The following is a 224,563-nucleotide window of genomic DNA, read 5'->3' as shown; positions in this document are numbered from 1 at the left end:
GGCCGCGAGCTGCAGCAACGCCTCGCGCACCGGGGTGCGGGAGACGCCGACGCGCTCGGCGACCTCCTGTTCGCTGATGAAGCCGCCCTCGGCGTCGGGGTCTGCCAGCACGGTGTTCTTCAGGTAGTCGTAGGCCTTCGCCCGCCCGGACTGGGCGGGCTTGTTCGTCGCCGGCATCCGGGGCTCCCTCCATACACGTTGTATACAGATGGTACGCGGAAAGTGGCGGGTGGGAAAAGAACGCCGGGACGGATGCCTGATCGATGGACATCCGCCCCGGCGGGTCTGGGGATCGCCCGACGGCGATCGGTTCCGGCGGCCTCGGTCAGGCGTCGAGCTCGGCGAGGGCCTGCCTGGCCTGCTCCAGCTCGGCCTCCAGCGCGGCGACCTTGGCCTTCTGCTGCTCGACGGCGGCGTTGATCACCTCGTCGATCGGGGTCGACAGGTCCTCGTGCAGCTCCTTGGCCGCGCGGGACACGGCCGAGGCCGGGATCTTCAGGCCCTGCGCGACCCACTTGGAGCCGTGCTTGAGCTCGGCCTGCCATTCGCCGTCGGCGGTGCCGGTGACGGTGAGCGTGAGCTCGACGGTGCGGGTCTTCTTCGCCGCGGAGGCCTTCGGGCGGCCGCGCTTGGGCTTGGCTTCCTCGCTTTCGGCGGAGGGGGCGGCGGAAGCGGGAGCGGCTGCGGAGTCGTCCGTGACCGGCGCCGGCGTGACGGGGGTGTCCTGCTCCTGCGGGGTGGTCGTGGTGTCCAAGCTCATCGGTGCTGCGGTCTCCCTCTCGTGGGGTCCGGCTACGTCGGCCCGAATTCTAGAACAGGCGTTCGATAGCCGCTCGCTGGGGTGCCCGGCGATTGTCTCCCGCTACCTACTTCCACGTACCCCCGGGGCGCCGCGTCCGGAGGGACCGATACGCTGCCGCCATCACCCGCCAGGGTGAGGAAGCGATGTCGCTCGATGGGGCAGGTCGAAGTGGGTGTTACTTATCTGTACCCGATCGGGTGTATCTCGTTTTTCGCGCGACCTCGGCAAATGCAGCATTTGCCCTGCTCTCCCTAATCGACCCCCGTCACCCGGGAGTTTGATCACCTAGGGGGGTCCTGATAGCAATAAGGCCCAAGGCGCACCTGCGGTGCCGCATGTCTTCGGGGGAGACCGCCTTGGTGAATTCTTGTCCGATGTAGGTCCTCAAGGATTGTGGTAATGCGCATGACGTGCAGCTCGCGCACGCAGACGGGTTCTGCGCGCCGCGGACGGCTCCCGGTCCGGCTCCTCGCCGTGGCCGGGGTCTCGACCCTGGCACTGCTCACCGGGGCGTGCTCCGGTGGCGACGAGGACGGCGTGAAGCCGGCCGCGGTCAGCCAGGAAGACCTGACCCAGCTGCCGGAGGCGACCACGTTCGCCACGGTCGCGAACGCCCCGCTCGACCCGCAGCCCTCCGGCGGCGCGACGGCAGGCCGCGTGATCCACCCCAAGGCCGACATGGTCGTGTACGACTCCGTTGGCGGCAAAGCGATCGCGAAGCTGCCGTCCATCCAAATGGGATCGCCGACGTGGGTGCCGGTGATCGCGGAGCAGGGCGACTGGGTGCACGTCCTGCTGCCGACCCGGCCGAACGCCGCGTCCGGCTGGGTGCACCTGAGCGAGGGCGCCGCCGAATCCGCGCAGAACGACTACGTGGTCAATGTGGACCGTGCCGCCTTCAGCCTGGAGATCCTGGAGAGCGGCAAGTCGATCGGCAAGTGGACGATCGGCACCGGCAAGGCCGAACACCCGACCCCGGCGGGGCGTGCTTACATCATCGCCTCGATCGAGGAAACGAAGAACACCTACAGCCCGATCGTGCTGCCGCTGAGCTACCACTCCGATTCGCTGGAGACCTTCGGCGGCGGTCCGGGCACGGTGGGCTTGCACACCTGGCCCAACAACAGCTTCGTCGGCCAGGCGAACAGCGACGGCTGCATCCGGGTGCCCACGGAGGCGCTCGACGCGCTGGTCGAACTGCCGCTCGGCACGATCGTGAACATCACGTGACGAACTGAGCTTCTTCCCCGCTTCGCCGGCGGCCGGAATGCGCTACGGGGGTCGCCGGCTTCATTTCGCATTTCCATTTCACGAAAGGGAATTCCTTGTCCAGAAAGAAGGCTGTGGCCGGCGGCGTCGGCGTGCTCGCGACCGCGCTCGCCACCTCGGTGCTGCTCGCGCCGGCCGCCGGTGCGACCACGACCACCTCGGACGGCGTCAACTCCGCCTACGCGATCGCCGCCAAGGGCCTCCTCGGCATCGACCCCAGCCCGTACGTCACCGACGAGAAGGGCTTCGAGCAGAAGTCGCTGGCCTCGCTGAACGTGCCGGGCCTTGCGCAGGTCAAGCTGCTCAACGCCTCGGCGGGCGCTGGCCAGGCGCGCGCCAGCGTCGCCGACGTCAACGTCGGCCTCGGCGTCGGCAAGCCGCTGCTGACCGCGACCGCCATCGAGGCGGAGTGCGAGGGCGGCAAGGGCACCTCTTCGCTGGCCAAGGCGAAGCTCGGTGACATCACCCTCGACGTGACCGCGCCGACCAACACCACGGTCGCCGTGCCGGGCCTGCTCTCGGTCGTGCTCAACAAGCAGACCAAGAAGGACGACGGCTCGATCACCGTCACCGCGATCTCCATCAAGATCGACAACCTGCAGACGCTGGACATCGCGTCGGTCACCTGCGCGCCGGGCGACGACGACAACGGCGGCAGCGAGACCCCGACCACCAAGCCGACCGGCACCAGCACGCCGAAGCCGAGCACGCCGACCTCGACGAAGACCAGCTCCGGCGGTGGCGCCGGCTCGGGTGCGGGCGACAAGCCCGACGCCAACGGCAAGGCCCCGAAGCCGACCCCGGTGAAGGCCCACCTGGACGTCACCGGCTGATCCGCTTCTTCCTCGGGTCCCCATGACAAGGGCCCTGCACCGCGAGGTGCAGGGCCCTTGTTCGTGCGTCAGTCCTCCTTGCCGGACTTCAGGCCGCTGGAGATGAGTTCCATGACGCTGGAGTCGGCCAGCGTGGTGACGTCGCCGATCTGGCGGTTCTCGGCCACGTCGCGCAGCAGGCGGCGCATGATCTTGCCGGAGCGGGTCTTGGGCAGCTCGGGCACGACCATGATCTGCCGCGGCTTGGCGATCGGGCCGATCTCCTTCGCCACGTGGTTGCGCAGCTCCTGCACCGCCTCGTCGCCGCCTTCGGCCGCGGCGCCGCGCAGGATCACGAACGCGACGATGCCCTGCCCGGTGGTCGGGTCGGAGGCGCCGACCACCGCCGCCTCGGCCACCGTCGGGTGCGAGACCAGCGCGGACTCGACCTCGGTGGTGGAGATGCGGTGGCCGGACACGTTCATGACGTCGTCGACCCGGCCGAGCAGCCAGATGTCGCCGTCGTTGTCGTACTTCGCGCCGTCACCGGCGAAGTAGAAGCCCTGGTCGGCGAACCGCGACCAGTAAGTCTCGCGGAAGCGCTCGTCGTCGCCCCAGATGCCGCGCAGCATCGATGGCCACGGCTTGTCCAGCACCAGGTAGCCGCCGCCGCCCTTGCCGACCTCGGTCGCGGTGTCGTCGACGACCTTCGCCGAGATGCCGGGCAGCGGGCGCTGCGCCGAACCGGGCTTGGTCGAGGTGACACCGGGCAGCGGGGAGATCATGATGGAGCCGGTTTCGGTCTGCCACCAGGTGTCCACGACCGGCGCCTTGCCCGCGCCGATGTGCTCGCGGTACCACATCCACGCCTCGGGGTTGATCGGCTCGCCGACGCTGCCCAGCACGCGCAGGCTGGACAGGTCGTACTTCGCCGGGATGTCCTCGCCCCACTTCATGAACGTGCGGATCAGCGTCGGCGCGGTGTAGTAGATCGAGACCTTGTGGTTCTGGATGATCTCCCAGTGCCTGCCCTCGTGCGGCGTGTTGGGGGTGCCCTCGTAGACCACCTGGGTCGCGCGGTTGGCCAGCGGGCCGTAGACGATGTAGGAGTGGCCGGTCACCCAGCCGATGTCGGCCGTGCACCAGTAGACGTCCTCGCCCGGCTTGTGGTCGAAGACGACGTGGTGGGTGTAGGCGACCTGGGTCAGGTAGCCGCCGGAGGTGTGCAGGATGCCCTTCGGCTTCCCGGTGGTGCCGCTGGTGTAGAGGATGAACAGCGGGTGCTCGGAGTCGAACGCCTCCGGGGTGTGCTCGGTGGACTGGCCGTCGACGAACTCGTGCCACCACACGTCCCGCTCGCCCATGGGGACCTCTTCGCCGGTGCGGCGCACGACGATGACCTTCTCCACGCTCGCGGCACCGTCGAGGGCCTCGTCGACGTTGGTCTTCATCGGGGCGGCCTTGCCGCGGCGGTACTGGCCGTCGGAGGTGATCACGACCTTGGCCTCGGCGTCGTCCACCCGGGAGCGCAGCGCGGCCGGGGAGAACCCGCCGAAGACGACGGAGTGCATCGCGCCCAGCCGCGCGCAGGCCAGCATCGCCACGATCGCCTCGGGGATCATCGGCAGCTGGATGGCGACCCGGTCGCCGGAGGTGACGCCCAGGGAGGCCAGCGCGTTCGCGGCCTTGGACACCTCGTCCTTGAGCTGGGCGTAGGTGATGTCGCGGGTGTCGCCCGGCTCGCCGACCCAGTGGATGGCGACCTGCTCACCGTGCCCGGACTCGACGTGCCGGTCGACGCAGTTGTACGCGACGTTCAGCTTGCCGCCGACGAACCACTTCGCGAAGGGCGCGCCCGACCAGTCGAGGACCTGGGACCACTTGGTGTCCCAGTGCAGCCGCTCCGCCTGCTCGGCCCAGAACGCTTCGCGGTCGGCGTCGGCCTTGTCGTACCAATCGGCCTTCGCGTTGGCCTGCGCCGCGAACTCGTCGGTCGGCGGGAACGTCCGGTTCTCGGTGAGCAGGTTGTCCAGCGCGGGGGACTGCTCTGTCATGGTGCACGGCCTCCTGAAGTCACTCATCACTGGCTGACGCCGGATGCACGGTAGCGACGTTAGCCCCCGTGACGAAAGAGCGCAGCACCTCGCGGCACGTCCCGCGTCGATCACCGCACGCGAGGGATGTGGCGCGGGCCACTCGGCCTGGGTTCGGGGGCCCGGATCGCCCCCTCATATGCTCGCGGGGACGCGTCGAAGGAGGTCCGAGTGGCTGAGCGGGAAGAGCTCACCTGGGAGTTGTTCGGTTCGGCCAGCCGGGAGCTCGCCCAACAGGTCGCGGACAGCGGTTACGAGCCGGACGTGATCCTGTCCATCGCCCGCGGCGGGTTGTTCGTCGCCGGCGCGCTCGGCTACGCGCTCGACGTGAAGAACCTGCACGTCATGAACGTCGAGTTCTACACCGGCGTCGGCGAGCGGCTCGAACTGCCGGTCATGCTGCCGCCGGTGCCGAACGCCGTCGACCTGACTGGAGCGAAGGTCCTGGTGGCCGACGACGTCGCCGACACCGGCGCGACGCTCAAGCTGGTGCGTGACTTCTGCGCGGACCACGTGGCGGACGTGCGCTGCGCGGTTGTGTACGAAAAGCCCTGGTCAGAGGTGAAGTGCGAATACGTGTGGCGCCGCACGGACCGGTGGATCAACTTCGCCTGGTCGAAGCAGCCGCCGGTGATCCGGCGCGAGGGGCAGGTGCTGGACGCATGAGCGACCCACTGGCGCCACTGCTCGACTTGGAGGGCGTGGCCGAAGCGGTGAAGAAGGCGCAGGACGCGGTCTTCGCCGTGCACCGGCTCCCGGTGAACCTGCGCGGCGGCTCGGCCACCGCCGCCGAGGCGTCCGTCCGGGGCGCCCGGGCGTCGGCCGCGCTCGACGGCGCGGACCCGGAAATCCCGGCCGACGCCGAGGTGAAGGACCCGATCCTGGCCGGCGCGCTGCGGGTCGCCGAGGCGAGCGAGTCGTTGCTGCCGACGTGGCGCCGCGCCCCGCGGCAGGCGCTGGCCCGGATGCACGTCCTGGCCGCGGCCGATCTCGTCGACGACCAGGACGCGCTGGGCCGCCCCGACCCGGCCGCCGGCACCCGCCTGGACCTCCTGACGCAGCTGGTCACGGGCGCGACGTCGGTGCCGGGCCCCGTGCTGACCGCCGTCGTGCACGGCGAGCTGCTCAGCCTGCGGCCCTTCGGCACGGCGGACGGCGTGCTGGCCCGCGCCGCGGCTCGCCTGACCATGACGGCGACCGGGGTCGACCCGAAGGGCCTGAGCGTCCCCGAGGTCGCCTTCTTCCGCCGGGCCGCCCGGTACCAAGAGGCGGCGGCAGCCTTCGCGACCGGGAGCCCCGACGGCGTGCGCTCGTGGCTCCTCTTCGTGTGTGAAGCGCTGGAAGCGGGCGCCCGGGAGGCCAAGAGCATCGCCGACGCGGCCGGCTGAGCCGCTCCGGCGGTCGCGTCACGGGGACGCGGGGCGTGGTGCGCAGTCGGTAGCACCCGCGTGCGCCCTGGTCGCGGAATTTTCGGGGTTGGCGCGCGCCCGGCCTATCGCCGGTCGCTTCGTTCACGGAGCGCGGGTGGCCAAGAGCATCGTCGACGCGGCCGGCTGAGCCGCCTCGTCAGCAGCATCCGTTGATCAGTTGCGAGACGGTCCGTGTTGTGCACACGTCCACTTCGGGCAACACATCGCGGTGCCGTGCGCGGGCCGTCGTCAAGCGCTCGTAGTCGCGCAATTCCGGGGAAGTGCGACGCTCCCTGCGCACCTCCCCGGGACTGCGCGACCTCAGGTCGTCGCGCAGGCGAGCAGCGCCTCCCGCACGTGCCCGCCGTTCGCGGCCAGCATGTCGGCCGCCGTCGCCGCGTCCACCCCGCACAGCAGGTGCACCAGCGCGACCTTCAGGTCACCGTTCGCCTCCGCCAGGGCTTCGGCGGCCTCCCGCTCGTTCACGCCCGTCGCCTCGCTGAGGATCCGCAGCGTCCGGCCGCGCAGCTTCGCGTTGGTGGCGCGCAGGCTGACCATCAGGTTCGAGTACGTGCGGCCGAGCTTGATCATCGTGGCCGTCGAGAAGGCGGTCAGCAGGATCTTCTGCGCCGACCCCGCCTTCATCCGCGTCGACCCCGCGATCACCTCCGGGCCGGTGTCCACCGAGATGAACACGTCGACCCCGGCCGGCCTGTCCGCACGCGCGTTGCCCGAGACCAGACCGGTCGCCGCGCCGAGCCGCGCGGCCGCCTGCAGCGCGCCGATCACGAACGGGGTGCGGCCGGACGCGGTCAGGCCCAGCACGAAGTCGCCTGCCCGCACCGAAGCCGAGATTTCCGCCGCGCCCGCGGCAGCGTCGTCTTCGGCGTTCTCGACCGCTTCGCGCAGCGCCCGGTCGCCGCCCGCGTGGTGCGCGACGAACCAGTCGGACGGCACGTTGAACGTGGGAACGAGCTCGGCGGCGTCCAGCGTCGCCAGCCGGCCGGACGTGCCGGCGCCGACGTAGTGCACACGATGGCCGGTGCGCAGCGCCTCCACCGCATGATCGACCGCGTCCGCCAGCTCGGGCAGGACCTTGGCGACCGCATCGGGGACCAGGCGGTCCTCGTCGTTGATCATGGTCAGGATGCCGAGGGTCGACATCCGGTCGATCTCGGTGGTGCGGGGGTTGCGCTGCTCGGTCGGGGAATCGACGTGGACCACCTGACTCGGCACCGTCATCATGCGTCTCACCGTTTCCTTCGTGCTCACTTTCCGGTCTCTCGCGGACGCCTCCGGCCGTCCGGTCGCACGCCGAGGCGGTGACCGCCGACGGCGTCGCGAGTGGCTTCCAACGCGGCGGACGCGGTCTCCATGTGGCGCTGCGCGACCCCGATGAACAGGCAGTCGATGACCGTGAGCTGGGCGATCCGGCTCGCGGTCGCGCCCGAGCGGAACGTCGTCTCGCGGGCGGCCGTGGTCAGGACGTAGTCGGCGACCTCGGTGATCGGCGAGCGCGGGAAGTTGGTCAGCGCCACGGTGGTCGCGCCGTGCTCGCGGGCCACCCGCAGCGCCTCGACGGTGTCGGTGGTCGCGCCGGTGTGGGAGACGCCGATCGCGACGTCGCCTGCGCCCAGCACGGCGGCCGAGGTCAGCATGATGTGCGTGTCCGACCAGGCGAAACACACGCGGCCGATGCGGTGCAGCTTCTGCTGCAGATCGGCGGCGACGAACGCGCTCGCGCCCACGCCGTAGACGTCGGTGCGCCCGGCGTTGGCGAGCAGTTCGATCACGTGCTGCAGGGTCGCGATGTCGAGCTGGTCGGCGGTCTCCTCGACGGCGCGCGCGTCGGCGAAGCTGACCTTGCCGACCACGGCGGCCAGGTCGTCGTCCACGGCGATCTCGCCGCCCAGGTTGCGCGCCGACCGCGCTTCCGAACGGGCGGTGTCGGCGGCCAGCGCGATCCGCAGCTGCGGGTACCCGCCGACCCCAACGGCCTTGCAGAACCGGGTCACCGTGGTTTCGCTGGTGTTCGCCGCGAGGGCCACCTCGGTGATCGACCGGCGCGCTACTGCAGACGGGGCATCGAGGACGACCTTGGCTACGCGCTGTTCCGCCCTGGCCAGACCGGGCAGCAGCGACCGAATCCGGACCAGGGGACTGGTCTCGGACTCGCGTACGACCGAACCGGTCTCGTTCGGTGCCTGTCCCGTCACGGAATCGGTATCCGTTTCCGTGGGAAACTTACCAACCGTAGGCATTTGAGACAAGATTACCCACATCCTTAGGGATGATCGCAACTCGCCCGCCCCTGCACGGCCGAGCTGCGGTGACTCAGTTGCCCGGAAAGTCGCCAACTACGTCGTGGTTGTTAACGTCATCAAGTTAACGACTTGGCAACTTCCTATGGTTCCCGAAACAGCCGACGATCGTCGGTGGCTCCCGCTCGCGTCTCAGTGATAGGGACTTCCCCGCCACGATCGTATGACGCGGCTCTGCGCACTTTAAGTACGAATGGAGCAGCCGTTCGGTAGCTGTCCGTGACGGACGCGAGTGTCCGAAATTCGTTGGCACTGGCTGGTGGCACACCACCCGGATGCACGGTGGGTGCCCGCGCGCCGAAAGATCACCTGTCCGGCCGCGGGCAATTGTGCCTACAGCCGGCCCCGGTTCACCTCGCTCCGGCCAGCGAGCTCGCCCACTTCTCGCGGGCCGGGTTGATCGAACCCCAGTCGCGGGTCGGGTGAACGCGGTTGGTCAGCAGGATCGCGAACGACCGGGACACCGGATCGATGACCAGCGACGTGCCGGTGAAACCGGTGTGCCCCGCGGTGGTGGGCGCGGACAGCGCGCCCATGTAGAACTGCTGGTCCAGCTCGAACCCGAGGCCGTGCGCGTGACCGGGGAACTCCTGGTTGTAGTCGGTCAGCATGTCCCGCACGGTCTCCGGGTGCAGGATGCGCGCGCCCCGGTAGGCGCCGCCGTTGAGGATCGTCTGCGCGAGCACCGCCAGATCCGGCGCCGTGGAGAAGATGCCGGCGTGACCGGACACCCCGCCCAGCGCCCACGCGTTCTCGTCGTGGACCTGGCCGCGCACCATGCCGCGTGGTGGATCGGCCTGGAACTCGGTGGCCACGATCCGGCCGAGCTTCTCCGCGGGCGGGTTGAACGCCGTGTCGGTCATCCCGAGGGGCTGGGTGATCCGCTCCCGCACCACGACGTCGAGCGGTTGCCCGGCGACCCGCTCGACGAGGAAGCCGAGGGTCATCAGGTTGATGTCCGAGTAGAGGTAGGTCGTGCCCGGCTGGTTCACCAGTGGACTGTCGAGCACCGCCTTCCGACGCGACGGGATGTCCGGGTAGCCCTCCCACAGGGACGGGCGCGGGTCGGCGGCCAGCCCCGAGGTGTGGGTGAGCAACTGCCGCACGGTGACCGCCTGCTTCCCGTTCGCCGCGAACTCGGGCAGGTACTCGGCGACCGGCCGATCCAGGGCGACCCTGCCGTCCTCGACGAGCTGCATCACCACGAGGGACGTGAACACCTTGGTGATCGAGGCCAGGTCGAAGATCGTGTCGGCGCGCACCGGCACCTGCTGGTCAGGCGGGAGTTCGGCGCCCGCGACGTCGGCGTACCGGAGCGCTCCGCCGGTCGCGGTCTCCTCGACGATCACGCCGTCGTGCGCCAGGATCCCGGCCGCGCCGGAGAAGTGAGGGTGCCCGGAGGCCGGGTCCGGTTCGGCCCAGTCGGTCAGGAACTGCTCGGCGGCCAGCAGCGGCGCCGGATCGAGCCCCACCTCGCCGGGCGCGCCCGGGCGCAGCACCGTGTCGGCCGGTGCGAATTCGTACTGCGGACGGTCGATCCGCCCGGTGTGGGCCTGTTCGGTGATGGTGGTACTCGCTCCGGGGACGGTGAGGGCGGAAACGGTCAGCACCGCCGCGACCAGTAGTTTGCCCGTTCGCACGCCGGCCTCACCAGTAGAGCAGGTGCGGCCGCCGGCGGGCGGTGAACTCGTCGAGCTCCGCCTGCCAGGACCCGACGATCTCGTCCACCCCCGCCCCGCGGTCGACCATCGTCCGCAACCGGTCCGAGCCGGTGAGTTTGTCGATGCCGTTGTCCGCGCGCCAGCCGAAGCGGTCCGGGTGCAGCTTCTTGGCCGTGACGAGCATGGCCACCGCCGTGCGGATGGCGTCGAACGAGGCCGGGGCGGTGACCGTGAGCTGCACCCCGCCGCAGGTCTGGTTGACGAACTTGCCGAACGTCGGGACGAAGTAGGTCTCCCGGAACCGCACGCCAGCGAGTCCCAGCGCGGTCAGCTCGTCCCGCCATCGCCAGTCGATGCCGGGCGCGCCGATGATCTCGAAGGGCCGCGTCGTGCCGCGTCCCTCGGAGAACACGGTGCCCTCGAACATGCCTGTGCCGGGGTAGACCAGCGCGGTGTCCGCCGTCGGCATGTTCGGGCTCGGTGGCGTCCAGGTCAGCCCGGTGCCTGCGAAGAACGTGTCCCGGCGCCACCCCTCGGTCTGCACCACCTGCAGGTCCGCCAGCCGCACGCCCTCGGCAGGCAGCAGCTCCGCGGCGAAGTACTTCGCCAGCTCGCCGACGGTCATGCCGTGCTGCTGCACGATCGGCTTGAGCCCGACGCCGGAGGCGAACTCCGGGCGAAGTATCGGGCCGAAGGCCTTGCCGCCGACCGGGTTGGGCCGGTCCAGCACGACGAAGGCCGCACCCGTGCGGCCCGCCGCGACCATCGCCGTGTACATCGACCAGATGTAGGTGTAGAAGCGGGCGCCGACATCGGCGATGTCGAACACCACCGTGTCCACCCCGGCCTTGGTGAACATCCCGGCCAGTTTCGCAGCGTCCGCGCCGTACGCGTCGTACACCGCGATGCCGGTGCGCGGGTCCGTGTAGTCGCCCTCCGAACCGCCGGCCTGCGCGCTGCCTCGGAAACCGTGCTCCGGCCCGAAGGCGGCGACCGGCCGGACGCCGGCGGCGATCATCGAGTCGACGATGTGATCGCCGTTCTCCAGCACGCCCGTCGGGTTCGACAGCACGCCCACCTTGCGGCCGGCGAGCGAGCGCCAGCCTTGCCGGGCCAGGATGTCGGCGCCGGTGACGACCGGCCCCCGCGACGCGGCCGGTAACACGCTTGCCGGTTCCGCCAGCGCGGAGCCGCCGGTCAAGAGGGGTGTCGCGAGGGCGCCGGTGACCAGGAACCCGCGCCGGTTGAAGCTCACCATGTCAGTCCTGTGCCGAAGGGATACCGGATCGGGCCGGCGTCGTCGCCTGCCGGGATGTCGACGGGCAGCTTGCCCTGCGGCGAAATCTCGCCCGTCAGCACCTTGGCCAGCGAAGCCATCGTCACATCCCGCCAGTCGTACGTCGCCACCCAGGTCGGTACGTCGGCGTAGCCCGGGTCGTACGGTTCTTGGACGCTCACCGCGACGACCGGTTTCCCGGTCGCGAGCAGTTCACGCACAAGATCACCCTGGGCGGTGTCGCTGCGCAGCCCGTTGGTCAGCACGACGACCGTGTCCGCTTCGCCGGCGGCCGCCACCGCTTCGGCGATCTTCGCGGCGGTCGGCTTGGCTCCGGTCGAGACGGCTGTCCCGCCGAGCCGCTCGGCCAGCGCCCGGACCGGCTCCGCCGGGTAGCCGGGGTAGTTCGGGTTGTTCCAGCCGGTCACCACGACCTTGCCCGGGTCCCGGCGGGGGAGCAGGCCGGCGTCGTTGCGGAGCACGGTGGTGGTGCGGTCGGTGATGGCCTGGATCTTGTCCCGGTTGGCCGCGCTGCCGACGACCTGCTTCACCGCCCGCGGGTTGACCAGCGGGCTCGCCACGATGCCGCGCTTGTCCTTGAGCTTCAGGATCCGCAGGACGCTCTGGTCGATCCGCTCCTCGGTCAGCCTGCCGCTCTGGACCGCGTCCAGCACGCTGTTGATGGCGAGCCCCAGGTCCGGCGGCATCAGCATCTGGTCGACCCCGGCTTCCAGCGCCAGCACCGGGATCTCCGCGTCGCTGTGCAGCTCGCGCACGCCGGCCATCTGCAGCGAGTCGGTCGTGATCACCCCGTCGTAGCGCAGCTCGTCCCGGAGGATCCCGGTCATGATCGGCTTCGACAGCGTCGCGGGCTCACCCGACGGGTCGAGGCTGGGCACGGTGATGTGCGCGGACATGATCACGTCGGCGCCCGCGTCGATCGCCGCCCGGAACGGCGGCAGGTCGATCTGCCGCCACTGTTCCTCCGTGTGGTTGATGACCGGCAACCCGGTGTGGCTGTCGGCGGCGGCGTCCCCGTGGCCGGGGAAGTGCTTGGCCGCCGCGGACACCGTCTCCGTCGCGGGCCCCGAGTTCTGGTAGCCGTCGACCGCGGCCGCGACCAGCTCACTGGCCAGCGCCGGATCCGCGGAGAAGGACCGGGAGCCGATGACCGGGTTGAGCGGGTTGGAGTTGACGTCCGCGTCGGGCGCGAAGTCCTGGTTGATGCCCATCGCCCGCAGCTCGTGACCGTTCACCGTGGCCAGCGTCCGCGCGTCCGCGGCGCTGCGGCCTGCCCCGACGGCCATGCTGGACGGGAACTCCGTGGCCGGGGCCGCGATGCGCGTGACCCGGCCGCCCTCCTGGTCGGTCGAAACGATCAGCGGCACCTTCGCGCCCGACGCCAGCGCGGCCTGCTGCAGCCCGTTCGAGAAGCGGGCGACCTGCGCCGGGTCGTCCACGTTGTCGGTGCCGGCGTTGTTGAAGTAGATGACGCCACCCGGGTGGTAGCGCTGGACGACCTCCGCGGCCGTGTCCACCCCGTACTTCTTCCGGTTGCCCTCGTCGGCCTGGCCGGCGGACTTGCCCCAGACGTCGGCGACGAAGAGCTGGCCGACCTTCTCCTCAAGCGACATCCGCCGCAGCGTCTGCTCGGCCCAGCCGTCCTGGCGTCCCGGTGCGGCGGAGGACGCGCCGACCGCGCTCACGCCGAGAACCCCCACGACGATCGCGGCAAGCACATGACTCCTCCGGCGCATCGCGAACCTCCCCTGTGATGATCGCCGACGGACGGGCCGGCATTGGGGGAAGCTACTCAGTCGCTCCGGACGAGGTCAACGACTGCCTTACTTTCGGAGGAGTCCGAAAGTGTCTTTCAGGTTCCGTCACTCTCGCGGGCTAATCCGTTGGACATAAAAATGCGCGGGCGCCGCCGACGATGTGCCGGCGGCGCCCGCCCGCGCGGACTGCTCAGGTGACCAAGCTGCAACTCGTGTCGTACCTACGGGGACTCGGCGTCCGGCGTCCCGGTACGCAGTCCCTCGACGACAAGCCTCCCGCGGCGCGCTGCGCGTGGGTGCCTGGAGTCCGCGCACGGAGGTTGTCGGGGAGGAACGAGGCTCATCTTCGTCTCGTCCTGGGCCGAACAACGTCCGCACTTCACTTTGTACCCAGTGACCGCCGTCACTTCAAGGGGTCGGACGGGTGCACCGGTACAGACGCTCGATCCGGTGAGGCGGGCACCCTCAGCGACTAGACTTCTACGTTCCCCCACGGCGTTTGCGTGTCAGCCCGTACCAAGTCACGCCCGCCGCGGCGACCGCCCCGAGACCGAGTCCGACTGCCAGCGTCGCCGTCGACGGCGCCGGGAACCGGCTCCGCAGCGAGACCGGTTTGGTGAACTCCAGCACCGGCCAGCCGCGTTCGAGCGCGGTCCGGCGGAGCAGGCGATCCGGGTTCACGGCATGCGGCTTCCCGACCGTCTCCAGCAGCGGGACATCGGTGCTGGAATCGGAATAGGCGTAACACTCGGCCAGGTCGTAACCGTTCTCCGCGGCCAATTGTTTCGCCGCCACCGCTTTTTGTTCGCCATAGCAGTAGAAAGCGATTTCCCCCGAATAGCGACCGTCCACGACGGCCATTCTCGTCGCGACGCTTCCGGTCGCGCCGAGCATCGCCGCGATCGGCGTCACGACCTCGTCGCCCGCCGCCGACAGCACGATCACGTCGTGGCCCTCCGCCTGGTGCCAGGCGATCAGCTCGGCGGCCTCGGAGTAGACGAGCGGGTCGACGATGTCGTGCAGCGTCTCGTTGACGATCGCCCGCACCTGTGCGACGTCCCAGCCCGCGCACAACGCGGAGATCTCGGCGCGCATCCGCTCGGTCCGGTCGGCATCCGCGCCGGACAGGGAGAAGACGAACTGCGCGTACGCGCTCTTCAGCGCCGCCCGCTTGCTGATCAGCCCCTCGCGCAACAGTGGCTTGCTGAAGGCCAGCGCGCTGGACGAGGCGATGATCGTCTTGTCCAGGTCGAAGAAGGCCGCGACACCGGTTCCGGTCGCGGCGCGCCGGTCGCCCGGCGGCGAGCTGGGAGGTTCTGCCACTGCTTCAGGATAAGAGTAGATCATCCGCGGGGGCGGTGAGGTGACCACGAACGGTGTCGCCCGGTCGGAAGTTCCTTGCCCACGGCGGAAATCGATTGCCGGTGCCGTTACCGAATTGTGGGTGTCGCTGGCGGCGTTGCGGGCCGGTCGGCGGAGTTACAGTGGACCGCATCCGGTGTTCCCACCGGCGGTTCAGTCCGACCCCCCGGGGCTGAACCCTCGGCGACCCCCGCCCTCCCCCTGGCGGGGGTCGCCCCTTTCTCCGCGCGCGGGCGCGGATCTTGCCACAGCGCACCGACGAACCCGCTGTGCCGGGCTGCCCCCGGTCGCGAGTTGTCCACATGACCCCAGTTGTCCACAGGTCCCGCCGGAGCTCCTTGTCGCGGCACGGCGCGAGCACGACGGTGGAGTCAGGTCAAACACCGATCACCACTGGGGGCCGTCATGGAACACGCTCGTCCGCTCGTCATCGCCCACGACGAGGTGATGCTCGACGAAATCCTGCGCGTCGCCGCGGCTGTGGGCTGCGAGACGCAGCGCGCGCCCGATCTGCTCGCCGCCCGGCCGCGGTGGCCGGACGCGCCGCTGGTGCTGGTCGACGAGCAGGCCGTCGACGGCGAGGTGGAGCTGCCGCGGCGCCCCGGCATCCTGCTGATCACCAAGGGCGCGCCGGATTCCCGGACATGGCGACGGGCTTTCCGCGCCGGCGTCGAAGGTGTCGTGTCGCTGCCGGAGGACGAGTCGGCGCTCGCGTCGGCGCTGGCGGACGTCGTGGACGGGCCGGGGCTGTCGGGCGGGCGGATCATCGGCGTGCTGGGCGGCCGCGGCGGAGCCGGGGCGTCGGTCCTGGCGGCGGCCACGGCGCTGGTCGCGTGCCGCACCGATCCCGGCGGGCTGCTGGTGGACTGCGATCCGTTGTCCGGCGGGATCGACGCGCTGCTGGGAGCCGAGAACACGGAGGGGCTCCGCTGGCCCGAGCTGCGGCCCGGAGCCGGCCGGTTGTCGATGCCCGCGCTGCTCGAATCGCTGCCCGAGTTCCGCTACCGCGGCTTGCGGTTGCCGTTCCTGTCCTGCCACCGCAACGGCGACGGGCCGACCGGGCAGGGCGTGGCGGCCGTGGTCGAGGCCGGTCGCCGGGCCGGCCGGACGGTGGTGTGCGATCTGCCGCGTCACCTCGACGGTCCTGGCCTCGCCGTCATCGCGCGTGCCGACCTCGTGATCGTGGTGATCCCGGCCGAGATGCGGGCCTGCCTGGCCGCCCGTCGGGTGGTCAAGCAGCTGGGGGACCCGTCCGGCCGGGTCAGGCTCGTGGTCCGCGGGCCTGCGCCGGGTGACCTCGAGCCGAGCGTCGCGGCCGGCGCGATCGGGCTGCCGCTGCTGACGTCGATGGCCGTCGAACGCCAGCTGGACCGGGAGATCGAGCGTGGCAACTTCCTCCCGCGTCCACGCGGCGCGCTGATGGAAACCGCGCGCCTGATCGTGGAGCGGTCGCAGTCGACGCAGGTGCTGGCGGCATGAACTCCGAACTGGTCGAGCGGGTCCGCCACCGGCTGGCGGGTGCTGGCGCTGGGACGGACCCGGCGACGGTGGCGGACGCGGTTCGCGCGGAAGCCGGGCGTCCCGTCGGGCACACGGAGGCGCTCGACGCCCTGCGGCTCATCCGGCAGGAGCTGGCCGGTGCCGGTCCGCTGGAACCGTTGCTCGCGCTGCCCGGCGTCACCGATGTGCTGGTCACCGGTCCGGACGACGTGTGGGTCGACGGGGCCGACGGGCTGCGCCGCGTCGAGGCTCACTTCTCGGGCGAGGAGGGAGTGCGCCGTCTCGCCCAGCGGCTCGCGCTCGCGGCCGGTCGGCGGCTCGACGACGCCCAGCCCTACGTCGACGGCTGGCTGCCCGGGCTCGGGCCGCATGGCCGCGTCCGGTTGCACGCGGTGCTGCCACCGATCGCCGCCGACGGCACCTGCATCTCGTTGCGGATCCTCCGTCCCGCTGTGCACGACCTCGCCGCGTTGCGCGACCTGGGGGCCTTCGGGGCCGAAGGTGCGGAACTGGTGGAGTCGGTGGTCGCCGCCCGGCTGGCCTTCCTCGTCACCGGTGGCACCGGCGTGGGCAAGAGCACCCTGCTCGCCGCGATGCTCGGGGCGGTGTCCCCGGCCGAGCGGATCGTCTGCGTTGAGGACGCCGCCGAACTGCAGCCCGCGCACCCGCAGTTCGTGCGGTTGACCGCCCGGCCGCCCAACGTCGAGGGCGCGGGGGAGGTCGGCCTGCGTGACCTGGTGCGCCAGGCGCTGCGGATGCGACCGGACCGGCTCGTGGTCGGCGAAGTGCGCGGCCAGGAGGTGTGCGAGCTGCTCAACGCGTTGAATACCGGTCACGACGGCAGCGCCGGAACGTTGCACGCGAACTCGACGGCGGAGGTGCCGGCCCGGCTGGAAGCGCTTGCCGCGCTGGGCGGCCTGTCCCGCGCGGCCTTGCACAGCCAGCTCGCGGCCGCGGTGCAGGTCGTCCTCCACATGCGCCGGTCGTCGTCGGGGCAGCGGGAACTGGCGGAGGTCGGCGTGCTGAGCCGGAGCGACAACGGGGACGTCCGGGTGCTTCCGGTGTGGCAGGACGGTGGGTGGACGAAGCGGCGGGTGTTGTTCTCCGCGTTGCTGCCCCGGGGAGGCGAGCCGTGCTGACCCACTCGCTGGCCTGCGCGGCCACGGCCGCCTTGTGCTGGCCACCGGTGCGTGGCTCGGCGGCTCGGCTGGGCGTGCTCGCGCCGTCTCCGGCACGCCGCGGACTGCCGAAGCCGCGGAAGGCGCTCGCGCTCGGGCTGGTGCCGTTGCTGTTCGTCGTGCCACCGATGGTGTGGGCGGCAGGCGCGTTGCTCGGCTTGGCCGGCTGGCGCCAGTGGCAGGCGCGTCGCCGATCGAAGTCCGGGCTCGCGATGCGCCGGGCGATGGCCGAGGCGCTGCACGCGATGGTGGTGGACCTCCGGGCCGGCGGCACGCCCGCGCTGGCCGCCGAGTCCGCTGCGGCCGATGCGCCCCGCCCCGTCGCCGAGATCCTCGACGCGGTGGCCGGCGCCGCCCGCCTTGGCGGGAACCTCGCTGAAACACTGGCGACGGTCCCGACGGCCGAACCACTGTCGGCGGCGCGGAGGCGTTTGGCGCGGGCGTGGTCGCTCAGCCAACGGCACGGCCTCCCGCTGGCCGACCTGCTCGACGCGGTCCGCCAGGACATCACCGCCGAGCTGCGGTTCACCAGCCAGTCCGAGGCAGCGATGTCCGGCCCCCGCGCGAGCGCGATGGTCCTCGCCGCCCTGCCCGTCTTCGGACTGCTGCTCGGCGAGGGCATGGGAGCCCACCCGACCCACATCCTGTTCGCCACCCCGAGCGGCAACGCCCTCCTCCTGCTCGGCACGGCGCTGATCACCACTGGCGGCGCATGGAGCGCCCACCTAACAAGACGAGGAGCCCCACGATGAGCACGCCCAGCTCCCGCCGCGCTGCCCACAACACTTCCACCCCAACCCGAGTCAGTCCGCCACTTCGCTCCCGCTCTCCAACGCCTCCCCCACCCCTGCTCGCCCTCCCCGCGGGCTGACACCTCTGCAGCACCAAAGGAGAAGCCCCGCGATGAGCACGCGCACCCCCGCCCCGCTGCCGACACCACCCCGACCCGAGTCGGTTCCCCTGCTTCGGTTCGGCCCATCCGCTGCCGAGCCGATCGCAGCAATTCCGCCCCGCCTCGAACCGCTGCTGATCCAACCCGGCGCGGTCTTGCCGCATCTGGGTTCTGCCGCCGCAAACCGGGGAGCCCCACGATGAGCACGCCCACCCCCGCCCCGCTGCCCACCACACTTCCACCCCAACCCGAGCCAGGTCCCCCACTTCGGTTCGGCTCTCCTGCTGCCGAGCCGATCGCAGCAATTCCACCCCGGCCCGATCCAGTTTCGATCCGACCCGGTTTGGTCCCGCCACATCCGCCCAGCCCCGTTCCAGTGCCGATCCAACCCGGCGCGGTCTTGCCGCATCTGGTTGCTTCCGCCGCAGACCGGGGAGTCCCACGATGAGCACGCCCACCCCCGCCCCGCTGCCCACAACACTTCCACCCCAACCCGAGCCAGGTCCCCCACTTCGGTTCGGCTCTCCTGCTGCCGAGCCGATCGCAGCAATTCCACCTCGCCCCGATCCACTGCTGATCCAACCCGGTTTGGTCCCGCCGCATCTGGTTGCATCGGCCGCAGACCGGGGAGCCCCACGATGAGCACAGCCGCCCTGGTGGTCGCGTTGCTGGGCGCGGCGCTGCTGACCTTTCCCGGCAGGCCAGTCCCAGGTCTGCGGTTGGCGCACCTCTTTCCCTCGCCACAGTCGCCCGCGCGCACGCGCGGTCGGCGGCGCAGGAGCGATCCCCTCGACCTCGCCGCGACGTGGGACCTGCTCGCAGCCTGCTTGCGCGCCGGGCAACCGGTGCCGGCCGCTTTGCGCGCTGTCACCGATGGCGAGACGGGGCCGGAAGCGGATGCCCTTCGTGCCACTGCCGGTCTGCTCGAACTCGGCGCCGACGCGACCGAAGCGTGGGTGCCCGCGCTCGGATGTGCCGGCACCGCCGAGTTCGCCCGCGCGGCCAAGCGGACCGCGCGCAGCGGAACCACGCTCGCCGACGCGGCCACCGACCTCGCCCGCGGAATACGCGCCTCGCTCGGGGATCGCGCCGAGGCGCGGGCTCAGCGTGCGGGCGTGCTGATCGCCGGACCGCTGGGGCTCTGCTTCCTCCCGGCCTTCGTGTGCCTCGGGGTCGTGCCGGTGGTCCTCGGGCTCGCCGGACGCCTCAACGTGTTCTGACCCTCCACAACAGACAAAGGAGAACCCTCATGCTGTTCCGCACCAAGCCCGCCGGCCGCCACGCAGCCCCCGCCCGTCCCCGGTGGTGGCGTCGCTGGCTCCGCCCGGTACTAGCCGCCGACGACGGCATGAGCACCGCCGAGTACGCGATCGGCACGATCGCCGCCGCGGCCTTCGGGGCATTGCTGTACACCGTCGTCACCGGAGACTCCGTGGTCGGTGCCCTCACCGGGCTGGTCGAGCAGGCACTCACGGTGCAGTTCTGATGAAGACACGAGCGCGCGCCGGCCCCGCGGACCGCGGCGCTGTGACGGTCGAAGCGGCGATCGCGCTGTGCGCGCTGACCGTGGTGGTGGGACTGGCGCTGGCGGGCTTCACAGCGGTGGCCGGTCAGCTCCGCTGCACCGACGCAGCCCGCGAGGCGGCGCGCCTCCTGGCCCGGGGTGAACCGCAACTGGCCGCGCAGGCGGTCGAGCAGATCGCCCCGCCGGGCGCGCAGCTCGCGGTGACGTCCGAGGGGAACAGCATCACCGTCGAGGTGCGCGCCGCCGCGGTTAGCGGGCTTCTGCCCGGGCTCCACCTGGCGGCGAGCGCCTTCGCCATCCTCGAGCCAGGAGCCGACGATGCCCCTCCCTGACCTGATCCATCTGCGCCGGCCGGTCAGCTTCGGCCCCGGGCCTGTCCCGTCGCTGACCCGGCTCCAGGATCTTCGGGGCCGGGATCGGGGCGCGGCGACCGTCTGGGCCGCGTGCGCCATCGCCGGCCTGGTGGTCGTCGCCGGGTTGTTGTGGGGGCTCGGCTCGGTAGCGATCGCTCGGCACCGGGCTGCCGGCGCGGCCGACCTCGCTGCTCTCGCGGCTGCTGGTCAGGCTGCCGACGGGAGCGATGTCGCCTGCGGGCAGGCGCTGTGGGTGGCCGAGCGGATGGGCGCCCGGGTGGTGAGTTGCCGCTTCGAGGGGTGGGACGCGCTCGTCGAGGTAGTCGTCGACACCGGGCTCGGTCCCGTGGCCGGCCGGGCCCGTGCCGGTCCCTGAGGGTGCCGTGGGCTGGTGCCGGCCGCCTGCCGAGCCCGTGCCGGTCCCTTGAGTCACATCGCCCCGGGGCGGTCTGGTCGACGGACCGGCGCCCGCTGGAGGTCGACCCGGGAGGGCGGCCTTGTGCTGCGGCTGCGACGAACGGTCGGTTTCGCGCCGAACGGTAGGTGCGCCGACGGAGGTTGGGCGGTCGCCCTCGCGCGCCGAGCGGTCACGGGCGGTGGCGGCGGCGAGTGGCGCCCGAGGGCGGAAACCGTTGGTATGCAGGAGAAACGTGTGCTGGAGATCACGGTTGACGAGCGGCGCCGTCAACCGCTCGTCGTCGGTGAGTAGCGGCCGAGCGGCGTTCGGCCGCGCCGAGCAGGGGATCGTCGCTCGTCGCCCGGGAGCAGCCGGTTGTCGCGTGGCGGGTTCCGGCACTTTGCAACTTGCCGTTTATTGGGAACCAGACAGCCACCGCGAGCGGTGGAACAAGCAAGGAGTTGTGGACGGAAATGTTGGACACGGATTGGTCGGACAGCTGGCGGGGCGCCTTCCGCATCGAGCTACGAGCGGAGGCCATCGGTCTCGCCTGGCACGGGTGGCCGGTGCTGCCCGGCACCTTTCCGGCGCAGGCGAACGCCGAGGGCTCCTGGACCGGCCCGGTGCCCGTCCACGAGGACTGGGCCGACCGGCTCGGCGCCCACCCCAACGAGGTGGCCGGCTGGTGGACCGGGCAGCCCTACAGCCTGCTCGTCGCGACCGGCACCGTGCTGGACGCCGTCGAGGTTCCCGATGAACTGGGCAAGCGTGCCGCCCGCCTGCTTCGCGCGACCGGCCACCCCGCGCCGATCGTCGCGACGCCCGACGGTCGCTGGCTGTTCCTGACCACGGTCGCCGACCGCATCCCGGAGGAGCTCGCCACCGACGGCGAGGTCCGCTGGCACGGTCAGGGCAGCTGGATCCCGCTCCCGCCCACGCCGTTCCAGCACGGCGTCGTGCACTGGCGGGTCAAGCCGGATGTGTGGAGCTGGCGTCTGCCGTCCGCCGACGCCGTGCACTCCGTGCTCGCCCGCGCTCTCGACCAGCGGGGTTCCGACCGGACCGCCCTCGTCGGCGCCGGTCAGTTCGCCGCAGCCTGAGCCACCCCGTGGTCGTGCTGGGCACTGTGAAGACTCACCGCCCCGAGCACGGTTTCCAGCACGGCCACCGCCCCCGCCTTGTCCAGTGGGTCGTTACCGTTCCCGCACTTCGGTGACTGAACACAGGACGGGCATCCCGCCGGGCACTCGCAGGAGAGAATGGCCTCCCGCGTAGCGGCCAGCCACGGGACAACAGCAGCGAAACCGCGATCGGCGAATCCCGCGCCTCCGGGATGGCCGTCGTGCACGAACACCGTCGCCTCCCCGGTGTCAGCGTGCAAAGCGGTCGAGACGCCGCCGATGTCCCACCGGTCGCACGTAGCGAACAGCGGTAGCAGGCCGATCGCCGCGTGCTCGGCGGCGTGCAGGGCGCCGGGGATGCGCGCCGGATCCAGACCGGCGCCCCCCGGCGCCCCGCCGAATCCAAGCGGGCCACCGCTTCCAGACGCCCGACTGGCTTCAAGCGGGCCGCGGGTTCGGGACGGCTGGGCGGCTTCAAGCGGGCCGGCGGCTCCGGACGGCTGGCCGGCCTCAAGCGCGCTGGCGGCTTCGGACGCCATTCCAGTTTCCAATGGGCTGCCGGTTCGGGATGCCTGGTCGGTTCCACGTGCGCCGCTGGCTCCAGACGGTGCGCCGGCTTCAGACGGCCTGCCGGTGGCTCCGGTGGGGCCGCGCCCTTCTCGCGGTCCGCTGGTTCTGGACGTTCCGGTGGATTCCTGGGGCGCAGTGGCTGTGCGGGAACCCCTGGATTCCAGAGCTGCGGTGGCGGTGCGCCGTTCGCCTGCAGGGACAGCCCGAGGGGCCTCCAGCAGTTCCGGGCTGATCGTGTACCACACGGCCCGCGTCTCGAGCGTCTGCGCAGGCAGGTCGAGCGCCACGTGGTCCAGGACCTCGCCGGACGGGCGGCGTCTCAGGTAGCCGACCACCTGGGAGGTCACCGCGACCTCGCCCAGGCACACGCTCACCCCGCCGTAGTCGACCCGTTCCTGGGTGCTCAGCACCTTGATGTCGGCGACCTCCCTCGCCGACGTCGTCCACTCCGGGTCTTCCGCGTGCACCAGCGCGATCCCGGACTCCAGGTCCAGCTCGTCCACCACGTACGACGACCCCTGGTGCAGGTACACGGCACCCGGGTGCACCGTCGTGCACGCCGAGCCCGGGTCGACCGTTCCGAGCAGCCTCGACGTGTCCGCCTCCACCACCGCGATCTGCTCGCCGCCCGAACCACGAATATCCACCTCGTAGTGGGGGCGGTCCCGGGACGTCCAGTACCAGCCGCTCGGCCGCCTCCGCAGCAGCCCGTCCGCCACGAGCGTGTCCAGCACCTCGCGCGCCGCCGCTCCGCCGAACGTGTCCAGCTCGCCCGTGGTCAGCGGCAGCTCCGCCGCGGCGCACGCCAGCTGCGGCGCCAGCACGTACGGGTTCGACGGGTCCAGCACCGCCGTCTCCACCGGCCGCTCCAGCACCGCCGCCGGGTGGTGCACCAGGTACGTGTCCAGTGGATCGTCCCGCGCCACAAAGACCACCAGCGCGTCGTCACCCGCCCGGCCCGCCCGGCCCGCCTGCTGCCAGAACGACGCCAGCGTGCCCGGATACCCCGCCAGCACCACCGCGTCCAGCCCCGCGATGTCCACACCCAGCTCGAGCGCGTTCGTCGTCGCCACGCCCTTGAGCTCGCCCGACAGCAGGGCGCGCTCCAGCGCACGCCGCTCCTCGGGCAGGAAGCCCGCCCGGTACGCCGCCACCTGCGACGGCAACTCGCTGTCCACTTCGGACAACAACCGCCGGGCGCCGAGCGCCGTCAGCTCCGCGCCCCGCCGCGACCGCACGAACGCCAGTGTCCGCGCACCCTCGATGACCAGCTCCGCCAGGATCCGGCCGGCCTCCGCACCCGCCGACCGGCGCACCGGCGCACCGTTCTCACCCCGGTGGTCCTCCACCAGCGGCGGCTCCCACAACGCCACCGTCCGCGCCCCGCGCGGTGACGCGTCCTCGACCACAGGCACGCAGTCCTCGCCCACCAGACGGCACGCGAACTCGCCCGGCTCCGCCGTTGTCGCGGACGCGAGGATGAACACCGGCGACGAACCGTAGTGCCGTGCCACCCGCTGCAGCCGCCGCAGCAGCAGCGCGACGTGCGACCCGAACACGCCCCGGTAGCTGTGGCACTCGTCGATCACGACGTAGGAGAGCTTGCGGAACAACCGCGCCCACCGCGAGTGCGCGGCCAGGATGCCGCGGTGCAGCATGTCCGGGTTCGTGAACACCCACCGCGCGTGCGCCCGCACCCAGTCGCGCTCCGCCATCGGCGTGTCACCGTCGTACGACGCCGCCCGCACCCCGGGAACGTCCAAAGCGGACACCGAACGCAGCTGGTCGGCGCCCAGCGCCTTCGTCGGCGACAGGTACAGCGCGCACGCCTTGTCGTCTGCGACCAGCTTCGTCAGCACCGGCAGCTGGTAGCACAACGACTTGCCGGACGCCGTGCCCGTCGACACCACGACGTGCCGCCCCCCGAAGGCCAGCGACGCCGCCTCCGACTGGTGCGCCCAGGGCCGCTCCACCCCGCTCGAGCGCAGGGCCGTCACCACCCGCGGGTCCGCCCACGACGGCCACTCGGTGTGCCGCGCCTCGCGGGCGGGCAGGTCGGCCACGTGGGTCACCGGGTTCTCCCGGATCCCGGCGGTGACCCGGTGCAGCAACCGCCGCGCGCGCTCGGTTCCCGCAACCACATCCACGCTTTCCAGCTTCGCACACGTGTACGACAGAACCGGTCTCGTGTGAAAAGATCATGAACCGTGAGCAGGCTCACATGTACCGAGAGTGATCGTTGCGGGACGCCCTGACCGCGCCGGATCCATTACCAATACACTCCCCGCAACCGGCACCACTTGTGGTGTAGATCCCATGCCAGCGTCGGCACGGCTTTCGGAAGGCGAGCTGTCACTGGCGACAGGAACGTTTCCAGGAGGACGGATGTCCCGGCAGACCCTCGCGGAGGGCCTCGAGTTTTCCGGAGGTGACTACGGCATCGCGGCCGTCGTCGCCGTCATCGCCCTGATCGCACTGGTCATCGGCTGGCTCCTGCTCAAGGAGGTGCTGGCCGCCGGCCAGGGCACCACGAAGATGCAGGACATCGCCAAGGCCGTACAGGAAGGGGCGGCCGCGTATCTGAAGCGGCAGCGCAACACCCTCTCGATCTTCGGTGTAGTGGTGTTCCTGCTGCTCCTCGCGCTCCCGGCGGAGGACTGGAACGAGCGCATCGGCCGCTCGCTGTTCTTCCTCGTCGGCGCGGTGTTCTCGTTCCTCATCGGCTACACCGGCATGTGGCTGGCGACGCGGGCCAACCTGCGGGTCGCCGCCGCCTCCCGCGAGCCGGGCGGCCGGGAGAAGGCGATGCGCGCCGCGTTCCGCACCGGCGGCGCGGTCGGCATGTTCACCGTCGGCCTCGGCCTGTTCGGCGCCGCGGTCGTCGTGCTCGTCTACACCGGCCAGGCGCCGAAGGTGCTCGAGGGCTTCGGCTTCGGCGCCGCGCTGATCGCGATGTTCATGCGTGTCGGCGGCGGCATCTTCACCAAGGCCGCCGACGTGGGCGCGGACCTGGTCGGCAAGGTCGAGCAGAACATCCCGGAGGACGACCCGCGCAACGCGGCCACCATCGCCGACAACGTGGGCGACAACGTGGGTGACTGCGCCGGCATGGCGGCCGACCTCTTCGAGTCCTACGCGGTGACCCTGGTCGCCGCGCTCATCCTCGGCAGCACCGCGTTCGGTGTCGACGGCCTGCTGTTCCCGCTGATCGTGCCCGCCATCGGTGTCATCACCGCGGTCATCGGCGTCTACATCACGCGCGCCCGTTCCGGTGAGAACGGCCTGGTCACGATCAACCGCTCGTTCTACATCTCGGCAGCCATTTCCGCGGTGCTGTGCGCGATCGCCGCGTTTGTCTACCTGCCCGGCTCGTTCGCCGAGTTCGGCGCGGACCAGGCGGGCATCGACGGCAACCCGGCGCTCATCGCGTTCGTCGCCGTGATCATCGGCATCGTGCTGGCCGGCGTGATCCTGAAGCTGACCGGCTACTACACCGGCACCGAGCACGGGCCGGTGAAGAACGTCGGGGACACCTCGCGGACCGGCGCCGCGACCGTCATCCTGTCCGGCATCTCGGTCGGCTTCGAGTCGGCCGTCTACACCGCGCTGGTGATCGGCGCGGCGGTGTTCGGCGCCTACCTGCTCGGCGGCACGATCGCGCTGTTCGCGGTCGCGCTCGCCGGCACCGGTCTGCTGACCACGGTCGGCGTCATCGTCGCGATGGACACCTTTGGCCCGGTCTCGGACAACGCGCAGGGCATCGCGGAGATGTCTGGCGAGGTCGACGAGAACGCGGCGCAGATCCTGACCGAGCTGGACGCGGTCGGCAACACCACCAAGGCGATCACCAAGGGCATCGCGATCGCGACCGCCGTGCTGGCGGCGACCGCGCTGTTCGGTTCGTACCAGGACTCGATCTCCAAGGCGCTGGCCGACATCGGCGAGTCCGCGGCGGGCGTGAAGTCGTTCGTGGACACCATCGTCAGCCCGAACACGCTGGTCGGCGTGATCATCGGCGCCGCGGTGGTCTTCCTGTTCTCCGGTCTCGCGGTCAACGCCGTGTCCCGCGCCGCGGGCGCGGTGGTGTACGAGGTGCGCCGCCAGTTCCGGGACATTCCGGGGATCATGGAGGGCACCACGCGGCCCGAGTACGGCAAGGTCGTGGACATCGTCACCCGCGACTCGCTGCGTGAGCTGGCCACCCCGGGTCTGCTCGCGGTGTTCGCCCCGATCGCCGTCGGCTTCGGCCTCGGCACCGGCGCGCTGGCCGGTTACCTGGCGGGGGCGATCGCGACCGGCACCCTGATGGCGATCTTTCTGGCCAACTCCGGTGGCGCCTGGGACAACGCGAAGAAGCTGGTCGAGGACGGCCACCACGGTGGCAAGGGCTCCGAGGCGCACGCCGCGACGGTCATCGGCGACACCGTCGGCGACCCGTTCAAGGACACCGCGGGCCCGGCGATCAACCCGCTGATCAAGGTGATGAACCTGGTCTCGGTGCTGATCGCGCCCGCCGTCGTGCAGTTCTCGATCGGGCCGGACGCCTCCGCGGGCGTGCGGATCGCGATTTCGCTGGTCGCGGTGGCGATCATCATCGCCGCGATCGTGGTGTCGAAGCGGCGCGCGAGCGTCATGACGGAGACGCCGAGCGAGGACGCCACCCCGGCGAAGACCGCCTGACACGTCCGGAAGGCCGGGTTCGTCGCGCACGGAGCGTGACGGGCCCGGCCTTTTCCATGCCCGGCGGTTGTGATCCGCAATCGTCTCGGTACCGTCGGGAAAGAGCTCACGTCGGCAGCTGGAGGTGTGTGGGTGCGGCCCGGGAAGTCGCTGTTTCTGGTGGTGCTGACCGGGCTCTGCGTGGGCCTCTCCGGATGCGGCCAGCAGCCCGCGAGAACCGTCGAGCCGGGCGGCCCCGGCCTGTCGCAGGAACAGGTCCGGCAGCAGGACGCCGCCGCGCGGTGGGCCGACGACTACTGCGTCGCCGTCGGCTCGCTGGTCCAGGGCCTGGCGACGATGCCGAGCGTGGACCCGAGCAGCCCGCACCGCGCCGTGCGCACGTCGAGCGAACTGCTCGGGTCGGTGATCGGCGGACTGGACCGCGCGCTGGACGGGCTCGGCAAACTGCCACCGTCCCCGGTGCCAGGTGGCGACCAGGTGCGGGCCCAGGCCGTGGCCGACTTCCAGGGCGTGCGCGACCGCGCCTCCGCCGTCCGGCAGCGGCTCGATTCCACGGACGCCAGCGACATCGACGAGGCCACGCTCGGGCAGGCGCACGGCCCGCTGGACGAGGTGTCCCGCCTCGACCTGCTGAACCGCTTCGACACCGTGCCCGAGCTGGCCACCGCGATCGCGCACGCCCCGGTGTGCCAGCAGCTCACGGTGCAGGTGACCGCCGCGCCCCGCTAGCTCATCCGGGCGCGGGCGTACGCGGCCATCGCGTCACGCAGGTACTCGGCGAGCCCGGGGTGGATCGCCTCGTAAACCCCGCGGAAGCGTTCGTCGTCGCTGTACAGCCGGCCGAGGCCGGTGTAGGACTCGGCGTCCGGCGTCCAGAAGCTCTCCAGCCAGGCGCGGTGGGCCGCGACCGCGTCGAGCGCGCGCTCGTCGTCGGCCGGGACACCCTCCCGGAGCAGCTCGGCCAGCCGCTCGGCCGCCTCAGCGCCCTGCCGCTTGACGGCGTCCCACTTCTCGTCCGACCAGCGCTTGCTCCGCTCGTGCGACTGCACGGCGTCCTCACCCCACCGTTCCACCGCTTCCTCTGCCAGCCACTTCGCCTTCTCCGAGTGCGGCGAAAACCCCTCGAACAGTTCCTTGGCGGACATGTGTTCCCCTCCTTCCAGTTCTTCGATGGTCCGGGCGACGGTGTCGGCGAGCCGGTCCAGCCGATCGCGCTCCGCCAGCAGCCATTTCCGGTGCAGCCGCAGGGCCTCGGCCCTGGACACGGACCCGTCGAGGACCTCGGCGATCGTGTCCAGGCCGAGTCCCAGCTCCCGCAGCAGCAGGATCTGCTGCAGCCGGATGAGCTGTTCCCGCTGGTAGTAGCGCCTCCCGCTGGTGTCGGCGAAGGCCGGTGGCAGCAGGCCGATGTCGTCGTAGTGCCGCAGGGTCCGGGAGGTCACCCCGGAGGCCTTGGACACCTGGACGATCGACAGCGGTTCGTCCATCTCGTCTCCATCCTCGCCCGTGAAAACCACGGTAGAGCTTGACGTTGCGTCAACTTCAAGAACTTTTTCCACGCGACGACTCGCGGGAAATCGAACGGGTGTTCTACCCTGTCCGCTGTGGATCAGATGTCGCTCTTCTCGGCGGAGGCGAGCGGCCCGGACATCGCCGACCTGAGCGGCGTCCTGTGCGGGCAGGGCCAGATCACCGGTTTCGCGCGCACGGCCGCCCGCCTCACCGTCGAGGTGGACGAGGTGTGGCGCGCGCGGGTGCTGGTCGCCGAGTTCGGCAGGCGCGGGGTCGCGGCGGAGCTGGGCCGGACCGAGGACGGCGGACCGGTGGTCCGCACCGCGTTCCGGTCCGATCTGATCGGGCTGGCCAGGGCGTGGCTCGACGACGAGGGGAAGTCGCTGCCGGGGCGGTTCCGGCTGACCGGCGCGGCGCTGCGGCTGTGGGCGCTCGCGGCGGGACGTCCGGGTGTCCAGGGGTACCTGCTGGCCGTCGACGAGCGCGCGCCGGGCACGCACGAGCCGCTCGCCGAGGCGTTCCGGCAGCTCGGCGTGCCGGCGCAGGTGGTGGGGCCGAAGGGCGGCGGGCCCGCCGTGCGTGTCACCGGCCGCCGCCGTCTCGCGACGCTGGCCGAGCTCATCGGCATGCCCCCGCCGGGCGCCGAGCCGGTGTGGCCGCAGCACGCACCGGCCCGGCAGGCGGTGTGATTCAGGCGGGAATGGGAACCGGCAGCGCCACGTTGGGCTTGGGCAGCAGGCACCCGTCCCGAACCAGGCTGAGCTGGTTGTTCTTGGCGAAGCAGGCCGGGATCCGGTAGGTCTGCTGCCCGTAGGTCAGGCCCTGCCGGGCGAACACCACGCCGTTCTCGTCGACCTCGCACGGGTTGTTGAACGTGCAGACCTCGCCGTTGTCGTTGCCGGTGTTGTTGATGCCGACGACCTCCCGGCTGCCCTGGTCGATGATCGGCGAGCCGGACGTGCCGTGGACGGTGTCGCAGCCGGGCGCGTACCGGATCGAGTCCTTCCAGGTCCAGCCCGCCTCGCGCACCGAGTACACGACGCGTTCGATCGAGCAGTTCCAGGTGCGGGCGAAGAAGCCGGAGACGACGCTGACCGGGGTGCCGACGTTGGCGGGCGAGGCCGCCACGGTCAGCGGGTGCCCGCCGAAGTCGCGGGCGATCTCCCGGTAGGAGGAGTCGAGGGCGTAGAGCGCGACGTCGGTGTCGGTCATCGTGGCGTAGACGAGCTTCGTCGCGCGGATCTGGCCCAGCTCGCGGCCGTCGGCGCCGAGCAGCACCATCTTGCGGTTGGCGGGCCGGTTGACCAGGACCTCGCCTGGTTCCGGCATGCCCGACTCCAGGCAGTGACCGTTGGTGAGGACGAGCGCGCGGTCGAACTCGTCCGACTGGGGCAACCGGACGAGTGAACCGGAGCAGTTGCTGAGCTTGACGATGCCGCTGTAGTCGGCGGGTGCGGCGGACGCGGCGCTGACCCCGGCCAATGCGGGACCGGTCAGCAGAACGGCGAGGATTGTGAACAGGCGGCGGAACATGACGCGGAGCGTAGCGGAACGGCTACTCAGAAGCCCCGCGAAGCGTGTGGCCGGTATCACGTGCTAGGTGTGGAAAGGGGAAGATGACGCACGCCGCGGCCCGTCCCGGCCGGGAAGTGCGGCGGCGTGTTACGTCACCTCGGGGGACATCACCGGCAGGCAACGTGCACACTTGCTGGTTGAACAGGCGCCGCTGCTGCAGCGGCGGGATGGAGCAGGAGAGCGGACAGCGTGGCTGGATCGACGAAGACGAAGAAGGACGACACCGGGGCGAACGGCGCCGGTCGTCGGCGGTTGGTGATCGTCGAGTCGCCCGCCAAGGCCCGCAAGATCGCCTCCTACCTCGGCCCGGGCTACGTCGTGGAGTCCTCGGTCGGGCACATCCGCGACCTGCCGTCGAAGGCGGAGGACGTCCCGGCCAAGTACAAGGGCGAGTCCTGGGCGAAGCTCGGCGTGAACGTCGACCACGACTTCGAGCCGCTCTACGTCGTCTCCGCGGACAAGAAGTCCAAGGTCACCGAGTTGAAGAGCCTGCTGAAGGACGTCGACGAGCTCTTCCTCGCCACCGACCCCGACCGCGAGGGCGAGGCCATCGCCTGGCACCTGCTGGAGACCCTCAAGCCGAAGGTCCCGGTGCGCCGGATGGTCTTCCACGAGGTCACCGAGCAGGCCGTCCGCGCGGCCGCCGAGGACACCCGCGAGCTGGACGGGGACCTCGTCGACGCGCAGGAGACCCGCCGCATCCTGGACCGGCTGTACGGCTACGAGGTCTCGCCGGTGCTGTGGAAGAAGGTCATGCCGCGGCTGTCGGCGGGCCGGGTGCAGTCGGTGGCGACGCGGCTGGTCGTGGAGCGCGAGCGGGAGCGCATCAAGTTCACCTCGGCCTCGTACTGGGACATCTCCGCGACGATGGACGCGGGCGAGGACGCCAGCCCGCGCCAGTTCCCGGCGCGCCTGGTGTCGGTCGACGGCGCGCGCCTGGCCACCGGCAAGGACTTCGACGCCTCCGGGCAGCTCAAGGCGAACGCCAAGGACGTCCGGGTGCTGGAGGAGGCGGCGGCGCGTGCGCTGGCCCAGGGCCTGCACCAGCGGGACTTCAAGGTCACCAGCGTCGAGGAGAAGCCGTACACGCGGCGGCCGTACGCGCCGTTCATGACCTCCACGCTGCAGCAGGAGGCCGGCCGCAAGCTGCGCTTCAACGCCGAGACCACGATGCAGATCGCGCAGCGGCTGTACCAGAACGGGTACATCACCTACATGCGTACCGACTCCACGACGCTGTCGGAGTCGGCGCTGGCGGCGGCCCGCAGCCAGGCGACCGAGCTGTACGGCAAAGACCACGTCTCGCCGACGCCGCGGCAGTACACCCGCAAGGTCAAGAACGCGCAGGAGGCCCACGAGGCGATCCGCCCCGCGGGCGAGGTGTTCCGCACGCCCGGCCAGGTCGCCGGCGAGCTGCAGGCCGACGAGTTCCGGCTGTACGAGCTGATCTGGCAGCGCACGATCGCCTCGCAGATGGCCGACGCCAAGGGCACCACGATGTCGGTGCGCATCACCGGCACCGCGAGCACGGGCGAGGAGTGCGTGTTCGCCGCGTCCGGCCGCACGATCACCTTCGCCGGCTTCCTCAAGGCCTACGTGGAGGCGGTGGACGCCGACTCCGGCGCCGAGGCCGACGACAAGCAGAGCCGCCTGCCGCAGCTGGTGAAGGACCAGGCGCTGACCGCGACCGACCTGTCCCCGGACGGGCACGCGACCACGCCGCCGGCGCGCTACAACGAGCCCAGCCTGGTCAGCAAGCTGGAGGAGCTGGGCATCGGCCGCCCGTCGACGTACGCGTCGATCATCAAGACCATCCAGGACCGCGGGTACGTCTGGAAGAAGGGCTCCGCGCTGGTCCCGTCGTGGGTCGCGTTCGCCGTGGTCGGGCTGCTGGAGCGGCACTTCGAGCGGCTGGTCGACTACGACTTCACCGCCGCAATGGAGGACGAGCTCGACCGCATCGCGGCCGGGAACGAGCAGCGCACCCGCTGGCTGTCGCGGTTCTACTTCGGCGGCGAGCAGGGCGTGGACGGCTCGGTCGGCCGCCTCGGCGGGCTGAAGAAGCTGGTCAGCGGCGGGGTCGAGGACATCGACCCGCGCGAGATCAACTCCATCCCGATGTTCGAGGACAACGACGGGCACACCGTGCACGTGCGGGTCGGCCGCTACGGCCCGTACCTGGAGCGCGAGGTGGACGGCAAGCCGCAGCGCGCGAACCTGCCGGAGGACCTGCCGCCGGACGAGCTGACCGTGGAGATCGCGGAGAAGCTGTTCGCGACCCCGCAGGAGGGCCGTGACCTCGGCGTTGACCCGGTCACCCAGCACCGGATCGTCGCCAAGGAGGGCCGGTTCGGCCCGTACGTCACCGAGGTGCTGCCGGAGCCCGAGGAGACCGAGGGCAAGAAGACCAGCAAGGCGAAGAAGCCGAAGCCGCGCACCGGTTCGCTGTTCCGGTCGATGTCGATCGAGACGGTGACGCTGGAGGACGCGCTCAAGCTGCTGTCGCTGCCGCGCGTGGTCGGCAAGGACCCGGAGACCGGTGAGGAGATCACCGCGCAGAACGGGCGCTACGGTCCGTACCTGAAGAAGGGCACGGACTCGCGGTCGCTGTCGAGCGAGGACCAGATCTTCTCCATCACGCTCGAAGAGGCGCTGAAGATCTACGCGGAGCCGAAGCAGCGTGGCCGCCGGGGCGCCGCGAAGCCGCCGCTGAAGGAACTGGGCGAGGACCCGGTGTCCAAGAAGCCGATGGTGGTCAAGGACGGCCGGTTCGGCCCGTACGTCACCGACGGGGAGTACAACGCGACCCTGCGCAAGGGCGACAGCATCGAAGGGCTGACCCCGGAGCGGGCGTCCGAGCTGCTCGCCGAGAAGCGCGCGAAGGGCCCGGCGCCGAAGAAGAAGGCGCCGGCGCGCAAGGCCCCTGCGAAGAAGGCGGCCGCGAAGAAGTAGGCCTCGAACAGCAGTTCGACCAAAACTGTCGTACCCCGGGTGCACACTGCCCCCGTGACGACGATCGACGAACTGCTGACCGAGGCCGCCCGGCCGGTGCTGGACGCCGTGCCGGAGCGCGCGAGCACCTGGGACCTGTACGCGCCGTACGCGACGGACGACGACGTCGAGCGGATCCGGTACCCGCTGAGCCGATCGGACGACCCGGCCGACCTGGTCGCCGAGGCCGAGGAGCACAACGCCTGGATGGCGCAGCTACGGGACTCGCCGTTCGTCGAGGGCGGCGGCCTGACCGACGACGCGATGCGCGCGTTCGCGCTGATGCTGCGCGGTCCGATCCGGATGGTGCTCACCGGCGTGCACAGCGGGCTCGCCGGGCCGCTCGACGTGCGGGTCTACGCCGACACCGCCGCCGGGGTGCTGTGGAGCTGGCGGCCGGACAGCACGCAGGTCGGCGGCTGGGGCTACCGCGAGCTCCGCACCCTGTTCGACCGGGTGGTCGGGTTCGTGCCCGAGCAGCGCCGCGGCCGGTTCGGCTCGGTGATGCTGCAGGCGGGCCCCTCGGGTGAGCTGGCCGGGCGGGACGCCGACCGGGCGGCGCGGGTGCGGGAGTTCCTGCGGCGGCCGCGTACCGGCACCACCGTGGTCGACCTGATGGCGTTCGACCGGCGCTGCGCGCAGTTCCCGCGGCTCGGCTACGTGGTGGTGGACAACGACCTGGGGCGGCACGTCCTGGCCACGGTCACCGAACCGGGCGAGGGCACGCAACTGTTCCTGGTCCCGTCCGACCGCGACCGGCTCGCCCAGTGGATGACCGACGCGGTCGAGGCGGCGATGACCTGTGCCTGAACTTCCGGTTGCGCACAGTGATCACGAGGTTGCCCGGATGGGCGCGTGCACATCGCGAAAAGCCCACTACGCTGGGGCGAGGTGTTTCCGATCGCACGGGAGTGGTCACCATGGGTCCGGCCAAGGACGACGGTCGTTTCGGCGACGGCACGCAGTCCGGCCTGCCACCGCTGACGTTCGGCGACGCCGTCTCGGGGTCAGTCGCCGACGAAGAGGGCTACCAGCCGTTGAAGGTGGCCAAGCCGGTCGAGCCGGACCCGGAGAAGGTCCGCGAGATGATCGAGGCCATGTCGGACAAGCCGGCGGCGCCGGCCGAGACGCCGGTGGACGACACACCGCCCGCGGCTCCCGCCCCGGCGGTGCCGCCCGCGCCGCCGCTGGGCATCCTGCCGCGTCAGCGCACGTGGACCGGGCGCCAGCGGATCGGTTCGTGGTCGAAGCCGTCGTTCCGCCTGCCGCGGCCGGGGCAGGGCGGCTCGGTCCGCAGGGCGAAACCGTCCAGCGGGTCGGCGGCGTTCCTCGTCGCGATCCTGCTGATGGTCGTGTTCGGCGTGCTCGCGATCCAGTTCCTGTCCAGCTTGATCGACACGCTCAGCGGCATCTTCGAATAGTCCGCGGCGGGACGATCTTCGCGTTTCGGACGCCTACCGTCCACCACGACGGGCACTCTCAGAACGGCAGAGCTACCCTGGCCCCACGGTTGGGGGATGCCGGTGTGTCGCGCGAGGGGTTCCCCAGCGCCGCGGGAGTGAGTGGGGTGGGTCCGATCAGCGAGGTCGTGCACGTGGAACCCGGCGCAGGAAGTGAGGCGCCGGCAGGGCGTGACGCCTCGACGATCCACCGGGCCCGGCGGGTCCTGGCGATCCGGCCGTTCCGGCGGCTGTGGGGCGTGACCTACCTGTGCAGCGTCGCGGACTGGCTGACCATCCTGGGCCTGACGAGCCTGGCGACCCAGCTGACCACGAACTACACCGCGCAGAACTTCGCCTTCACCGGCGTCCTGCTCTCCGCGCTGCTGCCCGGCCTGATCTTCGCCCCGCTCGGCGGCCTGCTCGCCGACCGCTTCGACCGGCGCAAGGTCATGTTCGTCGCCGACCTGTTCCGCTGCGGCTTCCTGCTGTCGGTAGCGTTCGTCGGCACGTCCTGGTGGCTCTACATCGCGAACTTCCTGGCCAGCGCGAGCGCGATGATGTGGATCCCGTCCAAGGAGGCGGCGGTCCCGAACCTGCTCAGGCGCCCGGACCAGGTGGAGACGGCCAACCAGCTCGGCCTGGTGATGACGTACGGGCTCGCCACGGTCACCGCGGGTGGCCTCTACGCCGTGGTGACCCGGATCGCGGCCTCGGTCGGCCTCCCGTCCGGGTTCTTCGGTGAGCTCGGCGTCGCCAAGGTCATCGTCGTGCTCATCGCGCTGCTGTACCTGGCCAGCGCGATCCTGGTGCTGACCCGCATCCCGGAGCTGTCGATCCGCAAGCCGCGGATGGCCAAGGTCTCGCACGAGCAGGCCGAGAAGGCCGCGAAGCCGATCGCGGAGGCGGACAAGCCCGGGCTGGGCGCCCTGGTCAAGGACGCGGGCAAGTACGTGCGGAGCACGCCGCTGGTCCGTGGCCTGCTCATCGGCGCGGCTGGCGCGTTCGCGGCGGGCGGCGCGGTGGTCGGGTCGGCCAAGCCGTATTCGTCGAGCCTGCTGGCCGGCGACTCCGCGTGGGGCCTGCTGGTCGTGGCCGTATTCATCGGGCTGGCGACCGGCATGGGCGGCGCGCCGAAGCTGGCCCGGCGGCTGCCGCACGACCGGCTCTTCGGCATCTCGATCGTGCTCGCCGGGCTGGCGCTGATCCTGGTGGCGCTGTCGCCGCACCTGACCGTGTCGCTGATCGCGGTCGCGATCGTTGGCGCGTGCGCCGGCGCCGCGTTCCTGACCGGCGTGACGATCATCGGCTCGCAGGTCGACGACGCGATCCGTGGCCGGATCAACGCGATCTACCAGTCGATGATGAAGATCATCGTGTTCGGGTCGGTCTCACTGGTGCCGCTGCTGATCGGCCTGACGAAGCCGCGGACGATCACGGTCTGGGGCAACCCGATCATCATCGACGGCACCCGCCCGGTGATGCTCGGCGGCGGCGCCCTCGCCGCGGTCGTCGGCGTCATCGCCTACCGGCAGATGGACTCGCGACGGTCCGAGCCGATCATGGCCGACCTGCGCAATGCGATCCGCCGCCGCCCGCGCCGGGTGAACGGCCTGCTCATCGCGCTGGAGGGCACCACGGCCGCGGACACCGCCGTGCAGGCGTCGAAGCTCGCCGAGTGGCTGCGATCGGCCAGCCCGCGCCCGGTGGTGCTGGCCGAGGACCCGGCGCTGGACGACGAGCGGCTCGCCGCGCTCATCGGCAACGCGTCGCTGTCCGGGGCGCGGGCACAGGCCCTCGCGGCCGCCGCGGTGCGCGCCGACATCGTGGAGCGCAACGTCAACCCCGCGCTGGACGGTGGCGCGATCGTGGTGATGGAACGCTTCGTCGACTCGCCGCTCGCACACCTGTCCGCCGTCGCCGGACTGGACGCCAAGGAACTGGAAGGGCTCGCCGACTGGGCCACCGGCCGCCTCCGGCCTGACGTGACCGTGCTGCTGGACGCCGACCCCGGCACGAACGCGCCCGGCCCGATCTCGGTCGAGGACCAGTGGCGCGTGCAGCACCTGCTCAGCGAGATGGCCGCCGCCGACCCCGATCACTACGTGGTGGTGGACGCCGACGGGCCCGCGGAGGAGGTCGGCGACCGGGTGCGCACCGCGGTAACGGCCGTGCTCGCCCAGCGCAAGCTCGGACTGGTGCCGCTCGCCGAGGTGGAGGCCAGGTGACCGCTGTCGTCGCGCCGGCCGGGGTGTGGGGCCAGCTGGTCGGGCAGGACCACGCCGTCGACGTGCTGTCCGCGGCAGCGCGGGCGGCGGCGCAGATCGTCGCGGGCGAGCCCGCGCCGCCGGGCGCGATGACGCACGCCTGGCTGCTCACCGGCCCGCCCGGTTCCGGCCGGTCGGTGGCCGCCCGCGCGTTCGCCGCGGCCCTGCAGTGCATCACCGGCACCGGCTGCGGCCAGTGCCCCGGTTGCCGCACGGCGATGCACGGCACACACGCCGACGTGCGCCTGGTCATCCCGGAGGGCCTGTCGATCTCGGTCGCGGAGATGCGTGCGCTGGTCCAGGCCGCGGCTCGCCGCCCGACGACGGGGCAGTGGCAGGTCGTGATCATCGAGGACGCCGACCGGTTGACGGAAGGCGCGTCGAACGCCCTGCTCAAGGCGGTCGAGGAGCCGCCGGAGCGGACGGTGTTCCTGCTGTGCGCGCCGTCGGACCACCCCGAGGACATCTCGGTCACGATCCGTTCCCGGTGCCGTCTGGTGACGCTGCGGACGCCCGCCGCGGAGGCGATCGCCCGCGTGCTGGTCGAGCGGGACGGCGTCGACCCGGAGCTGGCGGAATGGGCGGCGTCGGTGTGCGGCGGTCACGTCGGCCGCGCGCGGCGCCTGGCCACGGACGACAACGCCCGCAAGCGCCGGGCCGCGGTGCTGCGGATCCCGCTGGGCCTGTCGCGTCCCGGTGACGTGTTCCGCTGCGCCGACGACCTGATCGCGGCCGCCGAAGCGGACGCGACGGAGGAGAGCAAGGAACGCGACGAGGCCGAGAAGGCGGAGCTGCGCAACGCGATGGGCGGCGACGCGACCGGCAAGGGCGTCGCCGGCGCCAAGCGCGCGGCCGAAGCGGCGGTCAAGCAGCTGGAGAAGCGCCAGAAGTCCCGGGCGACCCGCACCCAACGCGACACGCTGGACCTCGCGCTGGTCGACCTCGCGGGCTTCTACCGGGACGTGCTGGTGGCGGTGAGCGGCGCCGACGCCCGCTACAACCACCCCGACCACGCCCAGGACATCGAGCAGGCCGCACGCCAGTGGACGGCGGAGTCGACGCTGAAGCGCCTGGAAGCGGTGCTGGCCTGCCGCGAAGCGATCCTGTGGAACGTCAAGCCGCGGATCGCGGTGGAGGCGATGCTGACGGCCCTGCGCCACGGCTGACGAACGCGTGAAAAGGGGCGGCGCCGGTTGCGACACCGCCCCTTCCGCAGAACGTCAGTCCCGTGGCCGTGGCGACGGCTTCACGGGCACCGCCTTCAGCCGCTTCCGGGCCGGGAACGCCGCGACGAGCACGACCCCGAGCAGCAACATCGCCGTGCCGGTCCAGAACATCGGCACCGCCGAGTAGGCGCCGGCCGTGTAGGCGAGTTTCTGCGGCGCGGCCGGGGGAGCCGCGTTGCCCGGCGGCGGCGTGGTCGTCGTCCCGCACACGACACCGCCCTCGGGCGCGTACGCCCGCCCGATCTGCTCGCCGAGCGACAGCTGCGCCAGCGACGACGGCAGCGTGTCGCTGCCCGCCGGGAGGAGGTCCTTCAGCCCGGCGGTCGGCAGGATCTGCAGGTCCAGCAGCCGGGCGGAGGCGCCCAGCTGGTAGCCCTTGAACGGGTCGGTGAGGTTCTGGCCCTTCTGGGTCAGCTCGGCGATGCTCAGCCGCAGGACGCCGAGGTCGAGCACCTTGCCCGCGGTGTCCGAGACCTGCTGCAGGCCCTTCTGCGCGGTGGCGACCAGGCCGCCGACCACCGGCAGGTCCTCCAGCGGGCCGAACTGCTGGGACAGGCCGGACAGTGGCAGGCCGATCGGGATGTCTTTCGTCGGGTTGGTCGCGTCGAGCGTGTAGAGCACCTTGCCCTGCCGCTCGATCGTGATCACCGGCGCCGTGTACTCGACCTTCGAGGTCTTCTCGTCGCCGGTCGAGGTGACCTTGAGGGTCGGCTGGCTGACGACCTTCAGCGTCAGCTCCAGCGGGGTGCCCTTGAGGATCTCGATGTCCGCGGCCTGCAGCGTGGAGACCGACTGGACCGCCTTGTTCGGCGAACCGGGGATGTCGACCAACTGCACCACCGACCGCGACGACAGCGTGTTCGGCAGGCTGAGCACGGAGTTCGTGCCGTCGGACTTGGTCTGGTTGCCGCCGCTGAGCAGGCCGCCGAGGGTCTGCAGGCCCTGCGCCGGGTCGAAACCGTCGGCCAGCTGCACGTTCTGCAGGTCAAGGCCGTCGATCGGCAGGTTGGGCAGCGACGGGATGACGTTGAGCAGCGACAGGCTCGCCACGGAGGTGCTGGCGTCGGCGATGGTGCCGACGCACGGGCCGAGCGTCGGGCTGTAGCGGGCGTGCACCTTGCCGTTCAGCAGGCCGACGTTGAGCAGCGGGTTCTCCGGCGCGTTGAGGCCGCCGGTGAGCGGCTTCTCGTTGTCCGGCAGCGCGGTCTGCACGAGGCTGCCGGGCGCCTGCGGCGCGTTCCCGCCGATCGCGAGCCCGAGCGGAGAGGACTGGGCGATCGACTTCTCGTAGCTGAGCAGCGCCTCGGAGTTCGCCTGCGCGCTGGACAGGCCCATGCCGGCTTCGAGCGCGGACTGCTTGGGCAGCTGCTCGCCGTAGCCGGGCAGGATCGTGCTGGTCGGGACCGAGTTGGGCAGCAGGCGCAGCACGCCGAGCGCGGCGGCCGCGTCGGCGACCGCGTGGCCGAGTGGCTGCGGACCCTCCTGGCCGACGAACGGTGGCTGCCCCGGGTTGGCCGGCTGTGGGGTCGGGGTGGTGGGGATCGTGCTCTGCGCCACGGCGGGCGTGGCCGACAGGACGAGCACGACCGCGGCGACCGGCAGCGCCAGCGCGCGAGGCATGCGTCGACGCATATGGAAGGTCCTCCCAGTACGACCGGGCCGATCTTCGAGTGATCGGCGTCGCACAGCCTAACGACGCGGGGGGTGCTGAAGTGACGCGGACGGGGCCGCTACACTGGTTCGTGTTGCCGCCTTAGCTCAGTCGGCCAGAGCGGCTCACTCGTAATGAGCAGGTCAGGGGTTCGATTCCCCTAGGCGGCTCCGGCAACGGTCGGGGGCTCTCCACTCGGAGGGCCCCCGACGTCGTTTCCGGCCTAGGCTCTCCGGCCATGGCCCGCCGCTCCGAGACGATCAGTCCGACCGCCCACTACACCGGCTTCGTGTGGGTGCGCAGCGGGCTCTCCGACCCCGCCTTCGCGACCGCCGAGGGGCGTATCCTGCACGGGCTGCTGCGGCCGCTCATGGCGGCCAGCGGCGCGCTGGGCGGGCCGACGCTCGACGGCTTCCTGCTGGCCCGGCACCGCCTGATCGACCGGCTCCTCACCGACGCCGTCGAGCGCGACGGGATCACCCAGGTCGTGGAGATCGCGGCCGGGCTGTCCGCCCGCGGCTGGCGCTTCACCCGTCGCCACCCCGGCCTCACCTACCTCGAAGCGGACCTGCCGGACATGGCCGAGCGCAAACGCCGCACCCTGTGCGGCGCGCTTCCGGCCGGGCCCGGGCACCGCGTGGCCGAACTGGACGTCCTCGACGAGACCGGTCTGGACCGGCTGGTGGCGGACCTCGACCCGGCCCGCGGGCTGGTGATCGTCACCGAGGGGCTGGTCAACTACTTCGACGAGCCGGCCGTGCGCGCGATGTGGGCGCGCTTCGCCAGGGCGCTGGGCCGGTTCGAGCGTGGTCGGTACCTCTCTGACCTGCACCTGGCCACCCCGGACTTCGCGGTGCGGGCGTTCGCCCGGGCGCTGTCGGCGTTCGTGCGCGGACAGGTGCACCTGCACTTCACGGGTGCGGCCGAGGCGGAGGCGGCGCTACTCGCGGCTGGATTCGGCCGGGCGGTCCTGCACGTCCCGCCGGAGACGGGGCTCGTCCGGGTCATCGAGGCCACGCCCTAGCCGCCGGTCGAGCAGCATCGCGCCGAACGCGAGCGCGAGGAACAGTACCGCGATCACCAGGCAGTTCACCGCCACCCACGCGAGCGGGTAGACCACCGACCAGCCGATGATCCGCGGGGTGACCGCGCGGCGCGGCCCGAACAGCAGCCACCCGAGCACCCCGAGCAGCGGGGACGCGGTGTGCAACAGGAAGTCGGCCACCCATGCCCACCCGGTGAGGTCCTGACGACCGGCCAGCACGAGGTGGAACACGATGCCGGTGACCGCGATCGCGAGCACCCCGTCCAGCCGCAGGGTCCGGAACACTGTGGACGTCCGCAGGGGACGGATCGCCAGCAGCAGGCTCGTGAATCCCGCGATCAGGTTGGACTGGATCGTGAAGTAGGCGAACACGTTTGCCATCCGCGCGGCCGCGACTCGTAGCGGCCGCCCATCACGCCCGAGGTGACGAACAGCTGTGTGACCACGCCGGTCAGCACCACCAGGGCGCGCAGCCCGAACCAGACGCGAGCGATCCTCATACTCGCCACGTAACCGCTCCGGCACTTCCGGTGACGCTCGACACACCGGCGGCCGCGAATAGTCCCGCCGATCACCGGCAAGCCACCCGGTGAGGCCGAAAACGGCTTCGCGCAAGGAGAAAACGCCTCATCTGCCGCTCGTCGGTAGAGAAAGGACGATCGAGAATGCGCATGATCACTCGCACTGTCGCCGCCGGCGCCATCGCCCTGCCGCTGACGCTCGGGGCCGCCGGGATCGCCTCCGCGGACACCGTCGAGGAGCACGAGGGTGTCGCCTACCAGCAGGTGTCGGCGACGGCGGGCCCGGACGGCGCGTCGTACAGCGCCGCCGCTGCGACCGCCGAGGAAGGCACGCACGCCGATCACGACGGCACTTACGCCGACCACGACGTTGACGACGGCGGTCTGCTGGACATCCTGGGTCTGTGACGCGGACCCGTCCGGACGGCCCCCGGGACAAGCACCCGGGGGCCGTTCAGGACACCGGTCCCGAAGGTTAGGCTGGGCGTCCTCGTCGTTCCAGGAGGACACCGCAGTGACCGTCACCCCGCCGGGGCAGCGCGAGCGGCTCTCGCCGAACCAGCTCGCCAAGCAGGAGCAGATCGTCGAAGCCGCCCGGCAGGTGCTGGCCAGGGACGGGCTCGCCGGGTGCACCGCCCGCGCCATCGCTGACGCGAGCCCGCTCACCAAGAGCGCGATCCACTACTACTTCAGCGACACCGACGTGCTCGTCGACCGTGCGATGGCCGCGCACGTCACGACGTTCCTCGACGACCTCCGCGGGGTGGCCGCCCGTCACGACGACCCGCGGGACAAGCTGTGGGCGGTCCTGGAGGCCTACCTGGACGCCTTCACCGAGCGCCCCAACTCCGCGTTCCTGTGGTTCGAGTACTGGATCGCCGTCAGCAGGGCCGACCACCCGGAGGCGATCGAGGCGATGCTCCGGTCGGTCACCGAACTGCTCACCGAGCTGCTGGCGGACGTCGGCGTCATCGACCCGCGGGCCCGCGCCCGTGCCCTGATGTCCTACCTGCTCGGGGCGGTCGTGCAGCAGCGCGTCCGGCGGCGCCCGTTCGCCACCCTCCGTGAGGAGATCGAGTCGCTCTGTCTGCCCTAAGGTTCCGGGTATGCCTCTGTTCTCCTTCGAGGGCGTGAGCCCCACCGTGCACCCGGACGCCTGGATCGCGCCCACCGCGACCCTGATCGGCGACGTCGTGATCGAAAAGGACGTCTCCATCTGGTACGGCGCGGTGCTCCGGGCCGACTTCGGCAAGATCATCGTGCGCGAGGGCGCCAACATCCAGGACAACTCCGTGGTCCACGTGAACACCGGCGTGTGCGAGATCGGCCGCAACGTCACCGTCGGCCACATGTGCCTCGTGCACGACTGCACGGTCGGCGAGCAGGCCCTGATCGGCAACGGCTCGACCGTGCTGGACCAGTCGGTGATCGGCGAGCGCGCGCTGATCGCCGCCGGCTCCACGGTCACGCCCGGCACCCAGGTGCCGCCGGAGGTCATCGCGATGGGCAGCCCGGCCAAGAAGTTCGTGCCGCTGACCGACTCCGCGAGAGGCTGGGTCGACCACAACGCGGCCATCTACCAGCAGTTGGCCAAGCGGCACGCCGACGGTGTCGCACCCGTCGACTAAGCTGGGACGCGTCCGTTTTTGCGACTGGCGCCGTAGAGGTGGAGCACCACCGGGAAGCGACCGACGAGGCCGGCACCGCGCGCCTGGGTGTGGCCAGTGTCAGGAGTAGGAAGATGACGCACCAGCCAGCCATCCCCGAGCTCACCGCTGCCGACCCGCAGATCGCCGGACTCGTCGAGGACGAGGCGCGCCGCCAGGCGGAGAAGATCCGCCTCATCGCCTCCGAGAACTACGTCTCCCAGGCGGTGCTGGAGGCCACCGGCTCCGTCCTCACCAACAAGTACTCCGAGGGCTACGCCGGCAAGCGGTACTACGAGGGCCAGCAGTTCATCGACCAGGTCGAGCAGATCGCGATCGAGCGCGCCAAGGCGCTGTTCGGCGTCGACCACGCCAACGTGCAGCCGTACTCGGGCTCGCCCGCGAACCTGGCCGCCTACCTCGCCTTCGCCAGCCCCGGCGACACCGTGATGGGCATGGCGCTGCCCGACGGCGGCCACCTCACCCACGGGTGGTCGGTCTCGGCCACCGGCAAGTGGTTCAACCCGGTCCGCTACGGCGTGCGCAAGGAGACCGGCCGCGTCGACCTCGACCAGGTCCGCGAGCTGGCGCTGGAGCACCGGCCGAAGCTGATCTTCGCCGGCGGCACCGCGATCCCGCGCACCATCGACTTCCCGGCCTTCGCGGAGATCGCGAAGGAGGCAGGCGCCGTGCTGGTGGCCGACATCGCGCACATCGCCGGCCTGGTCGCCGGTGGCGCGCACCCGTCGCCGGTCGGCCACGCGCAGGTCATCACCACCACCACGCACAAGACCCTGCGCGGCCCGCGCGGCGCGATGATCATGACCGACGCCGACCACGCGAAGGCCATCGACAAGGCCGTGTTCCCCGGCCTGCAGGGCGGCCCGCACAACCACACGACGGCCGCCATCGCCGTCGCGCTTGGCGAGGCGGCCAAGCCGGAGTTCCGCGACTACGCCCACGCGATCGTCGCGAACGCCAAGGCGCTGGCCGAGGCCCTGATCGAGCGCGGCTTCGACTTGGTGTCCGGCGGCACCGACAACCACCTGCTGCTGGTCGACCTGACCAGCAAGCAGATCGGCGGCAAGCCGGCCGCGCAGGCGCTGGACCGCGCCGGCATCGAGCTGAACTACAACACGGTGCCGTTCGACCCGCGCAAGCCGTTCGACCCGTCCGGCATCCGGCTGGGCACCGCGGCCATCACCACCCGCGGTCTCACGCCGGAGCACCAGCCGCAGATCGCCGAGTGGATCGACCGCTCGATCGCCGCGGCCGCCGCGAACGACGAGGACGCGATCAACAAGATCGCCGGCGAGGTCCGCGACCTCCTGGCCGCGTACCCGATCCCCGGCTACCGGGCCTGAGCACGAACGAAAGCGCCCCTTCCCCGCGCGGGGAAGGGGCGCTTTCGTTCGTCCGCACTCAGTGGTGCTCGCCGCCCTCGGCGGCCTCCTTCGCGAGCCGGTCGATCTCACGCTGGTAGGAGCGCTTGATCTCGGCCTCCGCCTCCGCGCGGCCGACCCACTGCGAGCCCTCGACGCTCTTGGCCGGCTCCAGGTCCTTGTACACCTGGAAGAAGTGCTCGATCTCCAGCTTGTGGAACTCGTTCAGGTGGTGGATGTCGCGCAGGTGCTCCAGCCGCGGGTCGTCCGACGGCACCGCGAGGACCTTGTCGTCCGGCCCCTTCTCGTCCGTCATCCGGAACATGCCGATCGCGCGGCAGCGGATCAGGCAGCCCGGGAACGTCGGCTCCTGGACGAGCACCAGCACGTCGAGCGGGTCGCCGTCCTGCCCAAGGGTGTCGTCGATGAAGCCGTAGTCGGCCGGGTACTGGGTGGCCGTGAACAGGGTCCGGTCCAGGCGGATGCGACCGGTCCTGTGGTCCACCTCGTACTTGTTGCGCTCCCCCTTGGGGATTTCGATCGTGGCGTCGAACTCCACGGCGTCCTCGCTGACCTCGTCTTTTCCCGCCGGTACCGGCGGCTTACGGTTTCGCTAACTTGTTCTCACTAGTGTGGACCACGCGCCGTTGGGAAGTCGCACCGATGTCGTCTTGACAACAGTGAGTTTGCCCGCGGTGTGTCGCCGGTCTGGAGGAGGGGTGCGTGCCGAGCAACGAACAGCCAGAGTGGCCGTCCGAAGACACCGACGTCAGCAGCGGGGAGAGTTCCGCGGACGGCGGCGCCACGGCCCAGCTGCCGGTGCCCGGCAAGGTTTCCCTGCCCGAATCGCCGACGTTGTTCGTGCCTGCCGAGCGGGACGCGGAGAAGACCCAGTTCATCCCGGCGGCCAAGCCGGATGCGGAAAGCACGCAGGTCATCGACCTGCGGCAGGTGCCGGAGCGGGAGACCGAGCCGCACCGGGTCCCGCGGCCGGAGCCGCAGCCCGCTCAGCCCGCTGAGTCGGCGCAGCAGCCGCAGCCGCAGCGGTCCGCCGAGCCGACGACGCAGCCGCGGCCGCAGTCGGCGCAGCAGTCGGCCGAGCCGGCGCAGTCCCGGCCGCAGCCCGCGCCGAGCCACGAGCCGTCGCAGCCGGTGCCGCCCGCGGCCGTCCCGCCGGTGCAGCCGATGCGCATCGAGCCCAGCGGCGAAATCCACCCCGCGGCGGCGACCACCGGCGAGGAGAAACCGCCGGCCGAACCCGAGCCGGAGCCGAAGCGCCGCCGCAAGGGCGTGCTGATCAGCAGCGTCGTCGCCCTGGTGCTGGTCATCGCGGTGGGTGCCGCTCTGGCCACGCCGTACGTCTCCAACCGGCTGGGCCTGCCGTGGGCGCCCAACCTGCCCAAGGGCGACAGCCCGGAGCCAGTGCCGGTGGCCCTCTCGCTCAAGGCGCCCAGCGCGTCGTCGCCGGAACCGACGTCGTCCGGGGTGTCCTCGGCGCTGGCCGGCCCGGCCGCGAACGCCGCGCTGGGCACGCTCACCGGCGCCGTGATCGACCCGGCGACCGGCGAACTGCTGTGGGACCGCAACTCCGGCCAGTTCCGCACCCCGGCGTCCACCACCAAGCTGCTGACCACCTCCGCCGCGCTGCTCGCGATGGACGCGGGCACGCAGCTGAGCACCAAGGTCGTGCAGGGCTCGTCGCCGGACACCGCCGTCATCGTCGCGGGCGGGGACATCACGCTGTCCTCGCTGCCCGCAGGCCAGGAGTCGGTGTACGCGGGCGCCGCCCACCTCGACGATCTCGTCGCGCAGGTCAAGCAGGCCAGCGGCGGCACGATCAAGAAGGTGCAGATCGACACCTCGATCTGGTCCGGCGCGCAGACCGCGCCCGGCTGGGCGCCCGACGACGCCCCGATCTACACCGCCGCGATGACGCCGGTGATGCTCGACGGCGGCCTCACCGTCCCGACGAACGACCACTCGGTGCGGGTCGCCCAGCCGGCGAACGCCGTGCTCCAGACGTTCGCGCAGCGCCTCGGCGCGACCGCGTCCGGTCCTGCCAAGGCGCCGCAGGACGCGAAGGTGCTCGGCGAGGTGAAGTCCGCGCCGCTGAGCGAGCTGATCGCGCACGCCCTGGAGGCCTCGGACAACACGCTCGCGGACGCGATCGGCCGGATGACGGCCGTCGCGACCGGCGCCGACGCGTCGTTCGCCGGCGCCGCGCAGGCGACCCTGTCCGTGTTGTCCCAGAACGGGTTCGACGTCTCGCAGGTCAAGCTGAGCGACAACAGCGGGCTCTCGCCGCAGAACAGCGTCCCGGCGAAGCTGCTCGCGCAGGTGCTGGCCGTCGCCGCGGGACCGGACGGGAAGGACCCGCGCACCGCGAAGCTGCGCCCGATGCTGGCCGGACTGCCGGTGGCAGGCGGCAGCGGCACCCTCGCCGACCGCTACGAAGCCCCGAACTCGCGGTCCGGCAAGGGGTGGGTCCGCGCCAAGACGGGCACTCTGTCCGGCGTCCACACGTTGGCAGGGGTAGTGCTGGACGAGGACGGCCGGGTGCTGGTGTTCGCGTTGATGTCCGACGGCGCCGACCAGGACCCCGCCCGGGCGGCATTGGACGTCGTCGCGGCCTCGCTGAGGGGCTGTGGTTGCCGATAGCTTCGGGAAGGTGAACACGATGAGCGAGGTTGCGTCCCGGCCGGTCGTGGACTGGTCACTGGCCGCATCCACGGGCGCCTTCCTCGCCCGCGGCGGGCCGGTGGTCTCCCGCGAGGAGGCCGGCCTGGCCGTGACCGAGCTGCGGGAGCTGTCGCTCGACGCCGAGGCCCACGTCCGCGAGCTGACCGGGCTGGGCGCCGGGCTGCCGCTGCTCCCCGGTGACGTGGTGGACCGGCCCGGCTGGGTGCGCTCGGCCGCCGCCGGGCTCGACGCGCTCACCGCGAAAGCGCTGCCGCCGAACCCGGCCGGTCCACTGGGGCCTGTCCTGGCCGGTGGCGCCGGCGTGCAGACCGGCGTGGTGCTGGCCTTCCTGGCCTCGCGCGTGCTGGGCCAGTACGACCCGTTCGGCGGCCCGGACGGCGGGGGCCGGCTGCTGCTGGTGGCGCCGAACGTGGTCACCGCGCAGCAGGCGCTGCAGGTGCCGGGCCGCGACTTCCGGCTGTGGGTGTGCCTGCACGAGAGCACGCACCGGCTGCAGTTCACCGCCGTCGGCTGGCTGCGCGACTACTTCGCCGACGAGGTCGAACGCCTGGTCGGCGGCCTCACCGGCGACGACGACGGGATGGCCGACCTGCTCGGCAGGCTGCCGGACGCGCTGCGCGAGGCCCGGCGCGCCAAGGCGGACGGGCTGGTCGCGGTGGGGCAGCTGTTGCGCTCGCCCGAGCAGCGCGAGGTGTTCGACCGGCTGCTCGCGCTGTCCACGCTCCTCGAAGGGCACGCGGACTACGTGATGGACGCGGTGGGGCCGAGCGTGGTGCCCAGCGTCGAGACGATCCGCGCGCGGTTCACCGAGCGGCGCAAGGGCGGCGGCATGCTGGACCGGCTGTTGCGGGCGCTGCTCGGGGTGGACGCCAAGATCCGCCAGTACGCGCAGGGCGCGGCCTTCACCCGGCACGTCGTCGACCGGGTGGGGATGGCCGGGTTCAACGCCGTCTGGACCTCACCCAACACGCTGCCGACCCGGGCCGAGATCGCCGATCCCGAGGCTTGGGTGCGGCGCGTCCACCCGTGACCGGCCCGCACCCCGCGGTCGCCGCGGTGCGCCGCGCGGTGCGGAACCTGCTGGCGGAGTGCCCCGGCGTCCCCGCGATCGACGTGGCGCTGTCCGGCGGGGCCGATTCGCTGGCGCTCACCGAGGCCGCCGTGTTCGCCGGGCGGCGGCTCGGGCTGCCGGTGCGGGCGCTGGTCGTCGACCACGGCCTGCAGGCGGGCTCCGCGCGCGTGGCGGAGGAAGCGGCCGAAACGGCGCGCAAGCTCGGCGTGGACTCCGCCGAAGTACTGGCGGTCGAGGTGACCGGCCCGGGTGGACCGGAAGCGGCCGCCCGGAACGCCCGTTATGCCGCGCTCCGCGCACATCACCAAGGGATCGTCCTCCTCGGCCACACCCGCGACGACCAGGCCGAGACCGTCCTGCTCGGGCTCGGCCGCGGCTCCGGTCCCCGCTCGATCGCCGGCATGCGTGCTGTGGATCTCCCGTGGGGTAGGCCACTCCTCGACGTGCCCCGCGCGACCACCCGGGACGCCTGCCGCGCACTCGGCCTGACCCCGTGGGAGGACCCGCACAACAGCGATCCGCGGTACACCAGGGTGCGCCTGCGCGCGGAAGTGCTGCCGCTGTTGGAAGACGTCCTCAACGGCGGGGTCGCGGCGGCACTGGCCCGCACGGCCGCCCAGCTCAGGGAGGATTCCGAGGCGCTCGACGCGCTCGCCGCGGACTTCCTGGCACGGCACGAAAAACCGGACATCGGGGAGCTCGCGCCGCTGCCCGCATCCCTCCGCAGGAGGATCCTGCGGAACTGGCTCGCCGCGCACGGCGCGCGCGACCTCACCGACGCCCACCTGCGGTCAGTCGACGCGCTGGTCGCGCGGTGGCGCGGCCAGGGCGGCGTTTGGCTACCCGGCGGCTTGGTGGTGACCCGAACGCATGGCAGGCTTGCCATGAATCCACCGGAAACAAGAGGGGACTGACCCGTGTACGAAGGCGAGATCGCCTCCGTCCTCATCACCGAGCAGCAGATCAACGACAAGATCACCGAGCTCGCCGAGCAGATCGCCGCCGACTACGAGCGCGAGACCTCTGCCGGCGACCTGCTGCTGGTGGGCGTGCTCAAGGGCGCCGTCATGTTCATGACCGACTTCGCCCGGGTGCTGCCGATGCCGGCGCAGCTGGAGTTCATGGCCGTCTCCTCGTACGGGTCGTCCACGTCGTCCTCCGGCGTGGTGCGGATCCTCAAGGACCTCGACCGGGACATCACCGGGCGGCACGTGCTGATCGTCGAGGACATCGTCGACTCCGGACTGACCCTGTCCTGGCTGCTGAAGAACCTGGCGAGCCGCAACCCGGCGTCGCTGGAGGTCGTCACGCTGCTGCGCAAGCCGGAGGCGGTCAAGGTGGACGTCCCGGTGCGGTACGTCGGCTTCGACATTCCCAACGAGTTCGTGGTCGGGTACGGCCTCGACTACGCGGAGCGCTACCGGGACCTGCCCTACATCGGCACCCTTGATCCGAAGGTGTACGGCGCCTGAACACGGTGCGTGAGCACCGGAAATTCGTGAACCCGAACGTGCCGGAACGCGTCATAACTGTCGGTGCGGTGCGTTAACCTACGCGAACGAGGGTGACGCGCCGCGATGCGGTACGGACGTGGGGTAGGGAGAACTGATGGGGAGCTACGCGGACGCGGCGGCGTTCCGGAACGCCGCCGTGAACGGGCAGCTGGGGGTGGACCCGGACGCCGCGCAGACGGTTCTGAAGAAGATCCGCCTCGGCAAGGACCAGGTGGAGAACCTGCTGCGCAACGCCGGAGCCCTGGCCGAGCCGCCCAAGCTCGGCAACAACCCGGTCGGCAACGCCATCGCCGCGAAGTTCGTGCAGCGCGCCGACGGGGGCGGCGAGTCGTACGCGACCGCGCTGCGCAACCTCTACAACCAGTACCAGCAGGCCGAGGACGCCATCGTCGCGGCGATGAGCCACTACGACAAGATCGAGCAGGCCGCCGAAGACGCGCTGGCGTCCGGTCGTCAGGTCTGAACCCGGGGGGACCGATCACGATGACTTCTCCGAGCAGCGAGCCCAGAGGCGAGGCCGTCCAGCTGGGCGACAACGGCGAGTCCGCCGCGCTGGTGCAGCAGGCACGCAACAGCGCGGGCGGCTTCACCTACGGCGGCGACCGCGCCATCGCCAGCCCGCCGAACTGGGCCTCGCAGGAGAGCAACCAGCTCTACCTCGGCGCCACCCAGAACAACGACCCTGCCACGGCCGAGGCCACCGGGCGGCAGTGGCAGTCCCACGGCGACAGCCTGCACCAGGCGGCCGACGACCTGTACAACGCCATCGCCGAGCTGGGCAACGCGTGGATCGGGCAGGGCTCCGGTTCCGCGCAGGGCGCCCTGGTCGGCATCGCGAACTCCAGCAAGCAGGCCGGCGACGCGGCGCACACCATGTCGAACCGGATGGCGCAGCAGGCCGCGGCGGCGGCCGAGGTCAAGAAGATGCCCGCGCCGAAGGAGTTCGACCCGGCCAAGCAGACCGCGGCGATGCTCGCCGGCGGTCCGGCCGCGATGGTCGCCGACATGAAGGTGCAGGCCGACGAGGCCCGCGCCGTGCACGCCCAGCAGGTCCAGTACTTCAACGCCTACACCCAGGCGATGTCCGAGGTGGACGGTGCGACCCCGAGCTTCGGCCCGGAGTCGCTCGGCCTGCCCGCGGACGGCCGCTTCGGCGGCACCTCGGCGCAGTCCGTCGGGGCCGGTTCGGGCGCGGTGCCCGGCGGCCTCGGATCGGTCGGCCTCGGCCCGGTCGGTGGCGTCACCACCGGGATCCCGGGCGCCGGCGCGGCGGGCTTAGCCGCCGGTGGCCAGCCCGGTGGCGCTCCCGGTCCGCACGGCGTTCCGGCGGCTCCCGCTCCGGCGGCCGGTGCGGCTTCCGGCCCGGGTCAGGTGACCGCTGTGCCGGCGTCGTCCGGTGGCGGCGGCGCGGCGGCGCTGGGTGCGGTGGCGGGTCTCGGCACGGCGGGTCTCGCCGCGGTGGGTGGCAAGGCCGCTCTCGGCCGCGGCAGCAAGTCCGGCGCCAAGGAGCGCCCGGCCACCGACGAGACGGCGGCCAGCTCGGACCAGTCGCAGCAGGCCCACGGCTCCGCACAGCAGCAGGCCCAGCAGAGCCTCATGAACACCGGTGGCACCATCGGCGGGGCAGGCACCCCGCCGCCGGCGTCCGGCATGGGCGGCGGCATGGGTGCCGGCGCGCAGGGTTCGGAGGACGAGGAGCACACCCGTGCCTCCTTCCTCGTCGAGGCCGACCCCGACGAGGCGTTCGGCGCCAACGTGGCGACCGCGCCGCCGGTGATCGGGGCCTGGAACGACGAGGACGACCGCTGATCCGGCGCAACCGCGCGAACCGGGAAAGAGGGACTTGATGGCGCGAGCGGAGCTGCTCACTCCGCTGGAACTGGACTTCCTGTGGGAGTCCTTCGGAGCAGGCGAACTGCCGTACCCGCTGGAGGTGCGCTCGCACGGCGCGACGATGGACGAGCGCGCCCAGTTGCGACGGCAGACCCTGGACCGGCTCGCCGCGCGTGGCGCGGCCGACGGCCGGGGCCGCCCCGCGCCGCACGTCGAGGAGTTCTTCGAGGTGCTGTCGGGTTCGGAGACCAGCCTGGACAGCGTGCACATCACCGCGCCCGACGCGCGTCCGCTGCTCGCGGTGGCGGCGGCGCTCGCCGGGCGCGGCGTGCTCGCGGTGCACGACGAGCGGGGCTTCCACTTCCAGCCGATGCCGGCGGACGGCCTCGCGAGCGCCATCGTGTCCCTGCTGCCCGCCGCCCGGCGGGGCAGCGAGAAGTCGATCACCGTGCCGCTCGAGCAGCTGATGACGGCCACCGGGGCCGACTTCCTGCAGCGCCGCGCCGCGGGCGACGGGCGGACCAGCGCGGACGACGACCGCAAGGCGCTGGCCCGGCTGCAGGCCCAGCCGCGGCTGCGGGGCGGGCAGATCGGCGCCAACGCCCGCAGCCGCAGCGGCGCGAAGACGAGGCCGCCGGTGCTGAGCTGGTTCGACACCGGCGACGGCCGCTACTTCACGCAGGCCAGCCGCGGGCACGACGGCCGCGACTGGATCACCATCGCCCCCGCCGACGCGGCGAACCTGCGGCACCGGCTGAGCGAGATGCTGGTCAGCGCGGCAGGCGAGACCCTGGCGCCGGGTGGTGCCTGGTGAGCTGTGTTGTGCAGGCCCGCGGGCGGCTCACCGCCACCCCGGCGGATGCGGCTACGTGGCGGCACAGCTTTACCGCCGCGCCGGCGGATGCGGCGCTGCTGCGGCGACAGCTCGGGACGACGCTGGCCAGTGCCGCCGGCGAGACCCCGACCCCGGAGAGCGCCCGGTGAACCGCCCCGAGTTCTTCACCCCGATGACGTTCGACTTCCTCTGGGAGGCGGCCGGCATCGGCGAGCTGCCGTACCCGCTGCAGGTGCGCTCGCATGGCGCGACCATGGACGAGCGCGCGCGGCTGCGGCAGCGGGCCCACGAGGAGCTGAAGGCCCGCGGCCTGCGCGACCACTACGGCCGCCTCGACCCGCGGGTCGAGGACTGGTTCCGCGTGCTGTCGCAGGGCTCCACCAGCATCGACGCCGTGCACATCCCGGACTTCCAGGTGCCGCCGGTGTCGATCCTCGCCGCCACCGACGGCACGCTTGGCGTGGTGGCGATCCAGGACGCCGACGGCATCTGGATCCGGCCCGCCTTCCCGGAGGGGCTGGCCTCGACGGTCGTCGACCTGCTGCCGCCGGGCACGCGCGGCACGGAGGCTTCCATCACACTTCCGGTCGACGAAGCGCTGCGGATCCAGCCGGCCAGGGCGGCGGTCCCGGTCGGCGGCGACCCGAAGCCGCGGCGCCGGTCGCTGTCCGAGGGCTCCTCCGACCCGCGCGAGGCCTACGCCCGACTCGCCGGCCAGCCCCGGCTGCGCGGTGGTCAACTGGCCGCGAACAGCCGGTCCGAGGTGAGCGGTCGTCGCAGGTCACCCGTGCTGGGCTGGTTCGACACGGCCACCGGCCGGTACCTGAGCCTGTCCCGGCCGGGCGCCGACGGGCGGGAGTGGGTGACGGTGTCCTCCGCAGACGCGAAAACCCTGCGCACCAGGCTGGGTGAGATGGTGGCGGGCGTCACAACCGAGCCGGGCAACTGACCCGAACCGCTCCGGGGAACCAGACCGCGGCACCGGCCGTTGACCTGCTTGAGACTCGTGCAGGTGCCCATGTCGGCCGGACTGTACCCTGGATGGACGGGGTGTTCCTCGCACACCGCAAGTTGTTGTCTACACCGTGACGGCGGATGTGACATCTACCGCCTAGCCAGGGAGGGTCGAGGCCGAACGGCCGAGGCATATGGACCGGAAGCGCCTGCTCAGGAACCCGCTGCTGTGGATCGTCGCGGTTGTGTTGATCTTCCTCGCGGTCAACACCCTCTTCGACAGCGACCGTGGATACACCCAGGTCCCCACTTCACAGGCGATCGCCCAGATCGACGGCAACAACGTGAAGGAAGCCAACCTGGAGGACAAGGAGCAGCAGCTCAAGCTGTCGCTCACGAACAAGATCGACGTCGACGGCCAGCAGGTCGACCAGATCATCACGCCGTTCCCGTCGGAGGCGACCGGCTCGATCTACCAGAAGCTGCTCGATCACAAGAACGTCAAGTTCACCACCACGGTCACGCAGCAGGGCTTCTTCACGCAGATCCTGTACTACATCATCCCGCTCGGCCTGCTGCTCCTGCTGCTGATGTGGATGATGAACAACGCCCAGGGCGGCGGCAACCGCGTCCTCAACTTCGGCAAGTCCAAGGCCAAGCAGCTGAACAAGGACATGCCGAAGACGACGTTCGCCGACGTGGCAGGCGCGGACGAGGCGGTCGAAGAGCTCTACGAGATCAAGGACTTCCTGCAGAACCCGGCCCGTTACCAGGCACTGGGCGCGAAGATCCCCAAGGGCGTGCTGCTCTACGGCCCGCCCGGCACCGGTAAGACGCTGCTCGCGCGCGCCGTCGCCGGTGAGGCCGGCGTGCCGTTCTACACGATCTCCGGTTCGGACTTCGTCGAGATGTTCGTCGGTGTCGGCGCCTCCCGCGTTCGCGACCTGTTCGAGCAGGCCAAGCAGAACGCCCCGTGCATCATCTTCGTCGACGAGATCGACGCGGTCGGCCGCCAGCGCGGCGCCGGTCTCGGCGGCGGTCACGACGAGCGCGAGCAGACCCTGAACCAGCTGCTCGTCGAGATGGACGGCTTCGACTCGCGCGGCGGCATCATCCTGATCGCCGCGACGAACCGCCCGGACATCCTGGACCCGGCGCTGCTGCGCCCCGGCCGCTTCGACCGGCAGATCCCGGTGTCCGCGCCGGACCTGGCCGGCCGCCGCGCCATCCTCGAGGTGCACTCGAAGGGCAAGCCGCTGGCGCAGGGCGTCGACCTGAACGCGCTGGCCAAGCGCACCGTGGGCATGTCCGGCGCCGACCTGGCCAACGTCATCAACGAGGCCGCGCTGCTCACCGCCCGCCAGAACGGGCACGTGATCACCGACGCGGCGCTGGAGGAGTCGGTCGACCGGGTCATCGGCGGGCCGGCGCGCAAGAGCCGGATCATCTCCGAGCAGGAGAAGAAGATCACCGCCTACCACGAGGGCGGGCACGCGCTCGCCGCGTGGGCGATGCCGGACCTGGAGCCGGTCTACAAGCTGACCATCCTGCCGCGCGGCCGGACCGGTGGGCACGCGCTGGTCGTCCCCGAGGACGACAAGCAGCTGATGACCCGGTCCGAGATGATCGCCCGGCTGGTGTTCGCGATGGGTGGCCGCACCGCCGAGGAGCTGGTCTTCCACGAGCCGACCACCGGCGCGTCCTCCGACATCGAGCAGGCGACCAAGATCGCCAAGGCGATGGTCATGGAGTACGGCATGAGCGCCCGGCTCGGCGCCGTGAAGTACGGCCAGGACCAGGGCGACCCGTTCCTGGGCCGCTCCGCGGGGCGTCAGGCGGACTACTCGCTCGAGGTCGCGCACGAGATCGACGAAGAGGTCCGCAAGCTCATCGAGACCGCGCACACCGAGGCGTGGGAGGTGCTCAACACCTACCGCGACGTGCTCGACGACCTGGTGCTGGAGCTGCTGGAGAAGGAGACGCTCAGCCGCAAGGACCTGGAGCGGATCTTCGCCACTGTCGAGAAGCGGCCGCACATCACCGTCTTCAACGAGTTCGGTGAGCGCACCCCGTCGGACAAGCCGCCGATCAAGACGCCGGGCGAGCTGGCGATGGAGCGCGGCGAGCCGTGGCCGCCGCCGGAGAAGAAGCCGGCGCCGCGGCAGGTGCCGACCCCGGTCGGGACCGCGCCGGGCGGCAGCGACCTGCCTGGTGGCCCGCCTTACAGCCAGCCGGAACCGCCGTCGAACCCGTACGCGCCTCCGCCGGGCGGGAACTACCCGCCGCCCAACGGCGGTGGCCGTCCGTACGGTCCGAACGGCACCGGTCAGTGGCCGCAGCCCTACAACGGCGGCAACCAGTCCGGTCCGCCGAACTACGGTGCGCCTCCGGGCTGGACCCCGGCGACCCAGCCGGGTGGCCAGACCCCGTGGCGCCCGAACCAGGGCGAGCAGCCGCGGCAGGGCGACTGGTTCGGTGGCTCCGAGGAGGGCCAGGGTCAGCACCGGCGGAACCCCGACGAGCAGGACGGTCAAGATCGACAGTGAGCTGACGCCCGAGGAGGGGCCGGTCTTCGACCAAGCGCGCGCCGAGAAAGCGGTGCGTGAGCTGTTGGAGGCCGTGGGCGAGAACCCGGACCGGGAGGGCCTTCGGGACACCCCGGCCCGGGTCGCTCGTGCGTACCGGGAGATGTTCGCCGGGCTGTACACCGACCCGGCGACGGTGCTGGAGCGCACGTTCGACGAGTCGCACGAAGAGCTCGTCCTGGTCACCGACATCCCGATGTACAGCACGTGCGAGCACCACCTGGTGCCCTTCCACGGCGTCGCGCACGTGGGTTACATCCCGAACAGCCACGGCAAGGTCACCGGCCTGTCGAAGCTGGCCCGGCTGGTCGACCTCTACGCGAAGCGCCCGCAGGTGCAGGAGCGGCTGACGTCGCAGATCGCCGACGCGCTGGTGCGGAAGCTGGAGCCGCGCGGGGTGATCGTCGTGGTCGAGGCCGAGCACCTGTGCATGTCGATGCGCGGCATCCGCAAGCCGGGTGCTCGCACCACGACGTCGGCGGTGCGCGGCATGCTGCAGACGTCGGCGACCTCCCGGGCGGAGGCGCTGGAGCTGATCAAGGGCCGTCGATGACCACCGGGGCACCGGACCGCTGTCTGGTGATGGGCGTCCTGAACGTCACGCCGGACTCGTTCTCCGACGGCGGCCGGTATCTCGACCTGGATGCCGCGCTGGCGCACGCGCACGAGATGTGGCAGCGCGGCGCGGACATCATCGACGTCGGCGGCGAATCCACCCGGCCCGGTTCGTCCCGGGTGGACGCGGAGACCGAGACCGCTCGTGTGCTGCCGGTGGTGCGCGCGCTGGCTGCCGACGGCCTGCGGCTTTCGGTGGACACCACCCGCGCCGCCGTCGCTGAGGCGGCGCTGGACGCGGGCGCGGAGATCATCAACGACGTGTCGGGCGGCCTGGCCGACCCGGACATGGCGAAGGTGGCCGCGAGCAGCCAGGCGCCGTGGGTGCTGATGCACTGGCGCGGGCACAGCAAGGACATGAACGCGCTGGCTGAGTACGACGACGTGGTCGCGGACGTGCGGCGCGAGCTGCAGGCGCGGGTCGACGCGGCGCTGGCCGCCGGGGTCGCGCCGGAGAAGATCGTCGTCGATCCGGGGCTGGGGTTCGCCAAGCGCGCGGAGCACGACTGGGCGTTGCTGAACCGCCTGGAAGTGTTCCTGGACATGGGTTTCCCGGTGCTGGTGGGCGCTTCCCGCAAGCGGTTCCTGGGCAGCCTGCTGTCCGACGACAACGGTGCGCCGCGCCCGCCGGACGGCCGGGAGGACGCGACGGCGGCGGTGTCGGCGATCGCCGCGGTGAAGGGGGCGTGGGGCGTGCGGGTGCACAACGTGGGTGCGTCGCTGGACGCGGTCGCGGTCGCCGCGGCGTGGAGGCGCGGGCGTGCCTGACCGGATCACGCTCACCGGGCTGCGGGTCTTCGGGCGGCACGGGGTGTTCGAGCACGAGAAGCGGGACGGGCAGGAGTTCGTCGTCGACATCGTGGCGTGGCTTGACCTCGCGCCTGCCGCCGCTTCGGACGATCTGACGCAGACCCTGCACTACGGCGAGCTGGCGCAGCTGGCGGCGGACATCGTCGGCGGTGAGCCGTACGACCTGATCGAGAGCGTCGCGGGCCGGATCGCGGACGAGGTGCTGAAGGATTCGCGGTTGTCCGCCGTCGAGGTGACGGTGCACAAACCGTCCGCGCCGATCCCGCTGAACTTCGCGGACGTGGCGGTGACCGTGCACCGGGGGCGCGCGTGAGGGCGGTCCTGTCGCTGGGGTCGAACCTGGGCGACCGGCTGGCGTACCTGAAGTCGGTGATCGGTTTCTTCGGGCCCGCGGTGGTCGCGGTGTCCAGTGTGTACGAAACGAAACCGTGGGGTGTGGAGGACCAGCCGGATTTCCTGAACGCGGTGTGCATTGTGGACGATCCCGCGAGGGACGAGTGGGCGTGGCTGCGGGCAGGCCAGGAGCTGGAACGCCGGGCAGGCCGGGTGCGCGAACTGCGGTGGGGACCGCGCACGCTGGATGTCGACGTGGTGACGGTGGACGGGGTGCGCTCGGACGACCCGGAGCTGCTGCTGCCGCACCCCGGAACGCCCGAACGCGCGAGCGTACTGATCCCGTGGCTGGAAATCGACCCGGCTGCGGTGCTGCCCGGCCACGGCAGTGTCCGCGACCTGCTGGCGGCCCGCCCCGACTCCGACCGCGCTTCGGTGCGCCTGCTGCAGCCCTTCCCGCGCTGAGCGCGCCGCCCTTGATCTTGGAACCAAACCCGAGCCGGCTGGTCATCCCGGAGCCTGCCCGTCCGGCGAGGACTCTTTTGATCTTCAAAGCCGCGCTGTCGCGCGGAAATGGCGCCTCACGGCGCCGAACGGTCACCTTACAAGGCGACCTCAATGATCACGTCCGCAAAGCCGCCGTCAGCCACTCCACCGCCGGCACCCGCGTGGGCACCTCCGGGAACCCGTTCATGATCGCCATCAGTTGCCAGTACCGTTCGGCCCTGCGGTCCGTCCCGACGGCGATCCGGTCGGCCACCGAGGCGCGGAACGCCGGATCCGCGGGGTCCTGTCCGTCCGGCGCCCACGCTCGCGCGATGTCGTCGGCCAGCGCGCGCCCCTCCGGCGAATCCGGGGCCAGCCCGGCTTCCAGCGCCTTCTGCGCCCGCTCGCTCCAGCCGATCCAGTCTTCCTGCGCCGGCACGGCCGCCTGTCCCGCCCGCAGGTCGTCGGCGTGCTGTTCGCTCATCCGCCGCGTCACCGCGCGGAACTCCGGGTCCTGGATCAGCTCGGCGAACTCGATCCACGCCTCCAGCTGTTCGGGCGATGGGTCGTCGGGCAGCTCCGGTTTCGCCGAGCGCAGCCGCTCGTAGAACTCCGCGTCGACCGGCAGGCCGTCGGTCACCTCCTGCCAGAACTCGTCGAGCAGGCGGGCCCGCTCTTCGTCGGACATCGCCGCCAGCCTGTTCATCAGCTTCACTTCCTCCAGCTCGGATTCGCGTTTCACGACCGCACGCAGAACCGCACGCCGCAGCCGCAGCCTGCGCATCTGCTCGTCGAGCGCGTCGATGTGCCGCCGGGCGAGCCGGGTGACGCTCGTCTCGTGGGCGAGCACCGCGGCCACATCGGTCAGCCCGAGGCCGAGTTCGCGCAGCGTCTTGATCAGTTCGAGCCGGGCCATCGCCGTCACGTCGTAGAGCCGGTAGCCGGAACCGGTGCGGTCGGCGGGCGGGAGCAGCCCCTCGTCGGAGTAGAACCGGATGGTCTTGACCGGCAACCCGGTGCGCCGGCTCAGCTCGCCGATCGTGAACGTTCCGTCCGCGCGTCCCATGCTCAACCCTCCAGCCGGTGGAGAGTCAACTGTGCCACGATCACCTGGGTACCGTGGCGGTATGCACTTCACCCGGCCCCGAGAGCTGGTGATCGCCGGGCTGGTCGGGCTCGTGGCCGCGTACCTGCTGTTCAGGTTCGCCTACGGGGACCTGCCCCGCCTGCCGCGGCCGGTCGGCGTCACGCTGTTCGTGCTCGCGGTGATCGAAGTCGCACTGGCCTTCGTGATGCGGTCGCGGGTCCGGTCCGGCCGGCTCGTCAACTCGGTCTCGGCGGCGCGCACGGTCGCGCTCGCGAAGGCCTCGTCGCTGCTCGGCGCGATCATGCTCGGCGCGTGGGCCGGGATCGCCGGCGCGTTGATCCCGCGCGCGTCGGAGCTGGCCGCGGCGTCGAGCGACCTCCGCAGTGTCGCGATCGGAGCGGTGTGCGCGGCCGTGTTGATTGCCGCGGCGCTCTGGCTCGAGCACTGCTGCCGCACGCCGGAAGACGACGAAAGTGATCCCGATCATCACCCGACCGGTTAACGCTGAGAACCGACCGCTCGAAGTACCAACTAGGTCTCGGACGCATAACTAGCGGGTACGGTGTTGGTCATGACTGGCGAGGGTGACGAGACGCGCGGCCGCGTCGTGGGCAGGCCGTGGTTTCTCATCGGCCTGGTCCTCGCGGTCGGCGCCACGATTCCGCTGGTGGTCGCCGACGACATCCGCTACCTGCGGCTGGGGATCGTCGCCGCGTTGTGGGCGGCCCTGATCGGCGCGTTCCTCGCCGTGCGCTACCGCCGCCAGGCGACGAACACCGATGAGGCCGTCGCACAGGCGCAGGAGGTCTACGAGCTGGAGCTCGAACGCGAGATCGCCGCGCGGCGCGAGTTCGAGCTGGAGGTCGAAGCCGAGACGCGGCAACGGGTCGAGTCCGAGTCCCGCAGCGAACTGGACGCGCTGCGCACGGAAATCGCTTCCCTGCGGGACAACCTGCAGAGCCTGTTCGGTGGCGAGGTGCTGCTGGAGCGCGTCGCGCTGACCGCGCAGGCGACCCGGATGCGGGCGCTGCACGAGGAGCAGCGGGTCGTCGAGTCCGGCACGAGCCAGCCGCCGCAGATCACCGCGGCGAAGAAGCGGGAGATCACCGACCGGCCGACCGAGTTCATCGAGCGGGTGCGGGAGAAGGAGCCGGTGCGCGCAGGCGGCCGCCCGAGCGCGCCGGAGCCGCGGCGGCCCGAGGTGTCGATGGACCTCCCCGTCCGCCGGGTCGCCAACGCCGAGCCCGTCGACCCCGACCGCACACGCGTGCAGCCGGCGGCGAAGAAGCCGGAACGCCCGCAGACCCGGCCCGTCGAGCCGAGCCGTCCCGCGCCGAGCCGCCCCGACCGGGGGCGCCCGACAGCCGCGACGACGCCGGTCAAGCGTGAACCGCAGCGGGTGGAGCAGCCGACGCAGGTCGCCAAGGCCGTCGATCCGGACTGGACGCCGCGAGCCGAGCGTTCGGCGACCGACCTGTCGGCGGCGTTCCCGACCCGCGTGACGCGGCCCGTGGAGCCGGAGCCGTCGCCGGTGGTCCCCGAGGACCACCCGGTGGTCAACGAGACGTTGCCGGTCGAGGTCCGGCGGCTGGCGCAGCAGGGCAGGCCGGGTGGCCGTCGGCGTCGCGCGGAGGACGACGAGGCTCCCGCCGGCCGGCGTCGCCGCCCCGACGAGGCGCCGCGGGTGCCGGACGCCGACGAGGCGCCGCCCGGGCTGCGTTCGGACGCCGATGTGCCCGCGAGCCTGCGGACGCCGGAGGCCGAGGCGGGCCGTCGAGGCGCGGAGCGCGCTCCCGAGGCCGAGGCACTGCCGCGGCTTTCGGTGGCCGCGGAGGCGGAAGCCCCGGCGCGCCGATCGAGCGCGAGCGCCGCGGTCGCCGGACGTCGCTCCGCGGAGTCGACCGGGTACCGCTCCGCCGCCGCGATCTCGGGCCGACGCAGCGCCGAGGCGACGGGCCACCGGGCGACCGATGAGTCGTCCACGGGCCGTCGCAGCGCTGAAGCGACGGGCCATCGCGCGGCGGACGAGACGCCCACGGGCCGCCGCCACCGCCCCGACGACGAAGCCGCCACGTGGGCGAGCACCGGCCGCCGGGCCAAGCCCGAGCCGGAAACCCCACGCGGCCGCCGCGCGGCGGTGGAGGAGGACACGGGTTCCCACTCCGCCGGCCGCTCGGTGAGCGAACTACTGGCAGCCAACGGCAAAACGGCAACGCCCCGACGTCGCCGCCGCGCCGAGGACTGACCACTTTCCCGGATTGCCGGGAACCGCGGCGCTGCCAGCTCAACCCACCACGATTCCGCGGCGGCGGGGGGATTGAACCACGGTGGTTCCGCGGCGGCGGCTCTGAACCAGGCGGTTCCGCCCGCCGGGGCCCTTGTTCCTTCGCGGCCGACTGGCAGCCCAGTCGTCCATGTGGTCGCCCATGGCGCCCCCGCGCTGCCCGGCCACCCGAGACCCCCGCCCACCCCGACCGCCCCCGCAGTCAGTCACCGTAGAGTGCCGGGCTGTGACGGCACCCCCTCGCAGGCTCACCGTGCTCCTGCCCGTGCTCGGCCTCGTCATCCTGGCCGTGTGCGGCCTGACCGTTCTCGGCCTGGTCACCGTGCAGGTCGGGCCCCTCGCGGTGGCCATCGGCGTCGCCGCGGCGCTCGTTCCCGTCGCGGTCGTCGTGGCGACCATCCTGTGGGTCGACCGCTGGGAACCGGAGCCGGCGAAGTTCCTCCTGGTCGCCTTCTTCTGGGGCGCGTGCCTCGCCGCGATCACCGCCCTGCTGATCAACAACACCGCCGAAACGGTGGGCGACCTGCTGCTCGGCGAGGGCAGCGGCAGCAAGCTCAGCGCGCTCCTGTCCGCCCCGCTCGTCGAGGAGGCCGCGAAGGCCTCGTTCGTGCTCGCCGTCCTGCTGCGCCGGGCCGACGAGTTCGACGGGGTCATCGACGGCATCGTCTACGCGGGGTTCACCGCGGCCGGCTTCGCGTTCACCGAGAACATCTACTACTTCGGCCGCGCCTTCGCCGACTACGGCTTCGGCGACGCCACCAGCACCGGCGTGATCGCCGCGTTCGTGCTGCGCGGTGTGCTGTCGCCGTTCACGCACCCGCTGTTCGCCGCGATCACCGGCATCGGCCTCGGCTACGCCGCCCGCGCCGACAACCGGGCCGTCAAGATCCTCGCCCCGCTCGGCGCCTACCTGGGCGCCGTCCTGCTGCACGCCCTGTGGAACGGTGCGGCGGTCCTCGGCGGGGCGCAGACGTTCCTCAACGTCTACTTCCTGATCATGGTCCCGATGTTCATCGCGGTCGTGATGCTCGTCCTCCTGCAGCGCCGCCGCGAACAACGCATCGTCACCGCCGCCCTGCCCGCGATGGTCCAGGCGCGGCTGGTCGCCCCGTCGGAGGTCGAGCTGCTGTCCACGCTCGCCGGCCGCCGCGAGTGGCGGCGGCAGGCCAGGCAGCAGTCCGGCCGTGAGGCCGCGAAAGCCGTGGCGCGTTATCAGGCCAGCGTGACCGAACTCGCGTTCCTGCGCCGCCGCAAGGAGACCCCGGACCACGACAAGCGCAAGCGGGAACTGCTGGCCGCGCTGCGCGCGGCCCGCGCCGACGCGGTCCGGCTGGCGGGTGAAGGCACTCGTACCGGGTAAACCGGGTCGGGTGAAGCTGGTCACCCGCCGCCGACCCGGAGCGTTTCCGCGAGCTACTCTCGCCCCGTCGTCCGGTACCCGCGAACGGAGCGGGACTGGAACGAGCTGAGGAGTTCTGCTGCCATGAGCGTCCACAGGGGCACGCCGTGAGTCGTCCCGCCAGGCTCGGTGTCGGAGTGATCTCCGCCGGCCGCGTGGGCAGCGTCGTCGGCGCCGCGCTGACCCGGTCCGGGCACACGGTGGTCGCCGCCTCCGGTATTTCCGCCGCTTCCCAGGCCCGCGCCGAGCGCATGCTCCCGGGTGTTCCGCTCAAACCGCCCGACGAGGTCGCCGCGGCCGCGGACCTGGTGCTGCTGGCCGTGCCCGACGACGAACTCGCCGGCCTGGTCCGCGGTCTGGCCGCCACCGGTTCCTGGCGCCCCGGCCAGATCGTCATCCACACCTCCGGCGCGCACGGCCTCGACGTGCTGGCCCCCGCCGCCGCGGCCGGTGCGCTGCCGCTGGCCCTGCACCCGGTCATGACCTTCACCGGCCGCTCCGAGGACCTCGACCGGCTGACCGCCTGCAGCGTCGGTGTCACCGCCGCGGCCGACGACGAGGCCGCGTGGAGCGTCGGTGAGGCGCTGACCGTCGAGATGGGCGCGGAACCGGTGCGGGTGCCGGAAGCCGCCAGGGCGCTGTACCACGCGGCGCTCGCGCACGGTGCCAACCACCTGATCACGCTCGTCGACGACTGCGCGGACCTGTTGCGCGGCGCGGGGATCGGCGACGCCGAGCGCATGCTCGGCCCGTTGCTGTCGGCGGCGCTGGACAACGCGCTGCGGCACGGCGACCGAGCACTGACCGGTCCGGTCGCCCGCGGCGACACCGGTACCCTGCGCAAGCACCTCGGCGTGCTCGAAGCCACCGAGCCCGCGATCGTGCCCGCCTACACCTCGCTCGCCCGGCGCACCGCGCAGCGAGCCGAAGCGGCCGGCCTGCTCGACGCCGGCGCCGCCGCCGAGATCACCGAACTTCTGGAAAGGCCGGAAAACCCGTGACCACACCGAAATTCAGCCGCGGGCAGCTGAACACCTACCAGACACCCGGCGACGTGCACCGGGTCACCGCGGCGCTGCACTCGGTGGGCCGCAAGGTCGCGCTGGTGCCGACCATGGGCGCGCTGCACGCCGGTCACCGCGAGCTGATCCGCCGCGCCAAGCGCCTGCCGAACACCGTCGTCGCCGTGTCGATCTTCGTGAACCCCCTCCAGTTCGGCGAGGGCGAGGACTTCGACGCCTATCCGCGGCCGCTGGAGCGGGACCTGGAGATCCTCGCCGAGGACGGTGTGGAGATCGCGTTCGTGCCCAAGGTCGGCGACCTCTACGCCGACGGTCACGCGGTGACCCTGCACCCGGGCCCGCTCGGCGACGAACTGGAGGGCGCCCACCGCCCCGGCCACTTCGGCGGTGTGCTGACGGTGGTGGCGAAGCTGTTCAACATCGTCACGCCGGACTTCGCGTTCTTCGGCGAGAAGGACTACCAGCAGCTGGTCCTGATCAAGCGGATGGTGCGCGACCTGAACCTCGACGTCCGCGTGATCGGGGTGCCGACGGTCCGGGAGTCCGACGGCCTGGCCCTGTCCTCGCGCAACGTCTACCTCTCGCCCGAACAGCGGGAAGCCGCCGTGGTGCTGTCCGCGGCGCTCGCGGCAGGCGGGCATTCCGGACCGAAGGGCGGGGACGCGGTCCTCGCGGCGGCGCGCGCGACGCTGGCCGCCCGCCCGGAGGTCGACGTGGATTACCTCGAATTGCGGGGAACCGATCTCGGTCCCGCACCCGTCGATGGGGAAGCACGGTTGCTGATCGCCGCCCGGGTCGGGCGGACCCGGCTGATCGACAACGTCCCGGTGGTGCTGGGCGCGTCGGAGGAAGAGGGATAACCATGTACCGCACGATGCTGAAGTCGAAGATCCATCGCGCGACGGTCACCCAGGCCAACCTGCACTACGTCGGGTCGGTCACGATCGACGAGACGCTGATGGAGGCGGCCGATCTGCTGCCGGGCGAGCTGGTGGCCATTGTGGACGTCACGAACGGCGCGCGGCTGGAGACCTACGTGATCCCGGGCGAGCGGGACAGCGGCGTCATCGGCATCAACGGCGCCGCCGCGCACCTCGTGCACCCGGGCGACCTGGTCATCCTGATCTCCTACGGGCAGATGGACAACGCCGAGGCGGCCACCTACCAGCCGCGGATCGTGTTCGTCGACGACGAGAACCGGATCAAGCACGAGGGCAGCGACCCCGGGCACGCGCCCGACGGCTCCGGCCTGGTGAGCGGCAGCATCCCCATCGCGTCGCCGGACCGGGAGAACCCGTTCCCGGTCGCCGAAACCGTCGACGCCGCACGGCTCGACGCGCTGCTGCACGCCGAGAGCTGAACTCCCTTGCTCCTGGCGATCGACGTCGGCAACACGAACATCGTGCTCGGCCTGTACGAGGGCCGTGGGGACGCGGCCAAGCTCGTCGGCGACTGGCGGATGCGGACCGACGCGCAGATGACCGCCGACGAGCTGGCGCTGACCATGCGCGGCCTGCTCGGCGAGCACGCCGACGCGATCACCGGGATCAGCGCGTTGTCCACCGTGCCCGCCGTGCTGCGCGAGATGCGGGTGATGCTCGGCCGCTACTACGCGCGGGTGCCGAAGGTCGTCGTCGAGCCCGGGGTGCGCACCGGCGTGCCGCTGCTGGTCGACAGCCCGCGGGAGGTGGGCGCGGACCGGCTGGTCAACACGCTCGCCGCGCACCACCTGTACCGCACGGCGTGCGTCGTGGTGGACTTCGGGACCTCGACCAACGTGGACGTGATCTCCGCGAAGGGCGAGTTCCTCGGCGGCGCGTTCGCGCCCGGCATCGAGATCTCGGTCGACGCGCTGGCCTCGCGCGCGGCGGCGCTGCGCAAGGTCGAACTGGTCCGGCCGCGGTCGGTGATCGGCAAGAACACCGTGGAGTGCCTGCAGTCCGGCATCGTGTTCGGGTTCGCGGGCCAGGTCGACGGCCTGGTGCGGCGGATAGTGCGTGAGCTGACCGCGCGCACGCACGAGCCGGTCACCGTGCTCGCGACCGGCGGGCTGGCGCCGCTGGTGATCGGCGAGTCGGAGACGATCACCGAGCACGTGCCGGATCTGACGCTGCTGGGCCTGCGCCTGGCCTTCGAACGCCAGACGCGTTAGCGGCGGACGGCGCGCAGCACCGTCGTCAGCAGCGGAAGGTCGAATTCGCCGTTCGCGGTGGCCGGGTTGGCGCGGAGGAATTCCAGCGTCCGCCGCCGCGTCTCCGCGCGCTCGGCATCGTCCGCGACGAGCAGATGGGAATGCGTGGAGATCGTTTCGACCAGGCTTTCGGGCGTGCGGCGGTGCGAGTGCCGGAACGTCTTCTCCTCGAACGCGCTGAACGCGGTGTGTTCGGGCAGAGTCGCGACCGACCGGCCGCGCTGCACGAAACCGGACACGCGGGCGAATTCGGCGACCCACGGGACGGAATCGTCGTTGCCGTTCCACAGCCCCGCGACCACGCCGCCAGGGCGCAGCACCCGTGCGATTTCGGTGAGCGCGGCGTCCGGGTCGAACCAGTGGAACGCTTGGCCGGCGAGCACGCCGTCGGTACTGGCGTCGGGCAACGGGATCCGTTCCGCCGTGCCGTCCAGGACTTCGATGCCGGGGTGGCGCCGCGTGAACGCGGCGCGCATGCCCGGATCGGGCTCGACCGCCGTGACGCGCAGCCCGAGCGCACGCAGGCCGGCGGTGAGCTTGCCGGTGCCGGCGGCCAGGTCCACCACTTCCGCGGCACCGGGCGGCAACGCCCAGCGGAGACCGTCGAGCGGGTAATCGGGACGGTGCTCGTCGTAGGCGTCCGCGTGCCCCCCGAATGAGCGGGACCGCCGGTTCCACAGCTCACGATCGGCGGATGAAGTGGCTTCGCTCACTCGCGCGATGCTATCGGTGCGCTTGTGCTGGTCGATACGGGTAATCCGGTTGGCCTAGTAGTCCCGGGGGTTCGTACCCTATCGGCATGACGGATTCCCCCTCCCCGGATCGCCCGGTGCCCGCTGACGACCTGCCCGAACAAATGCGGGTCCGTCGGGCCAAGCGCGATCGGCTGCTCGCGGAGGGCGTGGAGCCGTACCCGGTCGAAGTGCCGCGTACCCACACGCTCGCCCAGGTGCGCGCGGCGCACCCGGACCTGCCCGCCGACACGGCCACCGGCGAGGTCGTCGGCGTGACCGGTCGCGTCATGTTCTCCCGCATCGGCGGCAAGCTGTGCTTCGCGACGCTGCGCGAAGGCGACGGCACCGAACTGCAGGCGATGATCAGCCTCGCGAACGTCGGCGAGGAAGCGCTGGCCGCCTGGAAGGCGGACGTCGACCTCGGCGACCACGTCTACGTGCACGGCGAGGTCATCACGTCCAAGCGCGGTGAGCTGTCCATCATGGCCGACGAGTGGCGGATGGCCGCGAAGGCGCTGCGCCCGCTGCCGGTCGCGCACAAGGAGCTGGCCGAGGAGACCCGCGTCCGCCAGCGCTACGTCGACCTGATCCTGCGCCCGCAGGCCCGCGACGTGGTGCGCACTCGCGCGTCGGTGGTCCGTTCGCTGCGGGATTCGTTCCACCGCCGGGGTTTCACCGAGGTGGAAACGCCGATGCTGCAGACCCTGCACGGCGGCGCCTCGGCCCGGCCGTTCGTCACCCATTCGAACGCGTTCGACATCGATCTGTACCTGCGGATCGCGCCGGAGCTGTTCCTCAAGCGGTGTGTGGTCGGCGGGATCGAGAAGGTCTTCGAGATCAACCGCAACTTCCGCAACGAGGGCAGCGACTCCTCGCATTCGCCGGAATTCGCGATGCTGGAGTACTACGAGGCCTACGCCACCTACGACACGAACGCGGTGATGACCCGGGAGCTGATCCAGGAAGCGGCGCAGGCCGTTTTCGGCGGCCTCGAGGTCACGCTCGCCGACGGCTCGCTGTACGACCTCTCCGGCGAATGGACGTCGCTGAGCATGTACGACTCGTTGTCCCACGCGCTGGGCGAGGAAGTGACGCCGGAAACGTCGGTGGAGAAGCTGCGCGGGTTCGCCTCCGCGCGCGGCATGGAGGTCGATCCGAAACTCGGCCACGGCAAGCTGGTCGAGGAACTGTGGGAGCACCTCGTCGGTGATCACCTGCACGAGCCGACTTTCGTACGGGATTTTCCGATCGAGACCTCGCCGCTGACCCGGCAGCACCGGACCAAGCCCGGCGTGGCCGAGAAGTGGGACCTCTACGTCCGCGGATTCGAGTTGGCCACCGGATACTCCGAGCTGGTCGACCCGGTGATCGAGCGGGAAAGATTGCTGGACCAGGCCCGCCAGGCCGCGGCCGGGGATAGCGAAGCGATGCGCCTCGACGAGGATTTCCTGCGCGCGCTCGAGTACGGAATGCCACCGAGTGGTGGCGTGGGAATGGGCATCGATCGTCTCCTGATGGCCCTCACAGGCCTCGGCATCCGCGAGACCATCCTCTTCCCGCTGGTGCGCCCCGAATAGCAGGCACGAACTAGTCACGGTATCGGTAACGTGATTTGCGTGCTGCCCTGATTCCGGGTATTAATGTCCTAGTCAATGGCTTCTGGTCAGGGCGCCTGCCCCTGCCCGATCATTCGTGGCTGGCCGAAAACAGGAGGAAACACATGGCACAGAAGGTGCTGGTGTCGCTCATCGACGACATCGACGGCTCGGAGGCGGACGAGACCGTCGAGTTCGGACTTGACGGCATCTCGTACCAGATCGACCTGTCGGCGGAAAATGCCGAGGAGCTCCGTGACGCGCTGGCCCAGTACGTCGAGCACGCGCGGCGTGCCGGTGGCCGCAAGCGGGGCACCGCGGGCCGTCAGCCCGCCGGCAAGGTCGCGGGTCGTTCCGCGTCGGTGGACCGCGAGCAGAACCAGGCCATTCGGGCCTGGGCGCGCAAGAACGGCTACCAGGTTTCCGACCGCGGGCGTATCCCGTCCGAGGTCGTGGAGGCCTACCACAAGAAGAACTGAGCGCAGTTCGGGTAAAGAGGGGCGTGGAAGAGCCGCCGGGGATTCCCGGCGGCTTTTTTCATTGCCCGGCAGGTTGAACACGGTTCTGTCCGGCCGGCTCATTCGTGAGCGGCTGTCGCTTTTGTTCAAGACGGCGGTGCCGCGATGCGGCTGAATGGAGGCATGACCGACCTTCGACCGATGCTGGAGCGGGCCGCCCGCGAGTTCACCGGGCTGCTCCGCGCCATCGAACCAGCCCAACTGGACAACCGGACCCCGTGCACCGAATACGACGTGCGCGCCCTGCTCAACCACCTTCTCTATTGGGCCCCGTGGTTGGCGGCGGCGCTCCGCCGCGAACCGGCGCCCGCGGCGACCGGCGGTGAGCAGGACGTCGATCTCACGCAGGGTGACTGGCTGGGTGAGCTGTGCACGCTTGTGGATGGAATTGTGGATACCTGTGGGCGGCCGGGGACGCTCGTCGGCACCACGAAGTTCGGCGATGCGGAGATGCCTGCCGAGATGATCGCCGGAATGGTGCTGACCGAATGGGTGGTGCACGGCTGGGACCTGGCCCGTGCGACCGGCCGGCCGCTGACCGTCGACCCCGAGGTGGCGGAGGCGGTGTTCACCTCGACGCAGGCGACGGTCGAGCAGGCGCGGGAGATGAAGGTGTTCGGGCCTGCGGTGCCGTGCGCGGACGAGGCGCCGGTGCTGGACCGGCTGCTGGCACTGACCGGCCGCGATCCGGGGTGGCGCGCCTAGCGGGCGGAGGCCCGGGGGTGCCGGGGCCGAGGTGGCTCACCTGGGGATGGCTGAACGCTGCCCCGGCTCCCGGCTGCTGGCCCCGGAGCTTAGGGCGTCACCCGCGGTGTGCCGTGGCGGGCGAGGGCTTCCCGCGGTGTGGTTGATCTCCTCGGTGAACCGACCGGGATCAGCCACGTGGAGCCGGTGTGGTGAAAGTCACCGGCGGCAGGTGCGCGGGCAGCCCTCGCACAGTGGCTGCTCCGGCAGCAGGTACGAGAAGCAGCAGCTCTCCCGCCGCCGGGCCCACCCGTCCTCGGTTTGCCGTAGCCGGGTTGACGCCGTCAGCGGCGGGTAGTGCTCGTCCAGCACGAGCTGCGCGTCCGCGACGCCCGCCTCCTCGTCGCCGGCGTACATCCCAGCCCACCAGAGCGTGCTGTCCAGCGCGTCCGTCGCCGCCGCCCAGAGCATCCGGCGGCCGAGCCGGCTCAGCGGCGCATACGCCTGCACGAACTGCGCCGCGTGCGCGGTGTACCGGGCGCGCAGCACCGCGGCCAGCGCTCGCTCGTCCGCGACCACCGTCGCCTCGGGGCGGTCCGCGTCGGGGTCCCCGGGCAGGCAGTAGAACTCGTCCCCCAGCACCGCCACACCTTCGGGGTGCGGACGGTCCGCGCACAGGCGGAAGGCGAGTTCACCCGGCCGCAGCATGGGTACTCGCCGTTCGTGATGGAGCAGCAACGCACCGGTGAACGCCGGCACGTGCAGGTACCACGACATGACGAACCCGGCCGTCGTCCGGTCGGGCGCCTCGCCGAAGCCGTCGCGCAGCCACTCGCCGAGGAGCTTGCGCCACACGTCGAACCGCGCGGGGTCGGCCAGCAGGTCGCCGCAGCGCTGCCAGCCGCCCGTCGCGGGCAGGTCGGCGCGCACTTCCATGCGGTCCTGCAGGGCGGCCACCCTCGTGACGGACGTTCCGAGAGCGCCCAGCGCGGTTTCGATGGCGGACCTCCCTGCTCCATCCGGGTGGTTAGGTTGGCCTTACCTTACTCGTTCCGCGCGGGAGCGCCAGTCCCGTCCTCGTCACGGGGGTGTTCGCGGTGAGCGGACAAACCGGGGCTTGCGGAATCGCCGGGAGAAGTCCCGCGTTGCAGATGTACGTCAGCTACCAGCGCAGACTCATCGCCGGAGGTTTCCGGCGTCTACATCAGCTGTGACCTAATCCGCCCCAGTGGTAGTCCGGTGGGACCGCATGGCTACTACAGTGGACTCACGGTGCTGAATCCATCGCGAAGTGATGGGTGCTCACCGCCGGCGCAGCAGTCGAGGGAGTGGGAATGTTCGAGAGGTTCACCGACCGCGCGAGGCGGGTGGTCGTCCTGGCCCAGGAAGAGGCCCGGATGCTCAACCACAACTACATCGGCACCGAGCACATCCTCCTGGGCCTGATCCACGAGGGTGAGGGTGTCGCCGCCAAGGCGCTCGAATCGTTGGGTATCGCGCTGGAAGGCGTGCGGCAGCAGGTCGAGGAGATCATCGGCCAGGGCCAGCAGGCCCCGAGCGGGCACATCCCGTTCACCCCGCGCGCCAAGAAGGTGCTCGAGCTGTCGCTGCGCGAGGCGCTGCAGCTCGGCCACAACTACATCGGCACCGAGCACATTCTGCTCGGCCTGATCCGCGAGGGCGAAGGCGTCGCCGCGCAGGTGCTCGTCAAGCTGGGCGCGGACCTGAACCGGGTGCGCCAGCAGGTGCTGCAGCTGCTCTCCGGCTACCAGGGCAAGGAGCCTGCCGAGGCCGGCGCCGGCCGCGGCGAGGGCACCCCGTCCTCCTCGCTGGTGCTCGACCAGTTCGGCCGCAACCTCACCCAGTCGGCGCGTGAGGGCAAGCTGGACCCGGTCATCGGGCGCGGCAAGGAGATCGAGCGGGTCATGCAGGTGCTGTCCCGCCGCACCAAGAACAACCCGGTGCTGATCGGCGAGCCCGGCGTCGGCAAGACCGCCGTCGTCGAGGGCCTGGCCCAGAACATCGTCAAGGGCGAGGTGCCCGAGACGCTGAAGGACAAGCAGCTTTACACGCTTGACCTGGGCTCCCTGGTCGCCGGCTCCCGGTACCGCGGTGACTTCGAAGAGCGCCTGAAGAAGGTGCTCAAGGAGATCAAGACGCGCGGCGACATCATCCTGTTCATCGACGAGCTGCACACGCTCGTCGGTGCGGGCGCCGCCGAGGGCGCGATCGATGCCGCGTCGATCCTCAAGCCCATGCTGGCCCGCGGCGAGCTGCAGACCATCGGCGCCACCACGCTCGAGGAGTACCGCAAGTACATCGAGAAGGACGCCGCGCTGGAGCGCCGCTTCCAGCCGATCCAGGTCGGCGAGCCCTCGCTCGAGCACACCATCGAGATCCTCAAGGGCCTGCGGGACCGCTACGAGGCGCACCACCGCGTGTCGATCACCGACTCCGCGCTGGTCGCCGCGGCCACCCTGGCCGACAGGTACATCAACGACCGGTTCCTGCCGGACAAGGCGATCGACCTGATCGACGAGGCTGGCGCCCGCATGCGCATCCGCCGCATGACGGCTCCGCCGGACCTGCGCGAGTTCGACGAGAAGATCGCCAAGGTGCGCCGCGACAAGGAGTCCGCGATCGACGCGCAGGACTTCGAGCGCGCCGCCCGGCTGCGCGACGAGGAGAAGAACCTCCTCGCGCAGAAGTCCGAGCGGGAGAAGCAGTGGAAGGACGGTGACCTGGACGTCGTCGCCGAGGTCGACGACGAGCAGATCGCCGAGGTCCTGGCCAACTGGACCGGCATCCCGGTGTTCAAGCTCACCGAGGAGGAGACCACGCGTCTGCTCCGCATGGAGGACGAGCTGCACAAGCGGATCATCGGCCAGGAGGACGCCGTCAAGGCCGTCTCCCAGGCGATCCGCCGCACCCGTGCCGGCCTGAAGGACCCGAAGCGCCCGTCCGGCTCGTTCATCTTCGCCGGCCCGTCCGGTGTCGGTAAGACCGAGCTGTCCAAGGCGCTGGCGGAGTTCCTGTTCGGCGAGGACGACGCGCTCATCCAGATCGACATGGGCGAGTTCCACGACCGCTACACCGCCTCGCGGCTGTTCGGCGCCCCTCCGGGGTACGTCGGCTACGAGGAGGGTGGCCAGCTGACCGAGAAGGTCCGCCGGAAGCCGTTCTCCGTGGTCCTGTTCGACGAGATCGAGAAGGCCCACCAGGAGATCTACAACACCCTCCTGCAGGTGCTGGAGGACGGCCGGCTCACCGACGGTCAGGGCCGCACGGTCGACTTCAAGAACACGGTGCTGATCTTCACCTCGAACCTGGGCACCTCGGACATCTCCAAGAGCGTCAGCCTGGGCTTCTCTTCCGGTAACGACGAGGGATCGCGTTACGAGAAGATGAAGCAGAAGGTCAACGAGGAGATGAAGAAGCACTTCCGGCCCGAGTTCCTCAACCGGATCGACGACATCATCGTGTTCCACCAGCTCACCCAGGAGCAGATCATCCAGATGGTCGACCTGATGGTGACGCGGGTGGAGACCCAGCTGAAGGCCAAGGACATGGCTCTCGAGCTGACCGACAAGGCGAAGGCGCTGCTGGCCAAGCGCGGCTTCGACCCGGTGCTCGGCGCCCGTCCGCTGCGCCGGACCATCCAGCGGGAGATCGAGGACCAGCTGTCCGAGAAGATCCTGTTCGGCGAGGTCGAGCCGGGGCAGATCGTGATCGTCGACGTCGAGGGCTGGAGCGGCAACCCGGAGGACCGCGACGAAGAGGCGCGGTTCGTGTTCCGCGGCGAGCCGAAGCCGTCCGACGTCCCCGACGCCCCGCCGGTGAGCATCGGCGCGGGCACCCACGAGGACGACGCCGAAGGCGAGCGCTGATCTCGTAGGCCGCCAGACGCGAGTGCCCCCAGGGACTGGTTCCCTGGGGGCACTTTCGCGTTTCCGGTCATCGGCTGAGAACGGGGGGAAACGCCGGCGGGGCCGGTGGCGACTTTTGTGGGGGCACTTCTCGTCCGGGACTCCCTGATGGTGTGAAAAAGTGGGCTGCGCTGAGGGGAGGCGCATAAACGTCCTGGCGATCGACTTAGGCACGTCGAACACGGTGGCCGTCCTGTCCGCTTTCGGCCGCAGGCCGCGTGTCATCGAGGTCGACGGGTCGGTCACCGTGTCCTCCACGGTCTTCGCGGGCGAGGACGGCACCCTGGTCGCCGGGCAGGATGCGGAGCGCCGGGCGCGCCTGGACCCGGCCCGGTTCGTGCCCAACCCCAAGCGGCGCGTCCACGACGCGACCCTCCTGCTCGGCGACACCGTCGTCGAGGTAACCGACGCCCTCGCCGCCGTCCTGCGCCGCGTCGCGGAGGAGGCCCACCGCCAGCTCGCCGGGCAGCCGCTCGACCACGTCCGCCTCTCCCACCCCGCTCGCTGGGGCGCCACCCGCCAGCAGCTCCTCCGCCAGGCGGCGGTCAAGGCCGGTCTCGGCCCCAGGCCGGTCCTCATCCCGGAACCGGTCGCCGCCGCCGCGCACTACGCCTCCCTCGGCCGCGCCCTCGCGCCCGGCAGCACCCTCGCCGTCTACGACCTCGGCGCGGGCACGTTCGACTGCGCCGTCGTCGGCGTCGCCGACCGCGGCTTCACCGTGCTCGCCGACAACGGCCTGCCGGACCTCGGCAGCCTCGACATCGACCAGGCCCTCCTCGAACACGTCGGCCGCCAGGTCTCCCACACCGACACGGCCCAGTGGCAGCGGATGCTGCGCCCGCAGAGCGTCGCCGACCGCGCATCCGCCGCGCGCTCCTGCAGGACGTCCGCGAAGCCAAGGAAACCCTGTCCAGCCACGCGCACACCGAAGTGCCGATGCCGGAACCGTTCGACGCCGTCCTGGTCACCCGCGCCGAGCTGGAGGCCCTCGTCCGGCCGAACCTGCTGCGCAGCGCCGAGATGCTCGCCGCGACCATCCGCGACGCCGGGCGCACCCCGCAGCAGCTCACCGGCGTCTACCTGGTCGGCGGGCCGAGCCGTATGCCCCTGGTCGCGGCACTGCTCGCCGAGCAGCTCGGCGTCCTGCCGACCATCCAGGACCAGCCGGAGACCGCGGTCGCGTTCGGACTGCACCACGTCCCGGCCGCCCCGCCCCCGCCCGCGATCCCCGCGATCGACGGCCGCACCGTCCCAACCATGGCGCCGGCCACCTCGCCCGCCGCCTGGCAGCCACCGCCGCCCAAGCCCAAGGGCGTGCGCAAACCGCTGCTCATCGGCGCCGGCGTCGGTGTGCTGGTCGCCGCGCTGGTGATCACCCTCCTCGCCGTCACCCGCGGCGGGTCCGGCGACCCGGCCGCGGGGGGACCACCGGGAACACGGCCCTGCCGAGCACCCAGCAGGTCTCCGCGAGCTGCACGACCGGCGGCGAGCCGGACTCCGACGGCTTCACGTCCTGCCTGCGCCGCGTGGCAGGCGGCGTTCCGGACGTCGGGACCTGCGAGCGCGGCGGGGCAGACGTGCCGATCCAGCAGTCGGGCGCCGAGAACCTGGTGCACGCTGCCCAGCGACTCGACGACCAGCGGCCGGTCCGTCGTCTACTACGAGGGCAGGTCGTTCGACGCGCTGAAACCGGGCGTCCAGTCCCAGCTGGGCGCTTCGGACAGCGCGCTCGAAGGCCGCTGGAGCGGTGACGGCCTGAGCGGCGACTACCCGGCAGGCACGACCACCGGCATGGGGATCATGCTGTTCGGCACGGACGACGCCGAGATCTGCGGCCTGCTGGTGTGGATCGACTTCGGCACGGACGGCCCGACGCCGCAGGACATGGTCGACTACTTCGAGCAGAGCCTCAAGCCCGGCGCCTGATCTGGAACAGTGGTACCCGTGCGGGTGGCACTGCTCGGCCCGGTCCGGGCCCAGGCGGACGACGGCACGCCGATCGACATCGGCGGCGCGCGCCTGCGCATGCTCCTGGCCCGGCTGGCGCTCGACCCCGGGCGCGCGGTGAGCGCCGACACGCTGATCGACGACCTGTGGGGCGCCGAACCACCCACCGACGGCGCGAACGCCCTGCAGTCGCTGGTGTCCCGGCTGCGGCGCGCGCTGGGCGGCGCCGGCACGATCACCTCCGGCTCCGGCGGCTACACGCTCGACGCCGACGTGGACGCCCACCGGTTCGAGGAGCTGGCCGCGCGTGGCCGGCGCGAGCTCGCCGCCGGACGGCACCGCGAGGCCGCCGCGGTCCTCGGCGAAGCGCTCGCGTTGTGGCGCGGTGACGCGCTGGCCGACGTGCTCGACGCGCCGTTCGCGCAGGCCCCGGTCGCGCGGCTGGACGAGTTGCGGATCGCCGCGGTGGAGGACCGCTTCGAGGCCGAGCTGGCGCTCGGCCGCCACGCCGAGGTGCTCGCCGACCTGGACGCCGCCGGCGAGGCGCACCCGCTGCGGGAACGGCTGGCGTCGCTGCGGATGCGGGCGCTGGCCGCGAACGGCCGCCAGGCCGACGCCCTCGCCGTGTTCGAGCGGACCCGGTCGACCCTGGCCGAGGAGCTGGGCGTCGACCCGTCCGCCGAACTCCGCGAAGCCCACCTCGCCGTCCTCCGCGGGGAGGTGGCGCCGCCGCGTGCCGAGCCCGCGCTCCCGGTGCGGCTGACCAGTTTCGTCGGGCGCGAGCGGGAACTCGACCAGGTCGCGCGGGCCCTGTCGGCGTCCCGGCTGGTCACGCTCGTCGGGCCCGGTGGGGCGGGCAAGACCCGGCTGGCGACCGAAGCGGCGGAGCGCCACCCGGCTCGCGCGTGGTTCGTCCCGCTCGCGGGTGTGCGGGACGCCGACGACGTGACCGGCGCGGTCCTCGGCGCGCTGGGGCCACTGGACTTCCGCGTCACCAGCGCGCCAAAGGCGCCGGTGGACGCGATGGCGCAGATCGTGGCGCTGCTGGACGGCGGCGACGCGTTGCTGGTGCTGGACAACTGCGAGCACGTCGTGGACGCCGCGGCCGACGTGGCTTTCCAGCTGCTCGCGCGGGTGCCGGGGCTGCGGGTGCTGGCCACCAGCCGGGAACCGCTGGCGATCACCGGTGAGGCGCTGTGCCAGGTGGGTCCGCTGGAGGTCGCCGAGGCGGTGCGGTTGTTCACCGAACGGGCGGTCGCGGTGCGCCCCGGCTTCGTCCTCGACGAGTCCACTTCGGACGCCGTGACGGAGATCTGCCGGAGCCTGGACGGGATGCCGCTCGCGCTGGAGCTGGCCGCCGCGCGGCTGCGGTCGATGACGGCGGACCAGATCGCGCGACGGCTGGACGACCGCTTCCGGCTGCTGAACTCCGGCAGCCGCACCGCGGTGCCGCGGCAGCGCACCCTGCGGGCCGTGGTCGAGTGGAGCTGGGACCTGCTGGAGAAGCCGGAACGGATACTGGCCCGCCGGCTGTCGGTGTTCGCCGGCGGCGCCACCGTGTCCTCGGCGGAGGCCGTGTGCGCCGACGAGCTGCTGCCCGCCGAGGACGTGCTCTACGTGCTCGGCTCACTCGTCGAGAAGTCCATTGTGGATGCGGTGTCGACCGGAGGGGAGCCGCGGTACCGGATGCTGGAGACCATCCGCGCCTACGGCGCCGAACGGCTCGACGAGTCCGGCGAGCGGGACGACGTGGTGCGGCGGTTCACCGGGTTCTTCGCCGGGCTGGCCGAGGAGCACGAGCCGAAACTGCGCGGGCACGGGCAGGTCCGCGCGATCGAGGTGTTCGGCGCGGAGCACGACAACATCACGGCGGCGGTGCGGCGCGCCCTCGACGGCCAGGACTCGGGCACGGCGGCGCGGCTGGTCGTCGCGACCCTCTGGTACTGGGTGATCCGCGGGTTCAACGCCGAACCGGCGCCGCTGCTGGACGAGGTGCTGCGCCACGACGGCCTGCCGGACCACGCCCGCGCGTGCCTCAGCGTCATGCACGCGCTCATGACGAGCCTGCCGATGGTGCGCCGGGACGACCTCCCCGAGCTGACCGCCGAGTGCGTGCGCAGCGGCGCGGTCGAGCGGTACCCGATGCTGGCGCTCGCCCTGCCGATGAGCTGCTTCCTCGGCGGGCGGCGGGATCTCGCCGAGCAGGAGGTGCGCCGCGTGCTGCGCGGCTCGGACCGCTGGGCGATCTCGTGCGCGAGCTGGGCCGAGGGGGTCATGGCCGACCAGGACGGCGACCTGGACCGCAGCGGGCGCGCCAGGGACCGGGCGGTCGCGGGTTTCCGCGAGTGCGGGGACCGGTGGGGCACCGCGATGACGGTCGCGATGCAGGCGGAGGCGCACTCCCTGCGTGGTGAGCACGACGCGGCGATCGCCGGGTTCGAGGAGGGCGTGCGGATCGCCCGCGAGCTGTCCGCCGCGGACGACCTGGTGCAGCAGCTGTCCCGGCTGGCCGAGGAGCGGTTCCGCGCCGGGGATGCCGAGGCGGCCTGGCGGGACATCGCCGAGGCCGAGCGGCTGGTGGGGGACAAGATCGACCGCAGGGCGACGGTGGCGCTGCGGAAGTTCGACATCGCCCGGCGCTGCGGTGAGCTGGAGGTGGCGCGCGCCGAGCACGCGTGGCTGGCGGCGAACGCGTCGCGGATCCCGTTTCCGGTGGACATGGCGGGGGAGCTGGTCGCGGTCGCCGGCGCGTCGCTGCTCGTCACCGAGGGGCGGCCCGCGGAGGCCTGGGCGTTGCTGGCGGCGCCGTTGCGCTCGTCGAGCCAACGCCGGGACCTGCCTGACGTGGCGAAGGCGGCCACCGTGGTCGCCCGCGCGTTCCACGCGGAGGGCGACGCCGAGCAGGCCGCCTGGGCGCTCGGTTTGAGCGCGGCCATCCGCGGCGTCTTCGACTCCGGCGACCCGGAGCTGCGCGCGGTGGTCGCCGCCCTTCGGGAGGCCCTCGGGGCGGACGCCTACGAGGAGGCCTACCAGCGAGGCGCGCGGCTCGGCAGCCCGCGGGCGATCGCCGCGGTCAAGGCCGCGGTCGCCGGTCGGATCAGGTGAACCGGGTCTCCGCCGACCCCCAGTGTCCGGCGGAGACCCGGCGCGTCACGCCACCCGCCGCCGGTAGGCGCGCATCGCCAGCGGGAAGAACACCGCGACGATCCCCGCCATCCAGGCGAGCGCGCCCAGCAGTGGCCCGGCGACCGGGCCGCCGTTCAGCAGGCCCCGCATGGCCTCGGTCAGCAAGCTCACCGGGCTGATGTCCGACCACGCGCGCAGCCAGCCGGGCATCGTGTCGGACGGGACGAACACGTTGCTGCCGAAGGTGATCGGCATCATGACCGCCACCATCACGCCCTGCACCGCGCCCGGGCTGCGCATGAGCATCCCGACGAACACCGCGATCCAGCAGAAGCACAGCCCGGCCAGCAGCATCAGCGCGACGCCGACCACCAGCGAACCCGGATCGGTGTGCAGCCGGTAGCCCATGATCGTGCCTGCGACCAGCAGCACCGCCAGCGCCACCGCGTACCGCACGACGTCCGACACCACCGCGCCGATCAGCGGCGCGGACCGGGCGATCGGCATGCTGCGGAACCGGTCGAACACGCCCTTCGTGACGTCGGTGTTGAGCGAGGTGCCGGTGGCCATGCTCGCGAACACCGTGTTCTGGACCATCAGCCCGGGCACCAGCACCTGCAGGTAGGCGCTCGTGCTGCCGGCGATCGCGCCGCCGAACAGGTACCCGAACATGAGCAGGAACAGGATCGGTTGCAGCGTGACGTCGGCCAGCTGCTCCGGGTTCTTGCGGATCTTCAGCACGCCCCGCCAGGCGAGGGTGAACCCGTCCTGCAGGGCCTTGCCCGGGCTGATACGCCGGGGCAGTTCGAGCACGGTCACACCAGGCTCCCTTCCCGTGTGGTTTCCTCGGCCGGCTTCCCGGTCAGCGCCAGGAAGACCTCGTCGAGGCTGGGCAGGCGCAGCGCCAGCTCATCGGCCGTGATTCCGGCTTCGTCCAGTTTCCGGACCAAAGTGGACATCAGAACCGGATCGCCGACCGGTGCCGTCAGCAGGCCGACATCGGTGTCGCGGGCGGGCTCGATGCCCGTCAGGTCGGTCAGGATCCGCGCCACCGCTTCGAAATCGGCTCGCGAGGTCGGCCGGACCTGCACGGTCTGCCCGCCCACGCGGCGTTTCAGCTCGTCCGGGCGGCCCTCCGCGACGACCCGCCCGTGGTCGATTACCGTGATGGTGTCGGCGAGCTGGTCGGCCTCGTCGAGGTACTGCGTGGTCAGCAGCACGGTCGCGCCGTCGTCGACGAGCCGCCGCACGACCTGCCACACCTCGTTGCGTGCGTGCGGGTCCAGCCCGGTGGTCGGCTCGTCGAGGTAGAGCAGTTTGGGGCGGCCAACCAGGCTCGCGGCCAGGTCGAGCCGGCGTCGCATGCCGCCCGAGTACGTCTTCGCGGCGCGCCCGGCGGCGTCGGACAGCTCGAACTGCTCCAGCAACTCCGCCGCGCGCGCCCGAGCGTCGGCCCGGCTCAGCCCAAGCAGACGGCCCAGCAGCACCAGGTTCTCGGTGCCGGACAGGTCCTCGTCCACCGACGCGTACTGGCCGGTCAGCCCGATCAGGCCGCGCACCCGGACCGCGTCGCGCACGACGTCGTAGCCCCCGACCGTCGCGCGTCCGGCGTCCGGCCGCAGCAGCGTCGCCAGGATCCGCACCGTGGTGGTCTTCCCGGCGCCGTTCGGGCCGAGCACGCCGACCACCTTGCCGGTCGGCACCTCCAGGTCGACCCCGTTGAGCGCGGTGGTGCCGCCGAACCGTTTCACCAGGCCCTCAGCCTGGATCGCCAAGGTCATGAAATCCTCCTCCTGTGTCGGAACCGACTCTTCCGGGGGAACCTGACAGCGCGCGCACAGGCGACTGTCAGCCGCCGCCCAGACGTGACAGGAAGACTGGGCGCGTGGTCTTCTTCGCCGTCCTCGCCGCGGTCTTCGTGGTGTTCGCGGCGATGCGCCTGCTCGGCGTCGACGGCGGGCGGCTGACCGCGTCGCTGATCGCGCTGACGCCGTACTGGATCGTCTGTGGCCTGCTGCTGGCCGCGCTCACCCTCGCGCTCCGGCACTGGTGGATCGGCGGGACCGTGCTGGTGCTCGCCCTCGTGCTGGGCGGGGTGGTGGTGCCGCGCGCCTTCTCCTCGGCGCAGCCGCAGGTGCACGGGCGGACGCTGCACGTGATGTCGTCGAACATGTATTACGGCGAGGCCGACCCGCAGACCATCGTGCGGCTGGTGCGGGAGAACCAGGTCGACGTGCTGAACCTGCTGGAGCTGACGCCGCAGGCGGTGTCCGCGCTGGAGGCGGCCGGGCTGTTCGAGCTGCTGCCGCACCGGGTGCTGGAACCGGCCCGGCGTGGCGCCGGGTCGGGGCTGGTGTCGCGCTACCCGGTCACCCAGCTGTCACTGGCCGGACCGTCCGGGTTCGCCCAGCCGAGCGCGCGACTGGACCTCGGCGGCGGCGTGTCCGTTGAGGTCGTGGCGGCGCACCCGACGGCGCCGGTCGCCGACGCCGGGACGTGGAAGTCGGAGATCGCGGGGCTGCCGCACCCCGACCCGGACGGACCGGTGCGCATCCTGGCCGGCGACTTCAACGCCACCCTCGACCACGGCACGCTGCGGGATCTGATCGCCACCGGCTACACCGACGCCGGCGACGCCACGGGCGAGGGCTTCACGTCGACCTGGCCGTCGAAACTGCTGCCGCCCCCGGTCGCGATCGACCACGTCCTGGTCGACCAGCGCGCCGCGGTGACCGCCTACCGCGTGTTCCCGATGCCGAACTCCGACCACAAGGCCGTGTTCGCCGCGATCACGCTCCCGTGAGCTGCGCGTGCCGGACGAACCGCGCGATGTCCGGGGACGTGGCGGTGGCCGCCCAGACGACGTGCAGCTCGCTGGGTGACAGGCCGTGCACCGGCACCACGGCGATCCCGGTGAGCGGCAGCTCCGGCAGCAGCGTCCTGGGCACGAAACCGACCGCTTGGCCGAGCCGGACCGCGCTCGCGAACTCCGCGCCGCTGCGCACCAGCGGCCCCGGCCGCCAGTCGTAGGGGATCCGGTCGGTGCCGGTCCAGTGCGCCGTCTCGGCAGCCGGCATGCCGGCCCACCGCGGGAACGTCGCACCGTCCAGCTCGGCTCGCTCGATCGACTCCCGGCAGGCCAGCGGGTGCGACCGCGGCAGCAGGGCGACCCGCTCGTCGATCCGCACCGGATCGCTGTCCAGGCCGCGGCTCTCGAACGGGACGCGCAGCAGACCCACGTCGGCCGTGCCCGTGCGCAGTTCGTCCGCCTGGACCTGCCAGTCGGCCACGGTCGCGACGGCCCGCGGTTCGTGTTGCTCGTTGTAGGAATCGACCAGGCCCTGGAGCGTGGCGACGTCGCAGGCGCGTGCGGTCACCCGCAGCTGCGGCCCCTCCTGCCCGAACCGGGCCACCCTGGCGATCGCCGCCCGCGCGTGCTCGTCGATGCCGCGCGCGTCCTCGGCGAGCATCCGCCCCGCCGCGGTGAGCTCCGCGCCCTGGTGCCCGCGGGCGAACAACGCCGTCCCGACCCCGTCCTCGAGCGCCCGGATCGCCCGCGACAACGCCGGCTGCGTCATGCCGAGGCGTTGCGCGGCAGCGGTGAACGTGCCCTCGGTGGCAACCGCCAGGAAATACCGCAGGTGCTTCAGTTCCACTCCGACAGGCTGCCATGCCGGGCGGGCATGGGCCCATGTCCGCGCGGCTTTGGACGGATTCCCGCCACTGCGCTGAGCTGAACGGCATGACACAGAAGGCAATCGTGACCGCGGGCACCGGGGGACTCGGCTTCGAGGTGGCCCGGCAGCTGGCTCGGCTGGACCACGACGTGGTGATCGTCGGACGCGACCCGGAACGCGGCGTGGCCGCCGCGCGGACCATCGGCGGCCGGTTCGTCCAGGCCGACCTCTCGGTGCTGGCGGAGGTACGTGCGCTCGGCGAGCGGCTCGCCGCGGCGGGTCCGTGGCAGCTGCTGGTGAACAACGTGGGCGGCATGTGGTCGGAGCGCTGGGAGACGGCCGAGGGCATCGAAGCGAGCTTCGCGGTGAACCACCTCTCGCCGCTGGTGCTGACCGAAGCGCTGCTGGACTCGCTGCGCGCAGGCCGTCCGAGCCGGATCGTCGATGTCACGTCGTCGTCCATCCAGGCCGCCCTGACGCTGGGCACCCCGTCGTACGCGGAGGTCGAGCCCGGCGAGTACTACGGCATGGCGGTGTCCGGGCGGGCGAAGCTCGCGCACCTGGCCTACAACCGGGAACTGGCCGAGCGGTTGCGGGGCAGCGGGATCGCGGTGTTCGCGGCGGACCCCGGCGCGGCGGCGACCCCAAACGCGGCCGAGATGACCCCCGAGATCCTGCCACCGGCGCTGCGCCCGATGTGGGAGCAGATCCTGGAGGGCGTGCAGCGACCGGCGTCGGAGGCGGCGCGGTCCATCGTGTTCGCGGCCACCGACCCGTCGCTGGACACGGGACTGGTGATCGGCCCGGACCGCACGCCGTCGGAGGACCTGACCGCCGCGCTCACCGACGAACTGGTGGCCGCCGCCCGCGACCTGACCGAGCGGGTCCTGAAGCAGTAGCGCGCGTACCGGATCCGGCCGCTCGGGGGGCGTGACGGCCGGATCCGGTATGCCGGACGACTGCGAGGAGCACGGTGGCAGCCGTGCGGCCGCAGCCGTCTGGTTAGAGGGGGAGACGACTCCGACGGGACGCGTGGAACCCTCGTGTTCACCGGATCGAGTGGCGCTGGTCAGTAGTCCTTGACCGCGTAGGAAGCCACGACCTGCGCGAACTCCTCCACACCCGTTTGGACCAGGACCTCGGCCGCCAAGCTCGCGTCCGCCGCCTGACCGGCCTGGGCCCGGCGTTCCCGCAGGTTCACGACCGCCATCTCCTGGTTCGCGCGGGCGTAGTCCCGCAGTTCCTTCTCGTACGCCGCGAACGCCGCCCGGTGGTCGCCGCCGGCCGCGGCCAGTTCGCCGGCCAGCACGGACGCCCCGATCAGCGCCAGGCTAGTGCCCTGCCCGGACAACGGCGAGCCGCAGTACCCGGCGTCGCCGAGCAGCACGACCCGGCCCCGCGACCACGAGTCCAGGAGGATCTGGGCCGCGGAGTCGAAGTGGAAGTCCGCGGCCGCTCGCGCGTGCTCCACCAGCCGCGGCATCACCCAGCTGTCGCCGGCCAGCGCGTGGGCCACGATCTCCTTCTGGCCTTCGACGTCGCGGTGGTCGTAGTCCACCGGCTCCGCCGAGCCGAACATCAGGTACGCGCGAGCTTCGGTGTTGTCCCGCGCGCTCATCACCATCGCGCCACGCATGTCGCCGTCCGGCATCTGGTGCATGACCTGCCAGTTGTCCAGTCCGAGGAAGTTCGGGACCGTGCAGACGGCCATGTTCACGCCGAGGTGCCGGATGAACCGTTCGGTGGGGCCGAAGACCAGGCGGCGGGTGTTTGAGCGCAGCCCGTCCGCGCCGACCACCAGGTCGAAGGTGCGTGCCCGCCCGGACTCGAACACCACGCGGACCTCGTCGTCGTCCTGGTCCAGCCCGGCGATCGAGTCGCCGAACAGGAACTCGACGTCGCCGCCCACGGAGCCGGTGATGATCCGGGCGAGGTCGTCCCGCAGGATCTCGACGTCCGGGTTGTCCAGCTCGCCGCCGCTGACCGTGCGTTCGGTGGTGCGGTAGACCTCGGCGCCGGTGGCGTCCACGACCGACATCCCGCGCATGCGGGTGCTGTGCGCGCGAAGCTGGTCGAGGATGCCCATGCGCTCGGCGACGTCCAAGGCCGGGCCGCGGACGTCGACCGCCTGCCCGCCGGGCCGCGGACCGGGCGCCCGCTCCACCACGGTGACGCTGAAGCCGTAGCGGGTGAGCCAGTGGGCGAGGGCGGGGCCGGCGATGCTGGCGCCGGAGATGAGGACCTTGGTGTTGTTCATGCCGCCACGCTGCCGGGCGCCGCTTACCGCTCGCTGACGGGAAGCTGTCAGCCGGCGAGCAACGCGGTCAGCGCGGGCAGCGCGGCACGGGGGACGGAGACGCCGCGGCCGTGCCGGACCTCCGGCTCCCGCGGGTTGATGCGGATCAGCGCGCCGGTCGCGGCGGAGGCCAGCTCGGCGTACCGGCGCACGGTCGGCACCGCGCGTCCGGCGCCGATCTCGACCACGACGGCGTTCCGGTTCGCGCGCCGCCACTCCCCGAGCGCGCGCGTCTGGGCGTCGGTGCGGGACGGCAGCCAGTCGAAGTCGCCGAACATCATGATGTTCGGCCGGGCCAGGCCGCCGCAGTTCGGGCAGGACGGCAGCGGCGGGCGGGCGCGCATCGTCGATTCGTCGATGTCGAGGGAGAAGTCCGCGGGCCAGATGTCCGGGCCGCAGGGCACCGCGCACTGCAGATGGTGGATCGACCCGTGCGCCTCGGCGACCAGCTCGAACCCGGCGCGCTGGAACTGGCCGTCCACATTGGACGTGAACACCGCGACGCCGCCGGGCAGGCCGCGACCGTGCCGCAGCAGCAGACCGAACCCGGCGTGCGGTTCGGTGCGCCGGTACATCTCCAGCCGGTGGCCGTAGAAGCCCCACGCCAGCTCAGGATCCTCGGCGAAGTGGCGCGGGTCGGCGATCTCGGCGAAGCTCAGCCCGAGCCGCGCGTACGGCGGATAGGCCCGCCAGAACCCCTCGTGCCCGCGGAAGTCCGGCAGCCCGGAGTCGACGCCCATGCCGGCGCCCGCGCACACGAGGAGCGCGGAGGCGCCGGCGAGCATCTCGGCGGCCTCGGACAGGCCGTCGTCGGTCATCAGTCGAGCGGAACGACCTCGAACTCCAGCAGGTTCGCCCCGCTGGCCACCGGCCGCGAGCTCTGGCCCGCGTGCGCCTCCTTGGCCGGGCCGCTCGCCCACGCCTGGTATGCCTCCTCGGACTCCCACTTCGTGTAGACGAAGTAGCGGTTGTCGCCGGCGACCGGGCGCAGCAGCTCGAAGCCGAGAAAGCCGGGCTGCCCGTCCACCGAGTGGGCCCGGTTCGCGAACCGCTTCTCCAATTCGGGGCCCGCGCCCTCGGGAACCTCGATCGCATTGATCTTCACGACTGCCATGCCCTCAGCCTACCCAGCCCGAATCGCTATGCTGGGACGTAATGGGGATCACAGGGGAAGATCGCAAGCTGGCCCGGGGGCTCGCCGGGGACCTGCGGAAACTCGTCCAGACGGCCGCGCTCGTGGTCGACGAGGACAACCCGGCCGAGGAGCTCATCAGCCGGATCACCGGGCACCTCGGCGTCGGGTTCCGGCAGATCGTGCTGGTGGGCCAGGACTTCCCGCCGTGGGAGCACGCCAACGTGCACCGCGGCGTCGAGGCCTACCTCGCCGAACGCGGTGGCGAGCCGGAGTGGTTCGGCGTCACCGGCGCGAACCGGGGGCACGAGGAACTGACCGGGATGCTGTCGTCCGCGCGGCGGGACGGCGCCTTCGAACTGGGCGCGGTCGACATGGCGACCGTCGCGATCGGACCGGAGGCGACCGAGGAGGTCGTGCAGTTCGGGCTGGTGCTGACGACGGCTCCGGACGGCGGACCGGTGGTCGTCGCGCTGCGCGGGCCGAACCCGCAGCACGGGCCGGCCGCGCTGTCCAAGGTCGAGGTGCTGGCAGGTGACCGCGCGGCGGCAGGCGCGGCACGCGACCGCATCGAGCAGCTCGCCCGCGAGCACGACGTGCTGCGCGGCCAGGTGCTCGCCTTCGGCAGCAGCGAGTACCGGGGCAACGAGCTGCTGACGTTCCTGCCACGGCCGGCACTGACCGCCGAGCAGGTCGTGCTGCCCGAGGGGGTGCTGCCCGCGATCGAGGACCACATCGTCGGCATCGCCGAGCACGCCGACCGGTTGCGCGCCGCGGGCCAGCACCTCAAGCGGGGCCTGCTGCTGCACGGTCCGCCGGGTACCGGCAAGACCCACACCGTGCGGTACCTGCTGAGCCGCCTGTCCGGCAGCACGGTGATCATCCTCACCGGCGCGGCGATGCGGTTCATCAGCAAGGCCGCCGAGCTGGCCCGGCGGTTGCAGCCGTCGATCCTGGTGGTCGAGGACGTCGACCTGGTCGCCGAGGACCGCACCATGCCCGGCGCGGGCGGCTCGCTGCTGTTCACCCTGCTCGACGCCATGGACGGGATCGGCGCGGACGCGGACGTCACGTTCGTGCTGACCACCAACCGGCCGGAGGCGCTGGAGGCCGCGCTGCGCGACCGGCCGGGCCGGGTCGACCTGGCCGTGGAGATCCCGCGGCCGGACGCCGAGGGGCGGCGCAAGCTGTTCGAGCTGTACGCGCGCGAGGTGGAGCTGGTGGCGGACCTCGAACCGGTGATCGCCGAGACCGAGGGCGTCACCGCGTCCTACGTCAAGGAGCTGCTGCGCCGCGCGGTGCTGCACGAGATGCGCGACGGCGCGGACGGCGAGCGGATCCGGGTCGGCGACAAGGCGCTCACGACAGCGCTGCGGGGCATGCAGGAATCGCGGAACTCGCTCACCCGGTCGCTGCTGGGAAGCTGATTCAATGGGCGCCGTGAGCGTCGTGGACTTCGGCGGCGACGGCCGTCCGGTCGTGTTGCTGCACGGGCTGATGGGCCGGGCGCGCACGTGGTGGCGGGTGGCCCAGTGGCTGCGCCGGTACGGGCACGTCGTGGGCCTCGACGCCCGCGGGCACGGGCGCGGGCCGCGGGGCGGGCCGTGGACGACGGAACAGTTCGTCGCCGACGCCGCCGCGGTGGTGCGGTCGCTGGGCGAACCGGCCGTGGTGATCGGGCATTCGATGGGCGGCCTGCATGCCTGGTCGCTCGCGGCCGCCGAGCCGGAGCTCGTGCACGCCGTCGTGGTCGAGGACATGGCGCCGGACCAGCGCGGCAAGACGGTCGAGACGTGGCGCGGGTACTTCGAGTCGTGGCCGGTGCCGTTCCAGTCGCTCGCGCACGTGCGGGAGTTCTTCGGCGAGACGGGCGAGTACTTCACCGAATGCGTGGAGGAGCGCGCGGACGGCTACCACCTGATCGCCTCGCTCGACGACCTGTACGAGATCGCCGCCGAGTGGGGCAGGCGCGAGTACTGGTCCTCGGTGGAGGCCGTGAAGTGCCCGATGCTGATCGTGGAGGCCGAGCACACCCTCATGCCGCCCGGCCAGCAGGCGGAAATGGCGCGCCGCGCGCAGTCCGGGCGGCACCTCGTGGTCCCCGGCGCGGGCCACGTCGTGCACGACTCGCAACCCGACATCTACCGCGGCGCGGTGGAGGCGTTCCTCTCGGCCGTGCTGGGGCGGTAGGCGCGCGTCACAAGCGGCTCAAGCGTTCCAGCGCCGACCGGCTCTCGTCGTCCGCGGGACGGTAGATCACCAGCAGTTGTTCCGCGTCGCGAAGTGGCGGAGCGTTTCGAATTGCAGGGCGATGTCCCCGGCTTCGGGATGCCGCACCACCTTGTGGCCGCGGCCGTCGACCTTGACGTCCCGCTCCGCCCACCACCGCGCGAAGTCCGCGTCTCGCCTCGTGCATTCGGTGATCAGGTCCGTCAGCGCCCGGTCGTCCGGATGCTGCCGCCCAGGCCGCGCGCAGGTGGGCGATCCCCTCCCGCACAACGCGTTCGCGGTCGACGTAGAGCTCACGCGTCTTCGGGTGCAGCACGCACAACCACATCGCGTTGCGCTGCGACGGCGGGAGGGTGTCGAAAACGAGGAGGAGCTTCGCCATCTCGCCGTTCCAAGCCAGGATGTCGTAGCGGTGGTTCATCAGCATCGCGGGCAGCGGGGCGAGGTCCTCGACCAGCCGGGCCAGCTGCGGCGCGGCGGCGATGGCGGGTTCGCCGGCCTCGCGTGGGCGCTGCCGGGTCAGGTCGAACAGGTAGGTGCGCTCGTCGGGGGCCAGGCGCAGAGCCTGGGCCAGCGCGTCCACGACGTCCGCCGATGGTCGCAGCCCACGGGCCTGCTCCAGCCGCACGACGGAGTGACGCTGATCCCCGCCAGCTCGGCGACCTCTTCCCGGCGCAAGCCCGGGGTCCGCCGGGCCCGCCGCCTCGGCGGCAGGCCGACATCGCGTGGCTCCAGCCGTTCGCGGCGGTTGCGCAGGAACGTGGCCAGCTCCTGCGCGGGGTCCACGGCGCGAGTGATCACGGACAAATCCAACAGCCGGGGTAGGACGGTGTTCCCAGGAAACCGGTTCCCTTACCCCGGCTCGCCGTGCCCACAGACTCGTTCCACGGCAACGGATCACGAGCACTGGAGGACACGATGCCCCTCACCCTCGACACCTACCGCCTGCTGGGCCGCTCCGGCCTGCGGGTCTCGCCGCTGGCGCTGGGCACGGCGACCTTCGGCACGGAGTGGGGCTGGGGCGCGGAGCCGGACGACGTGCGCAAGTTGTTCGACACCTACGTCGGGCGCGGTGGCAACTTCATCGACACCGCGGGCACCTACACCGACGGCAGCTCCGAGCGCCTGCTGGGGGAATTCACCCGGGACAACCGGGAAAGCCTCGTGCTGGCGACGAAGTGCACGACGCTGAGCCGGCCCGGCAGGGCAAGGTCCTGCACGTGGCGATTTCCCACGTTCCGGCGTGGCTGGTCGGCGATCGTCGCGCTGCAGATCGAGTACAGCCTGGTGGAGCGCACCGGGGAACGCGACCTGATCCCGATGGCACGCGAGCTGGGCCTGGGGGTGGTCCCGTACTTACCGCTGGCGAGCCGGGTGCTGACCGGCAAGTACCGCCGCGACGACGGCTCCGGGGAGAGCACCCGCAGGAGCTTCAACGCCGATCTGGGCCTGGTCACCGAGCGCAACCTAGCCATCGCCGACGTGGTGCAGGAGGTCGCCGCGGAGCTGGAGTGCACCCCCCCGCGCAGGTCGCGCTCGCCTGGACGCTGCGGAACCCGGGTGTCACGGCGCCGATCATCGGCGCTCGGACCACCGCCCTGCTCGCCAGTGACCACATCGGGAAGGTCACCACGGGGGACCTGAAGATCGACAGCCGCCGCTGACCTACTTGTGTTCGCCCGGCAGCGCGAACCGGCCGTCCGCGGTCTGCTCCACCAGACCGTCCACCAGCAGCGAATCCAGGCAGCGGTCCCGTTGGCCGGTGTCCGGCCAGACCACGTCCAGGCTCGCCTTCCACACCGGTTCCGCGGTGCCCCGCAGGACGTCCAGCAGCAGGCCGCGCACGTGCCGGTCGGTGCCGGCGTACTTCTGCGTCGCCTTCGCGGGGCCGTTGTACGCCGGGCGGCCGGCCTTCTGCCAGGCGCAGTCCGCGTACACCGGGCAGTCCGCGCAACGCGGCGAACGCGCCGTGCACACCACCGCGCCCAGTTCCATCAACGCCGCCGAGAACCGCGCGGCGCGCGCCTCGTCCAGCGGCAGGATCGCCGACACGTCGGCCATGTCGCGCGTGTTCGACGGCGGCCCCGCGTCGCCCGCGCCGTGGACCGCCCTGGCCACCACGCGCCGCACGTTCGTGTCCACCACCGGCGCCCGCTTGCCGTACGCGAACGCCGCCACCGCCCGCGCCGTGTATGCCCCGATGCCGGGCAACGACAACAGGGTGTCCACATCGGACGGAACCACGTCACCGTGCTCGGTGGCGATGGCCGTGGCCGCCGCGTGCAGCCGCAGCGCCCGGCGCGGGTAGCCGAGCTTGCCCCACGCCCGCAGCACCTCGCCCTGGCTCGCCGCGGCAAGCGCCGACGGCACCGGCCACCGCGCGAGCCACTCGTGCCAGATCGGCTCGACCCGCGCGACCGGCGTCTGCTGCAGCATGATCTCGCTGACCAGCACACCCCAGGCCGTGCACTCCGGACGCCGCCACGGCAGGTCCCGGGCGCACGAGTCGAACCAGTCGATCAGCAGTTCGGAGTCGATGGGCACGCGCCCAGACTAGTTGTCCTGGATTTCGGTGACCTTACCGGTGAACACGTCGTAGACGAAGCCGCGCACCTTGTCCGTGTGCGGCAGGTACCGGCTGGTCCGCACGCGCCGCATCGACCGGCGCACGCTGTCCTCCACGTCCCGGAACGCCTCGACCGCCCACGTCGGACGGACGCCGCCCGCCTCTTCCAGCTCGTCCTTGAATTCGTCCTCGGTGACGGTCGACAGGCCGCAGCCCGTGTGCTGCATGATCAGTACCTCTTCGGTGCCGAGCTTGCGCTGCGACAGCGACAGCGACCGGACGACGTCGTCGGTGACCACTCCGCCGGCGTTGCGCAGGATGTGCGCCTCGCCCTGGATCAGGCCGAAGATCTCGAACACGCGGATGCGCGCGTCCATGCAGGTCAGGATCGCGATCTTCATCGACGGGCTGGCGGTGGAACGGTCGCCGAGCACGGGGTCGGTCAGTTGCGTGTTGCGCTGCAGCAGGGTGTCGATCGCGGTCAAGAATGCCTCCCGGGTTGTGTCCGGATTTCATTCCACCGGACCCATCAACCCCCCGCAATGAGAGAGATCACGGCCCGAACCAGTGCTGCTCCAGGGTGCGCGGCGGCGCGGACGTCGTGCCGATCCGCAGCTGCGTGTTGAGCGTGATGATCCGCGGCTTGACGTGGTCGCCGGAGGACAGCAGCAGCTTGCCGGCCGCGCGGCCCTTCTCCAGCACCGGCTGGTGCACCGTGGTCAGGCCGGCGCGCTCCGCCTCGGCGATGCCGTCGAACCCGGTCACCGTGAGGTCCGCGGGCACTCGCAGGCCGCGCCGGTTCGCCTCCGCCAGCGCGCCGAGCGCGAGGATGTCCGACGTGCAGATCAGGGCGGTCACCTGCGGGTGCGCGTCGAGCAGGTGCCGGGCCGCGGCGGCGCCGTCGTCCACGGTGTGTTCGAAGCGCTCCACGACCGGCACCGTCGACCAGTCGACCCCGACCTTCGCGAACGCCTTCGCCAGCGCCTCCAGCCGGGCGCGCTGCACGTGGAAGTGCGCGCTCTGCTGCCGGTCCAGGTAGGCGAACCCGTCGTTGCGGTCGCGTGCGAGCCGCATGCACAGCACGCCGATCTGCCGGTGGCCGAGCTGGATGATGTGTTCGGCGAGCGCGGTGACCGCCGAGGTGTCGTCCGGCCCCACCCGGTCGACGCCCTCGATGCGCGGCTGGTCGATGATCACCGTCGGCACCGGGCGGGCCAGCACGGCGCCCAGGTGCGGGTCGTCGTCCGGTACCGAGTAGACGACGAAACCGTCGACACCGGCGCGGTGCACCGCGGCTACGTCGTCCCGGCCGGGGCTGGCCGGCACCAGGTGCAGCCCGACACCGGCGTCCTCGCAGGCCAGCGCGAGGCCTTCGAGCACGCCGATCGCCGCGGGGTCGCGGAAGGCGTAGGACAGGTTCTCGGTGAGCAGCAGGCCGACGGCGCCCGCCTTGCGGGTGCGCAGCGACCGCGCCACCGGGTCGGGGCCGGGGTAGCCCAGGCGCCGGGCGGTCTCCAGTACCCGCTTGCGCAGTTCCGGCGACAGCTGGTCCGGACGGTTGTAGGCGTTGGACACGGTGGTCCGAGACACGCCGAGCTCCGCGGCGAGCGACGCCAACGTCGCCTGTCGCCTCATGCGCATAGGACGCCCCATGGGGGAACCGTAACGGTTCAGAACGGAGTCGTGAAGTCGAACGCCGTCCGTGCGGCGTGCGCCACTGCGCAACGTGACGTTCAGGCGGGGGCAACCGAGGCGGTGCGATCGTCACCCGTTCAGGTAAGGTGAACTCGAAAACCGTTTCCAATAGTTCCGACCATGCGTCCCACCTCGTACTTCAGGAGTGCTCGCGATGAGTTTCCCCCGCCTGATCGGTCTCGCGTCCGCCGCGACGGCCCTCGTACTCGGCCTCACCGCTTGTGGTGGGACTAACACCGCGAGCGACACCGGGGGCAAGATCAACGTCGTCGCGTCCACCAACGTCTGGGGCAGCGTGCTGTCCGCGGTCGGCGGCGACCAGGTGGCGGTCACCTCGATCATCGACGACCCGAGCGCCGACCCGCACTCCTACGAGACCACCCCCGAGGACGCCATCGCCGCGCAGAACGCGCAGCTGACCCTCGCTAACGGCGGCGGCTACGACGACTTCTTCGGCAAGCTCGCCGACCAGGCGGCGAACGCCCGCAAGCTCAACGCGTACGAGATCGGCGCGACCGGCGACGAGAACGAGCACGTCTGGTACAGCTTCGCCACCGTCGCCAAGGTGGCCGATCTGGTGGCCGCGCAGCTCGGCCAGATCAAGCCGGAGGCGGCGCAGACTTTCAGCACCAACGCGACGAACTTCAAGGCTCAGCTGGACCAGCTCACCAGCAAGGCCGGGCAGATCGGCGCCGGCCACCCGGACACCAAGGTCCTGGTCACCGAGCCCGTCGCGCACTACCTGATCCAGGCCGCCGGGGTCACCGACGCCACCCCGGAGGAGTTCTCCGAGGCCGTCGAGGAGGAGACCGACGTCCCGCCTGCCGCGCTGGCCGAGTTCAACTCGCTCATCACCGGCAAGCAGGTCAAGGCCCTGATCAACAACGAGCAGACCACCACTCCGGTCACCGAGCAGGTCGTCGGCGAGGCGAACCGAGCCGGCATCCCCGTGGTGGGCGTGACCGAGACGCTGCCCGCCGGGACGACGGACTACATTGCCTGGATGACCGGCGAAGTCGACGACCTGGCGAAGGCCCTGAACTCTTGAGCCCTGCGGTTGAGATCTCCGGCGCGACCCTCGCGTTCGGTGCGCGCACGCTGTGGTCCGGGCTGGACCTCTCGGTCGAGCCCGGCGAGTTCGTCGCCGTGCTCGGCCCGAACGGATCGGGCAAGACCAGCCTGCTGAAGGTGCTGCTCGGTCTGCAGCACCTCTCGCGCGGCAGCGTGCGCATCAACAGCGACCACCCGGTCGGGTACGTCCCGCAGCAGCGGGCGATGTCCGAAGCGCTCACGCTGCGTGGGGTCGACCTGGTCGGGCTGGGGCTCGACGGCCACCGGTGGGGCACCGGGCTGCGGGGTCTCGCCGAGCGACGGCGGCGGGTGTCCGCCGCCGTGGCCGCGGTCGGCGCCCAGTCCTACGCGAAGCAGCCGGTTGGCAAGCTTTCCGGTGGTGAACAGCAGCGGCTGCGGGTCGCGCAGGCGCTGGTCGGCGAGCCGGACGTGCTGCTGTGCGACGAGCCGCTGCTGTCGCTGGACCTCGCGCATCAGCGCGCGGTGAGCGAGCTGATCGATGTCCGCCGCCGCGAAGCCGGCACCGCGGTGCTGTTCGTGACCCACGAGATCAACCCGATCCTGCCCTATGTGGACCGGGTGCTGTACCTGGTCGACGGCCGGTTCCGGATCGGCCCGCCGGAGGTCGTGATGACCTCCGAGACGCTGTCCGAGCTGTACCGGGCCCGCGTGGAGGTGGTCCGCGTCGGCGGCCAGATCCACGTGGCCGGCGCGCGCAGCGCGGTCTGCGAGGACGAACCCCACCACCTGGACGAGCGCGTTTCGTGAGCACCGAAGGTTCCCGCTGAACATGGACAAGTTCTTCGACTTCGGTCTGACGGCGCAGCTGCTCGGGCTGCCGTTCGTGCAGACCGCCCTGCTCGCCGCGGCCGTGCTCGGGCTGGTCGCCGGTGTGCTCGGACCGCTGATCGTGACCCGCCGGATGTCGTTCGCCGTGCACGGCACCGCCGAGCTGGCCTTCACCGGTGCGGCAGGCGCGCTGCTGCTCGGCGTCGGCGTCGAGTTCGGGGCGCTGGCCGGCGCGGTGATCGCCGCGTTGCTGCTCGGCCTGCTCGGCGGGCGGGAGTCCGATCGCGACTCGGTGATCGGCGCGATCCTGTCCTTCGGCCTGGGCCTCGGCGTGCTGTTCCTGTGGTTCTACCCGGGCCGCGCGGCCAACAAGTTCGGCATCCTGGTCGGCCAGATCGTGTCGATCGAGACGACCAACCTCATCGTGCTGGTCATCGCCGCGCTGGTGGTGCTGGCGGTGCTGGCTTTCATCTACCGGCCGCTGCTGTTCGCCAGCGTCGACCCGCACGTCGCGGCCGCGCGTGGGGTCCCGGCGCGCACGCTGTCCGTCGTGTTCGCGGTGCTGGTCGGCGTCGCGACGGCGCTCGGGGTGCAGATCGTCGGTGCGCTGCTGGTGGTGGCGATGATGGTGACGCCGGCGGCCGCGGCCGCCCGGCTGACCGCGAGCCCGTGGAAGGCCACCGTGCTGGCCGTCGTGTTCGCCGAGACGGCCGCGCTGGGCGGGATCGTCCTGTCGCTCGCGCCGGGCGCACCGGTGAGCGCGTTCGTCACCGCGATCGCGTTCACCATCTACCTGGTCTGCCGCCTGGTCGCCTACCTGCGCGACCGGGCGGCCCGCGTCACCGAGGACTCGCCTGCAGTTGCGCCTGCAGCGCCGTGAGGAACTCGTCGGTGAGGAACGGCAGCTGACCGCTGGAGACGCTGCGCTCCACGGTCTCCAGCACGATCACGTCCGAGTTGGTGAACATCCCGATCGCCTGGTCCCGGCTCGTCTTCGGGGTGAAGTAGGCGAGCATCGTCAGGTTCGCGAACCCGGCCGCCAGGTAGCGCGAGGACGCCTTGGTGAACGAGTCGCCGTAGAACAGGGTCTTCTCGTTCACCGTCGAGGACATCGGTGAGGCGAACCGGTACGACGGCGTCTCGATGTCGGCGATGGTCTGCCCGGCCCGGTCGACGATGCCGTCGGGGCGCAGGTCGTAGAGCACGTTCGTCTTGTCGGCCTTCTTGCCGAGCAGCGGCGGCAGGTCCGCGGCGACGGTGTAGGCGCCGACCTGCTTGCTCTGCCAGGTCGCGGTGATGCCGGGCTGCACGGCCTCGGCGGCCGCGCGGGTCATCACGAGCGAGCCCTCGTCGGTCCAGTGCGTGTCGTTGGACGGGTAGACGGGGCGGTTGACGCGCCGCGCCTCCTGGGTCAGGGCGGGCCGCAGGTCCACCGCGCCAGCCGCGTCGATCTGCTGCCAGGTTGGCGCCTCCGCGGCCCGGTGGCACTCCCGGCCGGGGTAGCTGGACGGCAGGTTCTCCGGGACCATCGTGGACTTGTCCGGCGCCACCACCCAGACAAATTTGCGCCCGGACGCCTCGATGATCGTGCGCAGCCGGTTCATCCGCTCCAGCGTGTCGGACAGCATCCGGACCGGGGAGCACTTGGCTTCGGCGTCGTAGCCGAAGTACAGCCAGCCGTCGCGGCCCTCGATGACCTGCCGGTAGCCGGCCTGGTCGAGCGGTCCGGAGGTGGTGGGCTGGTCGTCCGTGCCCTGCGTCTGGGTCGGCGGCGGGCTGCCGGGCAGGGGACCGGTCTCGGTGGTGCCTGCCTGGTCCCGTGGTGGGGTCTCGCCGAAGAACGTGCGGCTGATCCAGTCCGCGGCGTCGATCGCGGCGCTGCGGAAGGTGAGCTGGTCGGTGGCCCAGCCGGGCAGGCTGGTGAAGAACGCCCAGCCGTCGCCGAGGCTGGGGAAACTCGCCAGGTGCCGGTTCTCGATCTCGGCGGGGCGCGCGCCGAACACCCACAGCAGCGCCGGGGTCGTGAAGAACACGATCGCGCTGATCAACGCGGTGAGCTGACGGCCGCCGTGCCGGGGCCGGTGCAGGGAGTGCTCGCGGGGAAGCCACGCCTCGTGCACCGCGGGGAGCTGCTGCGGTTCGTGCGCCACGCGCACACGTTAACCGTTCACCTAGTGAAGCATCAGCAAAACCTGCAACTCACCGACGACGAACCCGATCACACCGCCCACCGCGATCAGCTTCCACTCCTCCTGGCGGAACGCCGGGCGCAGCAGGTTCTCGTACTCCTCGGGCGTGAGCGCGAGCATCCGCCGCTCGACCATGTTCGCCAGGTCCATCGCCTCGACCAGGTACGGCTCGGCCTGCCGGAGCAGGTACGGCATCTGCGCGAGCGACCCGGCCGCCGCGGTCGCGGTCATCTCACGTAGCCGCTCGCCGCCGACCGCCGCGGACAGCAGCGGCCGGATCAGGCCGACCTGCTCGTCGACGGCCCTGGCCACCACGCGCCGCACGAGCGCGGCGAGCCGGTCGGCGCGCGGGCCGGTCAGCAGCTCGTCGAGGAGGTTGGCGACGGTCAGCACCTCGCGGGCGATGATCTCGCCGTACTGGCGGGCGACTTCGGCCTTGCGGCGCTGGAACTTGCCCTGCAGCGTGATCGGCCCGATCTTCACCGGACGGCGCGGCAGGAAGATCATCTTGATCGCCAGCCAGTCGGTGAACAGCCCGATGGCGCCGCCGAACACCGGCAGCACCCACGGGTTCTTCGTCAGCGCCCACACCACCGCCTGCACGATGCCGAGGACGAATCCGAAGTAGATCCCGCAGCGGGCGATGAACGCCATCTCCGGCCGGGACGTCTCGCGGATCAGTCGCACCAGCAGGGCGCGGTCGCGGGTGAGCCGCTCGACGGTCATGTGCTTGACGTCGAGCACGCCGTCGAGGTTGGCGCGGACCTCGTCCAGCAGCTCGCGAACCAGCTTCGGCGAGCCGGCCTGGAGTTGTTTGACGATCAGGTCCTGCGCCATCGGCGGCAGCGACTCCCACAGCCGCGGGTGGTGCTTGGCCATCACGTCGCGGGCCAGGTCGTCGATGGCCCGCAGCAGCGGCTGCTCGATCTCCCGCACCAGGCGGTCCGCCTGGACGCGGCCGATCACCTCGCCGAGGTCGATCAGGTTCGCGGTGAGCAGGTCGGTGGCGATGGCCGCCATCCGGCCGCCGTGCTTGGGCACCACGCCCTGCCAGCCGAAGATCGGGCGGATACCCACGAACTCCAGCGGGCGGAACATCATTTCGATGGCGACGCGCTTGGTGACGTAACCGATGAGCGCGGCGATGAACGGGATCGCGGTGTAGAGCGGCCAGTGCTGCGCGAAGTCGGCCAGCACCCCGTCCATCCGGCCACCCCCTCGTAGATCCTGGCCGCGAGATTAGTGGAGGAGCAGGATCGCCTGGAGCTCACCCACGAGCCCGCCGATGATCGCACCGACGGCGATCAACTTCCACTCGTCCTGCCGGAACGCGGGCCGCAGCAGCTCCTCGAACTCGATCGGGGACAGCTGCCGCATGCGGTCGACGATCGTGTTCCGCACGTCCAGGGCGTTGACCGCGTACTCCTCGGCGTACCGGATGGTGTCCGGCACCCGCTCCGCCGCCTTGAGCGCCGCGGCCTGCTTCATCTCCTGCCACTTGCGCGTGCCCACCGCGGCCGCGACGAGCGGTTTCACGACGCCGGCCTGCACGTCGATGGTCCGCTGCACCTCGCGGCCGATCAGGTGGAACAGCCGGTCGGCCTTCGGGCCCTTGAGGATGGCTTCCAGCAGGTTCGGGATGGTGATGATCTCGCGGGCGATCATGTCGCCGTAGTCGGCGGCCACCTGGTCGCGGCGCTTCTGGAACACGCCCTGCCAGGTGTAGAGGCCGAAGAACTCGCGCGGCTCACGCGGCAGGAAGATCATCTTGAGGGCGAGCCAGTCGGTGAACCAGCCGATGCCGAGGCCGAACAGCGGCATCACGATCGGCGACTTGGTCAGCGCCCACACGAGCAGCTGGACGCACCCGAGGGCGAAGCCGAACACCAGCCCGGAATTCGCGATGAACCGCATCTCGGGTCGTGAGATGTCCCGGATGAGCCGGTTGAGGAGGCTCTTGTCGCGCACCAGGTTGGTGATGACCATGTTCTTGAGGTCGAGGACGTCCTCGATGTTGTCCGACAGCTCCCGCATGATCTTCGCGATCACCTTGGGGGCCTCGGCCTGGACGCGGCGCAGCAGCAGTTCCTTCGCGCCGCTCGGCAGTGCCTCCCACAGGCGCGGCTGGTACTGCTCCATGACCTCTTCGGTGATCTCCTCGACCACCTGCAGGAGCGGTTGCTCGATCTCCTTGGCGAGCTGGTCCGGGTCGAGCCTGGCGAAGATCTCTTTCGGGTCGACCAGGTTGTTCGTGAGCATGTCGGTGGCGGTGGCCGCCATGCGCTCGGCGTTGGCAGGCAGCACGCCCTGCCAGCCGAGGAACGGCCGGATCCCGATGAACTCGATCGGCCGGAACATCATCTCGATGGCCACACGCTTGGTCACGTAGCCGATGAGCGCGGCGATGAACGGCATCGAGACGTAGAGCGGCCAGTGTTCGGCCAGGTCGGCCACGATCTCCTGCAGTTGCACCGGCCCCTCCTCGCGAGTACCGCCGAACCGTATCCCAGCCGTTTGGCGGGAGGCGCGGACCGGATTCAGTTGATCTTCGATAATGTGTCACCCGAAAGTATGGAAACCCAGGTCCAATAGCACTAAGGTGCCCGCATGCCTCCTGCCGAGTCCCAAGATCCCATCGCTGGTAATCCCCTGTTCCCGCTCGTGTTCCGCGGCTACGACCGGCCGCCGGTGGACGAGAAGTTCGCCCAGCTGAACGCCGAGCTCAAGGAGACGGCCGTCTCCCGCGACGAGGCCCTCTCGTCGGTCGCCGAGCTGACCCGTGCCCTGTCCTACGCCCAGCAGGAGCTGAGCGAGGCCAAGCAGGCGCTGTCGCGGATGGCGAGTGACCCGTCGAGCGCCGCGACGATGACCGAGCGCGTCCGCACGATGATGACGCTCGCTGAAGAGGAGATCGCCGAGCTCAAGAACCGCGCCGAAGCGCAGGCCGACGACATCCGCGCCGCGGCCGAAAAGTACGACCTGGACACCCGCAAGGCCGCCGACAAGATGGTCGCCGAGCGCGAGGCCGAGCTCGCCAAGCGACGCGACGACCTCGAGCTGGAGTTCCAGGAGCGGCACACCGCGCTCACCACTGAGCACGAAAACCTCATGGAGCAGGCCCGCGCCGAGATCGCGCGCCTGAACGAGGAGGCCGCCGAGGAGCGCGCCCGCCTGGACGCCGAAGCCGCCGAAGCGCGTGCGAAGGCCGAACAGGAGACCGGCGAGGCGCTGGCCCGCAAGACCGAAGAGGTCGAGACCGCGCTGGCCCGCAAGACCGAAGAGGTCGAGACGGCGCTGGCCCGGAAGACCCAGGAGGTCGAGGAGCGCCTGGCGAAGGACACCCGGGAGACCGAGGAGCGCCTGGCCAAGCTGGTCGCCGACACCGAGGCGAAGATCGCCAAGGACACCGAGGAGACCGAGACCCGGCTGGCGAAGATCACCGCCGAGACGGAGTCGCGCCTGGCGAAGCAGACCTCCGAGGCGGAGACCCGGGCGAGCACCCTGGTCGCCGACGCGGAGCGCCAGCTCTCCGAGGCGCAGCACGCGCGCACCGAGGCGTTCGAGTTCCGCCGCGAGGTCACCGAGCGCCTCACCGCCACCCACTCGGCCCTGCAGGAAGCACTGGAAACGCTCGTTCCCGCGGACGACCGGACGCCGGTCGCCTGACGGGGTTTTTGAAGAGGCGTCGGCGCGTTTTTGCGCGCCGGCGCTTCTTTTTTTGCACCCAGCCACCCACCCAAGGTGAGGTGAAGTGCTTTTCTGTCATCCCGGAGCCTGCCCGTCCGGCGAGGACATCTCTTGATCTTTAAACCCGCGCTGTCGCGCGGGAAAAGCGCCTCACGGCGCTGGCAAGGTCACCTTACGACCACCCCCGCCCCCGATGCCTGATTGTGTTTCAGTCGCCGAGCAGGTGTGTCAAGGCGGGAAAGAGTACCTTGACACGCCTGGTCGGCGACTAAAGATCGGCTGTGGATCGGGGGCGGGGGAGGTCTGGTTGGGGTAGTCGGTTTCGTTGCGTCGCTGGCTTGCGTTTCGGTGGCTAGGCCGAAAGAGATTGCCTTCCGGATTTGCTTGCTAGAACCGCCCCGGCCTCCGGTTCTGCCAGTCGGGCCTGCCCCGGGCGTCCGATTCTTCCTGTCAGGCTAGCCCTGGCTTCCGGTTCTGCCTGTCAGGCTAGCCCCGGTATTCGGGTTAGGCTGTCAAAGCACCTCTGGCTTCCGGTTCGCCTGACCCAGCTTGCCCCGGCTTCCGGGTGTGCCGCTAAAGCCAGCCCTGGTTCTTCAATTCCTCTTTGAACCGCTGGTAGTTCTCTTCCATCGGCTCTTGTTCCGCCGCGTCCGGCTCAACTACCGATTCTTCTCCGCCGATCATTGCCGCCGCTTCGGTCAGTCCCCCCGGCAGTACCGCTGCGGCTGCGAGCATCGCTGCTCCGTAGCCGGTTTCGGCTTGGGGTGACACTCGCAGTTCCATTCCGCTGACCGTCGCCCGGATGCGGGTCCACAACGGACTCTTGCTGCCCCCGCCCGCGGCCACCAGCGGGCCGGTCACGGGCACCCCCAGCCCACGCAACCGCTCCAACGCCAGCCTCTCCACGAAGGCGACGCCCTCCAGGCGGGCGCGGTGCAGCTCCACCTCGTCCCGCGGCTCGCCCAGTACGAAGCCCCGGGCGTCGGGCGTGACGAACGGGAAGCGCTCACCCGCGCGCTTCAGGGGGTAGGCCACCACTCGCGCCGGGCCGCGCCGTGCTGCCTCTTCGTCCAGCGTGGCGAGGTTGGGCACACCGGCCACCGCCTCGCCGCCGGTGTTCGACGCTCCGCCGGGCAGCCACCAGCCGTCCGGGTGGCGGTGGCTGTACATCGCCCCGGACGGGTCTCGCACCAGGTGTTCGGTCACGCCCTTCAACACGTAGGTCGTGCCGAGGATGCCTGCGAAACGGCCCGGCGTCACGGCGCCCGTCGCCAGCTGGCCGGCACAACCGTCGGTCATGCCGGCCACCACCAGGCAGCCCTGGGGCAGGCCGGCGACCGGGCGGGGCAACTCGCCCAGCACGGCCGTCGGCCGCACGACTTCGGGGAGCCAGTCCACCCCGAAGTCGAACACCTCGGCCGCCCACTCCTCGCGCAACGGGTCGTACCCGCTCTTCAGGGCATGCGAGGAGTCGGTCGCCACCGGACGGCCGAGGAGCTTCTCACCGATCAGGTCGGGCGTGTGCCGGACACCGGCGGCATCCGGGTAGGCGCGGCGCAGCCAGTTGATCCGGCCCAGCGCCGCCGTCGGCGACACGCTCATCCCCAGCTCGTGCCACCGCTGCGCGCCCACCTCCGCCGCCTTCGCGTTGTCGTCCGCGCCGCGCCGGTCGTCGTACATCAGCGCCGGGCCCAGCGGCTCGCCCCGGCAGTCGACCGCGACGATCGTGCCCGAGGTGGCCGACACCGCGACCGCCCGCACCGGCTCGGCCATCTCCGCGGCCACCCGCCGCAGCACCGACTCCGCCGCGGGCCACCACGCCCGCGCGTCCTGCTCGCTGCGGCCGGACTCGTCCCGGACCGGTGCGGGCAACGGCTCGGCAGCCGTCGCCCGCACCGAGCCGTCGCCGCCGACCGCGAAGGCACGCACCCCCGCGGTCGCGACGTCGACACCGACAACCGTCACGGGCGGACCGCCGTCACGTCCTGCAAGCTGACGTCCTCGTCGATGGCCTTCCGCGTGGCCTCCGGCAGCTTCAGGAACCGGGTGAGCACAGCCGCCACGATGTACAGCGCGGCGAAGATGATCACCACGCCGGCCGCGCCCGCCGGGCCGAGGAACAGCGAGACGATCGCCGGTCCGACGAACGCGGCGGCACCGGCGCCCAGGTTCAGCAACGCCATCGCGCCGCCCTTGTTCTCCGGCGCGAGCGAGGGCAAAAGCGCCGAGATCGGCACGAACCCGGCCAGCGTCGCCCCGTACAGCGCGCCCACGAGCAGAGCCACCCAGTAGTAGTCCGCGCCCAGCGACGTCGGCACGAAGTACAGCAGCAGGATCGAGATCGCGCAGCCGATCGCGCCGAACCAGAAGATCGTGCGCTGCCAGCCGATCCTGTCCGAAGCCACACCGAAGATCAGGTTGAAGAAGATGTTCGTGCCGTAGATGACCGACACCAGCAGCAGCCATCGGCCCTCGCCGAACCCGATCTGGTCGGCGAAGATCGTCGGGAAGAACACCAGCATGCCGAACTCCGGCGCGGTGTTGATGATCCGCACGATCATCCCGACGCCCACGCGCGGGTTCTTCCACGCGATCGACACGCTGGACACCAGGCTCTGCACCGGCTTGACGCCCTCCGGCGCGAGCCGCGTGAACCCGGTGCGCTCCCGAACCCCGAGCACGCACAGCAGACCGCCCGCGGCCAGGATGCCGACCGACAGCCACAGCGTGCCGTAGTGGCCGAGCGCCGGGTTGGTGAAGCTCGCGACCAGCGAGCCGAGCGTGGGCAGGCCGCCGGTGAACGCGAAGTAGAACCAGCCGACCGCCGCGCCGAGCCGCGCGACCGGGGCCACCGCCGTGATCCACACCAGGAACCCGAACGCGAACATCGGGTACCCGAAGCCGCGGATGCCGTAGGTGATCAGCATCAGCGGGTAGTTCTCGCTGGGCACCGCCACGGCGAGGAACAGCACGTCGAACACGAGCCAGATCGCCAGGCCGATCCACATGACCCGGCGCGGCCCCCACAGCTCCGACAACGCGCCGGACAGCCAGGACGCGAGCATCACGGCCACGCCGTACGCGGTGATCACATAGGACGCGTGAATTTCGTCCCCGGCGCCGTGGTCGGCCATGAACGGTGCGATGAACCCGGACTCCACGCCGTCGCCGACCATGAACAGCAACAGGCCGACGTACCCGAGGAACAACGGGGCCGGTAGCCCCCACCTGGCGAGAAGCCCCCCGAACCCCCTGTCCGGCTGGGACAACCTCGATGTTGCCGTCTGCGTCATCACGCCTCCATGAGTGTGCGAAACCCAAGTTATCATGGAGCACGTGAAATTAACACGCAAGAGTGTGATGCGATCAGACCTCGGCGACGAGCACGTTCGTCTGGTCCTCGTACTGGTCGAGCAGGTATGCGGACACGGCTGAGTCGACCACGAGGTGGTGGAAGTCCTCGATCTCGGCCAGGCGGTGCAGCGCGGTGCGCGGCATCTTGCTGGAGTCCATGAGCAGCACCCGGATCTCCGCGCTGGCCAGCATCGCCCGCTTGACCATGACGATCTCGGGCTCCTGGTGGAACGTCATCTCCGCGTTCATCGCCGAGGTCGACACGAACGTCACGTCAACGGTGAGCCGCTCGACGGCCTCCAGGCAGGGCATGCCGAGGAACGAGTCGTGGGTCGCGGAATAGTCGCCGCCGAGCCCGATCAGGCGCACGTCGTCGACCTGCTTGAGCACCTCGATGATCCGCAGGTAGTTCGTCGCCACGGTAAGCGGCGTGACCTGGTGCAGCAGCTTGGCCAGTGCGAGCGCGGTGGTCGAGTCGTCCAGCAGGATCGACATCCCGGGCTCGACCAGCGACAACGCCTTCTCGGCGATCGCCGCCTTCGCCTCGACGTGGGCGTTGAGCCGGTACTCGGTGTTGCTCTCGAACACCGTCGACGGCTGCGCGGAGACCCCGCCGCGGTACTTGCGCAGCAGGCCGCGCCGGGCCAGTTCGTCCAGGTCGCGGTGCACCGTCATCACGCTCACGCCGGTCAGCTCGGCCAGCTCCGCGGCGGACGCCTGGCCCTTCTTCACGACGTAGTCGGTGATGCGCTGCTGCCGGATGTTACGGGAGCGCGCGCTCCCGCTGGACTTGTCTTCCACGGGACAAGGCTAGGACGTGGGCAGGTTGAAGCGCCGCAGGCTCGTCGCGTCGCCGTCGATCCCGATCTCGGTGATGGCCGCGTTCTCCAGGCGCGGGAACACGCGGCGGTAGTCGCGGACCGGGATGCCGAGCAGTTCGCAGAGCGTGACCCGGATCAGCGTGTTGTGTGCGACGACCAGCACCCGCCCGCCGTTCTCGCGCTTCGCGATGCCGCGCAGCGCCGCCGCTCCCCGGCGCGCGGCCTCGGCCGTCGGCTCGGCCCCGGGGAACGCGCCGGCCACCGGATCCGCCCGGAACGCGGCCACGACCTGCGGATCCAGCTCGGACAGCACCTTGCCCTCGGCGATCCCGAAGTGCACCTCGCGCAGCTCGTCGAGCACGACGGGCTCGAGGCCGAGCGCCCGCGCGGACGGCTCGGCGGTGACCTGCGCGCGCCCCTGCGGCGACCGGTAGAGCGCGGTGACCGGCTCGCCGGCGCTGTTCAGGTATGCCGCGAGCCCTTCGGCCTGCCTGCGGCCCCGCTCGGTGAGGCCCACCTCGCTGGTGCCGGCGTAGCGGTTCTCCGCGTGCCATTCGGTCTCGCCGTGGCGGACCAGCAGCAACCGCGTTCCCATTGGACCTCCCGTGACAAATCTCGGCAGCGGTGTTAATTTAACATCAACGGCGTGAAAGGGGTTGTTGCATGGGTTTCGCCGCGGTGGTGTTCGACCTCGACGGTGTCCTGGTCGAGAGTGAACACCTCTGGGAGGAGAACTGGGTCGCCTACGCGGCGGCCTACGGTGTCGAGTGGACGGCCGCCGACACCGCCACCGTCCAGGGCATGAGCGCGCCCGAGTGGGCCGCGTACCTGGCGGAGCGCAGCGGGACCCCGGAGACCCCGGAGCAGGTCGAGAAGGCCGTGGTCGACGGGATGATCAAGTCGATCGCCGACGGCGAGGCCCCGCTGCTCGACGGCGCCGACGCGATGGTGCGCGACGTGGCGGCCCGCGTCCCGGTCGCGCTCGCGTCCTCGGCGGCGCGCCGGGTGATCGACGCGGTGCTGGAGACTCACGGGCTGACGGGGGAGTTCTCGGCCACCGTGTCCAGCGCCGAGGTGCCGCGCGGCAAGCCGAGCCCGGACGTCTACGCCGAGGCGGCGTCCCGGCTGGGCTTCCGCGGCGAGGAGTGCCTGGGGGTCGAGGACTCCAGCAACGGCATCCGCGCTGCCGCGGCCGCCGGGCTGACCGTCATCGCACTGCCCAACCCGGCCTACCCGCCGAAGCCGGACGCGCTGGAGCTGGCCGCGCAGGTCGCGGAGTCCAACCACGACGTCCGGAAGCTGCTGCTCGCCTACCTCGCCGGGGAGCTGGTGCGCTCATGACCACGCTGGGAACGGCCGCGACGTTCAAGCGGGACTGGCTGGACGGCTTCGTCACCGCGTACGGCCGCGAGGTCCGCAAGGTGCCCGGCGCGTACGGCGTGCTCGGCCGGAACGTGCCCCGGCGGGGCAAGGTCGCCGTGGTCATCGGCGGCGGCTGCGGCCACTACCCGGCCTTCGCCGGCCTGGTCGGGCCCGGCCTCGCCGACGCGGCGGTGGTCGGTGACGTGTTCACCAGCCCGAGCGCCGAGCAGGTCTACCGCACGGCCCGCGCCGCCGAGGGTGGCGCGGGGGTGCTGTTCGCCTACGGCAACTACGCCGGTGACGTCCTGCACTTCGGCCTCGCCGCGCGCCGCCTGGCCGCGGAGGGCATCGAGAGTCGCACCATCCTGGTCACCGACGACATCGCGAGCGGACCGGCGGACGCGCCGGAGAAGCGCCGCGGGGTAGCCGGCGACTTCATCGTCTTCAAGGTCGCGGGCGCTGCTGCCGAGCGGGGTGACGACCTCGACGCGGTGCACGCGGCGGCGGTCAAGGCCAACGCGCACACCCGCACGTTCGGCGTCGCCTTCGGCGGCTGCACGCTCCCGGGTGCCGACCAGCCGCTGTTCACCGTGGGCGAGTCCGAGATGGAGCTGGGCCTCGGCATCCACGGCGAGCCGGGGGTGCGCACCGTCGGCCGCCTCGGTGCGGCGGAGCTGGCCGACGAGCTGGTCGACGGCCTGCTACCCGAGCTGCCGCGGGGCGACGGCCGCGTCGCAGTGCTGGTCAACGGCCTCGGCCGGACCAAGTACGAAGAGATGTTCGTGACCTACACCCGGATCCACGAGCGCCTCGCCGACGCCGGGCTGACCCCGGTGCACACCGAGGTCGGCGAGTTCGTCACCTCGCTGGACATGGCCGGGGTCTCGCTGTCGGTGCTGGTGCTGGACGACGAGCTGGCCGAGCTGTACGGCGCGCCGTGCGACACCCCGGCTTACCGCAGCGGCGGGGCGATCCTGGGGCCGGTCGAGCTGTCGTCCACAGTGGACAAGCAGCTGGCCAGGCCGGAGGGTGAGGGGGTCGAGCTCGTCGACCGCCTGCTGACCGCGGCCATGCGCCGCATCGAGGACAACGAGTCCGAGCTGGGCCGCCTGGACGCGGTCGCCGCCGACGGTGACCACGGCCTCGGCATGACCCGCGGGATGCGGGCCGCCGTCTCGGCCGCTCGGGAGGCCGCCGGGTCTTCGGTGGCCGACACCCTGCTGGCGGCCGGGACCGCGCTCGCCGACGCCGCCGGTGGTGCGTCCGGCGCCCTGTACGGCGTGCTGCTCGCCGAGACCGGCGCGGGGCTGCGGGTGGACGACATCACCACCTCGGTGGTCGCGGACGCGGTCGACGGCGCGGTACGCGCGTTCACCGAGCTGGGCAAGGCCGAGCTCGGCGAGAAGACCATGCTCGATGCGATCGAGCCGTTCCGGCAGGCGCTGCGCAAGCAGGCCGCGGCCGGCGCCGCGCTGCCGGACGCGTGGCGCGAGGCCGCGCAGGCGGCCACGCTCGCCGCCGAGGAGACCGCGGACCTGGTGCCCGCCAAGGGACGCGCGGCCCGGCTGGCGCAGCGCAGCAAGGGGCACGCCGATCCCGGCGCGACCTCGTTCGCCCTGATCGTCACGGCGATCGGGGAAGTTCTGGGCAAGGAGGGGCACTGATGCGGGTCGTGGTGGCCGCGGACAACGCGGGCGTGCTGCTGAAGAACGAGGTGCGGGACCTGCTGGCGAAGGACGAGCGGGTCACCGAGGTGATCGACCTGGGCGTGGACAGCCCGGACGACGACCGCGCGTACCCGATCTTCGGCCTGGCCGCCGCGGAGAAGATCGCCAACGGCGAGGCCGACCGGGGCGTCCTGGTCTGCGGCACCGGCATCGGTGTGGCGATCTCGGCGAACAAGGTGCCGGGGGTGCGTGCGACGGTCGCGCACGATTCATACTCGGCCGAGCGGTCGGTGAAGTCGAACAACTGCCAGATCATCACCTTCGGCGCCCGGGTGATCGGGGCCGAGCTGGCGAAGAAGATCGTCACCGAGTGGCTGGGGTACACGTTCGACCCGGGTTCGCCGAGCGCGGCCAAGGTCGCACACATCACCGAATACGAACAGGTCCACGCGGCCGGCTGAGGCCCGGCGGTTCAAGGAGGAGCCAGAAGTGCGCGTTCTCTGCGCGGGAGACGAGTTCGTCGGCAACAACCTGCTTGCCGACGCGGTCCGGGCCGAGCTGGCCACCGAGCCCGAATTCAGTGAGCTGTCGCTGCCCTGGCCGGTCGAGCCGTTCGGCCCGGTCGGTGGGGTGCACGAGGCGAGCGGCACCGAGGAGCAGGTCATCGAGGCGCTGGCCGGGGCCGAGGTCGCGGTCACCCAGATGGCGCCGTTCACCAAGAAGGTCTTCGCCGCCGCACCCGAGCTGAAGCTCGTGTCGGTGTGCCGGGGCGGGCCGGTGAACGTCGACCTCGCGGCCGCCACCGAGGCCGGCGTCGCGGTCACCTACGCGCCTGGCCGCAACGCGACCGCCGCCGCCGAGTTCGCGATCGGCATGATCCTCGCCGCCATGCGCCGCATCTCGACCTCGTCGGCCGAGCTGCTCGGCGGCACCTGGCGTGGCGACTACTACGCCTACCCGAACGCCGGGCTGGAGCTGGAGGGCACCACAGTCGGCCTGGTCGGCTACGGCGCGATCGGCTCGCGGGTGGCCAAGGTGCTGGTCGCGTTCGGGTCGAAGGTGCTGGTCGCCGACCCGTACGCGAAGCCGGAGCAGATCGCGGCGGACGGGGCCGAGCTGGTCGAGCTGGACGACCTCCTCCGCCGCAGCGCGGTGGTCAGCCTGCACGCCCGCCTGACCGACGAGACGCGCCACCTGATCAACGCCGAGCGCCTTGCCCTGCTGCCCGATGGTGCGGTGCTGGTCAACTCCGCTCGCGGTGGGCTGCTGGACTACGCGCCGCTGCCGGACCTGCTGAAGTCCGGGCGGCTGGGCGCGCTCGCGCTGGACGTCTACGACGTCGAGCCGCCGCCCGCGGACTGGGCCCTCCGGGACGCGCCGAACGTCATCGCGACGCCGCACCTGGCGGGTGCCAGCCGCCAGACGGCGGAACGGGCCGCGCGGATCGTCGCCGCCGAGGTGGGCCGTTACGCCCGTGGGGAGCAGCTGGCGAACGTCGCGAACCCGGAAGTGCTGCGATGATCATCGGCGTCGACATCGGTACTTCACTGACGAAGGCCGTCGTGTTCGACGAGGCCGGGGTGTCGCTGCACCAGGCCTGCACGCCGTCCGAGGTGCACCACCTGCCTGGCGGCCGGGTCGAACAGGACCTCGACCAGGTCGTCGGCACGGTCGCGACCGTCGTGCGCGAGGTCGCGGCGAAGCTGGACGCCCCGGTCACCGCGCTGGCGCTGACCGGTCAGGGCGACGGCGTGTGGCTCCGCGACGAGGACGGCAACGCCGTGCGGCCAGCCATCTCCTGGCTCGACGGCCGGGCCAACGCGCTGCTCGCCAAGTGGCAGGCCGACGGGGTGTCGCGGGAGGTGTTCCGGCGCACCGGCTCGGGCATGTTCCCCGGCTGCGCGGCCGCCGTCCTGTCCTACCTGGACACCCACGAACCCGAGGTGCTGGACCGCGCCGCGGTGGCCGGGTACTGCGTCGACGCCGTGGTGCAGCGGCTGACCGGCGAGATCACGGTCGACGTGTCCGACGCGTCCCTGCCGTTCCTCGACCCGAAGACCCGCCGCTACGACGAGGGCGCGATCGCCGCAGTCGGACTGTCCCACCGGCGGAATCTGCTGGCCGAACCGGCGCCGCCGAAGGCCGTGTTCAAGCTGAACCGCCGTGGCGCCGAACTCCTCGGGCTGCCCGAGGGGCTGCCGGTCACCGCAGGCCCGTTCGACCTGCCTGCCAGCGCGATCGGCGCCGGGGTGCGCGCGCCGGGCGACGGCATCCTCACCGCCGGCACCACACTGGCTTGCCAGGTGCTCACCGACAACGCCGAGTTCGACGGCGAGGGTGAGCCGGCCGGGATGTTCCTGTCCACGCCGACGCCCGGCGAGTACCTGCACGCGATGCCGGCGATGGTCGGTACCGCGAGCATCGACTGGATCTGTCGTCTGCTGGGCATCGAGGTCACCGAGATCGGGACGCTGCTCGCGCAGAGCCCGCCCGGGGCCGCCGGGGTGCGGGCGCTGCCGTTCCTGTCCGCGTCCGGTGAGCGGGCGCCGTTCGTCGACGCGTCCGCGCGGGCGCAGTTCGCCGGGCTGAGCCTGGAGCACGGGCGGGCGGACGTGGTGCGTGCGCTGTGCGAGTCGATCGCCTACGCGGCACGGCACTGCTTCGACGCGGCCGGGCTGTCCGGCCGGTTGTACGCGTGCGGCGGCGGGGTGCGCTCCGCCGAGTGGACGCAGATCTTCGCCGACGTGCTCGGTCGCCCGATCGTGATCCCGAGCGATCCGGGTGTCGGGGCGCGGGGTGCCGTCCTGGTCGCGGCCGAGGCGCTGAACCAGCCGTTCGACGCGGAGCTGTGGGCGAGTAGCTCGCGGACCGTGTCGCCGGTGCCCGAAAATGTCGAGTTCTACCAGAGCGGTTACGCGGACTACCAGGCGTCGCTGACCGCCGCGCGGGGGTTGTGGCGACTGTGATCCTGGCCGACGAACGGCGAGCGGTGTGCGAGTACGCGCGGCGGTTGACCGCCGACGGGCTGGTGGTCGGCACCTCCGGCAACATCTCCGCTCGCTCGGGCGAGCTGATCGCGGTGACGCCGACCGGGGTGGACTACGGCGTGCTGACGCCGGAGGATATCCCGGTGGTCGCGCTCGACGGGGCCATTGTGGAGGGCAAGCTGCGGCCCACCAGCGAGATGCCGATGCACCTGTCGGTGTACACGAAGGCGGCCGACCCGGACGGCGCGCCGATCACCGGGATCGTGCACACGCATTCGGTGCACGCGACCGCGGTGTCCACTTTGGTCGACGAGGTGCCCGCGGTGCACTACATGCTGGCAACGATCGGCCCGTCCGCGCGGGTCGCCCGCTACGCGACGTACGGCACGGAGGAGCTGGCGGAGTCGATGCTCGCCGCGCTGGAGGGTCGCCGGGGCTGCCTGCTGGGCAACCACGGAACCATCACGTACGGCGACGGTCTGGCGGCGGCGTACAGCCGGGCCGAGCAGTTGGAGTGGCTCTGCCAGGTGTGGCTGCTCGCCCGTTCCGCGGGCAACCCGCGGCTGCTGCCGTTTGAGGAAATCGCGCACGTGGTGGAGAAACTGCGCGGGTACGGCCAGAAATAGGTCGCGTGTGGTGGGTGCGGTCGGCATGCTGGGCCGGGTGGAAGAGATCGTCACCCACCTCGAGATGACCAGCCCCGCCGACCTGCGCCCGGCGCCGCCCGTGCCCGGGGTCGCGGTGGAGCCCATCCCCGCCGACGCCCCACTGGTCCGCCCGACGACGGTGCGGATCGGCGAGCCGTACAACTGGCCGAGCTCCCGCTGGTCCGACGACGACTGGGAGTGGTACCTGGCCCGCGAGGGCCGCCATTGCGTGCTGATCCGCCACCTGGGCGAGATCGCCGGCCTGGCGGACTACCAGTCCCACGGCGACGGCGAAGTGGAGATCACCACGTTCGGCCTGGTGCCGGAGTACGTGGGTAAGGGCATCGGCGGCTACGCACTGACCCTCGCGGTCGAGCAGGCGTGGCAGTCGGGCCCGGACGTTCGCCGCGTGTGGCTGCACACCTCGGACCTCGACCACCCGCACGCCCTGCCGAACTACCACCGCCGGGGCTTCCGCACGTTCCGCACCGCGCGCGGGCGGCGCTAACCGTCCTCCCGCCCCGGCAGCGGCTCACCACGGAGGCCTTCCGGGCGTCCTCTTGGACCCCCGAAAACTCGGGGCCGTAGCGAGTGTTCGTCCGGTCGCGTTTCGGTCCGGAGAGCCAGAACAGCTCGTCCGTCTCGACGTCGACGAAGTTGGCGCTCGGCAGACCGGTCCACCGCCGCAGCGTCCGGCCGTGGAAGTAGGCAGTTTGCCACGTGCGGGAAAACCGCACCCACCCGATCCACGACGGCCCTCGATCGGTGTCGAAGCCGGTCTTCAGCTGGACGAACATGATCCGCACCGGCACGGCATCCCCCTCACCCCGGTGGTACTGGGAAACGTTGAGCAGGGGAAACAGCCACTGGTCAAGTCGCGGGCAGCGGCAGGGCAAGACAAGGAGCCAGCCGATGTTCCAGAACTTCGGGTTGATCCCATCCGTGCGCGGCGGCGCCGTTCTGGTGCCTGCTGCCACGCGTACGCGACGGGAGTTCCTGGACTTCGTGATCGATGGCCGGCCCGTGTCGTCACTCTTCGACGGGCAGGACGTGGTTTCTGCGCTCGCCACTGATCTTCCGCCGCGTGCCCTGAGCCGGGAGGTGGACCGTCTGCTGCTCCGCGGTCCGTCCAGCCTCCCGGACGGGCGGCAGGTGCTCTACTGCTGCCCGGAGTGCGGTGATCTCGCCTGTGGAGCCATCACGGCGATGATCACCCGGCACGACGACCTCATCATCTGGCGCGACTTCCGCCGGCAGGACTCGCAAGACCGAGAGCTCGAAAGCTACCCGGACGCCGGTCCTTTCCGGTTCAGCGCGGATCAGTACCGGAACGCACTGGAGCAGGTGCGCTCCACTCAGAACTGGTAGTACAGGAACGGGCTGAACGTGCCGTTCGCGACCAGGATCGCGGCGTACAGCGCGCCCGCCGTCATCACGCCGATCCGCAGGCCCACCGCGCCGCGGGTTCGGGCGGACTCCAGCAGTGGCCCGGCGACCGGGTTGGCGGGCAGTGCGAAGATCGCCAGCGCGGCGATCAGGATGACCACCCGCTGGTTCGTCAGCGCCGCCTCGACGACGTCTGTCAGGCCGTCGAAGTCGGGGACCAGCATGTGCCCGATCATCGTGAACGCGTGCCTGATGTCGGCCGACTTGAAGAACACCCAGCCGAACACCACGAGCACCAGCGTCAGCACCCGGCGGCCCACCCGCGCGGCCACCGCGGCCGGGGTCCGGTCCCAGCCGAACCGGCGCTCGATGATCAGCAGCAGCCCGTGGTAACAACCCCACACCAGGAACGTCCAGTTCGCGCCGTGCCAGAAGCCCGTCAGCACGAACACGATGCACAGGTTACGGTACGTCTTCGCCGCGCCGGCGCGGTTGCCGCCGAGCGGGATGTACGCGTAGTCGCGGAACCAGCGGCTCAGCGACATGTGCCAGCGCCGCCAGAACTCGGTCACCGTCACCGACGAGTACGGCCGCGCGAAGTTTTCCGGCAGCCGGAACCCGAGCATCCGCCCCAGCCCGATCGCCATGTCCGAGTAGCCGGAGAAGTCGAAGTACAGCTGCAGTGTGTACCCGACCGCGCCGAGCCACGCGATCGCGAACGTCATCTCGTCGCCGGGCGTCGCGAAGCACGCCTCCACCATCGGGCTCAGCGAGTCGGCGATGATCGCCTTCTTGCACAGCCCCAGCGCGAACCGCGGGAAGCCCGCCGCGATGTCGTCCATCCGGTGCGACCGGTGCTGCGGCAACTGGTCCGCGATCTCCCGGTACCGCACGATCGGGCCCGCCACGAGCTGCGGGAACATCGCGATGTAGGTCACGAACGACACCGGGTTGCGCAGCGCCCGCCGCTCACCCCGGTAGATGTCGACCACATAGGAAATGTGGTGGAACGTGAAGAACGAAATGCCGATCGGCAACGCCAGGTGCGCCACCGGGAACGAACCACCGAAGAGCTGGGTGAAGTAGTCGATCTGCTGCGTCGCGAACCCGGCGTACTTCCAGACCACCAGGATGCCGACGTCGAAGCAGATGACCGCGATCAGCAACGACCGCTTCCGGCTCGACCGCGGCTCCCACGGGTTTGGCTCCAGCGCGGTGCCCGCCGCGAAGTTGACCACCATGCACGCCAGGAGCAGCAGGGTGAACGCGCCCGCGCCGCTGGCGTAGAAGACCAGGCTGGCGACCGCGATGATGCCGTTCCGCCAGCTCCTCGGCAGCACCAGCACGGCGAGCAACGTCGCCGGAAGGAAGTACCAGAGGAACAACGGTGAAGCGAACGACATCGACCTGGGGTCCCCCTGTGCAAGCGGATCAGCGCACTGACCTTAGCCGACCGGGTTGGCCCGAAGGAGTGAAACTCACCGCTTCCGCGGCGGGTGTGTGAAGTTCCCCGCTGCACGCCACAAAAAGGAGCGGCGCCGGAGCCCGGCGCCGCTCAAGCAGCCACGATCAGATGCGCCCCGCCACGCGTCGCCGCCGCGCGACCTCCGCCAGCAGCACCGCCGCCGCGACGGAGGCGTTCAGCGACTCCACCCCCGCGGCCATCGGAATGGACACCGTCTCGTCGCAGGTCTCCCGCACCAGGCGGGACAGGCCGCGCCCCTCGGAGCCCACCACGACCACCAGCGGATCCGTCGCCAGGGACAGGTCGTCGATCCCGACCGAGCCGTCCGCGTCCAGGCCCGCGATCATCAGGCCCTCCTCTGCCCACAGCTTCAGCTGCCGGGTCAGGTTGGTCGCGATCGCGATCGGCATCTTCGCCGCGGTGCCGGCACTCGTCCGCCACGCCACGGCCGTGATGCCCGCGCTGCGACGCTGCGGCAGCAGCACGCCGTGCGCCCCGAACGCCGCCGCCGAACGCACCACCGCGCCCAGGTTCCGCGGGTCGGTCACGCCGTCGAGCGCCACCAGCAGCGGCGGCTCACCCGAGTCCTTCGCGATCGCCAGCAGGTCGTCCGGGTGGCTGTACTCGAACGGCGGCACCTGCAGCCCGAGCCCCTGGTGCACCGCGCGGTTGGTCTTGCGGTCCAGCTCCTCGCGCGGGATCTCCAGGATCGAGATGCCCTTGTCCGCCGCCAGCCGCACCGCTTCGGTGACCCGGTCGTCGGCGTCGATGTTCAGCGCCACGAACAGCGTGGTGCCCGGCACGCCCGCGCGCAGGGCCTCGACCACCGGGTTGCGGCCGGCGATGATCTCCGGCCCTTCGCGGCGGTCGCGAGCCTTCTCGGCGCGCGCGGCAGCCGCCGCGGCACGCTTCTGCTTCGGGTGCCCGGGACGCATCTCCGCGCGCGGCGTCGGGCCCTTGCCCTCCAGCCCGCGGCGGCGCTGACCACCGGAGCCGACGACGGCGCCCTTCTTGGTGCCCTCTTTGCGAACCGCACCCCGGCGCTTGGAATTGCCTGCCATTTAAGCTTCTTTCACGGTCCACACCGGACCATCGGGAGTATCTTCGACCGTGATCCCCGCCTTGAGCAGGCGGTCGCGCACGGCGTCGGCCCTGGCGAAGTCACGCGTGGCACGCGCCTCCTGGCGCTCCACGAGCATCGCCTCGACCAACTCGGCCAGTGCGGCCCTCGCCGGCGTCTCCGCCGCCGAGCTCTCCGCCCATTCCGGTGCCAGCGGGTCCAGCCCGAGCACACCCATCATCGCGCGCACCGAGCCGGCGGCCGCGCGCGCCTTGGCGTCATCGCCGGAGTCCAGTGCAGCGTTGCCCTCGCGGACCAGGTTGTGCACGGCCGCGACCGCTGCCGGCGTGGACAGGTCGTCGTCCATCGCGGCGACGAACTCGGGCGCCAGCTCGCCCGGCTCGACCGTGCCCGTCCGCTGCACCGCCCGGCGCAGGAAGCCTTCGATCCGCCGGTAGCCCTGGGCCGCCTCGGACAACGCGCCGTCGGAGTACTCGATGGTCGACCGGTAGTGCGGCTGCACCAGGTAGTACCGCAGCTCGGCGGCCCGGTAGTCGCGCAGCATCGCCTCGATCGACACCACGTTGCCCAGCGACTTCGACATCTTCTCGCCGGACAGCGTCACCCACGCGTTGTGCAGCCAGAACCGCGCGAACGGGTCGCCCGCCGCCTGCGACTGGGCGCGCTCGTTCTCGTGGTGCGGGAACACCAGGTCGACGCCGCCGCCGTGGATGTCGAACTCGGCGCCCAGGTACGTGGTCGCCATCGCGGAGCACTCCAGGTGCCAGCCCGGCCGCCCGTCGCCCCACGGGGTCGGCCACGACGGCTCGCCCGGCTTGGCGCTCTTCCACAGCGTGAAGTCCCGCGGGTCGCGCTTGCCCTCGGCCAGCGTCTCGCCCTGCTGCACCTCGTCCAGCTTCTGCCGGGACAGCGCGCCGTACTCGGGGAACGTGGACACGGCGAAGTACACGTCACCGCCCGCCGCGTAGGCGTGCCCGGCATCGATGAGGCGCTGCATCAGCTCCACCATCTGCGTGACGTGCCCGGTGGCGCGCGGCGCGATTGAGGGCGGGAGGCAGCCGAGGACGGTGTAGGCCTCCTCGAACGCGCGTTCGTGCGTCGCCGCCCACTCCCACCACGGCCGTCCGGCGTCGGCGGCCTTGGTGAGGATCTTGTCGTCGATGTCCGTGACGTTCCGCACGAACAACACGTCCAGTCCACTGTGGATCAGCCAGCGGCGCAGGACGTCGTAGTTCAGGGCGCCGCGGACGTGCCCGATGTGGGGAATGCCCTGCACGGTGGCCCCACACACGTACATGGACGCCGTTCCGCTACGGGCGGGGTGGAACTCCCGCACGCTCCTGCTCGCGGTGTCGTACAGATGAAGGGCCACCCTGAAATGGTACGGGTCACCTTGACGCCGCTCAGAGCACCCCGTGCGTGCGCAGGGCCGTGAGCAGGCCGTCCGGGCGTTCGGCGGTCGGCAGTGGGTCGACGAGGGCGAACGCGCAGCCGAGTGCCTTCGCTCCGCCGTCGGCCTCCTCGCTGTCGCCGACCATGAGCGTGTCCTCCGGCGCGACCCCGAGCTTGTCGACCAGCAGCCGGAAGACCTCGGGCTGCGGCTTGATGTAGCCCTCCTCGAAGGAGAGCAGGAACTCGTCGACGAAGTCGGTCAAGCCGCGCATCGCGAACGCGGGCCGGATGTCGAAGGCGATGTTGCTCAGCACGCCGACCTTGACGCCCTTGGCCGCGGTGTCCTTCAGCGCGGCCTCGGTGTCGGGATACGGCGTCCACTCGGCGGGATCGATCAGGCGGTTGTAGAGCGCCTCGGCCTGGTGGGCGTGCGCGACGCCGGACTTGCGCAGCACCTCGAGGTAGATCTTGCGGTGCAGGGCCGGATCGAGGTCCCGGTTCTCCCACGCGTGCTGGTACTCCTCGGACAGCTCGACGACCTGCCCGGTCGGGGCGGTCATGCGGCGCATCAGCTCGGTTTGCGCCTCGACGTCGAGCGGGGCGCCGTCGGGGGTCGTAAGGTCGGACAGCCAGCTGGAGTTCTGTTCGAGCCGGAAGAGGGTGCCGGAGAAGTCGAACATCACCGCCTGAATCGTCACAGACCACAGGCTACCGGGGACGACCTCGGGATTCGTGTGACTTATTCCGCCGGCAGCAGCAGCGCGGTGGCGACCGCGGCGATGCCCTCGCCGCGGCCGGTCAGGCCGAGCCCGTCGGTGGTGGTGCCGCTGACGCTGACCGCGCCGCCCGCGGCCTTGCTCAGCACGTCCTGGGCCTCTTCGCGCCGCTTGCCGATGCGCGGCGCGTTGCCGATGACCTGCACCGACGCGTTGCCCAGCCGCCAGCCTGCCGTCTCGACCAGCCGACGCGCCTCGGCCACGAACTCCGCGCCGTGGGCGCCTGCCCAGCGGGGGTCGCTGGTGCCGAACACCGCGCCCAGGTCGCCGAGCCCGGCCGCGGACAGCATCGCGTCGCACAGCGCGTGGGCGGCCACGTCGCCGTCTGAGTGGCCCGCGCAGCCGTCGGCGCCCTCCCACAGCAGCCCTGCGATCCAGCACTCGCGGCCCGCCTCGATCGGATGGACGTCGACCCCGGTCCCGACCCTCAACCCTGCTCCTCGAGTAGTGCTTCCGCGACGGCCACGTCGAAGGCCGTGGTGAGCCGGAGCGCGGTGGGGTGCCCGGCCACGGTGCGCACGCTACCGGGTAGGTCCGACAGCGGGTCCGCGCCGCGTGCGCAGAGCTCGCGGAGCACCTCGGGCCGGTAGCCGACGGGGGTCTGCACGACGCGTAGGTGGTCCCGGTCCGAGGTGCCGGCGATCACGTCGCCGGAAACGAGTTTGACGGTGTCGGTCACGGGTAGGACCGGGATGATCGCCTCTGCCCCGGCGAACACCGCCTCGGCCACCGCGCGGACGGTGGCGGGAGGCACGAACGGACGCGCGACGTCGTGCACCAGCACGACGTCGGAATCCCCGGCGGCCTCGACGGCCGCCCGGACGGATCCGGCGCGATCAGGACCACAGACCAGCACCCGGCACCGGGAACCGGCGCCGGGTGCTGCCCGTACGATCACTTCACAATCCCCGAGCACGGGTTTGGGAACCGCCACGGTCAGGCGGTCCGCGCATCCGGACTCCAGCAGGCCGTCCACGGCGTGCCGCAACAGCGGCGCACCGCGCACGAGGGCGCACGGATCCGGCCCATCGGGGTCGGCGATGAGGACTGCCGCGACCTTCATCGCCGGGGTCTCACTTCGCGGGACGAGCTGTGTCTCATGGGGCACACGCAGTAGATGAGCACGTCTGCCCGGCTCATCTCGCGAGGTCAGCCTGTGCTCTAGACGGTCGCTGTCTCCAGGACCTCGTCGAGCAGCGTCTCCGCCTTGCCCTCGTCGGTGCCCTCCGCCAGGGCGAGCTCACTGACCAGTATCTGCCGCGCCTTGGCCAGCATGCGCTTCTCGCCGGCGGACAGGCCGCGGTCCTTCTCGCGCCGCCAGAGGTCGCGCACCACTTCGGCCACCTTGTTCACGTCGCCCGAGGCGAGCTTCTCGAGGTTGGCCTTGTACCGACGAGACCAGTTCGTGGGCTCCTCGGTGTGCGGCGCTCGCAGCACGTCGAAAACCCGGTTCAGACCATCCTGGCCCACGACGTCCCGCACGCCGACGATCTCGGCGTTGTCAGCGGGCACGCGAACCGTGAGGTCTCCTTGTGCGACTTTGAGGACGAGGTACTGCTTCTCCTCGCCCTTGATCACGCGGGTCTCGATCGCTTCGATGAGTGCGGCACCGTGGTGCGGGTAGACGACGGTCTCTCCGACCTTGAAAACCATGTGTCCTCTGCCCCTTTCGCTGCCTCCATCCTAGCACGCGGCGAGGGGGCCCACCTAGCGGGCTGAGATCGTCGTCGCAGGTCAGGGGCCATCCGGGGGGTTGACAAACCGATAAAGTGCATGCTCATGCAGGTGGCGGGGAACCCTGTCGACATTGATTCTCTGATCCATTGTGGACGGTTTCCGGCCCCCTCGGCGCACCCTCGGTGGCGGGCTTTCCGGCCGCAGATAGGATCTGGCCGGTATAGCTTCTAGGAGGGACTGAGACCGTGAGGCTGCAGAAACGTCGTGTGGTCGGCGCGAGCGTGGTCGCCGTGGGTGCCGCCCTGGCTCTGGCCGGGTGCGGGGCCGGGCAGATCACCCAGACCAACACCATGCTGCCCGCGGTCAACGGCGCGATGGCCCAGGCGGGCAAGCTCGTCCTGCGGGACGCCGGCCTGGTGAACCGCAACGACTGCCAGCAGGCCTATGCGACCGGGTCGAGCGCCCCGCTCACGCTGGTGATCGCCAACGACGGCACCACCGACGACGAGCTGGTCTCCGTGAGCAGCGCGAACGCGGCGAGCGCCACCGTCGAGGGCCAGAAGGCCATCGTCGCGGGCAGCAAGCTCCTGATCGGCCCGGCCACCGAAGCCGAGTCCGTGCAGCAGCCGGAGTCCAGCTCCGCCGCGCCGAGCTCGACCCAGACCTCGCCCACCTCGTCGGCGTCCGCGTCGCCGACCGCGGGCCCCACCGGGCAGCCGACCCGGATCGGTCACGCCGAGGTCGTCCTGCAGGGCATCAAGCAGGTCGTGTGGCCCGGCCAGACCATCCCGGTCACCTTCACCTTCCGCGACGCCGGCCCGGTCACCGTGAACCTGCCGATCCAGGCGCCCACGGTCGAGCTGAACTGCCAGCCGTCCGCCGAGGCGGAAGCCGGCGGTCACTAGAACTGTCGGTGGTGCCAGCTAGCGTGACCGACCATGGTCAAGAAGGGCACCAGCTACCGCTGCGGTGAGTGCGGGTACGAGGCCGCCAAGTGGGTCGGCCGCTGCCCGGAGTGCCAGGCGTGGGGAACCATCGAGGAGCGCGGCGACGCGCGCCCGCCGATAGCCCGCGTGGCAGCGGGCGCGCCCAGCGCGCCGGCGCGGCCGATCGGCCAGGTCGACATCGAGGCCGCGCGCGCCCGCACCACCGGCGTCGGCGAGCTGGACCGCGTGCTCGGCGGCGGGCTCGTGCCCGGCGCGGTCGTGCTGCTGGCCGGTGAGCCGGGCGTCGGCAAGTCCACCCTCCTGCTCGAGGTGGCCTACCAGTGGGCCCGCGGCGGGTCCGGGCCCGCGCTGTACGTCACCGGCGAGGAGTCCGCGGGACAGGTGCGCCTGCGCGCCGAGCGGACGAAGAACGTGCACGAGGGCGTGTTCCTGGCGGCGGAAAGCGATCTGTCGGCGATCCTCGGGCACGTCGACGCGGTCAAGCCGGGTGTGCTGATCGTCGACTCGGTGCAGACGATGGCCTCGCCCCAGGTGGAGGGTGCGCCGGGCGGCGTGACGCAGGTCAGGGCCGTCACCGCCGGCCTGGTCGCGCTGGCTAAGGAGCGCGGGCTGCCGGTCGTGCTCGTGGGGCACGTCACGAAGGACGGCTCGGTCGCCGGGCCGCGCGTGCTGGAGCACCTGGTCGACGTGGTGCTGCACTTCGAGGGCGACCGGCACTCGACGCTGCGGATGGTGCGCGGGGTGAAGAACCGGTTCGGGCCCGCGGACGAGATCGGGTGCTTCGAACTGCGCGAGGACGGCATCGTCGGGGTGCCGGACCCGTCCGGGCTGTTCCTGAACCGGCGGGAGGACGCGGTGCCGGGCACCGCGGTGACGGTCACGGTCGAGGGCAAGCGGCCGCTGCTGTGCGAGGTGCAGGCGCTCGTGTCGAGTGCCGGCGCGCCGCAGCCGAGGCGGGCCGTGAGCGGCCTGGACTCCGCGCGGGTGGCGATGATCCTCGCCGTGCTGGAGAAGCGCGGCGGGATCAAGCTGGGCGACCGGGACGTCTATTCGGCGACGGTCGGCGGGATGAAGGTCACCGAGCCCGCCGTGGACCTGTCCGTGTTGCTGGCGCTGTGGTCGTCGGTGCGGGACGTGGCGTTGTCGCCGCGGCTGGTGGTCGTCGGCGAGGTCGGGCTCGCCGGGGAGGTCCGACGGGTCACCGGCGCCGGGCGGCGGCTGGCGGAGGCCGCGCGGATGGGGTTCACGCACGCGCTGGTGCCGCCCGACCCGGGGAAGCTGCCGGACGGGATCCGGGTGCTGGAGGTGGACTCGGTGGCGGCGGCCCTGCACGCGGCCAACTACGCCTGACTCCCGTGTCAGGGGCTCCCGCGGCGCCGAAATCGCCGGCAGCCCCGGCCGCAGCACCGTCGCGACGCTGCCTGGCCACCTCGCCCAGTCCCTGACCTGGGACCAAGGCGCTGAGATGGCCGGCCACAGCGCCGAACACCTCGCGTTCGTCGCCGCCGAACTCAACGACCGCCTACGCAAAACGCTCGGCTGGGACACCCCAGCCGAGCGCTTGACCAAGCCCCTGACCCGAGCCAGTTGATCAGTTGTGTTGCAACGACCCCTGGAATCCGGCAGCCGAGGGGCCTTCGTCCGAACCGTGACCTACGCGCCGGAGAGCAGCTTGGCGCAGCGGATCAGCCCGAGGTGCGAGTACGCCTGCGGGTGGTTGCCCAGCGAGCGCTCCGCCACCGGGTCGTACTGCTCGGGCAGCAGGCCTGTCGGGCCCGCCGTGTCGACCAGCTGCTCGAACAGCTCCTCCGCCTCGGTGCGGCGGCCGGTCAGCAGGTACGCCTCGATCAGCCACGCGGCGCACAGGTGGAACCCGCCCTCGCTGCCCGGCAGGCCGTCGTCGCGGCGGTAGCGATACACCGTGGAACCGCTGCGCAGCTCGGCCTCGATCGCGGTCACCGTGTGCTGGAACCGCTCGTCCGACGGGTCGATCAGCCCGGCCAGCCCGACGAAAAGCGAAGCCGCGTCCAGGTCGGTGCCGTCGTAGGCCGTGGTGAACGCCTGGACCTCGTCGTTCCAGCCGTTGGTCAGCACGTCGTTCGCGATCTCCTCGCGCAGGTCGTGCCACCCGGCCGGGATCTCGCGCCCGTACACCTCGCCGAGCTTGATGGCGCGGTCGACGGTCACCCAGCACATGACGCGCGAGTACACTCGGTGGCGCGGCACGTGCCGCTCCTCCCAGATGCCGTGGTCGGGCTCCGACCAGCGCCGCGTGACGGCCTCGGCCATCGCGCGCACCAGCTGCCAGTCCTCGTCCCGCAGCTCGCCGCGCACCTGCGCCAGCTCGGCCACCAGCTCGACGACCGGGCCGAACACGTCCAGCTGCACCTGGTGGTTCGCCAGGTTGCCGACGCGCACCGGCCGCGAACCCGCGTAGCCGGGCAGCGAGTCGATCACGGCCTCGGCGCCCAGCTGGGTGCCGTTGATCGTGTACAGCGGGTGCAGCCGCTCCGGCCCGGCCAGCGTCGACAGCACGCCGTGCAGCCACCGCAGGTAGCCCTCGGCCTCGGCGAGCGAGCCCAGCCCGACCAGCTCCCGTACGGTGAACGCCGCGTCGCGGATCCAGCAGTAGCGGTAGTCCCAGTTCCGCACGCCGCCGATCTCCTCCGGCAGCGACGTCGTGGCCGCCGCGAGCACCGCACCGGTGTCGGCGTTGCACAGCCCGCGCAGCGTCAGCGCCGAGCGCGCGACCAGCTCCGGCTCCACGTTCGGCAGCTTCAGCGTGGTCGCCCAGTCGCTCCAGTAGGCGCCCGCCCGCGCCCGCCGCTCCGGTTCGGACAGCTCGTGTGCGGTGAGGTCCGTGGTGCCGCACCGCAGTTCGAGCACGACCGGCTCGTCCTGGGTGGGCTGGACCAGCGCGGTGGCGGTGTCGTGCAGGCCGTCGGAGGTGATCTCCCACGCCACGCCCGGCGAACGCAGCACGATCGGCTCCGACGTGCCCAGCACGCGCAGCCCCTGGGGGTCGGGCACCAGCCGGACGGGGACACCGCCGAACTCCGGCCGCGGCGCGAACACCACGGACGCGGCGGCGGTCCCGGAGATCACGCGCACCAGGTCGGTGCGGTGCGGCGGGCCCTCCGGCTCCAGGTAGTCCGTTACCAGCAGCCGCGACCAGCGGGTCTCGACCGTCATCGTGTTCGGCAGGTACCGCTGGCCCAGCGGCAGGCCGTTGTGGTGCGGCTTGATCGAGAAGTGGCCCGCGCTGGTGCCGCCGAGCAGGTCGGCGAACACCGCGGGCGCGTCCGGGCCGGGGTGGCACATCCAGGTCAGCCGGGCGTCCGGGGTGACCAGCGCGACCGCGCGCTCGTTGGACAGCATGGACAGCCGCTCGATCGGCGGCGCCTGCTCGCCGTAGAGCCAGTTGCGGCGCTCCTCCAGCATGAACGCCAGAACCGTCGCGACGTCCTCGGTGCCGGGCACCCGGTAGGCGGCCAGGGTCTCGCCGTCGCCGACCTTGACGCCGACGTCGGGGCCGGACAGCCGCGCGAACGCCTTCTCGTCGGTGACGTCGTCGCCGAGGAAGATCGCCGCGGTGGCGCCGACCTGGTGGCGCAGGGTGTCCAGCGCGCGGCCCTTGTCGGTCTGCACGACGGCCAGCTCGACGACCTCCTTGCCGTCGGTGGTCGTCACACCCTCCCACGTGCACGGTCCACTGTGGACTTCGTCGAGCACGCGGCGGGCCGCGTCGCGGTCGGCGCGGCGGACGTGCACCGCGATGCTGGCCGGCTTGACCTCCAGGCTCACGCCCGGCACGTCGCCGGCGATGCGCTCCAGCTCCTGCTCGACCCTGCGGTGCAGGTCGCGGGCCTGGGCGTCGAGCTCGTGCACGAAGCCGATGTCGAATTCGGAACCGTGGCTGCCGACCAGGTGCACCTCGTGCGGCAGTCGCGACAGGATGGCGAGGTCGCGCAGCGCGCGGCCGGAGATGACCGCGGTGGTCGTCTCGTGCAGCCCGGCCAGCGAGCGCAGCGCGCCCACCGACTCGGGCAGCGGGCGCGCCTCGTCCGGGTTGGTCACGATCGGAGCCAAGGTCCCGTCGTAGTCGCAAGCGACCAGCAAACGCGGCGTGCGAGCGATCTGCACGATCGCACGGCGCAGCTCAGCGGGCAGGGACTCGGCGGTCACCACTCCTCCTTAAGGAGCTCAAAAGCGTGTAGCTGCAGGTGGGCCACTCAGGCGGCCGGTTCGGACCCGAGTGCCTCAAGGAACGACCGTGCCCACCTGTCGACGTCGTGGGTGAGGACCTGACGCCGCAACGCGCGCATCCGGCGTCTGCCCTCGGCAGGGTCGAGCGTAATGGCCGCCTCCAACGCGTTCTTAACCCCGTCGAGATCATGTGGGTTGACGAGAAAAGCGCTGGTCAGCTCGGCGGCGGCGCCGGCGAACTCGGACAGCACGAGCGAGCCGCCGAGATCGTGACGGCACGCGACGTACTCCTTACAGACGAGATTCATCCCATCGCGTAGTGGGGTGACGACCATGACGTCGGCCGCACTGTAGAACGCGGCCAGCTCCTTGCGGTCGACCGACTGGTGCAGGTAGTGCACCACCGGGTGACCGACGCGGGCGAACTCGCCGTTGATGCGGCCCACCATCTGCTCGATCTCGGTGCGCATCCGCTGGTAGTGCTCGACGCGTTCCCGGCTCGGGGTGGCCAGCTGGACGAAGGTGACGTCCTCGGGCTGGACCCGGCCCTCCTGGAGCAGCTCGTGCAGCGCCTGCAGCCGCAGGTCGATGCCCTTGGTGTAGTCCAGGCGGTCGACCCCGAGCAGGACGGTCTTCGGGTTGCCCAGGTCGCGGCGGATCTGGGCGGCCCGCTCCGCGACCTCCTTGGTGCGGGCGAGCGTGTCCAGGCCGGCCGCGTCGATCGAGATCGGGAACGCGCCGACCCGGACCGTGCGGTTGCCGACCTGCATCATGCCCGGCCGGGACCGCACGCCGACCGCGCCGCGGCTGGGCTCCAGCCCGAGCAGCGTGCGGGCCAGCCACAGGAAGTTCTGCGCGCCGCCGGGCCGGTGGAAGCCGACCAGGTCGGCGCCGATCAGGCCGCGCACGATCTCCGCGCGCCACGGGAGCTGCATGAACAGCTCGACGGGCGGGAACGGGATGTGCAGGAAGAAACCGATGCGTAGATCGGGGCGCAGCTCGCGGAGCATGCTCGGCACCAGCTGCAGCTGGTAGTCCTGCACCCACACGGTGGCGCCTTCGGCCGAGACCTGCGCGCTGGCCTCGGCGAAGCGGCGGTTGACCTGGACGTAGCTCTCCCACCAGCCACGGTCGAACACCGGCGGCGCGACCACGTCGTGGTAGAGCGGCCACAGCGTGGCGTTGGAGAAGCCCTCGTAGTAGTCGCGGACCTCTTCGGTCGACAGCGAGACGGGGTAGAGGACCATGCCTTCGTCGCTGAACGGGTCGACGTCGACACCCGGCACGCCCGGCCAGCCCACCCAGGCGCCCTTGCGCGAACGCAGGAACGGCTCCAGCGCCGACACCAAGCCGCCCGGACTCGCGGTCCAGCGCTGGTTGCCGTCGGCCGTCCGTTCGAGGTCGACGGGCAGCCGGTTGGCGACCACGACGAAGTCCGCCGAAGCCGTGCCGATCCCTGGTTCGCTCACGTGGCCATGCTCCCTTGTCGTCCGCTCGAACACTATCTCGCGACGGCGGCCCAAGATCCACCGCGCGGTGGCTCAGCGGCGGCTACTCCAGTCGCCGGTCGGTCGTCCGCAGCGGGCCCGCCATCCGGGGGCCGGCGAGCTTCCGTTCGAGCCGGCCGAGACCGGTGCGGACCGGCTGCGCGAGGTACTCCCCGAGTACCACGCCGGCGGCCAGCGCAAGCCCGATCGCCGCGGCTTTGATCAGCGTGGAGAGGTTGCCGTTGCTCTGCGTGGCCAGCTCATACAGGCCACGGTACGTGGACAGACCTGGCAGCAGGGGCGTGATTCCCGACACCGCCACGACCAGCGGCGTCACCTTCAGGCGACGGGCCAGAACGCCGCCGGAGAAGCCGACCACGACGGCCGCGACGGCGGAGGAGGTGATGACGTCGAACCGGCCGACGATCACCAACGCGCCGTAGACGCCGGCGCCGATCGCGCCAGCGGCGGCGGCCACGAGCATCGACCGCAGCGTCGAGTAGGAGGCGATGGCGAAGCAGGCCGCCGCGGCCGCGCCCGCCGGCACGATCACCAGCAGGCTGTCGGCGGTCTGCGCGGGCAGCACCGGTTCCGCCGGGGTGAAGCCGAGCGCTTTGGCGATGTTCAGTGCGAGCGCGACGCCGGTGATCAGGCCGGCGGACATCAGGATCGTTTCCATCGTGCGGCCCGCGGCGGTCACGTTGTACCCGGTGATCGCGTCCTGCACCGCGGACACCGTGGACAGACCGGAGAGGAGCACGGTGATCGCCGCGGCGGCGACCAGTGTGGAGAACCGGGTCGGCACGAGGCCGGTGTTGACGGCGAAGGTGGCCAGCCCCGTCGCGACCAGCCCGCCGACGGCCTGCTGGAAGAAGAACGGCAGCGCGACGCGGTTGAGGAGGCGCCCGAGCCGGTCGATGAGGGCGGAGATGATCAGCGCGCCGACCGCGACGTCCACGGTGCCGCTGAGCAGCAGGGTGATGAAGAAGGCCATGCCGCCCCAGGCCAGCGTGGCGAACCAGCGCGGGTACGGGTGCGGCGCGGTGGTGATCTTGTGCAGCTCGGTGTAGGCCTCTTCCGCGCTGAGGTTGCCGCGGAGGATCTGCTGGACCAGCATCTCCGTCTGCGACAGGCGGGTGTAGTCGAGGCTGCGCGAGCGGACGACGCGCAGGGCCGTGATCGGGTTCGCGTCGGTGCCCCGGTGACAGGTGACGGTGATGGACGTGAAGATGACGTCCACCTCGCAGTGCGGGAGACCGAAGGCCGCGGTGAGCGACAGGATGGTCGCGGTCACGTCGGACGCGCCGGCGCCGCTGGCCATCTGCACCTCGCCGATCCGGAGGACCAGGTCGAGGACGAAGTTGACCGTCGCCTCGTCCGGCAGGGCGGGACCGAGTTCGGTGGTCGCGTCCGGCGCCGGCTGCTCACCGGTCGGCGCTTCCAGGATGTGCCAGGCCCGGCGACGCGGCTCGGTCGCCCGCCGCCGCCGGTTCGCCTTCTCGACGCCCGGGTCCTCCGGCGCTTCGAGGATGTGCCAGCCGCGTCTGCGGGTCACCGGGCCCCGGACGCGCTGGGTGCTGTTCATACGGCCGTCACCTCCTTGATTTGGCCTCCCGGGTGCCCATCGCCTGGATCACGCCGGTCGTTGCAAAGGGGCAACCGTGGCGTGCGCCACTTCGCCGATCATCCACGAATCCGGGGGGCCCGGCAGCGGTTGCTAGGATGACCCCGATCAGGCCGACTTAGCTCAGCTGGTAGAGCAGCTGTCTTGTAAACAGCAGGTCAGGGGTTCGAGCCCCCTAGTCGGCTCCCCAGCTGACCAGGGTGTTTCCCTGTGGTGGGAACACCCTGGTCAGGGCTCGTCTCAGTTTCCATCTCAGTTGTTCGTTCAGGCCGGCACCGAAGCGGCTGTCGGTTCGTCGCCGTCACCGTCGTCTGGGCCTGTCCAGAGCAGTCCACCGAGCTGCGTCGCGATGCTCTGCCGTAGCTCGTCGGGCACATGCTGGTACCGCTGGGCCGTGTCGATTTTCGACCAGCCCATCACGTCCATGACCGCCCGCTGGGCGACGCCGAGCACGAGCAGGAACGTCGCCGCGGTGTGCCGGGCGTCGTGGAGCCGCGCCTCGCGCACCCCGGCTGCCTTCAGGACGTCCTTCCACTCGCCGTAGTCGGCTCGCGGGTCGGCCGGCCGGCCAGTCGGCTGGGCGAACATCCACCCGTCGTCCTGCCAGACGTCGGCGGCTCGCTGCCGCTCTGCGCCTTCCGGTGTTCGAGCAGGGCGAGCACCAGCGGCGGCGGCACACTCAGCACGCGCCGACCGGCGCGGGACTTGGGTTCCACCACGACGAGGCCGCCACTGTGTCGTGCCGGACAGTCAGCGCCCCGCTTGCGACCACACTTCTTGTCCGGGTCGCAGCCGTGCTGCCACGTCTGCCGTTGCAACGCTCGCCGGACCGTGAGCATTCCCGTGACCTGGGCAAACGGACAGTCTTCCGGACGCTTCTTCTCGCACGGCTCCGCCACACCACAACCGTGGTGCCACTGGACCTTGAGGTCGGTCCACTTGAGGCCGATCGCCTCGCCCTGCCGCAGTCCCAGCGCGAGGGCGATGGCCCCAGCGCACGCCGTTTCGCCGATCATGGGCAACGCGCAGGATTGCCCGCGCGTCGTCCACAGTCAGAGGCTCGATCTCGGTCTCTTCGATCTTCGGTGACCGCACGGCGCGGATCGGATTGCGCGTGATCCGGTTCCGTCGCTCGGCTGCGTTGAGGGATGCGCGCAGAGCGATGTGGACCTGTTGCAGGGTTGCCGACTTGGCACCTTCCTTCCGCAGGCGCGCATAGAACCGTTCGATGTGCTCGGGTTCGAGCCGCGTCAGCTTGTGCGCGCCGATCCCCGGAACGATGTACTTGTCGACCGCAGTCCAGTAGTAGCTGCGGGTCTTGTAGCGGACGTTCGGCACCGCGATCGTTGCGTACCAATGCATCACCCATTTCTCGACCGTCCATTCCTGGCCGGGCCTCCGGACCGTGCCCGCGTCGCGCTCTCGTTCGAGCTTCCGGACCTTCTTGATGACCTCGGCCTCCGTCTTGGCCTGAACATGCCGGCGGTCCGGCTTACCGTTGTCCTTCACGCCGACTGTGACCCGTCCGTGCCAGTAGCCGTCATTGCCGAGGTAGATGCTGCTTGCGCCATTCGGCGCGCGGGTTCCTTCGGTGCGCTTGCGAGGCAAGGAGTTTCCTTTCTCAGGCGGCGGTTTCGGCGGTGCCCGTTGACGAGGCGGGATGCGTATTCGCGGATGGCGGAGACTGGGACGCGGCGAAGCCGGCCGATGCGGACGGATTCGACCTCGCCCGTGCGAAGCAGGGCGCGGACCGGTGGTGCGGACGGCGCAGCCTCGCGTTCGGCGATGCTGCGGGCGAGCTTGGCAAGCGTGGTGGCCACTCGGTTACGCCAGCGGACGTCGTCCACGGCAGCTACGGACTGTCACCCCCCCGCGGGCATCACGGGGGCGGGTACGGGGGTGGTCGGCGGAATATCTGGGCGGAGTGCCGGAAGTGCGTTTCACACCCCGCGAACCCCGCAAAGTGGCCCTGGAGCTGGGGATTTGCACGCGGGGTTTGACGGCATCGGCGGGTTTGGAGGGTGAGCCGCCGGGAGTGAAACCCCGCAACCTGTGACCGACGTTTTACCTGTTCAGGGAGGGTTGTCCGGGTCGGCTGCGGGGTTTGCGGGGTTTCCGGGTTTGGTTGCCGGGGTTGGACTTGTCAGCCGGCGCGTTCGACCCAGTAGAGGCGCATCTTGGTGTGCTGGCGGCAGCTGCACGAGGCAGTGCTGGACGAGCTGGGCGGCAAAGGCATGATCGATTGGTCGCGCGCAGTCCTGGACGGAGCATCCGTCAGGCGAAAAAGGGCTCTGTTGATCTATGTGTGGGCCGGGTTTGACCTGGTAGAAGGGGCACGTCGTTGCTGGGTCTAGGTTTCTGAGCTGTCGAGGAACAGAAACGAACAGACGGAGAACGACGTGCCCTCTGCCAGGGTATGGTGTCGGCTGCTGGGTGTGCATCCCGCGGTTGTGGAATCAGTGGAGTTAGACGAGGCCGAGCAGGTACTGGTGGCCCGGGTACGGTTGCGGCGGCGGGATCGACACCGGTGCGGGGCGTGCTCTCGGCGGTGTCCGCGCTATGACGCTGGGCGGGGCCGGCGGCGGTGGCGTGCCCTGGATCTGGGCACCGTGCAGGCGTTTGTCGAGGCGGACGCGCCGCGGGTGCAGTGCCGCGAGCACGGTGTGGTGGTGGCCGCGGTGCCGTGGGCTCGCCATGGTGCCGGGCACACTCGCGCCTTCGATGACACCGTGGCGTGGCTGGCGACCCAGTCGTCGAGAACCTCGGTCCGGCAGCTGATGCGGATCGCCTGGCCGACCGTCGGGGCAATCATCACCCGGGTCCGGGCCGATATCGACGCCCAGGTTGATCGGCTGGCCGGGCTGCGCCGGATCGGGATCGACGAGATCAGCTACAAGAAGAATCACCGGTATCTCACCGTGGTGGTCGATCACGACACCGGCAGACTGGTCTGGGCAGCGCCGGGCAACGACAAAGCCACGCTGGCCGCGTTCTTCGAGTTACTCGGACCGGACCGCTGCGCCCGGATCACCCACGTATCAGCGGACGGGGCCGCGTGGATCGCCCACACCGTGGCCCAGTACTGCCCGGACGCCATCCGGTGCGCTGACCCGTTCCATGTGGTCGTGTGGGCCACCGACGCCCTGGACAAGGTCCGGCGCCAGGCGTGGAATACCGCGCGCCGCCAGCCCGGCGGCAGCCAGAAGGACCGACGCGGCCGCACCGCCTCGGCAGGTGCCGCGCAAACCATGAAGCGAGCACGGTGGGCACTGTGGAAGAACCCGGAAAACCTCACCGATCACCAACGCCACAAGCTTGCCTGGATCGCGAAAACGGACTCTCGCCTCTACCGTGCTTACCTGCTCAAAGAAGGACTCCGGCACGTTTTCGCAGTCGGCGGCGAAACCGGCAAAGAAGCGTTGCAACGCTGGCTGTCCTGGGCCCCACGATGCCGGATACCCGAGTTCGTCAAGCTCGCGCGCACCATCAGATCCGAACTCGCCGCCATCCACGCGAGTCTGGACCACGGCCTGTCCAACGCGCTGATCGAATCAACCAACACCAAGATCCGGCTGCTGACGAGGCTGGCCTTCGGGTTCAAACACCCCGACGCCCTGATCTCCCTCGCGCTCCTCGCCCTCGGCGGCTACCGCCCCGAACTACCCGACCGCACCCACACATAGACCAACAGAGCCCGAAAAAGGGGGCGAACGGACCGGCCCGAGCCCGGTCGACCGCGGCAAACCCGGCTCGAAGATCCACGCTCTGTCCGACCGAGCCGGCCTACCCCTGACTGTCGGTATCTCCGCGGCTAACACCCACGACAGCTACGCGCTCAAGCCCCTGGTCAACGCGCTGCCGGCGATCCGCTCCCGGCGCGGACCCCGGCGACGGAAACCGATCAAGCCGCACGCGGACAAGGCCTACGACATTCCCGCGCTGCGCGACTGGCTCCGCCGGCACGGGATCATCCCGCGCATCGCCCGCAAAGGGCATCGAATCCGGCAACAAGCCCGGCAAACACCGGTGGGTCATCGAACGGACGATCGCCTGGCCGACCGGCTACCGGCGCCTGACTACCCGCCACGAACACAAACCCAGCCACTTCCTGGCTTCCTCACCCTCGGCGCCGCCATCACCCGCTACAAGAAACTCGCCAAATGAGACACGCTCTTAGTCGCCTCCGCTCCGGCCTCCGGTTGGTGGGGGCAGGTCGAGGACGCGGGAGTTCCGGAGTCGCCAGCAGAGGTAGGCGGTACCGAGGCGGCTTCGACCGAGGCCGTCAAGAGGGTCGAAACCGATGATCTCGGTAATGGTGTCGACGCGGGTTTGGAGCGTGCTGTGATGCACTCCGGCCAGTCGCGCCGCCTGGCGCACGGACCCGGCCTGGATCAGTACGTCGACGGTGGCCGGTCCCCACGGGTGAGCCATGACCGAGTCGAGTGCGTCGAGGTCGGGAACTGCGGCGCGGTCGGGCAGGTCGGCGAGCAGGCCGATGAGTGCGCCGTAGGTGTCGGCGGTGACGACCGGGGTGTGTGGCGGCAGGCACAGGCGTAGCGCGACGATGGCGGTGCGGAAAGACCGGTCCAGCTTGTCCACGCCGGTCGGCAGGCCAATTCCGCATGGGCTCGCGTCGACGGGGTCGTGGCTTTCGGGGACGACGAGGGCGTGGATCGAGCCGTAGGGTGTGGCGACGACGTCTTCGACGCAGGTGGGATGAGAATGCCACACGGCGAACAGCGGGGCAGCCAGGACGCGGTAGCGGCCAGTAAGGCTGAGGTTGAGGCGGGACGCGACGGTGTGCCGGTCTGCGATCGGAGCCTCGGTATCGAGGAGCAGTCCGAGTTCGCGGCGGTGGTCGGAGTCCCGGCGGCCGTGTCCATGCCGCAACCGCAGCGCCAGGAGGAGGCGTTCGAGGATAATGGCGTCGTTGACGTGCTGCGCGCCGTCGCGTTCCAGCCACGCGGTGACTCCGCCTTCGCAGACCGAGGATCCTGCTGCAGGAGAGAACGGACCAGGCACGATGGCGCCCTTGGTGGTGACCCGCATCGCGCGGGGCGGAAGCTGCTGGCTGAAGCCGGCGTTGCAGCCGGCCAGTGAAGCTGCGGCGGAGAGCAGGGCACGCGTGTTGACGTTGCCGACGATGAGTTCGTCGAAGCAGGCGATGACCCGCAGGCTGAGGCTGGCCCGGGGGTCCAGGGCCGAGATCCGTCCGAGCAGCTCCTGCAAGGTTCACCATCCGGTCGGTCACATCGTTGCGGTGTTCACGGTCTAGTCGACGAGGATCTTCTCGACCCAGGCGTTGCGGGTGCGGATCATGCCCTGGGCCAGGACCGTGTGGGGAGCGAAGATGTCGAAGGCGTGGAAACCACCGGGCCACACGTGCAGTTCCGCGTCGCCGCCAGCGTTCCAAATCGCGTCGGCGTAGGCGATCGCTTCATCGCGGAAGATCTCGGCGGAACCGACGTCGATGAAGGCCGGGGGCAGACCACGCAGATCGGTGGCGCGCGCCGGAGCAGCGTAGGGCGAAACGTCGGCACCGCCTCGCGCGTCGCCGAGAAGCGCGGTCCATCCCGTCTCGTTGCTGACCCGGTCCCACACACCGATCCCGTCGAACTGGTGGGTGGAGCGGGTCAGGCCGCGATCGTCGAGCATGGGGTAGTCCAGAACCTGTCCGCACAGGTGCGGCCCGCCGCGGTCGCGCGCTGCGAGCGCGAGCCCGGCGGCCAAACCACCTCCCGAGCTGGCCCCGGCGACGAACAGACGATCCGGCCGGACGCCGAGGTGCTCGGCTGACGCGGCGACCCATTCGGCGGCGGCATAGCAATCCTCGCGCGGGACCGGGTCGGGGAACTCGGGGGCCAGCCGGTACTCGACCGCGACGAGCACCGTACCGAGTTGGTCGACCCAATCGAGAACGAGATCGGCGCCGCTGAAGCGGTCGCCGAAGATCAGGCCGCCGGAATGGAGAAAGAGCACGCACGGCCGCGGCCCGTTCGCCTGAGCAGGGGTCAACACGGACACCTCGATCGCGTCACCATGATGTCCGGCGATCACCTCGTCGCGGCGGACGATGCCACGTCGCCGGAGCGTGTCGGCTATTGGCGGCGAGGCGTAGGACTTGCGCATGAACGCGATCAAGTCCGGTGTGATCGTCGGCGGGAAGACACCTCCCACGATGGCCAGTCCCGCTTTCAGCTCGGGATCGAACCCAGGCCTCGCAGTGGTGGTCATGGCCAGCCTTTCCGGTCGTGCGGGGAACTGCACGGTAGCCCCGCCGGGGGATGGTGGGGAAGCATCGTTCACCCTGTTGGCGGCCGATTCGGAGCGGATCCGACATCTGGCGGGCAGAACCCGCCAACCTGCGACCAAACGCCGGTGGTGGCGTGTGAGGGCGGTGACCAAGATGGGCGGCTCATCAGGCACAGCGAGGTGCCACGGACCAACGGAGGTCAGCGATGGGCAAAGCCATCGACGGGAACTCGATCGACAAGGTGCTGCGAGACGCGGTCAAATCCGGCAAGGTGCCGCACGTCGCGGCGATCGCCGCCGACCGTGACGGCAACCTTTACGAGGGCAGCGCCGGAGTCCGGATCGCGGGTGAGAGCGACGACCCGGTTACCACATCCACCCAGTTCCGGGTCATGTCGATGACCAAGATGATCTGCACTGCCGCGGCGCTGCAACAGGTCGAGAGCGGCACGCTGGACCTGGACGCCCCGGTCGACACCTACTGCCCCGAGTTCGCCGACATCCAGGTGCTGGAAGGCTGGGATGGCGACACCCCGAAGCTGCGTGCACCGGCCCGCCGGGCCACGGTCAAGCAGCTGCTGACCCACACCTCGGGGCTGGGCTACTGGTTCTGGAACGCTGACCTGGTCAAGTACGAACAGGTCACGGGCGTGCCCAACGTGGTTCCGGGCTCGGCCGAGGCGTTCAAGGCGCCGCTGGTTGCCGATCCGGGAACGACGTACGTGTACGGCATCAACACCGACTGGCTAGGCAAGGTGCTCGAAGCGGTCGCGGGCACCACCCTCGACGTCGTGATCAGGAACAGCATCACCGGACCGCTGGGCATGACGGACACGATGTTCAAGCTCGACGACGGCCGGAAGAACAACTGCGTCACCGTCCACGTCAAGGGCGAGGACGGGGCGTGGGCCTCAGCGGGAAACATTCTCAACCCGGAGCCGGACTGGTGGGCCGGCGGGCACGGCCTGTTCTCCACGCCGCGCGACTACATCCGCTTCGAACGCGCCCTGCTGCGCGGCGGCGAACTCGACGGCGAGCGCATCCTGCGCGAAGACACCGTGGACGCCGCGTTCCGCAACCAGATCGGCGACCTGGACTTCCCCGCCGAGATTCCCACAGCCGATCCGCCGATCACCGATACGCTGCGGGTGGGCCCGGGCTGGAAATGGGGCTACGGCCTGTTGCTCAACACCGTCGACCAGCCCGGCCGCCGTAAAGCGGGCACCGGGGCGTGGGCGGGGCTGTTCAACACGCACTTCTTCATAGACCGCACCACTGGCATCTGCGCCTCGATCTACACCAACTCGCTGCCCTTCATCAGCGAACACGAGGCATGGCAGACCTACATCGACTTCGAAACCGCGCTCTACGCCGCACTCTGAAACCCGAAGCGTGGGTCCCCGCCCCACGGGCACCAGCCTGGCGGGGACCCACGTCAACCCGATCACGCAGAGCCACCCCCTTCGACGCGGACCAAGCAGGCCCCGTCAAATACATCCCTGTTTGCGTAGTCGCCGATGAAATCCAATCCTGGTCGGCGACGAGGGGCTGCTCGGACAAGCCGACACCGACGTTCGCCACGCCGAGGATCGCAATGGATGCATACGCTCCCACGCGGAAGAGAAGAACCGCCGCTGGGGCGTAGCCGTCGATGAGTCCGTCACTGTGCCGATTGGAACAGCCACACCAAGAATCCGGCCCGCTCCCACCCCAGCGTCGGGTCAGTCCTCGACGCTGGCTTCGCCTGTCTTTGCGAGCAGCGTATTTCGCAGCGGTTCCGTCACATCGACGGTCTCTACAGGGACCTCAACCACGTCAGGCCGTTGGCCTCGCGCTCGAAGGCGAACGACCGTGAGATCGACCCGCGGTGCGCGTCAACATCGACGGTCCACACATGCCCGCCAGGCCCGACGAGTCGACCCGGCAGCGCGGCGTTGTAGCCGGTCGCAGCACCAGCTTCCAGAACACGGTGGCCAGGTTGTGGAGCGAGCTGTTCGAGCCGGGTCGCCACGATCGACGGGGCGGAGATGCCGGAGAGCGTCTGGCCGTCGTCAGGGGCGTCTTTGACGGTGCCCTCGCCGTAGGGACCGCACAACCACCGGCAAGCGCCTCGCCTGGGTCGCATTCACGATCGGCAGCGCCGCCACCCTCTCATCGCGTCGGCCAGTGGGTACTCGCCGATGCGATCCAGCCTCGCGAGGGCGCGACGACCAGTACTGCAGCGGCAGTTAGGTGAGTGGGTAGCCGCGGCGTTTGTAGTGGCTGAGGCGGGCTTGGTGTTGTCGTCGGCGGCGGAAGTGTGACCAGGACCAGATGTGGTCGGCGGTGTCGACGGCACGCAGGACGAGTTTGATGAGCAGGCGCCGGATCTCCGGTAACGTGAAGTCGATCATGCCCGGTTCACCGGCGTTGGTTCCCCTTTTGCGGCAAGGGATCGGGAGACCGCGAGCCAGGCGTGGGCGAGCATGGACAGCGTGATGTGGGCGTACCATGCTCGCCAGGATCGGACCTGGTAGTGGTCGAGTCCGGCTTCGTTTTTGGCTTGCTGGAAGCACTCCTCGATCCGCCACCGCGCCCCGGCGATCCAGGCCAGATCCAGCAGCGTCGAGCGGCGAGGTCCATAGCAAACGTAGTAGGCGATCCCGGCTGGGTCGGTGAGCTTGCGGCGGGCCAGCGGCCAGTGTCCCCGCCCAGGCTGCCAGCCGAGCCGGATCGGCACCCGCGCCCCGTCGTACTCCCGTGGCCCGTGCGCTCCGGCGCCGACCGATAGACGCCGCCAGGACCGGGCGGGAAGCTCTGCGATCAGCTCATCGGCCCGGGCTTCTCGACCACCGGTGGTGACCAAGGTGTCGTTGACCTTGGTGGCTAGGACGTGCGCGGCATCGTGGGCTTCCAGCCACAACCGCGAGTACTTGACCTGCCCGTATGCCTCATCGGCAGTGATCCACGCGAACGGCACCTCTGCCTCGAACGCCCGGGCCAGCATCACCATCGCCTGGCATGGCCTGGTCTGGAATTCGGTGCCTTCCGGGATCCTCGCCCGCCGGCAACGATCTTCATCGGCGTCCACGGCCCGGGCAGATACAACTCCCGGTCGATCAGTGCATGACCGCGAGTACCGGCGTAGGCGCCGCCAGCGCGACGGTCATCAAGGTGACCACCGCGCCCTTCCGGATGAATCCCCAGAACGAAGCGTTCCACCGGCCGAGGACGTCCGGATGAGGCGTGACAGCGCCTGGGACTGCGCGGCATGCGGAAAGCGCGGCATGCGGAAAGCCACGAAGCGAGATGCCTCTTGCCTGTTTCATTCGCACGGCGAAATCCGCGAATTCTCCCTGCGTACGCCGTGCACTTCGCTGGACCGTCAATCCGGGCGGCTGGAGAAGCTCCACGGCAACGGTGACATCACGCCGCTGGCGGCCTTGCTGATCCAGATGGGCGAAGCCGTCCTGGACGCGCTGGCCGAGGTGGCCGTTCACCTGCCTCGAGCCTGACCGGGTAACGCCGCCTCGCGTCGGGCCGATTTCTGGTCACCGGCCTGAGCGGAGGTGCCATGCGGACGCGGACCGCGACATGGAAGGTGACCTGGCGGTGGGCGTGGGGGCTCGTGCTCGTCGTGGGGCTCGGGTTGTTCGAGCTCGTCCGGCGGGTTGTGCTGGCCACCGAGAACCCCAACCTGGTGCCCTCCCTGATCCTGCTCGGCGCGGTCGTCGGGCCGGCCACCTTCGTCGTCTTCGTGTGGGGGCGCCGGCTCTCCTTCGGGGTCGATCCGGTTCTCGTCGGGCTCGTCGCGGTGGTCGGGGGCGTCGTCGGGGTCGTCACGGCCGGCGCGCTGGAGTACGACGTCCTCAAGGACCTCGGTCCGTTCCAGATGGCCGGGGTCGGCGTCATCGAGGAGACCGCGAAGCTCATCGCGCCCGCCGTGGTCCTCCTGGTCGTCCGCGATCGTCGCGCGGCGACCGGGCTCCTGCTCGGCGTCGCGTCCGGGGCGGGCTTCGCGGCGCTCGAAACGATGGGCTACGCCCTCGTCGCGTTCCTCCAGTCCCAGGGCGACATCAACGCCGTCGACCAGACGCTGCTGATCCGCGGCGTGCTCAGCCCGGCCACCCACATGGCGTGGACCGGGCTGACCGCCGCCGCGTTGTGGGCCGCCGTCCGGCACCGCGGACGGTCCCGCTGGATGGGCCGCTTCGCCGCGACGTTCGTCGTCGCCGTGGCGCTGCACGCCGCGTGGGACGGCATCGGCGCGACGCTCAGCTACATCGTGCTCGCCGCCCTCAGCCTCGGCCTCCTCGCGCTGGCCGTGCACCGCATCGGCCACCACCGCTCGCCCTACGGCCGCCGCGTCGGCGCCGCGCGATAAAGAGCCCTAAGCCTCTGTCCGCGCCGCGCGCGCCGGGTGTCGACTGCGGATCGCGGCCGCGGCAGTAGTCAGCGGGCGCCGCCCGCCCAGGCGCGGCCGGAAGGAGGCACCTCATGACTTCCGACGAGCGGCGCGAACGGTTGCGCCGGGTGCTGGACCTGATGTGGAACCAGGGCGAACTCGACGCCTGCGAAGAGCTGTGCGCGCCGCACTGCACGTTCCACGACCCCAGCTTCGAGGTGGACGGCGTCGCCGGGTTCCAGCGCCAGGTCGGCGACCTGCGCACCGCCAACCCGGACCTGCACATGGACATCCACGACGTGCTCGTGGACGGCGACCTGTGCGCGGTGCGGTTCACGATGGGCGGCACGTCGCGGGCGGAGTTCCGCGGCCTGCCCGCGACCGGCAAGACGTACGTGATGACCGGCATGATGTGCGCCAAGTGGGCCGACGACCGGATCGTGGAGATGTGGGTCAACTACGACATGCTCGGCGCGTTGCAGCAGCTGGGAATCATCTCGGAGATGGCGCCACGCGAGACGGCCGGCTGAGCGCCGCAACGCCTCGGCCCAGTTCGGCGAGGCGCAGGTGGGCGGCCTGCGCCTCGCTCATCCCGAGTGCGAGCGCCTGCCGGTACGCGGCCCGCCCGCCGGCGGATTTCAGAGCAGCCGCACCAGCGCCTGCACCGGCACGTGGTCGGACGGGTAGCGGCCGTCCACGCGGAACGTGTTGATCGCCGCCGCCAGCACCGACACCCGCGGGTTCGCCAGCACCCAGTCGATGCGGTTCGCGCCGAGCACCGGGTCGCGGTAGTTCGGGAACGTGCCCCACTCCGGCGTGAGCTGCTTCGCGGCCGTGCGCCAGGTGTCGGACAGGCCACCCTCGGTCAGCGTCCGGTACGACACCGAGTCGGCCGGGGTGTTGAAGTCGCCGGTCAGCACCACCGGCAGGGCCGGGTCGAAGCCGGCGATCCGGTCGCGCACCAGTGCCGCGCCGCGCTGCCGCGCGTTTTCCGACTGGTGGTCGAAGTGCGTGTTGACGTGCACGAACTCCTTGCCGGTGCGGGCATCGCGGAAGCGCACCCAGGTCACCATGCGGACGACGTTGTTGCCCCACGACTTCGACCCGATCACGTACGGTGTGTCCGACAGCCAGAAGTGGTCGAAGTCGAGCGGCTCGACCCGGCGCGTGTCGTAGTAGATCGCCATGAACTCGCCGCGCCCGCCGCCCTCGCGGCCGAGGCCGATCCACTCGTAGTGCTTGGGCAGGTCGGCCGCGATCTCCTTGACCTGGTGGTACAGGCCCTCCTGGATGCCCAGCACGGTGGGCTGCTCGATCTCCAGGAACCGCGCGAGCACCGGCCGCCGGTCGGTCCACGAGTCCGGTGTGCCCGGCGCGGCCTTCGTGTCCAGGCGGATGTTGAACGTGGTCACGTGCAGCGTGTCGCCGGCGGCGCGGCCGATCACCGCGCCGTCCCTGGGCTGGGCCTGCGCCCCGCTCGCGGTCATCAACGTCACCGCACCCGCGCCGCCGAGGCCGAGCGCACCCCTTCGAGTGATGTCAGACATGTGCGCACTTTGTCCGTTCCGCGTGTGGCGGTGCCGACCGTCAGGCGACGCCCGGGCGAACAACGCGCGTCGATCTCACTCGAGTTCGTTGCCCCGGGTCTCACGCAGGAACCAGACGCACACCGCGCAAATCACCGCTATCCCGGCGACGTACCCGGAAACCGGCAGGGACGAACCCGTCGCGGCGATGAGTTGCGTCGCCAGGATCGGGCTCACGCCACCGCCGATCACGCCGCTGGCGTTGTACGCGATCGACGCGCCGGTGTAGCGGTAGCGGGTCGCGAACAGCTCCGGCAGGAACGCGCCCATCGGCGCGAACAACGCCGCGAACGCGATCATCCCGACGGCCATCGCGAGCGCGATCAGCACCGGGTTGCCCGTGTTGACCAGGGCGAACAACGGGAACGCCCAGACCACCGCGAGCACCGCGGCGCCGAGGCAGACCCGGCGGCGGCCGATCCGGTCCGACCACGTCGCGAGCAGCGGGGTCGCGAGGCCCATCACGAGCGCGCTGATCATGGCGCAGATCAGCAGCATGTTCTTGTCCAGCTCCAGCACCGTGGTGCCGTAGGACAGCGAGAACGTGGTGATCGTGTAGAAGAGCGTGTGCGCCAGGATGAACGCGCACGTGCTGAGGAACAGGGTCTTCGGCTGCCGCCGCAGGACCTCGACGATCGGCACCTTCGCCTTGTCGTGCTCGGCCATCGCGCGCTCGAACACCGGCGTCTCGGCGATCTTCATCCGGATGTAGTAGCCGATGACGATCAGCAGCGAGCTGGCAAGGAACGGGATCCGCCAGCCCCAGTCGTCGAACGACTCCTGCGACATCGTGCGGCCCAGCACCAGGAACGCGGCGCCCGCGATGATGAACCCGATCGCGGGCCCCATCTGCGGGAAGCTCGACCACAGGCCGCGCCGGTTGCGTGGCGCGTACTCGGTGGCCAGCAGCACCGCGCCGCCCCACTCGCCGCCGAGCCCGAAGCCCTGCAGGAACCGGCACAGCACGAGCAGGATCGGCGCGCCGATGCCGATCGCGCTGTAGGTGGGCAGCGCGCCGATCGCGACCGTGCCGGTGCCCATGACCAGCAGCGATGCGACGAGCATCGCCTTGCGCCCGATCCGGTCGCCGAAGTGCCCGAACACGACCGCGCCGACGGGCCGCGCGATGAACCCGACCCCGAAGGTCGCGAACGCGGCCAGCGTGCCGGCGAGCGGGGAGAACGTGGGGAAGAACTGGTGCCCGAACACCAGCGCCGCGGCCGTGCCGTAGAGGTAGAAGTCGTAGAACTCGATGGCCGTGCCGATGAAACTGGCGATCGCGATCCGCGAGGCCGACACCGGGGCGGCGGACGTCTGCGCGGCGGTACTCATCGGCTGCTCCTTCGGGGCCGGTTGATCCGGTGGGAGTATCTGCGCAACTCCGGCGGGTGACGACCTACGGTGGTCGGGTTTTGCCGGCCGCGATTCCTCATCCTGTCGAAACGCGCAGGTCAGTCGCGCACCAGGGGGAGCAGTTTCAGGCCGAGGTGCAGGGTGAGCCGGTGCTCGCCGTCGGCGAGGTCGAGTCCGGTGATCTCCTCGATCCGGTGCAGCCGGTAGTACAGCGACGTGCGGTGGATGTGCAGCGCGGCGGCGGTGTCCAGGCTCGATCCGGCGTGGTCGAGGTAGGCGGCGAGGGTTTCCACGAGCCGTCCGCCCGGGTCCTTGGCGACCAGCGCGAGCAGCGGTTCGGGCAGGTGCGCCCTGGCCGGTGCCGGGACGCGCAGGAGGAGGCCGTAGGCGCCGAGGTCGTCCCAGTGGGCGATGCCGTCGAAGCGGGGCAGCGTCGCGGCGGCCCGGACGGCGACGGCGGCTCGGTCCCGGGCGATCCACGCCTGTCCGTCGGCGGACGTGCCGATGCCGGCGACGCAGCGGGCGCCCGCGCCGAGGACGTCCTCGGCCTGCTTCACGATCGCCGCGGCGTCTGCGGCGCCGAGCAGCACGCCCTGCCGTCCGCGCACGTAGAACGACGGTTCGCGGCCGCGCGTGGCGGCCGCCAGCGACGTCCGCAGCGCCACCTCGATCCGCGCGGATTCGCCCGAGAGGACCTCGGCGATCAGGACCGTGGAGGTGTCGGGGAAGTCGTGCGTGACCGCGCGCTCGGCCGGGTCCGCGCTGAGCAGGCGTCGCAGGGTCTCCTCGCGGGCCGCGCGTTCCGAGTCGGCCACCAGGAAGTCCCGGTAGAGCAGGGCGGCCATGGGCTCGGCGGCGGCCTTGACCGCGTCCAGGTCGGCGGCGGTGAGGGTGCCGTCCGGGTCGATCACCATCAGCAGGCCGAGGAGCGTGCCGCGCCAGCGCAGCGGCATGCTGACGCGGGCGAGCATGTCCAGGTCGGGCCGGGGCGGGATGACGCCGGGGCCGGTCCAGCGGGTCACGCCCTGGGCGAGGATGTGGCCGATCGCCTCGCTGCCAGCGCTGCGCTGCAGCATCGTCCGCACTCGCACGGCGTCCTCGTCGCCGAAGTGCCTGCTCGCGCACAGCAGCCGGACCGACGGGTCGTTGATCGCCACCGACCGGCCGAGGTCCTCCGCGAGCGCGTCGACCCTCCGCTGCAGTTCGCTCCCGACCATGGACCCATGATCCACCAGGCCGTTCCTCCGGTTTTCGGAACGGCCGCCGCGTGGTCTTCGACGTCCGTCGGTTCCGGCCCGGGCGTTGGTGTGCCGATACTGCGGGGCATGGGGAGACTGGCCGGCAAGGTGGCGCTCGTCTTCGGCGCGGGTTCCAGCGGTGACGGGATGAGCAACGGCAAGGCGGCCGCGCTCGCCTTCGCCCGGGAGGGGGCACGGGTCGCGGCGATCGACATCCGGGCCTCGGAAGCGGCGCGCACGGCCGCGGAGATCGCGGCGGCGGGCGGTGAAGCGGTGGCGCTGACCGCGGACGTCACGGACGAAGCGCAGGTCGCCGCGGCGGTCGAGGCCGCGTCCGAGCTCGGGCCGCCGTCAGTGCTGCACAACAACGTCGGCGCGACGCGGGTCGGGGACCTGGCGGACCTGTCACTGGCGGAGTGGGACGCCGCGCTGGCGGTGAACCTGCGGCCGGTGTTCCTGACCTGCAAGCACGTGGTGCCGCGGATGCTCGCGGCAGGCGGCGGCGCGATCGTGAACGTGTCGTCGATCGCCGCGATCCGCGACACCGGTTACGTCTACCCGGCCTACAGCGCGGCGAAGGCGGCGGTGAACCAGCTGACGGTCTCGCTGGCGCTGCGGTACGCGGCCGCCGGGATCCGGGTCAACGCGATCCTGCCCGGGCTGATCGAGACGCCCCTGGTCACGCGCGGCATCGCGGCCGACCCCGGTGAGCTGGCGCGGCGGCACGCGGCCAGCCCGACGGGGCGGATGGGCAGCCCGTGGGACGTGGCCGCGGCCGCGGTGTTCCTGGCCTCGGACGAGGCGGCCTACGTCAACGGCGTCTGCCTGCCGGTCGACGGCGGGCTGACCGCGCGCTGCGCCTGACTCACTTCCGGATCCGGGCGAGGGCGCGCACGACCGCGATGCAGCGGTCCTCGACGTAGTTCAGCCCGCCGGACTCGGCGATGCGCCGGGCCTCCGCCGAGACGATGCCCTGCTGCAGCCACAGCGTTTTCGCCCCGATCGCGACGGCCTGTTCCGCCACCTCCGGCGCCTCGCGCGCGGGCCGGAAGACGTCGACGATGTCCACCGGCTCGGGGATGTCGGCGAGGCTCCGGTAGACCTTCTCGCCGAGGAGCTGGTCGGCGGAGGGGTGCACCGGGATCACCCGGAATCCGGCGGCCTGCATCGCGGCCGGAACCGAGTGCGCGGCCTTCGCCGGGTCGCGGCTCAGGCCCACCACGGCGATGGTGTTCGCGGCTTTCAGGACTTCTTCGGCAAGGTCGGCCATATCCGGGAAACCGTTGCCGGACAGGCGCTATTCCACCGCGAGCCCGCGGGCGGCGCGGAAGGACGCGGTCAGGTCCATCGACACCCGCGGGTCGAACGCCATCTGCTGCCGGGCCAGCGCGAGCAGCTGTGGCTCGCCGCCGGGCACGCGGTACAGCCGGTCGCGGGTGAGGTCGTCGGTGAACACCTCCAGGATCGTCGCGCTGAACAGCAGGTACGCGGCGGCCTGCGTGCGCAGCGCGGCGAGCCCGTCGCCCGCATCGATCTTCGCCGCCAGCGCGCGCAGCTCCCCGGGCCCGCGCACAGTCGGGATCGCCACCAGGTCCGCGATGAGGCCGGACCGCTCCGGCGAGGGTTCGATGCCGCGCGCGGCCCCGGTGAAGGCGTGCGCCTTGCGGTCCAGCTCGCGCCGGACCAGCACCTCGACGACGGCGCTCAGCGGCTGCCCGGCAGGCACGTCGAGCAGTTCGACGACCGTGCGCCGCAGGTCGCGGGGCAGGCCACCGGACAGGCAGTGGCACAGGCAGACGAACTGCTCCGGCAGCCCGAGGACGCGGCGGCTGATCCAGTTCCGCGTGTCGTCCGGGGTGAAGTTGTCCAGCCGCACCATCTCGGAGAAGGCGCTGTCGAACGCGTCGCGTGCGGGGATGCCGCGGCGCTCGAAGGAGACGATCGCGTCGTCCGACACCGACACCAGGAACAGGCATCCGGGCACGTCGAAGACGCCCTTGATGTCGTTGATCAGCTCCTGCGCCTTCTCCGGCTCGGCGATCTTGTCCAGCTCGTCGATCGCGATGACCACCCGCTCGGTCACGCCGGTGGCCCGCAGCACCTCCGCCGCGTGTTCGGCGAAGGCGCGGAACTCGTCGACGACCTCGGGGTAGCTGAGCTGCTGTTCCGCGCTCTGCGTGGAGCGGGTCCAGCCGGCCTCGCTCTTCATCGGCAGGGTGAGCTTGCCGGACCAGCCGGTGGTGTAGGTCTGCAGGAACCGGATGCGGCGCAGCTGCTGCCCGGCGACCGCGCGCAGCTCACGCAGGCGCGGGTCGGCCGGCCGCACCGGGCGCAGCCCGCGCACCGCCCGCCAGGCGAACGCGCCGAGGTCGGTGACGACGGTCAGCGCGACGAGCCCGGCGAGCACCAGCACGGCGATCCGCCAGCCGGTCAGGTCGCGGAACAGCGGCGGCGGATCGGTGACGAACTCCAGTGGCGGCCGTCCCCACGCCCACGCGCCGAGCAGCACCGGCACCGCGATCGCGACGAGGTGGGCGAGCAGGGAACGGACCACGTGCGCGGCCCGTTCGCGTCGCCGGACCGGCGCCGCCAGGCGTGCGAAGGTCGCCCACCGCTGTGGCTGCCCGGCGCCGTGGGTGCGGGTGATGACCTCCTTGCACAGCAGGGCGTGCAGGTAGAGGACGAAGTCGCGGGCGTCGTAGCGGGCGGGCGCGGACGCGACCACCGCGAGCGGCGGCCGGTCCGGGTCGCCGAGCACCCCGCCCGCGACGAACCGGATCGCGGTGGTCTTGCCGACGCCCCGGTGCCCGGCGAGCGCGATCGCCCCGGTCTCCGACCGCGCGACGGCGGTGCGCAACCGCTCCCCGGCGCCCGTGATGACCGGCGTCGCGCTGGGGGATTCGCGGTAGAGGCCGTCCACCGCGCGGTAGGTGAACTCGGTGCTGTCCGGCGGAGTCCGCTTCTCCTCGACGTAGCGGACCAGCGCCGGCCACACGATCTGCTCGACCGCGTACACCCGCCACAGGTCCTCGACGGGCAACGCGCCGACGCGGCGGAACAGCCCCCGCAGCGGCGCGATCCAGCGGTACCCGATGCGGCAGGCGATCGCGAGCACGGCGAGGTACGCGGCCACCGCGAACGCGGCGAACCCCCACGGCAGCTGGGGCCACGCCCGGACCAGCAGCAGGTGGTAGCCGAACACGACGGCGAAGGCGGCGGCGAGGCGGAGGTCGACGAGCCGGTGCTCGGGCAGCCTCGACGTGATCACGCCTTCGAAGGCGGGGTCGCGCAGGAAGGTGGCGCGGCCGGTGGTCAGCCGTTCGCGCAGTTCCGGGTCCGCGGACAACGTCTCGTGCGCCTCGCGCAGCGGGATCCGCTCCTCGGCGAGCAGGCCGCGCGCGTCGTCACCGAACAGGACGCCCGCGATCAGCTCGTCGTCCCCCACGGCGATCAGGTTAGATCAGCGCACCACCACGACGTGCTCCCCTCGCGGGACGAACTCGCCGATCACCGGGGCGCCGGGGATTTCGCCTGCCAGCAGGAGGCCGCCCGAGGTCTGGGCGTCGGCCAGGAGCAGGGCCTCGTCCTCGGCCACCGCGGACAGGTCGGTGTGCGGCCGCACCCAGTCCAGGTTGCGTCGCGTGCCGCCGCTGACGTGGCCCGCCGCCAGTGCCGCCCGTGCGCCCTCCACATAGGACACCGCGGCGGCGTCCACGACGGCGGTCACCCCGCTGGCGCGCGCCATCTTGTACAGGTGCCCGAGCAGGCCGAAACCGGTCACGTCGGTGGCCGCGGTGATGCCGGCGTCCAGCGCGGCCCTGGCGGCCGGGGCGTTCAGCGTGGTCATCACCTCGATCGCCTCCGGAAAGCGCTCGCCGGTCGCCTTGTGCCGCGAGTTCAGCACCCCGATGCCCAGCGGCTTGGTCAGCGACAACGCCATCCCGGGCCGGGCGGAATCGTTGCGCAGCAGGCGATCCGGATAGCCGATACCGGTCACCGCGAGCCCGTACTTCGGCTCCGGGTCGTCGACGCTGTGCCCGCCCGCCAGGTGGCACCCGGCGTCGGCGCAGATGTCCGCCCCGCCGCGCAGCGCCTCCGCAGCCAGCTCGAACGGCAGCACGTCCCGCGGCCAGCCAAGCAGGTTCACCGCCACGACCGGGCGGCCACCCATCGCGTAGACGTCGGACAACGCGTTGGCCGCCGCGATGCGCCCCCAGTCGTAGGCGTCGTCCACAACGGGCGTGAAGAAGTCGGTGGTGGCGATCAACGCGAGCCCGTCGGAGATCCGCACCGCGGCCGCGTCGTCGCCGTCGTCAAGGCCGACCAGCAGTTCGCCTGCCGGATCGGTCGGCTGCCTGCCGACCAGTCCGCGCACCACGTCCTCCAGCGCGCCCGGCGGGATCTTGCACGCGCACCCGCCGCCGTGCGCGTACTGCGTCAGTCGATGGCCCATGCCCTCATCGTGCCGTATTCGCGCTGCGCGAGCCGCATGAAGTTGCGATCATGGGGTGTCCCCCGAGGAGGCGTATCCGGTCTGGTGACCGGCGCGGTCTTCAAAACCGTTGGGCGGCAGCCGCTGTCGCCGGCGGGTTCGATTCCCGTCCGCCTCCGCCACCCAGGGAGGAGCGAGGAGTGACAGACCCCCGTCGCCGCGTGCCGCGGACCGACGTGCTGCTCGCGCACCCGCGCCTGGCCGAGGCGGAGCGCGTGCTCGGCCGCGCCCTGGTCAAGGCCGCGGTCGTGGCGGCGCAGGACCGGGCGCGCGCCGGGGAGATCGAGCCGGAGCAGGTCGCCGAGCAGGCCATCGCGGCGCTGCCGTCGTCCGCGACCACGCTGCGGCCGGTGGTGAACGCGACCGGGGTCGTCGTGCACACCAACCTCGGCCGGGCCCCGTTGTCGCAGGCCGCGCTGGACGCCGTGGCCACCGCGGGGCGCAGCACCGACGTCGAGTTCGACCTCGCCACCGGCCGCCGGGCCCGCCGCGGCCGGGGCGCGCTGGCCGCGCTCGCCGAGGCGGTGCCGGCCGCGGGCGGGGTGCACGTGGTGAACAACAACGCCGCGGCGCTGCTCCTGGTCGCGCTCGTGCTGGCGCCCGGCAAGGAGATCGTGATCAGCCGCGGCGAGCTGGTCGAGATCGGCGACGGGTTCCGCATCCCGGAGCTGCTGGCGTCCACCGGCGCGCGGCTGCGCGAGGTCGGCACCACGAACCGGACCAGCCTGCGCGACTACTCCGCGGCGCTCGGCCCGGACACCGGTTTCGTGCTGAAGGTGCACCCGTCGAACTTCCGGGTCACCGGCTTCACGGCGGAGGCGTCCGTGCGCGAACTCGCGACGCTGGACGCGCCGCTGGTCGTCGACATCGGGTCCGGGCTGCTGGCGCCGCACCCGGTCCTGCCGGACGAGCCGGACACGGCCACGGCCCTGCGCGACGGCGCCGATCTGGTGACCGCGAGCGGCGACAAGCTGCTCGGCGGCCCGCAGGCCGGGCTGCTGCTGGGCTCGGCCGAGCTGGTGGACCGGCTGCGCAGGCACCCCGCCGCCCGCGCGCTGCGGGTCGACAAACTGACACTCGCCGCGCTGGAGGCGACCCTGCGCGGGCCCGAACCGCCGGTCGCGCGGGCCCTCGTCGCCGATCCGGTGGAACTGCGCCGCCGGGCGGACGCGCTGGCCGAGCGGATTCCCGGCGCGAGCGTGGTGTCATGCCGTTCGGCCGTCGGTGGTGGCGGCGCGCCCGGCGTGGAGCTGCCCTCGGTGGCGGTGAGCCTGCCGGAGTCGTTAGCGGAGCCGCTGCGCACCGGGACGCCGTCCGTGGTGGGCCGGGTCGAGCACGGCCGGTGCCTGCTGGACCTGCGCACGGTCGGTCCGGACGAAGACGAACTGCTGCTCGCGGCGGTGCACGCGTGTACGTCGTAGCGACCGCGGGCCACGTCGATCACGGCAAGTCGACGCTGGTCGAGCGGCTCACCGGCACCTGGCCCGACCGGCTGGCGGAGGAGCAGCGCCGCGGGCTGACGATCGAGCTGGGGTTCGCCTGGACGGAGATCGACGGGCGGCGGCTCGCGTTCGTGGACGTGCCGGGGCACGAGCGGTTCGTGCCGAACATGCTCGCCGGGGTCGGCCCGGTGCCCGCCGTGGTGTTCGTCGTCGCCGCGGACGAGGGGTGGATGCCGCAGTCGGCGGAGCACCTGGCGGCGCTCGACGCGCTCGGCGTCCGGCACGCGCTGCTCGTGGTGACCAAGGCCGACCTCGCCGATCCCTGGCCTGCGACGGCGGAAGCGCTTTCCCAGCTGGCGGTACTCGGGAGCTGCGACGCGGTGGCGATCGGGCGCGGCGCGGACCTGGCGCCGGTGCGCCGGGCGCTGTGCGCGCTCGTCGACCGGCTGCCCGGCCCGGATCCGGCGGCGGACGTGCGGCTGTGGGTGGACCGGGCGTTCACGGTGCGCGGCGCGGGCACGGTGGTGACCGGGACGCTCGCCGGCGGCACCCTGCGCGCCGGGGACGAGCTGGAGCTGGCCGGGGAGCGGGTGAGCGTGCGCGGGCTGCAGTCGCTCGGCGCGGCGGAGACCGAGGTGACCGCGGTGGCGCGGGTCGCGGTGAACCTGCGCGGGGTGGACCGCGACCGGGTGCGGCGCGGGGACGCGCTGCTGACGCCCGGGGCGTGGGTGCACACCTCGGAGGTGGACGTCGCGGTGCGCGCGCAGGGGGAGCTGCACCGGGAGCTGGTGCTGCACCTCGGCGCGGCGGCGGTCCCGGTGCACGTCCGTCCATTGGGGACGGACGCGGCGCGCCTGCGGTTGCGGGAACCGTTGCCGCTGCGCATCGGGGATGCCGGGCTGCTGCGGGACCCCGGCGAGCACCGGATCGCGGCCGGGGTCACGGTGCTGGACGTGCGGCCGCCGCCGCTGCGGCGTCGTGGCGCGGCGCGTGCGCGGGCGGCCGAGCTGGCAGCCGGGCGGGTGGCGCCGCCGCCGATCGCCCGCGCGAGCGAGCTGCGGGCGATGGGATTTCCCTTGACGGGCAAGCGGATCGGCGAGTGGATCGTGGACGACGCGGCCATCGCGCGGGCGCGCGAGGAGGCGCTGTCGCGGTTCGACGAGTGGTCATCTCGTAACCCCGTCGCGGCCGGGATGCCGGTGGAGGCGCTGCGCCAGGCAACCGGCCTGCCCACGGCCGAGCTGGTGCCGGCCGCGCTGGAGGGCACCGGATTGGTGATCGCCGACGGCCTCGTGCGGCGGCCGGGCGCGGGGTTGCCCGCGCCGGTGCTGTCCGCGCTGGCGCGGCTGGACGAGCGGTTCCGGTCGCAGCCGTTCCGCGCGCCCGAGGCCGACGACCTCGCCGAGCTGGGGCTGAGCACGCGGGAACTGGCGGCGGCGGTGCGGGCCGGGCGGCTGACCCGGATCGCCGACGGGGTGTTCCTCGGCCCGGACGCGGTTCCGCGGGCCGCCGAGGTGCTGGGGACGCTGCCGCAGCCGTTCACGGTCAGCGAGGCCCGGCGAGCGCTGGACACGACGCGCCGGGTCGCGGTGCCGTTGCTGGAGCTGCTCGACGCCCGCGCGATCACCGCCCGCACCCCGGATTCGCGGCGTCACCTGCGCTGAGCTGCCACGACACGCGGGTTTCGCTCGGAAGCGTGACGGGTACTCGACTCACGGTGAGGAGAGGAGCTCGTCATGGACACGAACGCCTATGTGGCCTTCCTCGTGATAGGCGCGCTGATCGTCCTGGTCGACGGTCAGTTCGTCTACCACAGCGGGAAGCGGTACCTGGCGAACGGGCAGGGCGAATCGGAATCGGGGGCGTCCATGGCCCGGCTGGTCGCGGTGCTGTTCCACATCGCGACGCTGGGCGTGCTCGCGCTCATCTCGACGATCGACTTCCCCGGCGGCACCACGCCAACGGCGATCGTGGGACGCATCGGCGTGTTCCTGCTGGTGCTGGCGCTGGCCCACGGCATCACCATCGCGGTGCTGTCGCGTCAGCGCGAGGAACAGGTCGTCGAGCAGATCAACACGCGGATGAACGCCCCGCGCCCGGCGGACCACTCGCTCAATGACCCGGTCGTCTCGCCGGTGCCCGGTCAGGAGGGCCGCGACCCGCGGGTCAGCCCCAGCATCGAGAGCGACACGCCGTACACGACGGACCGGTACTAGGAGTTCAGGCTCCGCAACAGGTCCAGCGTCCGACCCTGCTCCGCCGGTGACCCGACGAGGGCGGCGGCGAACTCGGTGGCTCCGGCGTCCAGCTGACGCCGGAGTTCCCGTTCGACCACGCCCTCGTTACCGGCGACGACGACCTCCGCGATCTCCCGCACCCCCTCCCGGTCGAGGACCGCGCGGTACGCGGGCAGCGTCCGGGCGATCCCGTGTACCCCCGCGTGACCCACGCGCGGATCCCGTCCGGGTCGTCGGTCACCGCCACCACCACGCCCGCAACCACGCGTGGTTCGGCCCGCCCGGCCGCGGCCTTCCTGATCTTCGGGACGATGTGCTCGCCGAGCGTGCGCGGCCCGGCCCAGGTGGTGATCGTCCCGTCCGCCAGCTCGCCGGCGACGCGCAACGTCCGGTCCCCGAGCGCGGACACCAGCAGCGCGGGCGGCGTCGCCCCGGCCACTTCCACCCGCGCTCGCGCTGTCAGCGTTTCCCCTTGGTGGGCAACGGTTTCCCCGCTCAGCAGCGGCCCGAGTGCGCTCAGGTACTCGCGCAGGTGCCTGGCCGGCCGGTCGTAGGGGAGGCCGTACTGGCCTTCCACCATGACCGGGTGGCTGAGCCCGACGCCGAGGCTGAGCCGGTTGCCGGTGGCCGACTGCGTGCTCAACGCGCGCGTGGCCAGGGTGATCGGGTGCTGCGGCCAGGTCGGCACGATCGCGGTGCCGAGTTCGATGCCGGGCACCTCCCGCCCGGCGACGGCCAGCGCGGTCAGCGGGTCCCAGCCGAACCGCTGGCCCAGCCACAGCGCGGGCAGACCGGAGCGGGCCGCCGTGACGATGTCGTCGATGGTCTTGCCCGTGTCGTCGACCATCAGGCCGATCCTCATGGGTTTCCCCCGTCGTAGAAGGTGCGGTGCTCGTTCCCGATTTCGGTGAGCAACTCGGCTGCCCGGGGCGCGAGCTCGGCCAGCAGCGCCGGGTCCGGTTCGCCCGCCGGTTCGAAGGCACCTCGTACGGTCGCGGCGAGCAGGTCCGCGGCGCCGGGGTGCGGCGGGAACAGGGAGAAGCCTTCGAGCGTGGCGTGCCAGGCGTAGCGGAGGTCGTCGAACGGCAGGTCGTCGCGGACCAGGCCGTGCTCGGTGAGCAGCCGGAAGTAGCCGGCGAGAGCCTCGTCGTGCCGGGACTCCGCCCGTTCGCGGGCGAGCTTGCCGAGCACGCTCGGATCGGCGCGCGTGAGCGCCCGCAGGAGGGGGCGGCGGTTGACCGACTCGAAGTTCACGCGGGTCAGCTCGTGCAGCAGGACCGTGCGCGGATCCGCGCGGACGGCGGCGACGAGTTCGTCGGAGGCCGCGGCCAGCTCGCGCCGGAACACCGAGTGGAACAGGTCCTGCCGCGACTTCCAGTGCAGGTAGACGGTGCCCTTGCCGACGCCGGCCCGCTCGGCCACGTCGTCGACTGTCACCTTCTGGTAGCCCCAGCGCAGCAGCAGGTCGGCCGCTACGTCGAGGATGCGTTCCGCCCGCTCCCGGCGATCCATGCGGCTACCTCATGACTGATTTCGAAATTCAGTCAGCAGTCACGATGGTACGGACGAGCAGGGCGGTTGAACCGTTCGGCCAGTTCGGCCCGCCCGGCCGCGGCCAGTCGCGGGGCGTCTGCAGCAGGGACAGCAGGCGGAGACGCCCGCGTGCGCGAGATTGAACGCCCATCCGCAGTCCACCACCGAGATCGACGGCAGAACGTCCACTTCTTGCACGGGTGCAGGATATCCGGCAGTTCTTCGGCTCCCTCCAGGAGCAGACGGGGCCGGACCGCGTGTCAGCGGTCCGGCCGCGGTCGTCAGGCGTAGAGCGTCGGCGAGTACAGGCGTGCGTCGTTGCCCACGCCGTCGACCCCGAAGCGGATCGTGCTGTCCTCGCGGAAGTCCTTGTCGCACACGCCCCAGTGGCCCGAGCCGAGGTTGTTCCGGCACGTGCCCTGGCGGTAGGGCGCCCCGTTCAGGTTGTTGTACCAGCGGACCTCGGCCGCTTGTCCGTTCGCCTTCGTGTCGCGGACGTAGAACAGGTCGCCGTAGGGCTGGTAGCAGCCCTCCACTCCGCTGTCCGTCACGCAGTCGTACCAGTAGTTGCCGCTCGGCCCGCTGGAGGCCGTCGCGATGTTGTAGTCCGAAGCCGCGGCCGTTCCCGGGACGAGCAACGCGAGGACCGCGCCGATCGAGGTGGCCAGGGCGACGAACAACGAACGTCGTGCACGCATGCGGGAACTCCTTCGCCAGGAATGGGCGCACTGTGTGCCGCCCCCAGTGGCGGAGGACAGTATTGGATTGTTGAACGATTCGGCAATACTACGTCCAGGCGTGCTGCTCGCTTCCGTCCGGGCGAGCTGGTCCACGTCGTGCCAAAAACCCCGGCCGCATCCCGACGGCGGCGGCCGCATCACCGCCGGCCGCGGAACCAACCTCACTGAACAACCCGTCTAGGAACAGACGGCTCCCCGCGCGGCGGAACCGACCAGGCGGGCGTACTTAGCCAGCACGCCGGTGCGGCGCGGCGGCGGGGGCGCTTCCCAGCCGGACCGGCGTTCGGCCATCTCCTCCTCGGAAATCCCGACGTCAAGCGTTCGCGTCTCCATGTCGAGCACGATCGGGTCGCCGTCGCGGACGAACGCGATCGGGCCGCCGTGCGCGGCCTCCGGGGCGACGTGTCCGATGCACAGCCCGGTGGTGCCGCCGGAGAACCGGCCGTCGGTGAGCAGCAGGACGTCCTTGCCCAGCCCGGCGCCCTTGATCGCGCCCGTCACGGCGAGCATCTCGCGCATCCCGGGTCCGCCGCGCGGCCCCTCGTACCGGATCACGACCACGTCGCCGGGCTGCAGCGTCGGCAGCGCGTCCATCGCGGCCTGCTCGCCGTCGAACACCCGCGCCGTCCCCTCGAACCGCGACGAGTCGAACCCGGCGCTCTTCACCACCGCGCCCTCCGGTGCGAGGCTGCCGTGCAGGATCGTGAGCCCGCCGGTCGGGTGGATCGGGTTCGACAGCTTCCGCACGACCTCGCCGTCCAGCTCCGGCGGCGCCAGCTCGGCCAGGTTCTCGGCCAGCGTCTTGCCCGTCACGGTGAGGCAGTCGCCGTGCAGCAGACCCGCGTCCAGCAGGGCCTTCATCACCACCGGCACCCCGCCGACGCGGTCGACCGCGGTCATCACGTGCCGTCCGAACGGCTTCACGTCGGCCAGGTGTGGCACCCGGTCACCGATGCGGGTGAAGTCGTCCAGTGTCAGCCCGACCTCGGCCTCGTGGGCGATGGCCAGCAGGTGCAGCACCGCGTTGGTGGACCCGCCCAGCGCCATCACGACGGCGATCGCGTTCTCGAACGCCTCGCGCGTGAGCACGTCCCGGGCGGTGATCCCGGCGCCGAGCATCCCGACGATCGCCTCACCGCTCTCCCGCGCGAACCGGTCGCGCCGCCGGTCCACCGATGGCGGGCTCGCCGAGCCGGGTAGCGACATTCCCAGCGCCTCGGCCGCGCACGCCATCGTGTTCGCCGTGTACATCCCGCCGCACGCGCCCTCGCCGGGGCAGATGGCGCGTTCGATCTTGTCGACCTCCTCGCGGGAGATCAGCCCGCGGGCACACGCGCCGACCGCCTCGAACGCGTCGATGATCGTCACCTCGCGGCCGTCCACACTGCCCGGCAGGATCGACCCGGCGTAGAGGAACACCGCCGCGACGTCCAGCCGCGCGGCGGCCATCAGCATCCCGGGCAGGCTCTTGTCGCACCCGGCCAGCAGCACCGCGCCGTCCAGGCGCTCGGCCTCCATCACCGTTTCCACCGAGTCGGCGATGATCTCCCGCGACACCAGCGAGAAGTGCATGCCCTCGTGGCCCATCGAGATGCCGTCGGACACCGAGATCGTGCCGAACTCCATCGGGTAACCGCCGCCGGCGTGCACTCCCTGCTTGCTCGCCTGCGCCAGCCGTTGCAGGGAGAGGTTGCACGGTGTTATCTCGTTCCATGACGAGGCGATGCCGATCTGCGGTTTGGCGAAGTCCTCGTCGCCCATTCCGACCGCGCGCAGCATGCCACGCGCCGCCGCGCGTTCGAGCCCGTCCGTCACGTCCCGCGACCGGGGTTTGAGGTCAGCCATGCTGAGCACGATAGGCCCGAGATCCACTCTCTACACAACGTTGACGACCGAGAACAAGTTGTAGAGAATCGATGCCATGACGACGGTGTCATTCGATCGGCATCCGGATTCCTACCGGCACTGGCGGCTCCGGATCGAGCCGCCGCTGGCGTGGCTGGAGATGGACGTCGACGAGCAGGGCGGTCTGGTCCCGGGTTACGAGCTGAAGCTCAACTCCTACGACCTGGGCGTGGACATCGAGCTCTACGACGCCGTCCAGCGGCTGCGGTTCGAGCACCCCGAGGTGCGCGCGGTGATCCTGACCAGCGCCAAGGACAAGGTGTTCTGCGCCGGCGCCAACATCCGCATGCTGGCCGGCTCCCCGCACGAGTGGAAGGTGAACTTCTGCAAGTTCACCAACGAGACCCGCAACGGCATCGAGGACGCCACCGAGAACTCCGGCCAGATCTACCTCGCCGCGGTCAACGGCAGCTGCGCCGGCGGCGGCTACGAAATCGCCCTGGCCTGCGAGAAGATCCTGCTGGTCGACGACAACTCCTCGACCGTCGCGCTGCCCGAGGTGCCGCTGCTCGGCGTGCTGCCCGGCACCGGCGGGCTCACCCGCGTGACCGACAAGCGCCGCGTCCGCAAGGACCGCGCCGACGTGTTCGTCACCCGCCCGGACGGCGTGAAGGGCCGCACCGCTGTCGACTGGCGGCTGGTCGACGAGCTGGTTCCGCGCCAGGAGTTCCGCGCGGTCGTCGAGCAGCGGGCCCGCGAACTCGCCGCCCGCAGCAACCGGCCGGAGAACGCGCAGGGCATCGTGCTCGAACCGCTCCAGCGCACCGAGGACGACGACCGCATCGCCTACCCGAACACCACCGCCGAGCTGGACCGCGCCGCCGGCGTCGTCACGATCACCGTCCGCGGACCGCGAGCAGACGGCTGGCTGCTGGCGATGACCCGTGAGCTGGACGACCTCATCCTGCGCCTGCGCACCAACGAACCCGAGCTGGGCACCTGGGTCTTCCGCACCGAGGGCGACCCGGACGCCGTGCTCGCCGCCGAACGGGAAGTGCTCACCGGTTCCGACTGGCTGTCCAACGAGGTCCTGCACTACTACAAGCGCACGCTGAAACGGCTCGACGTCACCAGCCGCAGTCTCATCGCGCTGATCGAACCGGGCGGCTGCTTCGCCGGGGTGCTGCTGGAGCTGGCGCTGGCGTGCGACCGCCAGTACATGCTGGACGGGCCGCCGATCGACGACGAGGACAGCGACGAACGCGCGGCCATCGTGTTGTCCGACGCGAACTTCGGCGCGTTCCCGATGGGCAACGGCCTGTCCCGCCTGGAATCCCGGTTCTACGGTGAGCACGACCACCTGGACTGGCTCAAGCGCGAACGCGACCGGCGGCTGTCCGCGGGCGAGGCCGTCGAGCTGGGGCTGGTCACCGAGGCCCCGGACGACATCGACTGGGAGGACGAGATCCGGATCGTGCTGGAGGGCCGCGCCGCGCTGTCGCCGGACGCGCTCACCGGCATGGAGGCCAACCACCGGTTCGTCGGGCCGGAAACCATCGAGACCAAGATCTTCGGCCGCCTGACGGCCTGGCAGAACTGGATCTTCACGAGACCGAACGCCTCCGGGCCGGAGGGCGCGCTGCGCCGCTACGGCACCGGCCAGAAGGCTTCCTTCGACCGCAAGCGGGTGTGAGATGCCGACCAGGATCGACTACGACGCCAAGATCCCGAACAACGTCGAACTGTCCGACAACCGGAGGCTGCAGCGGGCGCTGGAGGGCTGGCAGCCGAAGTTCATGCACTGGTGGGCCGAGATGGGCCCGGCGCTGGAAACCCAGGGCGTGTACCTGCGCACGGCGGTCAGCGTCGGCCGCGACGGCTGGGCGCACTTCGACCACGTCGTGCCACAGGACTACCGCTGGGGCATCTTCCTCTCCGAACGCGACCCGGACCGCCGGATCGCGTTCGGCGAGCACCGCGGCGAGCCCGCGTGGCAGCAGGTGCCCGGCGAGTACCGCGCCGACCTGCAGCGGCTGATCGTCATCCAGGGCGATACCGAGCCGGCCTCCGTGGAGCAGCAGAAACTCCTCGGCCTGACCGCGCCCAGCCTCTACGACCTGCGCAACCTCTTCCAGGTCAACGTGGAGGAGGGCCGTCACCTGTGGGCGATGGTCTACCTGCTGCACGCCTACTTCGGCAAGGAGGGCCGCGAGGAGGCGGAGGCGCTGCTCCACCGCAACTCGGGCAGCCCGGACACGCCCCGCATCCTCGGCGCGTTCAACGAGGAGACCGCGGACTGGCTCGCGTTCTACATGTTCACCTACTTCACGGACCGCGACGGCAAGTACCAGCTGGGCACGCTGAAGGAGTCCGCGTTCGACCCGCTGTCGCGCACCTGCGAGTTCATGCTCAAGGAGGAGGCGCACCACATGTTCGTCGGCACCACCGGTGTCGACCGCGTGGTGACGCGCAGCGCCGAGCTGATCCGCGAACACGACACGATGGACATCGCCGCGCACGGCGGCATCCCGCTGGACATCATCCAGCGCTACCTGAACTTCCACTACACCGTCTCGCTCGACCTGTTCGGCAGCGAGACGTCGACGAACGCGGCCAACTACTACACCGCCGGGCTCAAGGGCCGCTGGATGGAGACCCGCCGCAAGGACGACCACCAGCTGACCGAAGACGCGGCGCTGCTGGAGAAACCGCAGGACGACGGCACCTGGACCGCCGAGGAGATGCAGAAGATCCTGCTGCTCAACCTCGACCTGCGCGGTGAGTACATCGCCGACTGCTCCTCCGGGGTCAAGCGGTGGAACAAGATCCTCGCCGACGCGGGCATCGACTTCCGGTTCCGCCTGCCGCACCCTGGTTTCAACCGGAAAGTCGGCATAAACTCCGGCCACCACATCACGCCGGACGGGACGATCGTGGACGAAGCGACCTGGGAGCGCAGCCGCAAGCATTGGCTGCCGACCGACGAGGACCTGGCGTTCGTCCGCTCGCTCATGCACCCGGTGTACGAACGGGGCAAGATCGCGAGCTGGGTCGCCCCGCCGCGACAGGGCATCAACGGGAAGCCGTTCGACTACGAGTACGTGTACCTGTAAAAAACCTGCGGAGGGCGGGCGCGATGGTCGATTTCAACGCCGCGGACTACCTGGTCGACCGGCACGTCCGGGACGGGAACGGCGCCCGCACCGCGGTCGTCACGGTGTCGCGCACGCTGTCCTATGCCGAGCTTTCCGAAGCGGTGCACCGTGTCGCGGGCGGGCTGGCGGACATCGGGGTGCGGCCAGAGGAACGGGTCATGCTGTGCATGGTCGACGGCGTCGAGATGCTCACCGGCATCCTCGGCGCGATGTGTGCCGGCGCGGTTCCGGTGCCGGTGTCGACCATGGTGACCGGGCCCGAGCTGGGACGGGTGCTCGCCGACTCGCGTGCCAGGGTGCTGTGCGTGTCCGGGGAGTTCACCGCCGCCGCGAAGGAGGCGGTCGAGCTGGCGCCGGAGGTCACTGACGTCGTGCTGGATCGCGCGCACGCCGCGCAGTTCTCCCGGGTGTCCACACACGACTGGACCCGTCTGTCCACAGCGGACGCACGGGAAACGTATGACACGTGGGCGGATTCGCCCGCGCTGTGGCTGTACACGTCCGGCACGACCGGTCAGCCCAAGGGCGCGATGCACCGGCACGCGAGCATCCGGGCGGTGTGCGAGACCTACGGCAGGCAGGTGCTCGGGATCGGCCCCGACGACAAGTGCTTCTCCGTCGCCAAGCTGTTCTTCGCCTACGGCATCGGCAATTCCGCGTTTTTCCCGTTGTCGGCCGGCGCGAGCGCGGTGTTCGAGCCGGGCCGTCCGACGCCGCAGCTGGTCGCCGACCGGGTGCGCGCCGAGCGGCCGACGTTGTTCTTCGGGGTGCCGACCTTTTACTCCGCCCTGCTGGCCGCCGACCTGCCACCGGACACGTTCTCGTCGGTGCGGCAGGCGGTGTCCGCGGGCGAGCCGCTGCCCGCGGTGATCTACGAGAGGTTCCGCGACCGGTTCGGGGTGGAGATCCTGGACGGCATCGGGTCCACCGAGGCGCTGCACATCTTCCTGTCCAACCGGCCGGGCGAGGTGGTCCCGGGCACGACGGGTGTCGCGGTGCCCGGCTACGACGTGGAGATCCGCGACCCGCTCGGCACGCTGATCGAAACCACCGGGCAGCCCGGCGAGCTTTACGTGCGCGGCCCGTCCACCGCGTTCGGCTACTGGAGCCGGTACGAGACGTCGAAGCAGGTGTTCCAGGGCGAGTGGCTGCGGACCGGGGACAGCTACGTGCGCAACCCGGACGGCACCTACACGTGCCTTGGTAGGTTCAACGACATGTTGAAGGCGGGCGGGATCTGGGTGTCGCCGGCGGAGGTGGAGCAGCGGTTGCTGCAGCACCCGGACGTCGCCGAGGTCGCGGTGGTGGCGGCTCCGGACTCGGACGGCATCGAGAAGCCGGTGGCCTGCGTCGTGCCGGCCGCCGGGCGGACCGTCGACCCGGAGGCGCTGATCGACTTCTGCCGCGAGGGGCTCGCCACGTTCAAACGGCCGCGTGCGGTGGTGGCTGTCGACGAGCTGCCGAAGACCGCGACGGGTAAGATCCGCCGGAACGTGATCCGCGAGCTGGTCCGGGATTCGCTGCGGCCGGGGGCGCTCACGTGATCGACGGCTACACCGTGGTCGACGCGCACGTCCACGCGCCGCGGCTGAGCACGTTGAAACCGGCCTGGCTGGAGTGGGCGGAGCGGTTCTCGGGCCCGCACGACTGGCGGTCCGCGTACGACGCGGAGGGGAACGTCGTGCCCGCGCGGCTGGATGCGTTGTTCGAGGCCGAGGGCGTCGACCGCGCGTTGTTGTTCTGCGAATACAGCCCGCGCGCCACCGGGATCCAGCCGATCGAGGACAACCTGCCGCTGGTGGCGGAGAACCCGACGCGGTTCCGGCTGGTGGCCAACGTGAACCCGTACCTGCACCACCCGGTGGCGGCCGAGGTGGAGCGGCAGCTGGACCTCGGCGCGGTGGCGTTGAAGATCCACCCCGTGCACGGCGCGTTCTCGCCGGGGGACAAGGAGTTGTACGCCGCGTACCACGTGTGCGCCGAGCGCGGGGTGCCGGTGATCATCCACTCGGGCACGAGCAGCTTCCCCGGCGCCCGCGCGAGCTTCGGCAACCCGGAGCTGATGGCCGACGTCGTGGAGGACTTCCCGTCGGTGCAGTTCGTGTTCGCCCACGGCGGCCGCGGCTGGTGGTACGACGTGGCCGCGTTCCTGGCGCTGGCGCGCGACAACGTGTGGCTGGACCTGTCCGGCCTGCCGCCGCGGAAGCTGCCGGAGTACTACGCGCGGTTCGACTTCACGCGGCTGGCCGGGCGGTTCGTGTTCGGCACCGACTGGCCCGGCGTCCCGGGCGCCGCGCGGAACGTCCGGGCGCTGCTGGAGCTGGGCCTGCCGGACGCCGTCGTGCGGGACGTGCTGTCCGGCAACGCCGCGAAGCTGTACCCCGGCCTTGGGATCTAACGCACCACCTCGTGCAGGCAGAGCCAGTTGCCTTCGGAGTCGGCGAACCAGGCCGCCTTCTCCTTGCCGAGCGTGGCGATGTGCCCCTCGGTGCGGAGGTCGCCGGAGTCGTAGTCGGCGAAGCGCACCCCGCGTTCCTCCAGGTCGTGCACCTCCGCGGAGATGTCGTCGACCTCGAAGCTGAGGACCGTGTTCTCGCTCGGCTTGGCGGCCGGCAGCGGGCGCAGACCGATCACGTGCCCCGAGCCGGCCTCGAAGTAGCAGGTGCCGTCCGGTCCCGTTTCGGTCTGGCGCAGGCCGAGCTGGTCACCGTAGAAGTGCCTGGCGCGATCGGCATCCTGCGCGGCAAGCATGTGCGTGATGGTGGACGTCGTCAGCATTGGTCCGCCTCCTTCGCGAGAGCACTAATCGTGCGCCGCGAATCCGCTGGAGGCAACGGGGGGTTCAGCTGGTGCCGTTCACTTCACGCAGCGTTCGCATGGCGTCGGCGAGCGCCTGCGAAGCCTCCGGCCCCAAGGGCTCCAGCACACGGCGCCGCAGGATCTCGGCGCACGCCTGGCGCGCCTTTTCCGCCACCTCGCGGCCGTGCTCGGTCAGGCACGCAAACGTCACGCGCCGGTCGTCCGGGCTCGGCTGGCGTGTGATCAGGCCGGCCGCGACCAGCCGGTCCGCCACCTTGGTGAACCCGCCGCTGGACAGCGCCGCCTCGGTGGCCAGGCGCGTCATCGGCATCCGGTGGCCGGGCGTGCGCACCAGCCGCAGCAGGATGTCGAACGGCGCCGGCGCCAGGCCGAACCGCTCGGCGATCTCGCCCATGAGTCGATCCTGCGTGGCGAGGTACCCCTCGATCACGAGGCCCCACCAGGTCACGATCTCGTCATCGCCGGGAGTGGTCATCCCATGACTATACCGGTCGAAACTCTTCCCGGAATATATCTTGCTGGCGAGAGGTTCTGCGGGTTAGGTTGAAGCCCCGGCAAAGGAGCAGACGATGTCCATCAAGACGAGCGGCTTGCACCACGTGACCGCGATCGGCGGCGACCCTCAGCGCAACGCCGACTTCTACCTGCGCACGCTCGGCCTGCGCCTGGTGAAGACGACGGTCAACTTCGACGATCCCGGGACTTACCACCTGTACTACGGCGACCAGTCCGGCAAGCCGGGCACGCTGATGACCTTCTTCCCGTGGCGCGACGCGCCGAGCGGGCGCCTCGGCACCGGCCAGGCCACCACGACCGCGTTCTCCGTGCCCGCCGATTCGATCGGCTGGTGGAAGGACCACCTCGCCGAGGCCGGCGTCACCACCGGGCGCATCGCCAACCGGGAGGGTGAGGACGTCCTGACCTTCCGCGACCCGGACGGCCTCCAGCTCGCGCTCGTCGCGCACCCCCAGGGCGACCCGCGCGGCCCGTGGGACAACGGGCACGTCCCGGCCGATCACGCGATCCGCGGCCTGCACTCGGTGACCCTCTCGGTCGCCAAGGAGGACGCGACCGCCGAGATGTTCGGCGACCTGGGCCTGACCTTCAGCAGCCAGGACAGCAACCGCCTGCGGTTCACCGCCGGTGAGGGCGGGCCGGGCGCGATGGTCGACGTCCTCGTCACGCCGGACGCCCCGCGCGGGCTCGTTGCCGCGGGCACCGTGCACCACGTCGCCTGGCGCGCGCCGGACGAGGAAAGCCAGGCCGCGTGGCGCGAGGAGCTCGTCGACCGTGGTGTGAACGTCACCTCGATCCTGGACCGGCAGTACTTCCGCTCGATCTACTTCCGCGAGCCGGGCGGCACGCTGCTGGAGATCGCGACCGACCAGCCCGGGTTCGCCGTCGACGAGCCGCTGCTGGAACTCGGCCGCGCGCTGAAGCTGCCGCCGTGGCTGGAGCCGGACCGCGAGCAGATCGAGCGCGCCCTGCCGAAGCTGGACATCCCGGGCGAGAACAACCGATGACGCTCGAGCACAAGTTCATCGAGGGCCCGCCGGACGCGCCGGTGCTGTTGCTCTTGCACGGCACCGGCGGCGGGACGGACGACCTGGTGGGTCTCGCGCGGGAGCTGAACCCGTCCGCCGCATTGCTGGCCCCGGCCGGACCGGTGTCCGAGCACGGCGCCGCACGGTGGTTCCGGCGGCTGGCGGAGGGCGTCTTCGACTACGACGACGTCCGCGCCCGCGCCGACCAGCTGGCGTCGTTCGTGCTCGACGCCCAGCGGGAGTACGGCCTGGACGGACGGCGGCTGGTCGCGGTCGGGTTTTCCAACGGCGCCAACATCGGCGGCGCGCTGGCCCTGCTGCGCCCGGACGTCGTGCGGGAGGCGGCGTTGTTCGCGTCGATGCTCCCGGTGCCGGACCCGCCCCGGCATGACTTGGGCGCCACGCGGGTGTTCCTGTCCAATGGGGAACGCGATCCGATGGCGCCGCTACCTTCGAACGAACAGTTCATCCAGTTGTTGCGGGAGCGGTCGGCTTCGGTGACGGTGCACCGCCACCACGGTGGGCACCAGATCACGCTGGACGCCCTCCAGGCCGCGAAGGCCTGGTTGGCTGCTTAGTCTTGTCGGTGCCTCCTGACAAGATCACGGCAACTTCGAGGAGGCACCAAATGGGAACGTGGGGAATCGGGCACTTCGACAACGACGAGGCCGCCGACTCCGCGAACGAACTGGACGACCTGCCCGCGGGTGAGCGTGGGGCGCTGATCCGTACGACGCTGGAGGCGGCCGCGGGCAACTCCGGGTACCTGGAGGCGCCGGAGGGCATGCTCGCCGTGGCGGTGGCCGCGCTCGTGGCGTCCCAGGTCCCGGGCGGCGATCCGGTGGACGAAAGTTACGGGCCGGAGGAGCCGATCCCGGTGCTGCCCACGGAGCTGAGAGCGCTGGCGGTGCGCGCGATCGACCGTGCGCTCGCGGAGAAGTCCGAACTGGACGAGCTCTGGGAGGAGCCGGACCGCCCGTCGTGGCTGGCGGAGCTCGACCGGCTGCGGGAGGTGCCGGCGACAGCCTGACGCCCCCGACGTGAGCTGAACCGGGCGGCGGCTGCCGTGGCGGCGGTCGGCTGCCGCTGCGGGCGCGCCGGTTCGCGGTGCCAGGGCGCGAGCTGATCCCGAGCAGCGGATGCGCCGGCCGAGCCCGGGCACCGGAAATCCGCGCCGCGGCACGGTGCCTATCCTGCCGGTACCAGGAGTCCCAGGTCAGAACTCCGTCGGCCGCAGCAGTGCGTCCGACCCACCGTCGATCATCAGCTGTGCTCCGTGGATGTAACCGGCGTCCGGGCCGAGCAGGTAGCGGATCAGCGAGGCGATTTCCTCTGGCCGCCCCCGGCGCGGGATCGGCGCTTGGTAGTTCCGGACCGCGTCCCCGAGCCGGGATGCCAGGCCGGCCTGCAGCAGCGGCGTGTCCACGGCCCCGGGCGCCACCGTGTTGAGCCGCACGCCCGCCGCGCCCCACTGCGAAACCCGTTGCCGCACCGCGACAGTCAGCGCGTTCTCCGACCACGAGTACGCCAGGTGCCCGAGCGCGGCCGCCTCCTCGCCGCGCGCGATCGGGTTGTCCGCCCGCTTCACCATCGTCGAGGCCGACGACGACACCGCCACCGCCGCCCCGCGCAGCGCCGGGAACAACCCGTCCAGCACCTCGACCGCGCCCCGGTAGTTGACCTCGACGATCTGCATCGGATCCCGGACGTGCGGCCCGAGCCCGGCGCACACCACCAGCCCGTGAAGCCTCGGCGCCAGCCCGAGCACCGCGTCCACCGCGGCCGCCGGCCGTCCGGAGTGGACAGATCCGCGCACACCTCCGCGTCCCGCAGGTCGACGCCGACCACTTCGTGCCCGTCCGCCCGCAAGGCCGTCACCACGGCCGTCCCGATCCCCGAGGCGGATCCGGTCACGGCGATCACGTCAGCACACATCGCGTCCCCCGGTAGATCGTCGGCATGCAGCGGTTGCAGTGCACGCACAGCGAACGCGCCCCGGACCGCAACCGCAGCGGCAGGTCCGGCTCACGCAGCAACGCCCGCGCCATCGCCACGAACTGGAACCCCTCGGCCATCGCCCGCTCCATCGTCTCCAGCCGCGTGATCCCGCCGAGCAGGATCAACGGCAGCTCCAGCGCCGCGCGGAACTGGCGCGCCCGGTCCAGCAGGTAGGCCTCCTGGAACGGGTAGCTCTTCAGGAACGCCCCGCCCACCGCCTGGATGCCGGAACGCACGGGCTGCGGGAACGCGGCCGCGAACTCCCGCACCGGCGCGTCCCCGGTGAACAGGTACATCGGGTTCAGCAGCGAACTGCCCGCGGTCAGCTCCAGCGCGTCGACGGTCCCGTCCGCCTCCAGCCACCGCGCGACCTGCACGCTCTCATCCAGCCAGAACCCGCCCGGCACACCGTCGTCCATGTTCAGCTTCGCCGTCACCGCGATGCGCGACCCGACCTCGTCCCGCACCGCCCGCGCGACCTCCAGCGCCAGCCGCGCCCGGTTGGCCAGCGACCCGCCGTAGGAGTCGCGGCGCCGGTTCAGCCGCGGGCTGAGGAACGAGCTCACCAGGTAGTTGTGTCCGAAGTGGATCTCCACCGCGTCGAACCCGGCTTCGACCGCGAACCGGGCGGCCGACGCGTGCGCACGCACGACGCGGGCCAGATCGTCCACAGTGGCCGCTCGCGTCATCCGCATCCCCAGCGGGTTGGGGAACCGGCCGGGCGCCAGCGCCGGCAGCCGGTTCGACGCCGCGTTCGCGACCGGCTCCGCATGCCCGATCTGCGCGCTCACCGCCGCACCCTCGGCGTGCACGGCGTCGGTGAGCCGCCCCAGCCCGGGCAGCGCCTCCTCCCGCATCCAGATCTGGTGCCGGTCGGTGCGCCCCTCCGGCGACACCGCGCAGTAGGCCACCGTTGTCATCCCCACCCCGCCGCGCGCCTGCCGCCGGTGGAACTCGATCAGCCGGTCGGTGACCAGGGCGTCCGGGGTCGCGCCCTCGAACGTGGCCGCCTTGATGATCCGGTTGCGCAGCTCGACCGGCCCGAGCCGCGCCGGCGTGAAGACGTCGGTCATGACCCCGCCAATCCCGCCGCGACGAACGCCCGCAGCGTCTCCACCGGCACCTCGCCGGGCATCCCGTCGGCGAAGAACTGCAGCATCAAGCCGAACGCGAGCAGCCACCGCTGCGCCGCCTCCGCCTTCGCCAGCTCCGGCCGCGCGTCCCGGAGTAGCTCGATCCACGGCCCGAGCCCGAACCACCGCGACGCCCACGCCGGCTCCCGCCTGCCCAGCACGAACCGCGCCAGCAGCCGCAGCCGGAGCGCCCCGACCGGGTCCGCGGCCAGCTCGCCCAGCGGGGTGACGACCAGGTCCACCAGCTCGGGCACTGTCGGCGTCCAGCCGTCGCGCCGCCGCTGCGTGACCTCGTCCAGCCTGCGCTGCCAGACCGGCGCGAGCCGGGCCTCCAGCAGCGCGGCGATGAGCGCGTCCTTCGACCCGAAGTGGTAGTGCACCGCGGCCGGGTTCATGCCGGCCGCGCTGTTGATCGCCCGCACGGACACCGCGTCGTAGCCGGATTCGAGCAGCAGCCGTTCGGCGACGGTCAGCAGTCGCTCGCGGGTGGAGGCGTCGGTGCTCGGCACCCGGCAAGGGAGGCACGGATCCATCACCGAATCAATCACTGATTGAACGGCACAATGAGGGCATGGCCGACGCGTTGCGCAGGTGGTCCGAGCAGCTGGCGGACTGGGCGATCCCCGAGCACATCCTGGCCGCGGCGCCCGAGTCGCCGTGGGTGGTGCCGAAGCAGGTGTTCGCTCGCCGCGCCGACCGCCAGCTGGCGGCGCCCGCGACACCGACCCATCGGGCCGTGCTGGACGCGTTGCCGGGCACCGTGCTGGACGTCGGCGCGGGTGCCGGGGCCGCGAGCCTGCCGTGCGCGCGGTCGATCGCGCGGGTCACCGCCGTCGACACCAGCGCCGGGCTGCTCGCGGAGTTCCGGCGGCGGGCCGAGGCGCTGTCCCTGCCGCACCACACCGTCGAGGGGCGGTGGCCGGACGTCGACGTCGAGCCCGCCGACGTGGTGGTCTGCGCGCACGTCCTCTACAATGCGCCCGACCTCGCGCCGTTCGCCGACGCGCTGACCGCCCACGCGCGCCGGAAGGTCGTCGTCGAACTGGCCGAGGCCCACCCGCTGACCACCCTCAACCCGTTGTGGCGGCACTTCCACGGCATCGAGCGCCCGGAGGGGCCGACGGCCGACGACGCCGTCGCGGCGCTGCGGGAACTCGGCTTGCAGCCCGTGGTCGTGCGCTGGCACAAGCCGGCCAAGCCGGAGTACGCCCGCTTCGACGAGCTGGTCGACGTCACCCGGCGGCGGCTCTGCCTGCCCGCGGACCGGGCCGGCGAGGTCGCCGAGGCGCTGCGTGGTCTCGGTGTCGACGAGCGGACGCCGCCTGACCTGGGCTCCTCGGGTCGCGATGTGGTCACGCTCAGCTGGGCAGTTAGCCGATCCGAGTGATTTGGACCTGCGCGGATCCACCCACCCGCGCACAATCGGCCTATGACTCACGCGCAGGGGGACGAGCCGGCCACCGGCACCCCACCCCAGCCGCCCGTGACGGAACCCGCGCCCGCGAAGCCGGTCAAGATCAAACGGACCCGGGTCAGCGGGACCTGGGTCGCGATCATCGTCGCCCTGATCGTCCTGGTCTTCCTGCTGATCTTCATCCTGCAGAACCTGGACTCGACGACGGTGGCCTTCCTCGGGATGGAGGGCAGCATGCCGCTGGCCGTGGCCATGCTGTTCTCCGCGATCGCCGGCGCCGTCCTGGTCGCCCTGGTCGGCGGCGCGCGCATCTTCCAGTTGCGCAAGGCGACCCGGAAGGCGAACAAGGCACTCCGCTGACCCGGCCGTAACATCATCCTGGGAAACGGGGTGATGTGGTTGACCAGCGAGAACCTGCCGAGTTCGCCGGAGGGCGGCGACGAGAACCTGCTGCGCCGGGCCGGCCGGTTCGCCGGGTGGGCCGCACGCACCGGGTTCACGATCGGCAAACGGCTGCCGCTGCCAGGCCTCGAACTGGCCGGTGCGGGGCTGCGGCAGGTCGAGCGGCAGGTCCTGACCGGGCTGCGCCGCCGTCTCGACGAGGTCGACGACCCGTACGTGGTCGCGCTGAGCGCGGCCGGTGCCGAACACGCTCCGAACGGCACTGGCGAGCTGGTTCCCGCGCGCGAGCCGCTGCGCGCCGCGATGAAGGAGCTGCTGGACCGGTCCGTCGGCTTCGGCCGCGAGCAGGCCCGCGAGTACCTCTACGCCACCGTGCTGCGCCAGCTGACGCCCGACGAGGCCCGCATCATCGCCACGCTCGCCACCGGCACGGCCTTCCCCGTGATCGACGTCACTGAGCGCGGGTTCGGCGGTGGCCGCACGATCTTGCGCAACGCCTCCACCGTCGGCAAGGCGGCCGGCGTGACGCTGGCCGACGAGGTGCCCGGCTACCTGGCGCGGCTGGCCGGGTTCGGCCTGGTCGAGCTGGACGACGAGTCCGCCGAGCTGGAGTCGCAGTACGAGATCCTGGCGACCGAGGACCTGGTCCGGGCGGCCGCGAAATCCGCGCGCCGGGCCCGGCTGGTGCGCCGGACCGTGCGCCTGTCGCGCTTCGGGATCCGGTTCTGGGCGGCGTGCGATCCCGGCGAGTGGACTCGCGTCCTGTGAGCGCTGCCACTACTGTGTAACGCGCAGCGGCGGACGGGCGCTCTACGTGATAAGGCCCTAGCCAGGTAGGGGGCCATAGCACACTGGGCTTCGCAGTACCAGCTTTCTGTTGTCATTCTCACGTGTGTTTCGTCGTTGTTGCAGGTAGCCAGGCTCTGCGCACGGCGATGCGCTGAACGACCGAAACAACTCTGTTAGGTTGTTTTGACATGTCCGGAAAGCACTTGATCGAAAATCCGACCAAGGCCGACGGGACTGCGCTTTGGCGAATCGCACGCGATTCGCAGAAGCTCGATCTCAACTCGCCTTATGCATATCTGTTGTGGTGCCGCGATTTCGCCGACACCTCGGTGGTGGCGCGGGTGGACGGTGACGCGGTCGGATTCGTGATCGCTTATCGCCGTCCTTCGGCGCCGGACACCGCGCTCGTCTGGCAGGTCGCCGTCGACGCGTCGCAACGTGGGCAGGGGCTGGCCGGAGCCCTGCTCGACAACCTGTTCACGCGGTTGGTGGCCGACGGGGTGCGACACCTCGAGACCACCATCACGCCCGACAACAAAGCGTCCATCCGCCTGTTCACCTCCTTCGCGGAACGGTGGGGTGCGGAGCTGGAGCGCGCTGAGCTGTTCGGCTCGGCCGACTTTCCGGACGACGGCACGCGGCACGAGCCGGAAGACCTTTACCGAATCGGACCGCTGCTCCCGAGATAACGGCGGAAATGGGCGAGGACGCCCGTGCGATTAGCTGTCGACAAGCACCAGTGAGGGGAAAACCCAACGTGAGCATCTTCGAAAAGCTCGAATCCGAAGTGCGCAGCTACAGCCGGGGATGGCCGGTCGTGTTCGACCGCGCGCAGGGCAGCCGCCTCTACGCCGAGGACGGCCGCCCGTACCTCGACTATTTCGCCGGCGCCGGCGCGCTGAACTACGGGCACAACAACCCCGTGCTCAAGAAGGCCCTGATCGAGTACATCGAGCGCGACGGCGTCACGCACGCGCTCGACATGTTCACCGTCGCCAAGCGCGACCTGCTCGAGACGCTCGACGAGAAGATCCTCAAGCCGCGCGAGCTGGACTACAAGGTCATCTTCCCCGGCCCCGGTGGCGCCAACGCCGTCGAAGCCGCGCTGAAGCTGGCCCGCAAGGTCACCGGCCGCGAGTCGGTCATCAACTTCACCAACGCCTTCCACGGCATGACCATCGGCGCGCTGTCGGTCACCGGTAACTCGATGAAGCGGCACGGCGCCGGCATCCCGCTGGTGCACGCCACGCCGATGCCCTACGACCAGTACTTCGACGGCGTCTACCCGGACTTCCTGTACTTCGAGCGGCTGCTCGACGACTCCGGCAGCGGGCTCAACGAGCCCGCCGCGGTGATCGTCGAGACCGTGCAGGGCGAGGGCGGCATCAACGCGGCAGGCATCGAGTGGCTGCGCGGCCTGGCCGACCTGTGCAAGCGGCACGGCATCCTGCTGATCGTCGACGACGTGCAGATGGGCTGCGGCCGCACCGGCCCGTTCTTCAGCTTCGAGGAAGCCGGCATCAAGCCGGACATGGTGTGCCTGTCCAAGTCGCTGTCCGGCTACGGCATACCGATGGCGCTGACCCTGATCCGCCCCGACCTCGACGTCTGGGAGCCGGGTGAGCACAACGGCACCTTCCGCGGCATCAGCCCGGCGTTCGTCACCGCCGCCGAGGCCATGCGCACCTACTGGAGCGACGACGAGCTGGAGAAGTCGGTCCGCGCCAAGGGCGAGCGCATCGGCGCCGCGCTGCAGGGCCTCGTCGACGCCTACCCCGAAGCGGAGCTGACCGCGAAGGGCCGCGGCCTCGCCCGCGGTTTGGAGTTCCAGAACGGGGAACTCGCCGGTCGGGTCTGCGCTGCCGCGTTCGAACGCGGCCTGCTCATGGAGACCTCCGGGCCGGACAGCGAGGTGGTGAAGCTGCTGCCGCCGCTGACCCTCACGGACGCCGAGGTCGGCGAGGGGCTGGAGATCATCGACGCCTCCGTCAACGCCGTGCTCGGTAAGTAGAGAAGAACGAGAAGGGGATAAGTTTTGATCGTCCGGACCCTCGACGAGATCACCGACACCGACGCCGACATCAAGACGCCGAACTGGCGCTCGAAGCGGATCATCCTGGCCAAGGAGAAGGTCGGCTTCTCGGTGCACGAGACCACGCTGTACGCGGGGACCGTCAACGACTTCTGGTACGCCAACCACATCGAGGCGGTCTTCGTCTACGAGGGCGAAGGCGAGATCACCAACAAGGCGACCGGCGAGACGTTCCAGCTCAAGCCGGGTTCCCTGTACCTCCTCAACGACCACGACAAGCACCAGGTCCGCCCGAAGACCGACATGAAGACCGTGTGCGTCTTCAACCCGCCGGTCACCGGCCGGGAGGTGCACGACGAGAACGGCGTGTACCCGCTTGTCGTCGAGGAGGACGAGGCGAACGAGAAGTCCGCCTGAGCCACCACGGAGCGAGGCCCCTACCGAAAGGCAACGCATAAAAGGAGGCGAACCGATTTGACGATCATGGAAACCGGTGTCGAGGACAGTTACCCGACCAGGGTTCCTGCCCCGGCCGAGCCCTTCGATCGCGTCGACCCGACCGTCTGGGGCAGTGAGGCCGACGGCCCGATCGATGCGGCGACACTCGCTTCGCACGACGCGAAGGGGTACCACATCGTCGAGGGCCTGCTCTCGCCCGCCGAAGTGCAGGGCTACTGGCAGGAGCTCGTCCGGCTCTCCAGCGATGAGCAGCTGAAGGCCGACGAGCGGGTCATCACCGAGAAGAAGACCGGCAGTGTCCGGTCCATCTTCGAGGTGCACAAGATCAGCGAGCTGATCGCGGAACTCGTGCGCGACCCCCGTGTCCTCGACCGCGCCCGGCAGATCCTCGGCTCCGAGGTGTACATCCACCAGAGCCGCGTGAACTACATGCCGGGTTTCAAGGGCACCGGGTTCTACTGGCACTCCGACTTCGAGACCTGGCACGCCGAGGACGGCATGCCGCGGCCGCGGGCGGTGAGCTGCTCGATCGCGCTGACCGACAACTACCCCTTCAACGGCGGCCTGATGGTCATGCCGGGCTCGCAGCGGACGTTCGTCCCGTGCGTCGGCGAGACCCCGGACGACTACTACAAGTCGTCGCTGAAGGAGCAGGAGATCGGCGTTCCCAGCGAGAACGACATCACCAAGCTCGCCGCGGAGTACGGGATCGACCAGTTCACCGGGCCCGCGGGTTCGGCGCTGTGGTTCGACTCCAACATCATGCACGGGTCCGGCAACAACATCACGCCGTACCCGCGCTCGAACATCTTCCTGGTGTTCAACAGCGTCGAGAACGCGCTCGTCGAGCCGTTCGCGGCGGCGAAGCCGCGGCCGACCTTCATCGGCAGCCGGGACTTCACGCCTGTGACGCGATAGACACCGGAAGAAGTGCGGGTCGGGTGTAGCCGGTTCATCGCACCCTGTTACAGTGCCGCCACTGCGAACGGCGGCAGCATGGGTCTTCCTTGCTCGGGGTGAATCCCGTGTGACGCCGGTAGCGATGGCGAGGCGCACCCGGCCCCGTCACTTGTTTCACCGAGTGCGGCCCCGCACCATCAGATCGGGACTGATGGTGCGGGGCCGTACTCGTTTTCCTCCGGCGCGGCGCTCGGGGAGGGGCCTGTGCTCAAGGGTTTGCGCATCCGGTTGCTCGGCCCGGTGCAGCTGTGCGCCGGTGACCGGCCGGTGCCGATCGGCGGTCCGGGTGTGCGCGGGCTGCTCGCGCTGCTGGCGCTCCAGCCGAACCGGATCGTCGCGCTCGACGACCTGATAGACGCGCTGTGGAACCACGACCCGCCGCCGACGGCGCGAACCATCGTGCACGGCAACGTCTCGCAGCTGCGGCGCGTGCTGCGGTCGGCCGGCACGCCGGAGGCCCGGATCGACACGGCCGCGCCCGGATACCGGCTGGCCGTCGACCCGCTGCTGGTCGACGTCCACCGCGCCCGGGCGTTGTTCGAGCGCGCCGAGGCCGCGCCGCTGGTCGAACGCGCCTCGTTGCTGCGCGAGGCGTGGGCGCTGTGGCAGGGGCCGGAGCTGGGCGGGGTGCCGGAGTCGGTGCGCGCGCCCGAACTGGCGGACCTGCGGATCGCGGTGCACGGCGCCCGGGTCGACGCCGACCTCGCGCTCGGACGGCACGAAGAGCTGATCGCCGAGCTGACCACGATCGTCCGGGCGGAGCCGCGGCGCGAGCGGACCGTCGGGCAGCTGATGCGGGCGCTCTACCACTCGGGGCGCCGGGCCGACGCGCTCGAGGTGTACCGGGAGGCGGCGCGGGCGGCGTCGGAGGAGCTCGGCCTCGACCTCGGGCCCGACCTGCGGGCGTTGCACGCGCACGTGTTGAACGACGACTTGGCGCCGGTTGTGTCGGCGATCGACGTGAGCCGGGTGGTGCCGCGGCAGCTGCCGCCCGCAGTGCCGCTGGCCGGGCGGTCGGCGGACCTGGCCTGGCTGGACGAGGTGGCGCCGGTCGGCGTGATCACCGGGCCGCCCGGGATCGGCAAGAGCGCGCTGGTCGTGTCGTGGGCGCACGGCGCGGTGCCGAGGTTCCCGGACGGGGTCCTGTACGCCGCGTTGCGCGGGTTCGAGGCGCCGGTGCCGGTGACGGAGGTGCTGGCGCAGTTCCTGCTCGGGCTTGGCGTGCCCGCGGACGAGGTGCCGGAGCCGGAGGGAGAGCGGCTCGCGTTGTACCGGTCGCTGACCGGTGGCCGGCGGATGCTGGTGGTGCTCGACGACGCGCGGTCGGCCGATCAGGTGCGGCCGTTGCTGCCTCCAGGGCCGGGTTCGGCCGCGGTGGTGACGTCGCGGGCGCGGCTGGACGGGCTGACCGTTTCGCACGGAGCGCGGGTGCGGTCACTGGAGCCGCTGGCGCGGCGGGACTCGGTGCGGCTCATCGCCGACGTCGCCAGCGGGGCGTTCGGGGAGTACCACTCGCAGGTGGCGGGGTTGTGCGGGGATCTGCCGCTGGCGCTGCGGATCGCGGGCGCGCGGCTGGCGGCCGGTCCGGCGTGGACGGTGCCGGACTTCGTGGCCGAGCTGGCGAGCGAGCGGACGCGGCTGGCCGCGCTGGACGTGGACGACGCCGGGGTGCGGGCGGCGCTGGACGTGTCGGTGCGCGGGCTGCCCGCCGAGGCCGGAGCGATGTTCCGGGCGCTCGGGGCCTTTCCCGGGCCCGCGGTCGGTCCGTTCGTGGCGGCGGCATTGTGCGGGGTGCCGGTTGCCGAGGCGCGGCGCCGGTTGCGGGTGCTGGCGGCCCACCACCTGCTGACCGAGAGCGCGCCGGAGGTGTTCACGCGGCACGACCTGGTGCGGTTGTACGCGCGCGAACTGGCTCGTTCGTCGAGTCTGCGGCCGGCCGTGCGGTACTACCAGGCGGCGGCTGACCTGGCGCGCCGTCGGTTGCTGCGGATCGTGGACCCGCTCGACTTTTCTTCCGTCGAGGTGCCGGTGCCCGTGCTGTCCGGCTTCGACGACGCGCTGGCGTGGTTCGTGGTTGAGTGGCCGAACCTCTTGGCCGTGCTGGAGGTCGCGGCGGCCGCTGGTCTGCACGACGAGGTGTGGCGGTTGGCGCGGGTGGCGCACACGTACCGGGTGGTGCGCCCGCGGTGGGACGAGTGGCAGCGGCTCGTTGCGCTGGGGCTGGCGGCGGCCGAGGCGTGCGGGGACGCAGAGGCGCGGTTCTGGATGCTGATCTCGCGCTGCGCGATGTTCCTGACGTTCGACCTGGGGGCCGACTCGCTGGCGGACGCGTCCGCGGCGCTGGCGATCGCGGCGGACGAGAGGAGCCGCACCTGCGCGATGATCCACCTGGGGTGCGCGTTGAACAGCTGTGGTCGTCACGACGACGCGGTGGAGTGCCTGACGAAGGCGGCCTCGGCGGCGGGCACGGACGAGCTGCGGGGCCAGGCGCTGGCGAACTGCGCGGAGGCGGAGAAGGCGCGGGGCCGGTACGCGGAGGCAATCGCGCACCAGCTGTCCTCGCTGGAGATCGACCGCCGCCTCGGTGACGACAGCTATGTGGTGGTGTCGCTCAACAACCTGGCCGAGTCGTACCTTGGCCTCGGCGACGACGGGGCGGCGTGGAAGCACGCGTCCGCCGCGGTCGAGTTGGCGTCGCTGCGGGGTTTCCTGCTGCAGGAGGCGGTCGGCCGGCTGACGCTGGGACGGCTCTCCCGCCGAGACGGCGACCTCGCGGGCGCGCGGCTGCAGGTCGAGTTGGCGGCGGAGCTGCACTCGCGGGTCAGCCCGCGTCCGCCGGCGGAGGTTCTCGCGGAGATGGCGCAGCTGGGGCTACCGGTGGACGCTGAGCAGCGTGCGCGGGTGACGAGGGTTGACGCTTTCGAGTAGAAGGTGCCCCCGCACTTAGCGAATTCTTAGCGATGGATCTTGCGGAGGGCGTATGGTCCGGCTTGGCCGTCTGGCGCAGTGGGGGGAGCGTCAGACGGCCGCTTCGCGTTTACGCTGTTTGGCCGTGGGGGTTGCTCCACTGGACGGCTGGAAGCGGTGAACGATCCGTTCATCGCCGCACGGTGGCCCCCGATGGAGAGCTGAGCGCGGCGGGACCGGGCCAGCCGCGCCGGGCGGTGGCCGAACCGCGCCGCGTCAGCCGCGCCGCGCCGGGGCCACGCCAGCGGAGCCGCGCCGCACCGTGCTGCGCCGTGCCGCACCGCAGCGTGCCGCCCAGTGCCGCAGCGAGCCGCGTCGTGCTAGGCCGGGCCGCACCGCATTAAGGCCGTGCCGGACGGAACCGTGCCGAGCCGCGCCCAGCGAGCCGCGCCTGACCGTGCCGAGCCGCGCCGCAGTAAGCGGCGCCGGCCCCAGCTGCGCCGAGCCGGCAGCACCGACCAACTCACTGGTCGAACAGATTCACTTCCGGCGTGATCTCCAGCAGCTCGTGCACCGGGCGGCCGCGACGGCCGTCGATCGTCGTCGTGCGGACCACCCGTAGCCGGGCCGTCACCGGGCGGTCCAGGTTCTCCTTGATCTGGTCCAGCAGGTCCGGCGCCACCGCACCCTGGATCGTCCCGCCGGACTCGCGCTCCAGGTAGAAGATCCGGCGCCGCGTGCGGACGCCGTCGAGCCGGCCGGTCACCGTCTCGTAGCCGACCTCCTCCCGGGACTCCCGCAGGCTGTTGTGCAGCACCTTCGCCTGGTCGGTCGTCATGCTGCGGGTCACGTCCTCGCCGGCCGTCGGCGTCAGCTGCAGCCCGATGCCGGTGTTCTTGACGACCGCGCTGACGATGTCGCTCACCGCGTTGCGCACCGTGTCCCGTTGCAGCAGCACCGCGTCCAGCGCGCCGTCGTCGGAGCCGTTCGCGGGCAGGAAGTCGCACAGCTCCTTGACCGCGCGCTCGGACAGCGTCTCGATCCCGTCGTGGATCAACGCGTCGTCCGGCGCAGGCTCGGGAAAGCCGAAGAAGATCGTGTTGCCCGCCTGCCCGCGCTGGATCAGCGGAGCCTTGTCGCGGTCGGTCTGCTGGACGTAGGTGATCTCGCCCTGCGGGTTGCGGATGATGTGCCCGACCTTCGCCGTCGCGTCCTGCAGCGCCCGGCTGATGTCGGAGAACGTGTAGGCGTCCAGGTTCGTCGACCCGAGCACCGACACGCGCAGCAACGGCGAGCGGGACGTGCGCTCGAACTTCGCGTGCGCGGCCATCGCCGACGCGCGCGCCAGGTCGTCCAGCCACGTGCCGCCCGGGATCTCGTCGGCGATCCGGCGGAAGTCCATCATCACCACACCACCTCGGGGAACCCGCGGCGCCCTTCGTACGACCAGGTGTTGGCCCACGTCTCCTCGTCACCGGGGAAACACAGGAACCCGTCGAGCAGACCGCCGACGGGTTGTACCTGATCGAGGTACATCGCGGGCTGCCCGACGATGACCCCGCGCAGGGTCAGCAGCCCGTACAGCGCGTCCCGCACCCGGCCCGTCATGCGCTTGAGGCTGCCCCAGTCGTCCGGGATCAGCACGACGTCGAGCCCGCTGGGCACGTCCGGGGTGCGTGTGATGAACTGCCCGCCGATCCAGGCGCGGCCGCTCGGGATGATCCGTGCGACCGCGCCGAGATAGCTGTTCAGAGCGCTGAACAGGATCTCGCGGGCGTTCTGGTGCGGCGCGTCGAAGACGAGACGTTCGTAGATGTCGGCCACGTCCGCCTGAAGCCGCCCAGTCGGCAGAACCCCCTCCGGGGTCCAATGGGGCAGCGGCATGCCCGAAAAGCTACCAACAGCTGTGTGACGCTCAGCTCGCCGGGGCGCGGTCGTCCGACACCGGCGGGCGCGCCGTGAACGGCGCCAGCTGCGGCCGCTTCGGCGACAGCCCGTCGCCCATCGACTCGCCACGCAGCTGCCGCCGGATCCACGGCAGCAGGTGCGTCTTCGTCCACGCCAGGTCCGACCGGCGGTTGGTGATCCAGTCCGCCCGCGCGTCGACGACCGGCCACGGCTCCCGCCAGTCCTCCGACGTCGGCACTCCCAGCACTTCGGCCGCGCGCAACGCGATCCGCCGGTGGCCCTCGGCCGTGAAGTGCAGCCTGTCGTCGCTCCAGGCGCGCGGGTCGTGCAGCGGGTCCATCGCCCACAGGTCGACGATCTTGGCGCCGTGCCGGACCGCGCTGGTCCACAGGTGCGCGTTGTAGATGCCGATCTTGCCGCGCAGCACGCTCATCAACGGCAGGTGCTTGGTGTCCGGCCCGTTGAACACGAGCACGTCGATGCCCGCCGCGCGCAGCTTGCCGATCACCTCGTCGAGCTGCGCCGCGATCTCGTCCACGTCGGAGCCGGGCACGATCACGTCGTTGCCGCCCGCGCACAGGGTCACCAGATCGGGTTTGAGCTCGAGGGCGACGGGAACCTGCTCTTCGATGATCTCGGCGAGCATCTTCCCGCGCAGCGCCAGGTTGGCGTACTGGAAACCGGGCTGGCCCTCGGCAAGGATCTCGGCGAGCCGGTCCGCCCAGCCGCGGAAGGTCCCGTCCGGGTTGAAGTCGTTGAGACCTTCGGTGAAGCTGTCACCCAGTGCGACATAGCTGTCGTACTCACGCACGCTGCCGTCCCCTTTCGCCAGCACCTGTTGATCGCCCCTCGAACAACTCTGCAGGATGCACCCGTAATCCCGACCTACGCCACCGTCGGTTCAGCGCGAGGTCACAGTCTCGTACGTTGTCGGCCTCCTGAGCTTCTCCATTACCGCCGTTCGCCCGGATCGTGTGGCGAAGATCTCGATGGTAGCTGCCCGCACCGACAGGTTTGAGGCACGCTGTAGGAGTGACCGGACAAGCCACGCCGCAGAGGGAGTCGCTGGGCAGCATCCTGGGTGGTCGCAAGGGTGCGATCGACGCGAGCCTGCCGCCGCTGGCGTTCGTGGTCGGCTGGCTGGCCGCGGGTTCGTCGATCGCGTGGGGCTCGGCCGCGGCGATCGCCACCGCCGTGGTGGTCGGCGTGCTCCGCCTGACCCGCGGCGACAAGGCGCGGGCGGTGGTGGTCAGCCTCGCCGCGGTGATCGTGGCCGCTTTGATCGCGCTGCACACCGGTCGCGCGCAGGACTTCTTCCTGATTCAGGTGCTGTCCAACGTGGCCAGTGCGTTGCTGTGGGCGACCAGTGTGGTCGTCCGGTGGCCGCTCCTGGGTGTCGTGGTCGGGCTGCTGCTCGGTCAGAAGACCCGCTGGCGCAAGGATCCCGACCTGCTACGCGCCTACTCGCGGGCGAGTCTGGTGTGGTCGCTGCAGTACGTGCTGCGCGTCGTCGTCTATCTGCCGCTGTGGTGGGCGGGCGAGCTGGTCGCGCTGGGTGTCGCGCGCACGGCCATGACCTGGCCGCTGCAGGCGCTGACGATCGCGGTGAGCGGCTGGGTGCTGTACCGGACGCTGCCGAAGGAGCACCCGGGGCTGCGCGTCGTGCCGGGTTCCGGGCGCGAGTAAAAGCCCCCGGCGAGGGGGAGGTCCGGGGGCCGCCCAAACCGTACGCCCAGGCGGCGGACCCGGCCCTCGTGCTCGGCGCACGAAAAACGCCCGGATCTTTGGTCGGTCAGCCCGGACGGCGCGCCGCGGCTTCGCCGAACGCCTCGACGGCGGCCAGCCAGGCCGCGCCGAGCACACCGTCCGAACTGGTGCGGACCTCGAGCCCGGCCAGCTTCGCCCGCACCCGCTCGCCGACCCGGGTGCCGTCGCCGAGGACGCTGCCGACCAGCACGACCGGGGTGTCCTCGCCCGGCTCGCGGGTCGCCAGCGCGGTCGCGACCAGCAGGTCGGCGGCGCGCTCCACGATGTCCGCCGCGGCCGGGTCGTCGACCGCGACCAACGGCGCGAACCGGGCGAGTCGGACCGGCGGCTCGGCGTTCGCGACGGTGATCAGCCGCCGCCACGCGTACTTCCGGTCGGTCGCGTCGACCCCGGCCTCGGCCAGCACCGCGGTGGCCAGCGGGCCGAGGTCGCCGTCGCGGCCCAGCGCGGCCAGCGTGGCGCGCACGGCCTCCCGGCCGAGCCAGAACCCGGAGCCCTCGTCGCCGAGCAGCCAGCCGTAGCCGCCCTCGGTGGCGACCATGCGGCGCTTGCGGATCCGGCCCGCGATCGAGCCGGTGCCCGCGATCAGCACGGTCCCGTCGGGCGCGTCGGTGGCGGCGGCGAACGCGACTTCGGCGTCGGTCAGCACCACCACGCGGTCGAGTCCCAGGTCGCTCCAGGTTCGCTCGAACAGGGCCGCGACCGCGGGGTCGGTCAGCTTCGCGGTGCCGGCCATGCCGATGACGCAAGCGCTTGCCCGGCCGGGGACCCCGGTGGCCGCGCGGATCGCCGCCGCCAGGTTGGCGGCCGCCTCCGCGGGCGGGTGCGAGTTCGGGTTGGCGCCGCCCGCGCGCCCGGCGCCGAGCACCGTGCCGTCCGCGGCCACCGCCAGCGCACGCGTGGACGTGCCACCCGCGTCGACCCCGAGGACGAACTTCATCGCGTCCTGGTCACCTTGTTCAGCCCGCGCGGGCGGTCCGGGTCGAAGCCGCGGGCCAGCGCCAGCCCGAGCGCGATCCGCTGCACCGGCAGCACCTCCAGCACTGGCGCGAGTTCTTCGGCCACGGACGGTACCGGGATGCGAAGCGCGGCGGGCGCCTCGCCCGCCGACGACCCGAGCGCCAGCACGTCGGCGCCGCGCTCGGTGACCGCGGCCAGCACGTCGCGCAGGGCGGCCCCGCCCCGTCCGGCGCCGGTGATCGCCAGCACCGCGGTCTCTTCGTCGACGGCCGCGACCGGTCCGTGCAGCAGGTCCGCGCCGCTGTATGCGCGGGCGGCGAGGTAGCTGGTCTCGGCGAGCTTGAGCGCGGACTCCAGCGCGGTGGCGTAGGAGTAGCCGCGGCCGGTGGTGATGATCCGGTCGACGAAGCGGTACCGGTCCACGGCGCGCTGCACGTCGACCTCCAGCGCCTGCCGCGCCAGCGGTTCGATCTCGGCCGCGGCCGACGAGTCGCCGCCCCGGACGGCGTCGATGAGCAGGTACAACGCGAGCAGCGTCGCGGAGTACGTCTTGGTGGCGGCCACCGCGGTCTCCCTGCCGGCGCCGATGTCGACGGCCAGCTCGGCGGCGCCGCCCAGCGGCGAGGCCGGGGTGTTCGTGACCGCGACGGTCAGCGCGCCCTGCTTGCGGGCGATCTGGGTGAACTCGAGCAGGTCGGGCGAGCCGCCGCTCTGGCTGACCGACACCAGCAGCACGTCCCGCAGGTCGGGACGCGCGCCGTAGAGGGTCACCGTGGAGGGCGAGACAAGTCCGGCGGGCAGCCCGAGCAGGACCTCGATGAGGTACTTCGCGTACAGCGCCGCGTGGTCGCTGGAGCCGCGCGCGGCCAGGAGGGCGAACCGCGGCGGGCGCCGGGAGATGGCGGCGGCGACGTCGGCGATCTCCCTGCGGCGGGCCACCAGACCGCCCAGAACGGCGGGCTGTTCGGCGATTTCCGCGGCCATGTGCTGTCCGGGGTTGCTCATGCTGAATCCCTTCGGAGGTCTAGACCAATGCTACCCCGGGTGCGTTCCCATCCGGAAAGGGTAGTTTCATCCTGCGCCGGAGGCGCGGTTCGAGGAGGAGTCGGTCATGTTGGAGTCAGCCACGCGCGGTCAGCGCGAACCGAAGTACTGGGCGTTGAAGCAGCATCTGCTCGACCTGCTGGAGACGATGCCGCCGGGTTCGCCGATTCCCACCGAACGCTCGCTGGCCACCGAGTTCGCGGTCTCCCGCACCACGGTGCGGCAGGCCCTGGCGGACCTGACCGCCGAGGGCAGGCTGCACCGGGTGCAGGGCAAGGGCACGTTCGCCGCCGAGCCGAAGCTCGCGCAGCGGCTGCAGCTGTCGTCCTACACGGAGGACATGCGGGCGAAGGGGCGCGAGCCGTCGTCGAAGCTGCTGGAGGTCGAGGAGCTGACGGCCGAGCCCGAGCTGGCGAAGCTGCTCGGCATCCGCAACGGCGCGAAGGTGCTGCGGATGCGCCGCCTCCGGCTGGCCGACGGCGAGCCGATGGCGCTGGAGACCACGCACCTGCCGCTCGGACGGTTCCGCGGCCTGCGCAAACACGTGTCGGCCGGCGGTTCCCTGTACGCGGTGTTGCGGGAGCACTACGGCGTGGAGATGGACAGCGCGGAGGAGACGATCGAGACCGCGCTGGCCGGGCCGCAGGAGGCGGACCTGCTGGGCGCCGACGTCGGCACCCCGATGCTCCTGCTGTCGCGGCATTCGTTCGCCGCGGACGGCAAACCGGTCGAATTCGTGCGGTCCATCTACCGCGGCGACCGGTACAAGTTCGTGACCACGCTGCGGCGCCCGTAACTCCCCAAGATCCCTTGCGTTGTCAAAGGATTGTTAAGCCCGTCGTGTCCATTGTGGACGTTGAGGGTGGCCTGCGTCACCATCCGGCAACGCTGGGAGCATCTCAATCGACAAACACGTTGGACACGATGGGGTTAACACGAGAGGGAGAGCGACACACCGCGATCATGACCGAGGAGAAGGAAGAGAGCGCCGAGAAGAAGTCCGGGCTGTCTCCGGCGCAGGTGGTGGCGTCGGCGCTGGCCGCGGTGACGGCTGCTTTCCTGGGCTCCACGCTGGGGGTGGCGGGCACGGTCATCGGCGCCGGTGTCGCGAGCATCGTGACGACCGTGGGTAGCGAGATCTACCTGCGGTCGCTGCGCAGCACGCGGGCGGCGGCGCGCAAGACGGCCGAGCTGCTGGCGGTGGCGGAGACCCGGCAGCAGACGAAGGTCGTGCCGCCCGCGGTCGCGCCGCGGTCGACGCACCCGCTGGTCAGGCACCAGCAGAACGGGGCGGCGCAGCGAAGACCGGCCACACAGCTGACCGAGATGCCGACGAGGGTCGTGCACCCGATCACGCCACCGCTGTCCGGCACGACGCGCCGGATGCCAGTCGCCGGGCAGGGCGGATCCGGGGGCGGCGAGAAGACCGTGTTCATCCCGAAGCCGGTGGACCAGCCGGTCGAGGAGGAGGCCGCCCCGCCCGCCGGTGCGAAGCCCTGGTGGAAGAGCCGGTGGACGCTCGCGGTCGCGACCAGTGTGGTGGCGTTCGTGGTCGGGATGCTGGCGATCACCGGCTTCGAGGCCGCGACCGGGAGCACCGTGTCCGGCGGCACCGGGACGACGCTGGGCCGGGTGGTCGGCGGTTCCGGTGGTGCCGAGCCGACGACCACGCAGGTCACGACGGTCACCGAGAGCTCGACGAGCGAGGAAGAGCGGGCGCCGGCGAGCACGAGCAGCACGCCGACGAGGTCGTCCAGCGCCGAGCAGACCGAGTCCCCCGTGACGACGACGCCGAGCACCAGCGTCCAGGAGACACCGTCCGCCGCATCCGAAACGGCGACGACCGCGCCGAGCAGCCCTTGATCCGAAGCTGACCACAGGCCCTTCGCGAGTTTTCGCGGAGGGCTTGTTTTTTGTCCGGCACCCGCTCCGATCTCGCCGGCGTGTCCCGGTCGCGCGTGCAGCGCACAACGGCTCGGCCTCGGTGATGGCCCGCACGACCACGATCGGTGACGCGCCCGCGCCCGGCGCCTCCGGCAGCTGGTCGCGGTGATGTCGGCCGCCGGGCAGCGGCTTCGGCGCGGGCTGTTGGTGGCTCTGCCGCGTCTGGGCCAGCGGGTCCGGCTCGGTCGAGCTGTGCTCGGGCGGTCGCGGCCGGGTCTTCGGCCTCGGTGATGGCTACCAGATCGGTGACGCGCCCGGCGCCTCGGGCAACCGGTCGCGTTGATGCCTGCCCGGCCTCGGCGCGACTGCTGGCGGCTCTACCGCGTCCGGCCCGAGAGCCCGCCTCAGCCCAGCTCTGCCCGCAGCGCTCGGGCAGCCGCGGCCGGGTCCTCGGCCTCGGTGATCGCCCGCACCACCACGATCCGCGACGCGCCCGCCGCCAGCACCTCCGGCAGCCGTTCCGCGTCGATGCCGCCGATGGCGAACCACGGGCGCGCGGTGCCGAGCGCCGCGGTCGAGCGCACCAGGTCCAGGCCCGGCGCCGGCCGGCCGGGCTTCGTCGGCGTCGGCCAGCAGGGGCCGGTGCAGAAGTAGTCCACACCTTCTTCCACAGCCGCGGCCTCGGCCTGTGGACGGTCGTGCGTCGAGCGGCCGATCACCGGCTCGTCGCCGATCACCCGCCGCGCCAGCGGCACCGGCAGGTCGTCCTGCCCCAGGTGCAGCACGTCGGCGTCGACGGCCGCCGCGATGTCCGCCCGGTCGTTCACAGCCAGCAGCGCCCCGTGCCGCGCGCACGCCTCCGCCAGGATCTCCAGCGCGGCCAGCTCCTGACGGGCCTCCAGCGGCGCCCCGTCCCGCTTGTCCCGCAGCTGGATGATGTCCACGCCACCGGCCAGCGCGGCGTCCGCGAACTCGGCCAGATCCGGCCGGTCCCCGGTGCACAGGTAGAGCCGCGCCGCGTCGAGGCGTTTCCTGATCTCGTCACCACTGAGCCCTGGCATGGCCTGAACCCTATCTCGCACGTTAGGGTGGAGGTGTCCGCACGGGAGCCCGAGCCACGGGCTGAGAGGGAGCTGTCAGCGCTCCGACCGTGGAACCTGATCCGGATCATGCCGGCGCAGGGAGCGTGATTCTCATGAGCAACCAGCACGTGGCCGTCGTCGGCGGCGGGGTCATCGGCCTGTCCGTGGCGTGGCGCGCCGCGGCGGCCGGGCACCGCGTCACCGTCGTCGATCCCGCGCCCGGCCGTGGCGCGTCCTGGGTCGCCGGTGGCATGCTGGCCCCGGTCACCGAGGCCTGGCCCGGCGAAGAGGAGTCCCTCGCGCTCGGCGAGGAGTCCCTGAGGCGCTGGCCGGCGTTCGCGCAAGCGCTTGCCGCGGACGGCGGCGACCCCGGGCTGTCCCGGGCAGGCACGGTTGTCGTGGCACTGGACCGGGCCGACGCCGACCAGCTGGACATCGTCGCCGGCTACCTGCGGTCGGTCGGCCGCGAGGTCGAACAGGTCACCGGCCGCAGGCTGCGCGCGCTCGAACCCGGGCTGGGCGCGGTGCGCGGCGGCCTGCTTGTGCCCGGCGACCTGGCGGTCGACAACCGCAAGCTGCTCCGCGCGCTCGAAGCCGCCGCGCTCCGGCACGGCGCGGAGTTCACCGGCGACGAGGCGACGGCTGTCGAACCCGGCCGCGTCCGCACGGCCCACCGCGAGGTCCCGTGCGACGTCGTGGTCATCGCCGCCGGCGCGCACAGCGCCCGGTTGCACCCGGTGCTCGCGCGAGGTGTCCGCCCGCTCAAGGGTGAGATCCTCCGCTTGCGCGCGCGGCGCACGAGCCTGCCGCCGCCCACGCGCACGGTGCGCGCCGTCGTCGAGGGGCGACCGGTGTACCTCGTGCCGCGCGAAGGCGGCGAGCTGGTCCTCGGCGCGACGCAGTACGAGGCCGGTTTCGACGACACTGTCAGCGCCCGCGGCGTGCGCGAGCTGCTCGAAGGCGCCGAGCGGATCTTCCCCAGCATCGACGAGTACGAGCTGGTCGAGACCGCCGCCGGGCTGCGCGCGGCCAGCACCGACACGCTCCCGTTCATCGGTGACCTCGGCGACGGCGTCCTCGCCGCGACCGGTCACCACCGCAACGGTCTGCTCATGGCGCCGGTCACCGCCGACGCCGTCGTGGCTTGGCTGGCTGGGGAGAAAACGCCCGAGGAGGCGCTCGCGGCGGACCCGGCCCGGCTCGGAACAGGAGGGGTCTGATGGAAGTGCAGGTCAACGGGCAGTGGCGGGAGGTCCCCGACGACGCGACGGTGACCGACGTGCTGAAGGCGGTCGACGCGCCGGAGCGCGGCGTCGCGGTCGCCATGAACGGCGAGGTCGTGCGGCGCGGCGAGTGGGCGGCCAGGGCCGTCCCCGCGGGCGCGCGGCTGGAGATCCTGACGGCGGTGCAAGGTGGGTGAGGTCATGTTCGACGGCGACCAGCTCGTGATCGGCGAGCACAAGCTCGGTTCGCGGCTGATCATCGGAACCGGCGGCGCGGCGAACCTGTCGGTGCTGGAACGGGCGCTCGTCGCGTCCGGCACCGAGCTGACGACGGTCGCGCTGCGCCGCGCGGACGCCGAGGGCGGCTCCGGCGTGCTGGACCTGCTGCGCCGCCTCGGCATCCGGCTCCTGCCGAACACCGCGGGCTGCCGCAGCGCCGCGGAGGCCGTGCTGACCGCGCGTCTGGCCCGCGAGGCGCTGGAGACCGACCTGATCAAGCTCGAGGTGCACGCCGACGACCGGACGCTGCTGCCGGACCCGGTCGAAACGCTCGACGCGGCGGAGCAGCTCGTCGCCGACGACTTCACCGTGTTCGCCTACACGAACGACGACCCGGTGCTCGCGCTGCGGCTGGAGGAGGCCGGCTGTGCCGCGGTGATGCCGCTGGGCGCGCCGATCGGCACCGGGCTGGGCATCCGCAACCCGCACAACATCGAGCTGATCGTGGCCCGCGCCGGCGTGCCGATCATCCTCGACGCGGGCATTGGCACGGCCTCCGACGCGGCGCTGGCGATGGAGCTGGGGTGCGACGCGGTGCTGCTGTCCACGGCGGTGACCAGGGCGCAGGACCCCGAACGGATGGCGTACGCGATGCGCTCGGCGGTGGTCGCCGGACGGCTGGCGCGGCAGGCGGGCCGGATCCCGCAGCGGTTCTGGGCGCACGCGTCCAGCCCGCCGCGCTGAAAAACCCGGCTTCACCTCGGTTTGCCGCGGCGAGCACGTATGGTTTACCGCACCCGGGCGGTCGGCGAGGCGAAGGAGCTCGAGAGTGGTTGAGTCAACCGAGGATGTCGCTGGGCGGTTGTTCCTCGCCGTCGGCCGGCTGTCCCGGTCCCTGCGGCAGGCAGGCACACCCGGGCCCGGCCACGGCTCCATTTCCGCGCTGTCGACGCTGGTCGCCTTCGGGCCGATGCGGCTCGGCGACCTGGCGGCGAAGGAGGGCGTGGCGGCCGCGACGATGTCGCGGATAGTCGCCTCGCTGGTCGACGCGGGCTGGGCGAGCCGCGAGCCCGATCCCATCGACCGGCGCGCCTGGCTGGCGACGGCCACCCCGCAGGGCGAGCGGATGCTGCTCGGCCTGCGGTCGACGCGCGTGCACGAGCTGCAGAAGCGGATCGACCGCCTGTCGCCGGAGCACCAGGCCGCACTCGGGCAGGCGCTGCCGGCGCTGGAAGCACTGCTGGCCGGCGACGAGAGCTGACCGCGCCCTGGGTTCGCGGTGGCTGGGAAGCGCCGCTCACGCCCGGGCGCGCTGAATTTGCCGCCCGGAGCGTGGGACTCGCGCTCGGGAGGGTGGGACTCGCGGGCCGTGCCGGGTGCGGCCCGGCCCGGCCCGGGCTAGCGGGTTTCTGGTGCGAGCCGCCAGAAGGCGGATACCGGGCCGACCTTCGCGCCCATCGGGTAGGAGTTCGCGACCGCGTTGCTGACGAACCACTTCCCGAACCGCGCGGCCTCCGGCATCGACATGCCCCGCGCCAGGCCCGCGGTCAGCGCCGACGCCATCGCGTCTCCCGCGCCGTGCGTGTGCGGCGTGGAGAAGCGCGGCCCGGGCAGTTCGACGAACGTGCGGCCGTCGTAGAGCAGGTCCACGCACTCCGGGTCACTGGTCAGGTGCCCGCTCTTCACCAGCACGTACTTCGGTCCGAGCTCCTTCAGCGCCACCGCCGCGTCGTGCATGCCCGCGCGGTCGGTCACCTCGATCCCGGTCAGCAGGCGCACCTCGTCCAGGTTCGGCGTGATCACCGCGGCCCGCGGCAGCAGCAGATCCCGCAGCGCGGCCAGCCCGGCCGCGTCGAACAGCGGGTGCCCGTGCATCGACGCAGCCACCGGGTCGACCACGAACGGCACCTTCGAGTCCCGCCCGATCTCCGCCCGGTCACACGCCTCCGCGACCGCCTCAATGATCTCCGCGGAGGCCAGCATCCCGGTCTTCGCGGCCTGCATCCCCATGTCCGCGGCGACCGCCTCGATCTGCCCGGCCACGATCCGCGCCGGGATGTCGGAGCGGTCGTGCACGCCAAGCGTGTTCTGCACGGTCACCGCCGTGACCGCGACCAGGCCGTGCACCCCGCAGGTCAGGAACGTGCGCAGGTCCGCCTGCAACCCCGCGGCACCACCGGAGTCGGATCCGGCGATGGTCAGGGCGGCGGGCGGACTCGCGTTCTGGCTCATGCCCCCAGTGTCGCAAACCCGCCGATCAAGCGAGCCGCCAGAACGGGGACACCGGCCCGACACCCTCGCCGAGCGGGTACGCCTCGGCCACGCACCGCTCGATGAACCGCTTGCCCTCGTCCACCGCGTCCGGCACCCCGAGCCCCTTGGCGAGGAACGCGGTGATCGACGAGGCCAGCGTGTCCCCGCCGCCGTGCGTGTGCGGCGTGTCGATCCGCCGTGCGGACAGCTCGATGACCTGCACGCCGTCGGACAGCAGGTCCACGCACTCCGGGTCGTCGTAGAGGTGCCCGCCCTTGACCAGCACCCACATCGGGCCCAGGGCAAGCAGCGCCCGCGCCGCGTCGCGCTGGCTGGCTCTGTCGGTGACCTCGACGCCGGTGAGCAGCCGGACCTCGTCCAGGTTCGGGGTCACCAGGGTCGCGCGCGGGAACAGCTCCGTGCGGATGGCCTCCAGCGCCTCCTCACGCAGCAGGGCGTCCCCGTGCATGGATGCCGCCACCGGGTCCACCACGAACGGCACGTCCGCGTTGCGTCCGATGTGGACCTCGTCGAGCGTCTTGGCGACGGCGGTGATGATCTCCGCCGTCGCCAGCATGCCGGTCTTGGCCGCGTCCACGCCCATGTCTCCGGCCACCGCCTTGATCTGCGCCGACACGACGTCCGGCGGGATCTCGGTGAAGCCCTGCACGCCGACGGAGTTCTGCACGGTGACTGCGGTGATCGCGGTCATCCCGTGCACCCCGCAGGCGAAGAACGCCCGCAGGTCGGCCTGGATCCCCGCCCCACCGCCGGAATCGCTCCCCGCGATGGTCAGCGCGGTCTTCGGGGTGACGCTCATTACGGCTGGACCACCGGGAGGTAGACCTGCTTGCCGTTCTCGGCGAACTCGGCCGACTTCTCCTGCATCCCAGCCTCGATGGCATCCACAGTGGACAGCCCGTGCTCCTCGGCGTACTTGCGGACGTCCTGCGTGATCCGCATGGAGCAGAACTTCGGCCCGCACATCGAGCAGAAGTGCGCCGTCTTGGCGGGCTCGGCGGGCAGCGTCTCGTCGTGGAACGAGCGCGCGGTGTCCGGGTCGAGCGAGAGGTTGAACTGGTCGGTCCACCGGAACTCGAAGCGGGCCTTGGACAGTTCGTCGTCCCAGTCCTGGGCGTACTGGTGGCCCTTGGCGAGGTCCGCGGCGTGCGCGGCGATCTTGTAGGCGATCACGCCGGCCTTCACGTCGTCCCGGTTGGGCAGGCCGAGGTGCTCCTTCGGCGTGACGTAGCACAGCATCGCCGTGCCGTACCAGCCGATCTGCGCCGCGCCGATGGCGGAGGTGATGTGGTCGTAGGCCGGCGCGATGTCCGTCGTGAGTGGACCGAGGGTGTAGAACGGAGCCTCGCCGCAGAGCCGTTCCTCCAGCTCCACGTTCTCCTTGATCTTGTGCATCGGCACGTGGCCGGGACCCTCGATCATCACCTGGACGTCATGGGCGCGCGCGATGTGGGTGAGCTCGCCGAGCGTCTCCAGCTCCGCGAACTGGGCGCGGTCGTTGGCGTCCGCGATCGAGCCGGGGCGAAGGCCGTCACCGAGCGAGAACGTCACGTCGTAGGCGCGCAGGATCTCGCAGAGTTCCTCGAAGTGCGTGTAGAGGAACGACTCCTTGTGGTGAGCCAGGCACCACGCCGCCATGATCGAGCCGCCGCGGGAGACGATGCCGGTGACCCGGTTCGCGGTCAGCGGGATGTAGCGCAGCAGCACGCCTGCGTGCACGGTCATGTAGTCCACGCCCTGCTCGCACTGCTCGATCACGGTGTCCCGGTAGACCTCCCAGGACAGCTTGGCCGGATCGCCGTCGACCTTCTCCAGGGCCTGGTAGATCGGCACGGTGCCGACCGGGACCGGGGAGTTGCGCATGATCCACTCGCGGGTTTCGTGGATGCGCTTGCCGGTGGACAGGTCCATGATCGTGTCGGCGCCCCAGCGGGTCGCCCACACCATCTTGTCGACCTCCTCCTCGACCGACGACCACACGGCCGAGTTGCCCATGTTCGCGTTGACCTTCACCAGGAAGTTCTTCCCGATGATCGCGGGCTCGCTCTCCGGGTGGTTGCGGTTTACCGGGATGACCGCGCGACCCGCGGCCACCTCGTCCCGCACGAACTCGGGCGTGACCCGCTCGCGCGCGGCGATGAACTCCATCTCGCGGGTGATCACGCCGGCCTTGGCGAAGCCGAGCTGCGTGTTGTGCTCCCGGTTCGCGATCCACTCGGCGCGCAGCGGCGCAAGTCCACTGTGGACGTCGATCGCGACGTCCGGGTCGGTGTACGGGCCGGAGGTGTCGTAGACGTCGAAGTGGTCGCCGTTGGTCAGCTCGATGCGGCGGGCCGGGACCTTCAGCCCGTTTTCGGTGTGGTGGTAGACCTTCCGGGATCCGGTGATCGGCCCGGTGGTCACGGTCGGCGCGACGTTCTTGCCGTTTTCCAGCGTCGTCACTAGAAATACTCCCTACGCCGGCATTACCCGGTCAGGTTCAGCGGTCGGCGGCGCCGGGTCCCAACGGACACCAGCCGCCCTCTCAGCCCGCCAAGGCGCGAGCTCCCGCGTGTTCGGTTGTCCGTCCGACCATGCCACGTCGCGCGGCAGACCTCAAGAGCGCGACGGTGAGACCGCTCACCCGCGCTGGAGATTCACACCGATGTCAGCCCCTAGGTTGACGGTCATGCGAACCACGGCCGCGCTGATCGCGCTCGGCGCCTGTCTCTTCGTGGTCGTCACGGCGGAGACGCTCGTGATCGGACTGCTGCCCGCGTTGTCGGCCGACCTGCGGGTGCCGGTGCCCTCGGCCGGCCTGCTCGTGGCCGGGTACGCGCTGACGGTGACCATCGGCGGCCCGCTCGTGACGGCCGCGACTCTGAGGGTGCCGCGCAAGGCGGCGCTGCTCGGGCTGGTCGCGCTGTTCGCGGCGGGCAACGCGCTCGCGGCGAGCGCGACCGGGTTCGGCGTGCTGCTGGCGGCGCGGGTGGTCACCGCGCCGACGCACAGCACGTTCTTCGCGATCGCGCTCGTGCTGGCCGCGTCGATGGTCCACCCGTCGAAGCGCGGGTGAGCCATCGCGTTCGTGTCGACGGGGCTGAACCTCGCGACCGTCCTCGGCGCGCCACTGGGCACCCTCGTGGGTGAGGCGTACGGGCGGCGGACGTCGTTCTGGCTGCTGGCGGTCGTGGCGCTGGCCGCGATGGCGGCGGTGGCGCTGCTGGTGCCGGCCACCCGGACCGCGGAGCCGCCGCGGCTGGGGCCCGGAGCTGCGGGCGCTGGTGACGCGGCCGGTGCTGGTGTGGTGACGCTGGTGACGGAGACCGGGTTCTTCGTGGCCTACACCCACCTGTCGCCGATCCTCGGCCGGATCTTCCCGCCCGGCGGGGTGGTCGTGCTGCTGATGGTGTTCGGCGCGGGCGCGCTGTGCGGGAACCTCGCCGGTGGGCGGCTCGCGGACCGGTGGCCGTGGGCTTCGCTGCGGGTGCTCATCGCGGTGCTGGCGGCGGCACTGGTCCTCTTCGCGGCGATCGCCTCCACGCGGGCCGGGGCGACGGTCGGCGTGTTCGCGCTGGGCGCGCTGTCGCTGCTGGGGGCGGCCGGCGTGCTCGGCGGGCTGGCCGTGTCGTCGCTCCACCGCGGCGCCGCACGCCACGCGATAGGTCTTCAGTCCGGCCGACGGAGCCCCGCGACGAGGAGGCCGACCAGGCGGCGCGCGTCGTAGGGGTGCTTGCTGCTCGCGCCCGCGCAGAGGCCGCCGATGCCGCGCATCAGCTCGTACGCGTCGAGGCCGCCGCGGATCTCGGCCGACGCGGCTTCGAGCAGCTGTGTGCAGACCGGGACGAGCCGCTCCAGGAAGTAGGAGTGCAGGGGGTCGTAGCAGGGGGCGTCGGACTGCAACACCGCGGGCAGGCCCTGCTTGGTGATCACGAAGTCGACGAACTGGTCGAGCCACTGGGCGAGGGCGGCGTACGGGGTCGCGCTGGCGGCGAGCAGCGCCGGTCCGGCCTCGGCGAGCGCCTCCACCTGGTGCCGGTAGACGGCGATGATCAGGTCCGCCCTCGTGGGGAAGTGGCGGTAGATCGTGGCGGTGCCGACGCCCGCCTTGGCCGCGATGTCGCGGATCGGCGCCTCCACGCCGGACGCGACGAAGACCGCGGCCGCCGCGTCGAGCAGGGCTTTCTGGTTGCGCCGCGCGTCGGCCCGCTTGGGTGCGCTGTCGTCCACGCGGCCCATTCTCCCACCCGGTGGAAGCGGGACACGGTCCCGTATGTTAACCGGGACAGTGTCCCGCTTCTGATCGGAGCGATCGATGACGACCTACCTGCTGGTGCACGGCGCGTGGCACACCGGGGAGTGCTGGACGCGGGTGACGCCGTTGCTGGAGGCGGCCGGGCACCGCGTGCTCGCGCCGACGCTGACCGGCGACGGCGACAAGGCGCACCTGGCCGGCCCCGAGGTCGGCCTCGACACACACGTGGCGGACGTCGCCGGGCTGATCCGCGAGGAGGACCTCGCCGACGTGGTGCTCGTCGGGCACAGCTACGCCGGGTTGGTGATCTCGTCGGTGGCGAACGAGCGGCCGGACCGGATCGCGCGCCTGGTGTACCTGGACGCGATGGTCCCCGAGGACGGCGAATCCGCGGCGGACGTCCTGTCCGTCACCCAGGCGCTGATCGACCTCGCGCTGACGTCCGAAAGCGGCTGGGGCGTCCCGCCGGTGCCCGAGCCGCCGCCGGCCGGCCTGTTCGGCGTCACCGACGACATCGCCTGGCTGCGCACGATGCTGTCCGACCAGCCGGTGCGCTGCCTGCAGCAACCGGTGCGACTCGACAACCCGGCGACGCGGTCGATCCCGCGGACGCACATCCACTGCGCCGTCAAGCCGGAGGGCTTCTCGCGCCGCGCCGTGCCCGCCGTGCAGCCCAACGGAACGCCCGCGGAGGTCTGGGAACTGCCCACGGGCCACGACTGCATGATCACGATGCCCGCGGAGCTGAGCGAGCTGCTGCTGAAGCTCGCCTGAGGACCGCGGACTGACGTGCCGGACCGCGGTTGACCACGGGAAACGCCGTTCTAGGCTGCGGTGCGTGGGCAAACTGGGAAACCCGGCTTCGCGAGTGGCAGAACCGCGACGTGCCCGAGGGGTGGCGGGCGGAGATCACCGGGAAAGGGCGCGGTTGACGCCGCCCGTCGGCAACGGGCACAGCAGGATCGCTGCGTCGGTCCATCGCGCCTTGGCGCGAGCGGTTCCCGAGGATCGGGCCATCCTCCAGAAGCTCGGCGTCTCCATTCGGAGCGCGAGCCGGCTCTACGTGCCCGGCCTGGTGGTGGTTCCACGCCACGAACTGCTGTCGCGCCCGGACAACGTGCCCGTTCCGGCGGAGGCCGCGGAACTGGTGGTGGAGATCGTCTCCCGGGGCAACGCCCGCACGGATCGCGTCGAGAAGCTCTGGGCCTACGTGCAAGCGCCGGTGCCCCTCTACCTCCTGATCGACCGGTACGCGGAGCCGAAACCGTCGGTCACCCTGTTCTCGGATCCCGTCGACGGGCACTACCGCCGCTCGGAGCAGGTCTCGTTCGGCGAGGAGATCCGCCTCCCCGCGCCGTTCGACCTCGTGCTCGCCACCGCGGCCTTCTAGCTCACCAGTTCGCTCGGCGTCGCGAACACGTCGACCATCGCGCCGTTCCTCAGCACCGTGATGGCCAGCCGCGTGCCGATCACCTCGGCGAACAGCTGCCGCTGGATGTCCTGCGCGTCCGTGATCCGCGACCGCCCCACGGTCAGCACCAGGTCGCCCGGCCGCAGCCCCGCCCGTTCGGCCGGCCCGCCGCGCACCACCTCCACGATCCGCAGCCCGGCGTGCTGCCCGGTGTGCTCGGCGACCTCGTCCGGCAACGGCGCCGGCACCCCGACCACCCCGAGGTACGCCCGCCGCACCCGGCCCTCCACCAGCAGCGTGTCGATGATCCGCCGGGTGGTCTCGTTGATCGGCACCGCGAGACCGAGGCCGAACCCGGCGACCGCCGTGTTGACCCCCACCACCCGCCCTGCCGAATCCGCCAGCGCGCCGCCCGAGTTGCCCGGGTTCAGGGCAGCGTCGGTCTGGATCACGTTCTCGATCACCCGCCCGGCGCTGCGGGTCTGCACCGGCAGCGACCGGCCCAGCGCGCTGACCACGCCCGCGGTCACCGAACCGGCGAGCCCGAGCGGGCTGCCGATCGCCACCACGAGCTGCCCGACGACCAGCTTGTCCGCGTCGCCCATCCGGGCCGCGCTCGGCGCCTCCGACGCGCGCAGCACGGCCAGGTCCGACAACGGATCCGCGCCGACCACCGTGAACCGCGCCTCGGTGCCGTCCGAGTACGTCGCCGTGCCGTGCGTGCCACCGCCGACCACGTGCGCGTTCGTCACCAGGTGCCCGTCGTCGGCGAACACGACCGCCGAACCGCTGCCCCTGGGCAGCCGCACGCTCGCCACGTGCGGCGTCACCTCGGCGGCCACCGTGCTCACCGAGCGTGAATAGGCGTCGAGGGCGTCGAAGTCATCCACGCGACCACCACCCCGCGATTACACACTTACATCAGTAACCAGTGTGCGCTCGCAGACGGGAGACGACCGCCCGGTTCACCAAGGGCGAAAGCTCACTCCGAGCCGGGCAGCCAGGACAGGCCGGGCACGCCCCACTTGTTGCGCTTGAGCATGCGCTTCGCGTCGCGCGCGTGGCGGCCGACCAGGCGGTCCAGGTAGATGTAGCCGTCCAGGTGGTCGGTCTCGTGCTGCAGGCAGCGCGCGAAGTACCCGGTGCCCTCGACCTCGATCGGGTTGCCGTCCAGGTCGAAGCCGGTGACCTTGGCCCAGCTCGCCCGCCCCGTCGGGTACGACTCGCCGGGCGCGGACAGGCAGCCCTCCCAGTCGTCGTCGGGATCGGGCATGGTCTCCGGGATCTCGGAGGTCTCCAGCTTCGGGTTGACCACCAGGCCCTTGTGCCGCACACCCTGGTCGTCGGGGCAGTCGTAGACGAAGACGCGCAGGTCGACGCCGATCTGGTTGGCCGCCAGCCCCACCCCTTCGGCGGCGTACATGGTCTCGAACATGTCGTCGGTGAGGGTGCGCAGCTCGTCGTCGAACTTCTCCACCTCGCGGGTGGGGTTGTGCAGCACCGGGTCGCCGGCGATCCGGATCGGGTGGATGGTCACAATCCGCGATCGTACCCAGCGGACGAGCCGTGACGCGCCGGGCCGTGATCCCACAACCGGACCCTCGACCCGTGGTTGAATGACGCCCGCGGGATCACAACCGTGTGGTTTGCGATTTGAGGAGTCAGATGGACGCCGCGGAGTCGATGGCCGGAGGCGACCGGCCGTCGCCCGAGCCCACCGGCGACGAGGGCGGGCTCACGCCCCGTGAGCTCAAGGTGCTGGCGTTCGAACGCCAGTGGTGGCGCTACGCGGGGGCCAAGGAACAGGCCGTCCGCGAAGAGTTCGGCCTCTCGCCCACCCGGTACTACCAGCTGCTCAACCAGCTCCTCGACAAAGAGGAAGCGATGCGCGCCGACCCGATGCTGGTGAAGCGGCTGCGCAAGATGCGCACCGCGCGGCAGCGCAAGCGGGTCGCCCGGCGACTGGGGATCGAGGCGCTATGAACTTTCTGCAGGGCCTGTCCCGCCCGCTGCGCCTGGCCGGTGTGGTGCTGATCGGGGTCGCTCTCGTGGCGGTCGTGATCGGTGGCATCACCGCGCTGAACGGCGACGGGGACAACGGCCAGACCGCGGCGCCGAGCCCGACGGCCACGGAGGGCACGACCGCGCCGACCGAGACCACGGGCGCGAGCCCGACGGAGCCGGCCCCGTCGAGCCCGGTCCCGCCGGCGTCCGAGACGCCACCGCCTGGGCAGCCGACGGACACCGCGACGCCGGGCGCGCCCGGTGGCACGGCGACCCAGCCGGGCGGCGCGACGGGAGCCCCCGGCGCGGGTGACGGCGGGGTGCCCGCCGACCAGACCGCCGCCAAGTGGGTGCCGGTGCGGGTCTACAACAACAGCACCATCCACGGCCTGGCCGCCCGCGCCGCCGACGAGCTGCGCGCGAACGGCTGGAACGTCGTCGAGGTCGGCAACTACCCGAAGGGCATCATCCCGACCACCACGGCGTACTTCACGCCGGGCACGGACGAGGAAACCGCGGCGCGCTCGCTGGCCACCGCGTTCGGCATGAAGGTCGAGCCGCGGTTCGAGGGCATCCAGGGCGCGAGCCCGGGCGTCATCGTGATCGTCACCAACGACTACAAGGGCTCGCAGGTCAAGGGGTCCTGAACCCGGGCATTCGGAAGGGCGGCCGGCACTCCCGGCCGCCCTTCCGCGTGTCAGGCCCGGTTCTTCGCGTAGGCCTCCAGCGCGGCCAGCTGTGCCGGGTCCAGCGAGGGCCGCACGGTCTTGCGCGCCGTGTCCAGGTGCGCCGCCGTCACCTCGGCGGCCTCCAGCGACTCGCGCATCGCGGTGAGCGCGGCCTCCCGGATCAGCGCCGCACAGTCCGCCGCCGAGTAGCCGTCCAGCTCGGCCGCCACCGCGTCCAGGTCCACATCGGACGCCAACGGCGTGTGCCTGGCGGTGGCGCGGAGGATGTCGGCCCGCGCCTGCGCGTCCGGCGGCGGCACGTACACCAGCCGCTCCAGCCGCCCGGGGCGCAGCAGGGCCGGGTCGACCAGCTCGGGCCGGTTGGTCGCGCCGAGCACGACCACGTCCCGCATCGGCTCGACCCCGTCCAGCTCGGTGAGCAGCGCGGCGACCACCCGGTCCGACACCCCGGAGTCACCGGACTGGCCGCGGCGCGGCGCGAGCGCGTCGATCTCGTCCAGGAACACCAGCGACGGCGAGGCGTCGGCGGCCTTGCGGAACAGCTCCCGCACCGCGCGCTCCGACTCGCCGACCCACTTGTCCAGCAGCTCGGCGCCCTTGACCGCGAACACGTTCAGGGCGCCGGTGCCCGCGAGTGCGCGCACCAGGAACGTCTTGCCGCCACCGGGCGGCCCGTACAGCAGCACCCCGCGCGGCGGCGCGATCCCCAGCCGCGCGAACGAGTCCGGGTACCGCAGCGGCCACAGGACCGCCTCCGTCAGCGACTGCTTGACGTCGGTCATGTCGCCGACGTCCTCCAGTGTCAGCCCGCCGGTCGCCAGGCTGTCCGAAGTGGACATCGAGATCGGCCGCACGGACTGCAGGGCGTCCAGCAGGTCCTGCTGCGAGATGCGCGGCTCCTCGACGTCTCGCTGCCGCAGCGCGGCCCGCACCGCGGCGTCCCGGCGCAGCGCCAGCAGGTCCGCGGCGACGAAACCCGGTGTCCGGTCGGCGACCCCGCCGAGGTCCACAGTGGATTCCAGCGGCACGTCGCGCAGCAGCACGCGCAGCAGCTCGGTGCGGATCCGGGCGTCCGGCTGCGGGATGGCGAGTTCGCGGTCGAGCAGGTCGGCCGCGCGCAGCCGCGGGTCGCACGCCTCGGGGCGGGCGGTGGTGGCGACCACCGCGAGGTCCGGCCGGGTCAGCGCGCCCCGCAGCTCATCGAGCACCACGGTCGCGACGGGCGGCGGCTGGGTGGCGGGCAGCAACGTGTCGATGTCGGTGATCAGCAGCACCGCCGGACCGCCCGCGGCGGCCTGATCGATCGCCTCACGCAGCCGGGTGGCGATCGCGTTCGGCTCCAGCACGGCGATCGACGGCGCGGCCAGCGTGACCAGCCGTAAATCCTCGGCTGCGGCGACCGACCGGACGAGCGTCGCCTTGCCCACGCCCTCCGCGCCGGACAGCAGCACCCCGAGCCGGGCCGAGGTGCCCAGCCGGGCCAGCAGGTCGGGACGCCGGAACGTCAGGTCGACCCACTCGACCAGGGTGCGGGCCTGGTCGTGCGCGCCGCACAGGTCGCTGACCGGCGGGGCGGGCTCCTCGGGCTCGGCGGTCACCTGGGGTTCCGCCCGTGGGGCGGCGGCCGGGGCCGCCGTCGCCGGTGCGCTCGACTGTGCACTCGACTGGGCGCCGTCCCGCCAGCTGACTACCGTGGACGGGCAGATCACGACCGGCCCGCCGGGCTCGGTCGCCGTGACCGTGAGCAGTTCGGTGGTCCAGCCGGCGCCGATCGCGCGGGACAACTGTCCGCGCACGGTTGTCACGTCCGATCCCGGAGCCGGCGCGAGGTCCTGCGGGAGGAGGGACACCGCGTCGCCGACCGTCAGGACCTTCCCGGTGAGCGCGAGCCGGAGCGTGTTCGGCGACACCGACGCGCTGGCCAGCCGCGACCCGGCGACGGTGACCGAGCGGGCCTGCGTGACGTCCGCCGGCGCGACCACGACCTCCGAGCCCTCGGTGACGCCGAGGTTCGACAGGGTCACGTCGTCGGCGAAGACGAACCCGGGCGTCCCGGACGCGTCGCCCGGCGCGGCGAGCGCGGCGCTCACCCGGGCGCCGGTCAGGTGCACGGCGTCCCAGGCGCGCAGGCCGAGCGCGTCGAGGACCTCCGGGTGCAGGCGGACGATGCCGCGCCGGGTGTCGAGTGCGGACGGCGTGTGCCGGATGGTCAACGTGATCTGGGGCGCGCTCACGCCCTCACTCTAGGGCGAGCGCGGCCGGAAGGGTGTCGAACGCGCGGTTTACGAGGACCGGCAGCAGGTCCCGCTCACCGGACGGGCTCCACTCGGCCAGCGCGCAGTTCCACGTCCCGATCACGACCTCGACCAGCAGCCGCAGCTGGAGATCGGGACGGCCGCCGAGGACGCGGACGATCTCGGACTTGACCTCGGCGCAGTACCGCAGCGAGTGCGCGTGCAGCGCCGCGCACCCCTCGGTCAGCACGCCGGGCAGCGGCCCGGACCTCGGCTGCTCGGCGAGCACACCCAGATAGGTCTCCCACAGCTGCTTGATCGCGGTGAGCGCGACGTCCTCTTTGGACGATAAGTTGCGGAAGAAGGTCCGCTGGGAGACCTCGACCGCGTCGACCAGCTCGTCGAGCGTGATCGCGTCGAAGCCGCGCTCGGTGAACATGGCGACGGCGGTCTCGGCCAGCGCCTGGCGCGTGCGCAGCTTCTTGCGTTCCCGCAGCGGGAGCAACTGCTCGGTCGTGGTCCCGCCTGGTGCTGGCCGAGGCGCCCGATCCAGTGCCCGCGCCGGACGAGGCCCTCGTGCGGGTCGAGGCCGTCTCGCTCAACTACGGCGAGGCCTTCATGGTGAACGCAGGCCAGCTGCCCGAGGGGAGAATGCCGGGCTGGGACGCGACGGGCGTCGTGGTGCGAGCCGCCGCCGACGGTTCCGGGCCTGCCGCCGGAACGCGCGTGATCACGCAGGGCATGACCGGCGCCTGGGCCGAACTGCGGGCCGTGCGGACCACCGCGATCGGCACCGTGCCGGAGGAGGCGGACGGCGGTGCGATCAGCACGATCCCGGTGGCCGGGCTGACCGCGCTGCACGTGCTGCGGCGGTTCGGGCTCAGTTGAGCGTGCTCGAAGCGCTCGGGGCGCACGAGGTGATCAAACATCGAGGGCGAGCAGATCGTCGCGGCCTTCGGCCAGCTGCACGCCGGTGGGCAGCTGGTCAGCGTCGGGCGTTCCGCGGGAACGGACGCGGTCTTCCCCTCCGGGGCGTTCCTCGCCACCGAGGGCCGCCACGACCGGTCGATCAGCACGTTCTTCCTGCTCGCCGACCCGAGGGCGGACTTCGCCGAAGACCTCACCTGGCTCGCCGCCGAGGTGGCCGCGGGGCGCCTCGACGCCGGGATCACCTGGCGCGGCGACTGGTTCCGGCACGCCGAGGTGACCGCGGCGCTGCTCGGCCGCCAGCTGCGCGGCAAGGCCGTTCTGGAACTCAGCTGACGCGGGCGCCCCACCGGTCGAGGTAGGTGATCTCCTCGACCGGTGGTCGCGCGGCGGGCTGGAAGTCCTTCCGCTTCGTGTAGGCGACCGGCAGCAACGTGACCTGCGTGAAGCCCTCGGGGATGCCGAGGAGGCGCACGACCTCCTGCTCGTGGCCGAACAGGTGGTAGCCGGTGATCGTGCTGCCCAGGCCGCGGGCGCAGCGCGAGCTGGAAGCTCCAGACCGCCGGGTAGATCGACCCGTAGAACCCGGTCGGCTCGGCGTTGCCGCCGTCCGGCCGCCCGGCAAGGCAGGTGAGCACGAGTGCCGGCACGCGGTGGATGTTGTCCAGGAGGAACTTCGCCGAGGCGAGCGAGCGGGGCGCGACCAGGTGGCCGTACTGGCGCTGTGCGGCTTCACCGACCGCGCGGACCGGTCCGGCGACGCGGGCCTTCAGCTCCGGGTCCCGGACCACGAGCCAGCGGATCGAGTCCAGCCGGTTGCCTGCGAGGGCGCCTGCATCGCGATGCGCAGGCATTCGGTGATCACCTCCTGCTCGACCGGCCTGTCGATGCGGAAGCTCGCGGCCGAGCTCGGCGTGGAGGCGATGTCGCTCTACAACCACGTGGCGAACAAGCAGGACCTGCTGGACGGCATCGCGGCGCGGGTCTTCGAGCAGGTCGAGCTACCGGACCCGGGGCTGCCGTGGGACGAGCGGCTGCGCGCCCCGGGCTGAACGCGTTCGAGACGCTCAACCGCCATCCGGCCGTCGTCCGCGCCCTCACCGCCGAGCAGGCCAACCCGCTGTCCGAGGGCGCGGTCCGGTTGATGGACGCGATCCTCGGCACGTTGCTGGACGCCGGGCTCGACGACCACCACGCGGCGCGCGGCTACCGGTCGCTGATCGGGATGGTGTTCGGCGCGGTGCTGGTCGGCGCGGGCGGGCTCGCCGCCGAACGCGAGGAGCCGGCCGTCGAGTGGTTCCGCCGCACCGTCACACCGCAGCGGCACCCGAACCTGCACCGGGTGATGCCCGCCCTGGCCGGGACCGACTGCGTGCAGGACTTCCGCTACCAGCTCGACCTGTTCGTCCGGGGCCTGGGTCAATCAGGTTCTTAAGCGGCGGAGCCGCTTGTGCCACATACGCAGCTTGCACCACCGCGGGTTCCGCTATCCGCACCGCCACGCAAAGCGACTCGTGACCATTTCCTAGCGGTTGCGCTGGCGGAGGCCGATGCGGCGCCAGCTGCGGCGCCGGGAGCGGTCCTGGCTCTCCGCCGCCGGGTACGTGCGCACCCCGCGCACCACATGGTCCGTCGTCCGGCGCACGCCGAGCCGCTGGTTGCCCGCGACCCGGATCCGCGGCCGACGCAGGCGCAGGCGGCTCGTGCTGCGCCGGATCGCCCGGCGCTCGCGCAGCGGCACGCCCCACGCCTCGGGGTGGTTGGCCAGCCACTGGTAGCGCCGCACGGCGTAGGGGATGTGCGCCAGGTACAGCAGCAGCGCGGCGGCCAGCGCGATCAGCGGGTACTGGATGATCGCCGCCGCCGCGAGGCCGACCCCGACCAGCAGCGGCGCGGCGGCCTTCGCCGGCACCTTGACCGACTTCAGCGACAGCGTCGGCAGCCTGCTGATCAGCAGCAGCGCGATCGCCACCGTCCACACGTAGACGACCGGCGCCGACGACCACCAGCCCTCGCCGAACTCCAGCGTCAGGATCACCGGCATCAGAGCGCACAGGCCGCCCGCGGGCGCGGGCACGCCGACGAAGAACTCCTTCGCGTACGGCGGCTTCTCCACGTCCAGGAGCGTGTTGAAGCGGGCCAGCCGCAGCACGATGCACACGGCGAAGGTCAGCGACACGATCCAGCCGATGCCCGAGGTGTCGCCGAACCAGATGTAGAGCACGAGCGCCGGGGAGACACCGAAGGAGATGGCGTCGGACAGCGAGTCCAGCTCGGCGCCCATCTTGGACGTCGCGTCGAGCAGCCGGGCGATGCGGCCGTCCAGGCTGTCCAGGACGGCCGCGACGCCGATCGCACCGATCGCCAGCACGAACTGCCGGTTGAGCGCGAACTGGGCGGCGGACAGGCCCGCGCACAGCGCGAGGACCGTGATCGCGTTGGGCAGCAGCCGCACCGACGGTGTCATCACCCGGACCATGATCAGGCTCCTCGCTCCGGCAGCGAAGCCAGGGGCGTCTCGCCGCCGATCGTCCGCTGGCCCTTGCGCACCAGCACCTCGCTGCCCGGCGGCAGGTAGATGTCCACCCGCGAACCGAACCGGATCAGGCCGTAGGTGTCCCCGGCCCTGACCTTCTCGCCGTCGGCCACCTGGCACAGGATCCGGCGCGCGACCAGCCCGGCGATCTGCACGACCACCAGCTCGTGCCCGGCCTCGGTGCGCAGCAGCACCGAGTTGCGCTCGTTGTCGTCGCTGGCCTTGTCCAGGTCGGCGGAGAGGAACTTGCCCGGCCGGTAGGCGACGCGCTCCACCACCCCGGTGGCGGGCACGCGCTGCACGTGCACGTCGAAGACCGACAGGAACACGCTGACCCGCATCCGCGGTTCGGCCGGCAGGCCCAGCTCCGCGGGCGGGGTGGCCTCCTCGATCAGCGAGACGATGCCGTCCGCCGCGGCGAGGACGAGGTCGTCCCGCTCCGGCGGCACGCGCTTGGGCTCGCGGAAGAAGGCGGCGGTCGCCAGGGTCGCCAGCGCGCCGACGGCGCCCAGCGGCTTCCAGGCCCGCCGCAGCAGCAGCGTGGCCGCGACCCCGCCGGCGACGAACGGTCGCCCGGCCGGGTGCATGGGCGGCAACGTCTCGCGCGCGAGGTTCAGGGCATGGGTGATCGGATTGCTCGCCTTGTCCGGCGCAGTGCTGCTCATCGAAGCGGTGTCCCGATTGGTTCGTGTCCAAGGTGTGACCGGTCCGTGACGCCAGGCGAGGCGTGCCGATTCGCCGATCCGGGTATCCACGCTACCGCCAGGTCCGCGTGGCCCGTTCCGCGTCCCGCCGAACGGGCCCCCTTGCGGGGCGGGTGTTGCTAACGATTCGTGGCGACGGCCGATGCAGACCGTAGTAACAGCAGAGAGGAACCGTCATGTCGGCCCCGGAGCGCATCCGCGAAGAGCGCCTTTCCGAGCTGTTCCAGGCATGGCGCGCGGACATCGGCAGCGTTCCGTTACCCCGGCTGGTGTCCACTGAAACCGCGGTGGCGCTGGTGCGTTGCGCGCGAGCTCTCGATTCGTCGCGCCGGGCCGCTGAACCCCCCGACGGCCCAGCGGCCCGGCGCGACGGGCTGGTGCCGTAGGGGCTGAATTTTAGCCTCCGCAAACGAATCAGTAACCATTCGTAGGCCAACTGTTACAAGAAGTCACACTGAGGTACCAGTCGGCAGGACGAGCACGTCCACCTCGCTGCCCTCGGGCGCGTCCACCACGTCCTCCGGCAGCTCGATCAGGCAGTTGGCCTGCGCGAACGCGGCGAGCAGGTGCGAGCCGGGGCCGCCGCGCGGGCCGACCTCGCCGGTCACCTCGCCGTCGTGGTGCGAGTAGAACCCACGGCGGAACTGACGCCGGCCGGCGGGCGAGCGCAGTGACTCGGTGAGCCGCGCCCGCACCCGCAGCCGGTCCACCTGCCGGTGGCCGAGCGCGGTCAGGATCGCCGGCCGCAGGAACACCTCGAACGACACCAGCACGCTCACCGGATTGCCGGGCAGGGTCACCACCGGCACCCCGTGCCACCGGCCGTTGCCCTGCGGGCCGCCCGGCTGCATCGCCACCTTGACGAACTCGACGCCCGCGCCGGTCAGCGAGTCCTTCACCACCTCGTAGGCGCCCGCGCTGACCCCGCCGGAGGTCACCACCAGGTCGGCGTCCGCCAGCCGCGGCTCGATGGCCGACCGGAACTCCTCGACGTCGTCGACCACGCTGCGCACCACCTCGACCCGGCAGCCCAGCGCACGGATCGCGGCGGCCAGCATGATGCTGTTCGACTCGTAGATCTGCCCGTGCCGCAGCTCCTGGGGCTGGGTCACCAGCTCCGAACCGGTCGACACCACGAGCACCCGCAGCGGCGCGTGCACGGTCAGCCGGTCCAGGCCGACCGCGGCGGCCAGCCCGAGCTGCGCCGGCCCGAGGACGGTGCCGGCGTGCAGCGCGACCGTGCCCGCGGTGACGTCCTCGCCCGTGCGGCGGAGGTGCGTGCCGACCGCGGCCGGTTCCCGGATCGACACCTTCTCGGTGCCGCCGTCGGTGTCCTCGACCTTCACCACCGCGTCCGCGCCCGGCGGCATCGGCGCGCCGGTCATGATGCGGTGCGCGGTGCCCGGCAGCAGCGGCGGCACGTCGGTGCGCCCGGCCGGGATGTCCTCGGCGACGGGCAGTTCGACCGGGGTCGCGGCGGTGGCGGACGCGACGTCGACCGCGCGCACCGCGTAGCCGTCCATGGCCGAGTTGTCGAACGGCGGCAGCGAGACGCCCGCGGGGACGTCCTCGGCCAGCACCAGCCCGGGGCACTCGGCCAGCGGGAGCGCGGTCGCCGCGGCGGTGCCGAGCAGCTCGGTGACGGCGGCGCGGTAGGTGTCGACGGAAATCACGCGGACCATCCTGCCTCGCCGGGGTGGCCGTGCAACACTTCCCCCCGCTCGTTGATCTGGAGGGGGAGGCATGCAGGTCCGCACCCGGCACACGCCAGCGTTCGGCGTCGCCCGAGTGATCCTGGGTCCCGGCGAAGCTGTGCAGGCGCGGGGCGAGTCGATGTTCGCGAGCAGCTTCGGACTCACCGAGGTGGCCGGCGGCCGCAAGTCGCCGTCGGTGTTCACCGCGCCCAAGGAAGGCGGCTGGCTCGACCTCGCGCCCGCCGGGGCCGGCGACGTCTACCCGCTGGAGTTCGACGGCCGCACCGGCTGGTGCGTGGCGCGGCAGGCCGTGCTTGCCCGCCCGGCCTCGGTGCGCGCCGACTCGTGGCCGGGCTTGCAGGCGATGTTCGGCGCCGAACACGGGTTCCTGGAGCACTACAGCGGCACCGGCCCGCTCGTGCTCGCGTGCGCCGGGCCGGTGGACCAGTTCCAGCTCGCGGCGGGGGAGCTGATCTCCGTGCGGCCGGGGCACCTGCTGGCCTACCCGGACAGCGTCCAGTGCCGCCTGCGGGCGCTGGATCCTTCGGGGCAACAGTCCATCCGGACGGGCGAAGGACTCATGATCGACTTCGCGGGACCGGGCACGTTATTGGTGCAAGCGCGTAAATCTCGCTGAATCTTATTGATCCTTCGCGTTTCTCCGGTACCGTGACTTCCACTTCGGGAGCCGGGCGGGCACGGCTCCCGGTGGTTTTCGCAAGGAGGAAACCGTGGCTGTTGGCACGGTCAAGTGGTTCAATTCCGAAAAAGGCTACGGGTTCATCGCGTCCCCCGAGGGGCCTGATGTGTTCGTGCATTACTCGGCCATCCAGTCGGACGGATTCCGCACTTTGGACGAGGGGGATCAAGTCGAGTTCCAGATCGAGGCCGGCCGGGACGGCCGGACACAGGCAGCGGACGTCCGCAAGGTGTCCTAGGAGCTCCGGCTAGGCTGCCCCGTGTGACAGGCGATGTGTCGGGGGACCTCACCGGTCGCCGGCTGGGCAACTACCGCATAGACGGAGTGCTCGGCAAGGGTGGCATGAGCGTCATGTACAAGGCCACCGACGTGCGGCTCGGCCGCAAGGTGGCTTTGAAGGTGATCGGCGAGCACCTCGGTGCCGATGCCGAGTTCCGCGAACGGTTCGTGGACGAGGCGCGCAACACCTCCGCCGTGGATCACGCGAACGTCGTGCCGTTGTACGACTTCGGTGAGCTCGACGGGATGCTCTACATCGCCATGCGCCTCGTCGACGGGGCGGATCTGGCGAGTCTCATCGCGGACGGACCGATCTCCCCCGACCGCACGCTGCGGTTGCTGGACCAGGTCGCGGACGCGCTGGACTGCCTGCACGACCGCGGCCTGGTCCACCTCGACGTCAAACCGGCCAACGTGCTGGTCACCAGCCGGGAGTCGGCGCGCGAGCACGTCTACGTCGCAGACTTCGGGCTGACCCGGCGTGGCGCGACCGGTCACCGCACCCGTGGCGGCGACTTCCTCGGGTCGCCGACCTACGCCGCGCCGGAACACCTGCGCGGGGAGCCGCTGGACGGGCGCACCGACCAGTACGCGCTGGCGTGCGTGCTGTACGCGTGCCTCACCGGGCAGCCCCCGTTCAGCGGCGACGTGCCGACGGTGATCAAGGGACACCTGGCCGTCGAACCGCCCGCGGTGTCGGGCGTGGTCGGGCTGCCCTCCGCCGTCGACGAGGTCGTGCGCAAGGGCATGGCCAAGGCCCCGGCGGACCGCTACGACAACTGCGTCGAGCTGATCACGGCGGCGCGCAAGGCCCTCGGCCCGGCCGCCGCCTCGACGACGCCGCCGGGGCCGCCCCAGGTCGTGACACGGGAGGCCGGCATGCAGCCGTACCCGCCGGGACAGCCGGGCGGCCACCCTGGCCCGCACGGCGCCGGGCAGGGTTCCGGGCAGCCGGGCGCCGGGCAACTGGGCGCTGGTGCCCCGGGCAACGGGCAGCCGGGCGCCGCTGGCCCGGGTGCCGGTCAGCCAGGCGCTGGTGCCCCCGGCGTCGGCCAGGCCGGCGGGCCGCCGGGCGTCGGCCAGTCAGGGCAGCTCGGTCCGGGTGGCCAGCCGGGCGCTGGTGCCCCGGGCGTCGGTCAGGCCGGCGGGCAGCCAGGCGCGGTCCAGAGCGGCGGTCACCCCGGCCCGCACGGCCAAGGACACCAGCCCGGTCCCGGCGGCCCGCAGGGCCACGGCGATCAGCAGGGGCGCCCCGGCCGGCCCGGCGCCGCTCAACCGGGCCACCCCGGCCAGCCGGGCCCCTACGGCCCTCCGGGCCACCAGTCGCCCGGGAGCCCGTACGGCCACCCCGGCATGCAGTTCCACCCGAACGCCCCGCAGGGCCAGCCGTGGAACCCGGGCTGGCCCCAGCAACAGCCCTACGGCTACGGGCAGCAGCCGCCGAAGAAGGGTGGCGGCCTCAAGTGGCTGTGGGCGGGCCTGGCCGGGCTCGTCGTCGTCGCGGCGGTCGTCGTGACCCTCGTTCTGGTGAATCGCGGCGGCGGCTCCGCGCCCGCGCCGACCACCGCGCCCAACATCCCCGTCGGTCCCACCGGCGGCGCGACCGGCCCGTCCACCGGCGGCGGCCCGCCGCCCGCGACGATCTCCATCAAACCGAGCCCCTGACGTGCGGTTCTTGCACTCGCCCCCGGAGAGTGCTAAACAGGCGTTGGCACTCGGCGGCGTCGAGTGCCAACGCACCAAATGGTCGGGACGGTGAGGCCGGCTCGGAACACCGAGCAGGTCGTCCGTCGCGGGCACCGAGCCTGGCCGAGCTAAGTGTCCTGCTGCCAGTCCTGAAGCAGGTCATGGCAGCGACCACTACCGGAGGACAACACCCCAATGGCCAAACTGATCGCGTTCGACGAGGACGCCCGCCGCGGGCTTGAGCGCGGACTCAACACCCTGGCCGACGCCGTCAAGGTGACGCTTGGCCCCCGTGGCCGCAACGTCGTGCTCGAAAAGAAGTGGGGCGCGCCGACGATCACCAACGACGGTGTCTCCATCGCCAAGGAGATCGAGCTCGAGGACCCGTGGGAGAAGATCGGGGCCGAGCTCGTCAAGGAAGTCGCCAAGAAGACCGACGACGTAGCCGGTGACGGCACCACCACCGCCACCGTGCTGGCCCAGGCGCTCGTGCGCGAAGGTCTGCGCAACGTGGCCGCCGGTGCCGACCCGATCGCCCTCAAGCGTGGCATCGAGCAGGCGGTCGAGGCCGTCGTCGAGCAGCTGCACAAGGCCGCCAAGGAGGTCGAGACCAAGGAGCAGATCGCTGCCACCGCCTCGATCTCGGCCGCGGACCGCACCATCGGCGAGCTGATCGCCGAGGCGCTGGACAAGGTCGGCAAGGAAGGCGTCGTCACCGTCGAGGAGTCGAACACCTTCGGCCTCGAGCTCGAGCTCACCGAGGGTATGCGCTTCGACAAGGGCTACATCTCGGGCTACTTCGTCACCGACGCCGAGCGCCAGGAAGCCGTCCTGGAGGACCCGTACATCCTCCTGTTCGGCTCGAAGGTCTCGAACGTCAAGGACCTGCTGCCGGTCCTGGAGAAGGTCATGCAGTCGGGCAAGCCGCTGCTGATCATCGCCGAGGACGTCGAGGGCGAGGCCCTGGCCACCCTGGTCGTCAACAAGATCCGTGGCACCTTCAAGTCCGTCGCCGTCAAGGCTCCGGGCTTCGGTGACCGCCGCAAGGCCATCCTGCAGGACATCGCGATCCTGACCGGCGGCCAGGTCATCTCCGAGGACGTGGGCCTCAAGCTGGAGAACGCGGACCTGAACCTGCTGGGCAAGGCCCGCAAGGCCGTCATCACCAAGGACGAGACGACCATCGTCGAGGGTGCCGGCGACGCGGACCAGATCCAGGGCCGCGTGAACCAGATCCGCGCCGAGATCGAGAAGTCGGACTCCGACTACGACCGCGAGAAGCTGCAGGAGCGGCTGGCCAAGCTGGCCGGCGGCGTGGCCGTCATCAAGGCCGGTGCCGCCACCGAGGTCGAGCTCAAGGAGCGCAAGCACCGCATCGAGGACGCCGTTCGCAACGCGAAGGCCGCCGTCGAGGAGGGCATCGTCGCCGGTGGTGGCGTGGCCCTGCTGCAGGCGTCCAAGGCTGCCTTCGAGGGCCTGCGCCTCTCGGGTGACGAGGCGACCGGTGCGAACATCGTCAAGGTCGCCGTCGAGGCTCCGCTCAAGCAGATCGCGGTCAACAGCGGTCTCGAGGGCGGCGTCGTGGCGGAGAAGGTCAAGGGTCTGCCGGAGGGCCACGGCCTGAACGCGGCGACCGGCGACTACGAGGACCTGGTCGCGGCCGGCGTCATCGACCCCGCCAAGGTGACCCGTTCGGCGCTGCAGAACGCGGCTTCGATCGCGGGCCTGTTCCTGACCACCGAGGCCGTCGTCGCCGACAAGCCGGAGAAGGCTGCTGCCGCTCCGGGTGGCGACCCGACCGGTGGCATGGGCGGCATGGACTTCTGATCAACTAGTCCGGCGAAAGCCCGGGTGCGCACAGCGCATCCGGGCTTTTTGCTGCGTTACTCCTGCGGCATGAGCATCCAGCAGATCGCGTAGAGCAGGATCGGCGCGCCGAACCCGAGCAGGGTCGCGGCGACGAGGACGATGCGGATGATGGCCGCGTCGACGCCGATCAGCCGGGCCCAGCCACCGGCGACGCCGGCGATCATCTTGTCGGTGGAGCTGCGGCGGAGCTTCGTGGTGGTCGCTGTGTTCGTCATGTCCCCATCGTCGGCCGCGGTGGGTGCTGAGCGCATCGGGGACGAACCCCGAGCGCACCCGGAAACCTCTGTGCCAGGGTGCTCCGGGGCGGTTAGGGTCGGTCACATGGCGGGATCTTTGCTCGGCACCGAGGTCCGGCGGGGCGAGGACCCGGATCTGGTGCGTGGTCGTGGAACCTTCGTCGACAACCTGAAGTTCGAGGGTGTCTGCCATGTCGCCTTTGTCCGGTCGCCGTTCGCGCACGCGCTGGTCAACGGCATCGACACCGCGGAGGCTGCCGCCGCGCCGGGGGTGATCGCGGTGCTCACCGCCGCGGACTTCGACCTGGCCGAGTTGCCGGTGTTCATGGACCTCAACCCGCGGGCGAAGCGGTACGCGCTGGCCACCGACCGGGTGCGCTTCGCTGGGGAGCCGGTGGCCGCTGTGGTCGCGGAAAGCGTGGCGGCCGCGGTGGACGCGCTCGAACTGGTCGATGTGGACTACGAGCCGCTGTCCGTCGTGGTGGACCCCGAGCAGGCGCTGGACGACGGCGCGCCGCTGCAGTTCCCGGAAATCGGCTCGGACATCGCGGCCGGTGAGCGGGACGCCGTGGGCGACGAGGTGCTCGACGGCGCCGAGGTGGTGGTGCGCGCGCGGATCGAGAACCAGCGTCTGGCGGTGGCGCCGATGGAGGGCAACGCGATCGTCGCCCTGCCCGGTGACGGCGAGTTCGACCTGACGGTCTACGTGTCGACCCAGATGCCGCACGGATTCCGGGCCGCGCGTACGCGCCCGCATCGCCGACCACCCGGCACCGCAGGCCGACGATCGTCCCGTCGTGCCGCAGCCCCAGCTCGCCGTACTGCACCTGCGCCCGCCCCTGGGGCGAGGCCTGCAGGTTCTCCGACCGCGTCTCCGTCCACTTCGCCGACCGCCCGAACCGCCGCGCCGACTCGATCACCACCGCGTGCTCGGCCGTGACCCCGACCGTCCCACCGAACGCGCCACCCACGTGCGGCGCCACCACACGGATCCGGTCGCCGTCGTAGCCGTACAGCTTCGCCGCCGCGGGTTCGGCGGCGGGCTGGCGCTCGGTCCGACCAGGATGATGGCCCAGGGCGTGTACCGAATCCCGAAGATCAGCTACGCGGCGATAGCGGCGCTGACCAACACTGCGCCGGCCGGGGCGTTCCGCGGCGCGGGCCGCCCGGAGGCGACGGCGATGCTGGAGCGGCTGATGGACCTGGCCGCGGCGGAGCTGGGCGTGGATCCGGCGGAGATCCGTCGGCGCAACTTCCTGCGCCCGGAGGAGTCCCGTACACGACGTTCAGCGGCGCGAGCTACGACAGCGGCGACTACGACCTGCCGCTGCGGAAGGCCTTGGAGGTCGCGGGTTACGACGAGCTGCGGGCCGAGCAGCGGCGGCGCATCGCGGCCGGCGAGTCGCGGCTGCTGGGGATCGGGGTGAGCACGTACGTCGAGATCACCGGTGGCGGCAGCGGCGAGTTCGCGTCGGTGGAGGTCCGGGCGGACGGAACGGCGGCGATCAAGGTTGGCACGTCCGGGCACGGGCAGGGCCACGCGACGTCGTTCGCGATGCTGGTGGCCGACTCGCTGGGGATCCCGCTGGAGTCGGTCGAGTTCGTGCAGTCGGACACGGCCGCGGTGCCGCGCGGCGCCGGCACGGGCGGTTCGCGATCGCTGCAGGTGGGCGGCAGTGTGGTGCGGCAGGCGGCGGACCTGGTGCTGGAGCGCGCTCGCGAGCTGGCCGCGTCGCGCCTGGAGGCGGGCGTGGACGACATCGTGCTGACCGACGGGCGGCTCGGCGTGGCGGGGGTCCCGCGGGCGACGATCGGCTGGCCGAGGTCGCCGCGGCGGAGGGCCGCCCACTGCTGGAGACGACGGACTTCAAGCCGGGCGGGGCGACGTTCCCGTTCGGGGCGCACGTGTCGGTGGTCGAGGTGGACGTCGAGACAGGTTTCGTGAAACCGTTGCGGCACATCGCCGTGGACGACTGCGGGCGCGTGCTGAACCCGATGATCGTGCGCGGGCAGCAGCACGGCGGCGCGGTGCAGGGGATCGCGCAGGCGTTGTGGGAGCAGGTCTCCTACGACGAGGAGGGCAACCCGGTGACGGCCACCTTCGCCGACTACCACCTCCCCACGGCCGCCGACGTGCCGGCGCTGGAGGTCAGCAACACGGAGACGCTCACCGACCGGAACCCGTTGGGCGCCAAGGGAATCGGCGAGTCGGCGACGGTGGGTTCAACGCCGGCGGTGCAGAACGCGGTGATCGACGCGCTGGCCCACCTCGGCGTGCGGCACGTCGACATGCCGCTGACACCGCAGCGTGTGTGGCGCGCCGTGCGGTCCGGAGAGTCGGTGACCTGGCGGGAGCCGCCTGCGGCGTTCGAAACGCTGCCCGTGCGCTCGTCGGCCGCGTCCGCGGACGCAGACGAGGCAGTGGCTTAGCCCACCGGTTGTCAGGCGCAGCGTGTGGGCGTTGCTTGGCTCGCCCCACGCCGCGGCACCGCGGAGCCGCGATTCCGCCGTGTCTACTGCTGGCCCTCGACCCGACGGAGTCGATCGAGCCAAGCCTTCGCGGTGACCTCGTCCGCGGCGGTTTCGGCTGCCCGGTCCGGTTCCGGCGCCTGCCGCAGGACCGGCAGGTAACCGTCCACAGGGGACAGTGGGTGGCTGGTCGTGTCGTCGGTGAGCAGGGACATCGTGCCCAGGCCGCAGGCGAACGCCAGCTCGGGCAGTGCCCCGGCGAGCGCGAGGCCCGCCGCCAGTCCGACGCTGGTCTCGACGGCCGACGACACCACGCACGGCAGCCCGGCCGCCTCGGCGACCTCCAGCGCCCGGCGGACACCGCCGAGGGGCGCGACCTTGATCACGGCGACGTCGGCCGCGTTCGCGACCGCCACCCGGAGCGGATCCTCGGCCCGCCGGATCGACTCGTCCGCCGCGACGCGCACATCCACCTTCCGCCGCACAGCGGCCAGCTCGTCGATCGACGGGCACGGCTGTTCGACGTACTCGAGCCCACCCGCGGCACGATCCAGCTCGCGGATCGCCTTGACCGCGGTGTCGACGTCCCAGGCGGTGTTCGCGTCGACCCGGATGGCCCCGCTAGGCCCGAGCGCGTCCCGGACGGCCGCCACCCGCTCGCAGTCGTCCACAATGGATGCCCGCGGATCGGCGACCTTGACCTTGGCGGTCCGGCACCCCGATGCGGCGACCATCTCGTAGGCGGCCTCGGCCCCCACGACGGGCACGGTGGTGTTCACCTCGACCCGATCCCGCACCGGAGCCGGCCACCCCAGCTGGGAGGCCTCCACCGCGGCCGCGAGCCAGGGCGCACTTTCGCGGTCGTCGTAGTCCGCGAACGGGCAGAACTCCCCCCAGCCCGCGGGGCCGCGCAGGAGCACCCCTTCGCGCACGGTGATCCCACGGAACCGGTTCCGCAGGGGGATCGCGTAGACCAGGCGCTCATCCACAGCAAGCATCCTCGCACGCTGGGCCGCACGAACCCGCGCAGGCGCCGTGGGCCAGTGGCGACGCGCCCAGCACCCACCCCTCCGTGTCACCCAATACAAGCGCCCGGTGCTGTCCAGTCCGCAATCGCGGTCATCCCCGATCGGCGTCCCGTGTCTGCCCCCGCCGCAACCTGCCGTGCAGGCCAGGCTCATCGGCGCGCGTCCCACCGGCCCGAACCGCCCAACGCGCCTAACCCAACCTCGACTAATGGACTAACTGGTTAATTAGCGGTTAGCATGCGAGGTGCGGACATGTGGAGGTGGCGAATGAAGGCCGTAGTGCTGGCCGAGCCCGAGGAGATGCGGCTCGTCGACCTGCCGGAACCCGAGATCGGGCCGCGTGAGGTGCTCGTGCGCATGCGGGGTCTCGGCCTGTGCGGGTCGGACCTCGGCGTCTACCGCGGCGCCCGCGAGGTGCCCGAGCGGCCGTGGCTGATGGGGCACGAGGGCGTCGGCGAGATCGTGGCCGTCGGGGCGGACGTTGCGGACCGCGTGGTCGGGCAGCAGGTCGCGATCGAGCCGAACTACTGCTGCGGCCGGTGCGCGGCGTGCGCCGCCGGTTTCACCTCCGCCTGCACCGAGCGGGTGATCGTCGGCATGAACCACCCCGGTCTGCTGGCCGAGTACGTGGCCGTCCCGGCCGAGTTCGCCTGGCCCGTGGCGGCGACGGTCGCTCTGGAGGACCTCGTCTGCACGGAGGCGCTGACCGTCGCGCGGTCGGCGATCCGCCGGTCCGGCGTCGAGCCTGGGCAGCGGGTCCTCGTGGTCGGCGCCGGCTCGCAGGGCCTGTTGCTGTGCCTGGCGCTGCGGGCGCTCGGCGCGACGGTCGCGGTCCAGGAACCACACGAGGGGCGGGCCGAACTGGCCCAGTCGTTCGGCGCCGAGACCGGCGTCGACGGCGAGTTCGACCTCCTCTTCGAAACCTCCGGGGTCCCGCAGGCCCTGCGCGCCGGCCTGGAACGCCTGCGCCGCGGCGGCACCGCCCTGCTCGTCGGCATCAACTCGCGCCCGCTGGAGCTGACCACCGCCGACCTGGTCTACCGCCAGCACACCCTCAAGGGCTCGCTCATCTACGACCACCCGGTCGACTTCGAGACGACCGTCGACCTGCTCAACCGCGACGAGGTCCGGCCGGGCAAGGTGCTGCAGGCGCGGTTCCCGCTGGAAGAGGCCGCGCAGGCGTTCGCGTCGGTGCAGTCGGTCGCGGGCAAGTCCTGGATCAGCTTCGACTGACGCTCACCCCTCGGGCAGGTTCGCCAGATCCGCCTCGATCGACCAGGCCGTGCGCAGCAGCTCGGGCACGTAGTCCCGCTCGACCAGGCCGTGCCCGAGCCGGTCCGGGTGCACCGAGGCGGTCACCGCGGCGAGCACCCGGCCGCGCCGGTGCCGCACCGGCGCGGCGATCGCACGCAGGTCGTCGTCGACGTCGTGTTCGGCCATGGCCCACCCGCGTTCCCGGACCTGCTCGATCTCCTTCGGCAGCCCGGCGATGTCGGGCAGCGCGTCGAGCCGCCGCGTGAGCTCGTCTTCGGGCAGCGCGGCGAGCAGCACCTGCCCGCTGGAGGTGACGTGGGCGGGCCGCCGTGCGCCGACGGCGAGGGTCGGCGGAGCGTGCCGCTGGCCGGGCACGACGGCCAGGTTCACCACGTCGCCCCGGTCGAGCAGGGCCAGCGAAGCCGTCTCGTTCAGCCTGTGCGCCAGATCGTGCAGGTGCGGCTGCGCGATCTCGGGCAGGGCGAGCCCGGACAGGTAGGAGTACCCCAGGTCCAGGGTCTGCGCCGTGAGCCGGAACGCCTGGCCGTCGTAACGCACGTACCCGAGGTCGGCGAGGGTGAGCAGCAACCGCCGCGCGGTCGCCCGGTCCAGTCCCGTCCGCTTGGCCGCCGCGCTCGCCGTCAGCGCCGGGTGGTCTGCCCCGAAACACCGCAGGATCGCGAACGCGCGACCGACGGCCTGCACGAAATGCGGGCCGTGGCCAGGGCCTTCGCCGGCCGTCGTGCTCGTCATCGAACCCTCCGACTGCCACCCGATCGGCTTGTTCTCATCGTACGTCCGCATGTTTCACGCCCGCCCGGACGCGGGTAGTTCATCGCTGAATCCCCGGAACGGAAGGAGTGCAATCGTGGCGAACACACTCTCCGGTAAGCGAGTGGCCTTCGTCGTCGCGCCGGAGGGCACCGAGCAGGTTGAACTGACCGAGCCCTGGAAGGCTGTTCAGGACGCGGGCGGTCAGCCGGAACTGGTGTCCACTTCGCCGGGCAGCATCCAGGCGTTCAACCACCTCGACAAGGCCGACACGTTCCCGGTCGACAAGGTCGTCACGGACGTCTCGCCGGACGACTTCGACGCGCTGGTCCTGCCGGGCGGTGTGGCGAACCCGGACTTCCTCCGCACCGTCCCCGACGCCGTCCGCTTCGTCCGCGGGTTCTTCTCGCAGCAGAAGCCCGTCGCGGCGATCTGCCACGCCCCGTGGACCCTCATCGAGGCCGACGTGGTGCGCGGCCGCCGGATGACGTCCTGGCCGAGCCTGCAGACCGACCTGCGCAACGCCGGCGCAGAGTGGGTGGACGAGGAAGTCGTGACCGACTCCGGTTTCGTCACCAGCCGGAAGCCGGACGACCTGCCCGCCTTCTGCCGCAAGCTGGTCGAGGAGTTCGCTGAGGGCAAGCACCGCGCCCAGGCGAAGAGCGCCTGACCCGTTGTTCAGGACGCCCGGTCGGCTTGTCAGGACGGCAGGTCGATCGGGCGGCTCGTGACCCCCAGCCGGGTCGCGAGCGCGATGGCGTCCCCGGGCGCCTTCACCTTGATGTCGTTGTCGAAGTAGACGTACACGTCACGCGTCTTCCCGCCGCCGGTGCGCCGCCAGCGGCGGATCTTTCCTGCCCACCGTTCCAGGGCCTCGTCGGTGTAGCCACTCGCGTAGAGCTCCTCGTCGCCGTGCAGGCGGACGTAGACGAAGTCCGCGGTCACCTCCTCGAAACTCGGCCAGGTGTCGGCCGAGTCGGCCGCCACCAGTGCGATGTTGTTGTCCTGCAACAGTTTCCGGCACTCGTCCGAGGAGAAACTCGGGTGCCTTGGTTCGAGCGCGTAGCGCAGGAGCCGGTTCTTCCCGGCTTCGGTGTGGGCCTCTCCCTTCAGTTTGTCGTCGTGCTTGCGGGCCAGTTCCGCGGCCGCCCGGGTGTCCCGGGGCAGGCTCGCGAAGAACTCCGCGAACCGTCCGGGTTCGAACGCGAAGTTCGCGGGTAGCTGCCAGAGGATCGGCCCGAGCTTGTGGCCCAGCGCCAGCACCCCCGATGCGAAGAAGTTCGCCAGCGGTGTCTCCGCGCTGGCCAGGCGCTTCATGTGGGTGATGAAGCGACCGCCCTTCACGGCGAACACGAAGTCGTCCGGCGTCTGCTCCGCCCAGGCCCGGTACCGCTCCGGGCGCTGGAGCGAGTAGAACGAGCCGTTGATCTCCACGGAGTTCAGCTGCCGCGAGATGTACTCCAGCTCGCGGCGCTGCGCCAGGCCCTTGGGGTAGAACGTGCCCCGCCACGGCGGGTACCGCCAGCCCGAGGTGCCCACCCGGATTTCGGCGATGGTGACCTCCTCAACTCCGTCAGTCCCAGGAGAACCTCCAGTGCCGCCGGTGCACCAGGCCCGCGGCGTACTCGCGGAGGGTGCCCGGCTGCCCGGAGAAGCTGCGCAGGCTGAACGCGCGGTGCTCGGCGGCGAGGACGAGCGAGCGGTTCTGGTTACGCGGCGGCGCCGCGACCGAAAGCTCCAGCTCGTCGAACCCGAGCACGATGAGCGTCGCCCCGAACCGGTCCTCCCAGCTGCGCAGGACCGCCGACACCGCGGCGACCTCGTCCGTGGACTTGATCATGCCGGTCCAGCCGAGTGCGGCGGGGACGTCCGCGGGCCGTTCGACCGGCACCAGTCCGAGGCGGTGGGGCGCGCGCCGGACGAGGATCGAGCCGGTGTTGCCTGCTTCGGCGAGCGGGTCCACCCGCAGCTGGGACTTCTTCGCCAGCCCGGGGAAACCGGCGCTGTACGGCCGCAGGCACCCGGTGCCGTCCGGGCAGCAGAACGGGTCCCACCACCGGGCCAGCGTCGCGGCGACATCGAAGTTGCCGACGTGGTGCACGGCGGGCGCGAGACGGCCGCGATCGGTCAGCCAGTCCTCGCCGGTCGCGGCGAAACGCGGGTCGTGCGGGATCAGCACGGGCCACAACCCCGACCGGTCGAAACCGGCGATGCAGGCCCGGTACCGGCCGGGGTCGGCCAGCGGATCGTCGGAGACCCACATCAGTCCGATCCAGCGGCCGGGCGGCAGTTCGGCGTCGGTGAGGACCTCGGCGACGAGGCTTTCCTCGGGTGTTGCGGCGGTGGTCACGGGACCTCCTCGGGATGGACTGCGTCGATGAGGTCGAACAGTAGTTCGAGGGTACGACAGTTTCCGGGCCCGAGATTTAGTTTTCGCCGGTTCACCCGATCGGTCGAACGGGTGTTCGAGATTCGTGGTAGCTTCGGTCACGAGCGGGTCGCACCCCGCCGTTGAACTGGGGTTTCGCCTGCATCTGCGTGAGTACCGGACCGCACGTGCAGGGCGAGGGCGAGCAGCCAGGTGCCAGTCAGCGCGAGCGCGAGAGGCAGCAACACGAACAGGTGCTGCCAGGCGACAACCATCCCCATCGAAGCCAGGAGACACAGGACCAATGACGGCACGACCAGGCCCGGCCACCGGTACACGGCGACCACCGGAGCCGCCGCCAGCACCAGCCCCGCGAGACCGATCAGGGCCTTCGGCTCACCCCCGGAGAGCCACAGGACCAGCCACACCGTGCTGGGCACCGCCGCGAGCACGAAGCCGACCCACGACGACACCCGCGACAGGCGGCGCGCCACCGACGCCTCCGAGCGACGGGCACGGCGCCACATCGCCGTGGCCGCGACCGCGAACACCACGACGACGAAGCACACTCCTGCCCAAATCACGTCCAGGGGATCCCACGTTTCCGCGTGGACTATGCCTCGCGGGCGCGGCAGTCCAGCGGGCGGTCGCCGGGTTGCGGCCGCCTCTGCCCGGAGGCGGGACAGGTGCGTGGCGAACTGCGGTCGCGCCGCGGAGGGTTCTCCGCGGCGCGTTACAGGTAGGCGTCCGCGTCGTGGATCGAGTACGCGTAGCCCTGTTCGGCGAGGAACCGCTGCCGGTGCGCGGCGTACTCGGTGTCCAGCGTGTCCCGCGAGACCACCGAGTAGAAGTGCGCCTGCCTGCCGTCGGCCTTCGGGCGCAGCAGCCGGCCGAGCCGCTGGGCCTCCTCCTGCCGGGAGCCGAACGTGCCCGAGACCTGGATGGCGACCGTCGCCTCCGGCAGGTCGATCGAGAAGTTCGCGACCTTCGACACCACGAGCTTGTCGATCTCACCGCGCCGGAACGCGTCGAACAGCGCCTCGCGCTCCTTGTTGCGCGTGGACCCCTGGATCACCGGCGCGTTCAGTTCGGCGCCGAGTTCTTCGAGCTGGTCCAGGTACGCGCCGATCACCAGCGTCTGATCGCCGGCGTGTTTGTCCAGAATGGACTTCACGACCGGGATCTTCGTGCGGGCGGTGGCCGCGAGCTTGTACTTGTCCTCGGATTCGGCCGTGGCGTAGAGCAGGCGCTCGTTGTCGGTGAGGGTCACCCGCACCTCGATGCACTCGGCCGGGGCGATCCAGCCCTGCGCCTCGATGTCGCGCCACGGCGCGTCGTACCGCTTGGGGCCGATGAGCGAGAACACGTCGCCCTCGCGGCCGTCCTCGCGCACCAGGGTCGCGGTGAGGCCGAGCCGGCGGCGGGACTGCAGGTCCGCGGTCATCCGGAACACGGGCGCGGGCAGCAGGTGCACCTCGTCGTAGACGATCAGGCCCCAGTCCCGGGAGTCGAACAGCTCCAGGTGCTTGTACTCGCCTTTGGACTTGCGGGTGATCACCTGGTAGGTGGCGATGGTGACCGGGCGGATCTCCTTCTTCTCGCCGGAGTACTCGCCGATCTCGTCCTCGGTCAGGGACGTGCGGGCCACCAGCTCGCGCTTCCATTGGCGCCCCGCGACGGTGTTGGTGACCAGGATGAGGGTGGTGGCCTGCGCGCGGGCCATCGCGGCGGCGCCGACGAGCGTCTTGCCCGCGCCGCACGGCAGCACGACGACGCCGGAACCGCCTGCCCAGAACGCCTCCGCGGCCTGCCGTTGGTAGTCGCGCAGGCCCCAGCCGGTCTCGGCGAGCTGCATCGGGTGCGCTTCGCCGTCGACGTAGCCCGCCAGGTCCTCGGCGGGCCAGCCCACCTTGAGCAGCGCCTGCTTGAGCCGGCCCCGCTCGGACGGGTGCACCAGGACGGTGTCGTCGTCGATCCGGGTGCCCAGCATCGGGCTGATCTTCTTGTTGCGCAGCACCTCTTCCAGCACCGCGCGGTCGGTCGTGGTCATGACCAGGCCGTGGGCCGGGTTGTTGGTGATCTGCAGCCGCCCGAACCGCGCCATCGTGTCGACGATGTCGATCAGCAACGGCTGCGGAACCGGGAAGCGCGAGTAGGTGGTCAGGGCGTCCACCACCTGCTCGGCGTCGTGGCCGGCGGCGCGGGCGTTCCACAGCGCGAGCGGCGTGACGCGGTAGGTGTGCACGTGCTCGGGGGCCCGTTCCAGTTCGGCGAACGGGGCGATCGCGATCCGGGCGTCGTCGGCCATCGGGTGGTCGACTTCGAGCAGCACGGTCTTGTCGGATTGGACGATCAACGGGCCATCGGTCACGTCCTCCTTTATACGGCGTTGCGCGAGGCCGAGCCGTGCTGGTCGTCGGCGGGAGCGCCGAACCACCGGGTCAGCGCGGCGTCCAGGGGGCCGCCGTCCGCGGTCCAGCACCGGTAGCCGTCCGGCCGGATCAGCACGGCGGACTCGGTGAGCTGGTGGTCCGGTTCGGCCTGAACGCGGTCGACGCGATCGGACCAGCCCGGCGGCAGTGGGTGGCCGCCGGTGAGGTCGAGCAGCAGACCGTTGCTTGAGCGCAGGAGCGCCGACAGGCGGGTGCTTCCGTCGCCGGTGCGCAGGTCGGCGTAGGGCACCCGGCCGGCAGCGTCCAAACCGGACATCATCCCGGCCAGGTAGTGGTTCGTGTCGGGCAGCCGCAGGAGGTCGGTGAAGATGTCGCGCAACGCGGCGACGTCATCGGACGGGTTCGGCACGGCGAGCACGCGCTGGGCCGAGGTGTGGTGGAGCACGCGGGCCGCCGCCGGATGCCGTTCCTCCTGGTAGGTGTCCAGCAGGTCGTCCGGGCCCAGCCGTGCACGGTGGCCGCCAGCTTCCAGCCGAGGTTGACCGCGTCCTGCGCGCCGAGGTTCAGGCCCTGGCCGCCCAGTGGCGGATGGATGTGCGCCGCGTTCCCCGCGAACAGGATCCGGCCGTGCCGGTACCGCTCCAGCTGCCGGGTCGCGTCGCTCCACCGGGACGCGGTGAGGACGCTTGCCAGCCCGGTGTCCTGGCCGTAGACCGCGGTGAGGGCGTCGGTGATCTCGTCGTCCGTCACCGGGCCCTGGGCGCCGGACTGGTCTTCGCGGCCGAACGTGAAGCGGTAGCGGTCGCCGCCGACCGGCACGAGCATCGACCAGTAGCCGCCGGCGTGCCGGGTCAGGGCGCTGATGTGACCGGCGCGCCGGGGCACGAGCGCGGACGCCGAGGCGAGCCGGATCTCGGCCCGCACGGCCTGGAAGGTGCCGGGCCTGCCGGGGAAGGGCAGGGCGAGCGGCTTGCGGACGGCGCTGTGCGCGCCGTCGCAGGCGGCGAGGTAGCGGGCGCGAAGCGTGTCGCCGCCAGCGGTGACCGTGACGCCTTCGGCGTCCTGCGCGACGCCGGTGACCGGCCGTCCCCGCCGCAGCTCCGCACCGCGGGCGAGGGCGGCTTGTTCCAGGGCCTCTTCCACGAGGTGGTGGCGGATGGAAAGGGGGAAGGGGTGCCGTGTCGGCCAGGACGAGTAGTCGAGCGGCACCGGCAGGGTGGCGAAATGACCGCTCACCGGTTCGCGTTCGTGGGCCCGGTCCTGCATGGCGTCGAGCAGGCCACGCTGTTCGAGCAGCTCGGCGGTCCGGGGCTGGATCGTGCCGCCCTTGGTCTGCTCGACGCGTTCGGTCAGCGGTTCGACGACCACGGTCCGGACTCCGGCCGGGGCGAGTTCGTGAGCGAGGGTGAGGCCGGTCGGTCCGGCTCCGGCGATGACGACGTCGGCGTCCACAAGTCCTCCTGAGTACAAAAGTATACTGAGTGCAAACTATTACTGAGTGAAGGGAGCTGGCAGTATTGGGGCGATGACCGAGCCGGCCGGACTTCGCGAGCGGAAGAAACAGCGCACCCGCGAGGCGATCTCCAATGCCGCGATCCGCCTGTTCCTCGAGCACGGGTTCGACCAGGTGTCCATCGCGCAGGTCGCCGACGTGGCCGAGGTTTCGCGGCGCACCCTGTTCGCCTACTTCCCGACGAAGGAGTCGCTGGTCGTCCACCGGTTCGTCGACCACGAGACGGAAAGCGCCCGGGTGGTCCGGGAACGGCCGGGCGACCGGACGCCGCTGGAGGCGCTCCGGGACCACTTCTTCGACGGGCTCGAGCGGCGGGACCCGATCACCGGGCTCAACGACGCCCCGGAGAGCCTCGCGCTGTACCGGATGATCTTCGCCACGCAAGCGCTGCTCGCGCGAATGCTCGAGTTCAACCAGACGGCGGAGGAGGCATTGGCGGGCGCGCTGGCGGACACTGCCGGGGTGGGGCCCGGCGAGGCGCGGGTGGCCGCGGCGGCGATCGTCGCGGTGCTGTGGGCCCTGGCGCGCGAGAACCACCGGGCGATTGCGTCCGGCCGGTCGGCCGACGAGGTGTTTCCGCAGGCCAGGGCGGATGCGGACAAGGCGTTCAGGCTGCTCGACGGTGGCTTCGGGAGGCTCGGCGCGCGGTAGAGCGTGGCTAAGGCCACAGCGGGGAACGCCACGCGGAGTGTCGGACGTCTTGCCCAGCGAAAGATTCCGGCTGGTGGGTGGAAGCCGCGCCCCTGGGCCAATACGATCGCCCGGCGGACCTCTTCACGAGTAGCGCGGGCGGGGCGCGTGTGTCCGGGGTCGCTACCCTCTCCGGGGTTGGCGACCCAGCCGGTGCCGATCCGAGTCCGGCAGAACGGCTAGAGAAGGAAGTCAGGTGGCCCGGCGGCACAAGCGTCCCGAGAGCGGTGAGGCGCTGGACCGGCGGCCGGACAACCGTGCAGGCAGCCGGTGGCGGCTGCGGAACTGGCGGCTGCGCACGAAGCTGATCGCCGTCCTGCTCATCCCGATGCTGACCGTGCTGGCGCTCATCACCCTCCACGTGCGCGCCGACCTTGGGCATGCGGAACAGCTGGCCGAGCTCGCCGCGCACGCCCGCGTGGACGCGGGTGTCAACGCGGTGGTCAACGAACTGCAGCGCGAGCGGGACGTCACCGTGCGCTACGTCGCCGGGGAGCGCCGGAACGGGCTCAGCGACGTGCGGGACCAGCGCACCCGCGTCGATCAGGCCGCCGGTGCGTTCGCCCGCGAGCTCGCCGCCCAGCAGTCGAGGCTCTCGTCCGCGAGCGCCGCGGGCCTGAAGGAGGCCCAGTCCCGGCTCGACGCGCTGCCGGGACTGCGTTATTCGGGTGAGTTCTCGAACTCCTCGGCGGATTCGATCCTGACCTCCTACAGCGACCTCATCTCGGGGGTGCTCGACCTGTCGGACCAGGCCGTCGCCGAGATCGCGGACGCCGAGGTCGCGCGGCTGCGGCTGGCCGCCAACGCGCTCGCCCGTGTGAAGGACCAGATGTCGGTCAAACGCGCGGTGCTCGGGCAGGCGTTCGCGGAGGGCGAGGTCTCCGACGACCGGCTGCGCAAGCTGCTGGGCGCGGACGCCCAGCTCACCGCCGCGCAGAACGACTACCGCAAGTTCGCCACCGCCGCCGAGCAGCACTCCTACGAGCAGACCGTCGCCGGACCGGCCGTGCAGTCGGCGAACACGCTCTTCGAGCTGGCCATCACCAGGACGGAGAACGGGCAGAGCCTGTCCGGCCTCGACTCCCGTCAGTGGGACCAGGCGATCACCGGGACAATCGACCTCGCCTACCAGTTCCAGCAGACGCTGCAGGTGCAGACGCAGCACCGGTGCGACGCGCTCGCGACCGACGCGCGGCGCTCGGCGATCGTCAACGCGGCGGTGGTCTTCGGGGTCCTGCTTCTGTGCGCGGTGCTCGCCGTGGTCATCGGGCGATCACTGCTTCGACCGCTGCGGATCCTGCGCAACAACGCGTTCGACGTCGCCGAGCACCGGCTGCCCGCGGCGGTGGACGAGATCCTCGCCGACCCGCATCCCGACTTCATGACCGCGCACCGCGGCGTGGCGCCGGTTCCGGTGTTCACGCGTGAGGAGGTCGGCCAGGTCGCCCGCGCGTTCGACGCCGTGCACGGGCAGGCGGTGCGGCTGGCCGGTGAGCAGGCGCTCCTGCGGGAGAACATCAACGCGATGTTCGTGAACCTGTCCAAGCGCAGCCAGGACCTGGTCGAACGCCAGCTGGCCGTGCTGGACCGGATGGAGGCCGACGAGCAGGACCCGGAGACCCTCGGCGGTCTGTTCGAACTCGACCACCTCGCCACGCGGATGCGCCGCAACAGTGAGAACCTGCTCGTCCTGTCCGGGCACGACTTCGGTGACGAGAAGGCCGAACCGGTGGCCGCCGAGGAGATCATCGGCGCGGCGTTGTCCGAGGTGGAGCACTACCAGCGGATCGAGCTGACCGCGATGCCGGAGATCGCGATCCGCGGCGAGGCGTGCAACGACCTGGTGCACGTCGTGTCCGAGCTGCTGGAGAACGCGACCCTCTACTCGCCGTCGGACAAGACGGTGACGGTGGTCAGCTCGCTGGCCGAGGACGGGGCCTGGCACGTGCACATCACGGACCAGGGCGCGGGCATGCCGCAGCCGGAGATCGACCGCGCCAACAAGCGGCTGGCGAACCCGCCCGCGGTGGACGTCGAGGTCTCGCGGCGGATGGGCCTGTTCGTGGTCGCCACGCTCGCGAAGCGCCACGACGTCCAGGTGCGGTTGCGGTCGGCGGACGGTGGCGGGCTGGTCGCGACGGTCGTCGTCCCGGCCGGGCTGGTGATCGAGAACGTGGCCCCGATGCCGGAGCCGCTGCCTGCGCCGGCGGCCGCTCCCGAGCCGCCGCCGGTGCCGGTTTCGCTGCCGTCGCTCAAGCCGATCCCGCTGCCCGAGCCGGAACCAGCGCCCGAACCCGAGCCCACACCGGAGCCGGAGCCGGACGACACGGAGTTGATCCCGGTGGTGCGGGACGAGCCACGCCGCGCGCGCACCGAAGACCGGGTCGACTGGCCGACGGCGGACAACGATGCTTTCCCGCCGGAGGACGAGGAGCCGACCGAGCGGATGCCGGCGTACCAGGCGGTGCTGTCGCGGTGGTTCACGACGGGCGAGCACTGGCCGATTCGCCGCGACGCGGCGGCGAACGGGCAGTCGGCTGAGCCGGAGTGGCCGTCGGCGGATGACGACGAGGTCGACGGGAAGGCGCCGGACTTCCCGCAGCAGGTGCGGCGGCGGCCCGACTCGTTCGACCCGCCTACGCTCTCACTCGATCCCGACGAGGTCCGCCGCCGGATGTCACGGATGCAGAACGGATTCGCCCGAGCCCGCGACGCGCGGGGCTTGGAGAACTGACGGGTTCGATCCCGGCGAGCCGCTGCCGGGCGTCGATCGCGCGGGCCAGGCGGGACAGGGCGTAGTTGATCGCGAAGTAGAGCAGCGCGATGATCAGGTAGGTCTGGATCAGGAGCCGGTTGTAGCCGGCGAGGACCTTGCCACTCTGCAGGAGTTCGGCGTAGCTGACGACGATCCCGAGCGAGGTGTCCTTGACGACGCCGGCGGCCTGGCTGATGAGCGCGGGCACCACGCGGCGGATGGCCTGCGGGAAGATCACGTACCGCATCGACTGTGACGGCCGCATCCCGAGTGCGGCCGCCGCCTCGCCCTGGCCGGCTTCGAGGGAGCGGAAGCCGCTGCGGAAGATCTCGGCGAACTGGGCCGCGCGGGACACCGCGATCGGCAGGACGAGTTTCCAGAGCAGCGGCAGGTCCAGGCCGTACCGGGGCAGCGCGAACATCGCGAAGTAGATCAGCAGGAGCAGTGGGACGACCCGGACGACCTCGACGTACGCCCGGGCCGGCGCGCGGACCACGGCGTGCCGGGAGATGCGTCCGAAGGCGAGCACGAGCCCGGCCGCCATCGCGATGGCGATGGCCAGCACCGCGGCGAGTGCCGTGCCGCCGAGACCGCCGAGGAGGTAGCGCCACATGGGCCAGGAGCCGTAGGGCGCCCAGCGCTCCGCCGAGAGCTCCCCGCTGATCGCGAACTGCCGCACCGCCAGCGCGACGAGCACGAGACCGGCGAGGACCGCGACCACGGTGGCGATGCGGATGCGCCGCCGGGCGCGCGGACCGGGGTCGTCGAAGAGCACCGAGGTCATCGCTGGCCTGCCTGGTTCAGCACGGTTGGCCCTCTCGTGGGGCGATGGTTGGACGGTTCATGCGCCGGCGGGGCGAGTGGGTAGGTCGTGCCGCTGCGATTGGACGCCTCGGGCGGCGCGGTTGGGCCGACGGCGGGGCGGGTGGGTGAGATTGGGCGGTGTGGTGGCTGGGCGGTGGCGTGAGGGTTGGGCCGGTGGTGCAGCGGTGGGTGAGGATGAGTGGGTAGTCTGATGGCTCGGCCGGTCGCGTGAGGCTTGGGCGAGTCGTGGCGGGGCGGTTGGGCCAGCGGCGCAGCGACCGGGAGACAGCTGCGCGGTGGTAGATGGGCCAGCCGTCTGGCGCCGACGTTTTCCACCAATCGGCATGGTGTCGTGGTAACGAAGCCCCGCCCGCCGCGCCCGCCGCGCCCGCTGTGCCCACCGCGCCCACGGCGCCCGCCACGTCCGCTGTGCCCGGCGTGCCCGCTCTGCCCGGCGCGCCCACGGCGCCCATCGTGCCCGCTGTGCTCGCCGCAGTCCCCGTGCCCGCCGCGACCATCGTCATCGCGCTCACCGGGGGATCGCCAGCTTCCGGTCCAGCACCCCGGCCCCCGTGGAGATCACCAGCGCCAGCACGGCGTAGCAGACCCCCGCGCCGATGTACAGCGGCAGCGGCTCCGCCAGCGCCAGGTTGACCCGGTTCGTCGCCTCCGTCAGTTCGACCACTCCGACCGCCGCGGCGAGGGCGGTGTTCATCAGCAGCTGGATGGTGACGTTCCCCAGCGGCTGGATGATCGTGCGCAGCGCCTGCGGCAGGACCACCGCCGACAGTGACTGTCCGAAACCGAGCCCCAGCGCGCGTGCCGCCTCGGCTTGGCCCCTCTCCACTCCGTTCACGCCGGCCCGCAGTGTTTCCGCGTAATACGAAGCCATGTACAACGCGGTCGCGAGGATGGCCGTCGTGAACAGTTCGAATCGGATTCCCACCGTGGGCAGGCCGAATACGAACAGCACCAGCCACACCGCGAGCGGAATGTTCTGGAACAACTCGACGTAGCCGGTGCCGAAAGCCCGCAGCGGGCGGACGGGGCAAATCCGGAATGCGGTGATGACCACCGCGAGCACCACCGCGCCCGCCGCGCTGAACACGGTGAGCAGCACCGTGCTCAGCGCGCCCTCAGCGAACTCGCCGAGGTGATCGCCCCACCTGGTCACGAGCCGGGGACGGAGCCCGTCTTGGGCGGAACAGGCGCGTCACCCGGGATGACCGTCCCCAGCGTCTCCTTGTACGCCTCCTGCCACAGCCCCGCGGCCTGGATCTTTTCCAGCCAGGTGTTGACGAACCGCTTGAACGTCTCGTCGCCGTGGTGGATGCCGATGCCGTACGGGTCCTGCCCGAAGGTCCCGCTGACAATCTGCACCTTGTCGTTCGTCTGCGCGTTCCCGGCCAGCTGCGTCAGGTCGTTCACGTACGCGTCGCCGCGCCCCTGCTCCAGCGCCGTTACGCACTCCGAGTTCGTGCTCAGCGTGATCACCTGCGCCGGCTCGTACTGCTGGACCATGGCC

The 224,563-nt window shown here is 71.4% G+C and carries 211 protein-coding genes, 3 tRNA genes, 11 pseudogenes and 3 riboswitches (2 of these 228 only partly in view); of the genes and pseudogenes, 129 read left to right on the top strand and 96 right to left on the bottom strand.

Annotated features, from left to right (window positions below; genetic code table 11):
- A protein-coding gene (locus tag AMETH_RS33125; protein ID WP_017985484.1) for a GntR family transcriptional regulator crosses the window boundary here: on the bottom strand, positions 1 to 177 show its 5' end (the start). 474 nt of this gene lie to the left of the window's left edge; the window shows 177 of its 651 coding nt (coding positions 1-177); it begins with the start codon at positions 175 to 177; the stop codon falls past the left edge of the window.
- Between the two features lie 148 nt (positions 178 to 325).
- Complete coding sequence (locus AMETH_RS33120) at positions 326 to 760, bottom strand: DUF6319 family protein (RefSeq protein ID WP_017985483.1); 435 nt, start codon at positions 758 to 760, stop codon at positions 326 to 328.
- A gap of 441 nt (positions 761 to 1,201) precedes the next feature.
- On the opposite strand from AMETH_RS33120, the gene AMETH_RS33115 reads away from it, so the two are divergent.
- Both AMETH_RS33115 and AMETH_RS33110 read left to right on the top strand, forming a co-directional pair.
- Positions 1,202 to 2,032, top strand: a complete 831-nt coding sequence (locus AMETH_RS33115) for a L,D-transpeptidase (protein WP_017985482.1) — start codon at positions 1,202 to 1,204, stop codon at positions 2,030 to 2,032.
- 95 nt (positions 2,033 to 2,127) lie between these two features.
- On the top strand, positions 2,128 to 2,904 hold the full coding sequence (locus AMETH_RS33110; RefSeq protein WP_223843001.1) for a choice-of-anchor P family protein: 777 nt from the start codon (positions 2,128 to 2,130) through the stop codon (positions 2,902 to 2,904).
- 68 nt (positions 2,905 to 2,972) lie between these two features.
- Here AMETH_RS33110 and acs read toward each other — a convergent pair whose 3' ends face one another.
- Positions 2,973 to 4,937 (bottom strand): acetate--CoA ligase, encoded by a 1,965-nt coding sequence (gene acs, locus AMETH_RS33105; protein ID WP_017985480.1) that lies wholly within the window; start codon positions 4,935 to 4,937, stop codon positions 2,973 to 2,975.
- Between the two features lie 210 nt (positions 4,938 to 5,147).
- Between acs and AMETH_RS33100 the strand changes: the two genes are divergently transcribed.
- The gene (locus tag AMETH_RS33100) at positions 5,148 to 5,642 is read left to right on the top strand and encodes a phosphoribosyltransferase (protein ID WP_017985479.1); all 495 of its coding nucleotides are present in this window, start codon (positions 5,148 to 5,150) and stop codon (positions 5,640 to 5,642) included.
- On the top strand, positions 5,639 to 6,364 hold the full coding sequence (locus tag AMETH_RS33095) for a hypothetical protein (RefSeq protein WP_017985478.1): 726 nt from the start codon (positions 5,639 to 5,641) through the stop codon (positions 6,362 to 6,364). Before AMETH_RS33100 ends, AMETH_RS33095 begins: the two co-directional genes overlap by 4 nt.
- A gap of 342 nt (positions 6,365 to 6,706) precedes the next feature.
- On the opposite strand, the gene AMETH_RS33090 is transcribed toward AMETH_RS33095, so the two are convergent.
- From AMETH_RS33090 to AMETH_RS33065, 6 genes and pseudogenes are all read right to left on the bottom strand, one after another.
- Positions 6,707 to 7,630, bottom strand: a complete 924-nt coding sequence (locus tag AMETH_RS33090; protein ID WP_017985477.1) for an N-acetylmuramic acid 6-phosphate etherase — start codon at positions 7,628 to 7,630, stop codon at positions 6,707 to 6,709.
- 23 nt (positions 7,631 to 7,653) lie between these two features.
- Positions 7,654 to 8,646, bottom strand: a complete 993-nt coding sequence (locus tag AMETH_RS33085) for a MurR/RpiR family transcriptional regulator (RefSeq protein ID WP_026153593.1) — start codon at positions 8,644 to 8,646, stop codon at positions 7,654 to 7,656.
- 416 nt (positions 8,647 to 9,062) lie between these two features.
- Positions 9,063 to 10,346 (bottom strand): annotated as a pseudogene (locus AMETH_RS33080) (serine hydrolase domain-containing protein); the annotation flags it as partial.
- A 7-nt stretch (positions 10,347 to 10,353) separates the two neighbouring features.
- On the bottom strand, positions 10,354 to 11,625 hold the full coding sequence (locus tag AMETH_RS33075; RefSeq protein WP_017985474.1) for an exo-beta-N-acetylmuramidase NamZ family protein: 1,272 nt from the start codon (positions 11,623 to 11,625) through the stop codon (positions 10,354 to 10,356).
- On the bottom strand, positions 11,619 to 13,382 hold the full coding sequence (locus AMETH_RS33070; RefSeq protein ID WP_017985473.1) for a glycoside hydrolase family 3 protein: 1,764 nt from the start codon (positions 13,380 to 13,382) through the stop codon (positions 11,619 to 11,621). The genes AMETH_RS33075 and AMETH_RS33070 overlap by 7 nt, the downstream gene beginning before the upstream one ends.
- Positions 13,383 to 13,901: 519 nt before the next feature.
- Positions 13,902 to 14,744 carry an HAD family hydrolase gene (locus AMETH_RS33065; RefSeq protein WP_017985472.1) on the bottom strand — a complete coding sequence of 281 codons (843 nt, stop codon included), beginning with the start codon at positions 14,742 to 14,744 and terminating at the stop codon, positions 13,902 to 13,904.
- 444 nt (positions 14,745 to 15,188) lie between these two features.
- On the opposite strand from AMETH_RS33065, the gene ssd reads away from it, so the two are divergent.
- From ssd to AMETH_RS33025, 8 genes are all read left to right on the top strand, one after another.
- Entirely contained in the window at positions 15,189 to 16,262 is a 1,074-nt protein-coding gene (gene ssd, locus AMETH_RS33060) for a septum site-determining protein Ssd (protein WP_017985471.1), read from the top strand.
- On the top strand, positions 16,259 to 17,422 hold the full coding sequence (locus AMETH_RS33055) for a TadA family conjugal transfer-associated ATPase (protein WP_017985470.1): 1,164 nt from the start codon (positions 16,259 to 16,261) through the stop codon (positions 17,420 to 17,422). The genes ssd and AMETH_RS33055 overlap by 4 nt, the downstream gene beginning before the upstream one ends.
- Positions 17,416 to 18,213: a type II secretion system F family protein gene (locus AMETH_RS33050; RefSeq protein ID WP_017985469.1), complete on the top strand. Its 798-nt coding sequence runs from the start codon at positions 17,416 to 17,418 to the stop codon at positions 18,211 to 18,213. The genes AMETH_RS33055 and AMETH_RS33050 overlap by 7 nt, the downstream gene beginning before the upstream one ends.
- A gap of 796 nt (positions 18,214 to 19,009) precedes the next feature.
- Positions 19,010 to 19,573, top strand: a complete 564-nt coding sequence (locus AMETH_RS33045; RefSeq protein ID WP_223843000.1) for a type II secretion system F family protein — start codon at positions 19,010 to 19,012, stop codon at positions 19,571 to 19,573.
- Positions 19,574 to 19,602: 29 nt separating this feature from the next.
- Entirely contained in the window at positions 19,603 to 19,839 is a 237-nt protein-coding gene (locus tag AMETH_RS33040; protein ID WP_017985467.1) for a DUF4244 domain-containing protein, read from the top strand.
- Complete coding sequence (locus AMETH_RS33035) at positions 19,839 to 20,210, top strand: TadE family type IV pilus minor pilin (protein WP_017985466.1); 372 nt, start codon at positions 19,839 to 19,841, stop codon at positions 20,208 to 20,210. The genes AMETH_RS33040 and AMETH_RS33035 overlap by 1 nt, the downstream gene beginning before the upstream one ends.
- Positions 20,197 to 20,607 carry an Rv3654c family TadE-like protein gene (locus AMETH_RS33030; protein ID WP_017985465.1) on the top strand — a complete coding sequence of 137 codons (411 nt, stop codon included), beginning with the start codon at positions 20,197 to 20,199 and terminating at the stop codon, positions 20,605 to 20,607. Before AMETH_RS33035 ends, AMETH_RS33030 begins: the two co-directional genes overlap by 14 nt.
- A gap of 494 nt (positions 20,608 to 21,101) precedes the next feature.
- Positions 21,102 to 21,728, top strand: coding sequence for a bifunctional DNA primase/polymerase (locus tag AMETH_RS33025; protein WP_017985464.1), 627 nt, complete (start codon positions 21,102 to 21,104; stop codon positions 21,726 to 21,728).
- Here AMETH_RS33025 and AMETH_RS33020 read toward each other — a convergent pair.
- Positions 21,710 to 24,460, bottom strand: a complete 2,751-nt coding sequence (locus AMETH_RS33020) for a DEAD/DEAH box helicase (protein ID WP_017985463.1) — start codon at positions 24,458 to 24,460, stop codon at positions 21,710 to 21,712. The genes AMETH_RS33025 and AMETH_RS33020 overlap by 19 nt on opposite strands.
- Before the next feature lie 244 nt (positions 24,461 to 24,704).
- On the opposite strand from AMETH_RS33020, the gene AMETH_RS33015 reads away from it, so the two are divergent.
- Together AMETH_RS33015 and AMETH_RS33010 are read left to right on the top strand one after the other, a co-directional pair.
- Entirely contained in the window at positions 24,705 to 26,999 is a 2,295-nt protein-coding gene (locus AMETH_RS33015; RefSeq protein ID WP_017985462.1) for a sodium-translocating pyrophosphatase, read from the top strand.
- Between the two features lie 132 nt (positions 27,000 to 27,131).
- Positions 27,132 to 27,728: a hypothetical protein gene (locus AMETH_RS33010; RefSeq protein WP_026153588.1), complete on the top strand. Its 597-nt coding sequence runs from the start codon at positions 27,132 to 27,134 to the stop codon at positions 27,726 to 27,728.
- On the opposite strand, the gene AMETH_RS33005 is transcribed toward AMETH_RS33010, so the two are convergent.
- Complete coding sequence (locus AMETH_RS33005) at positions 27,725 to 28,486, bottom strand: MerR family transcriptional regulator (RefSeq protein WP_017985460.1); 762 nt, start codon at positions 28,484 to 28,486, stop codon at positions 27,725 to 27,727. The two genes, AMETH_RS33010 and AMETH_RS33005, sit on opposite strands and share 4 nt — an antisense overlap.
- A 126-nt stretch (positions 28,487 to 28,612) precedes the next feature.
- On the opposite strand from AMETH_RS33005, the gene AMETH_RS33000 reads away from it, so the two are divergent.
- On the top strand, positions 28,613 to 29,200 hold the full coding sequence (locus AMETH_RS33000) for a hypothetical protein (protein WP_085929383.1): 588 nt from the start codon (positions 28,613 to 28,615) through the stop codon (positions 29,198 to 29,200).
- A 1-nt stretch (position 29,201) separates the two neighbouring features.
- On the opposite strand, the gene AMETH_RS32995 is transcribed toward AMETH_RS33000, so the two are convergent.
- The gene (locus AMETH_RS32995) at positions 29,202 to 30,044 is read right to left on the bottom strand and encodes a trypsin-like serine peptidase (protein WP_017985458.1); all 843 of its coding nucleotides are present in this window, start codon (positions 30,042 to 30,044) and stop codon (positions 29,202 to 29,204) included.
- 231 nt (positions 30,045 to 30,275) lie between these two features.
- Here AMETH_RS32995 and topA point away from each other — a divergent pair, with 231 nt between their 5' ends.
- The 5 genes from topA to AMETH_RS32970 all read left to right on the top strand — a co-directional run bounded on the left by topA (position 30,276) and on the right by AMETH_RS32970 (position 37,949).
- Positions 30,276 to 33,038 carry a type I DNA topoisomerase gene (gene topA / locus AMETH_RS32990; protein WP_017985457.1) on the top strand — a complete coding sequence of 921 codons (2,763 nt, stop codon included), beginning with the start codon at positions 30,276 to 30,278 and terminating at the stop codon, positions 33,036 to 33,038.
- Between the two features lie 54 nt (positions 33,039 to 33,092).
- Positions 33,093 to 33,887 (top strand): hypothetical protein, encoded by a 795-nt coding sequence (locus AMETH_RS32985; protein ID WP_017985456.1) that lies wholly within the window; start codon positions 33,093 to 33,095, stop codon positions 33,885 to 33,887.
- Between the two features lie 110 nt (positions 33,888 to 33,997).
- A complete protein-coding gene (locus AMETH_RS32980) occupies positions 33,998 to 34,498 on the top strand; it encodes a hypothetical protein (RefSeq protein ID WP_223843303.1) in 501 nt (166 codons plus the stop codon).
- Positions 34,499 to 34,644: 146 nt separating this feature from the next.
- Positions 34,645 to 36,744 carry a bifunctional MFS transporter/dTMP kinase gene (locus AMETH_RS32975; RefSeq protein ID WP_017985454.1) on the top strand — a complete coding sequence of 700 codons (2,100 nt, stop codon included), beginning with the start codon at positions 34,645 to 34,647 and terminating at the stop codon, positions 36,742 to 36,744.
- Complete coding sequence (locus AMETH_RS32970) at positions 36,741 to 37,949, top strand: DNA polymerase III subunit delta' (protein WP_017985453.1); 1,209 nt, start codon at positions 36,741 to 36,743, stop codon at positions 37,947 to 37,949. The genes AMETH_RS32975 and AMETH_RS32970 overlap by 4 nt, the downstream gene beginning before the upstream one ends.
- 54 nt (positions 37,950 to 38,003) lie before the next feature.
- Here AMETH_RS32970 and AMETH_RS32965 read toward each other — a convergent pair whose 3' ends face one another.
- Positions 38,004 to 39,629, bottom strand: coding sequence for a hypothetical protein (locus AMETH_RS32965; protein WP_017985452.1), 1,626 nt, complete (start codon positions 39,627 to 39,629; stop codon positions 38,004 to 38,006).
- A 127-nt stretch (positions 39,630 to 39,756) separates the two neighbouring features.
- On the opposite strand from AMETH_RS32965, the gene AMETH_RS32960 reads away from it, so the two are divergent.
- Both AMETH_RS32960 and AMETH_RS32955 read left to right on the top strand, forming a co-directional pair.
- Positions 39,757 to 39,830, top strand: a tRNA-Thr gene (locus tag AMETH_RS32960).
- 68 nt (positions 39,831 to 39,898) lie between these two features.
- Positions 39,899 to 40,684, top strand: a complete 786-nt coding sequence (locus tag AMETH_RS32955) for a class I SAM-dependent methyltransferase (RefSeq protein ID WP_017985451.1) — start codon at positions 39,899 to 39,901, stop codon at positions 40,682 to 40,684.
- Here AMETH_RS32955 and AMETH_RS32950 read toward each other — a convergent pair.
- Entirely contained in the window at positions 40,601 to 41,086 is a 486-nt protein-coding gene (locus AMETH_RS32950) for a Pr6Pr family membrane protein (protein ID WP_223842999.1), read from the bottom strand. The two genes, AMETH_RS32955 and AMETH_RS32950, sit on opposite strands and share 84 nt — an antisense overlap.
- Positions 41,087 to 41,376: 290 nt before the next feature.
- Between AMETH_RS32950 and AMETH_RS32945 the strand changes: the two genes are divergently transcribed.
- The 4 genes from AMETH_RS32945 to AMETH_RS32930 all read left to right on the top strand — a co-directional run bounded on the left by AMETH_RS32945 (position 41,377) and on the right by AMETH_RS32930 (position 44,236).
- Complete coding sequence (locus AMETH_RS32945; RefSeq protein ID WP_223842998.1) at positions 41,377 to 41,634, top strand: hypothetical protein; 258 nt, start codon at positions 41,377 to 41,379, stop codon at positions 41,632 to 41,634.
- A gap of 106 nt (positions 41,635 to 41,740) precedes the next feature.
- Positions 41,741 to 42,322, top strand: a complete 582-nt coding sequence (locus AMETH_RS32940; protein ID WP_017985448.1) for a TetR/AcrR family transcriptional regulator — start codon at positions 41,741 to 41,743, stop codon at positions 42,320 to 42,322.
- A gap of 10 nt (positions 42,323 to 42,332) precedes the next feature.
- On the top strand, positions 42,333 to 42,854 hold the full coding sequence (locus tag AMETH_RS32935) for a gamma carbonic anhydrase family protein (RefSeq protein ID WP_017985447.1): 522 nt from the start codon (positions 42,333 to 42,335) through the stop codon (positions 42,852 to 42,854).
- Positions 42,855 to 42,864: 10 nt separating this feature from the next.
- Positions 42,865 to 42,950: riboswitch (ZMP/ZTP riboswitch) on the top strand.
- Between the two features lie 17 nt (positions 42,951 to 42,967).
- Entirely contained in the window at positions 42,968 to 44,236 is a 1,269-nt protein-coding gene (locus tag AMETH_RS32930) for a serine hydroxymethyltransferase (protein ID WP_017985446.1), read from the top strand.
- A 58-nt stretch (positions 44,237 to 44,294) separates the two neighbouring features.
- Here AMETH_RS32930 and AMETH_RS32925 read toward each other — a convergent pair whose 3' ends face one another.
- Positions 44,295 to 44,813 (bottom strand): inorganic diphosphatase, encoded by a 519-nt coding sequence (locus tag AMETH_RS32925; protein ID WP_017985445.1) that lies wholly within the window; start codon positions 44,811 to 44,813, stop codon positions 44,295 to 44,297.
- A gap of 164 nt (positions 44,814 to 44,977) precedes the next feature.
- Here AMETH_RS32925 and dacB point away from each other — a divergent pair, with 164 nt between their 5' ends.
- From dacB to folK, 14 genes are all read left to right on the top strand, one after another.
- Positions 44,978 to 46,912, top strand: coding sequence for a D-alanyl-D-alanine carboxypeptidase/D-alanyl-D-alanine endopeptidase (dacB, locus tag AMETH_RS32920; protein ID WP_017985444.1), 1,935 nt, complete (start codon positions 44,978 to 44,980; stop codon positions 46,910 to 46,912).
- Between the two features lie 19 nt (positions 46,913 to 46,931).
- A complete protein-coding gene (locus tag AMETH_RS32915) occupies positions 46,932 to 47,984 on the top strand; it encodes a zinc-dependent metalloprotease (RefSeq protein WP_020486750.1) in 1,053 nt (350 codons plus the stop codon).
- Entirely contained in the window at positions 47,981 to 48,940 is a 960-nt protein-coding gene (gene tilS, locus AMETH_RS32910) for a tRNA lysidine(34) synthetase TilS (protein ID WP_017985442.1), read from the top strand. Before AMETH_RS32915 ends, tilS begins: the two co-directional genes overlap by 4 nt.
- Positions 48,941 to 48,943: 3 nt before the next feature.
- A complete protein-coding gene (gene hpt / locus AMETH_RS32905) occupies positions 48,944 to 49,498 on the top strand; it encodes a hypoxanthine phosphoribosyltransferase (protein ID WP_017985441.1) in 555 nt (184 codons plus the stop codon).
- Positions 49,499 to 49,634: 136 nt separating this feature from the next.
- Positions 49,635 to 50,003, top strand: a complete 369-nt coding sequence (locus AMETH_RS32900; protein ID WP_017985440.1) for a hypothetical protein — start codon at positions 49,635 to 49,637, stop codon at positions 50,001 to 50,003.
- Positions 50,004 to 50,023: 20 nt separating this feature from the next.
- Positions 50,024 to 51,349 (top strand): hypothetical protein, encoded by a 1,326-nt coding sequence (locus AMETH_RS32895; protein WP_017985439.1) that lies wholly within the window; start codon positions 50,024 to 50,026, stop codon positions 51,347 to 51,349.
- Positions 51,350 to 51,386: 37 nt separating this feature from the next.
- Positions 51,387 to 52,187: an ESX secretion-associated protein EspG gene (locus tag AMETH_RS32890; RefSeq protein ID WP_017985438.1), complete on the top strand. Its 801-nt coding sequence runs from the start codon at positions 51,387 to 51,389 to the stop codon at positions 52,185 to 52,187.
- Positions 52,184 to 52,357 (top strand): hypothetical protein, encoded by a 174-nt coding sequence (locus tag AMETH_RS38440; protein WP_156131763.1) that lies wholly within the window; start codon positions 52,184 to 52,186, stop codon positions 52,355 to 52,357. Before AMETH_RS32890 ends, AMETH_RS38440 begins: the two co-directional genes overlap by 4 nt.
- Positions 52,354 to 53,157: an ESX secretion-associated protein EspG gene (locus AMETH_RS32885; protein WP_017985436.1), complete on the top strand. Its 804-nt coding sequence runs from the start codon at positions 52,354 to 52,356 to the stop codon at positions 53,155 to 53,157. The genes AMETH_RS38440 and AMETH_RS32885 overlap by 4 nt, the downstream gene beginning before the upstream one ends.
- Before the next feature lie 199 nt (positions 53,158 to 53,356).
- The gene (ftsH, locus tag AMETH_RS32880; protein WP_017985435.1) at positions 53,357 to 55,708 is read left to right on the top strand and encodes an ATP-dependent zinc metalloprotease FtsH; all 2,352 of its coding nucleotides are present in this window, start codon (positions 53,357 to 53,359) and stop codon (positions 55,706 to 55,708) included.
- Positions 55,698 to 56,300 carry a GTP cyclohydrolase I FolE gene (gene folE / locus AMETH_RS32875; protein WP_026153586.1) on the top strand — a complete coding sequence of 201 codons (603 nt, stop codon included), beginning with the start codon at positions 55,698 to 55,700 and terminating at the stop codon, positions 56,298 to 56,300. The genes ftsH and folE overlap by 11 nt, the downstream gene beginning before the upstream one ends.
- The gene (gene folP, locus AMETH_RS32870; RefSeq protein WP_017985433.1) at positions 56,297 to 57,130 is read left to right on the top strand and encodes a dihydropteroate synthase; all 834 of its coding nucleotides are present in this window, start codon (positions 56,297 to 56,299) and stop codon (positions 57,128 to 57,130) included. Before folE ends, folP begins: the two co-directional genes overlap by 4 nt.
- Positions 57,123 to 57,485, top strand: coding sequence for a dihydroneopterin aldolase (gene folB / locus AMETH_RS32865; RefSeq protein ID WP_017985432.1), 363 nt, complete (start codon positions 57,123 to 57,125; stop codon positions 57,483 to 57,485). Before folP ends, folB begins: the two co-directional genes overlap by 8 nt.
- Complete coding sequence (folK, locus tag AMETH_RS32860) at positions 57,482 to 57,970, top strand: 2-amino-4-hydroxy-6-hydroxymethyldihydropteridine diphosphokinase (RefSeq protein WP_017985431.1); 489 nt, start codon at positions 57,482 to 57,484, stop codon at positions 57,968 to 57,970. The genes folB and folK overlap by 4 nt, the downstream gene beginning before the upstream one ends.
- A gap of 157 nt (positions 57,971 to 58,127) precedes the next feature.
- Here the strand turns inward: folK and AMETH_RS32855 are convergent, their stop codons facing one another.
- Positions 58,128 to 59,057 (bottom strand): helix-turn-helix domain-containing protein, encoded by a 930-nt coding sequence (locus AMETH_RS32855; RefSeq protein WP_017985430.1) that lies wholly within the window; start codon positions 59,055 to 59,057, stop codon positions 58,128 to 58,130.
- Between the two features lie 61 nt (positions 59,058 to 59,118).
- Between AMETH_RS32855 and AMETH_RS32850 the strand changes: the two genes are divergently transcribed.
- The 7 genes from AMETH_RS32850 (at position 59,119) to AMETH_RS32820 (ending at position 65,935) form a co-directional block, all read left to right on the top strand.
- Positions 59,119 to 59,580 (top strand): DUF3180 domain-containing protein, encoded by a 462-nt coding sequence (locus tag AMETH_RS32850; protein ID WP_017985429.1) that lies wholly within the window; start codon positions 59,119 to 59,121, stop codon positions 59,578 to 59,580.
- 69 nt (positions 59,581 to 59,649) lie between these two features.
- Positions 59,650 to 61,323: a DUF6779 domain-containing protein gene (locus tag AMETH_RS32845; protein ID WP_017985428.1), complete on the top strand. Its 1,674-nt coding sequence runs from the start codon at positions 59,650 to 59,652 to the stop codon at positions 61,321 to 61,323.
- A 292-nt stretch (positions 61,324 to 61,615) separates the two neighbouring features.
- Positions 61,616 to 62,722, top strand: coding sequence for a PrsW family intramembrane metalloprotease (locus AMETH_RS32840; RefSeq protein ID WP_017985427.1), 1,107 nt, complete (start codon positions 61,616 to 61,618; stop codon positions 62,720 to 62,722).
- A 95-nt stretch (positions 62,723 to 62,817) separates the two neighbouring features.
- The gene (locus AMETH_RS32835; protein ID WP_378333637.1) at positions 62,818 to 63,762 is read left to right on the top strand and encodes a Rossmann-like and DUF2520 domain-containing protein; all 945 of its coding nucleotides are present in this window, start codon (positions 62,818 to 62,820) and stop codon (positions 63,760 to 63,762) included.
- A complete protein-coding gene (gene panC / locus AMETH_RS32830; protein ID WP_017985425.1) occupies positions 63,759 to 64,643 on the top strand; it encodes a pantoate--beta-alanine ligase in 885 nt (294 codons plus the stop codon). Before AMETH_RS32835 ends, panC begins: the two co-directional genes overlap by 4 nt.
- A gap of 2 nt (positions 64,644 to 64,645) precedes the next feature.
- Complete coding sequence (gene panD, locus AMETH_RS32825) at positions 64,646 to 65,143, top strand: aspartate 1-decarboxylase (protein ID WP_017985424.1); 498 nt, start codon at positions 64,646 to 64,648, stop codon at positions 65,141 to 65,143.
- Between the two features lie 6 nt (positions 65,144 to 65,149).
- On the top strand, positions 65,150 to 65,935 hold the full coding sequence (locus AMETH_RS32820; RefSeq protein WP_017985423.1) for a type III pantothenate kinase: 786 nt from the start codon (positions 65,150 to 65,152) through the stop codon (positions 65,933 to 65,935).
- On the opposite strand, the gene AMETH_RS32815 is transcribed toward AMETH_RS32820, so the two are convergent.
- Positions 65,932 to 66,687 carry a class I SAM-dependent methyltransferase gene (locus tag AMETH_RS32815; protein ID WP_017985422.1) on the bottom strand — a complete coding sequence of 252 codons (756 nt, stop codon included), beginning with the start codon at positions 66,685 to 66,687 and terminating at the stop codon, positions 65,932 to 65,934. The two genes, AMETH_RS32820 and AMETH_RS32815, sit on opposite strands and share 4 nt — an antisense overlap.
- An 86-nt stretch (positions 66,688 to 66,773) precedes the next feature.
- Here AMETH_RS32815 and lysS point away from each other — a divergent pair, with 86 nt between their 5' ends.
- The 3 genes from lysS (at position 66,774) to AMETH_RS32800 (ending at position 69,526) form a co-directional block, all read left to right on the top strand.
- Positions 66,774 to 68,285, top strand: a complete 1,512-nt coding sequence (gene lysS / locus AMETH_RS32810; protein ID WP_026153584.1) for a lysine--tRNA ligase — start codon at positions 66,774 to 66,776, stop codon at positions 68,283 to 68,285.
- Between the two features lie 143 nt (positions 68,286 to 68,428).
- On the top strand, positions 68,429 to 68,782 hold the full coding sequence (locus tag AMETH_RS32805; protein WP_017985420.1) for a histone-like nucleoid-structuring protein Lsr2: 354 nt from the start codon (positions 68,429 to 68,431) through the stop codon (positions 68,780 to 68,782).
- A gap of 162 nt (positions 68,783 to 68,944) precedes the next feature.
- Entirely contained in the window at positions 68,945 to 69,526 is a 582-nt protein-coding gene (locus AMETH_RS32800) for a TIGR03086 family metal-binding protein (RefSeq protein WP_026153583.1), read from the top strand.
- Between the two features lie 198 nt (positions 69,527 to 69,724).
- Here the strand turns inward: AMETH_RS32800 and AMETH_RS32795 are convergent, their stop codons facing one another.
- Entirely contained in the window at positions 69,725 to 70,462 is a 738-nt protein-coding gene (locus AMETH_RS32795; protein WP_017985418.1) for a (2Fe-2S)-binding protein, read from the bottom strand.
- 377 nt (positions 70,463 to 70,839) lie between these two features.
- Here AMETH_RS32795 and AMETH_RS32790 point away from each other — a divergent pair, with 377 nt between their 5' ends.
- From AMETH_RS32790 to AMETH_RS32780, 3 genes and pseudogenes are all read left to right on the top strand, one after another.
- Positions 70,840 to 73,392, top strand: coding sequence for an ATP-dependent Clp protease ATP-binding subunit (locus AMETH_RS32790; RefSeq protein WP_017985417.1), 2,553 nt, complete (start codon positions 70,840 to 70,842; stop codon positions 73,390 to 73,392).
- Between the two features lie 184 nt (positions 73,393 to 73,576).
- Positions 73,577 to 75,357 (top strand): annotated as a pseudogene (locus tag AMETH_RS42980) (Hsp70 family protein).
- 18 nt (positions 75,358 to 75,375) lie between these two features.
- The gene (locus AMETH_RS32780) at positions 75,376 to 78,483 is read left to right on the top strand and encodes an AfsR/SARP family transcriptional regulator (protein WP_017985415.1); all 3,108 of its coding nucleotides are present in this window, start codon (positions 75,376 to 75,378) and stop codon (positions 78,481 to 78,483) included.
- Between the two features lie 45 nt (positions 78,484 to 78,528).
- On the opposite strand, the gene AMETH_RS32775 is transcribed toward AMETH_RS32780, so the two are convergent.
- Together AMETH_RS32775 and AMETH_RS32770 are read right to left on the bottom strand one after the other, a co-directional pair.
- The gene (locus AMETH_RS32775; protein WP_017985414.1) at positions 78,529 to 79,323 is read right to left on the bottom strand and encodes an ABC transporter permease; all 795 of its coding nucleotides are present in this window, start codon (positions 79,321 to 79,323) and stop codon (positions 78,529 to 78,531) included.
- Positions 79,320 to 80,285 carry a daunorubicin resistance protein DrrA family ABC transporter ATP-binding protein gene (locus AMETH_RS32770; RefSeq protein ID WP_017985413.1) on the bottom strand — a complete coding sequence of 322 codons (966 nt, stop codon included), beginning with the start codon at positions 80,283 to 80,285 and terminating at the stop codon, positions 79,320 to 79,322. Before AMETH_RS32770 ends, AMETH_RS32775 begins: the two co-directional genes overlap by 4 nt.
- A 104-nt stretch (positions 80,286 to 80,389) precedes the next feature.
- On the opposite strand from AMETH_RS32770, the gene AMETH_RS32765 reads away from it, so the two are divergent.
- A complete protein-coding gene (locus AMETH_RS32765) occupies positions 80,390 to 81,307 on the top strand; it encodes an endonuclease/exonuclease/phosphatase family protein (protein ID WP_017985412.1) in 918 nt (305 codons plus the stop codon).
- Here AMETH_RS32765 and AMETH_RS32760 read toward each other — a convergent pair.
- Positions 81,294 to 82,160, bottom strand: coding sequence for a LysR family transcriptional regulator (locus AMETH_RS32760; protein WP_017985411.1), 867 nt, complete (start codon positions 82,158 to 82,160; stop codon positions 81,294 to 81,296). The genes AMETH_RS32765 and AMETH_RS32760 overlap by 14 nt on opposite strands.
- Before the next feature lie 86 nt (positions 82,161 to 82,246).
- On the opposite strand from AMETH_RS32760, the gene AMETH_RS32755 reads away from it, so the two are divergent.
- The gene (locus tag AMETH_RS32755; protein WP_017985410.1) at positions 82,247 to 83,080 is read left to right on the top strand and encodes an SDR family NAD(P)-dependent oxidoreductase; all 834 of its coding nucleotides are present in this window, start codon (positions 82,247 to 82,249) and stop codon (positions 83,078 to 83,080) included.
- Positions 83,081 to 83,298: 218 nt separating this feature from the next.
- Here the strand turns inward: AMETH_RS32755 and AMETH_RS32750 are convergent.
- From AMETH_RS32750 to AMETH_RS32740, 3 genes and pseudogenes are all read right to left on the bottom strand, one after another.
- Positions 83,299 to 84,438 (bottom strand): annotated as a pseudogene (locus AMETH_RS32750) (FAD-dependent monooxygenase); the annotation flags it as partial.
- A 47-nt stretch (positions 84,439 to 84,485) separates the two neighbouring features.
- Positions 84,486 to 85,295, bottom strand: coding sequence for an SIR2 family NAD-dependent protein deacylase (locus AMETH_RS32745; protein WP_017985408.1), 810 nt, complete (start codon positions 85,293 to 85,295; stop codon positions 84,486 to 84,488).
- On the bottom strand, positions 85,295 to 85,591 hold the full coding sequence (locus AMETH_RS32740; RefSeq protein WP_017985407.1) for an antibiotic biosynthesis monooxygenase family protein: 297 nt from the start codon (positions 85,589 to 85,591) through the stop codon (positions 85,295 to 85,297). Before AMETH_RS32740 ends, AMETH_RS32745 begins: the two co-directional genes overlap by 1 nt.
- Before the next feature lie 41 nt (positions 85,592 to 85,632).
- On the opposite strand from AMETH_RS32740, the gene AMETH_RS32735 reads away from it, so the two are divergent.
- Both AMETH_RS32735 and AMETH_RS32730 read left to right on the top strand, forming a co-directional pair.
- A complete protein-coding gene (locus AMETH_RS32735; protein ID WP_017985406.1) occupies positions 85,633 to 87,036 on the top strand; it encodes an AAA family ATPase in 1,404 nt (467 codons plus the stop codon).
- 4 nt (positions 87,037 to 87,040) lie between these two features.
- A complete protein-coding gene (locus tag AMETH_RS32730; protein ID WP_017985405.1) occupies positions 87,041 to 87,799 on the top strand; it encodes an alpha/beta fold hydrolase in 759 nt (252 codons plus the stop codon).
- 7 nt (positions 87,800 to 87,806) lie between these two features.
- Here AMETH_RS32730 and AMETH_RS32725 read toward each other — a convergent pair.
- Positions 87,807 to 88,639: pseudogene (locus AMETH_RS32725) on the bottom strand (helix-turn-helix transcriptional regulator).
- 117 nt (positions 88,640 to 88,756) lie between these two features.
- Between AMETH_RS32725 and AMETH_RS32720 the strand changes: the two are divergent.
- The gene (locus AMETH_RS32720) at positions 88,757 to 89,482 is read left to right on the top strand and encodes an aldo/keto reductase (RefSeq protein ID WP_323806971.1); all 726 of its coding nucleotides are present in this window, start codon (positions 88,757 to 88,759) and stop codon (positions 89,480 to 89,482) included.
- A gap of 21 nt (positions 89,483 to 89,503) precedes the next feature.
- Here AMETH_RS32720 and AMETH_RS32715 read toward each other — a convergent pair whose 3' ends face one another.
- The 3 genes from AMETH_RS32715 to AMETH_RS32705 form a co-directional block, all read right to left on the bottom strand.
- On the bottom strand, positions 89,504 to 90,382 hold the full coding sequence (locus tag AMETH_RS32715; protein ID WP_017985404.1) for an HhH-GPD family protein: 879 nt from the start codon (positions 90,380 to 90,382) through the stop codon (positions 89,504 to 89,506).
- Between the two features lie 9 nt (positions 90,383 to 90,391).
- Positions 90,392 to 90,889: a beta-class carbonic anhydrase gene (locus AMETH_RS32710; protein WP_017985403.1), complete on the bottom strand. Its 498-nt coding sequence runs from the start codon at positions 90,887 to 90,889 to the stop codon at positions 90,392 to 90,394.
- 67 nt (positions 90,890 to 90,956) lie between these two features.
- On the bottom strand, positions 90,957 to 92,057 hold the full coding sequence (locus tag AMETH_RS32705) for a LacI family DNA-binding transcriptional regulator (protein ID WP_026153581.1): 1,101 nt from the start codon (positions 92,055 to 92,057) through the stop codon (positions 90,957 to 90,959).
- 196 nt (positions 92,058 to 92,253) lie between these two features.
- Between AMETH_RS32705 and AMETH_RS32700 the strand changes: the two genes are divergently transcribed.
- Genes AMETH_RS32700 through AMETH_RS32690 form a run of 3 tightly spaced genes read left to right on the top strand, consistent with a single transcriptional unit; the run spans position 92,254 to position 94,839 of the window.
- Positions 92,254 to 93,147, top strand: coding sequence for a metal ABC transporter solute-binding protein, Zn/Mn family (locus AMETH_RS32700; protein ID WP_017985401.1), 894 nt, complete (start codon positions 92,254 to 92,256; stop codon positions 93,145 to 93,147).
- Positions 93,144 to 93,938 carry a metal ABC transporter ATP-binding protein gene (locus AMETH_RS32695; protein ID WP_017985400.1) on the top strand — a complete coding sequence of 265 codons (795 nt, stop codon included), beginning with the start codon at positions 93,144 to 93,146 and terminating at the stop codon, positions 93,936 to 93,938. Before AMETH_RS32700 ends, AMETH_RS32695 begins: the two co-directional genes overlap by 4 nt.
- 22 nt (positions 93,939 to 93,960) lie before the next feature.
- Positions 93,961 to 94,839: a metal ABC transporter permease gene (locus tag AMETH_RS32690; RefSeq protein ID WP_017985399.1), complete on the top strand. Its 879-nt coding sequence runs from the start codon at positions 93,961 to 93,963 to the stop codon at positions 94,837 to 94,839.
- On the opposite strand, the gene AMETH_RS32685 is transcribed toward AMETH_RS32690, so the two are convergent.
- The 3 genes from AMETH_RS32685 to AMETH_RS32675 are packed head-to-tail and all read right to left on the bottom strand — an operon-like array spanning position 94,799 to position 98,620.
- On the bottom strand, positions 94,799 to 96,109 hold the full coding sequence (locus AMETH_RS32685) for an alginate O-acetyltransferase AlgX-related protein (RefSeq protein ID WP_026153580.1): 1,311 nt from the start codon (positions 96,107 to 96,109) through the stop codon (positions 94,799 to 94,801). The two genes, AMETH_RS32690 and AMETH_RS32685, sit on opposite strands and share 41 nt — an antisense overlap.
- A gap of 21 nt (positions 96,110 to 96,130) precedes the next feature.
- Complete coding sequence (locus tag AMETH_RS32680) at positions 96,131 to 97,354, bottom strand: DUF445 domain-containing protein (protein WP_017985397.1); 1,224 nt, start codon at positions 97,352 to 97,354, stop codon at positions 96,131 to 96,133.
- Positions 97,355 to 97,387: 33 nt separating this feature from the next.
- The gene (locus AMETH_RS32675; RefSeq protein ID WP_017985396.1) at positions 97,388 to 98,620 is read right to left on the bottom strand and encodes a DUF445 domain-containing protein; all 1,233 of its coding nucleotides are present in this window, start codon (positions 98,618 to 98,620) and stop codon (positions 97,388 to 97,390) included.
- A gap of 135 nt (positions 98,621 to 98,755) precedes the next feature.
- Between AMETH_RS32675 and AMETH_RS32670 the strand changes: the two genes are divergently transcribed.
- Positions 98,756 to 99,814: a coiled-coil domain-containing protein gene (locus AMETH_RS32670; RefSeq protein ID WP_223842997.1), complete on the top strand. Its 1,059-nt coding sequence runs from the start codon at positions 98,756 to 98,758 to the stop codon at positions 99,812 to 99,814.
- Positions 99,815 to 100,408: 594 nt separating this feature from the next.
- Here AMETH_RS32670 and AMETH_RS32665 read toward each other — a convergent pair.
- The 4 genes from AMETH_RS32665 to AMETH_RS32650 all read right to left on the bottom strand — a co-directional run bounded on the left by AMETH_RS32665 (position 100,409) and on the right by AMETH_RS32650 (position 104,605).
- The gene (locus AMETH_RS32665) at positions 100,409 to 101,800 is read right to left on the bottom strand and encodes an FGGY-family carbohydrate kinase (RefSeq protein ID WP_017985394.1); all 1,392 of its coding nucleotides are present in this window, start codon (positions 101,798 to 101,800) and stop codon (positions 100,409 to 100,411) included.
- A complete protein-coding gene (locus tag AMETH_RS32660) occupies positions 101,797 to 103,128 on the bottom strand; it encodes an MFS transporter (RefSeq protein WP_026153579.1) in 1,332 nt (443 codons plus the stop codon). The genes AMETH_RS32665 and AMETH_RS32660 overlap by 4 nt, the downstream gene beginning before the upstream one ends.
- A 73-nt stretch (positions 103,129 to 103,201) precedes the next feature.
- Positions 103,202 to 103,990 carry a DeoR/GlpR family DNA-binding transcription regulator gene (locus AMETH_RS32655; protein ID WP_017985392.1) on the bottom strand — a complete coding sequence of 263 codons (789 nt, stop codon included), beginning with the start codon at positions 103,988 to 103,990 and terminating at the stop codon, positions 103,202 to 103,204.
- A 9-nt stretch (positions 103,991 to 103,999) separates the two neighbouring features.
- The gene (locus tag AMETH_RS32650) at positions 104,000 to 104,605 is read right to left on the bottom strand and encodes a histidine phosphatase family protein (protein ID WP_017985391.1); all 606 of its coding nucleotides are present in this window, start codon (positions 104,603 to 104,605) and stop codon (positions 104,000 to 104,002) included.
- 68 nt (positions 104,606 to 104,673) lie between these two features.
- Between AMETH_RS32650 and AMETH_RS32645 the strand changes: the two genes are divergently transcribed.
- From AMETH_RS32645 to AMETH_RS32610, 8 genes are all read left to right on the top strand, one after another.
- Positions 104,674 to 105,351, top strand: coding sequence for an HAD family hydrolase (locus tag AMETH_RS32645; RefSeq protein ID WP_026153578.1), 678 nt, complete (start codon positions 104,674 to 104,676; stop codon positions 105,349 to 105,351).
- Positions 105,348 to 107,036 (top strand): dihydroxyacetone kinase subunit DhaL, encoded by a 1,689-nt coding sequence (dhaL, locus tag AMETH_RS32640; protein WP_026153577.1) that lies wholly within the window; start codon positions 105,348 to 105,350, stop codon positions 107,034 to 107,036. The genes AMETH_RS32645 and dhaL overlap by 4 nt, the downstream gene beginning before the upstream one ends.
- A complete protein-coding gene (locus AMETH_RS32635; RefSeq protein WP_017985389.1) occupies positions 107,036 to 107,500 on the top strand; it encodes a ribose-5-phosphate isomerase in 465 nt (154 codons plus the stop codon). Before dhaL ends, AMETH_RS32635 begins: the two co-directional genes overlap by 1 nt.
- 28 nt (positions 107,501 to 107,528) lie before the next feature.
- Entirely contained in the window at positions 107,529 to 108,560 is a 1,032-nt protein-coding gene (locus tag AMETH_RS32630) for a 2-hydroxyacid dehydrogenase (protein ID WP_017985388.1), read from the top strand.
- On the top strand, positions 108,557 to 110,005 hold the full coding sequence (locus tag AMETH_RS32625; RefSeq protein WP_017985387.1) for an FGGY-family carbohydrate kinase: 1,449 nt from the start codon (positions 108,557 to 108,559) through the stop codon (positions 110,003 to 110,005). Before AMETH_RS32630 ends, AMETH_RS32625 begins: the two co-directional genes overlap by 4 nt.
- Complete coding sequence (locus tag AMETH_RS32620) at positions 110,002 to 110,652, top strand: class II aldolase/adducin family protein (RefSeq protein WP_017985386.1); 651 nt, start codon at positions 110,002 to 110,004, stop codon at positions 110,650 to 110,652. Before AMETH_RS32625 ends, AMETH_RS32620 begins: the two co-directional genes overlap by 4 nt.
- A gap of 10 nt (positions 110,653 to 110,662) precedes the next feature.
- Complete coding sequence (locus tag AMETH_RS32615) at positions 110,663 to 111,181, top strand: GNAT family N-acetyltransferase (protein WP_223842996.1); 519 nt, start codon at positions 110,663 to 110,665, stop codon at positions 111,179 to 111,181.
- A gap of 404 nt (positions 111,182 to 111,585) precedes the next feature.
- A complete protein-coding gene (locus tag AMETH_RS32610; RefSeq protein ID WP_017985384.1) occupies positions 111,586 to 112,041 on the top strand; it encodes a hypothetical protein in 456 nt (151 codons plus the stop codon).
- Here AMETH_RS32610 and AMETH_RS32605 read toward each other — a convergent pair.
- The 7 genes from AMETH_RS32605 to AMETH_RS32575 all read right to left on the bottom strand — a co-directional run bounded on the left by AMETH_RS32605 (position 112,029) and on the right by AMETH_RS32575 (position 118,426).
- Entirely contained in the window at positions 112,029 to 113,462 is a 1,434-nt protein-coding gene (locus AMETH_RS32605) for an MBOAT family O-acyltransferase (RefSeq protein ID WP_017985383.1), read from the bottom strand. The two genes, AMETH_RS32610 and AMETH_RS32605, sit on opposite strands and share 13 nt — an antisense overlap.
- 166 nt (positions 113,463 to 113,628) lie before the next feature.
- A complete protein-coding gene (rlmB, locus tag AMETH_RS32600) occupies positions 113,629 to 114,585 on the bottom strand; it encodes a 23S rRNA (guanosine(2251)-2'-O)-methyltransferase RlmB (RefSeq protein ID WP_017985382.1) in 957 nt (318 codons plus the stop codon).
- Positions 114,586 to 115,977 (bottom strand): cysteine--tRNA ligase, encoded by a 1,392-nt coding sequence (gene cysS, locus AMETH_RS32595; RefSeq protein WP_026153575.1) that lies wholly within the window; start codon positions 115,975 to 115,977, stop codon positions 114,586 to 114,588.
- A 31-nt stretch (positions 115,978 to 116,008) separates the two neighbouring features.
- Positions 116,009 to 116,695 (bottom strand): HAD family hydrolase, encoded by a 687-nt coding sequence (locus AMETH_RS32590; protein WP_017985380.1) that lies wholly within the window; start codon positions 116,693 to 116,695, stop codon positions 116,009 to 116,011.
- 41 nt (positions 116,696 to 116,736) lie between these two features.
- Complete coding sequence (gene ispF / locus AMETH_RS32585; protein WP_017985379.1) at positions 116,737 to 117,204, bottom strand: 2-C-methyl-D-erythritol 2,4-cyclodiphosphate synthase; 468 nt, start codon at positions 117,202 to 117,204, stop codon at positions 116,737 to 116,739.
- Positions 117,201 to 117,836 carry an IspD/TarI family cytidylyltransferase gene (locus AMETH_RS32580; protein ID WP_017985378.1) on the bottom strand — a complete coding sequence of 212 codons (636 nt, stop codon included), beginning with the start codon at positions 117,834 to 117,836 and terminating at the stop codon, positions 117,201 to 117,203. Before AMETH_RS32580 ends, ispF begins: the two co-directional genes overlap by 4 nt.
- Positions 117,837 to 117,934: 98 nt before the next feature.
- Complete coding sequence (locus tag AMETH_RS32575) at positions 117,935 to 118,426, bottom strand: CarD family transcriptional regulator (RefSeq protein WP_017985377.1); 492 nt, start codon at positions 118,424 to 118,426, stop codon at positions 117,935 to 117,937.
- Positions 118,427 to 118,695: 269 nt separating this feature from the next.
- Between AMETH_RS32575 and AMETH_RS32570 the strand changes: the two genes are divergently transcribed.
- Together AMETH_RS32570 and radA are read left to right on the top strand one after the other, a co-directional pair.
- The gene (locus AMETH_RS32570) at positions 118,696 to 119,355 is read left to right on the top strand and encodes a copper chaperone PCu(A)C domain-containing protein (RefSeq protein WP_026153574.1); all 660 of its coding nucleotides are present in this window, start codon (positions 118,696 to 118,698) and stop codon (positions 119,353 to 119,355) included.
- Positions 119,356 to 119,388: 33 nt separating this feature from the next.
- Positions 119,389 to 120,747: a DNA repair protein RadA gene (gene radA, locus AMETH_RS32565; RefSeq protein ID WP_017985375.1), complete on the top strand. Its 1,359-nt coding sequence runs from the start codon at positions 119,389 to 119,391 to the stop codon at positions 120,745 to 120,747.
- Between the two features lie 303 nt (positions 120,748 to 121,050).
- On the opposite strand, the gene otsB is transcribed toward radA, so the two are convergent.
- The 3 genes from otsB to AMETH_RS32550 all read right to left on the bottom strand — a co-directional run bounded on the left by otsB (position 121,051) and on the right by AMETH_RS32550 (position 126,675).
- Complete coding sequence (gene otsB / locus AMETH_RS32560; RefSeq protein WP_026153573.1) at positions 121,051 to 123,582, bottom strand: trehalose-phosphatase; 2,532 nt, start codon at positions 123,580 to 123,582, stop codon at positions 121,051 to 121,053.
- 47 nt (positions 123,583 to 123,629) lie between these two features.
- Positions 123,630 to 125,072, bottom strand: coding sequence for an alpha,alpha-trehalose-phosphate synthase (UDP-forming) (locus AMETH_RS32555; protein WP_017985373.1), 1,443 nt, complete (start codon positions 125,070 to 125,072; stop codon positions 123,630 to 123,632).
- 82 nt (positions 125,073 to 125,154) lie between these two features.
- Entirely contained in the window at positions 125,155 to 126,675 is a 1,521-nt protein-coding gene (locus AMETH_RS32550; RefSeq protein ID WP_017985372.1) for a threonine/serine exporter family protein, read from the bottom strand.
- A gap of 151 nt (positions 126,676 to 126,826) precedes the next feature.
- Between AMETH_RS32550 and AMETH_RS32545 the strand changes: the two genes are divergently transcribed.
- Positions 126,827 to 126,899 (top strand) — tRNA-Thr (locus AMETH_RS32545).
- 79 nt (positions 126,900 to 126,978) lie between these two features.
- Here the strand turns inward: AMETH_RS32545 and AMETH_RS42825 are convergent.
- Positions 126,979 to 128,322 (bottom strand): annotated as a pseudogene (locus AMETH_RS42825) (tyrosine-type recombinase/integrase).
- 578 nt (positions 128,323 to 128,900) lie between these two features.
- Here AMETH_RS42825 and AMETH_RS39480 point away from each other — a divergent pair.
- The 3 genes and pseudogenes from AMETH_RS39480 to AMETH_RS38435 all read left to right on the top strand — a co-directional run.
- Positions 128,901 to 129,002 (top strand): annotated as a pseudogene (locus tag AMETH_RS39480) (IS5/IS1182 family transposase); the annotation flags it as partial.
- Between the two features lie 111 nt (positions 129,003 to 129,113).
- Positions 129,114 to 130,397 (top strand): ISL3 family transposase, encoded by a 1,284-nt coding sequence (locus AMETH_RS32535; protein ID WP_026153346.1) that lies wholly within the window; start codon positions 129,114 to 129,116, stop codon positions 130,395 to 130,397.
- A gap of 13 nt (positions 130,398 to 130,410) precedes the next feature.
- A pseudogene (locus tag AMETH_RS38435) lies at positions 130,411 to 130,878 on the top strand (IS5 family transposase); the annotation flags it as partial.
- A 9-nt stretch (positions 130,879 to 130,887) separates the two neighbouring features.
- Here AMETH_RS38435 and AMETH_RS32530 read toward each other — a convergent pair.
- Entirely contained in the window at positions 130,888 to 131,943 is a 1,056-nt protein-coding gene (locus AMETH_RS32530) for a helix-turn-helix domain-containing protein (protein WP_017985370.1), read from the bottom strand.
- A gap of 42 nt (positions 131,944 to 131,985) precedes the next feature.
- Positions 131,986 to 132,948, bottom strand: a complete 963-nt coding sequence (locus AMETH_RS32525) for an alpha/beta hydrolase (RefSeq protein WP_017985369.1) — start codon at positions 132,946 to 132,948, stop codon at positions 131,986 to 131,988.
- A 224-nt stretch (positions 132,949 to 133,172) separates the two neighbouring features.
- Between AMETH_RS32525 and AMETH_RS32520 the strand changes: the two genes are divergently transcribed.
- A complete protein-coding gene (locus tag AMETH_RS32520; RefSeq protein WP_017985368.1) occupies positions 133,173 to 134,348 on the top strand; it encodes a serine hydrolase domain-containing protein in 1,176 nt (391 codons plus the stop codon).
- Positions 134,349 to 134,761: 413 nt separating this feature from the next.
- On the opposite strand, the gene AMETH_RS42285 is transcribed toward AMETH_RS32520, so the two are convergent.
- Positions 134,762 to 135,091, bottom strand: coding sequence for a hypothetical protein (locus AMETH_RS42285; RefSeq protein ID WP_081617630.1), 330 nt, complete (start codon positions 135,089 to 135,091; stop codon positions 134,762 to 134,764).
- Between the two features lie 264 nt (positions 135,092 to 135,355).
- Positions 135,356 to 136,134: pseudogene (locus AMETH_RS32515) on the bottom strand (IS701 family transposase); the annotation flags it as partial.
- Positions 136,135 to 136,184: 50 nt separating this feature from the next.
- Here AMETH_RS32515 and AMETH_RS32510 point away from each other — a divergent pair.
- The 3 genes from AMETH_RS32510 (at position 136,185) to AMETH_RS32500 (ending at position 137,880) form a co-directional block, all read left to right on the top strand.
- Positions 136,185 to 136,460: a hypothetical protein gene (locus AMETH_RS32510; protein ID WP_156131761.1), complete on the top strand. Its 276-nt coding sequence runs from the start codon at positions 136,185 to 136,187 to the stop codon at positions 136,458 to 136,460.
- A gap of 59 nt (positions 136,461 to 136,519) precedes the next feature.
- Positions 136,520 to 137,329 carry a PrsW family intramembrane metalloprotease gene (locus AMETH_RS32505; protein ID WP_017985364.1) on the top strand — a complete coding sequence of 270 codons (810 nt, stop codon included), beginning with the start codon at positions 136,520 to 136,522 and terminating at the stop codon, positions 137,327 to 137,329.
- A gap of 113 nt (positions 137,330 to 137,442) precedes the next feature.
- Complete coding sequence (locus AMETH_RS32500; RefSeq protein WP_017985363.1) at positions 137,443 to 137,880, top strand: ester cyclase; 438 nt, start codon at positions 137,443 to 137,445, stop codon at positions 137,878 to 137,880.
- Between the two features lie 108 nt (positions 137,881 to 137,988).
- Here the strand turns inward: AMETH_RS32500 and AMETH_RS32495 are convergent, their stop codons facing one another.
- From AMETH_RS32495 to AMETH_RS32485, 3 genes are all read right to left on the bottom strand, one after another.
- Entirely contained in the window at positions 137,989 to 138,846 is an 858-nt protein-coding gene (locus AMETH_RS32495) for an endonuclease/exonuclease/phosphatase family protein (RefSeq protein ID WP_017985362.1), read from the bottom strand.
- A gap of 126 nt (positions 138,847 to 138,972) precedes the next feature.
- Complete coding sequence (locus AMETH_RS32490) at positions 138,973 to 140,268, bottom strand: MFS transporter (protein WP_017985361.1); 1,296 nt, start codon at positions 140,266 to 140,268, stop codon at positions 138,973 to 138,975.
- A gap of 119 nt (positions 140,269 to 140,387) precedes the next feature.
- A complete protein-coding gene (locus AMETH_RS32485) occupies positions 140,388 to 141,506 on the bottom strand; it encodes a PucR family transcriptional regulator (RefSeq protein ID WP_017985360.1) in 1,119 nt (372 codons plus the stop codon).
- A gap of 108 nt (positions 141,507 to 141,614) precedes the next feature.
- Between AMETH_RS32485 and AMETH_RS32480 the strand changes: the two genes are divergently transcribed.
- The gene (locus tag AMETH_RS32480) at positions 141,615 to 142,391 is read left to right on the top strand and encodes an SDR family NAD(P)-dependent oxidoreductase (protein WP_017985359.1); all 777 of its coding nucleotides are present in this window, start codon (positions 141,615 to 141,617) and stop codon (positions 142,389 to 142,391) included.
- 1 nt (position 142,392) lies between these two features.
- Here the strand turns inward: AMETH_RS32480 and AMETH_RS32475 are convergent, their stop codons facing one another.
- Genes AMETH_RS32475 through selD form a run of 3 tightly spaced genes read right to left on the bottom strand, consistent with a single transcriptional unit; the run spans position 142,393 to position 145,980 of the window.
- The gene (locus tag AMETH_RS32475; protein WP_017985358.1) at positions 142,393 to 142,797 is read right to left on the bottom strand and encodes a CoA-binding protein; all 405 of its coding nucleotides are present in this window, start codon (positions 142,795 to 142,797) and stop codon (positions 142,393 to 142,395) included.
- A gap of 27 nt (positions 142,798 to 142,824) precedes the next feature.
- Positions 142,825 to 144,972, bottom strand: a complete 2,148-nt coding sequence (locus AMETH_RS32470; protein WP_017985357.1) for a P-loop NTPase fold protein — start codon at positions 144,970 to 144,972, stop codon at positions 142,825 to 142,827.
- 15 nt (positions 144,973 to 144,987) lie between these two features.
- The gene (gene selD, locus AMETH_RS32465; RefSeq protein ID WP_017985356.1) at positions 144,988 to 145,980 is read right to left on the bottom strand and encodes a selenide, water dikinase SelD; all 993 of its coding nucleotides are present in this window, start codon (positions 145,978 to 145,980) and stop codon (positions 144,988 to 144,990) included.
- 66 nt (positions 145,981 to 146,046) lie between these two features.
- On the opposite strand from selD, the gene AMETH_RS32460 reads away from it, so the two are divergent.
- From AMETH_RS32460 to AMETH_RS32445, 4 genes are all read left to right on the top strand, one after another.
- Positions 146,047 to 146,141 (top strand) — tRNA-Sec (locus AMETH_RS32460).
- Positions 146,142 to 146,159: 18 nt separating this feature from the next.
- On the top strand, positions 146,160 to 147,440 hold the full coding sequence (gene selA, locus AMETH_RS32455; protein ID WP_026153572.1) for an L-seryl-tRNA(Sec) selenium transferase: 1,281 nt from the start codon (positions 146,160 to 146,162) through the stop codon (positions 147,438 to 147,440).
- Entirely contained in the window at positions 147,428 to 149,125 is a 1,698-nt protein-coding gene (locus AMETH_RS32450; RefSeq protein ID WP_017985354.1) for a SelB domain-containing protein, read from the top strand. The genes selA and AMETH_RS32450 overlap by 13 nt, the downstream gene beginning before the upstream one ends.
- 72 nt (positions 149,126 to 149,197) lie before the next feature.
- Positions 149,198 to 149,677 (top strand): hypothetical protein, encoded by a 480-nt coding sequence (locus AMETH_RS32445; protein WP_017985353.1) that lies wholly within the window; start codon positions 149,198 to 149,200, stop codon positions 149,675 to 149,677.
- 4 nt (positions 149,678 to 149,681) lie between these two features.
- Here the strand turns inward: AMETH_RS32445 and AMETH_RS32440 are convergent, their stop codons facing one another.
- The 4 genes from AMETH_RS32440 to ilvD form a co-directional block, all read right to left on the bottom strand.
- Complete coding sequence (locus AMETH_RS32440) at positions 149,682 to 150,545, bottom strand: TIGR03564 family F420-dependent LLM class oxidoreductase (protein ID WP_223842994.1); 864 nt, start codon at positions 150,543 to 150,545, stop codon at positions 149,682 to 149,684.
- An 11-nt stretch (positions 150,546 to 150,556) separates the two neighbouring features.
- Positions 150,557 to 151,210 carry a TetR/AcrR family transcriptional regulator gene (locus AMETH_RS32435; RefSeq protein ID WP_017985352.1) on the bottom strand — a complete coding sequence of 218 codons (654 nt, stop codon included), beginning with the start codon at positions 151,208 to 151,210 and terminating at the stop codon, positions 150,557 to 150,559.
- Between the two features lie 302 nt (positions 151,211 to 151,512).
- Positions 151,513 to 151,929: a hypothetical protein gene (locus AMETH_RS32430; protein ID WP_026153571.1), complete on the bottom strand. Its 417-nt coding sequence runs from the start codon at positions 151,927 to 151,929 to the stop codon at positions 151,513 to 151,515.
- Positions 151,930 to 152,148: 219 nt separating this feature from the next.
- The gene (gene ilvD, locus AMETH_RS32425; protein WP_051079567.1) at positions 152,149 to 153,816 is read right to left on the bottom strand and encodes a dihydroxy-acid dehydratase; all 1,668 of its coding nucleotides are present in this window, start codon (positions 153,814 to 153,816) and stop codon (positions 152,149 to 152,151) included.
- 76 nt (positions 153,817 to 153,892) lie between these two features.
- Here ilvD and boxC point away from each other — a divergent pair, with 76 nt between their 5' ends.
- Genes boxC through AMETH_RS32405 form a run of 4 tightly spaced genes read left to right on the top strand, consistent with a single transcriptional unit; the run spans position 153,893 to position 159,369 of the window.
- Entirely contained in the window at positions 153,893 to 155,509 is a 1,617-nt protein-coding gene (gene boxC, locus AMETH_RS32420) for a 2,3-epoxybenzoyl-CoA dihydrolase (RefSeq protein WP_017985349.1), read from the top strand.
- A 1-nt stretch (position 155,510) separates the two neighbouring features.
- Positions 155,511 to 156,929: a benzoyl-CoA 2,3-epoxidase subunit BoxB gene (boxB, locus tag AMETH_RS32415; RefSeq protein WP_017985348.1), complete on the top strand. Its 1,419-nt coding sequence runs from the start codon at positions 155,511 to 155,513 to the stop codon at positions 156,927 to 156,929.
- A gap of 23 nt (positions 156,930 to 156,952) precedes the next feature.
- Complete coding sequence (locus AMETH_RS32410; RefSeq protein WP_017985347.1) at positions 156,953 to 158,515, top strand: benzoate-CoA ligase family protein; 1,563 nt, start codon at positions 156,953 to 156,955, stop codon at positions 158,513 to 158,515.
- Entirely contained in the window at positions 158,512 to 159,369 is an 858-nt protein-coding gene (locus tag AMETH_RS32405; RefSeq protein WP_017985346.1) for an amidohydrolase family protein, read from the top strand. The genes AMETH_RS32410 and AMETH_RS32405 overlap by 4 nt, the downstream gene beginning before the upstream one ends.
- Here the strand turns inward: AMETH_RS32405 and AMETH_RS32400 are convergent.
- Together AMETH_RS32400 and AMETH_RS32395 are read right to left on the bottom strand one after the other, a co-directional pair.
- A complete protein-coding gene (locus AMETH_RS32400) occupies positions 159,366 to 159,749 on the bottom strand; it encodes a VOC family protein (protein WP_017985345.1) in 384 nt (127 codons plus the stop codon). The two genes, AMETH_RS32405 and AMETH_RS32400, sit on opposite strands and share 4 nt — an antisense overlap.
- A 64-nt stretch (positions 159,750 to 159,813) precedes the next feature.
- Complete coding sequence (locus AMETH_RS32395) at positions 159,814 to 160,266, bottom strand: MarR family winged helix-turn-helix transcriptional regulator (RefSeq protein ID WP_017985344.1); 453 nt, start codon at positions 160,264 to 160,266, stop codon at positions 159,814 to 159,816.
- 94 nt (positions 160,267 to 160,360) lie between these two features.
- Between AMETH_RS32395 and AMETH_RS32390 the strand changes: the two genes are divergently transcribed.
- The 3 genes from AMETH_RS32390 to AMETH_RS32380 are packed head-to-tail and all read left to right on the top strand — an operon-like array spanning position 160,361 to position 162,365.
- Positions 160,361 to 161,314, top strand: coding sequence for a ring-cleaving dioxygenase (locus tag AMETH_RS32390; protein WP_017985343.1), 954 nt, complete (start codon positions 160,361 to 160,363; stop codon positions 161,312 to 161,314).
- Positions 161,311 to 161,913 carry an alpha/beta hydrolase gene (locus AMETH_RS32385; protein WP_017985342.1) on the top strand — a complete coding sequence of 201 codons (603 nt, stop codon included), beginning with the start codon at positions 161,311 to 161,313 and terminating at the stop codon, positions 161,911 to 161,913. Before AMETH_RS32390 ends, AMETH_RS32385 begins: the two co-directional genes overlap by 4 nt.
- Before the next feature lie 50 nt (positions 161,914 to 161,963).
- Positions 161,964 to 162,365 (top strand): DUF4259 domain-containing protein, encoded by a 402-nt coding sequence (locus tag AMETH_RS32380; protein ID WP_017985341.1) that lies wholly within the window; start codon positions 161,964 to 161,966, stop codon positions 162,363 to 162,365.
- A gap of 186 nt (positions 162,366 to 162,551) precedes the next feature.
- Here the strand turns inward: AMETH_RS32380 and AMETH_RS32375 are convergent, their stop codons facing one another.
- The 3 genes from AMETH_RS32375 to AMETH_RS32365 all read right to left on the bottom strand — a co-directional run bounded on the left by AMETH_RS32375 (position 162,552) and on the right by AMETH_RS32365 (position 164,975).
- Positions 162,552 to 163,151: an SDR family oxidoreductase gene (locus AMETH_RS32375; protein ID WP_223842993.1), complete on the bottom strand. Its 600-nt coding sequence runs from the start codon at positions 163,149 to 163,151 to the stop codon at positions 162,552 to 162,554.
- A gap of 103 nt (positions 163,152 to 163,254) precedes the next feature.
- Positions 163,255 to 164,406, bottom strand: a complete 1,152-nt coding sequence (locus AMETH_RS32370; protein WP_017985339.1) for an NADH:flavin oxidoreductase — start codon at positions 164,404 to 164,406, stop codon at positions 163,255 to 163,257.
- A complete protein-coding gene (locus tag AMETH_RS32365) occupies positions 164,403 to 164,975 on the bottom strand; it encodes a TetR/AcrR family transcriptional regulator (protein ID WP_017985338.1) in 573 nt (190 codons plus the stop codon). Before AMETH_RS32365 ends, AMETH_RS32370 begins: the two co-directional genes overlap by 4 nt.
- A gap of 62 nt (positions 164,976 to 165,037) precedes the next feature.
- On the opposite strand from AMETH_RS32365, the gene AMETH_RS32360 reads away from it, so the two are divergent.
- From AMETH_RS32360 to AMETH_RS32325, 8 genes are all read left to right on the top strand, one after another.
- The gene (locus AMETH_RS32360; RefSeq protein WP_017985337.1) at positions 165,038 to 165,853 is read left to right on the top strand and encodes a class I SAM-dependent methyltransferase; all 816 of its coding nucleotides are present in this window, start codon (positions 165,038 to 165,040) and stop codon (positions 165,851 to 165,853) included.
- A 42-nt stretch (positions 165,854 to 165,895) separates the two neighbouring features.
- Entirely contained in the window at positions 165,896 to 166,240 is a 345-nt protein-coding gene (locus AMETH_RS32355; protein WP_017985336.1) for a LapA family protein, read from the top strand.
- A 33-nt stretch (positions 166,241 to 166,273) separates the two neighbouring features.
- Positions 166,274 to 167,050, top strand: coding sequence for an Abi-alpha family protein (locus AMETH_RS32350; RefSeq protein ID WP_017985335.1), 777 nt, complete (start codon positions 166,274 to 166,276; stop codon positions 167,048 to 167,050).
- A 209-nt stretch (positions 167,051 to 167,259) separates the two neighbouring features.
- Positions 167,260 to 167,760 (top strand): diaminobutyrate acetyltransferase, encoded by a 501-nt coding sequence (gene ectA, locus AMETH_RS32345; RefSeq protein ID WP_038532561.1) that lies wholly within the window; start codon positions 167,260 to 167,262, stop codon positions 167,758 to 167,760.
- A gap of 68 nt (positions 167,761 to 167,828) precedes the next feature.
- A complete protein-coding gene (gene ectB, locus AMETH_RS32340; RefSeq protein ID WP_017985333.1) occupies positions 167,829 to 169,082 on the top strand; it encodes a diaminobutyrate--2-oxoglutarate transaminase in 1,254 nt (417 codons plus the stop codon).
- A gap of 24 nt (positions 169,083 to 169,106) precedes the next feature.
- Entirely contained in the window at positions 169,107 to 169,520 is a 414-nt protein-coding gene (locus AMETH_RS32335; protein ID WP_017985332.1) for an ectoine synthase, read from the top strand.
- 66 nt (positions 169,521 to 169,586) lie between these two features.
- Entirely contained in the window at positions 169,587 to 170,480 is an 894-nt protein-coding gene (gene thpD, locus AMETH_RS32330) for an ectoine hydroxylase (RefSeq protein ID WP_017985331.1), read from the top strand.
- A gap of 246 nt (positions 170,481 to 170,726) precedes the next feature.
- Complete coding sequence (locus tag AMETH_RS32325) at positions 170,727 to 173,450, top strand: AfsR/SARP family transcriptional regulator (RefSeq protein WP_017985330.1); 2,724 nt, start codon at positions 170,727 to 170,729, stop codon at positions 173,448 to 173,450.
- Between the two features lie 502 nt (positions 173,451 to 173,952).
- On the opposite strand, the gene AMETH_RS32320 is transcribed toward AMETH_RS32325, so the two are convergent.
- Genes AMETH_RS32320 through AMETH_RS32310 form a run of 3 tightly spaced genes read right to left on the bottom strand, consistent with a single transcriptional unit; the run spans position 173,953 to position 176,148 of the window.
- Positions 173,953 to 174,834: a hypothetical protein gene (locus AMETH_RS32320; RefSeq protein ID WP_038533652.1), complete on the bottom strand. Its 882-nt coding sequence runs from the start codon at positions 174,832 to 174,834 to the stop codon at positions 173,953 to 173,955.
- Positions 174,834 to 175,313, bottom strand: a complete 480-nt coding sequence (locus AMETH_RS32315) for a DUF6932 family protein (protein ID WP_026153568.1) — start codon at positions 175,311 to 175,313, stop codon at positions 174,834 to 174,836. Before AMETH_RS32315 ends, AMETH_RS32320 begins: the two co-directional genes overlap by 1 nt.
- 31 nt (positions 175,314 to 175,344) lie before the next feature.
- Entirely contained in the window at positions 175,345 to 176,148 is an 804-nt protein-coding gene (locus AMETH_RS32310; protein WP_167345531.1) for an SGNH/GDSL hydrolase family protein, read from the bottom strand.
- A 221-nt stretch (positions 176,149 to 176,369) separates the two neighbouring features.
- Between AMETH_RS32310 and AMETH_RS32305 the strand changes: the two genes are divergently transcribed.
- Positions 176,370 to 177,023 carry a DUF3159 domain-containing protein gene (locus AMETH_RS32305; RefSeq protein ID WP_017985326.1) on the top strand — a complete coding sequence of 218 codons (654 nt, stop codon included), beginning with the start codon at positions 176,370 to 176,372 and terminating at the stop codon, positions 177,021 to 177,023.
- A 106-nt stretch (positions 177,024 to 177,129) separates the two neighbouring features.
- Here AMETH_RS32305 and AMETH_RS32300 read toward each other — a convergent pair whose 3' ends face one another.
- Both AMETH_RS32300 and AMETH_RS32295 read right to left on the bottom strand, forming a co-directional pair.
- A complete protein-coding gene (locus AMETH_RS32300; protein ID WP_017985325.1) occupies positions 177,130 to 178,044 on the bottom strand; it encodes an N-acetylglucosamine kinase in 915 nt (304 codons plus the stop codon).
- Positions 178,041 to 179,048, bottom strand: coding sequence for an SIS domain-containing protein (locus AMETH_RS32295; protein WP_017985324.1), 1,008 nt, complete (start codon positions 179,046 to 179,048; stop codon positions 178,041 to 178,043). The genes AMETH_RS32300 and AMETH_RS32295 overlap by 4 nt, the downstream gene beginning before the upstream one ends.
- A gap of 127 nt (positions 179,049 to 179,175) precedes the next feature.
- On the opposite strand from AMETH_RS32295, the gene AMETH_RS32290 reads away from it, so the two are divergent.
- Positions 179,176 to 179,904, top strand: a complete 729-nt coding sequence (locus AMETH_RS32290; protein ID WP_017985323.1) for a GntR family transcriptional regulator — start codon at positions 179,176 to 179,178, stop codon at positions 179,902 to 179,904.
- 167 nt (positions 179,905 to 180,071) lie between these two features.
- Positions 180,072 to 180,971, top strand: coding sequence for a hypothetical protein (locus tag AMETH_RS32285; RefSeq protein ID WP_017985322.1), 900 nt, complete (start codon positions 180,072 to 180,074; stop codon positions 180,969 to 180,971).
- 425 nt (positions 180,972 to 181,396) lie between these two features.
- Here AMETH_RS32285 and thiE read toward each other — a convergent pair whose 3' ends face one another.
- Positions 181,397 to 182,053, bottom strand: coding sequence for a thiamine phosphate synthase (gene thiE, locus AMETH_RS32280; RefSeq protein ID WP_017985321.1), 657 nt, complete (start codon positions 182,051 to 182,053; stop codon positions 181,397 to 181,399).
- A 31-nt stretch (positions 182,054 to 182,084) separates the two neighbouring features.
- Positions 182,085 to 182,193: riboswitch (TPP riboswitch) on the top strand.
- Here thiE and thiO point away from each other — a divergent pair.
- The 4 genes from thiO (at position 182,188) to AMETH_RS32260 (ending at position 184,777) form a co-directional block, all read left to right on the top strand.
- A complete protein-coding gene (gene thiO, locus AMETH_RS32275) occupies positions 182,188 to 183,294 on the top strand; it encodes a glycine oxidase ThiO (RefSeq protein ID WP_017985320.1) in 1,107 nt (368 codons plus the stop codon). (Overlaps the previous riboswitch by 6 nt.)
- On the top strand, positions 183,294 to 183,494 hold the full coding sequence (gene thiS / locus AMETH_RS32270; RefSeq protein ID WP_017985319.1) for a sulfur carrier protein ThiS: 201 nt from the start codon (positions 183,294 to 183,296) through the stop codon (positions 183,492 to 183,494). The genes thiO and thiS overlap by 1 nt, the downstream gene beginning before the upstream one ends.
- Positions 183,495 to 183,498: 4 nt before the next feature.
- Positions 183,499 to 184,260 carry a thiazole synthase gene (gene thiG, locus AMETH_RS32265; protein ID WP_051079566.1) on the top strand — a complete coding sequence of 254 codons (762 nt, stop codon included), beginning with the start codon at positions 183,499 to 183,501 and terminating at the stop codon, positions 184,258 to 184,260.
- A gap of 85 nt (positions 184,261 to 184,345) precedes the next feature.
- Positions 184,346 to 184,777: a MarR family winged helix-turn-helix transcriptional regulator gene (locus tag AMETH_RS32260; RefSeq protein WP_026153566.1), complete on the top strand. Its 432-nt coding sequence runs from the start codon at positions 184,346 to 184,348 to the stop codon at positions 184,775 to 184,777.
- Positions 184,778 to 184,914: 137 nt separating this feature from the next.
- Here AMETH_RS32260 and thiD (AMETH_RS32255) read toward each other — a convergent pair whose 3' ends face one another.
- The 3 genes from thiD (AMETH_RS32255) to thiC all read right to left on the bottom strand — a co-directional run bounded on the left by thiD (AMETH_RS32255) (position 184,915) and on the right by thiC (position 188,232).
- On the bottom strand, positions 184,915 to 185,748 hold the full coding sequence (thiD, locus tag AMETH_RS32255) for a bifunctional hydroxymethylpyrimidine kinase/phosphomethylpyrimidine kinase (RefSeq protein WP_017985316.1): 834 nt from the start codon (positions 185,746 to 185,748) through the stop codon (positions 184,915 to 184,917).
- Positions 185,749 to 185,773: 25 nt separating this feature from the next.
- Positions 185,774 to 186,589 (bottom strand): bifunctional hydroxymethylpyrimidine kinase/phosphomethylpyrimidine kinase, encoded by an 816-nt coding sequence (gene thiD / locus AMETH_RS32250; RefSeq protein WP_017985315.1) that lies wholly within the window; start codon positions 186,587 to 186,589, stop codon positions 185,774 to 185,776.
- Entirely contained in the window at positions 186,589 to 188,232 is a 1,644-nt protein-coding gene (gene thiC / locus AMETH_RS32245) for a phosphomethylpyrimidine synthase ThiC (protein WP_017985314.1), read from the bottom strand. The genes thiD (AMETH_RS32250) and thiC overlap by 1 nt, the downstream gene beginning before the upstream one ends.
- A riboswitch (TPP riboswitch) is annotated at positions 188,225 to 188,351 on the bottom strand. It overlaps the preceding gene by 8 nt.
- An 83-nt stretch (positions 188,352 to 188,434) precedes the next feature.
- Between thiC and AMETH_RS42280 the strand changes: the two are divergent.
- Positions 188,435 to 189,496 (top strand): annotated as a pseudogene (locus tag AMETH_RS42280) (MFS transporter).
- Here the strand turns inward: AMETH_RS42280 and AMETH_RS32235 are convergent.
- Complete coding sequence (locus AMETH_RS32235; RefSeq protein ID WP_026153564.1) at positions 189,439 to 190,008, bottom strand: TetR/AcrR family transcriptional regulator; 570 nt, start codon at positions 190,006 to 190,008, stop codon at positions 189,439 to 189,441. The pseudogene AMETH_RS42280 and the gene AMETH_RS32235 sit on opposite strands and share 58 nt — an antisense overlap.
- Positions 190,009 to 190,084: 76 nt before the next feature.
- Between AMETH_RS32235 and AMETH_RS32230 the strand changes: the two genes are divergently transcribed.
- Together AMETH_RS32230 and AMETH_RS32225 are read left to right on the top strand one after the other, a co-directional pair.
- On the top strand, positions 190,085 to 190,798 hold the full coding sequence (locus tag AMETH_RS32230; RefSeq protein ID WP_017985310.1) for an alpha/beta fold hydrolase: 714 nt from the start codon (positions 190,085 to 190,087) through the stop codon (positions 190,796 to 190,798).
- 64 nt (positions 190,799 to 190,862) lie between these two features.
- Positions 190,863 to 191,414: a Uma2 family endonuclease gene (locus AMETH_RS32225; protein WP_323806970.1), complete on the top strand. Its 552-nt coding sequence runs from the start codon at positions 190,863 to 190,865 to the stop codon at positions 191,412 to 191,414.
- Here AMETH_RS32225 and AMETH_RS32220 read toward each other — a convergent pair.
- The gene (locus AMETH_RS32220; RefSeq protein ID WP_017985308.1) at positions 191,411 to 192,325 is read right to left on the bottom strand and encodes a S1C family serine protease; all 915 of its coding nucleotides are present in this window, start codon (positions 192,323 to 192,325) and stop codon (positions 191,411 to 191,413) included. The genes AMETH_RS32225 and AMETH_RS32220 overlap by 4 nt on opposite strands.
- Positions 192,326 to 192,417: 92 nt before the next feature.
- Positions 192,418 to 192,972, bottom strand: coding sequence for a peptide deformylase (locus tag AMETH_RS32215; RefSeq protein WP_017985307.1), 555 nt, complete (start codon positions 192,970 to 192,972; stop codon positions 192,418 to 192,420).
- Between the two features lie 128 nt (positions 192,973 to 193,100).
- Here AMETH_RS32215 and AMETH_RS32210 point away from each other — a divergent pair, with 128 nt between their 5' ends.
- Positions 193,101 to 193,418 (top strand): DUF3263 domain-containing protein, encoded by a 318-nt coding sequence (locus AMETH_RS32210; RefSeq protein ID WP_017985306.1) that lies wholly within the window; start codon positions 193,101 to 193,103, stop codon positions 193,416 to 193,418.
- Entirely contained in the window at positions 193,415 to 194,086 is a 672-nt protein-coding gene (locus AMETH_RS32205; protein ID WP_017985305.1) for a LytR C-terminal domain-containing protein, read from the top strand. Before AMETH_RS32210 ends, AMETH_RS32205 begins: the two co-directional genes overlap by 4 nt.
- Before the next feature lie 50 nt (positions 194,087 to 194,136).
- Here the strand turns inward: AMETH_RS32205 and AMETH_RS32200 are convergent, their stop codons facing one another.
- Positions 194,137 to 196,362 (bottom strand): AAA family ATPase, encoded by a 2,226-nt coding sequence (locus AMETH_RS32200; RefSeq protein WP_017985304.1) that lies wholly within the window; start codon positions 196,360 to 196,362, stop codon positions 194,137 to 194,139.
- A 4-nt stretch (positions 196,363 to 196,366) separates the two neighbouring features.
- On the bottom strand, positions 196,367 to 196,867 hold the full coding sequence (locus tag AMETH_RS32195) for a TetR/AcrR family transcriptional regulator (protein ID WP_017985303.1): 501 nt from the start codon (positions 196,865 to 196,867) through the stop codon (positions 196,367 to 196,369).
- A 23-nt stretch (positions 196,868 to 196,890) separates the two neighbouring features.
- Between AMETH_RS32195 and AMETH_RS41100 the strand changes: the two genes are divergently transcribed.
- Together AMETH_RS41100 and AMETH_RS41840 are read left to right on the top strand one after the other, a co-directional pair.
- On the top strand, positions 196,891 to 197,250 hold the full coding sequence (locus AMETH_RS41100) for an alcohol dehydrogenase catalytic domain-containing protein (RefSeq protein WP_017985302.1): 360 nt from the start codon (positions 196,891 to 196,893) through the stop codon (positions 197,248 to 197,250).
- Between the two features lie 252 nt (positions 197,251 to 197,502).
- Positions 197,503 to 197,625: a hypothetical protein gene (locus AMETH_RS41840; protein ID WP_017985300.1), complete on the top strand. Its 123-nt coding sequence runs from the start codon at positions 197,503 to 197,505 to the stop codon at positions 197,623 to 197,625.
- On the opposite strand, the gene AMETH_RS41095 is transcribed toward AMETH_RS41840, so the two are convergent.
- Positions 197,618 to 197,764 (bottom strand): nitroreductase family protein, encoded by a 147-nt coding sequence (locus tag AMETH_RS41095; protein WP_017985299.1) that lies wholly within the window; start codon positions 197,762 to 197,764, stop codon positions 197,618 to 197,620. The two genes, AMETH_RS41840 and AMETH_RS41095, sit on opposite strands and share 8 nt — an antisense overlap.
- A gap of 232 nt (positions 197,765 to 197,996) precedes the next feature.
- Between AMETH_RS41095 and AMETH_RS41090 the strand changes: the two genes are divergently transcribed.
- On the top strand, positions 197,997 to 198,341 hold the full coding sequence (locus tag AMETH_RS41090; RefSeq protein ID WP_017985298.1) for a TetR family transcriptional regulator: 345 nt from the start codon (positions 197,997 to 197,999) through the stop codon (positions 198,339 to 198,341).
- Positions 198,311 to 198,724, top strand: coding sequence for a TetR/AcrR family transcriptional regulator C-terminal domain-containing protein (locus AMETH_RS32180; RefSeq protein ID WP_017985297.1), 414 nt, complete (start codon positions 198,311 to 198,313; stop codon positions 198,722 to 198,724). The genes AMETH_RS41090 and AMETH_RS32180 overlap by 31 nt, the downstream gene beginning before the upstream one ends.
- A gap of 90 nt (positions 198,725 to 198,814) precedes the next feature.
- On the opposite strand, the gene pssA is transcribed toward AMETH_RS32180, so the two are convergent.
- Positions 198,815 to 199,768, bottom strand: a complete 954-nt coding sequence (gene pssA, locus AMETH_RS32175; RefSeq protein WP_017985296.1) for a CDP-diacylglycerol--serine O-phosphatidyltransferase — start codon at positions 199,766 to 199,768, stop codon at positions 198,815 to 198,817.
- A gap of 2 nt (positions 199,769 to 199,770) precedes the next feature.
- Positions 199,771 to 200,490 carry a phosphatidylserine decarboxylase gene (locus AMETH_RS32170; protein WP_017985295.1) on the bottom strand — a complete coding sequence of 240 codons (720 nt, stop codon included), beginning with the start codon at positions 200,488 to 200,490 and terminating at the stop codon, positions 199,771 to 199,773.
- Positions 200,491 to 200,705: 215 nt separating this feature from the next.
- On the opposite strand from AMETH_RS32170, the gene AMETH_RS32165 reads away from it, so the two are divergent.
- On the top strand, positions 200,706 to 200,915 hold the full coding sequence (locus tag AMETH_RS32165) for a hypothetical protein (protein WP_038532560.1): 210 nt from the start codon (positions 200,706 to 200,708) through the stop codon (positions 200,913 to 200,915).
- Positions 200,916 to 200,978: 63 nt separating this feature from the next.
- On the opposite strand, the gene moeA is transcribed toward AMETH_RS32165, so the two are convergent.
- The gene (gene moeA, locus AMETH_RS32160) at positions 200,979 to 202,202 is read right to left on the bottom strand and encodes a molybdopterin molybdotransferase MoeA (protein WP_026153563.1); all 1,224 of its coding nucleotides are present in this window, start codon (positions 202,200 to 202,202) and stop codon (positions 200,979 to 200,981) included.
- Positions 202,203 to 202,272: 70 nt separating this feature from the next.
- Here moeA and AMETH_RS32155 point away from each other — a divergent pair, with 70 nt between their 5' ends.
- The 4 genes from AMETH_RS32155 to groL all read left to right on the top strand — a co-directional run bounded on the left by AMETH_RS32155 (position 202,273) and on the right by groL (position 206,715).
- Positions 202,273 to 202,860 (top strand): AIM24 family protein, encoded by a 588-nt coding sequence (locus AMETH_RS32155; RefSeq protein WP_017985293.1) that lies wholly within the window; start codon positions 202,273 to 202,275, stop codon positions 202,858 to 202,860.
- A gap of 94 nt (positions 202,861 to 202,954) precedes the next feature.
- A complete protein-coding gene (locus AMETH_RS32150; protein WP_017985292.1) occupies positions 202,955 to 203,161 on the top strand; it encodes a cold-shock protein in 207 nt (68 codons plus the stop codon).
- 23 nt (positions 203,162 to 203,184) lie between these two features.
- On the top strand, positions 203,185 to 204,867 hold the full coding sequence (locus AMETH_RS32145) for a serine/threonine-protein kinase (RefSeq protein ID WP_085929382.1): 1,683 nt from the start codon (positions 203,185 to 203,187) through the stop codon (positions 204,865 to 204,867).
- A 216-nt stretch (positions 204,868 to 205,083) separates the two neighbouring features.
- Positions 205,084 to 206,715 (top strand): chaperonin GroEL, encoded by a 1,632-nt coding sequence (gene groL / locus AMETH_RS32140; RefSeq protein WP_017985290.1) that lies wholly within the window; start codon positions 205,084 to 205,086, stop codon positions 206,713 to 206,715.
- A gap of 56 nt (positions 206,716 to 206,771) precedes the next feature.
- On the opposite strand, the gene AMETH_RS32135 is transcribed toward groL, so the two are convergent.
- Positions 206,772 to 206,972 carry a PspC domain-containing protein gene (locus tag AMETH_RS32135; protein ID WP_017985289.1) on the bottom strand — a complete coding sequence of 67 codons (201 nt, stop codon included), beginning with the start codon at positions 206,970 to 206,972 and terminating at the stop codon, positions 206,772 to 206,774.
- On the opposite strand from AMETH_RS32135, the pseudogene AMETH_RS32130 reads away from it, so the two are divergent.
- Positions 206,971 to 207,672: pseudogene (locus AMETH_RS32130) on the top strand (hypothetical protein); the annotation flags it as partial. The gene AMETH_RS32135 and the pseudogene AMETH_RS32130 sit on opposite strands and share 2 nt — an antisense overlap.
- Positions 207,673 to 207,781: 109 nt before the next feature.
- Here the strand turns inward: AMETH_RS32130 and AMETH_RS41835 are convergent.
- Positions 207,782 to 207,964, bottom strand: a pseudogene (locus AMETH_RS41835) (molybdopterin cofactor-binding domain-containing protein); the annotation flags it as partial.
- Positions 207,965 to 208,057: 93 nt separating this feature from the next.
- Here AMETH_RS41835 and AMETH_RS41830 point away from each other — a divergent pair.
- From AMETH_RS41830 to AMETH_RS41820, 3 genes are read left to right on the top strand one after another with little or no spacing between them, the layout of a single operon-like run.
- Positions 208,058 to 208,420 carry a molybdopterin cofactor-binding domain-containing protein gene (locus tag AMETH_RS41830; RefSeq protein WP_323806997.1) on the top strand — a complete coding sequence of 121 codons (363 nt, stop codon included), beginning with the start codon at positions 208,058 to 208,060 and terminating at the stop codon, positions 208,418 to 208,420.
- The gene (locus tag AMETH_RS41825; protein WP_026153561.1) at positions 208,333 to 208,938 is read left to right on the top strand and encodes a molybdopterin cofactor-binding domain-containing protein; all 606 of its coding nucleotides are present in this window, start codon (positions 208,333 to 208,335) and stop codon (positions 208,936 to 208,938) included. Before AMETH_RS41830 ends, AMETH_RS41825 begins: the two co-directional genes overlap by 88 nt.
- Positions 208,842 to 209,423, top strand: a complete 582-nt coding sequence (locus AMETH_RS41820; RefSeq protein ID WP_323806996.1) for a xanthine dehydrogenase family protein molybdopterin-binding subunit — start codon at positions 208,842 to 208,844, stop codon at positions 209,421 to 209,423. The genes AMETH_RS41825 and AMETH_RS41820 overlap by 97 nt, the downstream gene beginning before the upstream one ends.
- A gap of 83 nt (positions 209,424 to 209,506) precedes the next feature.
- On the opposite strand, the gene AMETH_RS32120 is transcribed toward AMETH_RS41820, so the two are convergent.
- Positions 209,507 to 210,460, bottom strand: a complete 954-nt coding sequence (locus tag AMETH_RS32120) for an o-succinylbenzoate synthase (RefSeq protein ID WP_038532558.1) — start codon at positions 210,458 to 210,460, stop codon at positions 209,507 to 209,509.
- 297 nt (positions 210,461 to 210,757) lie between these two features.
- Between AMETH_RS32120 and AMETH_RS32115 the strand changes: the two genes are divergently transcribed.
- Complete coding sequence (locus tag AMETH_RS32115; RefSeq protein ID WP_017985287.1) at positions 210,758 to 211,723, top strand: zinc-dependent alcohol dehydrogenase; 966 nt, start codon at positions 210,758 to 210,760, stop codon at positions 211,721 to 211,723.
- A gap of 3 nt (positions 211,724 to 211,726) precedes the next feature.
- Here AMETH_RS32115 and AMETH_RS32110 read toward each other — a convergent pair whose 3' ends face one another.
- Entirely contained in the window at positions 211,727 to 212,548 is an 822-nt protein-coding gene (locus AMETH_RS32110; RefSeq protein ID WP_017985286.1) for an IclR family transcriptional regulator domain-containing protein, read from the bottom strand.
- 64 nt (positions 212,549 to 212,612) lie between these two features.
- Between AMETH_RS32110 and AMETH_RS32105 the strand changes: the two genes are divergently transcribed.
- Positions 212,613 to 213,185, top strand: a complete 573-nt coding sequence (locus tag AMETH_RS32105; protein WP_026153559.1) for a type 1 glutamine amidotransferase domain-containing protein — start codon at positions 212,613 to 212,615, stop codon at positions 213,183 to 213,185.
- Positions 213,186 to 213,214: 29 nt separating this feature from the next.
- On the opposite strand, the gene AMETH_RS32100 is transcribed toward AMETH_RS32105, so the two are convergent.
- From AMETH_RS32100 to AMETH_RS32080, 6 genes are all read right to left on the bottom strand, one after another.
- Complete coding sequence (locus tag AMETH_RS32100) at positions 213,215 to 214,054, bottom strand: DUF72 domain-containing protein (protein ID WP_017985284.1); 840 nt, start codon at positions 214,052 to 214,054, stop codon at positions 213,215 to 213,217.
- 34 nt (positions 214,055 to 214,088) lie between these two features.
- Positions 214,089 to 214,865 carry a DUF4253 domain-containing protein gene (locus AMETH_RS32095; RefSeq protein WP_017985283.1) on the bottom strand — a complete coding sequence of 259 codons (777 nt, stop codon included), beginning with the start codon at positions 214,863 to 214,865 and terminating at the stop codon, positions 214,089 to 214,091.
- Positions 214,866 to 215,002: 137 nt separating this feature from the next.
- Entirely contained in the window at positions 215,003 to 215,467 is a 465-nt protein-coding gene (locus tag AMETH_RS32090) for a hypothetical protein (RefSeq protein ID WP_223842991.1), read from the bottom strand.
- Positions 215,468 to 215,616: 149 nt separating this feature from the next.
- Positions 215,617 to 217,254, bottom strand: a complete 1,638-nt coding sequence (locus AMETH_RS32085; RefSeq protein WP_017985281.1) for a DNA repair helicase XPB — start codon at positions 217,252 to 217,254, stop codon at positions 215,617 to 215,619.
- Positions 217,255 to 217,262: 8 nt separating this feature from the next.
- Positions 217,263 to 217,655 (bottom strand): aromatic-ring hydroxylase C-terminal domain-containing protein, encoded by a 393-nt coding sequence (locus tag AMETH_RS41085; protein WP_223842990.1) that lies wholly within the window; start codon positions 217,653 to 217,655, stop codon positions 217,263 to 217,265.
- Complete coding sequence (locus tag AMETH_RS32080) at positions 217,592 to 218,728, bottom strand: FAD-dependent monooxygenase (RefSeq protein ID WP_223842989.1); 1,137 nt, start codon at positions 218,726 to 218,728, stop codon at positions 217,592 to 217,594. The genes AMETH_RS41085 and AMETH_RS32080 overlap by 64 nt, the downstream gene beginning before the upstream one ends.
- Before the next feature lie 73 nt (positions 218,729 to 218,801).
- Here AMETH_RS32080 and AMETH_RS32075 point away from each other — a divergent pair, with 73 nt between their 5' ends.
- Both AMETH_RS32075 and AMETH_RS32070 read left to right on the top strand, forming a co-directional pair.
- Positions 218,802 to 219,440: a TetR/AcrR family transcriptional regulator gene (locus AMETH_RS32075; RefSeq protein ID WP_017985280.1), complete on the top strand. Its 639-nt coding sequence runs from the start codon at positions 218,802 to 218,804 to the stop codon at positions 219,438 to 219,440.
- Positions 219,441 to 219,675: 235 nt separating this feature from the next.
- A complete protein-coding gene (locus tag AMETH_RS32070; protein ID WP_017985279.1) occupies positions 219,676 to 222,213 on the top strand; it encodes a sensor histidine kinase in 2,538 nt (845 codons plus the stop codon).
- Here AMETH_RS32070 and AMETH_RS32065 read toward each other — a convergent pair.
- From AMETH_RS32065 to AMETH_RS32055, 3 genes are all read right to left on the bottom strand, one after another.
- A complete protein-coding gene (locus AMETH_RS32065; protein ID WP_017985278.1) occupies positions 222,116 to 223,018 on the bottom strand; it encodes an ABC transporter permease subunit in 903 nt (300 codons plus the stop codon). The genes AMETH_RS32070 and AMETH_RS32065 overlap by 98 nt on opposite strands.
- Before the next feature lie 549 nt (positions 223,019 to 223,567).
- On the bottom strand, positions 223,568 to 224,212 hold the full coding sequence (locus AMETH_RS32060) for an amino acid ABC transporter permease (protein WP_017985277.1): 645 nt from the start codon (positions 224,210 to 224,212) through the stop codon (positions 223,568 to 223,570).
- A protein-coding gene (locus AMETH_RS32055; RefSeq protein WP_017985276.1) for a glutamate ABC transporter substrate-binding protein crosses the window boundary here: on the bottom strand, positions 224,209 to 224,563 show its end. It continues 575 nt past the right edge of the window; 355 of the gene's 930 nt are visible here — the last part of the coding sequence; the start codon falls outside the window, past its right edge; it ends in the stop codon at positions 224,209 to 224,211. The genes AMETH_RS32060 and AMETH_RS32055 overlap by 4 nt, the downstream gene beginning before the upstream one ends.

Source organism: Amycolatopsis methanolica 239, from assembly GCF_000739085.1.
In the GTDB taxonomy this organism is placed as follows: Bacteria; Actinomycetota; Actinomycetes; order Mycobacteriales; family Pseudonocardiaceae; genus Amycolatopsis_E; species Amycolatopsis_E methanolica.
This window is presented reverse-complemented; position numbering and strand designations above follow the sequence as displayed.

Excerpts from the sequence above, each read along its gene's own strand:
- AMETH_RS33120 (WP_017985483.1), bottom strand. The coding sequence starts at position 760 with ATGAGCTTGGACACCACGACCACCCCGCAGGAGCAGGACACCCCCGTC.
- AMETH_RS33115 (WP_017985482.1), top strand. The coding sequence starts at position 1,202 with ATGCGCATGACGTGCAGCTCGCGCACGCAGACGGGTTCTGCGCGCCGC.
- acs (WP_017985480.1), bottom strand. The coding sequence starts at position 4,937 with ATGACAGAGCAGTCCCCCGCGCTGGACAACCTGCTCACCGAGAACCGG.
- AMETH_RS33095 (WP_017985478.1), top strand. The coding sequence starts at position 5,639 with ATGAGCGACCCACTGGCGCCACTGCTCGACTTGGAGGGCGTGGCCGAA.
- AMETH_RS33090 (WP_017985477.1), bottom strand. The coding sequence starts at position 7,630 with ATGATGACGGTGCCGAGTCAGGTGGTCCACGTCGATTCCCCGACCGAG.
- AMETH_RS33085 (WP_026153593.1), bottom strand. The coding sequence starts at position 8,646 with ATGCCTACGGTTGGTAAGTTTCCCACGGAAACGGATACCGATTCCGTG.
- AMETH_RS33075 (WP_017985474.1), bottom strand. The coding sequence starts at position 11,625 with ATGGTGAGCTTCAACCGGCGCGGGTTCCTGGTCACCGGCGCCCTCGCG.
- ssd (WP_017985471.1), top strand. The coding sequence starts at position 15,189 with ATGGAACACGCTCGTCCGCTCGTCATCGCCCACGACGAGGTGATGCTC.
- AMETH_RS33055 (WP_017985470.1), top strand. The coding sequence starts at position 16,259 with ATGAACTCCGAACTGGTCGAGCGGGTCCGCCACCGGCTGGCGGGTGCT.
- AMETH_RS33040 (WP_017985467.1), top strand. The coding sequence starts at position 19,603 with ATGCTGTTCCGCACCAAGCCCGCCGGCCGCCACGCAGCCCCCGCCCGT.
- AMETH_RS33035 (WP_017985466.1), top strand. The coding sequence starts at position 19,839 with ATGAAGACACGAGCGCGCGCCGGCCCCGCGGACCGCGGCGCTGTGACG.
- AMETH_RS33030 (WP_017985465.1), top strand. The coding sequence starts at position 20,197 with ATGCCCCTCCCTGACCTGATCCATCTGCGCCGGCCGGTCAGCTTCGGC.
- AMETH_RS33025 (WP_017985464.1), top strand. The coding sequence starts at position 21,102 with ATGTTGGACACGGATTGGTCGGACAGCTGGCGGGGCGCCTTCCGCATC.
- AMETH_RS33015 (WP_017985462.1), top strand. The coding sequence starts at position 24,705 with ATGTCCCGGCAGACCCTCGCGGAGGGCCTCGAGTTTTCCGGAGGTGAC.
- AMETH_RS33005 (WP_017985460.1), bottom strand. The coding sequence starts at position 28,486 with ATGGACGAACCGCTGTCGATCGTCCAGGTGTCCAAGGCCTCCGGGGTG.
- AMETH_RS33000 (WP_085929383.1), top strand. The coding sequence starts at position 28,613 with ATGTCGCTCTTCTCGGCGGAGGCGAGCGGCCCGGACATCGCCGACCTG.
- AMETH_RS32995 (WP_017985458.1), bottom strand. The coding sequence starts at position 30,044 with ATGTTCCGCCGCCTGTTCACAATCCTCGCCGTTCTGCTGACCGGTCCC.
- AMETH_RS32980 (WP_223843303.1), top strand. The coding sequence starts at position 33,998 with ATGGGTCCGGCCAAGGACGACGGTCGTTTCGGCGACGGCACGCAGTCC.
- AMETH_RS32965 (WP_017985452.1), bottom strand. The coding sequence starts at position 39,629 with ATGCCTCGCGCGCTGGCGCTGCCGGTCGCCGCGGTCGTGCTCGTCCTG.
- AMETH_RS32955 (WP_017985451.1), top strand. The coding sequence starts at position 39,899 with ATGGCCCGCCGCTCCGAGACGATCAGTCCGACCGCCCACTACACCGGC.
- AMETH_RS32950 (WP_223842999.1), bottom strand. The coding sequence starts at position 41,086 with ATGGCAAACGTGTTCGCCTACTTCACGATCCAGTCCAACCTGATCGCG.
- AMETH_RS32945 (WP_223842998.1), top strand. The coding sequence starts at position 41,377 with ATGATCACTCGCACTGTCGCCGCCGGCGCCATCGCCCTGCCGCTGACG.
- AMETH_RS32935 (WP_017985447.1), top strand. The coding sequence starts at position 42,333 with ATGCCTCTGTTCTCCTTCGAGGGCGTGAGCCCCACCGTGCACCCGGAC.
- AMETH_RS32930 (WP_017985446.1), top strand. The coding sequence starts at position 42,968 with ATGACGCACCAGCCAGCCATCCCCGAGCTCACCGCTGCCGACCCGCAG.
- AMETH_RS32915 (WP_020486750.1), top strand. The coding sequence starts at position 46,932 with ATGAGCGAGGTTGCGTCCCGGCCGGTCGTGGACTGGTCACTGGCCGCA.
- AMETH_RS32900 (WP_017985440.1), top strand. The coding sequence starts at position 49,635 with ATGGGGAGCTACGCGGACGCGGCGGCGTTCCGGAACGCCGCCGTGAAC.
- AMETH_RS32895 (WP_017985439.1), top strand. The coding sequence starts at position 50,024 with ATGACTTCTCCGAGCAGCGAGCCCAGAGGCGAGGCCGTCCAGCTGGGC.
- AMETH_RS32890 (WP_017985438.1), top strand. The coding sequence starts at position 51,387 with ATGGCGCGAGCGGAGCTGCTCACTCCGCTGGAACTGGACTTCCTGTGG.
- ftsH (WP_017985435.1), top strand. The coding sequence starts at position 53,357 with ATGGACCGGAAGCGCCTGCTCAGGAACCCGCTGCTGTGGATCGTCGCG.
- folP (WP_017985433.1), top strand. The coding sequence starts at position 56,297 with ATGACCACCGGGGCACCGGACCGCTGTCTGGTGATGGGCGTCCTGAAC.
- AMETH_RS32855 (WP_017985430.1), bottom strand. The coding sequence starts at position 59,057 with ATGGGACGCGCGGACGGAACGTTCACGATCGGCGAGCTGAGCCGGCGC.
- AMETH_RS32850 (WP_017985429.1), top strand. The coding sequence starts at position 59,119 with ATGCACTTCACCCGGCCCCGAGAGCTGGTGATCGCCGGGCTGGTCGGG.
- AMETH_RS32845 (WP_017985428.1), top strand. The coding sequence starts at position 59,650 with ATGACTGGCGAGGGTGACGAGACGCGCGGCCGCGTCGTGGGCAGGCCG.
- panD (WP_017985424.1), top strand. The coding sequence starts at position 64,646 with ATGTACCGCACGATGCTGAAGTCGAAGATCCATCGCGCGACGGTCACC.
- lysS (WP_026153584.1), top strand. The coding sequence starts at position 66,774 with ATGACGGATTCCCCCTCCCCGGATCGCCCGGTGCCCGCTGACGACCTG.
- AMETH_RS32805 (WP_017985420.1), top strand. The coding sequence starts at position 68,429 with ATGGCACAGAAGGTGCTGGTGTCGCTCATCGACGACATCGACGGCTCG.
- AMETH_RS32800 (WP_026153583.1), top strand. The coding sequence starts at position 68,945 with ATGACCGACCTTCGACCGATGCTGGAGCGGGCCGCCCGCGAGTTCACC.
- AMETH_RS32790 (WP_017985417.1), top strand. The coding sequence starts at position 70,840 with ATGTTCGAGAGGTTCACCGACCGCGCGAGGCGGGTGGTCGTCCTGGCC.
- AMETH_RS32770 (WP_017985413.1), bottom strand. The coding sequence starts at position 80,285 with ATGACCTTGGCGATCCAGGCTGAGGGCCTGGTGAAACGGTTCGGCGGC.
- AMETH_RS32755 (WP_017985410.1), top strand. The coding sequence starts at position 82,247 with ATGACACAGAAGGCAATCGTGACCGCGGGCACCGGGGGACTCGGCTTC.
- AMETH_RS32745 (WP_017985408.1), bottom strand. The coding sequence starts at position 85,295 with ATGACCGACGACGGCCTGTCCGAGGCCGCCGAGATGCTCGCCGGCGCC.
- AMETH_RS32740 (WP_017985407.1), bottom strand. The coding sequence starts at position 85,591 with ATGGCAGTCGTGAAGATCAATGCGATCGAGGTTCCCGAGGGCGCGGGC.
- AMETH_RS32735 (WP_017985406.1), top strand. The coding sequence starts at position 85,633 with ATGGGGATCACAGGGGAAGATCGCAAGCTGGCCCGGGGGCTCGCCGGG.
- AMETH_RS32730 (WP_017985405.1), top strand. The coding sequence starts at position 87,041 with ATGGGCGCCGTGAGCGTCGTGGACTTCGGCGGCGACGGCCGTCCGGTC.
- AMETH_RS32720 (WP_323806971.1), top strand. The coding sequence starts at position 88,757 with ATGCCCCTCACCCTCGACACCTACCGCCTGCTGGGCCGCTCCGGCCTG.
- AMETH_RS32705 (WP_026153581.1), bottom strand. The coding sequence starts at position 92,057 with ATGGGGCGTCCTATGCGCATGAGGCGACAGGCGACGTTGGCGTCGCTC.
- AMETH_RS32700 (WP_017985401.1), top strand. The coding sequence starts at position 92,254 with ATGAGTTTCCCCCGCCTGATCGGTCTCGCGTCCGCCGCGACGGCCCTC.
- AMETH_RS32690 (WP_017985399.1), top strand. The coding sequence starts at position 93,961 with ATGGACAAGTTCTTCGACTTCGGTCTGACGGCGCAGCTGCTCGGGCTG.
- AMETH_RS32680 (WP_017985397.1), bottom strand. The coding sequence starts at position 97,354 with ATGGACGGGGTGCTGGCCGACTTCGCGCAGCACTGGCCGCTCTACACC.
- AMETH_RS32670 (WP_223842997.1), top strand. The coding sequence starts at position 98,756 with ATGCCTCCTGCCGAGTCCCAAGATCCCATCGCTGGTAATCCCCTGTTC.
- AMETH_RS32660 (WP_026153579.1), bottom strand. The coding sequence starts at position 103,128 with ATGACGCAGACGGCAACATCGAGGTTGTCCCAGCCGGACAGGGGGTTC.
- AMETH_RS32650 (WP_017985391.1), bottom strand. The coding sequence starts at position 104,605 with ATGGGAACGCGGTTGCTGCTGGTCCGCCACGGCGAGACCGAATGGCAC.
- AMETH_RS32645 (WP_026153578.1), top strand. The coding sequence starts at position 104,674 with ATGGGTTTCGCCGCGGTGGTGTTCGACCTCGACGGTGTCCTGGTCGAG.
- dhaL (WP_026153577.1), top strand. The coding sequence starts at position 105,348 with ATGACCACGCTGGGAACGGCCGCGACGTTCAAGCGGGACTGGCTGGAC.
- AMETH_RS32635 (WP_017985389.1), top strand. The coding sequence starts at position 107,036 with ATGCGGGTCGTGGTGGCCGCGGACAACGCGGGCGTGCTGCTGAAGAAC.
- AMETH_RS32625 (WP_017985387.1), top strand. The coding sequence starts at position 108,557 with ATGATCATCGGCGTCGACATCGGTACTTCACTGACGAAGGCCGTCGTG.
- AMETH_RS32610 (WP_017985384.1), top strand. The coding sequence starts at position 111,586 with ATGTTCCAGAACTTCGGGTTGATCCCATCCGTGCGCGGCGGCGCCGTT.
- AMETH_RS32605 (WP_017985383.1), bottom strand. The coding sequence starts at position 113,462 with ATGTCGTTCGCTTCACCGTTGTTCCTCTGGTACTTCCTTCCGGCGACG.
- rlmB (WP_017985382.1), bottom strand. The coding sequence starts at position 114,585 with ATGGCAGGCAATTCCAAGCGCCGGGGTGCGGTTCGCAAAGAGGGCACC.
- AMETH_RS32580 (WP_017985378.1), bottom strand. The coding sequence starts at position 117,836 with ATGAAGGTCGCGGCAGTCCTCATCGCCGACCCCGATGGGCCGGATCCG.
- AMETH_RS32575 (WP_017985377.1), bottom strand. The coding sequence starts at position 118,426 with ATGGTTTTCAAGGTCGGAGAGACCGTCGTCTACCCGCACCACGGTGCC.
- radA (WP_017985375.1), top strand. The coding sequence starts at position 119,389 with ATGGTCAAGAAGGGCACCAGCTACCGCTGCGGTGAGTGCGGGTACGAG.
- AMETH_RS32550 (WP_017985372.1), bottom strand. The coding sequence starts at position 126,675 with ATGAACAGCACCCAGCGCGTCCGGGGCCCGGTGACCCGCAGACGCGGC.
- AMETH_RS32525 (WP_017985369.1), bottom strand. The coding sequence starts at position 132,948 with ATGACCACCACTGCGAGGCCTGGGTTCGATCCCGAGCTGAAAGCGGGA.
- AMETH_RS32520 (WP_017985368.1), top strand. The coding sequence starts at position 133,173 with ATGGGCAAAGCCATCGACGGGAACTCGATCGACAAGGTGCTGCGAGAC.
- AMETH_RS42285 (WP_081617630.1), bottom strand. The coding sequence starts at position 135,091 with ATGCGACCCAGGCGAGGCGCTTGCCGGTGGTTGTGCGGTCCCTACGGC.
- AMETH_RS32510 (WP_156131761.1), top strand. The coding sequence starts at position 136,185 with ATGAGGCGTGACAGCGCCTGGGACTGCGCGGCATGCGGAAAGCGCGGC.
- AMETH_RS32505 (WP_017985364.1), top strand. The coding sequence starts at position 136,520 with ATGCGGACGCGGACCGCGACATGGAAGGTGACCTGGCGGTGGGCGTGG.
- AMETH_RS32500 (WP_017985363.1), top strand. The coding sequence starts at position 137,443 with ATGACTTCCGACGAGCGGCGCGAACGGTTGCGCCGGGTGCTGGACCTG.
- AMETH_RS32490 (WP_017985361.1), bottom strand. The coding sequence starts at position 140,268 with ATGAGTACCGCCGCGCAGACGTCCGCCGCCCCGGTGTCGGCCTCGCGG.
- AMETH_RS32485 (WP_017985360.1), bottom strand. The coding sequence starts at position 141,506 with ATGGTCGGGAGCGAACTGCAGCGGAGGGTCGACGCGCTCGCGGAGGAC.
- AMETH_RS32480 (WP_017985359.1), top strand. The coding sequence starts at position 141,615 with ATGGGGAGACTGGCCGGCAAGGTGGCGCTCGTCTTCGGCGCGGGTTCC.
- AMETH_RS32475 (WP_017985358.1), bottom strand. The coding sequence starts at position 142,797 with ATGGCCGACCTTGCCGAAGAAGTCCTGAAAGCCGCGAACACCATCGCC.
- selD (WP_017985356.1), bottom strand. The coding sequence starts at position 145,980 with ATGGGCCATCGACTGACGCAGTACGCGCACGGCGGCGGGTGCGCGTGC.
- AMETH_RS32445 (WP_017985353.1), top strand. The coding sequence starts at position 149,198 with ATGGACACGAACGCCTATGTGGCCTTCCTCGTGATAGGCGCGCTGATC.
- AMETH_RS32440 (WP_223842994.1), bottom strand. The coding sequence starts at position 150,545 with ATGGTCGACGACACGGGCAAGACCATCGACGACATCGTCACGGCGGCC.
- AMETH_RS32435 (WP_017985352.1), bottom strand. The coding sequence starts at position 151,210 with ATGGATCGCCGGGAGCGGGCGGAACGCATCCTCGACGTAGCGGCCGAC.
- AMETH_RS32430 (WP_026153571.1), bottom strand. The coding sequence starts at position 151,929 with ATGCGTGCACGACGTTCGTTGTTCGTCGCCCTGGCCACCTCGATCGGC.
- ilvD (WP_051079567.1), bottom strand. The coding sequence starts at position 153,816 with ATGGCTGACCTCAAACCCCGGTCGCGGGACGTGACGGACGGGCTCGAA.
- boxC (WP_017985349.1), top strand. The coding sequence starts at position 153,893 with ATGACGACGGTGTCATTCGATCGGCATCCGGATTCCTACCGGCACTGG.
- boxB (WP_017985348.1), top strand. The coding sequence starts at position 155,511 with ATGCCGACCAGGATCGACTACGACGCCAAGATCCCGAACAACGTCGAA.
- AMETH_RS32410 (WP_017985347.1), top strand. The coding sequence starts at position 156,953 with ATGGTCGATTTCAACGCCGCGGACTACCTGGTCGACCGGCACGTCCGG.
- AMETH_RS32400 (WP_017985345.1), bottom strand. The coding sequence starts at position 159,749 with ATGCTGACGACGTCCACCATCACGCACATGCTTGCCGCGCAGGATGCC.
- AMETH_RS32395 (WP_017985344.1), bottom strand. The coding sequence starts at position 160,266 with ATGACCACTCCCGGCGATGACGAGATCGTGACCTGGTGGGGCCTCGTG.
- AMETH_RS32390 (WP_017985343.1), top strand. The coding sequence starts at position 160,361 with ATGTCCATCAAGACGAGCGGCTTGCACCACGTGACCGCGATCGGCGGC.
- AMETH_RS32385 (WP_017985342.1), top strand. The coding sequence starts at position 161,311 with ATGACGCTCGAGCACAAGTTCATCGAGGGCCCGCCGGACGCGCCGGTG.
- AMETH_RS32380 (WP_017985341.1), top strand. The coding sequence starts at position 161,964 with ATGGGAACGTGGGGAATCGGGCACTTCGACAACGACGAGGCCGCCGAC.
- AMETH_RS32370 (WP_017985339.1), bottom strand. The coding sequence starts at position 164,406 with ATGACCGACGTCTTCACGCCGGCGCGGCTCGGGCCGGTCGAGCTGCGC.
- AMETH_RS32360 (WP_017985337.1), top strand. The coding sequence starts at position 165,038 with ATGGCCGACGCGTTGCGCAGGTGGTCCGAGCAGCTGGCGGACTGGGCG.
- AMETH_RS32355 (WP_017985336.1), top strand. The coding sequence starts at position 165,896 with ATGACTCACGCGCAGGGGGACGAGCCGGCCACCGGCACCCCACCCCAG.
- AMETH_RS32350 (WP_017985335.1), top strand. The coding sequence starts at position 166,274 with ATGTGGTTGACCAGCGAGAACCTGCCGAGTTCGCCGGAGGGCGGCGAC.
- ectA (WP_038532561.1), top strand. The coding sequence starts at position 167,260 with ATGTCCGGAAAGCACTTGATCGAAAATCCGACCAAGGCCGACGGGACT.
- thpD (WP_017985331.1), top strand. The coding sequence starts at position 169,587 with ATGGAAACCGGTGTCGAGGACAGTTACCCGACCAGGGTTCCTGCCCCG.
- AMETH_RS32320 (WP_038533652.1), bottom strand. The coding sequence starts at position 174,834 with ATGATGGACTTCCGCCGGATCGCCGACGAGATCCCGGGCGGCACGTGG.
- AMETH_RS32315 (WP_026153568.1), bottom strand. The coding sequence starts at position 175,313 with ATGCCGCTGCCCCATTGGACCCCGGAGGGGGTTCTGCCGACTGGGCGG.
- AMETH_RS32300 (WP_017985325.1), bottom strand. The coding sequence starts at position 178,044 with ATGAAGTTCGTCCTCGGGGTCGACGCGGGTGGCACGTCCACGCGTGCG.
- AMETH_RS32295 (WP_017985324.1), bottom strand. The coding sequence starts at position 179,048 with ATGGCCGCGGAAATCGCCGAACAGCCCGCCGTTCTGGGCGGTCTGGTG.
- AMETH_RS32290 (WP_017985323.1), top strand. The coding sequence starts at position 179,176 with ATGTTGGAGTCAGCCACGCGCGGTCAGCGCGAACCGAAGTACTGGGCG.
- AMETH_RS32285 (WP_017985322.1), top strand. The coding sequence starts at position 180,072 with ATGACCGAGGAGAAGGAAGAGAGCGCCGAGAAGAAGTCCGGGCTGTCT.
- thiE (WP_017985321.1), bottom strand. The coding sequence starts at position 182,053 with ATGCCAGGGCTCAGTGGTGACGAGATCAGGAAACGCCTCGACGCGGCG.
- thiO (WP_017985320.1), top strand. The coding sequence starts at position 182,188 with ATGAGCAACCAGCACGTGGCCGTCGTCGGCGGCGGGGTCATCGGCCTG.
- thiS (WP_017985319.1), top strand. The coding sequence starts at position 183,294 with ATGGAAGTGCAGGTCAACGGGCAGTGGCGGGAGGTCCCCGACGACGCG.
- thiG (WP_051079566.1), top strand. The coding sequence starts at position 183,499 with ATGTTCGACGGCGACCAGCTCGTGATCGGCGAGCACAAGCTCGGTTCG.
- thiD (WP_017985316.1), bottom strand. The coding sequence starts at position 185,748 with ATGAGCCAGAACGCGAGTCCGCCCGCCGCCCTGACCATCGCCGGATCC.
- thiD (WP_017985315.1), bottom strand. The coding sequence starts at position 186,589 with ATGAGCGTCACCCCGAAGACCGCGCTGACCATCGCGGGGAGCGATTCC.
- AMETH_RS32235 (WP_026153564.1), bottom strand. The coding sequence starts at position 190,008 with ATGGGCCGCGTGGACGACAGCGCACCCAAGCGGGCCGACGCGCGGCGC.
- AMETH_RS32230 (WP_017985310.1), top strand. The coding sequence starts at position 190,085 with ATGACGACCTACCTGCTGGTGCACGGCGCGTGGCACACCGGGGAGTGC.
- AMETH_RS32210 (WP_017985306.1), top strand. The coding sequence starts at position 193,101 with ATGGACGCCGCGGAGTCGATGGCCGGAGGCGACCGGCCGTCGCCCGAG.
- AMETH_RS32205 (WP_017985305.1), top strand. The coding sequence starts at position 193,415 with ATGAACTTTCTGCAGGGCCTGTCCCGCCCGCTGCGCCTGGCCGGTGTG.
- pssA (WP_017985296.1), bottom strand. The coding sequence starts at position 199,768 with ATGGTCCGGGTGATGACACCGTCGGTGCGGCTGCTGCCCAACGCGATC.
- AMETH_RS32170 (WP_017985295.1), bottom strand. The coding sequence starts at position 200,490 with ATGAGCAGCACTGCGCCGGACAAGGCGAGCAATCCGATCACCCATGCC.
- AMETH_RS32165 (WP_038532560.1), top strand. The coding sequence starts at position 200,706 with ATGTCGGCCCCGGAGCGCATCCGCGAAGAGCGCCTTTCCGAGCTGTTC.
- AMETH_RS32155 (WP_017985293.1), top strand. The coding sequence starts at position 202,273 with ATGCAGGTCCGCACCCGGCACACGCCAGCGTTCGGCGTCGCCCGAGTG.
- groL (WP_017985290.1), top strand. The coding sequence starts at position 205,084 with ATGGCCAAACTGATCGCGTTCGACGAGGACGCCCGCCGCGGGCTTGAG.
- AMETH_RS32135 (WP_017985289.1), bottom strand. The coding sequence starts at position 206,972 with ATGACGAACACAGCGACCACCACGAAGCTCCGCCGCAGCTCCACCGAC.
- AMETH_RS41830 (WP_323806997.1), top strand. The coding sequence starts at position 208,058 with ATGATGGCCCAGGGCGTGTACCGAATCCCGAAGATCAGCTACGCGGCG.
- AMETH_RS32120 (WP_038532558.1), bottom strand. The coding sequence starts at position 210,460 with ATGCTTGCTGTGGATGAGCGCCTGGTCTACGCGATCCCCCTGCGGAAC.
- AMETH_RS32115 (WP_017985287.1), top strand. The coding sequence starts at position 210,758 with ATGAAGGCCGTAGTGCTGGCCGAGCCCGAGGAGATGCGGCTCGTCGAC.
- AMETH_RS32110 (WP_017985286.1), bottom strand. The coding sequence starts at position 212,548 with ATGCGGACGTACGATGAGAACAAGCCGATCGGGTGGCAGTCGGAGGGT.
- AMETH_RS32075 (WP_017985280.1), top strand. The coding sequence starts at position 218,802 with ATGACCGAGCCGGCCGGACTTCGCGAGCGGAAGAAACAGCGCACCCGC.
- AMETH_RS32065 (WP_017985278.1), bottom strand. The coding sequence starts at position 223,018 with ATGACCTCGGTGCTCTTCGACGACCCCGGTCCGCGCGCCCGGCGGCGC.